Here is a 230,686-nt window from a genome sequence, read left to right on the forward strand (position 1 = left end):
CTGATACGTATGCCGATGCCTTGCACTTGGGCGATGCCATCGTGGTGCGCATTAATGACACGGACCTGCGGGGCACTATTAGCGCCATCAGCCCGTCCGTGGACAAGGGCGTGATCACGTTCTACGCCGAGCTGGCCCAGAACCACCATCCAGCCCTGCGCGCCAACCTGCGCACGGATGTGTTTGTGGTCACCAAATCGCACCCCAACGTGCTGCGGGTCAAAAACGGACCTTTCTACCAGGGCGGGCAAGAGCAACCGGTATTCGTGGTGAAAGACGGCAAAGCCATCCGCCGCACCGTGCGCTTTGGTGATAGTAATTTCGATTACGTGCAGATAATCAGTGGTTTGCAGCCCGGCGAGGAGATCGTGCTCTCCGACATGAAGGATTACGTGGACACTCCCGAACTGACCCTCAACGACTAAGCGGCCTTTTGCTTTATGAAACAATTTCTCCTCCTGTGCTTGCTGCCGCTGCTGCCCGCTGGTGCGGTGGCCCAATCGTCGGGGCCTGCGGCACCCGCTGCTGGCGCGGCGGGTAAAGTATTGGGTTTGAGCGAAGTACTGGAACTGGCCCTGGCCCAGTCTTCGGTGGTGAAACAAGCCCAGACCAACCGCGAAAACAGCTACTGGCAGTGGCGTACCTACCAAACCAATTATCGCCCCCAGCTCGGCCTGCTGGGCACCATACCGGATTTCAGCCGGGCCATTGCGCCGGTCGTGCAGCCCGACGGCACCACCGGCTTCCGGGCCGTGCGACAAAATAACTCCAACCTGGCCCTGACCTTGAGCCAGAACATCGGGCCTACCGGCGGGCAGCTGTTTCTGACTTCCGAGGTGCAGCGCTTCGACAACTTCAACGGGGGCCAGCGCATGTACAACAACCGGCCGTTTGCGCTCGGCATTACCCAACCGCTGGGCATGTTCAATAGCCTGAGCTGGGCCCGCAAGATTGAGCCCTTGCGCTACGAAGAATCGCAGCGGCAGTACGTGGCCGAGCGTGAGGCCATCACGCAGCGGGCCACGGAGCTGTATTTTGATGTATTGCTGCAACAGGTAAACGCGGCCGTGGCCGGCCAAAACGTGCAGGCCAACGAAGAAATGCTGCGCTTGGGCCGCGAGCGATTTCAGCTCGGCCGCCTCTCCCAAAGCGATTTGTTGCAGCTCGAATACAACCTGGTAGCCTCGCGGCAGGCCCGCGGACAAGCCCGCCTCGACGCCCAAACGGCCACCCTGAATTTGCAGAGCTACATCGGGCTGGGCGGCTCTACCCAGCTCACGCTGAATGTACCGGCCGCCACGCCGCCGCTGGCAGTATCGCCGGAGGAGGCGCTGGCGCAGGCCCGGCAAAACCGCGCCGAGCAGCTGGCCTTTCGTCGTCGGCTGTTGCAGGCCGAGCGCGACGTAGCCCAGGCCAAAGGCACCATGGGCTTTCAGGCGACGCTACAGGCCAATTTGGGGTACGTCAACCAAGCGACCAGTCTGTGGGACACCTACAACGGGTTGCAGAATCAGCAGCAGGTGCGCCTGACTTTCTCGATGCCGCTGGTGGATTGGGGTCGCCAGAAATCCATCATCAAAACCGCCGAGCTCAACCGCCAGCAAGTAGAAGTAACCGTAGAGCAGGACCAGATGACCTTCGAGCAGGCCGTGGTGGCCCAGGCCGCGCAACTGGGCACGCTGAGCGAGCAGCTCAGCCTGGCCGCTAGCGCCGACACGCTGGCCCAGCGCCGCTACGACATTGCCCGCGCTACTTACTTAGTGGGCCGTATCAGCCTCACGGACTTGAACTTAGCGCTTTCCGAAAAAGACCAGGCCAAGCGTGCTTACATTGCTGCCCTGCGCGCCTGCTGGGTGGCGCACTACCGCTTGCGTGCCCTCACGCTCTACGATTTTGAGCGCCGGCAGCCGCTGGCGGTGGCTACAGGCCGGTAATATTTAGCACATCTGTTAGATGGATCTGTCCTCCTTTGCTTAGGCTCGGGAGGACAGGTTTTTATAGAGGACGGCATAGACAACGAGCCGCCAGAATAGGCTACCGCCGGCGCACGGATGCACAAAGCACCGGGAGCCGGCGGTAATTTTTTGGGCTTGCGTTCAAAATCGTACGGCGACCTCTCCATTTCCGAACACCCTGTCCGTTTATGGACAACTTTTTGAAATCGCGTTAGTAGTGATATGTATATAAATTATTGATAATCAATTATTTATGAGTTTGGCACGTGGCTTGGCTACTTCTATAGGAAACCGGGCCTTGCCTGCTCAAAAGCGGACACCGCACTCCCGGTTTACTGCCTCCTTTGCCGCATCCTTCCACGTCAACCGCATTTTCCCATGAACTTCACCTCTGCCCAAAGCGACCTGTTTCTCGATCCGGCCGCGAAGGTGCGTCAGGCCACGGCGCTGGCCACGCCCATGCTCAAACTCACGGACATCGAGAAGGTATACCAAACCAAAACCATCGAAACCGTCGCCCTGAACCGCGTCAACCTGACGGTGAGCAAGGGCGAGTTTGTGTCGATCATGGGACCTTCGGGCTGCGGCAAATCGACGCTGCTCAGCATCATGGGCTTGCTCGACGAGCCCACCAGCGGCCACATCGAAATCGACGGGCGTCCCGTGACTTCGTACTCCGACCGCGAGCTGGCGCACCTGCGCAATCAGAAAATCGGGTTTGTGTTTCAGAGCTACCACCTCATCCACGACCTCTCGGTGATCGACAACGTGGAGCTGCCCTTGCTCTACCGCAGCGGCGTATCGGGCAAGGAGCGCCGCCAGCGCGCCCACGCCGCCCTCGACAAAGTAGGCCTGAGCGCCCGCACCAACCACTTCCCCAACCAGCTGTCGGGCGGCCAGCGCCAGCGCGTAGCCATCGCCCGCGCCCTGGCCGGCAACCCCGAAATCATTCTGGCCGACGAGCCAACGGGCAACCTCGACTCGGTAATGGGCGAGGAAATCATGGACATTCTGCTGGGCCTCAACCGCCGCGAAGGCACCACCATCGTGATGGTGACCCACGACGAGCAGCAGGCCCTGAAAACCGAGCGCGTCGTGCGCTTCTTCGACGGCAGCCAGGTTAGCTAACGCCGCCCGGAGCTTGCTTAATGCTGTAGTTGAAACCGTAATAATCAAACTATCAATATGTTACCTGTAGCTGCTTCCTCATTAAGCGCCAGCCATGCCGAAGCCGAGCTGATCGAGGCCTGCCGCCGGGGCAACCCGCGGGCGCAGAAGCGTCTTTTCGACTGGCTCTCGCCGATGGCTTTGGGCGTGTGCCTGCGTTACCTGCGCCAGCCCGAAGAGGCGGAGGAAGCCATGCTGCTAGGCTTTGTAAAAATGTTTCGAGCCCTGGAGCAGTACCGCCACGACGGCAGCTTCCGCGGCTGGGTGCGGCGCATCATGATCAACGAAGCCCTGGGCCTGATCCGGCGCCGGCAGCCGTTGCACCTCGACATCGACGACTACGCCCCCGAAGTAGCGCCCATTGCCGCCGCGGCCGAAAGCGACTTGGCCGCCGCCGATCTGCTGGCCTTGCTGGCGGCGCTACCCGCCGGCTACCGCACGGTGTTCAACCTCTACGCCATTGAGGGCTATTCGCACGCCGAAATCGCTGAATTGCTGGGCATAAGCGAAGGCACCAGCAAATCGCAGCTCAGCAAGGCGCGCGCCCTGCTTCAGCGCCAGCTACAGGCTTTGCAATTCACTTCCACCTCTTCTTACTCCGAATCGTATGCTGCTTAGCTATATCAAAATTGCGTGGAAGGTCCTGCTTCGGCGCAAGTTTTTCACCTTCATCAGCCTGTTTGGCATCTCCTTCACCCTGATGGTGCTGCTGGTGGTGGTGGCCATGTTCGACAATTTTCAGGGTGCGCACGCCCCCGAATCGCGGGTGAAGCGTATGGCTTTCGTCTCGTTTATGAGCCAGCGTTTTAAGGATGGCGGCCAGATGAATACGCCCGTCAGCCCGTACTTCCTCGACAAGTACGTGCGCCCGATGAAAACGCCCGAAAAAGTGGCGGTGTACTCGCTGTTTCACGCCACACCGGCTTACATCGGCAACAAGAAGCTGGACCTAGATCTCAAGTTTACGGATGCTGTTTTCTGGGAAGTATTTGATTTTCACTTCCTCGAAGGCAAGCCGTATCTGGCTCAGGACGTGCGCTCCGCTAACCGCGTGGTTGTCATTACCGAAACCACGGCCCGGCAGTATTTCGGCGCCGCCACGGGCGTAGTCGGCCGCGACATTGTGGTCGATCAGCGCCGGTTCCGGGTGGTAGGGGTAGTCAGCGACGTGCCTGCCCTGCGCTTCAACTCCTACGCCGAGGTGTGGGCGCCCCTGACCACAACCAAAGCCGATATTCGCAACCCCGTGCTGGAAGGCGATTATTTTGCCGCGCTGCTGGCCCCCGAAGGCACGCCGCTGGAAGCCCTGGAAACCGAGTACCAGCAGATTGTGAGCCGGGTAACAATTCCGAACCGCGACGTGAAGAAGCTTGTAACCCACGCCGACCCGCTGCTGGCCTCGCTCACGCGCCAGCTTTTTGGGCCGATCGGGGGCGATAGCTCCGACAAAACAGCGCTGTTTTACGCCGTGACCGTGGGGCTGACGCTGCTGTTTATGTTGCTGCCTGCCCTGAACCTGGTCAACATCAACCTGAGCCGCATCCTGGAGCGCTCCTCCGAAATCGGGGTGCGCAAGGCCTTCGGAGCGACGGGCTCCACGCTGGTCGGCCAGTTTCTGATCGAAAACATCTTCCTGACGCTCCTGGGCGGCGTGCTGGGCTTGGTGCTGGCTTATGCGGCCCTGGAAGCCATCAGCGAGGCCAATTTCATTTCCTACGCCCACTTCACCCTGAACCTGCGCGTGTTTGGGTGGGCTCTGCTGGTAACGGTGGTTTTCGGGGTGTTGTCGGGCGTGTACCCGGCTTTTAAAATGTCGCGCCTACAGCCGGTGCAAGCCCTGAAAGGCAGTGCTAGCTAATTATTTGACTGTCAGATACTTAATTCTAATGATACGGCACCTGTTTACCTTGATCTGGAACCGCAAGCGGTCCAACTTTCTGCTCATCACGGAAATTATGCTCTCGTTTTTCGTGCTCTTCGTGGTGAGCAGCCTGCTGGTGTACAACCTCTACAACTACCGCCAGCCCATGGGCTTCCGCTACGACAATGTGTGGGAGATCACGCTCAACCCCGGTACCGATACCACGGCCCTGAAGCAAAAGGTGCTGATGGTGATGCAGCAGCTGAAAGCCAGCAAGGGCGTGGTGGGCGTAACACAAACTAGCTCCAATACGCCGTTTTCGTTTTCCAACATGAACGGCACGCGCCAGTACAACCACAAGCAAACGCCCGTGACCGAGTTTTACGACGCCGACGACGAACTGCGCCATGTGTTGGGGCTGAACGTAGTGGAAGGCCGCTGGTTTGACCGCCGCGACAACGCCGCTGCCCGTACGCCGGCCATCATCAACAAGGCCATGCAGCGGGCCGTGTTTGCGGAGGAGTCGCCCATCGGCAAAATCATGACCGATGAACACAACAAGGAGCAGTGGCAGATTGTGGGCGTGGTGGAAAGCTACCGCTCGGGCAGCGACTTTGCCGCCGACGAGCCGGCCATGTTTAGCCGCAAGGAAATCACCGATCCGAGCTCCAAGATGAATGGCGGCTACAACGTGCCGGTGCTGCTGCTGCGCGTGCAGCCCGGCAGCGGCGCGGTGCTGGAGCAGAAGCTGGTAAAAGACCTCGACCGCATGACCAAAGGCTGGTCCGTGACCGTTGACCCGCTGGAAAAAACCCGCATCAGCAAGCTCAAAGTTGTGCTCACGCCGCTGTGCGTGCTGGGTCTGGTGTGCCTGTTTTTGATTGTGAACGTCGCCTTAGGGCTGTTCGGGGTGCTGTGGTACAACATCAACCAGCGCAAAGCCGAGATCGGGTTGCGCCGGGCCTTGGGGGCTACGAGCACCGGCATCAGCCAGCAGTTTCTGGGCGAAATGCTCGTGGTGACAACCTTGGGCGTGGCCGTTGGCGTGGTGGTGGCGGCCCAGTTCCCGCTGCTGGGCGTGTTTGGCGTGGCAGCTACGGTTTACCTGCAAGCCATGGGCGTAGCTACCGTGCTCATCTTCTCCCTGACGGCTATTTGTGCTTTTCAACCCAGCCGCATTGCCGCGGGCATTCAGCCGGCCGTGTCGCTGCGGGAAGAGTAGCCGCCCCAAAAGGCCCGTTGGGCCGCGCACAGCCTTGTTGCGCGGCCCAACGGCTTCCCTTTTTAACCCAAAATTCCTTCCTTCGCTACGCAATTTCAACCGCAATTCTCCATGATTCTCATAATCGACGACGACCTGGCTGTGCGCACCTCGCTGGGATTGCTGTTGAAGCAGGCCGGCTACGCGGCCAAGGGCGTGGGCACGCCCGAGGAAGCCCTGCGCGTCGTGCGCGACACGCCGCCCCAGCTCATGCTCATGGACATGAACTACTCGCTGGATACTAGCGGCAACGACGGATTGCAGCTGCTGGCCCAAGTAAAGCAGTTGGCCCCGCAAGTGCCGGTTATTCTGATCACGGGGTGGGGCTCGATTTCGCTGGCGGTAGAAGGCATCAAGGCGGGCGCCGCGGAATTCATCACCAAGCCTTGGAACAACGACAGTCTGCTCCAGACCATCCGGACCATCCTGTGCCTAGCCGAGCGCCCCGCCGAAACCGACGACAGCACGCTCACGCGGCGGCAGCTCGACCGGCAATATAACTTCCGCAACATCGTGGGGGCCGATCCGCAACTGCTTCATATTCTGCGCAATGTGGGGCAAGTGGCTGCCACCGACGCTTCGGTGCTGATTGAAGGGGAGAGCGGTACGGGCAAGGAGCTCATTGCCGAAGCCATTCACCAGAACAGCCACCGTCGCCAGCAGCCTTTTGTAAAAGTGAACCTGGGCGGCATCTCGGCCTCGTTGTTTGAAAGCGAGATGTTCGGCCATCGCCGCGGGGCCTTCACCGATGCCAAAGCCGACCGCGTGGGCCGCTTCGAGCTGGCCAACAAAGGCACCATTTTTCTGGACGAGATCGGCGAACTGGACTTGTCGAGCCAGGTAAAGCTGCTGCGTGTACTCCAGGATCGCACCTACGAAGTGCTGGGCGATTCGCGCCCGCGCTCGCTCGATATCCGGGTGATCTGCGCCACCAACCGCAACCTGGCCGAGCTGGTAAAGGCAGGCCGCTTCCGCGAAGATCTGTTTTACCGCATCAACCTGATCACGGTGCGCCTGCCCGCCCTGCGCGAGCGCCCCGACGATATTCCGTTGCTGGTCAACCACTTCGTTGATAACCTGCGCGCCACTTACAACCGCCCGGCCCTGAAAGTAGGCACGCGCGCCCTGCACTGGCTGCGCGAGCTGCCCTTGTCCGGCAACATTCGCGAGCTTAAAAACCTGGTGGAGCGCGCCGTGCTGGTCAGCGGGAAAGACGAGCTTGGGCCCGAAGATTTTCAGGCCCAAACCCACAAAGCGCCCGTGCGGGCCGCCGAGGCCGGCGAATTGCCGCCCGTGGGCTCCATGACGCTCGACGAGCTGGAAGCCGCCATGATCCGGCGCTCCATGGAATTTTACGACGGCAATGTCAGCCGCGTGGCCAAAGCCCTGGGCCTAAGCCGCGGCGCCCTCTACCGCCGCCTTGAGAAATACGATATTCCCTTCGATTCTGCGCAGGCGTGAGGTACCTGCTACCTGCTACCTTATCGCTTTGCCACGTTCGCCGCTACTTTGCTACCTGCTATGAAAAACATTTCGCTCTTGATCCCCAATTGGTCGTTGGAACGCCATGACGAAGTTGCCACTCGCTTGCTCTGGGTTTGGGGTGCCGTCGGAGGGCTGGGTTTGTTGTTCGCCCTAATGCTGTAACTGTCTGTATTGCATGTATTTATAGATAGGAAAGTAAAGGCAATGACTTCGAACGTGCCCAGGGTAAGAAACAAGGCTTGTCACTGCCGGCTTGCAAAGGCCGGTTTCGGCGGCATATTCGCCTTCTGATATGACCCTGCGCACCAAATTCATTCTGTTCGTTGTCATCATTCACGCCGTCCTAATTGTGCTGGCCGCGCAGGTACTGCGGACGAACCCCGTGCTGTTTATCGGTACCGAGCTGATTCTGGCCGTTTCGATTGTGCTCACGGTGCAGTTGTACCGGGGCTTTGTGCGGCCCTTCAACCTGATTGCGGCGGGCACGGAAGCCATTCAGGCCAAGGACTTTACCATGAAGTTCGTGCCGGTCGGCCAGCGCGAAATGGACCAGTTGATTGACGTGTACAACCGCATGATCGACGAACTGCGCCAAGAGCGCGTCACGCAACACGAAAAAAGCTTTCTGCTCGAGCGCCTGATCGAAGCCTCGCCCGCCGGCGTGCTACTGCTCACCTTCGACGGCCGCATCGAGGCCGTGAACCCGGCGGCCCTGCGCTGCCTGCGGCTGCCGGCTGCGGAGTTGTTGGGCAAGAAACCCAGCGAGTTGCCCGGCGACTGGGGTACGTCGCTGAGTACGCTTACTACGGGCGAGCCGCAGGTGGTGCAACTTTCAGGTATTCAGACCTATAGGGCGCACTGCTCGCACTTCGTGGATCGGGGCTTTACCCGCAATTTTATTGTGCTGGAAGAGCTAACCCAGGACCTGATCCGGCAGGAAAAGCTGGCTTACGAGAAGCTCATCCGGATGATGTCGCACGAGATCAACAACTCCATTGGGGCCATCAACTCGATTTTGCAGTCGTTTCACAACTACGCCCCGCAGCTCCGCGAAGAAGATCGCGACGATTTCACGGAGGCGTTAGAAGTGTCGGTGAATCGCAACACCCACTTGGCCAACTTCATCGCCAACTTCGCCAACCTCGTGCGGCTGCCCGCGCCCACGCGCCGTCCCCACGACGTGCACGAGCTTCTGCGCGGCATTCAGCGCCTGTTTCAGGTGCAGTGCGAACGACGTAATATCTTGTGGCACTGGGAGTTGGCTGGTGGGCCGCTTTGGGTGGGACTGGACGCGCAACAAATGGAACAGGCCATCCTGAACATCGTCAAGAACGCCTTAGAGTCGATTGGCGAAAACGGCAACCTGACGGTGCGCACTACTCAAAATCCGCCCATGCTGCGCATCGAAGACGACGGCGCGGGCATTCCGGCCGACGTGCAGCGGCGCTTGTTTACGCCGTTTTTCAGCACCAAGCGCGACGGGCAGGGCATTGGCCTGACCATGATCCGCGATATTCTGTTGCAGCACGGCTTCCGCTTTAGCCTCGAAACCCAGCCTACCGGCCTCACCGCCTTCACCATCTGGCTGACCGACAGCGAACCCAAGGTGCTTGCTGCTACCTAGCAAAAAGCCCTTCCGGAGCACACGGAAGGGCTTTTTGCTTGATGAAACCGCCGCTTAGCGGTGCGGCTGCCAGGTTAGGCCGAGGCCCATGCCGCCGGGCTGCCAAGCAGGGTAGAAGCCAATGTCGCGGCCAATAGGTTTTCTTCCCCAGCGGTTGCGGTGGGTCAGGTAGCCCAGGTGGGCCGACAGGATGCCGAAGCCCGCGCCAGCGATCACGTCGCTCTGCCAGTGCTTGGTGTTGATCATGCGCAGGGCGGCCACGCCGGTGGCCAGCGTGTAGGCCCCGATGCCGTACCACTGGCTTTTGTCGCGCAATTCGGTGTGCACGATGCTGGCGGCCAGAAACGCCTGGGCCGTGTGGCCCGACGGAAACGAGAGATTGTCCGAGCCGTCGGGGCGGCGCTCGCGCACCAGGTACTTGACCGTGAAGGTGCTGGCCGCCATGATCAGCTCGCTTTTGAGAATGACCAGGCCAATGTTAACGTTGTCGTCGCGCGATTCGACGCCGGCCAGCAGCACGGCGCCCAGCTCTAGGTAGGGGGCCACCAGCAGGTAATTATCCAAGCTGGTGCGGTAGGTCGGGAAGAGCTTGTGAATGTCGCGGTTGGCTTGGGTGTTGGTGTAGAAGCCGTGGTTGTTGACGTGCAGCGCCCCGTAGGTGATGAGCACGGCCGGCACCACGGAAGCGCGCACGAGCTTGCCTCGGTACCAGGGCTTGGAAACGGCTGCCGAGGTGCCCGTCGGGTTTTCAAACTTGTGCACCGTGTCCGCCGGGGCCGGGGTGGCCAGCGGCGTTTGGGCCAACGAAACAGTTGCGGGAGTTAGGCTAAGCGTGAGCGGCAGAAGCAGGCACGCAAGCCAGGTGCGAAGCGGAGAAAGAATCATGGGGGGAAAGCCCTTGTGCAGGCCATGTACGGTGGCAGAGAAGTAGAGAAAGAGGCAAAAGGAATGTCTGGGCGAGGTAGTTTGTTCTGAAGGCAAAAGGTGTTTACGTTCGGAACTAGTGATTCATGTTTGTGTGGTTATATTTTTGTAAATCAATTGTTTATGTTTTTGAATAGGATCTTGAGCGGCAGCCTTTTTCTCAGTAGAAGCGGCAGAATTATGCAACACTTCTGCTGAATCCCGCACGACCAACAGGCAGGGCACGTTGTTTACTTTGTGACTACCGGCCGGGTTACGGTCGACTTGGAAATTTCGTAATGAACCAACAGGACATAGCTACCGGAATCCCCACCGAACCGAAGCCTGAGCAGGCTTCCGACGGTCCAGAACGCAAGGCCACGGCCACCCTCGAAATAGAGGGCATGAGTTGCGCGGCCTGCGCGGCGGCGGTACAGAGGTCGCTGACGAAGGCGCCGGGCGTGCGCAAAGCCCTCGTCAACTACGCCACCGAAAAAGCCACCGTAGAATACGCCCCCGACCTAGCCACGCCCGCCACGCTGAAGGCCGCCGTGGAGAAAGCCGGCTACGGCGTAGCTGAGCGCCAGCCCGACACCAGCGCGGCCGATCGCCAAGCCGAAATCGACCGGCAGAAGGCCGCGGCCTACCAAAGCCTCAAGCGGCGCCTGTGGGTGGCGGCCGGGCTGACCGCCGTGATCATGCCCTTGTCGATGATTATGCTCTGGCCGGCGTTGTCGGCTCGGGTTAACGTCCAGTGGCTGAACTACTTACTGCTGCTGCTCACGGGGCCGGTATTGCTCTACAGCGGCCGCGAATTTTATACGTCGGCCTGGAATGCCTTCCGGCACCGAGCTGCCAACATGGATACCCTGATTGCCGTGGGTACGGGCGCAGCTTTTCTCTACAGCTTGGCAGCTACCGTGGTGCCGCATTTTTTTATGCAGCGCGGCCTCATGCCCGAAGTCTACTACGATACCACGGCCACGATCATCGCCCTGATTTTGGTGGGGAAAGTGCTGGAGATGCGCGCCAAAACCCAAACCTCGGCGGCCATTCGTTCTTTAATGGGCTTGCAGGCCCAAACGGCCCGGGTAATCCGCGGCGACCAGGAGTTTGATGTGCCTCTGGAGCAAGTGCAGCTCGACGACGTGGTGCTGGTCCGGCCCGGCGAGAAAGTAGCCACCGACGGCCTCGTGCTCGACGGCCATTCGGCCGTGGACGAGGCCATGCTCACCGGCGAAAGCCTGCCGGTAGAAAAGCAAGCCGGCGACAACGTGTTCGGCGCCACAATCAATAAAACTGGGGCTTTTCGCTTTCGCGTCACCAAAGTCGGGGCCGACACGCTGCTGGCTCAGATTGTGAAGTTGGTGGAAGATGCCCAGGGCTCGCGGGCGCCCATTCAGCGGCTGGCCGACCAAGTCAGCGCCATTTTTGTGCCGACGGTGGTCTGTATTGCTATTCTTACGTTTGTGCTATGGTTTGATCTGGCCCCGGAATCCTCGCGGTTTACATTGGCCTTGGTCAACTTTGTGGCTGTGCTCATCATTGCGTGTCCATGCGCACTGGGGCTGGCGACGCCCACGGCCATCATGGTGAGCACGGGCAAAGGAGCCGAGCAGGGGGTGCTGATTCGCAACGCGGAAGCGCTGGAAAAAGCCCACGAAGTGAACACCGTCTTGCTCGACAAAACCGGCACCATCACCCGCGGCGAGCCCAGCGTCACGGATTACGTACCCGTGCAGCCTGCCGCCGACGGCCAGCAATTGCTCCGGCGCATTGCCGCGGTTGAGCGGCTTTCGGAGCATCCTTTGGCGGCGGCCGTCGTGCGTTTTGCTGAGGAGCAAGGCCTTGCGGCCTTGCCGGCAACAGGTTTTCGGGCCATCGAAGGCAAAGGCGCTACTGCTTCCGTTGCCAACGACACAGTGCTGATCGGCAACCAGCGCCTGCTCACCGACGAAGGCGTAGCGCTCACGGAAACGGCTGCAAGCCGCGCCGCCGAGTTGCGGCAGCAAGCCAAAACGGTGCTTTTCGTGGCTCTGAATGGGCAAATAGCCGCCATGCTGGGCGTCGCCGATACCCTGCGCGATACCTCGGCTGCGGCCATTGGGCAACTGCAACGCATGGGGCTGGAAGTGGTCATGATGACCGGCGACAACGCGCAGACCGCCGCCAAAGTAGCCGAGCAAGTGGGCATCAAGCGGTTTTTTGCCGAAGTCCTGCCCCACGACAAAGCCAATAAAGTAAAAGAGCTGCAAGCCGAAGGCCGCGTGGTGGCCATGGTCGGCGACGGCATCAACGATGCGCCCGCGTTGGCCCAGGCCGATATTGGCCTGGCCATGGGCGCGGGTACCGATATAGCCATGCAGGCCGCTGGCATCACCTTGATGCGCAGCGATTTGCATGGCGTCGTAACGGCGATTGATCTCTCGCGCCAGACCATTCGCACCATCCGGCAGAACCTGTTCTTTGCTTTCGTCTACAACACGCTGGGCATTCCGGTCGCGGCCGGGCTGCTGTATCCGGTCTTCGGCGTGCTGTTATCGCCGATGCTGGCCGCCGGGGCCATGGCCCTGAGTTCAGTATCGGTGCTGACAAACTCGCTGCGGTTGCGGACTTTTGGTAAGCAAAATAGGTAATAAATTGATTTTCAAATAGATATGGATACTGTCGAATTATTCGTGACGGCCGCCGGGGCCTTATTGATTGGCTTGGTGCTGTGGTATTTTTTCTTCTCCGAACGCGAGGTGGTGAGCGCCGTTTCTTCCTTGGGCGGCTTGCAGCAGGCCGATATCACCGTGAAAGGCGGCTATTCCCCCGACGTGATTGAGGTAGAGCGCGGCCGACCGGTACAGCTGCATTTTCACCGCACCGAAGATGCGAGCTGCTCCGAAGAGCTTTTGTTGCCCGATTTTCACATTCGCCGCGAATTGCCCGCTTTCCAAACCACGACCATTGAGTTGCTGCCCCAGCAACCGGGCACCTTCGAGTTTACGTGCGGCATGCACATGTTGCGCGGCAAGCTCGTTGTTAAATAAGGTATTGATAATCAAGTAATTATCAATAGTTACTTCATGGCCGTCTGGTCGGGTGTAGAGTCTTTGGTAAAGAAGGCTTCCCGCAAACAGGCGTCTTGTTGGTAAATATCTTTGTAGAGAACGAGCTTGCCGTTTTCGGCTTCGCAGGTGTAGTAGCGAATGTGGATGGGCAGGCCGGTGCGCAGGTCGAAGCGGCGGCGCAGGCTGCGGTCCGGGCCGGTGAGGGCCGGCTTCAGGGCGGCTTCGTTGCCGTCCCGCCGAAGCAGGTAAGAAGCTAGCTGCCAGGGTTTTTCTACGCGGACGCAGCCGTGGCTCAGCGCGCGCTCGGTTTGGGTAAAAGCGCTACGGGCCGGCGTGTCGTGCAGAAACACGGTGTGGTCGTTGGGGAAATAAAAGACTACGCCGCCCAACGCGTTGTGGCGGCCCGACATCTGCCGAATCGAGTAGGAAAAGGTTTCGGGCGTGACTTTGCTCCAGCGAACCCGCCACGGGTTCACGGGTTGGTTTTTGTAGTTGTAAAGGCGGTAGTTGTTGTCGGCCAGGTAGCTCGGATCGCGTTGGAGTTCCGGCAGCATTTCATTGACGGCGATGCTGTAGGGCACGCGCCACTCCGGGGCCGTCACGAATACAATAATGCGGCTGTCGATGAGCGGGGTGGGCGTGACGGGCTTGCCCACGATCACGCGATGCGTCTGGAGCACCTGGCCTCGCTTGATTACTTGCAACCGGTAGGCCGGAATGTTGACCAATACGTACTCCGAATCCGCGGCGGCTTCCCAGCGCAGGCGCTCCAGGTTGATGGCCACGCGCCGAAATTCGGTTTGCTCGCCGCTCATCAGCCGCAGGGAGTCGGCAGGTGAGGCGCGCAGCATGCGGCTCCAGGTGCGTTGCAGCTGCACATACATCCGGCTTTGCGGTTGCTCGTGCAATAGTGATGCGGCCAGATCCTGGCTACCCAGGGCCTGCAACAGCCGCCCCACGGCGCGGCGCGTAGCCAGCGAATCCTGATCGGTGGGCGCTAAGGTGCCGGGCCGTAGTCGCCCTTGGTGCAGGTGCTGGGTATAGCGCAGCAAGGCGTCGGTGAGGCGAAGCTCGAAGCTGGCCAGCTGATGGGCGCGCTCGGCGTCGGCGGAGCGCAACGTCAGGGAGTCGGGGAGGGCGCGCAGCTGCGACCAGCCGTAGGTTTCGCGGTTCAGGCCGTATTCGGCGGCCGTGCTGAGGAAGGAAAGCGCGGCCGTTGCCGAAGAATTCCAGCCGGCCGCTTGCGTCCAGACGGGTTGGTACTGCCGCTGGGTGTAGAAATCCTGCACCGCCGAGCCGGTGTGCAACCCGAGCCGTTGGTAGGTCGCGACGGGCCCTAGGGGAGCCGTGTCAAGCAGCTTTTTGAGCTGCATCGTTTCCGCCAGGCTCGCCGCCGAGCCGGAAACGTGCCTTTCGCCGTCTCCCGCTGGCCAAGCCAGTAAGGGGAGCGCGCAGCCGACGAAGGTCACCAGTAAACAAGCAGACCGCACACTGCTTCTTAGCCAGGTCATGAAAGTAGGGCCAGAAGAGTCGGAAAATGCTGAGCAGTATCAGTTAAAGCATAGGCAGAAGACAGACGAGAAGTCCGGTTGCAGTCGGGAAAAGTCAGAGCGGAATGATTTCAGAAGTTACTCAAAGCACCAGATAAAAGCTAATTTTTTCTGGCTTATTACTTATTTGACTAGGGTAGATTAGGCAGTAGTTTTTGGCTGTAGTTCAACCAATACGATTTTCCCTCGATTGAGCGGCCGCCCTGTTTTCGCCCAAACGCGAGGAAAAGATCTTTCATTTCTGGTGGGCCTTAATAAAGCTTTAAAGGCGTGTTTCCTTTTTGGTATAAGTTATTCGTGATCAATTGATTATGTTGAAAACGGTTATTTTGCTTCGTGGAAGACTTTCTGGTATTGCTGTGCGATGGTAACGGGGCTATACGCCGCCCGTACCTGCGGGGCCCGTTGCTGAAACAGGCGTTTTTGCTCGGCTAGGTTATCCGTGCAAAACTGCATCTGCTCGACGAAGGACTCCGGGTTTTCGGGGTCGCCGACGTAAAGGGCCTGGCCCAGCGTGACTTCCTTCAGCGATGTGCGCGCCGTAGTGATGGTCGGGATGCCCAGGCCCATGGCTTCCACGGGCGGCATGCCAAAGCCTTCGAATAGCGAGGGAAACACGAAAAACGAGCACGTTTGCATCAGGTCGGTGAGGCGCTGGTTGTCGATGTAGCCCGTGAAGCTGATGTTTGGGTTTTGGGCCACGGCCTCGTTGATCTGGCGGTGATAAGCCGAATAATCGCCGCCGATGAGCTTGTCGGCCGTTTGTCCCACGAGCACCAATTGAAAATCAGGGTTTCGGGCGTTGAAAATTTGAAATGCCTTGAGCAGCGTCAGGATATTCTTGTGGGGGTAATGCGCGGCCAGCGTCAGGATGAAGGGCCGGGCGGGCTGCTCCAAGTCGGGCTTGAAATACAGTTCAAAGCGCTCGAAATCGATGGGGTTGTGAATGGCCGTGACGCGGTCGGCGTAGCGGGCGCCGTAGCGTTCGAGCACGTCGTTTTTCACAAACTCCGAAATGCAGACCACCTTGCGGGCGTGGTAGAGCGAGTGCAGGTGCGCCAGCCGCAGCCACTGGCGCTTGGGGGCAGAAAAAAACTCCGGGTAGTGCAGGTATTGCAGGTCGTGGAGGGTGGTGAAAAACTTGCGCCGCCGCCCGAAGTTGAAGCCGGTCACGTAGTTAGGGTAGAACACCGCCTCCGCCTTCCGAACCGACTCCAGCACGAGCGGCGAGATCATTTCGTAGATCCCACGGTTAAACGGCACCTTCACGTACTGCTTGTCTAGCTGAGGGTACTGCGCCTCGAAATAATCGCGAAATTGCTCTTGCAGCAGCAGCGTAACGTGGTCAGCAGCCGGCAGGTCGCGGAAGCCTTTGGCCAGGTTGATAAAGAAATTCTCGGCCCCGCCCACTTTGCCAGGGTAAATAAATAAGCCGGAAAATAGTAGGTTCATGAGTTATGCTATTGCGTAATTAATTGAGCAGCAACTAGTTGTTGAAAAGAAATTACTGCTCGTCCAGTGGCTTTAGGCGCGGATCGAAGGGGTGGGGCTCCACCGATACGATGCGTAGCCGCACGTGGTCGGGGTGGAGCGGGTTGAGCAGGTAGTTCCACTCGCTGGGCGCCTGCGCCGACGGAACTTTCAGCAGCCAATAGCGGCCTTCCAGTATCCAGAGGCGCGAGATTTCGGCCAGCTCCTGCGGATACGGAATCTCCTGCCAGTTGGCGGGCAGTTCCGCAACCGTGATCTGCCGGACCGAGGCGTCGTCGGGGATTTCCAGCGTGAGGGCGTAGTAGTTCTGGGGCAGCGACGAGGCGTTGGCCAGCACTTCCAGCTTGGCCAGCGACAGGTGCTCGGAGGTGTACAGAATCTGAGTGCCTTTGGTGTGCCAGCGGGCGGGGGCGTACAACCCACCGCTGCCCGATAGATCGCGGATGCGGGCCTGTTTGCCCAAGCGATACAGCAGCACGGCTTACGAATACATGCCGTACTCGATGCGAAACAGCACGGCCAGCACCTGGTCACGCCCGATGGCCGAGCTCAGCAGCGACTTGGGCCGGATGTTGCCCAGGGCCACGTTGGGCGTGGAGAGCCAGTGATTGAAATCGTCTTCGTTCTCAAACACTTCCAGGCCTTTGAGCAGCACGCCCGAGAGCTGAATGGTTTTCTCGCCTTCGTCGCGGGTCAGCGGACTTTTGGCCTGTTCGCGGCGGGCCAGGGTACTTTCCGAAATGTCGAGCACGGCGCTGATTTCCTTGTTGGTGAAGCGCAAATGCTGCTGCAATGCCCGCAGGGCGCGTACCGGCAAGCCTTTGATGGCCACGGCCAATAAGTCGAGCTCATTGTGCACCGGCTGCGGAATCACGGTGCCGCCGCCCATCAAATCGACCATGTTGGCCACCGGAGTTTTACGAAGCGCTGTCATTTGCATAGTTTCAAACCGTCATTTGACGGCAATATACGCTATGAACGGCGAACGCCCTGCGAAAGATTCCGGGATGGTGAGTTGCAGGTTATTCAGCGGAGTGGAAAGCATTGTAAGTGAAAAAGAAGGAGTAGCTATAATGTCTGAACTTATGTGTGTAAGTGATTTATAATCAAATATTTATATTTAGAAAGCGCGTTGATGTATATCCAATATCTGTAAAAGCTGATTCGCTTCGGAAGTACCGGCGTGGAATATTTGCCATTCGTGCTTTTCGCTGGTGTTATGCAAGCTTATCCAACCCGGCTGTGACTCGGTGATCGTTACAGAAGGCCGCTTCGACAAGAAATTATGACCTCTTTTACTTCATGAATCCCGCCCAAGCCATTCGCCTTAGCAAATTTCTCAGCCTGCACTTGCGGCATCGGCCCGAAGCGTTGGGCTTGGCCTTGCAGGCCGGGGGCTGGGTAGGAGTGGAGGAGCTGCTCGCCGCCTGCATCCGCCAAGGGCAGCCCATCAGCCGAGCCCAGCTGGATGAACTGGTGCGGGGAAGTGACAAACAGCGTTTCGCCTACGACGAAACGGGTACCCGCATTCGCGCCCAACAGGGACACAGCGTAGCGGTAGATTTGCAGCTAACGCCTTCTGAGCCGCCGGCCGAGTTGTATCACGGCACCGTAGCCGCCGCCATGCCAGCCATTCGGCGCGAAGGCCTGCGCAAAATGAACCGCCACCACGTCCATCTGTCGCCCGACCCAGAAACCGCACGCCGCGTAGGGAGCCGGCGCGGCAAGCCCGTGGTTTTGGTAGTGGACGCGGCAGGGCTGTACCAAAGTGGAGCTGTCTTTTATGAATCGGGCAACGGCGTGTGGCTGGTGGACCAAGTGCCGCCGGAGTTTTTACGAGAAGCGTAGTAACCGCCGGCCGAAGGCAAGTATTTGCGGATAGAATCGTTGCTTTGTGGTGCGCCTAGTCGAGCCTCGACGCGGCGCAGGCATACCATCGCTTTTACTTTACTTCCCTTGGACTCACAGGAAATCATTGCGCGTACAGCCGAATTTGTTCGGCAAAAATTTCTTCACGAAGGTTCCGGCCACGATTGGGAGCACATTCGGCGCGTGTGGCAAGTGGCTCGCCAACTGGCAGTTAGCACGCCGGGCGCCGATATGGTAGTTACCGAGCTTGGGGCCTTGCTCCACGACGTAGCCGATTGGAAATTCCATGGCGGCGACGAGGAAGCCGGTCCGCGCGCCGCCCGTGAGTGGTTGAGTGGCCTGGCGGTAGAGGAAGCCGTGATGCAGCGGGTCGAAGCCATCATCCGGGAGATTTCCTTCAAAGGCCTCGGTGTGCCCACGCCCATGAGCACCCTGGAAGGCGAACTCGTGCAGGATGCCGACCGCCTCGATGCCATCGGGGCAATTGGGGTGGCGCGGGCCTTCGCCTACGGCGGGCACAAAGGCCGTCCCTTGCACGACCCCGCGGTGCCGCCCGTTGCGCACGAGTCGTTTGCGAGCTACAAACAGAATGTAGCGCCTACGATCAATCACTTCTACGAAAAGCTTTTGCACCTGCGCGAGCGCCTGCACACGCCTGCGGCCCGCGCCGTGGCCGAGGAGCGCCATCGCTTTATGGAAATCTTTCTGGCGCAATTCCTGCGTGAATGGAGCAGCGAGGACGTAGGTGCGGGGGCTGATTATCAGCCCACCTTCACCACTACCGGCGAGGCCAAGTAAAAACCACTACACGCTGCTAGCGAAGAGCTAGTACTTTTGAAGGATGAAATCACGCTTACTTTTTACCCGGCTTGGGCTGCCGCTGATGTTGCTTCTGACGGTGGCTTCGTGCCGCACCTGTCCGATTGCTTCCTGTCACACGCGCAAGGTGCATTTACACGACGGCACCAAGTATCACGGGCAACCGTGGTTCAAAAAACAGAACCCCGCAATTGGCGAAAAGATTAAGGTACACAAGCAGGAAACCGGCCGGCACAAGAACGATAAAAGCAAGGGCCTGAAGTAGCCTAAAGCGGGCGAAATACTAGGTAAAACGGGCTTTTTTGCGTATCTTGCAGGCTTAACGTAGTACTCATTCACCGGCGCCGGAACGGCCCTTTCGGGGGCCGCCGGCCGACTCATTTGTCCCTATGGCGGAAGGCGAAAAGATCATTCCGATTAACATTGAAGACGAGATGCGTGGGGCTTACATCGATTACTCGATGTCGGTTATCATCTCCCGAGCTTTACCCGACGTACGCGATGGTTTGAAACCCGTACACCGGCGCGTGCTGTATGGCATGAGCGAGCTGGGCGTCTCTTACAACAAATCCTATAAAAAAAGTGCTCGTATCGTGGGCGAAGTGCTGGGTAAATATCACCCACACGGCGACTCCTCCGTGTACGATACCATGGTGCGCATGGCCCAGGATTGGAGCTTGCGCTACCCGCTGGTAGATGGGCAGGGTAACTTTGGCTCGATCGACGGCGACTCGCCGGCAGCCATGCGTTACACCGAAGCCCGCCTGAAGCGGTTGGCCGACGAGCTGCTGGGCGACCTGGACAAGGAAACGGTTGATTTTCAGCCCAACTTCGACGACTCGCTGGAAGAGCCCAGCGTAATGCCGGCCAAATTCCCGAATCTACTGGTCAACGGCACGTCGGGTATTGCCGTGGGTATGGCGACCAACATGGCGCCGCACAACCTGACGGAAGTTGTGGATGGCATCATTGCCTACCTCGAAAACCCGGAAATCACCATTCCGGAGCTGATGGAGCACATCCTGGCCCCGGACTTTCCGACCGGTGGCACGATTTACGGCTACGAAGGCGTAAAACAGGCGTTCGAAACCGGCCGCGGCCGCATTGTGGTGCGGGCCAAGGCGCAGTTTGAGACCTTGCCTTCGGGCAAAGAGCAGATCATCATCACCGAGATTCCCTACATGGTGAACAAGGCGTCGATGATCGAAAAGACGGCTGCCCTCATCAACGAAAAGCGGATCGAAGGCATCGCCGACTTGCGCGACGAGTCGGACCGCGACGGTATGCGCATCGTGTACGATCTGAAGCGCGACGCCATGCCCAACGTGGTGCTCAACCAGCTTTATAAGTACACCCAGCTGCAAAGCAGCTTCGGCGTCAACAACGTGGCGCTCGTCAAGGGCCGGCCCCTGACGTTGAACCTGCGCGAGCTAATCGTGTACTTTGTCGAGCATCGTGCCGAGGTGATCATTCGCCGTACGCGTTTCGAGTTGGCTGAGGCACAAAAGCGGGCTCACATTCTGGAGGGCCTTCTCATTGCCCTCGATCATCTCGACGAGGTGATCTCCTTGATTCGCGGTTCGAAAGATCCGGAAGTGGCTCGTGCTGAGTTGATTGCGCGTTTTGCCCTGAGTGAAGTGCAGGCTCGTGCTATCCTCGACATGCGTTTGCAGCGGCTTACGGGCCTGGAGCGTGATAAGATTGTAAAGGAATACGAGGAGCTGATGCGCCTGATCGACCACCTGAACGCTGTATTGGCGTCGGACGAGTTGCAGCGGCAGATCATCAAAGATGAGCTCATCGACATTCGGGAACGCTACGGCGATGCCCGCCGTACCGGTATCGAGTATGCCGGCGGCGACTTCTCGATGGAGGACATGATTGCCGACGAGAGCATGGTAATCACGATCTCCAACGAAGGCTACATCAAGCGCACCCCCCTCGACGAGTACCGGGCCCAAGGCCGCGGGGGGGTTGGCGCACGCGGCGCAGCCTCCAAGCAGGATGACTTTACGGAACACCTGTTCGTGGCCACCACGCACGAATACCTCTTGTTCTTCACTGAACTTGGTCGCGTATTCTGGCTGAAAGTGTACGAAGTGCCAGAAGGAGGGAAGAACGCCAAAGGCCGTCCTATCCAAAACCTGATCGAAATTCCGCGTGAAGACGCTGTTCGTAGTGTGCTGAATGTCAGAGGGTTGCGTGATCCTGATTATCTGGAGAATACGTTCTTGATGTTCTGCACCGAACAGGGCACGGTAAAGAAAACGCCGTTGGAAGCGTATTCACGTCCGCGGGCGGCGGGTATCAATGCCATCACCATCAACGAAGGCGACCGGCTGCTCGACGTACAGCTCACCACTGGCAACAGCGAAGTGGTGGTAGCGTTGCGTTCGGGTCGGGCAGTGCGTTTCTCCGAAAGCAAAGTGCGCTCGATGGGTCGCAATGCAGCCGGGGTTCGCGGTATTTCGCTTTCTGACGAAAAGGACCGCGTAGTGGGCATGGTCTGCATTTCTGATTCGTCGCAGGAGCTGTTGGTGGTATCGGAAAACGGCTATGGCAAGCGCTCGGAGCTGGAAGAATACCGTGTGACCAACCGGGGCGGCAAAGGGGTTCGGGCCATGAAGATCACCGAAAAAACCGGTGCGTTGGTTACAATTAAGGACGTCAACGATACGGACGACCTGATGATCATCAACAAATCGGGAATCACCATCCGCCTGCGCGTAGCCGATCTGCGCACAATTGGCCGGGCCACGCAAGGGGTGCGGTTGCTCAAGATCAACGAAGGCGACGAGATCTCGTCGGTTGCGAAAGTCGCGGCCGATGAAAAAGAAGCCGAGGCCGAACTCAACGGCAATGGCAATCCGGACGGGGAGGGGCCAGTGGTAGACGTCGCCGCCGATGATCTGGCCGCCTTAACCGATCCAGAGACCCTTAGCGCAAATTAATTTCCACGGCAGAACTCGATTTCGGGTTCTGCCGTTTGCGTAGCAATTCCTTCCTTTCACTCACCCTACTTATTCTTCAGCAAAAACCTATGAAGAAGATTTTTCTGACGCTCGTGGCTGCTGCCGCGCTGCATACCGCTTCGGCGCAGAACTCGGCAGTAACTAATGCCATTCTGTTCCAGAAACAAGGCACGCTCGACAAGGCTCGCACCGAGATCGACAAGGCCATCACCAACGAGAAAACCTCGGGCAAAGCCAAGACTTGGTATACCCGGGGCGATGTGTATCAGGGCATGGTGGATAGCCCTATATATGGTAAAGCACTTCAGCCAGGCGAAGGCACTAAAATTGCCTTTGAATCCTATCAGAAGGCCATTCAAATAGACGGGAAAGACGGGGAGTACGGCAAATTGGCTACTGCCAAGCTGGACAACCTGTACGGCGCGGCGCTGAACGCTGGCGTGGAGAACTACAACGGCAAAAACTACGGCGAGGCCCTAAAAGCTTACCAGATGGCGCAGCAAATCCGGCCGGCCGACACTACCGCGTATTTGTACGCGGCTTATGCTGCTGAAGCCAACCAGGATTTTGCCTCGGCCAAAAGCAACTATTCGAAGCTGATGGCCCTGAATTACAAGTCGCCACAGGTGTACGGCCGGTTGTTGCAGATCGCGCGTCAGGAAAAGAACGATGCCGAAGCCAAGCAAATCATTCAGCAGGCATTGCAGGCATATCCCAACAACAAAGCCTTTTTGTTGGAAGACCTGAACATGGACCTGACGGCGGGTCGTGGCAAGGATGCTATTGACAAAATCAACCGCGCCATTGCTGCTGACCCCACCAATTCCAACTTGTACGCGGTGTTGGGTTCGATCTATGACCAAAACAAGCAACCCGACCAAGCGCTCGCTGCGTACCGGAAAGCAGTTGAGATCGATCCGAACAACTTTGATGCGCAGTTCAACCTTGGCGTGTACAACTACAACAAGGCCGCCGATGCGTATACCAAAGCCAGCAAGATGGATTTGGCTTCGTACCAGAAGTCCGGCAAGAAGCTGGAAGCCGACGGCAAGAAATACTTCCAGGATTCGGTGCCGTATTTCGAGAAAGCGCTCCAGCTTCAGCCAAACGATCGTGCCACGATCAGTTCGTTGCAGAAAGTGTATTTCCGCTTGGGTCGCACAGCCGATGCCGACAAGATGAACGCCAAGCTCAGCGCACTTAAATAAATTAGTGCGATAACCCTGTGAAAGCGGGGGAGTATAAAACCCAAGAAATAGCCCGAATTCGTTGTTCGGGCTATTTCTTGGAAACTCTACTTAACATAATATAAATTATAAGACAAATGACTTTGTTCAATTTGTTCAAATTGCGGTGGTCTCCACGCTTTGCATATATGCTTTAAGCAATTTTAAGCTACTAGGAAGCATGACAAGTCCCTGTGTTTCCACGTGTCTTAAAGCAGTTGAAATTCGGCTCGTTATAAATCGGAAATCACAGAATCTAGAGCAGTTAAACCTAGACATGTAAGATGGTTAAGTGCGCGCCACCGATTGTTGCATTATGTAATTCCTGCTGGTTTGCAAAGATGGTTTCGTTAAAGTGCTCATCATCTCGTCAAAGCTTTTTGTTGCATTATCACATCATCAATGCCTAGTGGCCACGCTGAGTCAGAAGTCGAAGCGGCAACTGGTGTGCTTGGGCAATACAGACGGCTGCGTTAGATAAGTATTCATTGTTGGACCGCCCATGGCATGTATGTGTCCTTGCAGCGCTATAATTCCATGTCGTGACCTCGGCGGTTAGTAGAAATTTCACGAAGTTAGCTCTGTATTGGTTAGAAAACACTCTGGCGCTTTGGGTTCCCTCCTGTCTATCAGAATCAGAAACTTTGCCGTGAACTTTCATTCTCCTGTATTTACTGCCTTCTAGCCGCACTTGTATATATAAAGGCAAAAGTTCTATAAGAATCGAGATGTGTCGCCAGTGGTGTTGCAGACGGCATTAAAATCACTCAAAGCCCCTACTGCTTGCCCCAGGCGCCCGACTGTATGGGTAGTATTATCTTTTAGGTAATTAGTAATTGATATTGTAGTACAATTAAATGATGTGTTAAAAAAGTATAGTTACGTATATAATAGTACAAAAAAGCATATATAATAATAAGTATTTTGTACTTTTTTGTACTTTATGCTACTAATGTATGCTTGTTGTTTATATACTTGTTGCTCTTTATTTCGTATATACCCACAAGACATTCTCCTAATAATATGCCTAAGACTATAGACTACCCCCGCACCAGTTACATGGGCGCTTGGGAAGTAGCAGAAGTTGTTGATGACACCGGTGGTAAGTGTGCACTTGAAACGTGTGCACGTAAGCTTAACAGAAAGGTCAGCGGTTCATTTAAAGCAATAATAGGCTCAGCCGTTAAGTTTGGCTTGTTAACCAGCAAGCGAGAGTTGCTCACCACAACAAATCTCTTCAGGCGCATCAAACACGCCTACGATAAGCAGGAAGAGAAAATCTTTCATCGCGAGGCCTTCCTCCATCCTCCCTTATTCACGCAAATCTGCCGGAAGTTTCGCAATCGGGAACTGCCGGTCCATATGTTTGATGTGATGCTGATCCGGGAATTCGGAGTTGAAGAAATTAATGCTCAGAACGTTTCCAAAGCCTTCGTGGACGGCGCTCGGATGGTAGGCATTCTGGATGAGCGAAACGTAGTAGCCGACATTGACCAACTAGCCCAACAACAGCCGCGTCGAGAACTAGCCAGTACTGAAATGCCGATCAATGCTTTTCGGACTCCAGAGCCCACGCGCGGTGCAAGCACCCCGGCGACAACTGTATCGCCCGATTCAGGAGTACTTTCTACCAATGGCATAAAACCTGATACCCCGCTTGTACCCAGCAGCCGGACGCGGGATGCTATCTCCAGTCTGTTTGGACTTGACACTGACGATCTGGACCAGGAGGCTAAGCCAGAGTTTGTACCCAATGGCGGGCCTGCAAACGTCTTTACCACACCAGATGCTACGGATACAACCCGCGCTGCTCCATCTCCACCATCTACAGCGATTAACGGCACTACAAACGAACCTGCGTCTACCCAACAGACGGCAACGCCTGAAAGAGCACTTACGCCGGCCGTTTCCACCGACCAGACGAGCGAACGGGCCTATGCCATCCGGATCAACGGGCCTGGCATAGATACGCAGTTGCTGATCCAGGACGCTGATGACTTAGAAATCGTCGGCTTTCTATTGGAAAAGATCCGCAGACAGCTCACTCGGTAAGTGAAATTACCCCAACGGCCCCTCCCGTTGTGCGCAAGGACACGAAGAGGCCGTTGGGGTAAAATGCAATTCAACAATCCGTGTAAATATTATGTTAATAAACTATTGGGTGCAATTAGTAATGTAACTAATTGATTGACATTCAGTTACATTACTATACGCTAGTTTACCTTTCGCTGAAGTAAGCTTACCATCCACCAGCCGTCTTTCGCTGTGCGGCCGAGGAAGAAGCTATCGATGCGTTCGCTGCGCAGGCGGGCGCGCCATTTGCGGGGCAGTTTCTCGAGCACATGCGGGTCGGAGGAAAAAACCACTACCGGAAGCGACGGCAGCTCGGCGGCCGTGGTGTCGGGGTGCCAAGTGGGGATGGATCGGCCGGCATTCCAGACCTGCTTAATGTGCACTTCCTGCTGCCCCACCCAAGGCAGGCGTTGCAACTCGGCGCGCTCCCGCACGTCGGAAATGTGGCGCAGGGAGCCATCGCCTTTCCGAGCTTCCCAGACCGGGTATGCCGGCATCAGCAACGCCAAAACGGCCGCCATCCCAGCCGCGGAAGCCCCCGTCAGGTGCACGGGTTGGCGACGCTGCCAGCCTTGCCGCCACACCAGCACCGCCAAACTACCAAACACCCCCAAAGCCGCCCCAAACCGCAGCGTGGCCGGCTCAAAGCCGGGCAACTTAATGACCACCATTGCAACGGGTACCAGCAGGCACACCAACAGCAGCAGCCCCGCCCAGACCCGCAGCCAGACACCATCGGCAGGCCGCAAGCGGGGCAGCGTCCGGCTGGTTTCCCAGTGGCGGAGCATTCCGCCCATCAACAAAGCAAGCGGCGGCATCAGGGGAAGCATGTAACGCTCCTTTTTCTCCGGCACGGCGCTGAGTAGCACCAACGTAACCAACAGCCACCCCAAGGCAAAAACATACGGAATATAGGCTTCGCTGCGTCGGCGAGCATACGGCACAGCCAAGGCCGCCAGAGCAACTACGGCCCAAACACCGGCAAATACCGGAAAGTTTAGGTAGTACCACCAAGCCTGAACGTGCCGCTCTCGCCAGGCGGTTACTTCGGTCTGGGCTACGGCTAGCGCCGCGGGCTGGACGTGCTCAAAGATATACAAGGGCCACGCCCCTCCTACTAATACAGCTATCAGCAAGGCCACCAGCAGCCCGCCACGATGGACGCGCAGGCGCGCACGGCCCGCAGGATTCAGCCGCTGTATGCAGTAACAGGCGGCAAAAGGTAGCAGCAACCCGAAGAGAGCGACCGGGCCTTTACTCAGAAAAGAACACCCCAACAACACACCGGCTCCCACAAAGCGGCCGTAGCTGGCCCCCGCCGAGTTCAGCCCGCGCACCAGCAGCCAGAGGGACCCAACCATAAAGCAATTGGAAAAGATGTCCCACTGCCCTTCCCGACCCGTAGTCACCAGCAGCAGACTGCTGCCCAACACCAGCGCGGACAGCCAAGCCGTGCGACCGGGAGCCGCGGCTTCGGCCGGCTGCTCCCGGGTCAGTTCGCGGGCCAGGCCCCAGAAAAAGAAAATCAGCAGCGTGGCCATCAGGGCGGCCGGCAGGCGCAGGACGGCCAGATTCTGGGTCGGGCCGACGACTTTCAGCAGTGCTGCCACGGCCCAGGTTGGGAGCGGCGGCTTGGCCAGGCGCAACTCCCCGTTCATGGTTGGAATAAGCCAAGAGCCTCCGGCGGCCATTTCGCGGGCGGCCACAAAGTTGCGGGATTCCATCAGGCTTACTTCGGGCGCGCCCAAATGCACAAAGAAGCTGAACAGGCAGACGAGCAACACCCAGAACACGCGTTGCCGCGGTACACAGCGGCGAAAAATAGTTGTAGTGTCCAATGCCGGTCTGTATGGGGTTCAGTAGAATTTGCGTAAGTATCAGTCTATCTGATGCTTAGCTTCCGCTTCGACTTCTGCTTCACTCTCGTCATCAACGTCGGCGTCGGCCGTTGCCGGCAGTCGCTCCTCCTCGGAAGTCGGCCGGCCCAGCTTGGTGAGCAGTCCTTCCAGGTTATCGACTTCGATGGCGTCGGGGTGACAGGCCAACAGCCGATCCAGAGTTTTGCCCGAGCGCCCCCCGAAGATAACCACCTGCAGCCCCGCTTGCTGCGCCTTGGTTACGCGCTCCGGCGTGGCCACGTCCTTGCGAATGACCACCCCTTGCAGGTGTTCGGCCACCGCCACGGGCAGGCCCTGGTCAAAGTCTTCGGTGATTTCGAGGGCCAGCGCCGCCGCCGGCAACTGCGCGCGAAACAAACGCAAGGTTTCTACACGGTTGGTCAGGATCAGGACTTTCTCGCGGGGCACGTTGTATTGTTTCAACGCCCGTATTAATGCCCGGACCAGGGCCGGTGAGCGGGCATACCCTGCACCGTCCGGGGCACACTCATCCAGTTCGTGCAGGTCCAGGTGCAAATGCGGGTAGCTACGGCGCTTGGCCAACGTGGCGAGCAACGTTTCGAGGGCAATGGGCTGCTCGTGCTGCAACCAATCGTAGGGCCAGCCCCCACGGTAGTGGAGCCGGGTCAGGGCCGCGGCCGACAGCTGACTCACGCAGCCCGTACCGTCGGTCATGGAGGCCAGCGTCTGGTCGTGGTAGAGCACCGGGATGCTGTCCTGGCTGAGCTGAATGTCCACTTCCACCCCGTCGGCGCCCCGCGCCAAGGCGCGTTGAATGCCCCCTAAACTACTCGGGGGCAAGGCATTAAAGGGATTGATTGGCGTAAAAAACCCCGAGCCGGCATGCCCCAGCACCAGCAGGCGCCGGGCATGCGGGGCCGCGGAAGGCGGTTGAAAAGCTTGTTGAATCGTCGGGGCGGCGACACACAACAGCCCCGCAACCAATAACGTAGGTAACAAATGCATCCGCGATAGGTATATAAAAAAGGTAAAAGCTATACGGCCACCCTAGCTAAACGATTCCGACGCCAGATTGTTAAATCGCACTACCTTTGCCGCCCCCTCTCGGCGGGTTCTTTCCTTTCATTCTACCGCTGCTTATGCCCTCTATTCTGGTGACCGGCTGCGCAGGTTTCATCGGGTCGCACTTGTGCCAGCGCCTGCTCTCCGATGGACACCGCGTCGTGGGACTCGACAATTTTGACCCGTTCTACGACCGCACCCTCAAGCTCGCCAACCTGGCGCCGCTGCTCTCCCACCCGCACTTCTCGTTTCACGAAGTCGAGCTGCGCCACGGGGCCGAAGCCCTGGCCGATGCCCTGCCCGCCGACCCCATCGACGTGGTGGTGCACCTGGCCGCCAAAGCCGGCGTCAGCCCGTCGGTGCGCCAGCCCATTGCCTACCTTGAAAACAACGTCCTCGGCACCACGCAGCTGTTGGAATGGATGCGCCAGCGCGACATCAAGAAGCTGTTCTTTGCCTCGTCGTCGTCGGTGTACGGCAACACGCCGGAGCGGCCCTTCCGCGAAGACATGAACCTGCTCGCGACCTGTATTTCGCCGTATGCAGCCTCCAAGCTGGCCGGCGAGCAGCTGACCTACACCTACCACCACTTGTACCAGCTGGACGTGCTGAATGCCCGGTTTTTCACCGTGTACGGCCCGCGCCAGCGCCCCGACCTGGCCATTCATAAGTTCGTGCGTTTGCTGCGCGCCGGCCAGCCGATTCCGGTATTTGGCGACGGCACCACCGCCCGCGACTATACCTTCGTGCTGGATACCGTCGACGGCATTGCCCGCGGCGTGCAGTATTTGCTCGACCACGAGAACGTGTACGAAACCCTCAACCTGGGCAACAACCGCCCGGTGCCCCTGCTCGAACTCATTGAGGAAGTGGGCAAAGCCGTGGGCATCACGCCGCAGCTGGAGTTTCTGCCCATGCAGGCCGGCGACGTCGACATTACCTACGCCGACATTAGCAAGGCCCAACGCCTGCTCGGCTACCAACCCCGCACCTCGCTCGCCGACGGCCTGCGGCAGTTCGTGCAGTGGCTGGCCGAAACGCACCAGGCACAACTACTATAAGGTTTTAACAAGAAAAGGCCTCTTCGCAAGTAATTGATTATCAATTACTTATGAAGAGGCCTTTTTGATTTTCCTTGTTGCTGCGTTCTTATGCGGCCTTGGCTTGTTGCTCGCGGCGCAGCAGCACGATGTTGCGGGCGTACACCACGGTACCGAACACGTTGCCCAGAATCAGAACGGCATCCACACGCAGGAAGGCATACAGCAAAATCAGCACGGAGCCTACAAAGCTCACCACCCAGAATCCCAGCGGCAGCACCGATTCGCCCTTGCGCTCGGAATACAGCCACTGGTAGACGAAGCGCAGCAGAAAGATGGTTTGGCCCACCGCGCCCAGCACCAGCACGCCCCGCGGAATGCGGGCGTCGAGCATGCTGCGCAGGCTAAAATGCTGATTGCCCACGGCAAACCACGCCAGCATGGCCAACGGAAACGCGTACGCGCCCGCCCGGAACAGGCCGTGGAGCTTGCGCCATTCGCCCAGCAGCTGCAGGTTGCGAATGTAGATGGCGTAACTGATGATCTGGGCGCCCAGGATAACCGGATCGTGGCGCAGAATGCCGTACACGATCATCATAAACGACGACACAAGGCTGATTTGCCAAAATAACGTCGGCACCAGCACGCGCCGCGCTCGCTCGCTCTGCACCCACTGCAGCACAATGCGGCTCGAAAACAGCAGCTGCGAAATCAGCCCGATGGCCAGGGCTAGGGTTTGCGTCGACATGCTCACCACCCCCGACTACGCACGGCTACCGGGCGCACCCGCGCCGCGCTGCTGCTCCCCGATCTCGTAGTTTTTCCAGCGCGAACGGATCCAGCGGAAGCCGAACGTGTCGACCAGGGGTTTCCAGGCGCGGTTCCAGAGGTTGTACTTGGCCGTGCCGGCAAAGCGAGGGAAATGCTGCACCGGAATCTGCTTGACGCGGCCGCCCTGCAACTGCACCAGCGCCCCCAGGAAACGGTGCATGCCGTGAAACAAGGGCAGCCGGCGGGCATACTCGATCTTGAGAATCTTGAGCGGGCAGCCCGTGTCCTGAATGCCGTCGTTGATGAGCGTGCGCCGCACGGTGTTGGCCACTTTTGAGGAGAGCTTCTTGACCAACGTGTCCTGCCGCTTGGCCCGAATGCCGTTGACCATGTCGAACTCGGGGAAGAATTCGAAGAACTTCAGAAAATCCAGCGGCGAAGTCTGAATGTCGGAGTCGATGTAGCCGATGAGCGTAGTACGGCAGTGGTCGACGCCGGCCTTGATGGCCGTTGAAAGGCCCCGGTTCTGGCTCAGCGAGATAAACTCGTAGCGCGTGTCGTGGCGGCAGATCTCGCGCAGAATGGCCAGCGAGCCGTCTGTAGAGCCGTCGTTGACGAACAGAACGGTAGTGGCCACCGGCGTCTGTTCGAGGAATTTGTTCATCTCCACCACAAACTGCCGCAGGCTTTCTTCCTCGTTGTAGACGGGAACCAGCACGGTCAGCGATTGCAGGGCCAGGTAATCGGGGGTAGCAGGCATAGAAACAGCTAAAAACGGGGCGCAAGGTAGGCAGAAAACCAAGCACCCGCGCGGAATCCATCCGCTACCGGTATTACAATGTCCAACGCAACGCCGTGCTTTCTCCTGCCAACGCCTTACCCTGCCCCACGACTGCCTACCGCGGACGCTTTATTCAGGGGTCGCCTTCTGCCTTTTGAACCGCGATATTAATTCAGCCCCATCTGCTTCAGGGGAACTTTGTGCCACTTGGCAAAGGCCATCCACTGCCGACGCCAGGTGCTGTAATCGCCCAGTACGCAAATGACTTTATCGCCCTTGAAGTAAATACGCGTCTTGGTTTGCTGGTTTTTCCACTCAATGGCGCCCCCTTCGTCGGGTTCCATGTCTTCTACATTCTGCCAGAGAAAAGAGCGGGGCGTTTCGTGTTCTCGGCCCAGCATATCTTGCCAAAGCCGCATCGCGTGTGCAATCGGGGAAGGAACCATAAGAGATGAACTAGCTCGAAAAACAAAGCAGTCGGCCGTTTACAGACCAGCTGCAAGGCAAGATAACCGCCTTTTCGGATTCAAGGGCATTCAACCAACAAATATGTTTAAATAAACAGGCACATAAGCGAACTGCTTAGCTACTAGTGCAATAAGGCAAGACCCAATAGAACTTTCCCAGCGACATTGGCCTACACCAGTATTTTGGGCGCTTACTCCCGCCGCTGGCCGGCCGAAATCGTGGTGTGCCGCTGCCGCAGCACCGCCACCACGTCGTCGAGGGTAAGCTGCGCGGCGGCCAGCAGCACCAGCAAGTGATACAGCAGATCGGCGGCTTCGCCTTTCAGGCCTTCGAGGTTGCCACCCACGGCGTCGATCACCGTTTCGACGGCCTCCTCGCCTACTTTCTGGGCGATTTTGGGCATTCCTTTACGGAAAAGCGAGGCCGTGTACGAGTTGGGGTCTTCGTCCGGAAAATCGCGGCGGCGCTGCACGAGGCGCTCTAGTTCGGCAATGAATCCCACCGGCGCGGCCGGATACGCCGTTTGCTCGGGCTGCTCAAAGCAACTGGTAGTGCCGCGGTGGCAGGTGGGCCCGTCGGGAATGGCCCGAATCAGAAGGGCGTCGCCGTCGCAGTCAGGGTGCAGGCTTACCACGGTCAGAAAGTGGCCGCTGGTTTCGCCCTTGGTCCAGAGCCGATTTTTGGAGCGCGAAAAAAACGTCACGCGGCCTTCGGCTTGGGTTTGGTCCAGCGCTTGCTGGTTCATGTAGCCCAGCATCAGCACCTGGCCGGTGGCGGCATCCTGCACGACCACCGGCAGCAGGCCGTCCATTTTCGCGAAATCAAGAGTCATGGTTCAACAACTACGTATTAACACAAGTAATTGACTATCAATTACTTATAAAATAATCTTACGAACGAACCGGAATGCCTTCCGCGCGCAGCTGCTCTTTGAGTTCGCGAATCCCGATCTCGCCGAAGTGAAAGATGCTGGCCGCCAAGCCTGCATCGGCCTGCGCCTGCCGAAACACCTGCGTGAAATGCGCAATGCTGCCGGCCCCGCCCGACGCCACCACCGGCACCGACACGGCCCGCGATACATCGCCCGTCAGGTCCAGGGCAAAGCCGTCTTTGGTGCCGTCGTTGCTCATGGAGGTGAGCAGGATTTCGCCCGCGCCGCGTTCGGCGGCTTCGCGGCACCACTCCACGGCGTTGCGGCCGGTGTTGTGCGTGCCGGCGCGGGTGTAAATCTGCCAGCCGTGTTCGGCCGTGTAGCGGGCATCGGCGGCCACCACGATGCACTGCGAGCCAAAGCGGCGCGCCAGCTCGTCGATCAGCTCCGGGCGGTGCAGCGCGGCCGAATTGATGCTCACCTTATCGGCCCCGTTCAGCAGCAGCGCCTCCACATCGGTTACGGTGCCGATGCCGCCGCCGACCGTAAACGGGATGTCCAGCGTGGCGGCTACTTCGCGCACCAAGGCCACCAACGTCGTGCGCTTTTGGTTGGTGGCCGTGATGTCCAGAAACACCAGCTCGTCGGCGCCTTCCTGGGCGTAGCGCGCGGCCAACGCCACCGGGTCGCCGGCGTCGCGCAGCCCTTCAAACTGCACCCCTTTCACCGTGCGGCCATCTTTGACGTCAAGGCAGGGAATGATTCTTTTTGTAAGCACTTGATTACCAATTATTTATAAAAGTCATTCCTAGCTCAAAAACGGGCGCAGCTCTTCCAGACTAATCGTGCCTTCGTAGATGGCCTTGCCAATGATGGCCCCGTGCAACCCGGCGGCTTGCAGGGCTTCTACGTCGGCCAGGGTGGTCACGCCGCCGCTGGCCACGAGCTGCGCCTGGGGCACCCGCTGCCGCAATTGCTGGTAGGTGGCAAGGGCCGGGCCTTGCAGCTTGCCGTCTTTGCTGACATCGGTACACACAAAGGTAGTGGCGCCGGCTGCGAGGTACTGCTCGATAAACTCTACCAGCGTGCGCTCACTCTGCTCGGCCCAGGCGTTGATGGAAATGTGGTTGTCCCGAAAATCGGCCCCGATAAGGATGCGTTCGGCCCCGAACGTGCGCAGCCACTCTCCCACCGTGTCGGGCTCGCGCACGGCAATGCTGCCGGCCGTGATCTGCGCCGCGCCCGCGTCGAAAGCCTGCCGCACCGCCGTGTTGCTTTGCAAACCGCCGCCAAAATCAATGGTCAGCTGGGTGTGGCGGGCAATGCGCTCGAGCACCGGCAGATTGACCGGCTGCTTGGCCCGCGCCCCGTCGAGGTCGACGAGGTGCAACCGGCGCACGCCGTGCTGCTCGAAGCGTTGCGCCACGGCCAGCGGATCCGAATCGTAGGTGGTTTGCTGGGCAAAGTCGCCTTCGGTGAGGCGCACGCACTGGCCGTTGATGAGGTCAATGGCGGGGATGATTTCCATAGGAGGAAGGCGGCTACAGGTTCAGGAAGTTTTCCAGGATGCGCGTGCCCACCGGGCCGCTCTTCTCGGTATGAAATTGCACGGCGTAAAAGTTGCGGTGCTGCACAGCCGCGCTAAACGGCGTCGGATACTCGCCTTCGGCAATGGTGTAGTCGCCGACCGGAGCGTAGTAGCTGTGCACGAAGTACACGTAATCTTCGTCCTGCAGCCCGTCGAACAGCGGCGAACGGAGGCGGTGTAGGTTGTTCCACCCCATGTGCGGCACCTTGTAGGCTTGGTCTTTGGGAAAGCGTTTTACCTCAAACGGCAGAATGCCCAACATGTCGGTGTCGTTTTCCTCGCTGTGCGTTCCCAGCAGTTGCATTCCCAAACATATACCCAGAAAGGGCTGCGTCAGGGTAGGCAATAGTTGGTCGAGCCCTTGGGCACGCAGCTCGTGCATGGCCGAAGCTGCTTCGCCTTCTCCCGGAAACAGAATCTTATCGGCCCGCCGGATTGTGTCAGCATCGGCAGTAAGGGTAGCCCGCACGCCCAATCGCTCCAGTGCAAACAGGACCGATTGCACGTTGCCGCCTTTGTAATCAACTACCGCTATTTCCATTTGAATAAATATGTTTATTACTCATTTGTTTATACAAAGACGTTCCTTCAGGCATGCCTCTTCGTCAAGATTCAAGATACAGAAGGTGGCGTTATTTCCAGCCAGCCAACCCTTTATCCAAATGTTTAAACATTTGGATACCCTTACAACACCCCTTTCGTGCTCGGAATTTCCATCTTATTGGCATCCCTCACCAGCGCCATTTTAATGGCTTTGGCAACGGCTTTAAAGATGGCTTCGATCTTGTGGTGCTCGTTCTGCCCTTCACATTTGATGTTGAGATTGCAGCGAGCAGCGTCGGAAAAGCTCTTGAAAAAATGGTAGAACATTTCGGTCGGCATATCTCCAATTCGCTCGCGTTTGAACTCGGCGTCCCACACCAGCCACGGCCGACCCGAAAAGTCTATGGCTGCTTGTGCCAACACGTCGTCCATGGGGAGTACAAAACCGTAGCGCGATAAACCCCGCTTATCCCCGACCGCTTGGGCAAATGCTTCGCCCAAGGCAATCGCGGTGTCCTCGATGGTGTGGTGCTCGTCGATGTGCAGGTCGCCTTGCACCGTGATGTTCATGTCGACGCCCGAGTGCTTGCTGAGTTGGTCGAGCATGTGGTCGAAGAAACCCAGGCCAGTGTGCATCTGGGGGCGGCCTTGTCCATCAAGGTTGAGTTCGATGCGGATTTTGGTTTCGTTCGTGTCGCGCTGCACCACGGCCTTACGGGCAGGCAAACGCAGGAACTGATAGATCGCTTCCCAACTGGTTGTAGTCAGGGCGGCGCGCTCGTCAGCCTCCTCCCGAATCAGGATGGATTGACACCCTAGGTTCTGGGCCAACTCCACGTCGGTGAGCCGGTCGCCGATTACGAAGGAGTTCGGTAAGTCGTAGCCGTTGGCCGGATCGAGGTACTCGGCCAGCATGCCAATGTCGGGCTTGCGCGTTGGGAGGTTTTCGTGCGGAAAGCTGCGGTCGATGTGCTCGCGCGCAAACTCCACTCCTTCGCCGCGCAGAATGTCGTACATCAAATTATGCGCGGGCCAAAAGGTAGGCTCCGGGAAGCTGTCGGTACCGAGGCCATCCTGGTTGCTTACCAATACCAACTCGTAGTCGAGCTCGCGGGCAATCCGGGCCAGGCCCGTGATGCTGCCCGGCACAAACTGAAATTTCTCCAGGCTGTCGACTTGCTGACTCGGCTGCGGCTCGACGAGGATGGTGCCGTCGCGATCTATAAAGAGAACTTTTTTCATGGGGTAAAGTAGCGCAGGCCTAGCGTGCGCAGTCAAGGAGAAAAAACTCAAGCGGGTCCGTCTGTCCGGCTTTGCGCATCAAAGATCGCGCGCAGCTGACAAAACTAGGATGGCCGGTATTCTTGCAACGCCTCAAGCAGTTGCTCGTTTTCTTCGGGCGTGCCCACCGTTAGCCGGAGCGTGCCGGCACACCCTGGCTGGGTAGTCCGGTTGCGGACCACGATGCCTTTGCCCAGCAAGTAGTTGTACACCGCGGTCGCATCGGGTTTGAACCTGGTCAGCAGGAAGTTGGCATCCGAAGGAAACACATGCTCGACGATGGGCACGGCGGGCAGGCGCTCAGCCAGCCACGCACGGCCGCGGAGCAGCGTGTGGCGCAATTCCTCAAAATGCGCAGCCGCTTGCAAGGCCTGCAAGGCATGCCGCTGGGTTACTTCCGACACGTTGTAGGGCGGCTTGATTTTGTTGAGGTAGCCAATGATTTCCGGCGAGGCGAAAGCCATACCCAGGCGCAGCCCCGCCAGGCCCCAGGCCTTGGAAAACGTTTGGAGCACCACCAGGTTCGGGAATTCCGCCAGGCGAGTCGTCCAGCTCGGGGCGTCGGCGAAATCGGCGTATGCTTCGTCCACGATTACCAGGCCGCGAAAGCCGCGCAGAATTTGCTCTACAGCATCGGCGTGCAGCAGGTTGCCGGTAGGGTTATTAGGCGAGCACAGAAAGACCAATTTTGCCTCTGACGCAAGTATCTGATTAACAGAATCTTGTGAAATTTGAAAATCAGCGGTCAGCGCAATGCGCTCGATGCCTACATCATTGAGGTTGGCGGCCACTTCGTACATGCCGTAGGTCGGCGGCAGAATCAGGATGTGGTCGTGGCCGGGTACGCAGGTCAGGCGCACCAACAGGTCGATGGCTTCGTCGGAGCCGTTGCCCAGAAAAATCTGTTCCGCGGCCACGCCCTTCAGCGGCGCGAGGGCCTGCTTTACCTCGCGCTGCAAGGGATCGGGGTAGCGGTTGAACTGGCTTGGGCCGGCCGAACCGAGGCTGTTTTCGTTCGCGTCGAGCATGACGCGCGCCTCGCCCTGAAACTCGTCGCGGGCCGACGAGTAAGGTTTCATAGCCCGGATGTTGGGCCGCACGAGGCTTTCTAGCTTGAACATAAATCGCGATTTGACGCTGATAAGAATGATTTCGCGGCCTCTTGCCGCAGCGCTTGGCTACTCCTTATTATAAGGTACCCAAAGCGTGAGCTTATTCTGCCGCCGACAAGGCTTCCAGCCGCAGGGTCACGGCGCGGGCGTGGGCACGCAGCCCTTCGGCTTCGGCCATCGTTTCGACTACTGGGCCCACGTGGTGCAGGCCTTCGGCGGAGATGCGCTGGAAGGTAATTTTCTTCAGAAACGAATCGAGCGATACGCCGCTGTAGTTGCGGGCGTAGCCGTTGGTGGGCAGCGTGTGGTTGGTGCCGGAGGCATAATCGCCGGCGGCTTCGGGCGTGTAGTGCCCCAGAAACACGGAGCCTGCGCTGGTGACGCCGGCCGCAAGCTCTTCGGGGTTGCGCACGGCCAGAATCAGGTGCTCGGGGGCGTATTGGTTCGAGAAAAACAGCATTTCTTCCGGCGTCCGCAGCAAAATCGCCCGGCTCTCGCGCAAGGCTAGCGTAGCCACTGCTTGCCGCGGCAGTTCCAACAATTGCCGATCAACTTCTTCTTTGACTTGCAGCAGCAACTCAAAAGAATCCGTCAGCACCACCACCTGCGAATCGGGGCCGTGCTCAGCTTGCGACAGCAAATCGGCCGCCACGAACGCCGGGTTCGCCGTGTTGTCGGCAATGACCAATACTTCCGACGGTCCGGCCGGCAAGTCAATAGCTACGCCGCGCTGGGCGGCCAACTGCTTGGCCGCCGTGACGTAGCGGTTGCCGGGACCGAAAATTTTATCCACAGCCGGCACGCTGTCGGTGCCGCCGGCCAGCGCGGCCACGGCCTGCGCCCCCCCCGCCTTGATTATGGTGGCGATGCCGAGCAGTTGAGCCGTAAACAAAATCACGGGGTTCACCGAGCCATCCGGGCTTGGCGGCGTGCACAACACGATTTCCGGACAAGCCGCCAACCGCGCCGGCACGCCCAGCATTAACAAGGTGCTGAACAACGGCGCCGAACCACCCGGAATGTACAAACCCACGCGCTGCACCGGCACCGCCTTGCGCCAGCACACCACCCCAGGCATCGTTTCCACGCGCTTTTCTTCCTCGCGCTGGCTGGCATGAAACTTCCACAGATTGGCGTGGGCCTGCCGGATGGCGGTCTGCAATTCGGCGGGCACCTGCGAAATCGACGCGGCCAGCTCTTCGGGCGTCACGCGCAGTTGCGTCAGCGTGGCCTTGTCGAGCTCGGCGGCGTAGTCGAACAGCGCGGCATCGCCCCGGGCGCGCACGTCGTCGAAAATCTGGCGCACGCGCTGCTCCACCTGCTGGGCTTCGGCGGCGGCCGGCCGCTGTTGCAACGCGGCCCATTCGCTCAGGCTGGGATATTGAATGATTTGCATAGGGTTGGCTATCAAACGGTTAAGCAGTTAAAAGCAAACAAGAAGCTATTTATAACCACTTAACAATCAAGCACTTATTAAAACAAGGCAAACGAGGTCGAAGCTGTCCTTAGCTGATCATTTTCTCGATCGGGAGCACCAGAATGCCTTCGGCGCCCACGGCCTTGAGCTGGCCCGTGATGTGCCAGAAATCGTCTTCGTTCACCACCGACTGCACCGACACCCAGCCTTCTTCTGCTAGCGGCGTCACCGTGGGCGACTTGATGCCGGGCAGCAGCGCCCGCACCGCGTCGAGTGAGGCGGCAGGGGCATTGAGCAAAATGTATTTATTGCGGCGGGCGCGGCGCACGGCCTGCATCCGGAAGCGCAACTGCTCCAGGATTTCCTGCTTTTCGGCGCTCAGGTTTTGGTTGGCAATCAGGACGGCTTCCGAGCGAAACACCGTTTCGACTTCGCGCAGGCCGTTGCCCAGCAACGTGGAGCCCGACGAAACGATGTCGCAGATGGCGTCGGCCAGCCCAATGCTAGGGGCTATTTCCACCGATCCGCTGATTGTGTGCAGCTGCGCCTGTACGCCCTGCCCGGCCAGGTAACGGCCCAGAATTTCGGGGTACGAAGTGGCGATGTTTTTGTCCTGCAGATCGGCCACGGAGGCGTAGGCCACCGACCGCGGCACGGCCAACGACAGGCGGCATTTGCTGAAGCCCAACGTTTCGACCTCTAGGGCCGGAAATCCGGCCTCGACCAATACGTTCTGCCCCACAATACCCAGGTCGGCAACGCCGTCTTGCACGTAGCCCGGAATGTCGTCGTCGCGCAGAAACAGGATTTCGAGCGGAAAATTGGTGGCTTCGGTTTTGAGCTTGTAGGTGCTGCTGACAAAGGAAATGCCGCACTCCCGGATCAGGTTCAGCGAGTCTTCGCTCAAACGGCCCGATTTCTGGATGGCCAGACGAATCATGCTATGGAAATTAAAAGGATAAAAGCGGAGGGAAAACTCGGGCGGAGCAGCTGGCTTCAGCGACTGCCCCGGAAAGGCTTACGGAAAACCCGACCCCTTCGCCGCGTCGCACAGGCAACAAGCAGCGGAGCCGCCTGGTTTGGGCGGCCGGGGAGCCAAAGCGGCTCGCCCCACGGGGTCAATATGCGTGTATCATTCCTCTAGCAAGAGGAATGGTGCCCGTGCTGATGAGGATGCGCCATGCGCAGCTCCGAGGCGGCAACGCCCACAACGGGGGCGGCGGCCAATGGGCGGAGGTGGCAGAAGACGGGCGCGGCAGCGAGCATAGCGTAGAATTCAGGGCAAAAGTAAGAGCGCCAGCGACGTAAGAAAACTTTTTCCGCAAAAAGTTGTGGCTCTCGCGTCATTGAACCTCTTTGAGATGCAGTAGCAACCCGCAGCCGTGCGGCTTTGTTTAAGCAAACGCATTATCCACAAGTATTTCATAATCAAACAATTACAAATTACACCAACAAAGAATCGCTTTGACATCGCCAGGAAAGGACACGAGTTGGCCACTCCGTCAGAAAATTTCGTTGCTTTTCAGCGGACTTGCGCCTGTACTTTGTGCTCCCTTAAAACGGTGTAGGGCCTGGCCGATTCGAAATTGAAAGTTTTTGCTACTCCCTATTCCGACTTTAGGCACCCTATACTATAAGGTATAAGTACTGGCCCACGGGCCGGGCTTTGCCCGGCGCCCGGCGCCGGTTCTCTCGCTCATTTTTCTTGTGTATGATTCGATTACTTGGGCTTTCGGGCCGCCGCGGCAGCGGCAAAGACACCGTGGCACGCTTGCTCCAGCAACTCCAACCCGAGCGGCAGTGGCAGACGCGCTCCTTCGGCGACGCCATCAAAGCAGTGTGCGCGGCCCTGGCCGGCGAAGACGTGGCGCCCTATTACGAGCAGCCGGGCAAAGCCGAGTTGCTGCCCGTGTTCGGTCGGACGCGCGGCGAAATGCTGCAGCAAGTTGGACAAGCCCTGCGCGTGTGGGAGCCCGAAATCTGGGTGAAAGCTTTTTTTGCCAACTTGCCCGCCGAGGGGTTTGTGCTGGTGCCCGACGTGCGCTTCCCCAGCGAAGCCGACCGCATCCGCGAGCGCGGCGGCCTGATGCTGCGCGTGGAAGGCGACCCGCTCGGCCAGCGCGGCGACGGCACCCGCGACGACGCGCACCCCAGCGAAACCTCCCTCGACGATTATCCGCATTTTGCCGCCGTGCTCCACAACACCGGTTCACTCACCGACCTGCAAACGCAGGTGCAGCAGCTGTTGCCTGCCTTGTCATAAGCATTTCCCGGTGATCGTGTGGTGGGCTTGCAGCGTGCACGGCTACCGTTATGGAAAACCAACCCTACCAAAATGGAAGGGTACCTTACCCCGCCCGGTGCTACACCGGGCGGGTTTTTATTTTTAATCAGCTGGTAATCAACACTATATAATAAAACCAAAAGCATATATCCGGGAACGGCATTGGTCTTGGCTTTAGGCTCACGTCACCAACCACCAAGCTGCCCCGATCATGGCTATTCTAGACAACCTCGCCAAAGCCGCGAAAGACTTCTTCATCGAAGACGACGCGCAGGGTCCGGCCAAGGCCGAAGCCGCCCGCCCGCTGCCCGGGGCGGCGCAACCGCCTTATACGCCTGCCGTGCCACCTACACCAGCAGGCGCCGGAACACCAGCCGCGCCCACAACGGTCACGCAAGCCGAGCAGCGCCACCTCGACCACATCCAGTCGCTGCTTGCCGGCGACGGCAAGGACTTCATGGCCTACACCAAAATGGTAAAAAGCATGTCGGCCAGCGGGCTGAGTGGCCCGGTGCTCTACCAGACGGCCTTCAACGCCTTCGCCGCCGTCACCGGCCTCGACCTGGCTACGCTGCTGGCTTCGGCCGAACAGTTTGAGCAAAAACTGGTGGCCGACCGCAACAAAGTGCTCGAACGCCACCGCGAAAAGATCGGCGAAATTCAGATTCCGAAGGCGCCGCCCGGCCCGATTGTGCAGTTGCTCCAACAAGAAAAGCAGCTGCAAGCCGACCTCGCCGACCTCACGCGCCAGCTAGAATTAAAGAGCCAACAACTCCTTGCGGCTCAACAACAACTGCAAGAGGAGCGCCAGAAAGCTGGGGCGGCCCTTGCCTCCTACGAGCTGGCCAACGCTACGGCCGCCACCGAATTGCAGGCCCACCGGCAGGCCACGCAATCTTTCCTCGCCGGACCTACCTCACCCTTCACCTCTTCAACCAAATGACCCCGATGAACACTTTCCTTCCTCCTTCTCAAGATGCCGGTTTGCCCAAGTGGCAAAAGCCGGAGAAAGCCGCCGGCTGGGTATTTCTGGCAGGTGCTGCTGCCACGAGCGTGTACTTCTGGGGCCAGATCGTGCCGTATCTGGTTGACATTGTGTTCGATACGGTGAAGCTGGGTATCGGGCTGGGAGCGTTGTTTGCGCTGTTCCTGCTGGTCACCAACAAGCGCATTAAAGCCGGGCTCTGGTACGCCGGGCAGCGCATCTTCCGCACCGCCTCTGGGATTTTTGTCAACACCGACCCGATCGGCATCATGGAAGACTACATCCGCAACACCGAGCAGGAAGCCCACAAAATGAACGCCGAAGTCGGCCACATCGAGGGCGCGCACCAGTTGGTAAAGCGCAAGATGAGCGCCAACAACGAGCAGATGCAGGAGTATCTCTCGCTGGCCAGCTCAGCCACCCGCCAGGGCGAAAAAGACGCCGCCGAATCGTACGCCTCGCGGGCCGCGCAGCTCCAGGAGTACAACCAGCGCCTGCAACCCATGCTCACCACCACGGCCAACGTGACCTTGGTCATGCGCCAGATCTTGAAAGCGGCCCTGCGCCAGATCGACGGCAGCAAGTTCAAAGTCAACCTACTGAAAGACGAGTACGAACTGGTGAAGCGCACTAGCTCGGGCATGCGGGCCGCCATGAACATCCTGCGCGGCGACCCCGACAAAAAGTACTTCTTCGACCTCGCCACCGACCGCGTGGCCCAGGACATGGCCCAGCAACTCGGCCAGATCAAGCAGGCCATGCGCTACTCGCAGGAGTTCGTGAAGGAAATGGACATCCAGAACGGCGTGATGAGCGAGAAAGGCCAGCGCCTGCTCGAGAAATACCAGAAAGGCGATTTCAACGCCATTCTCGACGAAAAGCCCATCAGCAACCTCAACGCGGCCCAAACCCGCAAAGCCACCGACGATGCCTATTCTAGCCTCCTTGATTAGTCTGCTGCTTGGCATAGGGCTGACTTGCCTCGCCTGCGAAGCCCCTGTTGCCCAGCCTACTTCCCCGCATGCTAAGCATGCCCAAGCAAGTCTCTCACCAACGTCGGTGAGCTGACCTACACCCAAAATCAACCTAAAATTTCTGCGCCCAAACCGGCGCACCACTCTCCTTTTGCCCTTACTAAAATGACAACCCGCGGTAAAATTGTAATTGGTGCCCTCATCGTGGCACTCCTTTACTTCGGCATCAACAAGCTGGTTTCCAGCGGTGCCGTCTTCAAAAAAGCCGAAACCCAATCGGTGCTGCTCAACTCCATCGAACTGCCTACCGCTACGGGGGGCTCCCGCGCCAACATTGCGGTGCCGCTCGCGCCGCTGCCCGGCACCCAGCCCGCTGACAAGGGCACGCCTGTGGTGTGGGAAGTAATGGCCTGGAACTCGCAGATGGCCGGCATGCTGGCCAACGGCGGGCCGCGCACCACGGTGGGGTCGAGCATGGCCGCCAACGGAATTGACCTACAAATTGTGCGGCAGGATGACGTGTCGAAAATGCAGGCCGATTTGGTCAAAAACGCCCTTGACCTGAAAAACAACCCGGAAACGCCGGGCCTGATTGTCAGCATCATGGGCGACGGACTGCCGGCTTTCTCGGCCGTGCAAGTGCAACTGCAAAAGGCCGGTACCGGCCTGCAAATCCTGCCTTACAGCTGCGGCAAATCCTTCGGCGAAGACAAGCTGATGGGCCCCAAAGAATGGCTTGACCACCCGAAATCGGCGCTGGGCAAAACCATTGCCTGCTACCTGCGCGACGGCGACCAGAACATTGCCCTGAAATGGTGCGCCGACAACGGCTTGAAAGTCAACCCCGACGAAACCACCTATGACCCCGAAGCCGTCAACTTCATGGCGGCCAGCGACTTCCTGGTAGCCGCCGAAAAGTACATTGTGGGCAAACCCGAGTCGCGCACCAAAGTGGTGAACGGCAAAAACACCGGCGTGAAAATCGATGTAGTCGCCGACGGCGTGGCCACCTGGACGCCCGGCGACGTGAACATTGCCAAGCAAAAAGGCGGCCTCGTGACCATCGTCTCGACCAAAGACTACTCCAACCAGATGCCCAACATCATGGTCACGACCAAGCGGTGGTATGATGCTCATCAGAAGGAAGTTACCGGCATCATGACGGCCATGGCCGTGGCCGGTGACCAGGTAAAATCGCACCCCGAAGCTTTGCAACGCGCCGCCGACATTTCGGCCGCCGTGTACGCCGACCAAGACAAGCCCGGTGCTTACTGGCTTAAGTACTACAAAGGCGTGAGCGAAACCGACCGCAACGGCGAAGTAGTGGAACTCGGTGGTAGTAAGGCCTTTAACTTCGCCGACAACCTGACCTTGTTCGGCCTCGACAACGGCGGCACCAACATCTACGCTTCCGTTTATAAGACCTTCGGCGACGTGCAAAGCCGGTTGTACCCCAAAGAGCTGCCCAGTTACGTGCCCCTCGACGAAATGCTCGATCTGACGCCGCTACGCCAACTCCAGGAGCAGTACAAAGGCAAAGCCATCGCGCCGGCCGAAACGCAGAAGTTTGCCGCCGACGACGAGATCCGCCAGAGCGTGAGCAAGCGGGCCTGGAACATCGAGTTTGAAACCGGCAAGAGCACGTTCACGGCCGAAACGCAGCGTCAGCTCAACCAACTATTTGACGATCTGGTAGTTGCGGGCCGCCTCAAAGTAGCCGTCCACGGCCACACCGACAACCAAGGCGATCCGCAGCGCAACCAGCAGCTTTCCGAAGACCGCGCCCTGGCCGTGGAGCACTGGCTGGAACAAAAAAGCGCCAGCGCCTTCCCCGCCGGCCGCGTGCAGGTGTACGCCCACGGCGCTACCGAACCCGTCGCCAGCAACGCCACGCCCGAAGGCCGGGCCCAAAACCGCCGCGTGGAGATTGTGCTGGGCAACTAAAAACCAGCTTCTGACAAGGCAAAATAAAGTACTGGCATCCTGAGCAAGGCGAAGGACCTTCTCACCGAAGAACACCCCCCGTTTGCTGCCGAATGCGGCCGTGACAAGGTCCTTCGCTTCGCTCAGGATGCCAGATTTTTTCAGGTGTCTTTCCTCTATCGTCCATGAAAGAACTATTCTCCCCCAATGCCAATCCGCGCCGGCTGGTGTTTACCTCGATGGTGGCCGCGCAGGCAGTGGTGCTGCTCTTGCTGTGGCTGTTTTATCCGCTGCAACTGTTCCCAAGTCTGGGCGATGTGTTTCGCTCCTTGGGCGATCTAATTAGCAGTCAAGGACTTATCCAGGAGTTGTGGGCCAGCATGACCACGGCCTTGCAATCCTTGGCCATTGCCACGGTGCTGGCGCTGCTGATCTCGTACCTGACGGCGTTGCCGTTCTTCCGGCCCATCGCCTACGCGGCCACCAAAATGCGCTACCTCACGCTCACGGGCCTTACGTTTTTCATGGCCCTGATGGTGAGTTCGGGCCACGAGGTGAAGCTTTCGGTGCTCATTTTCGGCGCCACAGTGTACCTCGTGACGGGCATGACCAGCGTCATTCTGACCACCACGCAGGAAGAAATGGACCACGCTCGCACTCTGGGCATGAGCGAGTGGCGCAGCTTCTGGGAAGTGGTGGTGCTGGGCAAGCTCGACGAAATGCTGGAAGTCGTGCGCCAGAACTTTGCCATCATCTGGACCATGATCACGCTGGTCGAAACGCTTTATCAATCGGAAGGCGGCATCGGGCTCCTGCTCTACAAGCAAAACCGCTATCTGCACCTCGACGGCGTGGTGGCCATTCAGCTGGTGATTCTGGCCACGGGCGCTTTGCAGGATTATGTGTTTGTGCTCCTGCGCCGCGTGTTTTTTCCTTATTCCTCGCTGACCACGGCCAAGTAATTGTCTCCACTTTTCAGGTTCCTTCCAAAGCCATGACTCCTTATTTTTATAAAGAACCCGTCCTGACGCTGCACAACGTGTCGATGGAGTTCAACGGCGAGCTCATCCTGCGCGACATCGACGCCCAGGTGCTCGACGTGGTGCGGCCCAACATGAACCAGGGCCAGGTCGTGGGGTTCTACGGCCGCTCGGGCATTGGCAAATCGGTGCTGTGCCGCATCATGGCCGGCCTGGTGCAGCCCACGAAGGGCACCGTGCAAGTAGGTGTCGATCAAATACTTGTGCAGCCGGGCGCGGTGGGCTTCGTGCAGCAGCGCTACCCGTTGTTCAACCACCGCACGCTCTTCGACAACCTGCTGGTGGCCGCCGAGCGCAAGTACAACCCCGACGAGGCCCGCCAGCAGGTCGAAACGTATCTGGAGCGCTTTTGCCTGGCGCCGCACCGCAAAAAGTACCCGGCCCACCTTTCCGGCGGCCAGCGCCAACGCGCCGCCATCGCCCAACAGCTCCTCTGCTCCGACCACCTGATTCTGCTCGACGAGCCGTTTTCGGGCCTCGACATCGCCATGATCGACGAAGTAAAAAAGATTATTGTGGAGGTGACCACCATGGACGAGCTCAACACGGTCATCATCGTGTCCCACGACATCGTGACCACCACGGCCCTCGCCGACCGCCTCTGGCTGCTGGGCTACGAACGCGACGCGGCCGGTAACCCGCTGCCCGGCGCCACCATCAACCAAGATCATCAGTACAACCTCGCCGAAATGGGCCTGGCCTGGCACCCGAACGTAGAGGCCGAACCGGAGTTTGCCCACTTCGTGGAGCATCTCAAAGACGAGATTCGCCACAGTTAAGAAATTTTAAATGTTGAATTTTGAATGCGGAAGGAACGCCACGCACTCCTGGGGTAACCCTCCCTTCTCCAACTCAACCTTCAACATCTAACATTCCCCACACCATGCCCACCGGTACGCTGCTCATCATCGACGAAGAAACCCGGCTGCGGCAGCTGCTGGCGCGGGTCTTGGAGCTGGAAGGCTACACGGTGCTGCAAGCCATCGACGGGCGGCGGGGGCTGGAAATCCTGGAGCAGCACGCCCAGGAAGTGCTCGTGGTGCTCTCCGATGTGCGCCTGCCCGACTCCAACGGCCTGGAGCTGTTGCCCAAGCTCAAGACCAAAGCCCCGGATGCAGAAGTAATTCTGATGACGGCCTACGGCACCATCCCCGACGGCGTGCGGGCCATGAAGCACGGCGCTTTCGATTACCTGACCAAAGGCGACTCTGACGATCAGCTCCTGGTAATTGTAGAGCGAGCGGCCGAAAAAGCCCGCCTTCGCCACCGCGTGGCCGAACTAGAGCGCCAAGTGGGCCGCCTGCACAGCTTCGAATCGATGATTGGCAGTTCGCCGGCGTTGCGGCGGGCCCAGCGCCTGGGCGAGCAAGTGGCTCCCACCGACAGCACCGTGCTGCTGGAAGGCCCCACGGGCTCGGGCAAAGAACTGTTTGCCCAGGCCATTCACGAGGCGAGCCAGCGCCGCAGCAAGCCGTTTGTGGCCGTCAATTGCAGTGCTTTCCCCCGCGATTTGCTCGAATCGGAGCTGTTCGGCTACCGCAAAGGCGCCTTCACCGGGGCCATGGCCGACAAAAAAGGCCTGTTGGAAGAAGCCAACGGGGGCACACTGTTTCTGGATGAGATCGGGGAGCTGGAACTAAACGTACAGGCTAAGTTCTTGAGGGTGTTGGAGTTGCAGCAATTCACCAAGCTCGGCGACACCAAACCCATGGGCGTAAACGTGCGCTTGGTAGCGGCCACTAACCGCAACCTGCGACAGGAAGCCGCCGAAAGCCGGTTTCGCCCCGATCTGTATTACCGCCTGTCGGTATTTACCATTCCGGTGCCCTCGCTTAAAGAGCGCGCAACTGACGTGCCCGTGCTGGCCAGCTACTTTCTGCAATATTTTGCGGCCAAGCTCAAGAAGCGTCTGCCCGGCCTCGACGACGAATGCCTGCGTCTGCTCCAGCAATACGAATGGCCCGGCAACGTGCGCGAACTCAAAAATGTACTGGAGCGCGCCGCCATTCTGGCCCCCGGCGGCGAGCCGCTGGCGGCCGGCTTCCTGCCCGACGAGTTTCACGTATTGCCCCGCGCCGCCAGCCCCGACGCCGACCCCGACAGTGTGAGCCTGCGGGCCGTGGAAGCACGCCACATCCGGCAGGTGCTCCACGACGTGCAAGGCAACAAAACTGAAGCCGCCCGCCAGCTCGGCATCGGCCTAACGACGCTGTACCGCAAGCTACAGGAGTACGATCTGGCTGGTTGAGCAACAATTTGCAACCGCTTTACTAATATAACTATTTGTATATCAAATACTTAACTTATACACGCTGAAATTTCTAATCCTTGCCTGGCGCCGGTAAGCGGAGCAGGCGCTGCACCCTCCTTCTATTCGCCCTATTGGCCGCAAACGGCATTTTCATGAGCCTGAAAATCAAAATAAGGCTGAGCATTCTGACGATGCTCGGCCTCCTGCTGGGCCTGGGGGCATATGCCTTCTTCGCCATCCGCAACCTCGAACGGGCTACGCACACCCTGGAGCAAGCCAACTTTTACTCCATGCTGCAAGGCCAGCAAATGCTGCAAGCCCTGGACCTGATGGAAACCCCAGCCACGGCGCCTGGCGGCCTGACGCAGTTTGGCCGGGCACTGATCCGCGAAGCCCGCAACATCACCGAGCCCGGCGAGCAAGCCCTGGCCGACAGCCTGGCCCAGAACCTGTCGGGATTTCAGCGCCTTCTGGATCACAATGCGCCGCTTTCGGAGCAAACTGCCAAGCTGCAAACACTGCGCAAAGAGGCGCACCGCCTCGACAACCTCAACGCGGCGGCGTTCGAAACCCGCATGCGTCGCCTTTCCCAAAAAGCGGCGGATTCGCGCCGCGCTATCCTGCTGCTGATGGGCCTGAGCGCCTTGCTGGGGGTATCGTTGGTGGTACGGCTGCCGCGGGTGGTGGTGCGGCCCCTGCGCCGCCTGAGTGCGGGCATCGAACACGCTACCAATCAGGGTCTTAGCAATGGCGTCCCGATTGAAAAACACGACGAGGTAGGCACCGTGGCGCAGGCCTTCAACCGCATGCTGGGCCAGATGCAGGATTTGCGCAGCGCCACCCGCGCCGAGCTGATTACGGAGCGCAACCGCATGGAAAGCATCGTGCACAGCCTCGACGAAGGCCTGCTGCTCGTCGACCAGAACCGGCGCATTATCTTGGCCAACCCCGTCGCATGTGCCCTGTTTGAGAAGCCCGTCGAGGCATTGGTTGGGAGGCCGGCCGAAGAAGTGGCCCAGGAAAGCGACCTGTTGCGCGAGCTGCTCACGCCCCTCAACGCGCCCCGCCCGCAGGAAGCCGTGGCTAACTTGCCCCTGATCACGATCATGCGCAAGGGCGAAGAAACCTTTTACCGCGTGTCGGTCAGCAACATTGTCTCCTTCAACGAAGCCGTCGACAAGACCGAGTTTGCAGGCTATATTCTGTCGCTGCGCAATGTGTCGGACTTCAAAAAGCTGGACCAGGTAAAGTCGAACTTTCTGGCGACGGTCTCGCACGAATTCAAAACTCCGCTTGCCAGTATTAATCTGAGCCTAAAGCTCTTACAAGACGAGCGCACCGACGTGGCCGAGCGCCAACGCATTGCCAGCGGCATCCGACAGGAAACCCAGCGCCTGTTGCGCATGGTCGGCGAGCTGCTCGACGTGGCCCGCCTCGACGCGGGCGCCGGCATCAAGCTCAACAAGCAGGCCGTGCCCCTGGCCGACGTCGTGCGTTACGCCACTGACACCGTGCGCGCCCAACTCGACGACAAGCAGCTCAGCCTCGAAGCGCACTTGGCCCCCGACTTGCCCACAGTGCGCGCCGACGTAGAAAAGACCACGTGGGTGCTGATTAATCTGTTGGCTAACGCCATTCGCTATTCGCCTCTGGGTGAGCGCCTTATGGTTCGGGCTACGTTACAGGAAGATATGGTGCAGGTGAGCGTACAGGATTGCGGGCCCGGCATTGCGGCCGAGCACCACGAACGCATCTTCCAGCGGTTTGCGCACATCCCGAATGTGAGCGACCACCCTGGCAGCTCTGGACTGGGGCTGAGCATTTCGCGGGAGTTTATCGCGGCACAAGGCGGCAAACTCTGGGTGGAAAGCGCCCCCGGCAGCGGCAGCAACTTTCATTTTACGCTGCCCATTGTATCCTGAAGCAGATAGGCTGCCTTCGCCCTGTGCTTTCTATACAATGTTCAATAGATTCTTGTCTATAGATAATTTATAGCAATTCTGCTATTTTTGCGGCATCACGGGTCACCGCTTGGCAGGCGGTGACCCGTGCAATTGCTAAGATTTAGTTATAAGCGAACAACAGGCTATGTGCTTCTGCGTTAGTAGCTAAGCTGTTTTCTTCATCTGTTTTTCAGGGTTGGCACCATTGTTTCGGTGTGCTGTAGCCTGTTTTTCTGTTCTACGTTGCCCGCTCATCACCTCTTTGCATCCATGCGTACGTATCATTTCGTTGGCTTATTCCTTGGTTTTCAGTGCTTACTAGCGGGCAATGGTGCGCTGGCCCAAGGCTCGGAAACGCCCGCGGCCGGGGTTCCGGCGGCTACAACAACTGCCACGCCCCCGCAGCTTCCGTTGCCGCAAGTCAGTCCGCACGCTGTCCTCACCCAAACCATCGGCCTGACGGAAGTGGGTATTGACTACCACGCGCCGGGCGTGAAAAACCGGCCGGTTTGGGGCCAGCTCGTGCCGTATGAGCAAGTTTGGCGGGCGGGCGCCAACGAAAACACGGTGATCAGCTTTTCCCAACCCATCACGCTCAATGGCAAAGCCGTGCCCGCCGGCCGGTACTCGTTCTACGTCATTCCGCACGCCGATAAGGATTGGGAAATCATTCTCAACCGCGTTACGACGCATTGGGGCAACGAAGGCTACGATGCCAAAGACGACCAGCTGCGGGTAGCGGCCATGCCCGAACCGGCTCCGTTTCACGAAACGCTGCTTTACTGGTTTTCGGAAGTTCAGCCTACCGGCGCGCACCTCAACCTTACCTGGGAAAAACGCACCCTCACGCTGCTCATCGAAACCCAGGTGCACAACCAAGTGCTAGCCGGAATCGAAAAGACGCTGAGCGCCAAACCCGACGACTGGCAGCTTTTGGCGCAAGCCGCTGACTACTTGGTACAGAATAACTTGCAGGCTGAATTGGCCCTGCGCTACATCAACGAGTCGATCAAGCTAAACGATACTTACGCCAACAATTGGATCAAAGCCCGTCTGCTGGCCGCCCAGCAGGACTTCGGCACGGCCGTTGTGTACGCCCGCAAAGCCCTCAAGCTCGGCGACAAAGACGACGCCTCGTTCAAAGCCCAACAGCCTAACATGCGCATTGCCCTTACGGAATGGCAATCAAAAGCGTACTAGGTCTTAATACAAGCAACAAAAAAGGGGGTGCCTGCGCAGGCACCCCCTTTTTTGTTGCTTGGTCCTTGGCTGACGGGTGGGCAACATCTATCTACCATCCGGGAAGTGCTCATCGTGAAGCTCCCAAAATGAAGCTGGTAGGACTCCGTTACGGGACATCAAGGCATTGCTTCGTGGTAAAAACAGGCAGTATTGAGGAGCTGACAGACCAAGCTGGTCCGAAAGGAGCGACTGGCGGAAACCTTTATCACTATTCGGACAATGATTTGCATAAACCTAGCCAGTAGTGTGTAACTTTAGTGGAACTGGCTAGCGACGCCTTTTTAGCGGTAACTGGCCATTAAGCTCCGTTCCTCAAGGGCGGTGAGTGGTGTTTCTCTTTTTGAGAGCTGCTTACTTGTCCACCCACTTACCTGCCCTACTATGCCCGCAGAGCTATCGCATCCTGCCCTATCCTCTACTAATAGTACCTGCCTATATATGCCTGAGCCTACCCAGCCGGCTGGCGTCAGCGGACGACACCCGGCCAGGCGGGTGCGGCCGGCTGCGTGTTGGCTGCTGATGCTGTTGCTCGTGCTGCTGAGTGGCGCGGCCACGACGGCCCGCGCGCAAACGGCCCCTCCGCCCCCGCCAGAATGCGCGGCGGACGAGAAGTTCGCCAACACCTGGTACTTCGGCTTCAAGGCGGGCCTCGACTTCAACCAAGCCACCGATTCCATTCCGCCCACGGTGCTGGACAACAGCGCGATGGATGCCCCCGCCGGCGCCGGCGTGATGTCGGATCGCAACGGTAAGATTCTCTTCTACAGCAACGGCGAAACCGTCTGGAACGCCGACGGCACCGTGATGACCAACGGTACGGGGCTGGCGGGCAGCCGCTTCAATACCGATGGCCCGCTTCCCATCAAGATGCCGGGCATACCTGTGCCGGGCCAACCGACGCGCTACCTGCTCTTCACCCTGAACAGTACCGTAGGCCTTAGTTACTCGGAAATAGACATTCCCGCGGGTGGTGGGCCGGGTACCGTCATAGCCGCTACCAAGAACACCCCCCTGGCCCGCGGCACGGCGGAGAAACTAACGGGTGTATTCCATAAAAACGGCTGCGATATCTGGGTTATCACGCACGGCTGGGGTGATGCCAAGGCCGGCAATGACAACCGGGGCGATGCCTTTCTGGCCTACCGCGTGCGGCAAGCAGCCGGCTATGTAGGTCCGGTCCTCATCGACGTACCCGTCGTCTCGACGGTGGGCAGCCTGCACGCGCCGAGCAAGTCGCCCGTAGGCTACAAGGGGCAGATGAAGATAACGCCCGATGGCCAACGCTTGGCCCTAGCCCGCTACAGCGAGACCCTAAACGACAGCACCAGCACCGTCGAGCTGTTTGGGTTCGATACCGGCACGGGTCAGGTTAGCGTCAACCCGCAGGTTCCGTATATTGTTGACAAGGGCGAGGGCAAATACTACGGAGTCGAGTTTTCGGGCGGTAACTACCTCTACGCCACGGTGTTAAATCCACCCAAGCTGCTGCAATTCGACATTAGCGGCAACGGGCCAGTCACTAGGGTGGAAATTCCGCTCAAGCAGAAAACCACAGTCAACCTGGGCTCGATGCAAGCCGCGCCCGATGGCAAGATTTACGTGGCCCGCGACAACCAGCCGGCGCTGGGCTTCATTGCCTACCCCGACTCGCTGGGGGCCAAAGCGCGCTATGCTGACGACAGCCTGCAACTGGGCGGCCGCCTGAGTGGCTTAGGCCTGGTCAACTTCAATCAAAGCTCGCTGCTGCGCGTGGGCCCTAGCGCGGAGATAACGGGTTGCAGGCAAATCACTTTCAGGGCCCCGCCCATTGAGTTTGACGGAAAAACCTACGCCTGGACCTTTGGTGACGGTGCTACCTCAACACTTGAAAATCCCGTTCACACGTATGCTACGCCCGGCAATTACACCGTGACATTACGCATCACGACTGCGTGCTTCTGTCGTGAAAGCTCGGGCGGTATTCTGGTGCCGGATTTGCCTGCGCCGGGTAGCATTGCTGCCCCTCAGACGCTGTGCGCCGGAACCGCGCCGGCCGCTCTCACCAGCACCGCCAATGGCTCAAGTGACGCCGGTTTGCCACTCGTTTATCAGTGGGAATCGTCAACGGATAATGCCACTTTCACGGCTATAGGAGGAGCCACTGGCGCTACTTACCAACCATCAAGTTCACTACCAGCCGGCACGACCTATTTCCGTCGGCGCGCGCAGTTGCTGCTGCCTAACCAATCAGGTCCTTACTGCGAACCACGCTTTACCGCTTCGGTAGCCATCACGGTTCTGCCGGCCTTGACGGCGGGCAGCATCACGGCCAACCAGACGCTGTGCGCCGGCAGTCCGGCTGCCCCGCTCACCAGCACGGCCCCCGCCACGGGCGGTACGGGCACGGTTGCCTACCAGTGGCAGTCGTCTTCGGACGACGCCACTTGGGCTTCCATCCCGAACGCCACCGCCGACACCTACACACCTGGCCCGCTCGCGGCCACTACCTACTTTCGCCGCCTGGCAATTTCGGGCCCCTGTGCTGCGATATCTAATACATTGACCATCAATGTGTTGCCCGCCTTGGCGGTCGGCAGTATTGCCGCGGACCAAGCCGTCTGCGCCGGTGCTACGCCGGCCCCGCTCACCAGCACAGCGGACGCTACCGGCGGCGCGGGTGCGGTTGCCTACCAGTGGCAATCATCGGCCGACAACGCGACCTGGGCGGCCATAAACGGGGCCACGAATCCGACTTATGCCCCCGGCCAACTCACGGCCACCACGTATTTCCGCCGCCTGGCAAGTTCAGGAGGCTGCTCGCCTGCCGCGTCCAACGTTGTCACCATCACGGTTCTGCCGTCCTTGACGGCGGGCAGCATCGCGGCCGACCAAACGTTGTGCCCTGGCGCTACCCCCGCCCCGCTCACAAGCGCGGCTCCGGCCGGTGGTGGCACGGGTACGTTTGCTTATCAGTGGGAAGCTTCAATCGACAACAATACTTGGACCGCAATACCTGGCGCTACCAGCCCGACACTTGCCCTTGGCCCGCTGACGGCTACCACGTACTTACGCCGACAGGTGACTTCGGGAGGCTGTACTACTGCGCCTTCCAATGTGGTAACCCTGACCGTATTGCCTGCCCTAACGGCCGGCAGCATCACAGCCGACCAGAACATTTGCTCAGGCGCCACACCCTCCCCCTTTACCAGTGTTGCCCCAGCGACGGGCGGCACGGGTACGTATGCGTATCAGTGGGAGGCCTCAGTCGACAACACCACCTGGACCGCCATTCCCGGCGCCACCAACCCGACGTATGCCCCTGGTCCGCTGACGGTTACTACCTTCTTCCGCCGCCAAGCGAGTTCGGGTGGTGGCTGCGCTCCGGCCGTGTCCAATGTTGTCACCATCACTGTAGCGCCGGCCCTGACGGCCGGCAGCATTGCGGCCAACCAGACGCTGTGCTCTGGAGTTAATCCCGCCCCGCTCACGAGCACCGCGGGCGCCACGGGCGGCACAGGAACGTATGCTTACCAGTGGCAATCATCGGCTGATAATGTGAACTGGACGCCCATTGGCGGCGCTACCGGCGACACCTTCGCGCCCGGTCCGCTCGCGGCCACTACTTACTTCCGCCGCTTGGTGACCTCAGGAGCCTGCACCACCGCGTCTTCTAATGTGGTGACTGTGACCGTGTTGCCTGCATTGACGACCGGCACCATCGCTGCGGACCAATCTGTGTGCCCTGGCGGCACACCTGCTCCCCTTACCAGCACTGCGGGCGCCGGAGGCGGCACGGGTAGCTACAGCTACCAGTGGCAATCATCCGCAGATAATACAACCTGGGCAGCTATTAGCGGGGCCACCGGCCCAACATTCACACCCGGTCCGCTGACGGCTACCACGTATTTCCGCCGGCAGGTAACTTCGGGAGGTTGCACCACTGCGCCTTCTAACACAGTGACGGTGACGGTGTTACCGACACTAGTTGCTGGCAGCATCGCCGTCGACCAGGTCATCTGTGCGGGCGCTGCGCCGGCGCCGCTCACCAACAGCGGCGATGCCAGCGGCGGCACGGGCACCTATGCTTACCAATGGGAATCATCAGCCGACAATGTAAACTGGGCGCCCATCGGCGGCGCCACTGCCTCCACTTACGCACCCGGCTCCCTTACAGCCACGACCTACTTCCGGCGCCGGGTGACTTCGGGTACGGGTACCTGCTCCACGGGAGTTTCGAACGTTGTGGCGGTGCAGGTGCAGCCCCTCGTAACGCCTGGCGTGACTCTGGCGCCCCCGCCCGTGCAATGCCCTGGTACGCCCCTGACCTTCACGGCAGTGGCTACAAACGCGGGCGCCGCGCCTACTTTCCGCTGGTTCGTCAACAACGTGGCCGTGGCCAGTGGGCCTACATTTACGAGCAGCACGTTGGTTTCCGGCGACCAGGTACGCGTTGAAGTGACGCCTACAGCGGGGCTGTGCAGCACAGGCCCGGCCGTAGCAACGGTCACCGTCACGCGCACGCCGACACCGCTGCCTACGCTCGCCATTGCCGTGCAGCCGGGCGGCCCCGTTTGCTTGGGCGCGCCGCTTACGTTTAACATCGCCAGCGTGACCGAGGCCGGACCGGCCCCTGAATACCAATGGCAGGTCAATGGCAATGACGTGGCCGGAGCGACGGGCCCGGTCTTCACCAGCACGACGCTGCGCGCGGGACAGACCGTGACGCTGCGCCTGCGCACGACCAACGCCTGCGGACAGCCCGTTACGGCTGTTTCCAATGGCATCCCCGTACGGATTCAACCGCCGGTTGATGTAGATGCTGGTCCCGATGTGGAAATTCTGGCCGGCACTTCCGTGAGGCTGGAAGGGCGGGCCGATGGCAATTATTCCGTAACGTGGACGCCGGCGGCGGGGCTGACTTTCCCGAGCAACGAGCCCCTGCGGCCATTGGCCTCGCCCACGGTGACCACGACTTACACGCTTTCGGCTGGGGAAGGCGGCTGCGCCGACGCCGACCAGGTGACCGTGACCGTGCGCCCGCCCATCCGCATTCCCAACGCCTTCACGCCCAACGGCGACGGCCGCGACGATACCTGGCAAATTGAGTTCATCGAGCAGTTTCCCGACAATACCGTGAGCGTGTATAACCGGTGGGGCAACCGGATTTTCTCGGTCAACAATTACAGCCGGGCCAACGAGTGGCGCGGCGACATCAACGGCCAGCCTGCTCCGGTCGGCACTTACTACTACGTCGTCGTCACGAAAGGCCCGCTGGGCAAGTCCTACAGTGGTTCGATTACGATTCTGTATTAATTAAGCCGGCTTACCGGACTTGTATAATCAATTGACAATAAGGCAATTGCTGTTATGAAAAGATCTCTAATTCTACTGCTGCTCCCACTGCTCCTAGCTGCCGCTCCGGCTCTGGCCCAGCAGCAGGCGCAGTACAGCCAGTACATGAATAACAACTACATCCTAAACCCGGGCGCCACCGGCGTGGAGGATTACATCGACGTTAAGTTCAGCTACCGGACGCAGTGGACGGGCCTGGAAGGGGCGCCCAAAACCTACTACGCCAGCATCAGCTCCTCGCTCGGCAAGTGGCGCACCACCAGCAAGCGCACCCTCCGCGACCGGCGCCGGCCGTTTCACGCGTTGGGGGCCCTGGTGTACAACGACGTCACCGGGCCCACGAGCCGCAAGGGTGCTTACGTTTCTTACGCCTACAACATGGTTCTGAGGCCCAACCTCCGAGCGGCGCTGGGCGTGTCGGCGGGCATGCAGCAGTTTGCTGTTGATGGGCAGATGCTGCACTTCTTCGACCCCACTACTCAGGCGGCCAGCTCTGCCTCGCGGGTGCTGGATGGGTCAGTGGGCTTGTGGGTGTACAGCTCCGATTTCTACGTGGGCGTGTCGGGTGCGCAATTGCTGGCCAACAAGCTCGACTTCTCTTACGGGAGCCCCAACGGAGTGGATGCGGGCGAAAACTCCCTGAAACGGCACTACTTCGCTACGGCCGGCGTGCGGGTGCCGCTCAGCAAAGACTGGTCGCTGGTGCCGTCGGTGCTGGTTAAGGCTGTAAACCCGGCCCCGCTCTCTGTCGACCTCAACGCCAAGCTCAAGTACCAGGACCTGCTGTGGGCCGGCGTGTCGTGGCGCGCCTTCGACTCGGTTGTGGCGATGGTGGGCTTCAGCTACGAGCAGCTTACGCTAGGCTATTCCTACGATGCCGGCATCTCTGGGCTGTCCGGCTACCACGGCGGCAGCCACGAAGTACTGCTGGGTTTAAGGCTTAAGAAAAAGGCGCAAGTCGTGTGCACCAACCGGTTCTGGTAGGCTTTACGCTTGCCAAATCTCCATCCTTACAACCATTTGACAATCAAAATGTTATAAAGCACATGTTCCGCTATTGAGTCAATACGCCAGACAGGGTTCAAACCGTATGCTTACTGTGCTGCTACTAGTGAGACCCAAGAAGCGCAGTGCTTTGCTCGATTCTGGCAAAGCGCTGCGCTTCTGTCTTTAGTAAAGGATTGCAAGCACCAAGAACATCAGTCAATCTGGGCTGCAATGTTTCCTAAGAATGCTGTAGAGGAGCACGTACGTCTTGCTACCCTAATCACTGTCTACTTTTCTCAACCTAGCAGGACCGCCCACCTTACTTTTTTGCCGCCTACGCCGGCCATCCCGGTATGGGAGCTGCTTTATTGACGAAATAATGTTATATTATTTATTGATAACATCCTAAATTAGGCAGCTACATTTCGATCAACACCCATCCTTTCGCAGGTTCTGGTCATGGAAAACGCACGGTTGATCTCCCGGTTTGCTCTTATTTCCTTGGCCCTGCTGAGCTGGACCTGCAAAGAGAAAAAGGCCACCCCCTCTCAGGAAGCAATTTCTAGCCTACACCTGAAAGCAGGACCGCAAATTACCTGCGGCCCCGCAGACCAGCAGTTCGGCACCCTCAACTTCGCGACATCCTGCCCCTCGGAAACGCAAGCCGACTTCAACTTAGCCCTCAAGCTGTTGCATTCCTTTGAGTATGAGGAAGCGGAGAAAGTGTTCGCCCAGATCATACATGCGCGCCCGGATTGCGCCATGGCGTATTGGGGCGTGGCCATGAGCAATTTTCACCCCTTGTGGTCGCCCCCTTCCGAAGCCGAATTGCAAAAGGGGGCCAAAGCGATTGCGCTGGCCCAAAGCCTCCCCCGTAAGTCCCCGAAGGAAGCGGCGTATCTGGAGGCAATCGGTGCTTTTTACCAGGGGTGGAATACGGAAAGCCATGCTGCCCGGTGTCTTGCTTTTGAAAAAGCCATGGAGCAGCTATCGGCCCGCTTCCCCGACGACCAAGAAGCCGCCATCTTGCACGCGCTGGCGCTCACCGCCGCCGCCGACCCGTCGGACACCACTTTTACCAAGCAGAAGAAAGCGGGCGCCATTCTGACGGCGCTCTACCCCAAGGCGCCCAACCACCCCGGCATCATTCACTACCTCATTCATGCCTACGACAGTCCGGCGCTAGCCAAACTAGCATTGCCTGCGGCCCGAAAATATGCGGCGGTCGCCCCTTCCTCCGCCCATGCGCTGCACATGCCTTCGCACATCTTCACGCGGCTGGGCCTGTGGGATGAATGCCTCAAGTCCAATCTGGAGTCGGTTGCTTCGGCGCAGTGCTATGCGGAGGCGACTGGCATCAAAGGACATTGGGACGAGGAGTTGCACGGCATGGACTACCTCATGTATGCCTATTTGCAAAAAGGCGACAACGCGCTCGCCAAACGGCAGTGGGATTACCTCAATACCATTCGCGAGGTTCACCCCGCCAACTTTAAAGTGGCCTACGCTTTTGCCGCTATTCCTTCCCGGTATGTATTGGAAAACAAGCAATGGCGCGAAGCTGCTGCCCTGCCGAGCCCACAGGCTAATTTCAACTGGGAGGAGTTTCCGTGGCAGAATGCCATTGTCCATTTTACGCGACTTTTGGGTGATGTTCACACCGATCAGCTACAGGCCGCAAACACCGAATTGCAGGAACTCAAACGGCTGCAAGCCCGCCTAACGCAACAAAAAGACACTTACAAAGCCCAACAGGTGCAAATTCAGATAACCACCGGCGAAGCGTGGATCCGGCTGAAGGAAGGACGGCAAAACGATGCCGTACGGCTGATGACGCTCGCTGCCAACCTGGAGGACCACACCGAAAAACATCCGGTTACGCCCGGGGAGGTGCTTCCGGCCCGCGAGCTACTCGGAGATATGCTCATGCAGGTACAGCAGCCAACACAAGCGCTCGTTGCCTACGAAGCCAGTTTAAAAAGGCACCCCAACCGGCTCAATAGCCTATATGGTGCCGGGTCAGCAGCCGAAAAGGCGGGTGAGCAAGGCAAAGCAAGCAGCTATTTCAGACAATTGCTCGCTGTTGCCCCCTTGGGAAGCTCCCCCAGGCCCGAACTAACGGCGGCCCGCCTTTACGTGCGCGCACAGCAATAATGGCGCTGTAAGATGCGCTCAGCCCTATCAGAGTGGCAAACGAGTGCCTATTAGGCAGGTTTAAACATCTAGGCTTAGCGCGTCGATATAGCCGATACCAAAGAAGGGCATTGTGCCTTGCCCGAACCTGACAATGACAAGGCAATGCCCTTGCAACCCACTTATTATGGAAATAATCTCTTTTCACGGAGCAGGAATCCATGAGAAGAGAATAGAATCGTAGGAAGGGACGCTGTATAACTTACTTTATGTCAAGAAAGGATTCCGGGAATAGAAGTATGTTTACACACCTAGGCAGCTCTTGGTTTATCCCTAAAATGCCTTCCTGCTAAGATGGCCATTTCTACAAGGGCTTGGACGAGTATTGGTGCTGCGCTGGCAGGCCTCGTAGTGGGCTTAGGCTTGGCTGCCACCTTCAGGCCACGAACTCCTTTTACCATAGACGAGGAAATCCGCGCCGGAGCCAATGTCGAATACGAGGACACGTTCCTCAATGCGGTTGGCTTTCGTAGCGAACTACGGGCCCAACCCAACGTAGATTCCGTTTTTGCCCAACATCCCTTCTTTCGTCAGGCCATTCGGGTGCTGAGGCGGGATAGCAGCGGGGTCGAGGCCCTCTCCATGCCGCGCCCAGGAAGAAAAGAAAACTACTACCTCATCCGCGGTGACTCCGTTACCCAACTATGGGTACGCCCGCGAAAATCACGCTAAGCTTCGACTGTCCGATACGTAATCGTTATGTAAAGCAATAGAGCTAAACAATGCGCCATTTCAATCTTGTCAAGCTAGAATAACACCTTGACAACCGGCCTAAAACCTTGCTATAACTCTCAGATTAACAAGCCTTTGCGAGAGGTAGTTGGGCACCGAATACGTAACGCCGTTGATATCCTGCACGTAGTTGTAGCCCGCTACGTTGTTGGCTGCCAGCACATTAAGCAGTTCCAATCCTATCCAGAGGCTTTCTAGCTGGCCGGGTTTGCGGGTTGCTTCCGTCGCGTTACGCAAGGAAATCACCTTGGAGAAGCCCAGATCGACGCGCTTGTACGAGCGGCTGAGCTTGCTGGTGCCTCGCAGATCGGGTAAGTCGGGAGGGCTAAACGGCAATCCGGTACCAAACACCACGTTCACATAGCCCCGCACCGAGGGATTATCGGGCAGGTGATCTTGGAAGAAAATACCCAAGTTGAGGCGTTGGTCGGAAGGCCGGCGAATGTAGCCTTTCGGCACGCGGCCGGATTTTTGGCCGGCGTCGTTGTAGGTGTTGATGGAATCGCCGTCGAGGTTTTCGCGGGTGGTGAGCACGCCCAGGCTAAACCACGATTCGGCCCCTTTCACAAACTCGCCGCTTACCCGCGCGTCAACACCTGCCGCGTAGGCGCGGGCGTTGTTTTTGGCGAAGTAGCGCAGCCGCACGTTGTCGATGTCGTAGGGCACCACATCAGTCAGATACTTGTAATAAGCCTCACCGGTAAAGCGAAAATCGCGACCAAATTGCTTGAACCGAATCTCGTTGCCCACGATGAAGTGCAACGACCGCTGGGCTCGCAGCTCCGGGTTGAGCTGTGCTTGGATAACGAGCGGATCGCTGGCGCTGAGGCGCGTGCCTACCTGGCTGCGCAACTCGCGGTAAAAAGGCGGCTGGTAGTATACCCCCGTTGCCGCCTTCCACGACACGTTGGGATGGCGCGGCGAAGTATACGCATACTGCACGCGCGGACTAATCACAAGTTGTTGATTGACAGTCCAATAGTGAAAGCGTACGCCATAGGTCAACGTTTGCGTCGAATCCAGCTCGATGGTGTGTTGCGCATAGCCCTGGTAGCGGTAGCTGCTCAGGTTGAGGTTGGAAAGCAACCGCGTCCGGCGGGCGTCGGGTACGTAATCGGCCGAATCGGCAAAGCTGTATTCGTTGAGCGTATCCTCTATTTTTTCGCGGCCGGCCTTGGCGCCCCACCGCACCACATGGCGCGTGCCGGGCGTCCAGCGGCCGCGGGCTTCGAGGGTGGCAATGCGGGCAGTGAGGTTATTGCGCGAGTTATTGAAGCGCGAACCCAGGTCGCGCACTCGCGTGGGCAGGTTGAAATCCGGCGAGTTGGGGTCGCGGTTGATGTCCGACAAGAGGTAATTGGCCTCGACATCGCGGTATTCCAGCTCGCGCGAAATCATGGCGCCGGCCAGCAACTCGCCTTGCAGCTTGGGCGTAAAGTTGTGCCGCAGATTTAGGCCGCCCTGGTACGTGTCGTACTGCATCCGTTCGTGGCCGTCGTAGAAGATGGTCAGGCGAGAAAATTGATTGACGGAGGTGCTAAACGTACTCTGCCCCGACTCCGGCGTGAAGCGGAAGGCGTTGTGGGCGAACGTGGTAAGCAGGCCAAGTGTCGTGCGCTCGGGGTTGTCCTGCGGGCCCAGGGCCGCGCTTACGTAAGCTTGGCCGTCGTAAAACGTGGGGTTGTAGCCGCCCTGGTTTTGCTTCAGCGAGTTGAGCACATACTGGGCGTTTTTGTAACGCACGCCGGCCAGGTAGGTGATGCGCTTGTTGGCCGAAATTGCACCCACGTGGGCCGTGCCGCCCACCAGACTCCCGGTGGCCGAAGCTTCAAACCGTTGGGGCGTCTTGTAATCCAGACTCAGTACCGACGAAAGTTTGTCGCCGTACTTCGGCTGCCAGCCGCCACTCGAAAACTCGACTTTACTCACCAGATCGGGGTTTACAAAGCTCAGTCCCTCCTGCTGCGCCGACGTCACCAGAAACGGCCGGTACACCTCAATGCCGTTGACGTACACGAGGTTTTCGTCGTAGTTGCCGCCGCGTACCGAGTAGGTGCTGGTTAGTTCGTTGTTGGCCACTACGCCCGGCAGCGTCGTCAGAATTTTGTTGAAATCGCCGAAAGCCGACGGCAATTCTTTGGCCGCTCGCGGGTCGAGAGGCGTAATGCTGACCTGCTCGCGGGTGTCGGTATTGTCGGTGCGCCCCCGCACCGTGACGTTGCCGATGGCCCGCGAATCAGGTTGCAACGTGAGAGAAAGCTCGCGCGGCTCACTAAGATTGAGCGGCACACGCAGGGTATGAAAACCCAAGCGCCGCGCGATAAGCACAGGCGTACGGTTGCCAGCTGGCCGCCCCACGTTCAAGGAAAAATGCCCTTGTTCATCGGTGGTCGTACCACCGGGCTGTCCTTCCACGCCAATGCCAACCAGGTCCAGCGGATGGCCGTCGGCATCGCGAACTGTGCCCGATATGGGCAATCGGCTCGCAGTCGGCTGAGCTAAAGCAGTAGAATAGCTAAAAATAAGTAACCAAAACATTATCAGCACTTTACAAAGCAAGCGCTGTTTCATCTGGTTGCGCTCTTGCATTAGTCTTGCTCTTCCGTCCCGATGGTGGCCGAGAGCAACGAGCGCATCTCCGCCAAGGTGGCTACCGGGTCGGGGGAATGAAATACGAAGCTGCCGGCTACCAATACATCGGCACCCGCTTCGACTAAGGCCGTGGCGTTTTCACTAGTTACGCCGCCGTCGACTTCAATCAGGGCCGGCGAGCCATTGTCGACCAGCAGCTCCTTTAGCGCCGCCACTTTACGCAGCGTGTTCGGAATAAACGACTGGCCGCCAAATCCTGGGTTGACCGACATGACCAGCACCTGATCCAGGTCGGCGGCAATGTCTTCCAGCACCCACACCGGCGTGTGCGGGTTCAGGGCCACGCCGGCTCGGCAACCCAAGGCCTTGATCTGCTGCACCACGCGGTGCAGGTGCGTGCAGGCCTCGTAATGCACCGTGATGTTGGTGGCTCCCGCATCGCGGAAAGCACTCAGGTAGTTCTGCGGATCTTCGATCATCAGGTGCACGTCCAGGGGCTGCTTGGCGTAACGGCTGATGGCTTGCAGCACCGGGATACCAAACGAAATATTGGGCACAAACCGGCCGTCCATGATGTCGCAATGCAGCCAATCGGCGGCACTGTTGGCCAAACGTTCGGTTTCGAATTGCAGATTGGCAAAATCAGCGGCCAGAAAGGACGGCGCCAGCAGCGGCGCTATGCGGCGGGAAGAAGTCATACCGCGAAGGTAAGCAGGTGAAAGAGAATGCGGAAGGAGTTCCTTGGGCAACTAGCTATACTTGCCGTGCTAAGGGATCATCCGTTTGCCGGGCGCATGGCATCACTCCGCCACCGAAAGCCCAATTCTTCACAACTAACTATTGATCAAATAGTTACAGTTTAACAAATCGCACGGTGCGTTGTCGCTTCCCACTTGCCTTGACTAGGCACAAATACACGCCCTTGGCCAGGCTTATGGGCTGCAAACGCACGGCCGCAGCGTTGGCGGCGGGCACGTCTTGCTGCGCCACCAGGGCGCCGTGGGTATCGATGATGCGCACGTACAGCGGCACGGCCTGTAGTTCCTTGGGCAATTGCAGAAACAGCTCCTCGTTGTGGGTGGGGTTCGGATACAGCACCACATCGTTGGAGAACTCGGCGCGGTCGATGGCCACTAAGTCGTTGGCCTGCACGAAGTTGGGAATCCCAAACCCGTATTCGTCGTTGGGCACCTTCGCCCGGCTGGCCGAGCGCTCCAGGAAGCTGATGACCTGCTGGGCCGTCAGCGTGGGGTTGGCTTGCCAGAACCCGGTGGCCATTCCAGCCAGAATCGGGCACGAAAAGGACGTACCGTTGCCGCGGACGACGCTGCCGTTGCTGGTCAGAATGGCGGAAGCGCGGCCCTGGGCCATGAGCGAGGGCTTGATGCGGCCGTCGGCCGTGGGGCCGATGGAGCTGAACGAAGCGCGGATCCTCAGGGAATCCACGGCCCCCACCGTCAGAATGGAGTCGGCGTCGGCGGGGGCCGTGATATAGCGCCAGGAGTTGCCGCCTTCGTTGCCGGCGCTGCTCACCACCAGCATGCCTACGCGCGCTGCAATAGTCGCCGCCCGCGTTGAAATGGCCGTGCGGCCGTTCATGTCGTTGTAGGTATAGTCGATGGACGGGTAGTCGAAGCTGTTGTAGCCCAGCGAGGAGCTGATCACGTCCACGCCTACCGAATCGGCGTATTCAGCCGCAATGAGCCAGTTGACCTCTTCCACCGGGTGCTCCGAGTTCACGTCCTCAGTCAGGCACAGGTGATACGTGGCCTTGGGCGCCGTACCCATGAAAAAGCCCGGCTGATTGGCAGCCAACGTCGATAACGTATTGGTACCGTGGCTGTCGCGAATGAAGACCGACTTGTTTTTCTCAACAAAATTGAAGGTACTGGCCAAGCGCTTTTCTCCGAACAACGGCGTGAAAGCCGGAATTTTGTCGACGCCGGGAAAGCCGCCATCAAACACGGCAATCTGCATGCCTTCGCCCCGAAAGCCGGCGTTGTGCATGTCCACGGCCCCGATCATTCGGGCCTGCGTAAATGCCTGCCCGTAGTCGGAGCGGCTCAGGGTACGGGCCTGCACATCGGAGGCCGCTTCGGGATCGCGCTTGTGGGTACCGGGCAGGCCGCGGTTGAGTGTGCGGGCGCTTTGCACGCATGGCAAGGCGTTGAGCTTGGCCAAAGTAGCCGAATCGCAGGCTACCACGGCAGCATTAAACCACCGCGACGTATACCACAATTGTGCGCCCGGCACGGCTTTCACCTGGGCTACATAACTGGGATTGACGGGCAAATCGCGCACGCTCAGGGCGATGCCCTGCCGGGTGCGCCGCTGCACCGCCCGCGCCGACAGAAAAGCCTGGGGCTGCGTGAGCTTATAAGGCGAATTGGCTTTATCGCGAAAATAAAGTAAGTGCTTGCGGATCGCCGTGACCGGCGGCGCCGAGGCCCCTGCCGCTTGGGCCAGCAAGCCGCTTCCTAGCAAATACACCAGCACTAGCTGAAAAACTCGCATCTAATCAGATTATAGCAGGGAAGATACGGATTTACGACTTTTTTGCCCCGCTCCGCCAACGCTTTTTCCGTAGCAGTACTCCCTTATGTTTAGGCAGCGACAAATACACAAAATAATGCAAACACAAGCAGTTGATTATCAATTACTTGTAAGCACAAAAACAAGAGTGGGCTGATATGACTATCAGCCCACTCTTGCCTTATAACTAACGCCTTTAATTGCACAAAACTCACTTTGCTGTTACATCCTACCCGATTCTACGAGCACTTCGGTGCGCGAATAACCCGATTTGATGTAGCCGTCGACCTTAGCGCACCCGGCGGGCGCACCGGGAGGGCAGCCGTAGTTGTAGCGCCGCGCTACCCGGTACACCAAGCCCACGGATTTGGCAAACACGCGCCGGTACACGGTGGGGTAAAACTTGTTTTCCGTGTCGTCGGCGGTGGTTGTCACCGTGGTCGGGTACGAATACGTTTTGCCATTCGAGTTGATTTTGAACGGCGCACCGACTTCGGCATACCGCCGCGTTTCGGCCGTGATCGTATCGGAGAGGCTGTTGTAAGCATTCAGGTTCCAGGCGCGGTTGCTGCGTACCGGAAAGACCAGCTCCACGGTACGGCGGTTCTGGGTAGTAAGCAGCAGCGTCTGCTGGCTGGGATTGACCACGATCGTACTGTCGTCGAGCCAGTTAGCAGCGGCATTAGCCCGTTTCGAGCGCACAATGCGGTACGCCTGTTGGCCGGCGGCATCTGTAAAAGCCTCTTCCACCCGCTCGCGCAGCTGGTATTTACGGGCCGTCCCGACGTTTTCCTGCCAGGTGCTGTCCACGACGTCGTAGATGTGAAAATCCTTTACCGCCACCGGATAATAATCGGTGCCGAGGTCCGGACCGGCCTCACTTTCGTTTTTACAGGCGTCCACAGCAAAGGCCAACAACCCTACCGACGCAAAATACAAATACTTACTAGTAAATAATTTACCCCAACGGTTCATACAGTAGCACTAACGGACGCCGAATGTTCGGGGACCTCACCAATAGTGTGCCGTTCTATCCAGCCGCCGCCCAATACATCGTTGCCGTCGTAGAATACGGCCGCTTGTCCGGGCGTGATGGCGTGTACCGGCTCTTCGAAATACACGTAGATTTTGTCACCTTTTTGTTCCAGGAAAGCCGTTGCGCCGTCGTGGTTATAGCGGATTTTGGTGGTGCTGCGCACCAGACCACGGCCTTCCAGCGAAGCGTATTTCCCCAAGTTGAGTTTACCCACAACCGTTTGGGTACTAGCCAGTTCCTCAAAGTTGCCGAGTACTACTTGGTTGGTTTCCGGCCGGATTTCCGTCACGTACACCGGAAATCCCAGCGCTACGCCCAAACCTTTGCGCTGCCCGATGGTGTAAAACGGATAGCCTTCGTGCTTGCCGATCACGGTGCCGTCGCGGAGCACAAACTCGCCGCCGGCTACGCGCGCCTCCAGCCCTTCCACCCGACGCCGCAGAAAGCCGCGGTAGTCGTTGTCGGGGATAAAGCAGATTTCGTAGCTCTCCGGCTTGTTTACCAGTTCCGTGAAGCCGCGGTCGCGGGCCATTTGGTAGATCTCGGTTTTGCGCAGCGAACCCAGCGGAAACATGGTGCGCGCCAAGCTCTCTTGCGACACACCCCACAGCGCGTATGACTGGTCTTTGTTTTCGTCGAGGCCTTTGCTGATCACGTAGCGGCCGTTTTCGTGGCGCACGTTGGCGTAGTGCCCCGTCGCAATGTACTGACAACCAAGCTGATCGGCACGGCGCAGCAAGGCATCCCACTTGATGTGGGTGTTGCAGAGTACGCACGGATTGGGCGTGCGGCCGGCCAAGTATTCGTCGGTGAAATTATTGATGACAAAATCGCCGAACTCGTCGCGAATGTCGATGATGTAGTGCGGAAAGCCGAGCTGCACGGCGATGTCGCGGGCGTCGTTGATGGAGTCGAGCGAGCAGCAGCCCGTTTCCTTCTTCGATCCGCCGGCCGAAGCATAATCCCATGTTTTCATGGTCATGCCCACTACTTCGTATCCTTGTTCATGCAGCAGCACGGCGGCTACTGAGCTGTCGATGCCGCCGCTCATGGCGACCAGCACGCGTCCTTTTGAATTGTTCATATTGTGTCCGCCCAGAAGGTGAAAGTTTCGGCCGAATTGCAAAGATACAAGTTGCCCGCGGTAGTTCCATTCTTGACGGTTACTGCGTGTGCTTTTGGATAAAAAAGGAATTTTAGCCGGATATTGCGACCCGAAACTACCTTTTCCTTACTTCCCCACCCTTCTCCATATCCGTATGGCTTTGATTGTTCCGGTGTTGGTGCGCGGCATTAACAACCTTTCCGATGCCCGCTACTGCGCCGGCATGGGTGCCGATCGCCTTGCTTTCAACCTCGACCCCGCCACGCCGGGCCACCTCACCCCTGAAGCCGCCCAGGAACTCAGCGGCTGGGTGGCCGGGGTCGATCTGGTGGGCGAATTTGATACGCTCCCTGCCCCCGACATCAACGCCCTGGCCCAGACTTGCGGCTTGAAATACGTGCTGCTGCGCCGCCTGCGCTCGGTTGATGCCATTGCCGAGCTTTCGCGGCCCGTGCTGCTGAATATGCAGTGGATTCCGGATTTTCTGCGCGAAGACGTGGAAGTAGTATTTCGGCAGTACAGCCCGCACGTAGCTGGCTTTCTGATGACGGGCTTGCCCGAACGCCCACTCGACGGCCTACAACTCACCTACCTCACCGATCTGGCCCGCAAGTTCCCGCTCTGGATTGGCAGCAACCTGCTCCAGAATCCTGTTCGCAACATGATCCATAGCGTTCGGCCGGCCGGGTTGCTCCTGGAAGGCGGCGAAGAGATTAAGCCCGGTCTGCGCGACTTCACCGAGTTGGAGGCCATGTTTGAGCAGCTCGAAGAAGAATAAGCCTAACCACGGCGGTTAAGCCATTACGGCCAGCAACTCGAATATTGGCTCGCCCAGCCGTTGCTCACCTGCAATTTGAATATGACGCTGGGCTTGAGGGCGCGGCAGGCTCTTGGTAAAAAGTCGCCAGGCCACAGCGCCTTCCAAAGTTATTTCCGTAACTACTTCTCCTGCAGACTCTTGCGTCAAACTCCAGCCTGTTGCTTCTTGGTTAAGATACCATGTATCGCCCCCACTTCCGGTTATCGTCACCTGCACCACCTGGCCCAGCTCGGCGGCTACGTGGCGATAGTGGTGCGGCAAAGCCCGCACGCTGGTAGCCAGAAAAGGTTGGTATAGCTCGGCCTGCAGCAACGGCGCTTCCTGCCCCACCGCCTTCCGAATCTGCTGCTGGTGATGCCACTTTTCGGTGTAATCGCGGGCAATGTGAAACCAGTTGGGCGATACCGTATCGCCGGCCCAGCCAACTGCGAATGTAGCGGGCGCTAGCGGGTCTAGCTGGCTCAAGAACGTATGGCAGGTTGGTCCTGACAGTTCCAGCAACCAGGTAATCACTTGTGGGCTAAGCCGTTGCCCTACCGTTACCCACTCGGCATTCAAGCGATTGAGGTAGGCGACAATCTCCGCGTAGGAATCGCCGCTGGGCCCCGGACTGCCGTAGTGTCCATCGCGCAGCATCGACAGCGTGCGTAGGTTAACGTCGAGCAGGTGCAGGGCCACATCCCGCACTCGCCATTTGGGCGCCACCGTGGGCCGCTCCCAATCGGCGGGAGTCAGTGAACGCAGCAACTCGCCCAAATGCTGATCGAGCACCGGAAACAGATGGATCGTATGCAGGGGCGCTAACGCAGTCATCTTAGAGGTTGAAAAATGACCGAAAGATAAGTTGCTAACTCAGAGTGAATTGCACATACTTAATCGGAATGCCTTCCCCGCGAAACCTACGCTCGTAGTGCGTCTGAATGTCTTCTGCGTGTGGCAGCAGTTCAGGAGTAGCGTAAAGATCCTTGGTGTGCGCTAACACATTGGCTCCTAACCGATTATTCACCACTTCTAGTGTGTAGTCGAACAAGGGCTCGTCGTCGGTTTTCAGATGCACCAGCCCACCGGGGCGCAGCACCTGTTGGTACAGGTCAAGAAAGCGCGGCGAGGTCAGGCGGCGCTTGGCGTCGCCGAGGCGCGGGCGCGGATCGGGAAACGTAATCCAGATTTCGCTTAGCTCGCCGGCCCCAAAATGATCGAGCAAAGCCTGGCCGCGCGTGCGCAGGAAGCCTACGTTTTGCAGCCCTAGTGCTTCCGCCCGGTTGCTGCCCTTCCAGATGCGGTCGCCTTTGATGTCCAACCCCAAAAAGCTACGCTCCGGGTAACGCGCCGCCAGCCCCACGGTGTACTCGCCTTTGCCGCAACCCATTTCGAGCGTAATCGGGTTTGAGGTGTGAAAAAAGTCTTCCTGCCAGCGTCCGCGCAGGTTTTCGTAAGTGTCTTTTCCGGGCTCGACAATGTCCGCGCGCTCGGCGTTATGCGCAAAGCGCTTCAATTTTACTCGACTCATGCTGGGTTTTACTCGGAATACAACTCTTCTACTTCAGCCACCACAAACGTACTGCCGCCAATGAACACGACGTCTTCGGCCGTAGCCGCGGCTCGCGCGGCCCTTACGGCTGCCATCACGGGTCCGTAGGCTGTGCCGTGCAACCCCACGGCGGCCGCCCGTTGGGCGAGTTCCGTGGCTGGCAACGCCCGCGGGATGTTGGCCTGACAAAAGTAATACATGGCTTCGGTGGGCAACAGCGTCAGCATTTTGGTCACGTCTTTGTCGTTGACCACGCCCAGCACGATGTGCAGTTGCTGCTTGGGTATGCGGCTCAATTGGGCCATCACCAGGCGCAGGCCCGCTTCGTTGTGACCCGTATCGCAAATTACCAAGGGGCGTTGCCCTAGCACCGTCCAGCGCCCGCGGAAACCTGTAAGCTTGCGTGTGTGCCGGAAGCCTTCCCGCACCGCCGTTTCCGGTATGCTAAAGCCTTGCTGACGCAACTCGTCCAGCACGGCCAACACGCCCGTCACGTTCAGCAGTTGGTATTCCCCAATCAGCGACAATTCCAGCTTTTCCAGATACTCCGTGCCACTGCGGCTGATGTTGAGAAGCTGGCTTGTGCTCTCCGGGCGCGTAGGTACGGCCAGTTCAACCTGGTACTGCTGGTCCGCAAACGTGAGGGGAGCCGCTGCTTCCCGGGCAACTTTCTCAAACACAGAAAGCACCTCTGGCTGGCTCTGGCTAACTATTGCAGGCACGCCCGGCTTGATAATTCCGGCCTTTTCAGCAGCAATCTCGGGCAGCGTATTGCCCAGCAGTGCCTGATGGTCGAAGCTGATGTTGGTGATCAGCGAAACCAGCGGCGTGATGATGTTTGTCGAATCCAATCGGCCACCCAAGCCGACTTCCACGATAGCAATATCTACCTGACTGTCAGCAAAGTAGCAATATGCCAAAGCCACACACATTTCGAAAAAGGAAGGCTCAATTTCGTCAAACAGCGGCCGCCATTTGGCTACCCAGTTAACCAGGTAGTCGGCGGGCAGTTCCTGCCCGTTCAACCGAATTCGCTCCGTGAATTCCCGCAAATGCGGCGACGTGTACAGCCCGACCCGATAACCAGCGGCTTGCAGCACTGCCGCCAACAAGTTGGAACTGCTGCCTTTGCCATTGGTACCCGCTACGTGCACGGCCCGAAAACGCCGCTCCGGATGCCCCATCGCGGCGACCAACGCTTCGGTATTGCCCAGCCCTTTTTTGAAGCCTGCCGCCCCTACTTTCTGGAACATCGGCAGTTGCTCGTAGAGGTATGTGAGCGTTTCGTTGTAAGTCATTTTTATAAGTATTTAATTGTCAATTAGTTATACAAAAGCAATTAATTGACTGTTCCTGGCCAGTAGGAAGTGGCTACAAAACAAAGCCGCCGGCCGGAGAAAACCGACCGACGGCCCATAGAAATCGAAACTGGAACTGCTAGCGGGTTTCGAATTTGAAGGTGATGTACCCCGTGGCACCCGTATTGCCAGACTGCGTGCGCTTGAACGAAGCCGTGCGGTTTATCTCGTCGATGCAGGCCTGCACTTGCGCTGGTGAGACGTTACCCCCTACTTTTTGCACGCTTTCTACTTCGCCGTCTTCATTGATTTTGACCCGGAAGCGTACGTAACCGTTCTCGTTGCCGATCATGGGTGGGCGCGGGCGCGTATCGAAGGCCCACCCGCTCATTTCTAAGCCGCCCGAACCGGGGCTGCTGCCGCTGCCACCGCTGCCAGGCTGGCCGTAAAGTGCTTTGGCATCCAGTGAGCCATTGGGGTTGCCTTGATCCCCGACGGCGCCGGCACGATCGCCGTTGTTGTTGCCGGTAGGCGTGTTGCTGGTGCCGTTAGAGCCATTGCCGCCCCCGTTGGCGCTGCCTTTGGGCGTGTAGAGCGTCCGGGGGCGCTCCACGGGCTTGGGAGGCGCAGGCGTTTCGGCCACCTCTTCTTTTGGCGGGGAAGGCGTCGTAACGGGTGGCACTTTTACCGGGCTCTCCTCGGCTTCACTGGTCACGATTTTCTCTTGGGAGGGCTGTTCGCGCACGGGCGTCGCTACCGGAGCCGGCCGGGGCTGCGGATCGGGATTTGAGGCTGGCGGGCGGCTGTCTTCGCGGTTTTTGGAAGCATTGGCGGGCGCCATGCTTTGGATGTCGCCCGAACCGGCTTCGTCCACGCCGTAGTTGAGTTCTACGCCGTCGCCCCCGAAAGTCAGGGGCGGATCGGGACCCTTGAAAACCGTAAAGAAAAAGATGGCCGCCAGCAGCGCATGAATCGCCACCGTTCCGATAATGGCCTCGCGGCGGCTTTCTTCGCGAAATTCAACTGCCATAAGTGAGCAACTGTAGAAACGCACGACGGCGCGGGAAAAACCGCGCCGCGAACGGATGAGTATTGAAATACAACGGAAACCCGCGCTTGCTTGTTCCGCGGGTAGTTTAGCCTTTACCCGCCGCCTGCTGCGATTGGGTTGCCATGACCATCTTGATTTTCAAGCGATTACCAATTTCCAGAATATCGACCAGCTTCTGCACATTCAGGCCGGCATCTACTCGCAGCACGACGGTAGGCGCTTCGAGGCCTGCCACGCGCTGACCCAAGGCCTGCTCCAACCCATCGGGTGCAACCGGCTGGCGATCAATGAAATACTTGCCCGCGGCGTCGACCGATACGTTGATGGTTTGCTTCATCACCGCCTTTCCCGACCGTGCGTTGGGCAGCATGAGCTTAATAACGTTGGGGTTGACCATCGTGCTCACAATCAGGAAGAACAACATCAGAAAGAACATGATGTCGTTCATGGAGCTCGTCTCGACGTGGGACGAAAGCTTGCGGCGGCGGCTGAGGTTCATGAGACTGACCGCTAATTAGTTATCCTGCAAAATATCCATGAACTCCACGGCTGAGTTTTCCATGCGTAGCACGATGTTCTCGACCATGATGCTGAGCCAGTGGTAACCGATGTGGGCCACGATACCCACAATTAGACCGGCCGCTGAAGTCACCATTTTGGTGTACAGACCGCCCGAAATCTGGGCGATGCCGAAGTCGCCGGTAGTGGAAATCGAGTAGAAGATTTTGATAACGCCGATAATGGTGCCCACGAAGCCCAGCATTGGGGCGATGCCGGCAATGATGCCCAGCACGCCAATGCCTTTTTCGAGGCGGGCAATCTCGATTTTACCCACGTTTTCTACGCTGGCCTCAATCTCTTGCAGTGGCAGACCAATGCGGCGAATGCCTTTTTCGACCATGCGGGCCAGCGGCGACGGGTTTTGTGCACACAGCATTTTGGCACCTTGTAAGTCGCCTTTCACCATCAGCCCTTTGATGCCCGACATGAACGAGTCGGGGTTGCCGGCGGCACGGCGAATGGTGAAATAGCGCTCCAGAATGATGTAAACCGAAACTGCGAAAAGCAGGAAGATGGGGAGCATAATCCAGCCCCCTTTCAGAATCAGATCAATGAGTGAGAGATCGGTGGTAGCAGCGGTGGGCAGACCTACCGCGGCAGCGGCAGTATCGGCGGGGGCAGTGGTGGCGGCAGTGGTAATCTGCAGCAGAAATGAGGTCATGCTAGTAATTGAGAACCCAGAGATCTTTTCCTAAGTGCGGACGCAGCTTATTGACTTGGTTGTAGGCAGTAGTTCGGTCCGGGAAATCGACGGCCGAAAGACGATATTGACGGCTGCCCGGTCCTGGCAGAATCACGCGCGCATCCCGATGCCCATGGTCTACCAACGCTTTCCGACCTACCAACGCATGCTTTAGCGAGGTATAAACGCCGGCGATAACGTAGTAACGTCCCGTTCGCGCTTTAATTGTTGGTTCTGCAGCAAGAGCAGCAGGTGCTACGGTCGGCTTGGCTAGTGCGGCGGCTGGGGCTACGGCTTTAGGTGCCGCAGCGGTTTTGGCTACCGACGCAGTCCCCTTAGCGGGTGCAGCTGGCTTTACAGGGCGGGCAGCAACAGTCGGTGTTTTAGCAACTTTTACTTCCGGCGCTACGGGGGCAGCTTCTTTGCTATCTGCGGCCCCGTCCGGGACGAACTCTTCGCTCCAACCGTTGTTGGCCAGCGTCGCTTGCTGACGGGCTACTTTCTCGGCAGGCGTTGCAACAGACTGAGCATGTGGCTGTAGAACACTGAGCTTCCAGTCGTTGGGCAAATAATCTGTTTGCCAGGCAAACATGTAGTTGGCCGTCAGTACTAATCCCGCAATGACAATGCCGGCGGCAATTTTGAAAGCGCGCATAGTGCGGCGCGAACGAGCCGCGGCCATCATCGGTGTGGCCGGCTTGCGGTCGCGGGCCAGCAGGGCATCGGTAGCGCGCACTGGCCGCGATACCAGTTCAGGCAACCCGTAGCTAGCTGGCAACAGATTTTGGGTGCCCGTATACTCAAACTCCAAACCACGGCCTACCGCCCGGCGGAAAACGCCGATGCCGGGCAATTCGGTGCGCTGGGTTGCCGTCAACTCCGCTTGCAAAGCGGCCACGGCATCGCGGATGAGCTGCCGGGCCTGCGCTGCTGGCACGTTCAGAGCCCGCACCATAGCATCGACCAGCAGGCCGTCGTTGCGCGTGAGCGACTGGTTGAAGGCCACGCGCTTAGCCGGCGGCGCCAGCGTATGCCGGACCGGGTGTACCTGCGCTGGGGCGTAATCGGCAATCAGGCCGCCGAAATCGGGAATGATGACGCAGTCGTGGTCCCGAAGCAGGGTTCGGATGTGGTCGGAGAGCTGCAAAGGCGTCAAAGGTTATGGTTTGCTTTGTTTTACAACCATCTGATTAGCAGAACAATACAAAAGACCTTTCAGCCGGCCAACTCCTTCTTTGCCAATCGAAAGAAAGGAGAATGGGCGGCCAAAAGGTCCTGCACGTGCACTACGAGGACAGCGGTTGTTGCATCAACGCAAACGGGTTCTAGAAATCGTATGTTACGCCCGCCAGCAGATTGATTCCTTTCACCGGATAGTTGAGGAAGCGCTCGTACTTGCGGCCCAGCAAATTGTTGCCTAAAGCAAATATTGACAGATTTTCCGAGAAACGATAATCTCCGCGCAGGTTTAGGTCGACAACAGAGTCGGTGGCGCGGGGCAGTTTGCGGTAGCCAACCAGCGCATCCTGGCGTTTGTAGGTTGAACCGTAGCTGGAACTGTAGGTGTATAACTCCGCGCCCAACAGCAACTTGCTGTACATGTTATACGTGGCAAACAACCCGGTTTGGAACGCTGGCCGGTGGTATGCCTTTTCGAGCGTGTGTACTTTGTAACCGTTGTAGTCGGCCTTGAAGCCGAGGCGAAATTGTTCGGTGGCGTTGTAGAGCGCCTCGCCGTGCACGTTCAGCAACTGCGTGGCTTTCTTGTCATACACCAAGTCGAACCGGGTCGAATCGCCGCGGAAGATGCCGTTGGTAATCGCGCCGGGCACTACTGCGCCGCCGTTGTTGTAGAAGTACAGATTGCGATCGTTGGATACCGTCACCTTCGCGTTGAGTTCCAGGGCCCGCACCGGCGTAGCGTTGAAACCAAAATAAAGCGTTGGCCCGCGGTGCGTATCTGCCACCCGCTGGTTGGGTCCGATCCACGGCATTTCGGTCGTCAGGTCGTACATCGTAACCCGCTGAATAGCACCGCCCAAGCCGGCAAATACCAAGAATTTATCCTCTGTGACGGTGTAGCCCAGTCGAATTGCGGGATAGACGTTGAACTGGCTGACATCATTGATGGTATCGCCCGAATAGCCCAAGGTCGCTCCGACCGATACGGCTAACCGATTCAGCGTCAGCTCGTAAGACGGCGTAATCTGCACAAAGGGCCGGCTGGTGGTCGCCGAGTCCTTGTAAGAAATGAATGACACATCGCCGTTTACAACCACGTGGCCCTTCTCGCTCATGTTGTAAGTAGAGCGCAACGAGGCGTTGAAGTTGTTTTCGCGGGCCTGAAACCGGTCTTTCCAGAAATTGAAGCCGACGCCAAAGTCGTATTGCAAAGCCGCGTCTTTGTCGCGGTTGCGGGCGTAAACCTTCACGGCGGCCCGCTGGAACACCTGCTTGATGCTGTCGGCTTCTGGCGGCAGACGCGGCACGTTGCGGTTGTAACCGTAGAAATTGTACCGTTCCCGGCCCAAGTCGAGTTTGGCACCCAAGGTCATCGGGCCGCTGTAGGTTTCGCCGTTGAGGCCAAGGCTGGTCTGGCTGCTACCGGAATTGGCCTTGTCAACAGAACCGCGCGTGGAGGACAAGTGGCTGAAATCCAAGCCGTAGGAAGCGGCATCGCTGCGTGTATTATGCAAATACGCTTTCCCGTACAGCGTGCCGTAATTACCCACGGCGCCCTTCACATAGTTGCCGGTCAGCGGCGAGAGTTCTTCCTGCTTAATCGTGAGCACGCGCACCGACGGGTTGAGGCGGTCGGCGGGCAGGCGAAAATCCGGAAACGTATAGCCAACGTTCTGCTTCTGCTTGGTCGGCGGCTCGATCTTGATCTTCTCGTAGTTGCGCGTGGCTTCGGGCAACTGATTGACCCGCTCCTTTACAATTTCGATTTCGGCATCTTCAATCTTACCGCCAGTTTTGGCCGGTGTCCGTTGGGCCCACGCAGATGCATGCGGCGCAACGGCGGCTAGTAGAGCGGCAAAAGCCAACGTTTGGGGGGAGCGAAACGTCATGTGGACTAGGTTAAGTTATTTGCAAGCACCACTTTATATGCATACAAATAACTATTTGATAATCAGATATTTACAAACTATGGCTCTACCGTCGTACTAGTAGAGTCAGCAGGCTGCGCGGGCGTGGGCACGAGAGAATTGCGGCCTGGCGCTTTCTTGCTGGTCGGAGCCGTGGTGGTACCCGGCTTCGAGGTAGTGGGCGTCTTGCCCGGCGCTGCTTTGCCAGGAGCCGCTGGCGCTGGCGTGGCGTCGGCGGGCAAAGCCGACAGGCGTTGCTTCGCTCCTTCGATGATTTCCGCCAGCGGGAATTTGTTGTCGATGATGGAGTTGAGCGTGGCCCGCGCCTGGAAGGTTTCGCCCTGCGCCGCGTAGATGTCGGCAATCAGCAAAAAGCCGCGGCCCTGCCAGAGCTCGTAGTTTGACGCGTTGGTTTTGTAGGCCGCATCCAAAGCTTCAGGGTATTTCTTTTGCTGATACAGCACGTCGGCGATCAGGTACTGCGCCTCCGCGCCGCTTTCGTCGGCAGCAGCGGCGGCGGTTGTCAGCTCGGGGATAGCCTGGTCGAGGTTGCCGGCTTTGTAGCTGGCTTTGCCCAGGTACAGCAACGCAGCGTTGCTGGCCGTTGGCGAAGCATTACCCTGCGCCCGCAGTTCCTCGGCCACACGGCGCGTGCCGACAAAGTCGCCGCTTTCATAGTAGCTCTTCATCAGCCCCAGGCCAGCATTGGCCACCTCGCGCTTGTTTTGCGAAACTTCCCGCAGGCGCGTGTAATACTTGGCAGCCTCCGCGTAGTTTTTGTTTTCAAACTCCAGATCGGCTACCCGACCCACGGCGCGGTTGACGAACTCACTTTTGCCCTCTTCTACCACGGCCCGCAGACGCGGCAACGCTTCCGTTTTGTTGTTGAGCTTCAGATACGAATCAGCCAGGAAATAGCGACCGTCAGCGGCCAGCGCATTGCTGGGGTATTGCTTCAGGTACGACTCCAGTCGCGGAATGGCCTGCTGGTACTTTTCGGCCAGGTACAGCGACTTGGCCGCCTCAAACTCCACGCTTTCGGTGGCGTTGCTGCTGGGGTTCTGCTGCTTGTACTGCGCCAGATATTGGTCAAATTCCTCGGTGCGGCCCAGCGCCGTCAGGCTTTCCTGAAGGCTGTAAAGCGCCGTATTGGCCGATTTGGTTTGCGGATACTGCGTCAGTACCTGCCGGTAATCGGCCACGGCTTTTTCGTGCTGGTTGAGGTTGGCATAGGCCACGCCCCGCTTCTGCAACGCCTGCGGAATCAGGGGGCTGTTCGGCCGGTTCTGAATCAGGCGGGTGAAGCCATCGACGGCAGGTTGGAAATTCCCGCTTTCAAAATCCAGCTGCGCTTGCTGGTAGACGGCATCGTCGGCGTAGCGCGAGTTGGGGTTAGTTTTCAGCAGCGTGCTCAGGTTGCGCGAAGCTTCGTCGCGCCGGCCCATTAGGCCCAGCGTCAGGCTTTTCTGATAGTAGGCGTAATCCTTGTCCTGCGCGTTGGCTTGAATGGCTTTGTCGTACAGATCCAGCGCCTGCTGGTAGTTTTTGGCCACGTAGTAGGTGTCGGCCAAGCGCAAGGTCACGTCGTAGTAGTTCGGATCGGTGGGCTTGGCCTGCGGATCGCTCAAATAAGCCTGAAACTGCGGCCGGGCGCGGTCATACTGCTTGGTGTTGTAATAGGCATACCCAAGGCCGTAGCGCGCGCGCTGGTCGAAATCCGCTTCGGCTGCCGAGCCCGAACGCGCCGTGCGGGCCGCGGCCGTATAGCTCTGAATGGCTTCGGGGTATTTCTGCCCAATGCTATATATCTCACCCTTAAGCACTTGCGCAGCAGCGCGCAACGCATCGTCCTGCGGGTATTTCAACGACTTGTCCAGCAAGGGCAGCGCTTCGTTGAAGCGGCCGTTGTTGTAAAGCGTGGCCGCCTGTAGGTACGACACCCGCTGGTAAGTAGCGTTGAGCTTGGAGCTGCGCTCGTCGAGGTTATCCAAGTAGTTGAGCGCCTGGGCGTAATCCGACGAATTCAGGAAACTTTCGCTCAGAATATCATCCACCACGGCCTGGTTTTTCGACCGCGGGAAGCGCTTACTGAAGTCCTTCAGCGAAGCCACTACCTCGGGCGCGTTGCCCAGCTCGTAGTTTACCTGCGCATACTTCACCGTGGCATTTTCGGTGATGTTCTTGTCGTAATTGGCTTTGCGCGCCGCATCGAAAGAGTTGAGCGCCAATTGTTTCTGGTTCGACTGCAAGTAGCTCAGGCCCAAATGGTAGGCGGCATTCTGCCCCAGCGAGTCGCGGCGGGCGGCTACGCCTTTCAGGCTGCCGATGGCCCCCTTGAAGTCGCCCATTTTGTAGTTGGCGTACCCAATTTTGTACTGGACTTCGGGGTCAATCTTCTTGCGGCCGGCCGCATACCGATCAAAGTATTCGGCGGCTTTTTTGAAATCCTGCTTCTGGTAGTACGCATCGCCCACGAGCAACTGAATCTCGTCGGCGCTCTGGGGCGGTGGCGTTTGGGCCAACGCTTTCGTACCGTAGCCGATGAGGCCGTCGAAGTCGCCCTCTTTGTAATAAATCTGGCTCATCACGGCCGGCACTACCGGGCGGTAGGCGTCGTTTTGCTCGGCTACGGCTAAGTCGCGCCGGGCGCCGGCATAGTCACCGGCGCGGTATGCGAGGTAGCCCGCGTAGTAGCTGCTGGCGAAGCGGTACTCGGTGCTGCCTTGCTTGGTGCGGTCGAACAGCAGCTTGGCTTTGTCGAATTCCTTCTGAGCGAAGTAGCTGTAAGCCAGCTTAAACTCCGATTCGGCCCGCTGCTCGCCGGTCAGGTTGTCGGCCCCTACGCGTTGCAGGTAATCAACGGCCCGCACATAGTCCTTCTTGTCAAAGTAAAACTTCCCGAGCTGAAAAAAGGCTTCGGGTGCCTTGGGATGCGCCGGGTGGTTGGCGGCAAAGGCCAGAATGCGATCCTCGGCGTCGGGGTGAAACAAGTAAAGGCCCGATACAGCGTAGTAATATTCCGCGTCGGTGGTATGGCTGGAGGGCAATTCGCCGCTGCGGCGCTGGGTGAGGTCGAGGTAGCGTTGGAACGACTGCTGGGCGGCGCCGTACTTGCCGCGGTCAAAAAGCTCAAGGCCTTCCTGAAAAAACCGTTGGTCGTTGGTAAATACCTGCGTTTGTTGCGCTTGGGCGGCCAGCGGCGCCGCGGCACTGAGCGTGGCGGCCAGCGCCATGCGGGGAATAAACTTCATTGCGGGGCGTTACGAGGTAAGGGAGCCGAAGGCCCGGGAATTGGCCAAAAGTAACGAAAAGTTCGGCGCAGCTTGCGCTGAAATCTGCTTTCCTTACCGGCTAAACGCCTTTTCAAGAAGATTTGGTATAGAAAGAGGGCTCACAACAGAGCGATTTTCGTCTGATTTGGCTTGCTGGTACTTAATTCAGGAATTGGCATTGTCACCGAAACCACGCTTTCTACTCTAGCTATCAGCATTTTGTACCGAATGATTATTCCAGCCTCTCGCCGTTGCTAGAGCCGCACCCCTTGCTCCACGTAAGGCGCGATCCGGGCCCCCAACGAGTGCGATCCGGTCGCAGTTTTCACTTCGTGCGCCGTTTCCGGCAGGCATTTGACCAGTTGAGCAAAGGCTGGGTACGTCAGTTGACGGCATGCCATGCTCCAGTGCGGAAATTCCCGGCGCGGGCGGGTACCGCGAACTACCAGCGTTACGTGGTGGTGGCGCGTATCGCGCTTAATGGACGCATACAACGACTCCACTTCCTCCTGCGCGCCCTCCAGGACCTGCGCAAAGTAGCCCTCTCCGTAGAACAGGATGCCGGTGATGTGGCGTTGGCTGTTGTGCGCCCGGGCCTGGGCTGCAAGGGCATGCAATTCAGGATTGGTGAAGGGTGCAAAAGCCACGCTGACGTAGATGAGTTGATAAAACATGGCCTTTCCAAGCACAACAGGTAGTGATCTCCAAAACAAGCTGGGCCGTGCTTGGCGTAAGAGAAGATACAACTTCTGGCGCACTTGCGACGGCTATGCACCGATGCGCCGGCTTTGTGGCACACGCTAAATCGCACGTACCGTTCAGCTGCTCGGAACACAGAAATGAACTCTATCGGCGAAATACCTCAAATTACACCTGTCCGTATAATTACATAAGTATTTGATTATAAATTACTTATGTAATTATAAATCATCTGATTTAATGCGAGCATCAAAGCTAAATTCTTCCTGCGCCAAGATGCGTATTCGCTTAAAATCGGGGTGGCGGGTGTTGAGGATAAAATTCGATTCTTGGGGAACAATCGACGACGGCACCCGCAGCACGGTCGACGAGCGGCGCTCGTACCATGCGTCGCCCAGCGGCTGGCACACGGCATAGCGGCTGGCTTTCTCCCAGCCTGCCGGCAACTGATCCGGGGTTATTTCTTCGATAGCGACGTCTTCGGGCACGTCGATGACCAGCACCCGAAACTGGCCGTTCAGACCTTCGCCGCTTCGGTGCACTACGTTTTCCAGGCAGGCCAGCGCCCGCGAGGCCGCAGCATAGATCACAAACTTGTCTTGCGTATTCCAGCGCGCCCGCCGCCCCGATGCAAACAGATCGTCGGCGTACTTGGCCAGGCAGATGCGGTAAATTTGCATGCGCTACGCCAGGTCGCCGTACGCGATGCGCGTTAGCTCTTCCTCCACCAGATCGATGCCGCCGCTGGTTTCGAGCAGCCGCAGGGGCACTTCGTTGTCGAGGCCATACGCCGGCTTGCCCAGCCACCGCAAAAACGCCGCGGCATCGCCAAATACCTCGGTACCAAGCGTATAGAGCGAAATTATTTTCAGCGTTTTCTCGCTACTGGAGGCGTTCAGGTTCTTTTTTTCCTGCGAATACGTGCGCAGCGTTTTGGTCGAAAGCTCATAAATCGCCTCCAATTCGCTGGCCTGTAGCTGAAACGCCTCCGCGACTTCAAACGCCGTAGCGGCCGGAATGCCTTTGCGCGCCGCCATTACCAAAGCAAACGAATCCTGCCCGGCCTGGCTCCAGGCCTCCCATTTCTTCCGCATCGCAGTGGGCAGGGCGGAAGGGCTTTTTGGTTTTGCTGCGGCAAAGGCCATACAACTTGAATTTTGCGAGATGAAACCTACGGAAATTTTTCCAAGTAACGTAGAAAAATTTCCGTAGGTTTCATTTTATCCCCTCCTCCTACGCCAGCACGCTCAGCGGCACTGGGTGCAAGATCAGAAAAACCAACTCCCGCAGGATTTCTCCTTCCGTCATCGAGCCCGATTCAATGCCTTTACTCTGTAAATCCGCTCGCCGGATCAGGTGAATGATATCGCGGGTGCGGGGAAAATTATACACGCGCAGCGCTTGCTGGTATTCCTTTTGGGCGAAGCTGTTGTTGATGCCCAGTTTCTTGAAATCGGCATCCGAAGGATTGGGCGCTTGGTGTAACACCAACAGTTTGGTAAAAAAGCCGAAGAGCAGCGTCAGGTTCGGGATGAGCGGGTTGGCCTTGGGGTTGGCTTCGAAGTACTGCAAAATACGGTTGGCCTTCAGCACATCGCGCTGTACTAGCACCTTTTGCAACTCAAAGATGTTGTACTCTTTGCTGATGCCCACCATCTTCTGCACCAAGTCTTCGTCGATGGGCTGGCCGGGCGCCACGTTGAGCAGCAACTTATCGACCTCGTTGGTCAGCCGGCTCAAATCGGCGCCGATGTACTCCGAAAGCATGGCCGTGGCTTGCCCCGTAATCTGCTGTTGCTTCGAGCGCACGTAGGCCGTCAGCCAGCCCGGCACCTGGTTGTCGTAGAGCTTTTTGCTGGTGAGCAGCGCGGCCTTCTCCCCCATTAGTTTGCCCAGCTTTTTGCGCGCGTCCAGCGTTTTGTGCTTGTAGCAAAACACGAGTACGGTGCTCTGAAGCGGGTTTTTCAGGTAAGCTTCCAGAAAAGGAAAAGCTTTCTCGCTTTCCAGGTCGGCGATGGCCTGCGCCTCTTTCACGATCACAACGGAGCGTTCGGCCATCATCGGGAAGCGGCGGGCCTGCCCCAGCACGGTGGCCGCATCGGTGTCCTTGCCGTAGAGTACCACTTGGTTGAAGCCGCGCTCGTGCTCCGGCATTACATTTTGCTCTAAGATATTGGCAATCAGGTCGATATAATACGGCTCTTCACCCTGCAAAAAGTAAATAGGCTGAAATTGCCGTTGGCGCAATTGCTGCAGAATCTCGTCGGGACTGTACTGGGGCACTGCTTGCTGAATTTAGGAAGTGGAAAGGCTGCGGGCGGGGTTGCACAGACTAAGCAGCCGTAGCGCAAAGGTACCGCATCCGCCGCTTACCTTTGTGCTGTGCAAAGCGCCTCCGCTGCTTTGCGCATTCAGGATTTAAAATTCATAATTCAGAATTCCCTTGGCTTTACTCGACGAACTCCGCTGGCGCGGAATGCTGCACGATGCCATGCCCGGCACGGCTGAGCATCTGGCTGCTAACCAGCCCATTACCGGCTACATCGGCTTCGACCCCACCGCAGCTTCCCTGCATATTGGCAATCTGGCCACGATCATGCTGCTGGTGCATCTGCAACGGGCCGGCCACCGGCCGGTGGCGCTTGTGGGCGGCGCGACGGGCATGATCGGTGATCCGTCGGGCAAATCGTCGGAGCGCAACTTGCTGGACGAAGAAACGTTGCGCCGCAACCAAGACGGCATTCGGCAGCAATTGGAGAAGTTTCTGGACTTCACGCCCGGTCCGACGGCGGCCGTGGTCGTGAACAATTACGACTGGTTTAAAGAGTTCGGCTTTCTGCAATTCCTGCGCGATGTAGGCAAGCACCTGACCGTCAACTACATGATGGCCAAAGACTCTGTGAAGCGCCGCCTAGGCACTGCCGATAACGACGGCAGCGACGCGCCGGAGCAACGCGCGGAAGGGCTGTCGTTTACCGAATTCAGCTATCAGCTGCTGCAAGGCTACGATTTTCTGCACCTATACAAAACGCTCAACTGCACGCTGCAAATGGGCGGCTCCGATCAGTGGGGCAACATCACCACCGGCACCGAGCTGATCCGCCGGCTGGCGGGCAGCGAGGCCAAGGCCTACGCGCTCACATGCCCGCTGGTCACGAAGGCCGACGGCTCGAAATTCGGGAAATCGGAAAGCGGCAACGTGTGGCTATCGCCGGAGTTAACTTCGCCTTATCAGTTCTACCAATTCTGGCTGAATGCCACCGACGCCGATGCCCCGCGCCTGATTCGGGTGTTTACGCTGCTTTCGGAAGACGAAATTACTGCCCTCGAAACCGAGCACGCCCAGGCTCCGCACCTGCGCACCTTGCAAAAGGCGCTGGCCAAGGACGTAACCACGCGCGTACACTCGGCCGCCGAGTACGAGGCTTCGGTGGCGGCTTCCGAGATCCTGTTCGGCAAAGGCGATCTGGCCACGCTGCAAAGCCTAGACGAGAAAACGCTGCTTTCCGTTTTTGAAGGCGTACCGCAATTGCAGGTAACCCGCGCCCAAGCAGCCTCGCTGACCGCCGCCGACCTACTAAGCGAAGTGACTGATTATCAAATATTTAGCTCCAAGGGCGAAGCAAAGAAGATGATTCAGGGCGGCGGGGTAAGCCTCAACCGCCAGAAAGTATCCGGCGCCGACCAGCAAGTCGGAGAATTGCCGCTCGTGCTGGATAAGTACTTGGTAGCGCAAAAAGGCAAGAAGAATTACTACCTCATTGCCCTAACCTAAGGCGTTAATAACTGCAACTAAAAAGGGAGCCCGCAAGCGGGCTCCCTTTTCGTTTGTAATACAAAATGCAGCGTTGAGGCTGCATCTGATTACTTTTTCTTGGCTGTGCCAGTAGCTTTCTTGGCACCGCCAGCAGCAGCACCGGCCGCTTTCTTGGCACCACCAGCAGCACCGGCCGCTTTCTTGGTACCGCTAGCAGCCGCAGGAGCAGCGCCACCAGCCGTATTTTTCATGTCCTGCACTTCCGTACGGATTTGCTGGGCCATGTTTTTCAACTCCTGCATGCCTTTGCGCACGCGAGTGCCGGCGGCCGAGTTGTTCTTGTCGTAGAACTTTTCGAAGTCACCTTCCAGCGACATTACGAGGTCCTTCAATTTGCCAAAATTACTCATTTTAGAGGGGTTTGTTTGGTGTGGAACAATGTGTTTGACCGGCTCTAATATACAGGGATTTCAAATACAAGCAATAGTTCAACTTTTTTTTCAAAAGCCCTTTCTGCGCTATTACGGGCAGTTTTTTGGCTAATTATTGCCTTCGCCTCTAGTTGCACCAGCCCACCTCATATAGCTAAAGTACAAAAACAAAACGCCGAAAGCATCTTTTGCTACCGGCGTCTGGTAAGAGAAGATCCGTAATAGGCGGCGTTTAGGCCGGAACCTGCGTTTTTGAGTACAAGCCCTTATCCAGCTTTTCAGCTACGGTCTCGAAAGCCACGATAGTTTCGCGTACGTCCTCGAGCGTGTGCGACGCCGTCGGGATCAAACGCAGCATAATCACGCCCTTCGGCACGACCGGATAAACCACGATTGAGCAGAAAATACCGTGATTCTCGCGCAAATCGAAGGTTATTTGGGTAGCATCGGGAATTTCGCCGTTGAGGAAAACCGGTGTCACAGGCGACTCGGTTGTCCCGATATTGAAGCCTTTTTCGCGCAGGCCACTTTGCAGGGCGCGCACCACCGTCCAGAGGTTTTCTTTCAATTCCGGCTTGGTACGCAGGAGCTCCAAACGCTTCAAAGCACCCACTACAAGCGGCATAGGCAGCGATTTTGCGAAAATTTGGCTACGCATATTGTAACGCAAATATTCAATTACGCTCTCGGGTCCGCCGACGAAGGCGCCGATGCTTGCCATCGACTTGGCAAACGTCGAAAAATATAGGTCAATGCCGTCCTGAACGCCTTGTTCTTCGCCCGTTCCGGCGCCTGTAGCACCCATTGTACCGAAGCCGTGGGCGTCGTCAACGAACAAGCGGAACTCGTATTTTTCCTTCAGCGCGATCACGCCTTTTAGGTTGCCCATGTTGCCCGACATGCCAAACACTCCCTCCGTAATCACGAGGATGCCGCCACCGGTTTCGTCGGTCATGCGCTTGGCGCGCTGCAACTGCTTTTCGAGGCTCTCCATGTCGTTGTGCGGATACACAAAGCGCTTGCCCTGGTGCAACCGTACGCCGTCGATGATGCAGGCGTGCGACTCGGCATCGTACACGATCACGTCATGACGATTCACGAGCGCGTCGATGATGGATACCACGCCCTGGTAACCGAAGTTGAGCAGCAGCACATCCGGCTTCTTGATGAAATCGGCCAGCTCGGCTTCCAGTTGTTCGTGCAGGTTCGAGTTACCCGACATAATCCGGGCGCCCATCGGCATGGCCATGCCCCATTCGGCCGCCGCTTCGGCATCGGCCTTGCGCACTTCGGGGTGGTTGGCCAGCCCCAAATAGTTGTTCAGGCTCCAGGTGAGTACCTCTTTGCCACGAAAAATCATGCGGGGCTTAATCTCGCCTTCCAGCTTAGGGAAAGTAAAGTAGCCGTGTGCGTAGTGCGAGTGGCTGCCCAGCGGGCCGCGGTTAGAGGCAATCTTCTCGAAAAGATCCACGGGGGAATGATTTAAGTGTTGAAGAAACAGGCGGTTATGCAGCTGGCACACCCTCCCTATGATGCTAAAGTTACAGGAAACCGCAAAAGTACGCCCTCATGGCTTGGCTTCCAACTTATTCGGCTTGCCGTATAAAACATCCGCAGTGCTTTTGGGAGCCGTTAGAATGGCGTTTCTTTGGGTAAATATCCGGGGTCGATCGGCAAAAAAATTCCCTGCAAACCACCGACTGGCGCCCGCCAACCCACCACCCATGAAGAAAATCCGGAAATTGCTGGTCGCTAACCGCGGCGAAATTGCGTTGCGCGTGCTGCGTTCGGCCCGCGAGATGGGCCTTGAAACCGTCGCGATCTTCAGCGAAGCCGACCGCAATGCCTTGCACGTGCGCTACGCCGACGAAGCCGTCTGCGTCGGCGGACCCCAATCGAGCGAAAGTTACCTACGTGGCGACGTGATCCTGGACGTGTGCCGCCGCCTCGGCGTCGATGCCATTCACCCTGGCTACGGCTTCCTGTCCGAAAATGCCGGCTTTGCGCGCATGGTAAAAGAGGCCGGTTTGATCTTCGTCGGCCCGTCGCCCGAAGCTATGGAGCTGATGGGCTCGAAGCTGGCGGCCAAAGCAGCCGTGGCCAACTACAATATTCCGCTGGTGCCCGGCACCGAAGAAGCCATCACCGATGTGGCGGCGGCCAAGCGCATTGCGGGCGAGGTCGGTTTTCCCATCCTGATTAAAGCTTCCGCGGGCGGCGGCGGCAAAGGCATGCGGATCGTCAACCGCCAAGAGGAATTTGAGGAACAAATGCAACTAGCTGTATCAGAAGCAGTTAGTGCATTCGGCGATGGATCCGTATTTATAGAGAAATACATCGGCTCGCCGCGCCACATCGAGATTCAGGTGTTGGGCGACGAGCACGGCAATATCGTGCATTTATTTGAGCGCGAGTGCTCGATTCAGCGTCGCCACCAGAAGGTAATCGAAGAAGCTCCGTCGTCGGTGCTCACGCCGGAGTTGCGCGAAGCCATGGGCCGCTGCGCCGTGGACGTGGCCCGCGCTTGCAACTACACCGGAGCCGGCACGGTCGAGTTCCTGCTCGACGAAAACAAGAATTTTTACTTCCTGGAGATGAACACGCGCCTCCAGGTAGAACACCCTGTAACGGAGCAAATTACGGGTCTTGACCTCGTAAAAGAGCAAATCAAGGTGGCACAGGGCGAGCCGCTTTCCTTTGCGCAGGAGGATTTGGCCATCAACGGCCATGCCCTAGAATTGCGCGTGTACGCCGAAGATCCGCAGAACAACTTCCTGCCCGACATCGGTACGCTCACGACTTACGTGCGACCGCAAGGCCCCGGCGTGCGCGTCGACGACGGCTTTGAGCAAGGCATGGACATTCCAATCTATTACGACCCGATGATTGCCAAGCTCGTCACCTTCGGCAAAGACCGCACGGAGGCCATCGAGCGCATGCTCCGCGCCATCGACGAGTACCAGATCACCGGCATCGAAACCACGCTGCCCTTCGGCCGCTACGTGCTCCAGCACCCGGCCTTCGTAAGCGGCAACTTCGACACCAATTTCATCCGCGACCACTTCACCCCCGCCGACCTCGCTCCTGCGCCCCTGGATGAAGCCACCGGCAAACTGGTCGCGGTCCTCGGCGCCATGCTACTGGAAACGAAAAAGCCCCCGGTAGCGTCCGCTACAACTGAATCGGTTGCGCCGGAGTCAAAGTGGCGACGCAACCGATTGGGAACGAGATAAAGACCCTTTAATGAAAAAGCCCGGCCTTAAGGCCGGGCTTTTTGCTTGTGGCACCTGCTTGTTCATCAAGTAGTAATTGTGCTTGGTTCATCCAACGAATGGCTTACAGTTGTGCGGGCTTTTCTTAGGATAAACCAAGCACAATTGGAGACAGCTTGGTGTATGTCCAGCAATGAAGTCCACCGTGCCTATATCAAATCCGACAAATCACGCACGCCGATCATGCGCTCGCGGGTAAAGCCTTCGCCGAATTCTACGCCGATGAGGTGGCCCATTTCGCGGCCGCGGGCTTCGAGGAAATTCTGAAAGCCAGGCGTCGTCAGGTAGGTGTTTGGCTCTTTGCCGTCGATGTTGAAGAACTGCGACTGAAACGCTTCAATCGAAGCCTTTTTCTTATCCCAATACGCCGAAACATCGACTACAAAGTCGGGCATGATGAGGCGATCCTGAATGTAATGGTAGACGTACTTGGGGCGCCACGCGGCCTGGGGCTGGCCGGCGGCATCGAGCGTTTCAATCATGCGAAGGCCCGCCAGAAAGCAGGCTTCTGAGGTGAGTTGGGCACCGCGGCCGTGGTCGGGGTGGCGGTCGTGGATGGCGTTGGAGAGCACGATATCCGGCTGAAACAGGCGCAACGCCGCAATGATAGGCAGCTGGTGCTCACGGTCGTTTTGGAAAAAGCCGTCGGGCAGCCCTAGGTTTTCGCGCACGTGCACGCCCAGTATATTGGCCGCAGCTTCCGCTTCTGCTGCCCGAATTTCCGGCGTGCCCCGGGTGCCCAACTCACCACGCGTCAGGTCCAGAATGCCCACTTTCTTGCCTTGGGCTACGGCGGCGGCCAACGTACCGCCGCAGGTCATTTCGACGTCGTCGGGGTGCGCGGCAATGGCCAGAATATCGAGTTTCATAGGTTCAGCAAGCAAGAAGTCTCAATCATAAGTAATTGATTATTAATTACTTATGATTGAGGCTTGGTTAAAGCTAAGTTATTTGATTCGTAGTGTACGTCCCGGCCGCAAGGTTGAGGTGCTGCCGTTCAGGCGCTTCAGCTGCCCAACCGACACACCGTATTTTTCCGCGATTTCGGAAAGCGTATCGCCGCTGCGAATGCGGTGCGTTACTACCCGGCGGGCCGCCGATGGTTTGCTGGTATGGCTGCGGGCGGCGGCTTTGGCGCGTAAGGCTTGGCTGTAATAGCTAAAAAGTGCCGACGTAATCTGAAAATTGTCTTTCCAGAGTTTGTAATCCGGGAAGTCGTACATCTTCTCAGGATCGATGGGATTGCCTTCGTAGCGTACCTCGAAGTGCAAATGCGAGCCCGTGCTGCGGCCCGTGCTGCCGCCGTATCCGATCAACTGGCCCGCCTTCACGAAGGTACCGGGCGTGACCAAGGCTTTCTGCAGATGGCCATACAAAGTTTCAATGCCGTTGTAGTGCCTGACCAACAGATAGTTGCCGTAGCCCGAGCCGTCCCATTTCGAAATGCGCACGACGCCGTCGAAGGCAGCTTTTACCGAGTCGCCGGTTTCTAGGTCGAGGTCGTCGCCGTAGTGCCAACGGTAGCCGCGAAATCCAAAATCTGAGGTGATGGGCGTGCTGTTAAGCGGCATTTTGGCAAAGCGCTTACGCTGTGGATCGGTCAGTTGCAGGCTCAGCGTATCGCGCAGGCGCCGCCCATCCACACGATACGGGTTGATGTTGTGCGTGTCCCAAATCGAATAGTAGCCCGCTACCTGAATCCAAGAGCTGTCTATTAGCACTTGTTCCGCCATCTCCACAATCTGCTGGCCACCTTCGTTGAGCGTGGTCGTGTCCTCACTCACGATGGACAGTTTTTTGGCCGGATTGAAGAAAATGGACTTCGACGCGTCGGAGTTGTCGTCGGGCAATTCCTCGGTTTCAATCAGCACCGTCGTATCTGGCCGGACATACCGAATGGATGGTGATTTGATGCGGAAGAAATCTTTCCGCTTGCGGGCATCACCGGACTTGGCCTTCGTCTGGGGCGCTTTGCGCTGTTGTGCCAGTACGCGCCCAGGCGCCAACGACAGCACCAGCAGCACGAACGGCACCAGCCAATATTTCACGAATTTCAGCAAGGACAATAGATGTTGAGGAGCCGCGCTTCAGCTTGATGACGCGGCAAGGTAACCAACGAAACGAGAAAGGTACGGCAGCTAGTGCACACAGGCCACCGTACGCTGTCTTCTCGCTCGGGATAAAATTTTGTGCTTAATGGTCGCCTAACGCAGCCAAGTAACGCTCTGCGTCGAGGGCAGCCATGCAGCCGCTACCCGCTGCCGTCACGGCTTGGCGGTACGTGTAATCCTGCACGTCGCCGCAGGCAAACACGCCATCGACGTTGGTCTTGGCCGAGCCTGGAATAGTCTTCAGGTAGCCCTGCTCGTCGTGGTGCAGATAGGGCTGGAAAATCTTGGAATTGGGCTCATGACCAATAGCCACGAAAAAGCCTTTGATCGGAATCTCGCGGGTTTCGTGCGTCAAAATATTCTTCACTCGAACCGCTTCCACGCCATCCTGGCCCAAAATTTCATCTGTGGCCGTGTTCCAAAGCACTTCAATCTTGGGGTTGTCAACGACGCGTTTCTGCATGATTTTCGAAGCCCGCATCTCCCCTTTGCGCACTAGCATGTATACTTTGTTGCACAAGTTGGCCAGATACGTGGCTTCTTCCGCGGCTGTGTCGCCGGCGCCTACAATGGCCACATCCTGACCGCGGTAGAAGAACCCATCGCAAACGGCGCAGGCCGAAACGCCCATGCCGTTCAGGCGGGCCTCCGACTCGATTCCGAGCCATTTGGCCGAAGCACCAGTGGCAATAATCACGGCATCCGCCGTAATTTCTTTGTTTTCGTCGATTGTAATGCGGTGTGGATGGCCGGAGAAGTCAACAGCTGTTGCCAAGCCATAACGGATATCGGTACCGAAGCGCTCGGCTTGCTTTTTCAAATCTTCCATCATCTCCGGGCCCATTACGCCATCCGGGTAGCCCGGAAAGTTTTCGACGTCGTTGGTGATGGTCAGTTGGCCGCCGGGTTGCAGGCCTTGGTACATTACAGGTTTGAGGTTGGCACGAGCGGCATAAATAGCTGCTGTATAACCAGCTGGTCCTGAGCCAATTATCAAACAATGAACGTGTTCAGTGGTCGTATTCATTTGCTACTAAAAGCAGGTTGAGTGGGCAAAGGTACGCCGCAGCTCCGCAGTCGCGGACTAAGCAGCAGTACATAAAAGAAAAACCCCAACTGCTGGGCTGGGGTTTTTAAAGCGAGGGAGTAAAAACTTATCCCAGGTAAGGCTTTAGGGCTTTCGAACGCGACGTGTGGCGCAGACGACGGATGGCTTTCTCCTTGATCTGGCGTACGCGCTCACGCGTCAGGTTGAACTTCTCCCCGATTTCTTCGAGGGTCAGCGAATGCTCGCCGTTCAGGCCGAAGTACAGTGTAATTACGTCAGCTTCACGCTTGGTGAGCGTAGAGAGTGCACGTTGTACTTCTTTGCGCAGCGAATCGTTCATCAAGCCCGTGTCGGGGCTTTCTTCGTCTTCGTTTTCGAGCACGTCGAGCAGGCGGTTTTCTTCGCCTTGCACAAACGGCGCATCCACAGATACGTGGCGGCCCGAAATCTTCAGCGTATCAACGACTTCGGAAGTCGTCAGTTCCAATACCTCGGCAATTTCTTCGGGTGAAGGTTCACGCTCGAATTTTTGCTCCAGTTCGGAAAACGACTTGGAAATTTTATTTAAAGAGCCTACCCGGTTCAGCGGCAAACGCACAATACGCGACTGCTCAGCCAAAGCCTGCAGAATGGACTGGCGAATCCACCATACGGCGTAGGAAATGAACTTAAAACCACGGGTTTCATCGAAGCGCTTAGCTGCTTTGATCAGACCCAGGTTACCTTCATTGATCAGGTCACCGAGCGAAAGACCTTGGTTTTGGTACTGCTTGGCCACCGACACTACAAAGCGAAGGTTGGCTTTGGTCAGTTTCTCCAAGGCTTGCTGGTCACCCTCTTTAATGCGCTGCGCCAGCGTTACCTCCTCGTCGGGAGTGAGCAGATCGACCTTGCCGATTTCCTGGAGGTATTTATCCAGCGATTGGCTTTCGCGGTTGGTGATCTGCTTGCTGATTTTAAGCTGTCTCATTGCGGGCGCGGAAAGAAATTGTTTTGAATCAAATTTAACATCGGTATTCCACCTATACGCGGGTACTAATCGTGAGCAACGTTTTAGTACCCGCGAAAGTTCGGCTAGTTGCTACTGGGCTTCGCCGTTGGCCTGAGCCTTTTCAGGCTTCGGAAGCAGCGCCTTGCGCGAGAGACGGTACTTGCCCGTCTTCTTGTCAATGTCGAGCAGCTTCACATCGATATCCTGGCCTACTTCGAGCACACCTTCCAAGGTGGCGAGGCGTTCGTGAGCTACTTCCGAAATGTGCAGCAGGCCGTCTTTGCCCGGCATGATTTCTACGAAAGCGCCGTAGGGCTGGATGCTGCGCACTTTGCCTTTGTAGGTTTCGCCTACTTCGGGCTGGGCCGCGATGGCACGGATGCGGCTGATGGCCGCTTCCATATCTTCTTGGTTGGAAGCGAAAATGCTTACGTGGCCTTTCTCGTCCTTCTCCTCGATGATAACCGTAGCGTTGGTATCCTTCTGAATCTGCTGAATGACTTTGCCACCCGGTCCGATTACCGCACCGATAAACTCTTTGTCAATCAACATCTTATGCGAACGAGGCGTATGCGGCTTCAGCTCGGCAGCGGGCGCCGAGATGGTCTTGGCCATTTCACCCAAAATGTGCAACCGGCCTTCACGGGCCTGGTGCAGCGCGGCTGTCATGATTTCATTGCTCAAGCCCTGGATTTTGATGTCCATCTGGCAAGCCACGATGCCTTTCTCCGTGCCGGTTACTTTGAAGTCCATATCACCGAGGTGATCCTCATCGCCCAGAATGTCTGAAAGCACAGCATAATCGCCGGTTTCTTTGTCCTGTACAAGGCCCATGGCAATACCCGAAACGGCCGCACGCACTTTGATGCCCGCGTCCATCAGCGCCAGCGAACCCGCGCATACCGTCGCCATCGACGACGAGCCATTCGATTCCAGAATGTCCGAAACCACGCGAATGGTGTAAGGGTTTTCATCTTCCGAAGGCAATACTTTCTTCAGCGAACGCATGGCCAAGTTGCCGTGACCAATTTCCCGGCGGCCGGGGCCGCGGTTGGGCTTCACTTCACCGGTCGAGAAGGCAGGGAAGTTGTAGTGCAGCATGAACTTGTTATACCCCGATTGCATGGCCGTATCGATGATTTGCTCATCGAGTTTGGTACCCAGCGCTACGGTAGTCAGCGATTGGGTTTCGCCGCGGGTAAACAAAGCCGAGCCATGAGCTCCGGGCAAGTAGTTCACTTCACTCCAAATCGGACGGATCTGCGTCAGCGCGCGGCCGTCGAGGCGCGTGCGCTCTTTGATCATCATGTCGCGGATGGCCTTCTTTTCAGCGGAAGCGTAGTAGCGACCGAACATTTTCATGTCCAGCTCAGGCTGCTCTTCCAACAGCTTCTCGGTCAGTGACTTCTTCACAGCGCCGAAAGCATCCTTACGACCTGACTTGCTGGTGTTGCCAGATTTGGCAATCTCGTATGCCTGCTGATACACCTCGTCGAGAACGCGCTTTTTCAGCTCTTCGTTTTCTTCGTACTTCGGATACTCACGCTTTACGTGCGATTTCTCCACGGCAGCGGCCAGTTCTTGCTGTGCGCGTACTTGCTCTTTAATGGCTTCATGAGCGTAGGCAATGGCTTCCACCATTTCCTCTTCGCTCACTTCGTTCATCTCGCCTTCCACCATAGCCACCGAATCGGCAGTAGCACCTACGATCAGGTCGATGTCGGCGCGGGCAATGTCAACGGTCAGGGGGTTAATTTGCAGCTTGCCGTCGATACGGGCTACGCGTACCTCCGAAATCGGGCCGGCAAAAGGAATGTCCGAAACCGAAAGGGCAGCCGAAGCAGCTAGGGCTGCCAACGCATCGGGCTGAACGGCTTTGTCGGCCGAGATCAGCGTGATCATCACTTGTACTTCGTAGTGATAATCCTTAGGGAACATCGGCCGCAAAATGCGGTCTACAAGACGAGAAACCAAGATTTCGTAGTCCGACAGGCGGCCTTCGCGGCGCTGAAACGAACCGGGAATATTACCGGCACCTCCAAATTTCTCCTGATAATCGACTGACAGCGGCAGGAAGTCAACCTCACCGCGAGCGCTGGGCTGCGACACGACCGTAGCCAGCAGCATGGCATCGCCAAGGCGTACGACTACGGCGCCGTCGGCGAATTTGGCCAGCTTGCCGGTTTCGATTGTGATTTGCCGGCCATCGGGCAGCGTAATGGATTTGGTAACAGCGTTGTAATTGGGCATCTTCTAGGGGTTGCTTGAAAAAGCGACAGCGGGCGAGCAGCCAAAAAAACAGTGCCCTACGACACTGCTTTGCTCATGTACTTCTGAAGGATAAACAACGGAACAGGCCTAAAAAGTGACCGAACCGAATAAAAAAAGAGTAGGGAACCCTTAACGAAGGGCTCCCTACTCTCGCGGGGTGGGTTACTTGCGGATACCCAACTCCTTAATAATTGCACGGTAGCGGTTGATCTCGCGGTGCTGCAGGTAATCCAACAGGCGGCGACGCTTACCAACAAGCTTCAACAAGCCCAGACGGGTCGAGAAGTCCTTCTTGTTTTCTTTCAGGTGCTCAGTGAGGTGGTTGATGCGGTGCGTGAAGAGCGCAATTTGCGATTCAGCAGAACCCGTATCGGTTGCAGTTTTCTGCAGGCTGTTCTTTTCGAAAATTGCCTGTTTTACTTCGGTAGTGAGTTTCATCGGCAGATAGGTTTCCCCGTCCTGGATTAAATGTGAAAAAATATGGCCCGCATTTCGGGTTGGCCGCAAAGGTAAGGAATTTCGCCGTTGGTTGTTAGCCAATAGCCCTTAGTTTAAGAGTATAAGCCGGCAAAAATAATGCAAATAGTGGCTAAACCCCAGCGTTAGGAAGAACGCTGGTACCCGCGAAACGGCCAGCGAATTTTAGCCGGCAGGCGGCGCCAGAAATCCACTTCCAGCAACCCCGAGTCGTGACGAGCTTGATACAGAAAGAACAAGCCCATCGGGAGCAGAATGGCATTGGCCATCCACATGCTTAGGCCTACGGGCATAATCGTTTCGCGCCCCCACTTCTCGCCCAGAATGGAGATGACGTAGTAGACAATGAAAAAGGTAATAGCGATCAGAATGGGAACGCCCAGCCCCCCTTTCTTGATAATGGAGCCTAAGGGTGCTCCGATCAAAAACATCAGCAGAATCGCCGCCGATTGCGTGTATTTACGATATATCTCGATGCGATAACCAGCAGTGTCTTTGGCTAATGTGGTGAGGCGCTCGGTATTGCTGCTGGCAAAAGCGCGCACGTTGCGGGCCCGGTTCAGGGCCTGTTCGACATACCCGGCCTGAGGCGGCGGCAGTTTTTTGGTGTGTACCTTCCACCCTGCAACGCGTCGGTTGGCGGCTGCGCCGGTCGTATCAAACCGCACGTAAGTGTAGTACGGATTCAATTGCATGATCATCTGCTTGCGCTCGATCATCAGGCGGTTGTGCAGCGAGTCGCTGTAGGCGTGCAACTCGGGGATGTTTTTCATCATTTTGTTTTCGGTAAACAGTTCCTTCTTCGTCCGGTTGAGGTCAAAGGAAGCCAGCGAAAACGTGATCATGTTGCGGTCGAATGCTTGCCGAACAAAAGTAGCCCCAGCTCGGTCACGAGCGTCGGGTTGCTCCACGTAGGTTTTGCCCCGATACAACTCTAAGCTAAGGTATTGTCCATCAAAGCGGGTAAACATCCTTCCCGAATCGGCCAGAATGACACGGGCGTTGCCGCTGCCCTGGGTATGATCGTAAATCATCACGCCCATCAGAATGTCGCCGTCGTCACCCAGCTTTTTATTCACTTTAATGGTGTATCCCGGAATGCCGTTGTAGAAAACGCCCTCCCGGATATCTAAGGCCAGCTTCTGTTGCCGCAAATCCCATAACAGGCTGTAGGCGTTGAGGTTAGCAATTGGCACAATGGTGTTATTAAACCAAAATGCCCCCAGTGACAACACCACGCTCACCAGCATGACCGGACGCAAGATCCGCGTCAGGGAAATGCCGGATGTTTTGATCGCCGTTAATTCGTGGTGCTCCCCGAGCGTGCCGTAGGTCATCAGCGACGACAGCAACACGGCCAGCGGCAGCGATATCGGGATCATCAGCACGCTGAAGTAAAACAACAACTGGCCTATCACGCTCATACCCAAGTCTTTACCCACCAAGTCGTCGAGATACTTGAGCATGTACTGGGTCAGCAGAATAAATTCTACTACCGCAAACGTGAGCAGAAAAGGTCCCGCGAAGGCCTTTAAAATCAGTTTATCGAGTTTTTTCATGGTGGTTCAGCGCAAGCCCTACTAACGGCTGTAGCCGAGAAAAAGTAAGGAGCGAAAGTAAAACGAAGGTAAGACTCGTTTCGCTCCCGCTCCCGCCAAATTGTAGTGTAGAAATTTACCCCCCCACTTGCTCGCGTAGTTTCTGGATGAGGCTTTCCCACATTTCCTGCAGCTCTTCGTCGTCGGTTTCCTCCGAGTAGTCAACTATACGCAGGTACACTTCCTGAGTCAGCTGCGACTCTTCCAACGAGAAGTCCAGGTAATTGGCATCGGGCATGTGTCGCTTGTTGTGGTCCAGAAACACGAAGCGTACCGAGCGGTTGGTACGATGCGAGTTCATCTCCGCAAAATGACTTTGGTTGTCCCAGATGAAATTGTAACGATGATCCTCGTCGATGCGTACGTCCTGACAAAACCACTGCGACAAGCCGGAAGCAGAAGCTAGATAAGGATAGAGAATCTTGGGCGACGCGTTTACAGGGTATTCTACCGTAAAGCGATGTTTAGAACGAGTTGCAGAAAGCGGCATAGGTAATAATTAGGTAAGAGCGGAAAGGCGTCCTTAAAAGGATAGATAGGAGCCAATATACACGGGATTTTTTTTGCGCAAGGGTTGCGCTGCATCAAATCTTGTGCCTACCTTTGCGGCACCAAAAACCCGGCGGGGTAGCTCAGTTGGTTAGAGCACAGGATTCATAACCCTGAGGTCACGAGTTCAACTCTCGTCCCCGCTACAAGAAAAGGCCTTCCAGCAACAGGAAGGCCTTTTCTGTTTTCGACAATGTGCGTTTTTGAGTCATTTATCATCCCTAAGCTGTACATTGTTGCGCTGTCAGCAGGCTTGGAGTAAGTGCCATGAGACGTAGGCATGCCGTTGTAAGCTTGCGAAAAAGCAAGTGATCAAACAAGGGCTGTGCGCCCCGATTTACGCTAGCGAACAGAAACCGTATGCGCCTGCACAGTGCGACGTAAGCTGTTGAAAAACTGTGCCCTCTCCTTTTCGCCAGTGCCGCTAATAAGGGTCGATTTTTTCATGAGGTTCTCCAAGTTGGAAAACATAAAGTCATTGAAGCCTTTGTCGGCGGTGCCTACAAAGTAGAGTACGCTATGATTGAGAAACGTCAGGCGAGTTGGGCCCAAATCGGCAGCGAAGGTGTTGTCGCCCAGGATTAACTCATTGACAAACAAGCGATACGCCGGCCCGGGCGAAGTCGGCCCTTTGCCCAGAATAAACTTAGCACCAAGCTCGGCCTGCGCTTCGATGTAGTCGATGAGTTCGGCCACCTTTTCGTAGAGCAGGGCTACGTCATTGTCGGAAGCAAATGCGCCGTAGTCCCTGAAAAAGGTAATCTGGCGCAAGGTGCTGTTCAGGCTCTCCGCGTTCCATATTTCGGTGGTGGGCACTTTATTATATAGCCGGATGATGCGCTGACTGATCGCGTGCAAAGGTCGATAGCGCTCGTCGCCGATCCTGAACTTCACCCCTTTCAACTTCTCGTCGTGGAGAATGGACTTCATCCAGAAGTAGAACTTAAACTCGGCTAATTCCGGAATCTGGAAGTGATAGAAAAGTGGTATATCCTTGATTAAGAAATAGATATGCGCAGCAGGAAAGCTATTGATCAGCACAAGCTGTTTTTCTACGTCCAGCATCCAGCGCTCCATGCGGTCTTCGGGCTGCATGTCGGGGCGGCCCGTGAAAAGCAGCCACTCGGTTTGGGGAAATAGGAACTGATCGATGGAGACTTTGAAGTGGGCACCGATTTTCTGCACTTCCGTCAAGTCGATGGGCTTTTCGCCTCGGATTCGCCGGTACGCACTGTCGGTACTGATGTCCAGCACGTCGGCCACTTCCTCCACCAAGGATTGGTGAGGCAACAACTTGACTTTGAGGTGCTGGAAAAATTGCACTTGCGCGTTGGGAGCGTCCATATGAAAGGCGAGTAGCAAGTATTGCTACACTTTTTCAAGAGTTAGTAAAAATTGCAATTATTTCAAAACCAAGGTCTTGGCCTAGCACCTAATTACTTACGCGCCGTCTGTTGTAGGCTGCGCAACGCAGGATTAGCAGCAATAAAAAAACGACTCCGCAGAGGTCGATTAGTTCCCTCTCACCGCGGGCGATACCTTTTCATAGCTAGTCCATCGATGATTCCCCTGGCCTTTCCTTAGCCCGTCACGGGGCTGTGCTGGCCGCAAGCACGATGCAGTACAGCAGATTTTTGCTTCCACCAACGCAACCCACGGATATGGATAGGATCAGATTTCAGCCGGAGCCGGCCAACGGATTTTACAACACGCTCAAGTGCCGCGTGAATACCCATTTTGAGCAGCAGGCGCTGCCCCGATATGCTACGGCCGGAGCCGTGGGAAAGGCCATACTGTTTGCGGGATTGTTTGCGGCCAGCTACGCAACGCTCCTGCTCGTAGCAATGCCCTTAGGGCCGTTTTTGCTGCTGTGGTTTGCGATGGGTGTGTTCATCATTCTGGCCGCCATGAGCATTGTGCACGATGCCGCCCACGGCGTGTTTTCGGCCCGGCCCTGGGTGAATATGGTCCTGCTGCGGTTTGCCAACTTGGTCGGCGGCGACGGCTATATGTACAAATACAAACACACCGTATCGCACCACGCCTACACCAACATTCAGGGCTTGGACATCGACTTGGAGCAAAGCACCATGGTGCGCGTGACGCCCTTCACTGCCTCCCGGTCGGAGCACCAGTACCAACACCGCTACATGCGGGTGCTGTACCCGTTTTATATCCTGTTTTGGGTCTTGTTCCGGGATTTCAAATATTACCAGCGCGAAAAAATCGGGCCGGTCACGGCGCACCATCCGGTCGTGCAGTGGGTGACGCTGTTCGCTACCAAAGCGTTTTACTTTTTCTACATGCTCGTGGTGCCGGCCTTGGTGCTACACGTCGCGTTCTGGCAGATCGCCGCAGGGTTTGTGTGCATGCACCTGGGCTCGGGCGTAGTGGCCATGTTTGCGCTGCTGGCCAACCATGCCGTCGAAGACTCCGTGTTTGTGGTGCCCGACCCCGATGGACGCATCCATTGTAGCTGGGGCGAGCACCAGCTGCGCACCACCGACGACTATAGCCCTGATTCACAAATAATTAGCTTTTTGTTCAGTGGCCTCAACCACCACGTAGCGCACCATCTATTTCCGCGCTACTGCCACGTCCATTATCCGGCCATCACCAAGATTGTGCGGGCCACTGCCGAGGAGTTCGGCTTGCGGTACCGCTACAATTCTTTGTTTGGAGCACTTAGCTCACATTTCCGGTTGCTCAAGAAGATGAGCACGGCCCGTAGATAGCTCAGTAAATCAAGCTACTCTTTGACCACACACAGTCATGGAAGACGAAGGAGAGATGGTATTGGCCGTGGTAGCTTTTGCCCTCGCGCGTTATGCGCTGCTGGCGGGCCTGAGTTACGCTTTGTGCTACCGGCCGGGTCTCCGATCCCTACAACGATTTAAGATTCAGCCCAAACAGCCTTCGGCCCGCCACATTCAGCACGAACTGCTGTATTCCAGTTCGACGGCCTGCATCTTTTCCTTGCTCGGAGTGGTGGTATACTGGCTATTTACCCACGGGTACACTACACTATATACCGATATTGCCCTACAGGGCTGGGCTTACTTCGGCGCTTCGTTCCTGCTGGTTCTGGTTTTTCACGATGCGTATTTTTATTGGTCGCATCGGTTGCTGCATACCCGGTGGCTGTATCGACATGTCCACATTGTTCATCATCATTCCACCAACCCCACCCCCTGGGCGGCCTACTCCTTTCACCCCGTTGAGGCGCTGCTGGAGGGCGCCGTGGTGTTCCCTATAATCCTGATTTTGCCCGTGCATGTGTATGTTTTTGGCTGCTTTCTCGTGCTCGTGCTGGCTGCCAATATTGTAGGGCATCTTGGGTATGAGTTTCTGCCGGAAGGAGTGCGGCGTAGCCTGCTGGGCAAGCACCTGACTTCCTCCACGCACCACAACTTACACCACCAGCTATTCAATAAGAACTACGGCTACTATTTCACGCACTGGGATATATGGATGAAGACTGGGCAGGATAAACGTCCCCGTAAGCGCTAGCCGGGCAGAAACCCAGCATAACCATGTAATTATCTAATTATCAATTGTTTACATAAAAATATATACTTGTATAGGGATAAAACCGTAGACACGATCGACCCCAACCCTACATGCGCTAATGGTAGTCTCCGAAGATCAAACCCAACGAGAGAAGGAAAAGCAGCTTGCTGCCGCGACCGCGTTACGCTGGATACGCGATGGTATGCTCTTAGGATTGGGCAGCGGCAGTACGGCCGCTTATTTTATCAACTCCTTAGGGGAAGCCGTGCGCAACGGCCAGTTACAGGTGCAGGCCACTGCCACATCACACGCCAGCGACGCCTTGGCCCGCAAGGCCGGCATTGCCATGCTCGAGCCCCGCCGTGGGTTGCGCTTCGATCTGACCGTGGACGGCGCCGACGAGCTCGACCCGCAATTGCGGCTCATAAAAGGCGGCGGCGGTGCTTTGCTGCGTGAAAAAATTATAGCAACTGCTTCCGATGCCCTGCTCATCATCGCCGATTCGTCCAAAGCAGTGCCGCAGTTGGGCCGCTTTCCGCTACCGCTGGAAATAGTGCCGTTCGCGCTGCCTTGGGTGCTGGACGCCATGGAAGCACTTGGCGGGGCTCCAGTCCTGCGCACCGATCCGAACGATGCGCAGACGGCCGTGCAGTCAGACCAAGGCAACCTCTTGGTTGACTGCCATTTCAACGCGCTCCCTGACCCTGCGCAGCTTGCCGAACACCTGCAACGCATCCCCGGCATTGTAGAGCACGGCCTGTTTTTGGGTTTGGCGCGCGCCGCGGTCGTAGCCCGCGAAGAAGGCGTAATGTTGCTGCGCCCCGGCCTCGAGCCTGTCCCCGCCGCCTCGGTTTCCGAACTTCTCTAAAAATTCAAGTTCGCTTTAATGCCCGAAGAGCTGAATACCGAACGGAAGAAAAGTATTAACTCGGCCTTTCCTTTTAACCCAACCTTCCAAGCATTTCTATGCATTATCTGCCGGCTCCCTCCCGCTACCACGACATGATCTATCGCCGTTGCGGCCGCAGCGGCCTCAAGCTACCCGCCGTGTCTTTGGGGCTGTGGCATAATTTCGGAGACGTAGACCAGCTAGCGAACTTCCGTGCGATTCTGCACCGCGCCTTCGACAGCGGCATCACTCATTTCGACTTAGCCAACAATTACGGCCCGCCGCCCGGCTCGGCAGAAACGAACTTTGGGCGCATTTTGCGCGAAGATTTTCGGGGCTACCGCGATGAGCTAATCATTTCTTCCAAAGCGGGCTACACAATGTGGGACGGCCCCTACGGAGATTGGGGCTCGAAGAAATACTTGGTTTCCAGCCTTGATCAGAGCCTACGGCGCATGCGGCTCGATTACGTGGACATCTTTTATCACCACCGCCCCGACCCCGACACGCCGCTAGAAGAAACCATGTCGGCGCTTGACCTGATGGTCAGGCAAGGCAAAGCCTTATATGTTGGCATTTCAAATTACCCGGCAGAGCAGGCCGCAGAGGCCATCCGATTGCTGCGCGAACTGGGCACACCTTGCCTAATTCACCAGCCTAAGTACTCCGTATTCGAACGTTGGGTAGAAAATGGCCTTCTGGATGTACTGGATCAACAAGGTGTCGGCTGCATTCCGTTTTCTCCTTTGGCCCAAGGATTACTCACAAACAAGTATTTGGGCAGCATCCCTGCCGACTCACGGGTGGCAAAAGGCGTAGGCTTCCTGCAAGAAAACCATCTTACCCCCGAACGGCTCGGCCAGATCAGCCGGCTGAATGACTTGGCTCTAACGCGCAACCAAAGCTTGGCCCAAATGGCACTGGCCTGGATTCTAAAAGACGAGCGCATTACCTCGGTACTCATCGGTGCTAGCAAGCCCGAACAACTCACGGACTCCTTAGGCTGCCTAGCCAATATTAAATTTAGCGCCGAAGAACTAGCCGCGATCGACAAAGAATCTGGGAAATAGCCCACCAATCGGTACCTTCTCAGCAAGAAATATCTAATAAAACAAAAAGCCCACTTCTTTCGAAGTAGGCTTTTTTACTTTTTTTAAGAGGAAAATCTATTTGATTTTCTCTACAATGCCTTTGAAAGCAGCAGGATGGTTCATGGCCAAATCGGCAAGCACCTTACGGTTCAGATCGATTCCGGCTTTCTTCAAGCCGCCCATGAACTGCGAATACGACAGACCGTGCTCGCGAGCACCTGCGTTGATACGCTGAATCCACAAAGCACGGAACTCACGCTTCTTGGTCTTGCGGTCGCGGTACGCATAGAGAAGGCCTTTCTCAACTGCGTTTTTGGCAACGGTCCAAACGTTCTTGCGACGGCCGAAATAGCCTTTCGCCAAACGCATTACTTTCTTCCGACGGTGGCGCGAAGCCACATGGTTTACACTTCTTGGCATAACCTACTTTTTTTTGGCGGCTGGCGACTACCTTCCTCGGGAGTCTTACAAAACCGGACGCCGGGTTTAAAATTTACTTACCACTCGCTGATTAGATGTTCAGCATGTCCTTCACGCGCGACATGTCGGCCGTGCTTACCAAGGTTACGTGCGTCAGGTTGCGCTTCTGCTTGGTACCTTTTTTCGTGAGGATGTGGCTTTTGAAGGCGTGCTTCCGCTTCACCTTGCCCGAGCCGGTGAGCGTAAAACGCTTCTTAGCACCGGATTTCGTCTTTACTTTTGGCATTGGAATATATATTGGAGAAATGAAATGCTGGTTTGGGCCATCGAAATCTTCCGCATGCAACTACTTATTTATCAAGCAGTTGCAAAAGGCGGCTACGATGACTCTTTGCCCTCTTTGCTAGCGCCGACCGGTACTTCCTTGGGAGCCGCAGACTTGGGTTTGGCAACCACAACGGCCTTTGGAGCTAGGTACAGGAACATGCGTTTGCCTTCGAGCTTGGGCAACTGCTCAACTTTGGCCAGATCTTCTAGTGCTTGCGCAAACTTGAGCAGCAGAATCTCACCGCGCTCTTTGAACACGATCGAACGACCTACAAAGTGCACATACGCTTTGATCTTGGCGCCTTCTTTCAGGAATTCCTGCGCGTGCTTGAGCTTGAAAGCAAAGTCGTGGTCATCTGTATTAGGTCCGAAGCGGATTTCCTTGATGATGACTTTGGTTTGCTTGGCTTTTAGTTCGCGGGTTTTCTTCTTCTGCTCGTACTTGAATTTCGAGTAGTCGATGACGCGGCAAACGGGCGGTACGGCGGTAGGAGAAATCTCGACGAGATCGAGGTTTTGCTCCTGCGCCATACGACGAGCTTGTTCGACTGGATAAATGCCCTGTTCGATGTTTTCACCGACGAGGCGCACTTCGCGAGCCGTAATCTTCTGGTTGATTTTGAACGGCTCCTCCACCTGAGCACGGGGGATGTAGCGGCGATTCGGGGTTGCTATGAGTTGGTCCTCCTTCTGAAAGGTGAGAAAAAGTCAATTTTCCGGGATCTCCCATGTGAGGCGGACCTCGCGAGGGCTATCAGCGGGCAAATATCCTGTTTTTTTTGGAATCTAAAAAAGTAGCTATATAAAATCCCCTATCTGCTTGCGGCCATCGGGGATGTAGCAACTTAGGCTTGAACGGACCTTGAAGACAATTATCAGGTCGACATTGTTCAAATCATCGTCCAAGCCTAAGTGCTGAAACACCTTTATTTTGCTTCCATCATCTCGGCTACTTGAGCCTGGAAGCTGCGGATAAAGGCCTCAATAGGCATGCTGCCTAAGTCGCCCTCCCCGTGCTTGCGCACAGCTACGATGCCGTTTTCCTGTTCTTTTTCGCCCACGATGAGCATATAAGGCACTTTCGCTACTTCGGCATCCCGAATTTTGCGGCCAATCTTCTCGTCGCGATTGTCGAGTGAACCCCGTAATTCAGCCTGCACGAGCCGGTCGTATACTTGCTGGGCGTAGTCTTGGTACTTCTCCGAAATGGGAAGCACAGCGAACTGCTCAGGCGACAGCCAGAGCGGAAAATTACCAGCACAGTGCTCAATCAGGACGGCCACGAAGCGCTCCAGCGAACCAAACGGGGCGCGGTGGATCATAACAGGCCGCTGACGTGAGTTGTCGGGAGCTACATATTCTAGCTCAAAGCGTTCGGGCAGGTTGTAATCTACCTGAATTGTGCCTAGCTGCCACTTCCGCCCCAAAGCATCGCGAACCATGAAGTCGAGCTTCGGACCATAGAAAGCGGCTTCGCCCAACTCGGTTACGGTGGTGAGTCCTTTCTCGGCAGCGGCTTCCTGGATAGCAGCTTCAGCACGGGCCCAGTTTTCATCCGAGCCGATGTATTTGGCTTTGTTTTCGGGATCGCGGAGCGAAATCTGAGCTGTAAAGTTGGGGAAATCGAGTGCTTTCAATACGTAAAGCACGATGTCGATTACCTTCAAAAACTCCTCCTTCACCTGATCGGGGCGGCAGAAGATATGCGCGTCGTCCTGCGTAAAGCCACGCACGCGGGTCAGGCCGTGCAACTCGCCCGATTGCTCGTAGCGATACACCGTACCGAATTCGGCCAAGCGCAGCGGTAGGTCACGGTACGAGCGGGGTTTCGTCTTATAAATTTCGCAGTGATGCGGGCAGTTCATCGGTTTGAGGAAGAATTCCTCGCCCGGATTTGGCGTCTTGATTGGCTGGAAGGAGTCGGCGCCGTACTTCTCATAGTGGCCTGAGGTTACGTACAACTCCTTCGCACCGATGTGCGGCGTCACGACCGGCAAATAACCTGCTTTCACTTGTGCCTTACGCATAAACTGCTCAAGGCGCTCGCGCAAAGCCGTGCCTTTGGGCAGCCATAAAGGCAAGCCGGCTCCTACCCGCTCCGAAAACGCAAACAGCTCCAGTTCTTTGCCTAGCTTGCGGTGGTCGCGGCGCTTGGCCTCTTCCAGCTTTTCTAGGTACTCGGTTAGCTCCTTGGCTTTCGGGAACGTGATGCCGTAGATGCGGGTTAGCTGCTTATTTTTCTCATCGCCGCGCCAGTAAGCGCCGGCTACGTTCAGCAGCTTCACCGCCTTGATCGGGCTGGTATCCGGAATGTGCGGCCCACGGCAGAGATCGGTGAAATCACCTTGGGTGTAGAACGTGATGCTGCCATCTTCCAAACGCTCGAGCAAGTCTAGCTTATACGGATCGGCTTTTTCGGTAAAGTAGGCAATGGCTTCGGCTTTGGGCACAGCACGACGCTCGTACTGGCTTTTCTTCCGGGCCAGTTCCAGCATTTTCTTCTCGATTTCGGGGAAGTCATCGGTCGAAATCGTGCGGCCTTCGCCCAAATCGATGTCGTAATAAAAGCCGTTTTCAATTGCTGGCCCGATGCCCAACTTCACGCCGGGATACAGCGCTTCCAGCGCTTCTGCCATCAGGTGAGCCGAAGAATGCCAGAAAGTAGCCTTCCCAGCCGTGTCGTTCCAGGTCAGGATTTCAAGGTTAGCGCTTTCGTCGAGCGGGCGGTGCAGATCGCGCACCTCACCGTTGACGCGGACAGCCAATGCATTGCGTGCCAAGCCTTCGCTAATGCTAGCAGCGACATCGTAACCCGAAGTTCCGGCTTCGAATTGGCGCACGGAGCCGTCGGGGAGCGTAATATCAATCATGTTCGAGTGGTTACAAAAAGAGGCGGAGGCCCGCAAGTTAGCAGCTTGGGGCGGATTTGATGAGTGAAAATAACGGGATTAGCCCCGCAATGGAAGTCGAATTCGGCCTCTGAAATGTGGACCAGCGATTTTTCTTCAGGGTTACAACTCTAAACAAAGTCAGTTTTGAATCAGTTGCCAGCACTTTACTGAAGCAGAAGCTTAATATATAACTATTTGATAATCAGAATATTATAAAATAAGCACAATCGAGCTCCCCTCCTAATAGCCCGTGGGAGTTCTTCCAGACAGGGGTGCAATTGGCTCGATCGGAGCGGGGCGGTCCGCATCGGCAGCAGATTGGCGACCGCGTTCGCCTAGCTTCCAGACCTTGTAGGTCCAGTGCTTGTTGCCAGGGTTTTCAGCCACCAACAACCGGTACTGTGCCTGGGCTTCAAGCACTTGCCCAAGGCTTTCGTAGCTTTCGGCCAGCATTTGGCGGGCACCGGCCAGGCGCGGCGCACGGCGTAAAGCACGCTGCAAATGCGGCACTGCTTCAGCGTATTTGCGTTGCTTATAAGCCATAAGGGCCAACCGATAATCGGCGCGATACTGGGTTGAATCGAGTTGCACGGCCCGGGAGTAGCGGCGAGCGGCACTGTCGGGCAGGTTTTGTAACTCAAACTGACGCCCGTAATCATACCACAAAGCCGCATAGCCCGGTGCCAAGCGTAGCCCGCGTGCAGCGTAGGTAGCCGCCTCAACAGGCAAGCGGTAGGCATTCGACAGGAACGCCAACTGGTGCAGAATCTCGGGTTGGCGCGGATCGCGGCTCAGACTGGCCCGCAAATAATTCAGCGCCTGCACCGTGTCGGCGGTGGCGGCATAAGCGATGCCTTTATAAAATAGCGCCGCCGGGTGATCGGGCTCCTGTTGAAGTGTGCGGTCGAGGTGGTCGAGGGCGGCTTCGTAGCGACGAGCAGCCAAGTTGGTTTCGCCCACGAGCAGGTTGAGTTCCGGCGACGAATAGCCATGGCGCGAAGCTTCTTCCGCTGCTGCCAAGGCTGCCGGCAGCATATTCTGGGCCCGCAAGGCCCGTGCTTTGATAAAGTAAAACTCCCCCGGCGAATCGTCGAGCTCCAGCGCCTGGTTAATATCCTGCAGGGCGGCGGCAGTCTGGCCAGCATCGAGGCGAAACGCGGCCCGACGGGCATAGAGGCCTGCGTTGCGGGGCTGACGGGCAACGGCACCGTCGAGCTCGTCTGCCTGAATTTTGGGCCCGCTCTGCACGGTGGCAATGTTCACCATTACATCCGGCTGCTCGGTTGGCTCAGAGGAACCGCAAGCCGACAGCATTGTAACGGATAGAGGCCACAAAAGCCAGGAAAAGCGCATGGCAACTATAAAATGAAAGGCAAATACTAGTACTGCAAAGATAAGCGTCTGGCTCCGGATGCTCCACGTGTGCCTTATCGGCTGGGTGCCGCAGGCGCTTCCGGAGATGAAATCTTGAGCTTGCGTCGCATCTGATCGTAGAGAAGGCGGCAACGACGGCTTAGCTCCAAATCTTCGCTCGTGATAGGCTGAATGGCATTGGCCTCTTCTAGCACTTTATACGCCCGACTGAACTGCTTACGGTTGATGTGCACGCGGGCCAGATCGTAGCAAAATTGCAGGCGCTTGGGGTCGAGCTGATGCGCGCGTACCAACGCATCGACCGCTTTTCGGCTACTGGCACCGTTGGGCATACCTCCCAAAAACAAACTACTAAAGGCGCGTTCCAAGATGTTATAATGATCCACGCGAAAGTGCCAGCGCCCCAGGAGTGCCCACGCATCGGCCCAATCGGGGCGGCGCGCCACCGCCATAAACACATACGGTTGCATTTCCTTATAGGCGTACAGCCGCCCATAGGCCGTGCGCAACGTGGCCTGAGTTACCAATGACAGTGCCACGGCATAGTTGGCTTCCGCCCCATCTGGGTTGACGGCCAGCGAGCGGTCGGCATATTGGCGAGCCAGCACGAAATAGGCGTTTTTGCGGGTTTCGTCGCTGTAACGGCCGCCTATTTTCATACTCAGCAACGAGGCTTGCCACAACGCATCGTAACGCCGGGGATCGCGGGCCAGAATCTCCTCGTACTTGGCCAATGCCTCCGATTCGCGGTACTCGCGCTGCAATACGCGTGCTTCGGCCAGCAGTTTTGGAATGCTGACAGGCGCCGGCTGCGCGGCGTTGGCTTCGGTTCCCTCGCCTGTAGCTTGCGCCCGTGCAGTCTCGCCCCTGCCTACGAGCAGGAGAACGAGAAAGAGAATGCCAACACGCAGAGACGAACCCATACAGAATTTTACTCAAAAACGCTTCACGAAAGCATTTCAGTATAAAGTATTGGATATCAGATAGTTATGTAAATATTAATTACTCGCGTCTTTTGCAAATAACGATCTACCAAACCAAAACTTCTAAGCCAACGCCCACTCGCGGCATGAAGCTGACTAAGTGCGCCCAATTTGGCAAGAAAAAGCCCCGGCTTATCGTCCGGGGCATTTCTTAAAACAACTTTAGTTGCGATTTGGGTCGCCGAAGCAACGCTTGCGCTCGCTCCACATCTTCAGCCGTAATATCGACGGGGCCAGCCAGCTCCAGGGAAGCTTCGGGTACGGCCGCTGCTGCTTGGGGCCGCGGAATGGTGGCCGGACCGCGCTTTTTGGCCACAACCCGGCGTTCTGGCTCGGGCGCTTCGGCCGTCAGGAGCGTGATTGCGTGGATCTTAAAGTAATTCAGCTTGTTGCCCATTGCCTTCCACCCTTTCACGTCGATAAACTCGTGGAGCTGGATTTTCTCGGTCTCTTTGTCGGACTTTTTGTCCCGCTGCAGCTTCACCTCAATTTGTGGTTCTGGGTGCGCCGTTACGGCCAAGAGCTTCGAGCCTTTGGTTTCGGAGATGAACGTAAAGCGCTTGCCAATTGTGGTGGTTTCGATGTGGAATCGCTTGACGTAATGCACTTTTGTGTCGCCCTCCATATACACCGCTGAGAGCACCAGATCGTGCTCATTCTTGCGCAGCAAAGCAATGTTTCCGGTTTCGTAGTGGTTGCCAACATCGAAAGAGGTCAGTTCGTAGCTGCCGTCTTTGTACACCACCACAATCGTATTATCGGTGTCGAAGGAGCCTAGGTAACGACCGCGGCCTTCGGTGTTGAGGCGACCGATTACTTCATCATAGAAGATTTCGCGTCCGCCCAACGTGCTGTCACCCAAGGCTTTTTGCGTAATCTTCTTGACAGGCTGCTTGGTCACGATGTTGCCCATCGAGCCTTTGCCTTTGATGGAAAGCTCCGCGAAATCGAAGTCGAATTGCTTCACCCGCGCGGGTGCTTTGTCCGACAATTGAATGCTGACAATCTCCGACTCGGAATTGGGATTCGCCGTCAGATACAGCACTTTCGAGCCCTTCGAGCCCTTGGTAAGATCGTAGGTTTTATCGCGCGTGATGCCCGTCACCAGGAAGCGCTTGGCATAGCTTATCTGCGAGCCGCCGTCGAGGTAAACCATGTTGTACACCAAGCGGTCGTCGTTTTTGTTGTAGATACCTACATGCAGAATGTCCTTGCCCACGAAGGTTTTCTCCGCGATTTTGACCACCATAAACGAGCCGTCGCGCCGGATGGCAATGATGTCGTCCATGTCGGAGCAATCGCACACGAATTCGTCCTTTTTCAGCCCGTAGCCCACAAAACCATCTTGGCGGTTGACGTAGAGCTTCTGGTTGGCTACGGCTACTTTCTGCGCCGATACCACGTCGAAGGTGCGCAGCTGCGTTTTGCGTTCGCGCCCCGCGCCGTATTTCTTCAGTAGGTTTTCGAAGTAATGGATGGCGTAGCGCGTGATATTTGCCAGATTATCAGCCACTTCTGTTAATTCAGCTTCGAGACGTTGGATGTATTCGTCAGCTTTAAAGCCGTCGTACTTCGAAATGCGCTTGATGCGAATTTCCGTCAGGCGCGTTAGGTCATCTTCCGTGATTGCGCGACGCAGCACAATGCGTGTATCGTTGGCCTTTTGCTTCTCGCCGTCGATGCGCACAAACTTTTTCAGGCCGGCATCGATCGTTTCCAGAATCTCTTCCCACGTCTCGCATTCCTCGATTTTGCGGTAAATGCGGTTCTCGATGAAGATTTTTTCCAGCGAAGCCGAGTGCCATTTTTCGTGCAGCTCGTCCTGCCGGATTTCCAGCTCACGCTCCAGCAAGCGCACCGTTTTCTGGGTGCTCAGGCGCAGCATGTCCTCCACCATCACGAAGCGCGGCTTGTCTTCGATGATGACGCAGGTATTGGGCGAAATCGAGACTTCGCAGTCGGTGAAGGCATAGAGCGCGTCCATCGTCAGGTCCGGCGACACGCCCGTGGGCAGGTGCACCTGAATCTCGACTTCGGCTGCCGTGTTGTCCACGACTTTCTTAATCTTAATTTTATTCGCTTCCGAGGCCTTCACAATGCTTTCCATCAGCGCCGTGGTGGTGGTGCCGTACGGAATGTCGCGAATGACGAGCATGGTCTTGTCGGCCTTCTCGATGGTGGCGCGCAAGCGGATTTTGGCACCGCGCTGGCCGTTGTTGTAGTTGGTGATATCGCAAAGGCCGCCGGTCGGGAAATCCGGATACAGCTCAATATCACGCCCTTTCAGCACGTCGATGCTGGCTTTGCACAACTCGCGGAAGTTGTGAGGCATGATCTTGGTGCTGAGGCCTACAGCAATACCTTCGACACCCTGCGCGAGCAGCAGCGGAAACTTCACCGGCAACGTCACGGGCTCGCGCTTGCGGCCGTCGTAGCTGAGTTGCCAGTCCGTGATGTCAGGGTTAAATACAACGTCAAGCGCAAATTTCGAGAGGCGCGCCTCGATGTAACGCGGCGCGGCCGCGCCGTCGCCGGTGCGGATGTCGCCCCAGTTACCCTGCGTTTCAATGAGCAAATCCTTCTGGCCCAGGTTTACCATCGCGTCGCCGATGCTGGCGTCGCCGTGCGGATGGTACTGCATCGTCTGGCCGATGACGTTGGCAACCTTGTTGAAACGGCCGTCATCCATTTCCTTCATCGCGTGCAGGATGCGGCGCTGCACCGGCTTCAGGCCGTCTTCGATGGCGGGCACGGCGCGCTCCAAAATCACGTATGAAGCGTAGTCCAGAAACCAGTTCTGGTACATTCCGTTGACGGTGGCCACGTCGTGAATGGTTTCGCCGGGCGCAAATTTGGGCTCTTCCTCCGACTCTTCGGCTGGCTCGAGCACCGGTTTTTCGTCCACAGGCGCACCATGATCACCGGTGCTAGTATCTTCAATAAGTATCTCAAAATCAGATACTTGTGAATAAATAACAGTTTCTTCCGTCGCGGACTGCTCCGCAGGTGTCTCGTCGCCCGTGGCGGGGGCTGACCCGAAATCAATGGTGTCGCCGGCCGCAAACAGATCAGCGGGCAAAGCGTGTGGATTCGGGTCTTGTGGATTATTCTCTTTTGACACAGCAGTAATAAAGTGTGGCGGACTTGCCACTTCCAAACAAAAAACTATCGGTGCGAAGGCACCGCCGAAGCGGCGCTAACGGTATGCTCGTGCTCGTCAACTACGCCTTCGGCGACGGCCAAACCGTGGTTGGGTTGCAGGGGTACCACAAAAAACAGCGGGGTCAGCAGGTACACGGCAAACGCGGCCCATACGCTCACCCACGCCAGGGCGGCTCCCAACGCGTAACAAATCGGGCCTACCAGCGAGCGCCCCAGCAGCGTACGCTTGGGCACGTAATGCGAGGCGTCGCGCAGCAAGTTGTCGTTGATGTAGCTGTGCAGCCACACAAACAGCAACGTATTGACAACCATTACGATACCAAAAAAGCTCACGGCCACCGGATTGTACGGGTACTCGCCCAGCAGCGCCGTCGGGAACGGAATGAAGGCCTGAGCCATCAAAAACAAAGCGTTGATCCACATGGCCGCGTAGCTGCAGCATCGGGCGAGGCTGAAAATGTACGAATGATTGACCCAAAATTTACTGACCACAATAAAGCTAATGGCCCAGCTCAAAAATTTCGGTACCAGCAACCGCAGACCGTGGAGCAGTTCGGCGACGGAACCGTGCGCCAGATGCGGCACCTTGATCTCCAAGATCAACAGGGTGACGATGATGGCAAAGACGCCGTCGGAGAACGCCTCCACGCGGGTGCGGTGCAAATTGCCGCGGCGTAACAAGTCCAGCAGGGCAAACATAAACAGAGATTGTGAGGGTCGGGCTGTTCAAAAGAGCAGTGCCCGGCACGGGTGAGTTCTGCACACTACAACCATTTCAACCTTCCGCAAATCTGCCGCATCAGCCGTAAACGGACCTGTACACAGCCCCACAGCGATTTACACCTCTACTGCCTCCTCCACGGGCAGCACGTCACTGGTTACCAAGTCTTTTTCCAAACGAAGATTGTCGATGATGAATTCCTGGCGGGCAGGGGTGTTCTTGCCCATGTAATACGTCAGCACTTGCTGAATCGAGCGATCCGATTGCAGGATAACTGGCTCTAAGCGAATGTTTTCGCCAATGAACTTACCAAACTCGTCGGGCGAGATTTCTCCAAGGCCTTTGAAGCGCGTAATCTCCGGGTTACGGCCCAATTGCCGCATGGCTTGTTGCTTCTCTTGCTCGTTGTAGCAATAAATAGTTTGCTTCTTGTTGCGCACCCGAAACAGCGGCGTTTCCAGGATGAATACGTGGCCATTACGCACCAGATCGGGGAAGAACTGCAGGAAGAACGTGAGCAGCAGCAGCCGGATGTGCATGCCGTCTACGTCGGCGTCGGTGGCCACTACCACCCGGTTGTAGCGCAGGTTCTCGATGCCCTCTTCGATGTTCAGGGCGTGCTGCAACAAATTCAACTCTTCGTTTTCGTAAACGACTTTCTTCTTCAACCCGAAGCAGTTCAGGGGCTTACCGCGTAAGCTGAACACGGCTTCGGTCTCTACGTTCCGAGATTTGGTAATCGAGCCAGAGGCCGAGTCACCTTCGGTAATGAAGAGCGTAGTGAGCGCTTCGTTTTCGTGTTTGTGGTCGTCGAGGTGGAGACGGCAGTCGCGGAGCTTGCGGTTGTGCAGATTGGCTTTTTTGGCGCGCTGGTTAGCCAGCTTTTTCACGCCAGCCATGTCTTTGCGCTCGCGCTCGTTTTGCTCGATGCGTTTTTTGAGCGCTTCTGCTACTTCCGGATTTTTGTGTAAGTAGTTGTCGAGCTGCTCTTTAACGAAATCAACAATAAAGCCGCGCACCGTAGGCCCGTCAGGCCCCATGTTGAAAGAACCCAGCTTGGTTTTGGTCTGCGACTCAAACACTGGCTCTTGCACCCGTACCGAAATGGCGGCCACAATGCTGCCTCGAATGTCGCTGGCATCGTAGTCTTTGCGGTAGAACTCGCGCAGGGTTTTCACCACCGCCTCGCGGAAGGCCGCCAAGTGGGTACCGCCCTGTGTGGTGTACTGGCCGTTTACGAATGAGTAGTATTCCTCGCCGTAGTCGTTGCCGTGGGTCATGGCCAACTCGATGTCCTCTCCTTTCAGATGGATAATCGGGTAGCGCACGCTCTCCTCGTCGGCTTTGCGAGCCAGCAAGTCTTTCAGGCCGTTTTCAGAGTGGTATTTCTGGCCGTTGAAGTTGATGGTGAGGCCCGCATTCAGATAGACGTAGTTCCAGATCTGGTTTTCCAGGTACTCCGGAATGAAGCGGTAATTGCGGAAAATGCTTTCGTCGGGTTGAAAGACCATCAGCGTGCCGTTGCGCTGCGAGGTCTTCACCGGCTTGGGGTCGCTCTTGAGCTGACCTTGCTCAAACTCGGCAGCTTTCATCAGGCCTTCGCGCACGCTTTGCACCAAGAAATAGCTGCTAAGCGCATTCACGGCTTTCGTACCAACGCCATTCAGGCCCACGGACTTTTGGAACACTTTCGAATCGTATTTGCCGCCGGTGTTGATCTTGCTGACCACGTCCACGACTTTGCCCAACGGAATGCCCCGGCCGTAGTCGCGCACTTGCACGCGGCTGTCGCTGATCTTGATGTCGATGGTGCGGCCGTAGCCCATTACGTGCTCGTCAATGGAATTGTCAATAACCTCTTTTACAAGCACATAGATACCGTCATCGTACGCCGAACCATCGCCGAGCTTGCCGATGTACATGCCGGGCCGAAGGCGTATGTGTTCGCGCCAGTCGAGGGAACGGATGCTGTCTTCGGTATAAGCGTGTGGGGCTTGGGGTAGTTCTTCGTCAGCCATCGGAAATGGGTAAGTCAAATTTGATGTAAAATAACGCAGAAAATCGGCTTTTTCCCGGTACCGTCCGTAAAGCCCGACCAATAGGATTGTTGTAATCTGGGCGGGCGCGGGCACAACTAACCTGGTTGGCAAAACCGTATTAGTCTAACCCGCACGCCGCCCTCAGAGTTCATCTGCGATTCTTCAAATATAGCCAATATACGGCTATTTTCCTCTCACAAAACTTCCCAATTTTATTAGCTAATGTTACCCCCTCCCAACAATTTTAATCAGCCGCGGCATCCCAATCCAACGTCTGAGGTGCGTCAGCAACCGGTGATTTACTACACGTTCATGCTGATTGGCTTGTCGCTGCTCGTGTTCGTCCTAAATCGGCTCGACGATATTCTGCTGCCCATCGCGTTTGCTGGTTTGCTGTCGATCCTGCTGCTGCCCCTGTGTCGGTGGCTGGAAACGCGCAAAGTGCCTCGCATTCTGGCTATTATCTTGGTGTTGCTACTAGTGATTCTGACCATTGCTGGCATTATGTATGCCTTTGCTTCGCAGATTATTCAGTTTCAGAGCGAGCTGCCGAAGCTGCAAAGTCAGCTAAATCAGTACTTCAACCAAATCCAGCAGATTATCTACCAAAAGTTTGGTATTCAACCCATTAGCAAAGACGAGCTTACGGACTCTATTGTAAAGTCCATGAAGAAGTCGGCCGGCGGGGTACTGGGCACCACCTTCAACACGACTACGGCGGTGTTTAGCAACCTGACGCTGGTTATCATTTACATCTTCTGCTTGCTGCTCTACCGCGATCACCTGCGCCAGTTCATGTTCCGCTTCGTGGCGCCGGATAAGCGCACCACCGTGCTGACGACCATCGACAACATTCAGGTGGTGGTGCAGGCGTACATCACGGGACTTTTCACGGTAATCATCATAGTATCAGTGCTTAACGCCATTGGCTTGTTGGTACTGGGCGTGAAGTTTGCCATCTTCTTTGCCATTTTCGCTTCGGTGCTGGCCATCATTCCCTACATCGGCATCATGATCGGGGCGGCCGTGCCGGCTATCGTGACGCTGGTGGAAACGGGTTCGCCCCTGCGGGCGGCGGGCGTGGTGGGCGTGTTTTTGGTGGTGCAGTTTCTGGAAGGCAACTTCATTACGCCCATGATTACGGGCTCTAAAGTGAGCATCAACCCGATGGCCGCCATTATCGCTCTGATTCTGGGTGGCGAACTCTGGGGCACGCCGGGCATGATCCTGAGCATTCCGCTGATTGCCGTGCTGAAAGTGGTACTGGACGCCTCCAAAACGACGGAGCCGTGGGGCTTCCTGCTCGGCGACATTGCCGAAGGGGAAGACACCATTCCGGCGGACAAAAATGAGCCGGGCTTTTTCGGGCGGCTCTGGGGCCGGCTGCGGGGCCAGGCGTAACCCCATGTCAAGTAGAACAGTATAATAGCCAAGAGACTGCATCTGTGGTCTTTGCTAAACTGATCTATTCATCATACCAAACACCCAACACAATGGCTGCTATCACAGAAGACATCGCCCGCGCATATAATGACCTCGTTGAAATCAACAAAACCGGCGCTAAGGGCTACCAAGAAGCCGCAGAAGGCGTAAGCAATCCCCAGCTGAAATCGGAGCTGAGCCGCTTCAGCCAGCAGCGCGCCCAATTTGCCTCCGACCTGGAGCAACATGCTCAGCAATATGGCATTAGCCCACAGAACGAAAGCACTGTGGAAGGCGTAGTAGCCGATGCCGCTGCTGCCGTACACCGCGGCTGGATCAACATCAAATCGGCCATCACCGGCCAAGACGACTCGGCTATTCTGGGCGAGTGCGAAACCGGCGATAAAGTAGCCCTCGAAGCCTATGAAAAGGCCATGAGCACTGGGTTGCCAGCCGAAGCTAAAAACGTAATTCAGAAGCAGCACAGCGAAATCTTGGCGGCTAAGAACCAGATTACCACGCTGAAGGGTCAGACTCATTAATCGGTTTTTTCCTTTCGCTGAAAGGCGGCTTGCTTCGGCAGGCCGCCTTTTTTTGTGCGCTGGCGTTCGCTAGACTCCTCGGCGCTGGACAAAATCTTGTGCAACCATTCGGCCGGTTATCTTTGTTACCATTTTTATTAGCACTTATCAGCCGCTTCGCTTTTGTACGCTATCATCGACCTTGAGACCACCGGTGGGCAGCCAACCCAGGACCGCATCACCGAGATTGCCATTTTTATTCACGACGGCGAACAGGTCATCGACCAGTACGAAACCCTCCTGAATCCGGGGCGGCCTATTCCTTTCTTTATCAGCCAGTTGACCGGCATCAACGACGACATGGTGCGCGATGCGCCCAAGTTTCATGAGGTGGCCCGCAAGATTGTCGAGATGACCGAAGGCTGCGTGTTTGTGGCCCACAACGTGCGGTTTGATTACTCCTTCATGAAGAAGGAATTTGCCGATTTAGGCTACAATTACTCGCGCAAAACCCTGTGTACCGTGCGCCTGAGCCGCTCCCTGATTCCGGGTCAGCCGAGCTACAGCCTAGGCAAGTTGTGCCAGAATATTGGCATTCCGCTGAACAACCGGCACCGCGCCGCCGGCGACGCCGAAGCCACCGCCATCCTGTTTGATCGTCTGCTCAAAATCACGCAGCAAAGCGAATCCCTGACCCAGCCCGGCATCAGCCCAGCTGATACGCTGGCCGCCGTCGACGCGGTGGCACCCAGTGGCCGCCAGCCCAAAGCCGCCAAGCAGCCCAGCCCCAAGCGCGTTACGGCCGTGCAGGAAGCCATCAAGACGGCTTTGCTCCCGCCCAACATCACACCCGAAAAAGTAGCTTCGCTGCCCCAGGAAGCCGGCGTGTATTACTTCTACAACGAGGAAGGCGAAGTGATTTATGTGGGCAAAAGCATCAACATCTACAAACGCATTCAGCAGCACTTCGCCGTTGATTATAAGTCGCGCAAGTCGCTGGAATTCAAAAACTCGATTTCGGACATTACCTGGCATCTAACTGGCTCTGAGTTGGTTGCGTTGTTGTACGAATCCGACGAAATCAAGCGCCTCAAGCCACTCTACAACCGCGCTCAGCGCCGCTCGGTGTTTCCGGCGGGCATTTTTCTGCGCACCGACGAAAACGGCTACCTGCGCCTTTACTACGGTCGGGCCGACGACCACGCCGAGTCACATCCGTTGATTGCGCTGGGCAACCAGTTCAAAGCCAAGGGATTCCTGTTTCATAAAGTATCGAAGTTCGGGCTATGCCAGAAGCTCTGCGATCTGTACAAAACCCAGGGCTCCTGCTTTGATTATCAGGTACATCGCTGCAAAGGCGCCTGCGTGGGCCTGGAGCCGCCCGAAGAATACAACAAGCGCGTAGAAGAAGCCATCGAGTCGTTTACGTTTGAGCACGGCTCGTTTGTGGTCATCGGCAAAGGACGTCGCGAAGACGAAAAATCCATTGTGCTGGTCGAAAACGGCCGGTACTTGGGGTTTGGTTACGTCGACGGCGAGTTTTCGGCGCGGCGAATCGGTGATTTTAAAGATGCGATCACGCGCTACAACGACAACAAAGACGTCCAACAGATCATCCGTCAGTACCTGCGCACACCGCACAAAGACAAAGTGAAAATCTTTCGGTGATTCTTCTGGTCGGGCCAATTATGTCAGCTACAAAAAGCATCGTTTCGGCGATGCTTTTTTTGTGTTGGACGAAAAGTTTAGGCAGTCCTATCCGAACTACTTAGTTTCGGATACTCAATTATTTACGCCGCGATTTTATCCTATTTCACAAGTATTCAAGCAGTTACATTCGGTCTGTATTTTTTTGTGACAAAAAATCTCGTTTAAGCCCAAAAAAGCTATCCTTCTGCTTGCCCTGCCCGTTTAAAAGCCAATACTGCTCCCCCATCTACCCTCCTATTGCACGTGTCACCCCGATCCCTGTATGTAACCACCGTTACTGCCACATGGCTGACCTGCTATATCCTACCGACGAATCGCTGTATTTTCATAATGAACTAGCCAGCGTTATTGAGCATCCCGCCAAGTTTGTGCGTATTGAATGGCAAATTGTGCCCGTGCGCAGCTCCGAGTTTAGGATGGTGTACGAGCAAGTATTGGCGCTCCTCAAAAATAAAGGATATACCAAAGTCCTGACCGATCACCGGAGCATGCCGCCCATTCTGCCCGAGGACAAAGAATGGCTGGCGCGCTGCTGGGCGCCCCGCGCCGTGCACGAAGGCGGCTACAAACGCTGCGCGGTGGTCCAAACTCAGGATTCCGCCAACTATTTGTATACCAAGCATATAACCCATGCCATAAATCACCTGGCACTGGAGGTAGGCCAGTTCGAAGATCAACAGGCAGCCGTACGCTGGCTGTGCTGCGCTTAATTATTTCACAATTATTTGATTATCAAATAATTAGAACAAACGGTGGCGCAGCAGCCAGCCAGCAGCGTCGAATTCGTTGGCGCGGGGCTGATACGGCTCAATTTTGATGGCTTTGCTCAAGTTGAGAGTGTTGCCGTCGCCACTGTCGAATACGGTAACGGACGTCTCGATATCCGACGGAGTATCAAGCTTTTGACGAATGATGTCTTGCCCCGCGCCATCGTAAATGCCAATGGCAAAGCGCTTGTCGGGCAGGCCTTCCAGCTCAAAAATATCGTCGCCACCCAAGCCATACAACTTAATGGAGCGCGTCTGGCTCACGTCGAACACGCGCTGCCCCGAGAGGCTGTCGGCGTGCTGCATGTGCTGTTGGTACACGCGCACGCGCACCTTGCCCTCGCCGGCTGGCTCAATCACAAAGCGCTCGGGCTTGTCGGTGCCGGGCAACTCGATGTCGCGCGAAAGCAACTCATAGAACTTCGCCGCCACCATCGGCAGCTGATCACGGCGACTGCGCAGCTTTTCTTCAAACTCGGCACCGGATAATTTGTAAATGTTTGCGGGCCACACAGTTAGCGATTTCTTTATGACCGCATCCGAGAGCTGGTGCCGCATCGAGTCGGCCACCTGCCGAAAATCGTCGGCCGTCAGGTACACCAGCAGCGTTTTGTCCATGGGTTCGGCGGCCCTGTTGAGGCCCTCGACGTCGCTGAGGCGGATTTCCTTGTGAAAGCTCTGGTAATTGGACTTCACCCAACTGATGATCTTGGTCAGAAATCCGTCGTCGAACTTAAAGAACGCGTGGTCGCGGTCGCGCGGAATGGCGCGGTAGCGCGTGGTGCCGTCGGGTGTCAGGAAGCTGGCCCAACGCCATTGGTCTTCGCGCCGGCTCCAGTCGCCCAGCCACATATCGAACAACCGCGAACGCAGGTATTGGCGCGTATCTATTTCGTAATCAGGACGATACCTGATGTTGGTAAAAACCTTGCGCGAACTCTCCACTTTGGCAGAGTGACCGAAGCTACTGACCAGGCTTTGGTCGCCTTCGGGGCGCTCCTCCAGCAGGTACAGGGCATTGGCAAACGACTTGCGAAACTTCCCTAGCGCCGGATCATCGGCCACGTACACCAGCCGCGGATTGGTAGAATAAATGCCCGCCGCCTCGGCCAGCGGCGGCACAATGTAGGCTCCATACGGATGAATGACGCTGGTTTGGTCTTTCATGAGCTTTCCGATGGGGCCATTTTGCAGGCGCGGCGGCAAGGCTTTGGTCGCATCTTTATCGACGGAGCGCAGCACGTATTGCACCCCGTTGCGATCGACGAGGCGTAGGTTTTTGGTTTGGAAGCTGCCCCCTTCTTGGATGGGCGTCAGGCCACCGGGCACGGCGGTGCGCAGGTTGAGGACCGGCGCGCGTACGGGCTCGGCCCATATCTTTCGGTAATGACGGCCCCAAAAAAATTGGTGCACCGGCCCGCGCAGGTACTGCGGCCCGGCGGCCACCTGCACCGTCGAGTCGGGGGCGATGACGGGCGGAGCAGAACTGGAAGCCGCCGGCGCCGAACACGAATACAGCATCAGCGCGCCGCTGAGGCAGGAAACCAGTCGGCCTTGCGGCGTAAGAAGACAATAGAGAGGCACGTGATCGGGAGTAAGGCTTCGGGACCCAGTAACCAGAACAGTTACCCGGACTTATAGCGCAAACGGCCCGGCAGGGGTTGTGTTGGGCTAGCTGTCCACTTTTATTGTAAAGTTGCGTTGAAGGATGGACGTTGTGTTCTCAATTCCCACTTGATGCCCCACCGCTACCTCTCTTGCTCGTTGCTCTTATTGCTGGCGAGCGGCTGCGCACGAAAAGCGTTTTTTCAAACCGATGCCCGCCTTTCCGACGGCCCTGCCGCCCCTACCGACAGCGCGCGGGTGGTGGCAGGACGCCATTATTTGCATGGCAGGCTCTACAACGTGTTTATGGGTGCGCACTACCGCTCGGTGTGGGCTTCGCCCGTTGTAGTGCCTACTTTTAATCCGCAGACAGCCGTGGCGGGCGGTGTGGAAGCGGGCAAGATGGGCGGCGGCTTTCAGAGCACCAGCATGACGCTGGATGGCCACAACGGCCGCGCCTACGCCCTGCGTACCCTCGACAAAGACCCGTACAAAACGCTACCTAAGATTTTTCAGAAGACGTTCGTACTCAATGTGGTACGCGATGCGACTTCTGCGGCGAACCCTTACGCAGCGTTTGTGGTGCCGCCGCTGGCCGAGGCCGCCGGCGTGTTTCACACCAATCCGCGGCTTTATTATATAAGTCCGAAAGAAACAGCCTTGGGGCCACACTCCGAGCGCTTTCGGGGCAAGGTGGTGATGCTGGAAGAAAAGTACAACGGCCCTGCCAACCTCACCCCCGCGTTCGGTAAGGCCACCGACCTGAAGGACACGGAGGACATGCTGCGCAAGCGCTACACCGATCCTACGCATCAGGTTGACCAGCTGGCCTTTGCGCGCGCACGCTTGCTCGACATCTGGCTGGGCGACTGGGATCGGCACGAGGGACAATGGCAGTGGGCTGTGTACGAGCAGGCTGGAGGACGCACGCAGTACCGCCCCATCCCCAAAGACCGCGACCAAGTTTTTTACCGCTTCGACGACGGCCTGATTCCGTGGCTGGCGAGCCGCAAATGGGGCGTGCGCAAGTTTCGCACCTTCAAACCGGAGTATGAAGACATTGCCGGCTTGGTTCGCAATGCGCGCTTTATTGATGCGCGGGCCCTGAGCGAAGTCACCTCTCAGCAATTCCAGCAGCTTGCCACCGATTTGCAGCAGCGGCTCACCGACCACGTAATTGAGAAAGCTGTTCGCCGGATGCCACCGTCGGTGTATGCCCTGGAAGGTGCCCGCACGATAAAGGCGCTAAAAAAGCGGCGTAGCAACCTGCCCGGGGCCGCCCATACTTTTTATCGGCTGCTGGCCGAGTGCGTCACGGTGGTCGGTACCGATGCCAATGAACACTTTGTGGTGGAGCGCCTTAGCGACTCAACTACCCAAGTCAGCATGTACCGCATTCCCGATGAAAGTGAGAAAGCACCCGCCGACACGCTGCTCTATCGGCGCCTGTTTCGCACCAACGAAACCAAGCGTCTCGTTCTGCACGGCCTCGACGGAAAAGATGTGTTTGAGGTGCGCGGCAACGTAAAGCGCGGCATCCGCACCGACATCTACGGCGGCCCCAACGAGGACACAGTGCTGGACACCTCTCACGTACGCGGCTGGAGCAAAAAGACGCGCTACTACGACACCAACCGCGGCAACGAACTCACCAAAGGCTCTGAAACCAAGGACAAAACCGAAAAAGGCGTGCTCATGCACGCTTACGACCGCGAAGGCTACTAGCAAACTAAAGCAATTGCCTTATTAGCAACTCATTGTCTATAAACGAGTTACCAATAAGGCAATTGCTTTAGTTTGTGCTTAAGCTATCTCGCTCAGCATTTCCAGCACCATGTGCTCGGTGGGTGTGAGCAGGTCGTTTTCTTCCGGATTGACGTCGTGTTTGCGCAGGTAGTCAATCAGCTTATCGGAGTTGAAAAGTTCCACCACCTGCGGGTGAATGTAGTATTTGCTGCACACGGTGGGCGTGTTGCCCAAGCCGGCAGCCACGTTTTTCACGGCGCGCTTCAGCACTTTGTCTTTGGGCAGGTCGGGTTCTTCGTGCAGCACACTTTCGAGGCATTCCACCATTTTCACGGTGCCGCCCCACGTCCGGAAGTCCTTGGCCGACAGATTGATACTCGTTACCTCTTGCAGATACGCATTTACGTCGCCCGACTCCAGTTCCTGGCGGTGGCCATCGGCAGAGTAGTACTGAAACAGATGCTGTCCCGGAATCTCTTTGCACTTCTGCACCATGCGGGCTAGGCGGCGATCGTGCAGCGTTACGTCGTGCGGGACGCCTTTTTTGCCCACAAACGAAAACCGAACCTCGTCGCCTTCTACTTGCACGTGGCGATCGCGCAGGGTGGTCAGGCCGTAGCTCTTGTTTTTCTTAGCGTATTCCTTGTTTCCCACCCGAATAAACGACTGGTCCATGAGGGTGAGCACGATGGCAATCACTTTTTCGCGGTCGAGCTTGGGGCGCTTCAAGTCTTGCTGAATGCGCTGCCGCAGGGCGGGCAACTTCTCGCCGAACGCCTGCAAACGGCTAAACTTCGTCAGGCTGCGCGCCTGGTCCCAGGCCGTGTGGTAGATGTACTGCTTGCGGCCCTTGGCATCGCGGCCGGTCACTTGCAGGTGCGAATTGGCGGAGGGCGAAATCCAGACGTCGGTCCAGGCCGGCGGAATCACAAAGCTGCTGATGCGGCTTAAGGTTTTTTCATCCGTGATCGCTTCCCCTTTGGCATTCAGATAGTTGAAGGTGCCATCGGGGCCGGCTACGCGGGTCAGGCCGGGCTTAGCATCGGTGAGGTAACGTAGGCCGGCGAGTTCGGCTTGACGGGCCGGATCTTTGTAGAGAACGTGCGCTTCGTCGTCGGGGACTAGGTTCTTTTTTTTGACTTTGGGGCGTGGGTGGGTTGTAGCGGGCATCGTAACAGGATAAGCCTGCTGACCAACATAGCCAGCGGGATTTTCTCTACGCAGAACCCGGCAGAAAGTAACGCACTCGCCAACCTAGGCCGCAAGCGCAATTCACGCCTTTTCATAATATATTGATTATCAATATATTATATAAATCAATTCAAGAACCACAGAATAACAAGCTACTTCCGGCGTTTTCGTTGTACCAGTGTCTCCTTTCCGACCGGGCACCGGCAGTATTAAGCCGCTCGAACACCCCAAAAATTAGAATAATTAAAAACGTCAAAAATATTATGCGCTGATTTTTTGGCCTCTACGAAAGATTAAAGCAAATCAATAACACTTCTGGTGGCCTTTCCGTATGCGGTTCCGGTGGTTTTGGCACCGTTTTCTCTCTTGCACTTTTCAGCCCGCCCTTTCTTATATACCAATTGCATCCTTACTCATGATCCGCTTCCTTTCCAAACCCTGGCTTCTGTTATCTCTGGCTGCTTCTCTTGCTACCTCGGCCTGTTCGGGCAGTGGCGATGGCGTGGTGCTCTTCTCCGTCGACGACGACAAAGCCCTCGGCACCAAGGTGGCGGCCAAAACCGATTCCACGTATCAGGCCAGCGGCCAGTTGCTTCAGCGCAGCGCCAATCCCCAGGTGTACCAGTTGCTCGACGGGGTGGTAAACCGGGTTCTAAATTCGGGTCAGCTTACCTATCGCAATGAGTTTCCGTGGGATGTCAAAATCATCAAAGACGACAACATCCAAAACGCGTTTGCCACGCCCGGCGGCCACATTTACGTATTCACGGGGCTGATCAAATACCTCGACAACGAATCGCAGCTGGCGGGGGTATTGGGTCATGAAATTGCCCACGCCGACCGCCGCCATACGTCCAAGCAGCTTCAGCAGCAATACGGTATCTCGTTGCTGCTGAGCCTAGTACTAGGTGAAAACCCCAACCAACTGGTTACCATCGCCAGCGAATTGGGCCAGTTGAAGTTTAGCCGCGACTTCGAGCGCGAAGCCGATTTGTATTCGGTGAAATACCTCAACGGCACCGGCTATTACGCCTGCAACGGCACGGCGGGCTTTTTTGAGAAAGCGCAGAAGGAAGGCCAGACGGGCGGTACGCCCGAGTTCCTCAGCACCCACCCCGATCCGGGTTCGCGCGTGGAGGCCATTAATACCGAAGCCCAAACCGAAGGCTGCACCGGCCGCACCGTCGACAACACCAATTTCGACAAGCTGAAATCGCTGCTGTAAATCAATAGCCTACCGTTTGAAAGGGCCTGTAACCAAAGTTGCAGGCTCTTTTTGCATAAATAGACGAGCTTAGCCCGGACTTAGTAGCATCGGCCTCTTAAGGCGACTCCACAACATCGGGGGCCGCTCCGTGCGTATGGATTTCCATAGCTTTGGCCTTTATCCTGCCTGTATGCCTTCCTTTCTTGATAAATTCAGCGACTGGGCCGAGCGAGCCGACAACCTCATTCTGCGTACCCGCACGCGCCTGGGCATGCTTGACCCGCTGCAAATTGTGCCGTATCGCAGCTACGGTACGCCCACACGGCTTTATGTTAAAGGCCGTTTGCTGACCGACAAAGGCATCGGCGAGCCCGACGCGTCCGACTCGCGCTGGCATAACCTGCTGAACATGTACCGGCGCTTCGAAAGCAACGAAATCAGCGGAGCGCAGCTCATTATCAGGCCCGCCGACGGCACCGAGCACGCTGTAGTCACCGACGAAGAAGGCTACTTTACACTTAACATCGAACCCCAGGCGCTGCCCGAACCCATCGATTTTATGTGGTATCCGGTGGATGTGCTGTTGCAGTCGGTGCCAGCTCCCATCCCGATGGCGGCGGGCCTGCGTACGCAGGCGCCAGTGCTTATCCCGCCGGCCGATGCGGAATACGGCATCATCAGCGACCTCGATGACACGGTTATCCAGACTTCGGCCACCGACATGCTGCGCATGGCCCGCACGGTGCTGCTGCGCAATGCCCGCTCGCGGCTGCCTTTCAAAGGAGTAGCGGAGTTTTATCGGGCCTTGCAGCTGGGCCGCAACGGCAAGCGCAACAACCCGTTTTTCTATGTGAGCAGCAGTCCCTGGAACCTCTACGACCTGCTGGAAGACTTTCTGACCCTAAACCAGATTCCGCCGGGCCCGTTGTTGCTGCGCGACATGGCGTTGGTGCGCCAGAAAGCCGGCGATGCGTCGGAGCATCATGGCCACAAGCTCAAAGAGATTGATAACCTGCTGCTTACCTATCCCAAGCTTCCTTTTGTGCTTATTGGTGATAGCGGACAGGAAGACGCTAATATCTACCGTGAAGTAGTGCGGCGCCACCCCGGCCGCATTCTGGCCATCTACATTCGCGACGTGCTCCGGCCCGACCGCGCCACGTTGGTGGAAAGCGTGTCGGAGGAGCTGCGGGCCGACAAAGTAGAAATGCTGCTCGTGCAGGACACGGTGCAGGCCGCCGAGCACGCCGCCCGCGCGGGGCTCATCTTCACCGAAGCCATTCCGGCCGTGGAGCAGGAAAAGCACAAAGACGAAACCACTCCCGACGACCCCGGCGAGGTACAAAAAGAAGGTTAAACGCTGTACAGAAAGCTAGCTTGAATGGTCGGCGACAATCACCCACTGCCCGTTCAGCCTACGAAAAACCAGCAGAAAATGGCCTTCCAAATCGCCGGCCTTGGGGCGCGTTAGGTGCCACTTGCCCACTAAGTGCGCGGCCTCGTCGCCGAGGGGCGTAATGCGCAGGTTGGAGAACACCAGCTGGCCCATAGCGGCAGCGTCGGGATAATTGCGCTTGTAGTTATCGAGGGTGGGCTGCCAGCCGTAGGTAAGCCCGCGCTTGCCAATGAACACCAACGAATCGGATTGCCAATAGCCTTGCATAAAGCCCGCCACGTCGCCGCGGTTCCAGGCGGCGGTTTGCGTAGTGAGCACTTGGGTAATGTCGCGGCGCAGCGAGGTGGCAGCAGGCACCTGCGAGCAGGCGCTTAGCAGCACGCCACAAATGAGAACCCAAAATATCTTTCTCATAATCATTTGATTATCAATTATTTATACTTAATTCTCCAGAATCTCTTTCACGTAAGTTGTGCCCCCTAGGCGGCGCATGTTGCGCAGGACGCGTTGCTGCTTGGCACGCGCCACAGGGCCGGGGTTGCTGGCCCGAAACCGCAGCGGATTGGGTAGCACGCCGGCCAGCAAGGCCGCTTCCGGCGGTGTGAGCCGATTGGCCGATTTGTGAAAGTAACGCTGCGAAGCGGCTTCGGCCCCAAACGTGCAATCGCCCATTTCGGCTACGTTCATGTACATCTCCATGATGCGGCGCTTGTTCCAGAGCAGCTCAATGAGCACCGTGAAGTAGGCTTCCAAGCCTTTGCGCACGTAGCTGCGGCCGTGCCAGAGAAACACGTTTTTGGCAACCTGCTGCGAAATGGTGCTGCCCCCCACGACCTTATCGTCGCTCTTCATGTTGCGCTTGGCAGCTTTCACCAGGGCATCGAAATCGAAGCCGTGGTGCAGCAGAAAGCGCTGGTCTTCGGCCGCGATCAGGGCCAGCGGCAGTTGCGGCGTCACTTCCCCAATGGTTTTGAAATCGTAGCGAATCCGGCGGCCGTCCTGCACGATGCCGTAGTAGCCTTTGCCCACGGGCGGGTGCGCCCGGCGTTCCAGCATAATCCAGGTGGCAGGGGGTGCTACCCACCGATACACGAGCACCCACGCCAGCGAAGTCAGAAATAACGCGGCTATCACTTGCAGTCCGATGCGCCACGTCCGCTGCCATAGTTGTTTGTAATTCGCCACGCGTAAAAAAGCCTTCTTCAAGCGGAATAGGTAAGAAAGGGAAGCCGCAAAAGTAGCGGATTCGTTGCCTTCCCAAGCCATCTGCGGCGGAGGCTTGTTATATTACCAAGCCTACTAGCCCCAACCCCGACGTCTTATGCGCCTTCTTCCGCTCTTCCCGCTCAACATTGTGGTGTACCCCGGCGAGAAACTCAATCTGCACATCTTCGAGCCCCGTTACCGGCAGCTAGTGCACGACTGCCTCGAAACGGACATGACTTTTGGCATCCCACCTTATATCCAGGACAGCGTGAGCCTACTGGGCACCGAAGTGCGTTTGGTGGGCGTTGAGAAGGTGTATGACAACGGCGAAATGGACATTCGGACGCGCGGGCTGCGCGTGTTTCGGGTGCAGGAGTTTTTCCGGCAGGCGCCGGGTAAGCTTTACGCCGCGGGTCAGGTGGAAGACATTGTAGACGATTCGGAGGAAGATGCGGTGCTGAAAACCCATATTACCGAGCAGGTGCGCAAGCTCTACGACATTCTGGGGCTGCGCAAGCTGTTTCTGGACCTGCCGCCCGACTACAAAATCTACGACATTGCCCATCACCTAGGCTTCAATATCGATCAGGAATACCAACTGCTGGAAGCCACCAGCGAACACGAGCGCCAGGAAATCGTGCGCGAGCACCTCGACCACATTCTGCCGGTGCTGCTCGAAACCGAGCGCCTCAAGGACCGGGTGCGCCTCAACGGACACTTTAAAAACCTGACGCCCCCTAATTTTTAGCCGAGGCCAAGTAGGCTTGAGCGTTTTGTGGCCTTTTCTCGTACCTAAAGCCTGACCTTCAAGCTCCAAAGCCTTGCCTACGTATCTACCTCACTTACTGATAGTTGCTTTTTTGTTGCTGTGTGGCTGGTTTGCCTACCGCTACCGACGCGAACGCAACTTTCGTCGTAAACCCTACGTGGCGCCAACTGCCCGCGCCTGGGCCAGCCACCAGCCCGATCCGGCGGCTGCGGTTCGGCATCGGGTGGCCTTGGTTGGCGACTTGGGCGCCGTAGCCACCGACGGCCACGACCCGGTGCTGAACCTGCTGCAAGGCTGGCTCCAGGAAGCCGGCCCGGCCAGCACAGTAGTGGTGCTCGGCGACAACGTGTACCCAACCGGCCTGCCCGCCGTAGGGCACCACGGGCGCAGCAACGCCGAGTTTCGCCTTGACATTCAGCTGGATACCTTACGCAGCTACGACGGGCGGGTAATCTTTTTGAGCGGCAACCACGATTGGAACAAGGGCCGCCGCGACGGCTACGAATACTTGCTGCGTCAGGAAGAATACGTGCTGACCCACCTGCCGGGCGCCTACTACTTGCCGCCCAACGGCTGCCCCGGCCCGGTTACGATGCAACTCGCCGAAAACGTACTTTTGGTAGTGCTCAATACGCAGTGGTGGGTGCAGCACGGGCCTCGCCCACTGGGCAAGGAAAACGGTTGCACCGCCACCGACAGCCGCATGCCTTTCGTGCAGCTTCAGGAAATTCTGGAGCAGAACCGCCACCAGCAGGTGTTAATTGCCGGCCATCATCCGCTGTACTCTAACGCCATGCACGGAGGCCAGTTTACCACCAAACAGCACGTTTTTCCGCTTACTCAGATGCACAAGCAGGCCTATGTGCCACTGCCGGGCCTGGGCTCGCTGTTTCCCATATACCGCAAACTTGTGGGGGCCGAGGAAGATATGGCCCACCCCCGCTACCGCACTATGCGCAAGCGTTTGCTACGGGTGCTGCGGCAGTTTCCGAACCTGATTTACGCCGCCGGCCACGATCATAACCTCCAGTATTTCAACTACAAAGGTGGCCACTACTTAGTCAGCGGATCAGGCAGCAAAACGGCCTTCGTGGGCAAAGGCGGCAAAGCCACCTTTACGCACGAGCACAAGGGTTTTTTTGTGATCGAGTACTACGAAAACGGCGATGTGTGGCTGCGGACCCTGGAGCCCGGCAACACCGATGGCACCGAGCGGGCACCAGAAGCATTTCGCCAACTACTTAGTAATCAACTTGTTCCGAAGCAGGCCCCAACACCTGCAAGCTCCGCGAGCTGATTTCTACCGTTACAGGGGAAGCCACCGTCAGCGGTTCGCCATCTACCTGCACCAACACTTGCTGCTGGCCGGGCACCGAAATACTGGCCCGCTGGCAGCGCAACCGACGCGTATAGGCCGAAGAATCGAAGTTTTCGGTGTAGAGCTGGTAGAGAATGCCCAAGGCCGCGGTGCCCGGAAAAGGCTCAATCAAACAGATTTCAAACCAGCCGTCGTCCAGCTTGCCTTCGGGGTTGATGATGACGTTGCTGCCGAAGGTATTGCCGTTGGCAATGGTCACCATAAACGCCGGACCCTCAAAGGTTTCCTGATCGGTTTCGATGCGATACACGGCGGGCTCGTATGACAAAAACTCCTGCATGGCAATGCGCACGTAGGCGCCGGGCCCGCGCGTGTCGCCGTGGCTAAAGCGCTCGACCACTAATGCGTTGAAGCCCAAATCGGCTAAGTGTACCGAGAAGTGCCCGCTGACGCTCAACGTATCAATGGCCCGCTCGCGGTGGCTCCAGACGAGTTCCAGGGCCTGCACCACATCCTGCGTAATGCCCAAATCTTTCGACAGGCCGTTGCCGGAGCCCAACGGAATAATCCCCATGGGCACAGCTACTTGCCGCGCCACCTGCGCTACCAAATTGGCCGTACCGTCGCCGCCGGCCGCAAACACGGCTTGGTAATTTCCTTCCTGTAGCGTGCGCTCAAGCTGAGTCACGTCTTGCTCGCCGGTGGTGTGAAAGAACCGCGCGTGGCGCCCGTGCTCCGCGCAAATGCCGGCGATGGTGTGTTCTAGCTCCGACTTATCGATGTCGCCCGAAACAGGATTCAGAACAAACAGTACTTCAGGATTTTGGGTGGACATAGCGAAGGAATGCGCGGCTGGGAAAACGGTCATTAGTACGTGCAAATAAACAAAATGGCCGAGCTCTGTCGAGCTCGGCCATTTTGGCGATAGGGATCCCAATGAATCCTTTAAGGTTTCAACCCAGCGGGCACGCCCCCCGGAAACTCGGCAGTGATTTCTTCCTGCAAGTGCCCGATACGGTTGCCCGGATTCGGGTGCGTACTCAAAAACTCCGGCGGATTGCTGCCCTTGCTTTCCTGATCAAGGATGTTCATTACCTGAATCATCGAGCGCGGGTCGAAGCCGGCTTTGGGTGTAAAATCTACGGCGAGCTTATCGGCTTCCAGCTCATCTTCGCGGCCGAAGCGCAGCGTCACAAGCTTGCCGATCATCAGGGCCGCCGCCGAGCCTACTGCCGAGCGCGGGTTGTTGGGGTCATAAGCGGCGATAGCGGCGGCACCGCTCAGGCCTTGCGTCAGCTGCGATTTGGCGATCTGCTCGGCCGAGTGCCGGGCTACTACGTGCCCGATTTCGTGGGCCAGCACGCCGGCTACTTGGCCTTCCGTCTTCAGGTTTTTCAGCAGGCCAGCCGTGATGAATACCTGCCCGCCCGGCAACGCAAAGGCATTGATGGTGTTTTCGTCGGCCAACAGGTGAAATTGAAACTTGTAAGGCGTCTGGGAAGCTTTGGTGCTGCGCACAATCTGCTGCCCGATACGCTCGACGGCGGCTCCTGCTTGCTTGTCGGGGTGAATGCCGCCGTATTGTTGGGCCATTTCGGGGGCGGCTTGCAGTCCCAGCGCAATTTCCTGCTGGGCCGTCATGTCGACGTGCTGCACTTCACCGGTCACATCGTTTACCGAGCGCTTACAGTAGTACGTCAGGAAGGTAAACAGTGCCATCAGGCCGCCAATGATAAAACGAAGGTTTCCTCTCATGAGTCGTCAGGTGTGGAAAGGGAGTTGAAAAAGGTAAGAGTAGGGGGTATTGGCTTGTAACGCGGCCTTGTGCGCAGGGTTGCCCCGCCGAAGGCAGCCAAAATTCTGTAACTACCGTATCAGGCTCAACAGGCCTTGGGGCCCCTCTCCTTTTTCTTTTCTCCACTACTCACAACCCTTTGTATATGAACCAGAAACGCACCTTCGGAGCTATTCTGACCATCTTGGGCATCATCGGCATCATTTACGGCGCACTCGGCTTTATGCACGTGGCCGGCGTCAAGCTCAGCACTGTAAATGCCATTGTACCCTTCGCGGTCGGCCTTATTTTCTTCTTCGCCGGCATCAATTTGGTGAAAGCCACCGGCGACAGAGCCTAAGTTCACAATCAGTTGATTACAAGATACTTACAAACAAAAAAGCCTCGGCGGTTGCCGAGGCTTTTTTGTTTGTAAGTACGGTCGGCTAGCCGTGCGAATCAATTCCCTGGCTGCGGGCAAAGGCCAGCAGAGCGGGGTCCAGTTGGAGCCAATTCGATTGGTACGCCACGCCCCGCGGCGCATGTGCATACACTACCGAGCCGCCATAAATAGCGCGGATGATGTCGGAACTTTCGTTGGAAGGCAAAGCCGGGCAGCCCTGGCTGCGGCCCAAACGGCCGTGCTCGCGCACAAAATCTTCGCTTACGTAATCGGCGCCGTGCACCACCACGGCGCGGGTAGCGGCGTTGGTGTTATAGCCGGGATCTACGCCTTTTAGCTTCAGCGACAAGCCGTGCTTGCCCGTGTAGGTGTGGCCCGTGACATAAAAGCCTAGGCTGCTCATTTCGGAGCCTTCGCGGTTGGAAAAAGCAGTGGCAAACTCTTCGCCGGTATTTTTGCCGTGGGCAACCAAGCTGTGAAACAACAGCCGCTGCTCACGCAAATCAATCACCCACAGCCGCTTTAGGCGGCTAGAGCGGTTGAAGTCGATGATGGTAAGCACATGCTGCGAGGGCGATATTACGCCGCGCTGCTGCAAGTTGTAAAACCCCACCAAAGCTTCGCGGTACACATCGGGAGCCAAATCAGCGGTTACCAATTTCGATTGCGCGTAGCTGCGCATGACGTGCTGCTCAAACGAAGCCAGGTATAACGTGCGGCGCGCTTCGTTCTCGATGCGGACCGCGGCAGCACCCGAGCCTGAGGAGGAAGCCGGACGGTTGGCAGCCGGCGAAGTCGCGGCCGGTAATAGTATGGAAGACAGCGAAATAAAAGCGCTGGCAAAGGCTGTTCGAAAGGAATTCATGGGTTGGGGCAGTCGCAACAGGTTGTTTTAAGTAGTGGCAGCTCCGGGCAAGCAAAACGAAAATAGTACTTTCGTGTCATTATAACGGTCCTCCTAACCGTCATAGTATCCGCGTCAGTTCCTATTCCTCAATTTGTTATGTTGTTTCGCCGATTGTTGCTAGTCCTCCCCGCCTTGGTGTTTGCCGGCTGTGGTCACTCGCTTTCCGAGCTGCCCGGCTTCGACGCGGCCGCGTGGCGCAGCGATCGTTTTGCCTGCCAAAACAAGCGCGCTGCGCTGCTGCCCGCCCTCGAAAAATCGCGTGACCAGCTTTACGATAGCCGTACCAGCGACATCGACGGCATCTTGGGCCACCCCGACGAGGAGGAGCTAGCCGACCAGAACCAGCGCGTGTATACCTATTACGTAGAACCTGGCCCCCAATGCGAGCCGGCTCATCTCCACTCGTCTGCCCGCAAATTCACGTTGCGCTTTAGCGCTACCGGCACCGTGATCGAAGTGCAGTACCTGCGCTGAGGCGGGTATCTAATTTTAGCTAGCCTTATATGCAAAAAGGCGGCTCCGAGGTTTGGAGCCGCCTTTTTGCATATAAGGCTAGTAAAGCTTTCGGTGCGAATTAGCCGACGCCATTTTCGCCGGAGTCAGACTTGGGCTGCTCATCCTGTGGCTGCTCGTTGCGGAGCAAGCTCAGCTGAGTAGGCGTCAGGATGCGGCTGCATTCGCTTTCGTATTGCGCTTCTAGCTCAGCCATTTTGGCTTGGCGCAGTGAGCTGTTATCGCGGTACTGCCACTGGATCTCGTCGGCCTGGGCAAGCTTGATGCGGTTGATGTTGCGGAGCTTAATATATTGACCCTCATTGAGTTGCAATTTACCACTCATATCGCGGGTAAGGGAAGTCACCCGATTTTCGGCGGGCTCGCCGGTGCCGGGCAGTTCGGCGTGGCGGTCACTTCTTTGGGCAGCAGCGGAACCAGCAACTCCCAGAAAGAACAGGCAGGTTACTAAAGCAGATTTCATAAAAACGGTGGTAGAAAGGTTGGCGGGGTAGAACTACGGTACTCTTACGGAAGAGCTTAACAAAAGATCTTAAACTTAGATTATTTATTAATTTCCTTTTTGATAGTCCAAATATATATTGGATTAATGTAATACCAAATTTTTTATGAGAATTTTTATCAAACCAGATATTTCCTGAACTCAGCCTTGGAGTTTACAGTTAGCGTGAGCGACCTCAAAAGGCATAAAAAAAGCCGATTCCAGATTGGAATCGGCTTTTTCAGGAAGAGGGCAGGTTACTCAACCCCTTCCATAGGTTTGTGATCAGGGCTCTTGAAATATTGCATAGCCACCAGCGAAATGATCATCCCGCCCATGCTGCCCATCAGGATAATTGCCAGAAAAGCAATCACTACCGACAGGTCGGATCCGAACAGATCGCGGGCTCGTGTGAGTTGCTGCAAGATGTCGGGCTTGATGACGCTAAGAATAATGAAGAAGAAGCCCAGCGCAATCGACGCTACCATCGCCGTAATAATACCCGTGCCAAAGCCCTGCAGGTACGGCAACCGGTCGTCTTTGGCCCGTTTCAAATTCATGATGGCCAGGATCACCCCGACGGCCAGAATAACGAGATCGAGGGCTCCGGCGCTCATATTCCTGAAAAAGTCGGCCAGCACGGCAATGAGCGTGTACACAATCAGGACTGCTGCTGTCAGGAGGCCGTAGCGGAAACCATTGTTTTCGGCAGTAATGCGAGCGTCAGCCATATAGGTCAGAAAAAAGGGGTTAGGAAGAGGATCAGAATGAAAACTTAGGAACTGCAGGCCAGCCGTCCGATGTTATACGACTCGCAGGCTGCGCGCAGTTCAATGCTGATTTCCTATACTCTTTTCAGCAAATGGATGTTGTGCAGCTACTTATTTTTTTTGTTTTCGATAATCCCGATTCAATTTACCGGCTTGGCAATGCGCTGAAAATGAGTCTGAAATTTTCATTTGGGTTTGTATCAGCTATTTAATTGCGCAAGAGTATTTAACGTGCCCCGAGGCATTTTGCGTAATTTCGCGCGCCGTTTCTCAGGCCCGCTTTCCGTTTAATTTTCGTTTCTCCGCTTTATCATATGATCAGCACTTCCAACGTAAGCCTCCGCTACGGCAAGCGTATCTTGTTCGAAGACGTAACCATCAAATTTTTGCCGGGCAACTGCTACGGCCTGATCGGGGCCAACGGCGCCGGCAAATCGACCTTCCTGAAGATTCTTTCGGGCGAAATCGAGCCGAACACTGGCACCGTGGATTTGCCGGCCGGGCAGCGCTTGGCGGTGCTGAAGCAGAACCAGTTTGCCTACGATGAGTTTCCCGTTCTCCAAACCGTAATCATGGGCCACCAGCGCCTGTGGGGCGTGATGGAGGAAAAAGACGCCCTCTACGCCAAACCCGACTTTTCGGATGCCGACGGCGAGCGCGCTGCTGTGTTGGAGGGCGAATTTGCCGACTTGGAAGGCTGGAATGCCGAATACGAAGCCGCAGAACTGCTTAGTGGTCTGGGCATTACGGAAGACAAGCACTACACGCTTATGTCGGACTTGGGCGGCTCGGAAAAGGTGCGGGTGCTGCTGGCACAAGCCCTGTTTGGCAACCCCGACGTGCTGCTGCTCGACGAGCCAACCAACAACCTCGACGCCGAATCGGTGTTGTGGCTGGAAAACTTCCTCGACAATTTCCAGAACACGGTAATTGTAGTATCGCACGACCGCCACTTTCTCGACGCGGTGTGTAACTACATGGCCGACCTGGATTTCTCGAAAATCACGATGTATCCGGGCAACTACTCGTTCTGGTACGAAAGCTCGCAGCTGGTGCTCAAGCAGCGGCAGGAAGCCAACAAGAAAACCGAAGACAAGCGCAAGGAGCTCGAAGAGTTTGTGCGGCGCTTTTCGGCCAATGCTTCGAAAAGCAAGCAGGCTACCTCACGGCAGAAGCTGCTACAAAAGCTTACCCTAGAGGACATTAAGCCCTCGTCGCGCAAGTATCCCTACATCGCCTTCAAACCCGAGCGTGAAGCCGGCAACCAACTGCTGACCGTCGAGAATCTGTCGAAATCGGTGGACGGGCAGACCGTTTTCCGCAACGTTAGCTTCTCGCTGGATAAGAAGGACAAGATTGCCATTGTCGGCCGCGACGACCGGGCGGCCTCCCTCCTATTTGACATTCTGTTCGAGCAAGCCAAGCCCGACACCGGCGAATTCAAGTGGGGCACGACCATTACGCCGTCGTACTTCCCGAGGGAAAATAGCGAATTCTTCGAGTCTGACCTCAATTTGGTAGACTGGTTGCGGCAATATTCGGCCGAGAAGGACGAGAGTTTTATCCGGGGCTTTTTGGGCCGGATGCTGTTTTCGGGCGAAGAGTCTTTGAAGAAGGCGAACGTACTGAGCGGTGGGGAAAAAGTCCGCTGCATGCTCTCCAAGATTATGATGGAATCGGGCAACGTGCTTGTGCTCGACGACCCGACCAACCACCTCGATCTGGAAAGTATTCAGGCCCTCAACAACAGCCTGCGCGATTATACGGGCACACTCATCTTCTCTTCACACGACTTGCAGTTTATTGAAACGGTAGCCAACCGCATCATCGAACTCACGCCCGACGGCATCATCGACCGGCGCATGAACTACGAAGAATATCTGGCCGACGACCAAATCAAAACGCAGCGCAAGCGCATGTATCAACTTGTGTCTTAAGCACGTTGTAACGTTATGAAACGACTCTTCTGCCTGTTGGTTTTGGGTGGCTCGGCGCTGTGGCTGGCGCCTACGGCATCGGCCCAAACCGACACGACCCGCACCACCGTCAAACCGCAGCTGAATACGGCGCCTCCCGGGCCACCAACCCCGGCGCCGCGCCCGGCTGATCAGCCCGCGGCCCGGCCTGCGGTGCCCGTACCGGCTCCGCCGCCCGTCGATCAGCCGTTGCCGTCGCAGACAGCCCCGCGCAGCGACAGCCCCTCCGGCCTCGATTTTCCGGTAGGTGCTAAACTAAAGGCTGATGAGCCCAAGTCGAAGTACTTTCTTTACACCAACTTCGGGCTGGGCTATAGCAGCAACCCGTACAGCGGAGGCCAGTTTAGCGCTAGTCTGGCGCCGGCCATTGGGTATCGCCTCACCGATAAGTTCTCATTTGGCCCCGGCATCAGCTACGCCTTCAACAGCGTGTCGTTCCCGAGTGACTACCGCACGATAGGGTTCCCGAACAGCGTACAGCTTAACAGCTTGGGTATCAAGGGGTTCGCGCAGTACATGTTCTACCGCGAATTCTTCATTCATGCCGAATACGAAGTTACCCGCGCCGAATCGTACAACGTGTACGAAGTGATCCCTCAGCAGCAGTACGAAGTTGTGAAGGTAAAGCGCACCCTCAACACGCCTTTGCTGGGCCTGGGCTACCGTCAGCAATTTGGGCAGCGGGCCGCCGGCGATATTACCGTGCTTTATAATTTTAATGACGGTTATGATACGGCTGGCTATCCGTTGTCGCCTTACGGCCAACCGGTAATTCGCTTCAGCTTTTTATTCGACATCGGGCGATAACGCATTTTCGGCTCCCGAATCGACAAATAAAAAAAGCTGCTCCATTGCTGGAGCAGCTTTTTTTATTTGCGTTTTTTCAGACTAAATAGAATTTATTTCGACTCGTAAAAGCCGAAATAAATACGCTACACCGCGTTGCCTCTAATCAGACGTAGCAATACGGCTACAATGGCTATAACAAGCAGAACGTGAATGATTCCGCCGGTGTAGAAGCCGCCGAAGAAGCTAATAGCCCAAATGATTACTAAAATGACGGCAATAAGATACAGCAGATTTCCCATGGTGGTTGGAATTAGGTTTGATGAAAGGAAGGGAGAGAACGAAGCGCCTGGAAGGGTCTAATCGGGATGGATTAGTTTGGAAAGGCGATTTGCGGATTTGTACGCTAACGTTTTGAAAAGGATATATTCGACTAAAAGAATTAGATATACCGGAGAGTTATTTTTTTTGAAAAATGCCTTTTTGGGCAAATTGAGGCCTTTTTTAGTTTCACTTATTTTTTCATTTGTAGGACTACGCTGCGATTGGCGGCGCTTTGGAGGCGGGTATTTTCGCGCTAGCTTTGCAGCCACGCGCTTTTTCGGAGGCGCGCTTTCGTATTCCCACCCACTTTTACCACCCTCACATGACCAACGTCGCCGTTATCGGCTCGGGTACTATGGGCAACGGCATTGCCCACGTGTTTGCTCAACACGGCTTTGCAGTTGCCCTCATCGACATCAACCAGCCCGCGCTGGACAAGGCCCTCGGCACCATCGGCAAAAACCTCGATCGGCAGGTAGCCAAAGGCAGCCTCAGCGAAGCCGACAAATTGGCTACCATCGGCCGCATCACCACGTTTACGTCCATTGCCGATGGCGTGCGCAAAGCAGAATTGGTAGTCGAAGCCGCCACGGAAAATGTAGATCTGAAGCTGCAAATCTTCCGCGACCTCGACCAGCACGCGCCACAGGAGGCGATTTTGGCATCCAACACGTCGTCTATTTCCATTACCAAAATTGCCGCCGTTACGAAGCGCACCGACAAGGTTATTGGCATGCACTTTATGAACCCGGTGCCGGTGATGAAGCTGGTAGAAGTGATCCGCGGCTACGCCACCTCCGACCCAGTGACGGCGCGCATCATGGAGATTTCGCGGCAACTGGGCAAAACGCCCACAGAAGTCAATGATTATCCGGGGTTTGTGGCCAACCGCATCCTGATGCCGATGATCAACGAGGCCATTTATAGCCTGTTTGAAGGCGTGGCCGGCGTGGAAGAAATTGACACGGTGATGAAGTTGGGAATGGCTCACCCCATGGGCCCGCTGCAACTGGCCGACTTTATCGGGCTAGACGTGTGCTTGGCCATCCTGCGCGTGCTGCACGACGGGTTGGGTAACCCCAAATACGCTCCTTGCCCGTTGCTGGTGAACATGGTCATGGCGGGCCGGCTGGGCAGTAAGTCGGGCGAAGGCTTTTACTCCTGGACGCACGGCACCAAGGAGTTGGTCGTGGCAGAACGGTTCAGGAAATAAAGCCCTGCTCTCACCGCTAGAAAAAGCCCCCGCCTTCTCAAGATGCCGGGGCTTTTGTGCGCTGTCTCCACGGTGCACTTAACGCCCAGAAATGCTGTTTATAAACTTGTCTCTGTAGGGCAAATCCTGCAATCTACGGGGCGTCACGGAGCTCGTGGCAAAACATTTAGGCGGCTCTCTTTGTGAATACGTACTACGTTCTGGCCTTACTGTTCAGCTGCAAGGGCCAATGTAGTGGTTGCCTAATACCTAATTGAATCTCAAGCATCTATAAAACATGGAACAAGCAACATTTGGGGCCGGCTGCTTTTGGTGCGTCGAGGCAGTTTTTCAGAACCTCAACGGCGTGGAGAAAGTAGTGTCGGGCTATACCGGCGGACGCATCGCCAACCCCACCTACAAGGAAGTATGCAGCGGCCTGACGGGCCACAACGAGGTCGCCCAGATCACGTTTGACCCGGCCGTCATCAGCTTTGAGGAGTTGTTGGAAGTGTTCTGGAAAACCCACGACCCTACCTCGCTCAACCGGCAAGGCAACGACGTGGGTACGCAGTACCGCTCCGGCATTTATTACCACAACGACGAGCAGCGCCGCATCGCCGAAGAGTACAAGCAAAAACTCAACGACGCGCACGCTTTCGAAAAGCCCATCGTAACGGAAATCCTGCCCCTAACGGCATTCTATCCGGCCGAGGACTATCATCAGAATTACTTCAACCAGAATGGCAACCAGCCTTATTGCCAGTTTGTGGTAAAACCCAAAGTCGACAAGGTGCGGCAGGTATTTGGCGAAAAGCTTAAAGCCACCGCCAAATCATAAGTACTTGCTAATCAATTATTTATAAAAGCCGTTTCGCTTAACTGCGAAACGGCTTTTTTGTGCGTTGCATCGACATGTTAAGAGTAATTTCGGCATTGGCCACAACGTAGCTCGACCTAACCAAATCGCTGGTTTCGAGTAGAAGCGATACCACGCATATTTCTACGACTGGCATGGGCAAATACGTTATTATCATTCACGGAGGCGCTGTTCAAACCGATCCCTCGACCATTCCGCCCGAGAAGGAAGCCAAGCTGAAGGCAGGGCTGGCGCAAGCGCTGCACGCCGGCTGGGAAATTCTGCACAAAGGCGGCAGCGCACTGGATGCGGTGGAGGCTGCGGTGCGCGCCATGGAGGACAACGAAGATTTCAATGCCGGCCGCGGCGGGATGTTTACCCTCAACGGGGAAGTCGAAACGGAAGCCTCTATCATGGACGGTGCCACCTTACAAGGCGGCGCCGTGAGCTGCGTTAAGCTGGTAAAAAACCCCATTAGCCTGGCGCGGGCGGTGATGGAAAAATGCAAGCATACCTTTCTGACGGCCGAAGGAGCCCAGGAATTTGCGCTGGCCCAAGGGCTGCCGTTGGAAGCGCCTCACTACTTCAAAACCGAGCCGCAGCGCCAAGAATGGATGGAAATCCTGCAAGAGCAAGCGGTAGAGCACGCCGACCGCCACGACACGGTCGGGGCCGTGGCTTTGGATCAGGAAGGGAACTTGGCCGTGGCTACTTCAACCGGCGGCATCGAAGGCAAGCTCAAGGGCCGCGTCGGCGATAGCTGCATTTACGGCGGTGGCACCTACGCCAACAACGAAGTGTGCGCGGCCTCGTGCACCGGCGACGGCGAAATCATCATGCTCGGCGCGTTAGCCCATGAGGTGTACGCCCTGTGCAAATACAAAGACCTACCCATTGCAGAGGCCGTCCGGGAAGCAATCAGTATGTACGCCGACAAGCTGGAAGGCGACCGCGGCATCATCGCCCTCGACCCGCAAGGCAACTTCGCCCTAGAATCGAACACCAACGTCATGCGCCGCGCTTACCGCATCAATGATGAAGAGCCGTTCGTGGACATTTGGATGGATAAGAAGGCCTGAACCCCAGGCCCAGCGGGATTTTAGGCCAACTTCAACTCATTCATATAATTATCTTATAATCAGTTATTTAACAAAAAAGCCCTTGCTTGCGCAAAGGCTTTTTTGTTAGGCTGAACAGACTGCAAATTTCTCGAAATCGAAAATCCATTCGAATTCGTGGATCAGACCGAAACGTTGTATTCCCGCAAGGCATCATTCAACGAAGTCTTCAAATCGGTGCTGGGCTTGCGCTGACCGATGATCAGGGCGCAGGGCACATGATATTCGCCGGCCGGGAACTGCTTGGGCAAGCTACCCGGAATGACTACCGAACGCGCGGGTACGTAACCGCGGTATTCTTTTGGCTCTGAACCCGTTACATCGATGATGCGGGTGCTGCCGGTAATGGTTACGCCGGCACCAATTACCGCTTCTTTGCCCACGCGGCACCCTTCCACCAAAATGCTACGGGAGCCGATAAAAGCGCCGTCTTCGATGATAACGGGCGCCGCCTGCACAGGCTCTAGTACGCCGCCCAAGCCTACGCCGCCGCTCAGGTGCACCCCCGAACCTACTTGGGCGCACGAGCCCACCGTAGCCCACGTATCGACCATCGTGCCCTCTCCTACCCAAGCGCCAATGTTCACGTAGCTGGGCATCATGATAACGCCGGGGGCCAAGTATGCGCCATAGCGGGCCGTAGCCGGTGGCACCACGCGGACGCCTTGTGCTTCGTAACCGGTCTTGAGGCGCATTTTGTCGCGGTACTCAAAGGGCTTCAGCTCAATGGTTTCCATCTGCTGAATGGGGAAATAGAGGATGACGGCTTTCTTCACCCAGTCATTTACTTTCCACTCGTCGGCGTCGGTGGCGCCGGGTTCGGCTACGCGGAGGCGGCCTTTGTCGAGCTCTTCAATGACGGCGTGAATGGCGTCGGTGGTGGCGGCTTGTTGCAGCAGGCTGCGGTCGGCCCAGGCAGCTTCGATGGTAGCTTGCAGGTTGTTCATGGCAACTGTATTCGGCAAAATGTGAGGAGCAAAACTAGCACGTTTTCGCTCGGAGTTGCTAGACTAGGGCAGCATCCAAATAAGAGAGTATAGACGGACGTAGCGCAGCAAGGAGGGCACTGCGAAGGTTCCGCATTTGGAAGTAGCAACCACAAAAAAGCCCCAAGCACAGGGCTTGAGGCTTTTTTTTAAGTTTCGTCAATACGTAGTTAGACTCAGCTCACCACGCGAACGCGCACGGCAGGCGAAACCAGCTGCTGGCCGTCTTCTAGGGTAAGCACGAAGTAAAACTGCAGTTGGTTGGGGTTGGTGGGGTCAGTGGCCACAGTGGCCGGCACTAACCCGGTAACGGTATTGCCTACGCGTTTGGTAAAGGCCGTGTAGGTAGCCAAATCAGATGTGAAAGTGATCTGGTTGGAGCCATTGCCGGCAATCGGCGTCAGGGTTTTGGTAGTGGCGTTGTAGTTGTAAGCCGAGGCATCGATGCCTAGATACGCCAAACCACTGGTTCCCACAGTTATCCTGCTGATTTCCTTGATCTTACCCTTATTGGCAGGTATTTCCAAAACGATTTTGAACGTGCCCGCCCCGTTGTTGTAAGGCGCCGTCACGATGGCATACCGTTCAAAAAATTCTTGGTTGGCAACTGTGACCGGTATGTCGGCTACGCTGTCTTCCAGCGGTGACAAGCTGTTGTCGCCGTAGTCCTTTTTACAGGAAATCACGCCCAGCGAGAGCAGCATAAGCATCAGAAAATGTATGAGTTGCTTTTTCATCTAGGTAGCACAAGTTGAAGTACAAAAATCACGACCTACTTGGTGGCCCACCATACCGGCACCGTAGTGAGCGGCTGCGGCGTGGGAATGTTCTGCGAGTTGGCCGCAATTTCCGCGTTTGGGTAATACAGACGCGACGGGATCTCCGTGGGGCTTTCCGAGCTGGCATTGGTAGCGAGCGGTAACCGCGGGAAGCCCGTGCGCCGATAATCGTTATAGGCCTCGTAGCCGTTGCCAACCCAGGCAATCCATTTCTGGGTGATGATCTGGTTGAGCTTGCGCGTGTCGGAGCCAGCCAGGGTCACAATCTTGGGGTTGTCGGCGAAGTACTTGGTGATATCCGCAGCGGCGACGCCTGCTTTGGTCATAGAGGCAGTGATTCCTTCTTGAAAGTACCGCTGGGCGTTGACGTTATCTTGCAGCGACAGGTAATATTCGGCCAGAATAAAGGCTCGCTGGAAGTTCGTTACAATCCGCACCGGGGCTTCGCCGCTAGCTCCTACCACGTAGGGTGCGTAGCGTGAGCGATTGGTGCGAATGGGAGCTGCCGCCGGGTTACCGTTTACGAAGCCCGTAAAAAAGCCGAAGGGAGTAGACGTGGCCGTGGTGTTGGTGGGAGCAGCTACGGGCCCGGGCGTAGAAGTGAAAAACAAAGGCAAACGAGGGTCTTTGTTCACGTTCAACGAATCCAGAAAACGCTGACTCAGCATCTGATCATCAGGGCGCGTTACATAGTTGTAGGCATAGAAAGGATTTTGGTTGCCTACTGTAGTACCGAAAGCCACCTGAAAATCTTCGGCGTTTGACGAGATATAAGCCGTGGCGCCTTTCGCTAGCACTTCTGCAATTACTTTATTGGCAAACGCCGGATCCTTCTTGCTGATGGTGTTGGCGAACTTTAGCAGCAACGTATTGCCGAACTTTTTCCAGTTGGCGATCACTCCTTTGTAGATCACGTCATCAGCAGCCGGCTTCAGTACGCTGGCCTTGTCCAAATCGGCCAAGCCTTCGCGCACCAGGTCAAAGAGGCTTTGGATGCCCAGTGAGGAGTTGCCTTCATAGATATCCTGCTGCTTGTCGAAACGCGGTTGTAGGTTTCCGCTCTGGCCTTGTAGGGCTTGCGAGTAAGGAATGTCGCCCCATAAGTCGGTGGTAAAGGCAAAGTTGTACGCCTTCAGCAACTTAGCAATGCCAGCGTACTGCGGGCTGGCTTCTTGGGTGGCAATGATGATCTGCTGCGAATTGGTTAGGGCACCGCCGTAGAGCTCTAGGTTCCATTGGTTGTCGTAGTTGCCCCGCAGCAAGTAGGTGTCGTAGCTTCGGGGTTGGTTTGCGATGCCCGCCGTGTGCTGGATCAGCAGCTCGGTTACCCGTCCCAGATCGTTGCCAACGGCAAAGCCCGTTGTGATTTCAGCACCCGTGAGCAGGACAGAAGGCGGCACTACCAAAGGGCGGTTGGGATCGGTATTTACATCCAGGAATTCATCCTTTTTACACGCCACCGCAGCCAACGCCAGCACAGCGCCCAAGCAGTATCGGATTATAAGTAATTGCTTCATATATCGTTGATTGACAATTCATTAGAAAGTAAACCGAATGTTGGCGCCGTACGTGCGGGCATTTGGCGGACCTTGTAGATCCAGGCCGCGAATGTTGCCGGCACCTTGCGTGTTCAGCTCGGGGTCAAAATTGGCGTTGGGCGCGTAGTAGAACAGATTGCGCCCCGTCAGCGACACGCCGATTTGGCCAAACGGCAAGTTCGTTAGCAAGCTTTTCGGCAAGTCATACCCCAGCGACACTTCACGCAAACGGTACACCGTAGCATCGTACACGTTCAGGTCACTTTGCAAACCAAACGCCTGCCAATAGCTCTGGGCGTCAATCTGAATGTTGTTGGGCCGGTAGGTACCGTCGCCGTTGGCAATTACGCCCGGAATGATGCGGGGCAGTTCCCGGTTCTTGCCCGTTTCGGCCAGCGCCCCCGCCGATCGGTAGAAGCCATTGGTGAACGACAGCACATCGCCTCCTTGACGCGTATCAACTAAGAAAGAAAAGTTGATGCCGCGATACGAGAAGGTATTGGTGATGCCGCCCTGCCATTTGATGTTGGGGTTGGCAATTACTTCATTCTGGATATCAGCTACAAACAAGCCCGTACGGCCGTCGATGATGTATTGTCCGTCGGGCGTGCGAGCTTTTTTACCGCCTACAATCACGCCGTAGGGCTGGCCCTCCACGATGAACGGTAAGCTGCCGATAAAACCAGAGCCGTTGATGCGCGCGCGGGTGATGCCCGGTGCCAAGCGCACCACTTTGTTGCGGTTGCGGGTGTAGTTTGCCGTCACATCCCAGCGGAAGTTATCGGTGCGGAAGGGAGTAATGGTCATCAACCCTTCAAATCCTTTGTTGTCGAGGCGGCCTACGTTGTCGTAGTGCTGGGTGAAGCCTGACGTAGCAGGCACCGTAACCGGCACAATTTGGTTGTCGCTGATGGAATAATAGTAAGTCAGGTCAAACGTCAGGCGGTTGTTGAAGAAGCCTAAGTTCACACCGCCCTCATAGGACCTGGTAAATTCCGGCTTCAAGTTGGGGTTGCCCAGAATGGTGCTGATGGCAAAGCCACCGGCCCCGTTGAGCGGGAAGCTAACGCTGGCTACGTTGTTACCGACCGAAGTCACGTTGTAGTAAGTCTCCAACGCATACGGATCGGCGTCGCGGCCCACCTTGGCAATGTTGGCGCGAATCTTACCGTACGAGAAGAAGTCGTTGGAAATCTTAAACGCATCGGAGAACACAAACCCTGCGGTAGCCGAGGGGAAGAAATAGGTATTCTTTTTCTTGGGCAATGTCGACGATTGGTCAATGCGGCCCGTCACGTCCACGAAGAGGTAATTGTTGTAGGCCAGAGACAGCTGGGTGTAATAACCGAGCAGGCGCTGGAGCGAGGAAGTTTCCCGGGTACCATTCGAAAATACAGCCCCTACGGAAGTGTTCTCAAACCCTGGCACCAAAATGTTATCTGCCTGCGCACTGATGGTCTGGAAACGGCGCTGGTTGATGTTCTGGCCCAGTAACAAATTGGCACTGAGCCCATTAACCAATACCCGCTCTTTCTTCAACGTAATGAGCAAGTCTCCGTTAATTTCGCTGCGGAAGATGGATTGATCAAGCACCTGCCCCGTGGGAAGACGCGCGGCCCCGACGGCATACACCTGCTTACGACGGTCGGTGTACGTATCCAGACCGGCGCGGTAGGCTACGTTCAGCCACGGAGCAAACTCGTAGCTCAAGTTGGCCACGTTGATAAAGCGCGTCAGGTTACTTGTGGTTGGGTTGTTGGCGAGGTTCCACCGGGGGTTGTCAAGGCCCGAGAAGAACACGCTGCGGTTCGTAACCGGATCAGCATACGGAAGCCCCATCAGATCGTAGCTGCGCGGCACGCTCACCAGCGTACCAAAAGCGCTGCTGCCGTTGCCCACCAGCGGCCCTAATTGATTGGTAGATATCAAGTTAACCGAAGCACCGGCTTTGAGCTTGTTGAGCAATGTGGTGTTGCCGCCGATTTGCACGCTGGTCCGTTTCAGCGTGGCAAAGTCCGTGATGCCTTTCTGGGAAGTGTTGTTGACGTTGAGACTGAAGTTCTGGTCTTTGTTTCCCCCTGCCAGGTTCACGCCATTCGTAATGAGGTGGCCAAGCTGAAAATAATCCTTGATGTTGTTGGGATAGGCTTGGTACGGGATGGGCGTGCCATCAGGCCGCTTCAACGCCCCTATTCCGTTTACGACCGTTGGGGTAGTGCCAAACCGCGGTCCCCAGGAGTTGGTCGTGCCTGAGTTGATATCTCCGTTGGCCGTGGTCAATACGCCGAACGTACCCTGGCCGTAGTCGTTTTGGAACTTGGGCAGGCCATATACTTGCTGCACGCTATAGCCGGAATTGACGGTTACTTCCAGCTTTTTGTTTAGGTTCCGGCCCGATTTGGTGGTGATGATGATGGCACCCGAGGCAGCCCGCGAACCATACAAAGCCGCCGCCGCCGGGCCTTTCAGCACGTTGATGCTTTCGATGTTGTTGGGGTCGATGTCCAAGGCGCGGTTAGAGGTTTGGGCGGCGCCTAGGGTACCCAATGTTGTGCCGTTGGTTACGTCCAAGGAGTTGCTGATCGGAATCCCATCGACCACAAACAACGGCTGGTTGCTGCCCTGCAACGACGTGATGCCGCGGATGTTGATGTTGGTCGAGGAGCCCGGCAGACCGCTGGCACTGGTGATGTTTACGCCCGAAACCTTGCCGGCCAGTGCATTCAGCACGTTGGGTTCCGACCGCTGGGCAATTTCATCGCCTTTGATCTGCTGCTGGGTAGTGTTTACTTCCCGAATATCCCGCTCGATGCCCAGCGCCGTTACCACTACTTCTTTCAGCTGCTTCGTATCCGAAGCCAGCGCCAGGTTAATCTGCGATTCGCTGCCTATCGCCCGCTCGACCGTGGTATAGCCGATCGAGCTGAATACGAGCGTGCCTCCTGAGGCCGGAACACTGAGCGTGTACGTACCGTCGGCGCCCGTTGAGATGCCGTTCGTAGTGCCTTTCACCAATACCGTTACACCGGGCAAACCTTCCCCGGATTGGGCATCAGTCACCTTCCCAGATACGCTTCTGTTCTGGGCCGTCACCTGCTGAAGCAGCGTGACCATGAGTAGTATACTCATGAGTAAAAATCTTTTCATGCAGAAGTGAATGAAGTTGAAAAATGAGCAAAATGAACAAGGCTAAATCTCAAGCTAGAAGGAAATTTTTTCTCAAAAAAGTAAAACCTGCAACTTTTCACAAGTCTCTGAATTCATACACCCACACGGGCTATAATGTTATGTTTTAAGCAGATATGTTTTTCAAGTCGAAGCTCCGCCGTTGAAACGCCTGTCAGAAATAGCTAATGCTTTTCGCTGCTTTTTGCGCCGGCCAACTCCTGTGTAAGTATAAAAACCGGCATCTTTGGCTCCACCAATGGCGTCGTCTCCCCTGCTTTTAGCTTCCGTACTCAAGCCCGTGGACGACACGCGCATGTTTGAAAAATTTGGGCGCACCCTCGCCAGCCGACCTGACCTAGAGGTACACATAGCCGGCCGCCGCGCCCCACACCCACGCAACGCCCCGAGTAACCTCCACACCCACGAGCTGCTGGATGGCTCGCGCCTGAGCTGGCGGCGCCTGGCAGCCCAATGGCGCTACTGGAAGCTGTTACGCACGCTGCAACCGGCGCTGGTGGTGGTGCACGCCCCGGAATTGCTGCCGCTCACGCTGCTATGGCAGCGCTTCGGCCGTCGTCGCCGGTTTCTGTATGACGTGCGCGAAAATTATGCGCTCAACATCCTCACGCAGCAGGTGTACCCGCATCTAGTTCGGCAGGTGCTGGCTAAGCTGGTGCGCTGGGCAGAAACGAAGGCTGCCCGACAGGCTTACAAAGTCATATTAGCTGAACGCAGCTACGCCGAGGAGCTGCCTTTTGCTTTGCCGGAACGCACTATGATTCTGGAAAACAAATACCAACCCCAACCCCACGAGGCCGCGCCCCAACCCAAACAACGTCTTCCAGCACCTCACGAGCCGCTTCACCTGCTATACTCCGGCACTATTTCGGAGCTAAACGGCGTGCTGGAGGCCCTTGAATTCACCCGTCAGTTGCGCACGTTGTGGCCCGGCGCTCACCTTACCATTGTCGGCTTCTGCCAGCAGCCGGCGTTATTGACGCTGCTACAAGCCGCGATTGCCAACGCACCGGGGGTAGTCACCCTCATCGGCGGCGACCAGCTGGTACCACACGCAGACATTATTTCCGCCATCCGGCGGGCGCATGTCGGGCTGTTGCCTTACCGGCCGCATCAGAGTACGTGGCGCTGCCTGCCGACCAAGCTCTTTGAATATGTAGCGCATGGCCTGCCTGTTATCATCCCCGATAACAGTCTATGGATCAATTATTTACAAAATGATAGCATTGCGGTAGTCTGCCGGGATTTTACTTCGATGGAAGCCGTGCAGGACGTAGCCACGGCGCTTTCCAAAACCCGTTTTTACCCCCACGGAATTCCGGCCAACGTATTATGGCAGTCGGAGGCGACAAAATTGTGGGCAATAGTAGATTCTTTGCAGTAACTGCCGACCTTCGCACCCCGTTTAGGAGAAAAGTGCCGTTTTGCTTTACATTCGCCTCTCTTCCCCTGCTCTTTTTTGCCCGCTAAATTCCCTACTTGATGAATACTCTCCGCTACTCCGAAATTGCCGGCGTTGGCCACTATGTGCCTGAACGCGTGGTGAAAAATGCCGACCTCGAACAAATCATGGAAACCACCGACGCGTGGATTCAGGAGCGTACGGGGATTCGCGAACGGCGCTATTTCACCGAAGGCGTCGATACCACGGCCAACATGGGCGCGCAGGCCGCCCGGCGCGCGCTCGAACAGGCCGGTCTCACCCCCGACGATGTGCAGCTCATTGTATTTGCCACGTTATCACCCGATTACATATTTCCCGGGTCGGGCGTACTGCTGCAACGTGAACTGGGCATCAAAGACAACATTCCGGCCCTGGACGTGCGCAACCAGTGCTCAGGCTTTATTTACGGCCTGTCGGTCGGCGACCAGTTTGTGCGCACCGGCATGTACGACACCGTATTGGTTGTGGGCTCCGAAATCCATTCTTCGGGCCTCGACAAAACAACCCGCGGACGCGCCGTTTCCGTCATTTTTGGCGACGGCGCCGGGGCAGTGGTGCTGCGCCCTAGCTCCCGCGAAGGCCACGGCATCCTGAGCACCCATTTGCACGCGCAAGGCGAATACGCCGAGGAATTGATCGTGAAAGAACCCGGCTCCAACCGCGAAGGCCGGGTGGAAGTGGCCCTGGCCAACCCCTTGGACATGTATCCTTACATGAACGGCACCAACGTATTCAAGCACGCTGTGGTGCGGTTTCCGCAGGTGATCAACGAGGCACTGGAGCAAAACGGCTATAAGTCTTCCGACATCGACATGCTGATTCCGCACCAAGCCAACCTGCGCATTACGCAGTTTGTGCAACAGAAAATGGGCCTCAGCGACGATAAAGTGTACAGCAACATCCAGCGCTACGGCAACACCACCGCCGCTTCCGTGCCCATTGCCCTGAGCGAGGCCGTTGGCGAAGGCAAAATCAAGCGCGGCGATCTGGTATGTCTGGCTGCGTTCGGCAGTGGCTTTACGTGGGCCTCGGCGCTCATTCGCTGGTAATTACTTGGGAGCTTCGTGCACAAGCCTCATTAGCTAAGTAATTAACAATCAATTACTTAACTAATGAGGCTTGTTTCTTAGATTTTAAGCGGCAGTTTCAGATTTGAATTACGTATTCCGCGCACATCCTTCAGCATTCTAACAGTGCCCAGCTATACCGAGGAAAATTACCTGAAAGCGATCTACAAACTGGCCGAAGCCGCGCCGGGTGAGGAAGTCAGCACCAATCGTATTGCCGACGTCATGCAAACCCGCGCCGCCTCGGTTACGGATATGCTGCGGCGCCTGGGTGAGAAGGGCTTGCTGCACTACCAGCGCTACCGCGGCGTGTCGCTCACGGCGGAAGGCCGGCGGCTGGCGCTCCAAACCATTCGCAAACATCGCCTGTGGGAAGTATTTCTGGTGCAGAAGCTGGGTTTCAATTGGGACGAAGTGCACGAGGTTGCCGAAGAGATGGAGCACCTGCAATCGCCCTTGCTGATCCGCCGGCTCGACGAGTTCCTAGGGTTTCCGCAGCTTGATCCGCACGGCGACCCCATCCCTACCGAAGACGGTGCCATGCACCGCCCGCAGCACCGCTTGCTCGGCGACCTCGCGCCCGGCGAATGCGGCACGGTGGTAGCCGTCAAAAACACGTCGCCGCTGTTCTTGCAATACCTCGACAAGGTCGGAATGGGGCTAGGTTCGTTATTTGAAGTACTAGATAAAGTTGAGTTTGATAACTCACTGGAAATCAGAGTAAACCAAAACCAAGTCGTTTTGGTATCTGCGGAAGTAAGCCGCAATATTTTCGTGACGGCCTAGTACAATTCAGTGCTCAGCTTTCGCGCTGTTTGACCAGTTTTTGCCCCCACGCAGGCGCACTTTAGAGTTGCTTACCTTTGCGGCAACCATACTTGTTGCGCCGTGCCGTCTCCCCTCCCTCTTGCCCTTTCCGACACCATTGTAGCCCTTTCAACGCCGTCGGGTGCGGGCGCAATTGCCGTCATCCGGCTTTCCGGACCCGATGCAATTCCGATTGCGGATGCCGTTTTTGCGGGCCGCCGCCTGCGCGACCAAGCCACCCACACCCTGCATTTCGGCACCATCCGCGACGGCGACCAGATCCTGGACGAAGTAGTGGTGTCGCTGTTTCGCGGGCCGAACTCCTACACCCGCGAAGATGTGGTTGAGATTTCGTGCCACGGCTCGCGCTACATCGTGCAGCAACTGCTGGCCCTGTTGGTGCGGCGCGGCGCCCGGCTGGCCGAAGCCGGTGAATTTACCAAACGGGCCTTTTTACATGGAGCCTTCGACCTTACCCAAGCCGAAGCCGTCGCAGACCTGATTGCTTCCGACTCGGCGCTGTCGCATCGGGTGGCCATGCAACAGATGCGCGGTGGCTTTGCGCAGGAGCTGCGCAATCTGCGCGCCCGCTTGGTGCAGTTTGCCGCCTTGCTAGAGCTGGAGCTAGACTTCGGCGAGGAAGATGTAGAATTTGCCGACCGCACAGGTTTGGTGAAGCTGCTACAGGAAGTCCAGACGCTGGTACAGCGGCTGCTGCGCTCTTTTGAGCTTGGCAACGTGATCAAAAACGGCGTGACAACGGTTATTGCCGGCAAGCCAAACGCTGGCAAATCGACGCTGCTCAACGCGCTGCTCAACGAAGACCGCGCCATCGTGTCGGCCATCGCCGGCACCACTCGCGACATGATCGAAGACGAGGTAACCATAGACGATATCCGCTTCCGTTTTGTCGATACGGCAGGTCTGCGCGACACCACCGATGTGGTCGAATCCATTGGTGTCGAGCGTACCAAACAGCGCGTGCAGCAAGCCGCATTCGTGTTATATCTCTTTGATTTGACGAGCACTAGTCCCGCTGAGGTTCAAGCAGAGATCGAAGCCCTGGAAGTCCCGCGTCACGTACCGGTTTTAGCCATTGGCAATAAGCTCGACGTCGCTTCCGATGACGAAATCGCAGCCTTCCAACGCCTCCCGAACACCGTGCTGATTGCTGCTTCCCGCGGCGATGGCTTGGATGAATTGCGCGAAATTCTGCTCCAACGCGTACGCGGCGAAGGCCTCGACCAGATTGGCTCGTCTACCATTGTCACCAACCTGCGCCACGCCCGCAGCCTCGAAACCACCCAAGCCGCGCTCCACGCCGTGCTTGCCGGTCTGAGCCACGGCACCGGCACCGAGTTATTGGCCGCTGACCTACGGCACGCGCTGGCCGCGCTGGGCGAAATCACCGGCGAAATTTCTTCCGACGACCTGCTCACCAGCATCTTCACCCAGTTTTGTATTGGCAAGTAAAAGCATCTTTATATAAATTATTGATTATCAATAATTTATATAAAGATGCTTTTTACCTAAACGTAGTTGCTTCAGCGGTGTTGGTCGTAGACCTTGGGTTTTGCGGCCTGTCGTAATCCTTGCAGCTCTTCCGCGTTAAGCGACTGTCCCGCAGCCGCTTGCAGGGCATCTAGCAATTGCATCTCCGTCCGAATGCCTACCACAGCCGACGTAATGGCGGGTTGGGCCAGAGCAAACTGAATAACCACTTCGGCAGCAGTACGGGCAGGGTCTGCTACGGCGCGCACGGCCGAGGCGGCCTGTGCTACTTCCTCCTGCGCATACCCGAGGTAGGCCGTGGCCGGCTTCTTCACCAGCAGCCCCTGGGCGAAGCTGCCGCGGGCCAGCACGCCAATCTGATGCTCTTGCAGCAGCGCCAATATAGTTTCCTCAGGTCGCCGATCGAGCAAGCTGTATTGCATCATGACGCTGGCAATCTGCGAGCGCTGCACGTACTCCCGAATCACGTTGGGCCGGATAGAGGAAATGCCGTAATACCGGATTTTCCCTTGCTGCACCAGCAGTTCAAAGGCCTCAATGGTTTCGTCGATGGGGTCTTCCAAGGTACCCCCGTGCAGCTGGTAAAGGTCGATGTAATCGGTTTGGAGCCGTTGCAGGCTGTGCTCTACAGCCTTGAGAATGTACTCTTTACGCGGGTTCCAGTCCCAGCCGCTGCCGTCGGGGCGCCATTGGTTGCCCACTTTGGTAGCAATGATCACTTGATCGCGCAGGCCGCGGAAGGCCCGACCAACCGTGGCTTCGTTTTCGCCTTTTTGGTACAAATCGGCCGTATCAAAAAAGTTTACTCCCTGATCCAAAGCCTGATGCAATAAGGCAGCATTGTCCCTCGGATCATCACCCAACGACATGCACCCAAAACTCACCTGACTCACCCGCAGGTCGGACTTTCCCAGTTGTTTATACTTCATGAGCTGTTGAATTGAGAAGTATGCTTACGAAAAGGGCTTTACCAATGGCTAATTCCTGTTCCAAGCCCTATACTTACTGGTATTTGCCACGCTAAATGGAGTTCATTTTCATAGGTTTTTCAGGATTTCATTTAAATAACCAACTGCAAGCCTAATTTTACGGCTTCCCTTTTTTCAGTCCTTTTTTTCTAACAACACCGTTGGGTAAACTACAGTATAGAGTGCAAGCGCTCCTTGCGCTTTCCGGCTTGCCGGTAATTCTTTAGTTTCGCCCCGCAACCACCCTCTAACCAACTCTTATGGCAGAGTCTGCTGAGATTATCCTCGACGGGAAATCCTATCCCTTCCCCGTTTTTGAAGGTACCGAGCACGAAAAGGCAATTGACATTGCCAAGCTTCGCGACCAAACGGGCTATGTTACCATCGATTCGGGCTACAAGAACACCGGCGCTACTAAGAGCGCCATTACGTTTCTCGACGGCGAAGAAGGCATTTTGCGCTACCGGGGCTACCCGATTGAGCAGCTGGCCGAAAAGTCAAACTTCCTGGAAGTAGCGTATCTGCTGATCTATGGCACGCTGCCCACCCAAGCTGAACTTGATAGCTTCGCTCACCAAATCACGACGCACACCTTGGTGCACGAAGATGTACGGAAGATCTTCGACGGCTTTCCATCGGGGGCTCACCCCATGGGCATCCTTTCGAGCCTAATTTGCTCGCTCACTGCTTTTTACCCCAAAAGCCTTGATCCGAACCAGAGCCCGGAAGAGACCAACCTGAACATCATCCGCCTCATTGCCAAAATCTCGACGATTGCGGCTTGGTCGTATAAAAACTCGGTGGGCCACCCGCTCAACTACCCACGCAACGACCTCGACTACTGCTCGAACTTCCTATACATGATGTTCGCCTTCCCTACGGAGAAGTACGAAATCAATCCGGTAGTAGTGAGTGCTTTAAACAAATTGCTCATTCTACACGCCGACCACGAGCAAAACTGCTCGACTTCCACGGTGCGTCTCGTAGGCTCGGCCAATGCCAGCCTTTACGGTTCGGTTTCGGCCGGTGTAAACGCGCTGTGGGGCCCGCTACACGGCGGGGCCAACCAAGAAGTGATGGAAATGCTGGAAGCCATTCAGGCCGACGGCGGCAACACGCAGAAATGGATCGATAAAGCCAAGGACAAGAACGACTCATTCCGTCTGATGGGCTTTGGCCACCGCGTGTACAAGAACTTCGACCCGCGCGCCAAAATTATCAAGAAGGCCGCCGACGATGTACTAACGGCACTGGGCATCAACGACCCGTTGCTGACCATCGCGCAGGAGCTAGAGCAAGCGGCTCTCACCGATCCTTATTTCGTTGAGCGCAAGCTGTATCCGAACGTCGACTTCTACTCGGGCATCATCTACCGCGCCATCGGCATTCCAACAGAGATGTTTACGGTGCTGTTTGCTATGGGCCGCCTGCCGGGCTGGATTGCCCAATGGAAAGAAATGCGCGAGAACAAGGAGCCAATTGGCCGTCCGCGCCAGATTTATGTAGGTGAGTTGGAGCGCGACTATGTTCCCGTAGAGAAGCGTTAAGCAAGTTTAGAGCGTTCTAGAAACCCGCTCCCCAACTTGCATTTACTCCTACTTGAGCAAACGCCTCGGCCAAATGGCCGAGGCGTTTGTGTTGTAAGGGTAGTTTGAATATGCCGGACCCAATCAAAAGGCACTAACCTCAATTATACTTGCCTGTTTGATTTGTATACAAAGCTGTTTGATTCTTAATTTCCGGTTGGCGAGTGTGTTGAAGACCTTTGTATCACGTCTTTAAGCCAAGCTAGCGCTAGCTTGGCTTAAAGACGTGTACTATCCACCTCAGCGGGCCTATTGGCCCAAAACAGTATCATGGCAGACAAAAAAGTATGGCTAATAACCGGTGCGGGTCGGGGTCGGGGTCTCGACATAACGAAAGCCGTGCTGGCTGCTGGCCACGCCGTAGTAGCTACCGGCCGCTCCAGGTTTCTTCCGTACTGAGTTGCTGACGGAGGAGTCTACTAACTTCGCAAACAACCCCATTGCAGATTACGATGGCCGCCGCGAAGCGCAAATGGAGTTCTGGAAAGGCTATAACGGCCAGCCGGCCGGCGACCCGGCCAAACTCGCCCAGGCTCTATTGTCGATCGCCAGCCAATCAACGCCTCCTCGCCGCTTTCTGGCTGGGGCTGATGCCGTAGGCACTGCCGACCAAGTAGCTCGCGATCTACAGCAGCAAACCGACGCCTACCGGGATCCGTCTTCTTCTCTTGGTTACGACCAATAAACTGCCAGCAATTAGTGCTGCTGGAGGACCAAGGAAGCGGAATACCCGTACGTAAATCAACTCATGGCTACTCCACCCAACAACGTTGAACCCTCATGGGTACCTCTCATTCTACAACGCAAGCTCCAGATATCTTTCCGCTCTCTTCGCCCAGCGGCGGCGAAATCACGGTCCTGACCATGCAGGAAGCGGACTGTGGGATGGGCCATTACGACCGGCGCGACGTGTTCAAGTGTGTATTGGTTGTGAAAGGGGCTAACGCGCTCCACTACGCCACGCGCAGCTATGCCATTGACCAGCCCGCACTGGTATTTACTAATCGCTTGGTGCCCTTTTCGTGGGAGCCCGTTCAGGGCTCGGTAGAACAGGAAGGATATATCTGCGCCTTCACCGAGCCTTTTTTGCACTCGGCCATGCGCGGTATCAGCCTCAAGGAGTAAATGTTTTACCGCGTAGATGGCAACCCCGTGTATTACCTCGACGACGAGCAGCGGCGCTACCTGAGCGAGGTTTTTGCCCGCATGCGCCGACTGTCCACATAAAGACGACCTGTTGCGGAACCAGCTCGCGCTCCTCGTCCACGAGGCAGCTCGGCTGCAGCCGGCCAGCCCCTATCCTGCCGTAGCCACCAACGCGGCTGAGCGCGTCACAAACCTGTTTATGAGCTTGTTAGAAATCCAGTTTCCGGTAACTAGGTCCTACCACGAGCCCATCCTGAAAAATGCGCAGGAGTTTGCCGACCGGCTGGCAATCCATGTCAACAGCCTCAACCGGTCGGTAAAAGAATTCACCGGCAAGCCTACTACGGCTCATATTGCCGAGCGCTTCACCCGCGAAGCCAAGCTGCTTCTGCACCACACCGACTGGAGCGTAGGAGACATCGCCGATCGCTTGGGATTCGAGTAAGCCACCTATTTTCATCGGTTTTTCAAGTTACACACGGGCACCACGCCTCTAGCGTTTCGCCAAGTAGCGTGAGAAATAACAAGCATCTCTGTTGCGGGATATATGCCGCTCAACAAATCGACAACATACAGACATAAAAAAACGCCAGCCTTATCAGCTGGCGTTTTTTTATGATTTGACAAGGCGCACAAACTATTTTGCAACCCCTTTACTATCAATAATTTACTAACGAATATTCAGGGCAGTCATGCTGGCTTTTGCCTCCGAGTACACCGCCATTTGACGGGGCCACAGAATAGCTGCCAAATCCCACTCGTAGTGATCCTGCACTTCGGCCAACCGCTGGTCGAGAGCAGCCGGATCGGCCGCAAGTTGCTTTTTCACGTTTTCTACTTCCGACAACATCCGCAGGTTCAACTGCTTTACCTTCACATACTGACCTTCGCTCAGGCGGGTTTTGTCGGCAATTTGGCGAGTCAGCGTTTTGGCGCGGGCTGCCACTGCAGGGGTGTCATTCGTAGCTGCCGTTGCGAGCACCGACGTGCTGAAAAAAGCACCTACCAACAGAAGAGAGTAAAGAGTATTTTTCATAGGAGTTGGAATGTGGGATGGATAAAAGAAAGTAGAATGAAGTGGGAATTGAAGTATACGAGTATTCAAATACTTCGATCATCGTTAGCCCCTGATTTTTATTACAATAGCCAGATAAATTAGCTTCATCCAGCGATCAGGAGCCGTTAGAAAATTTCACGTTGCGTAGAAGCTTGAGTTTCTGCGCAACGTGAAATTTTCTAAGACTATTTTATGGCGCTACTCAACGCCATCTGGCTGTTGCGCAGTTGCTGGTAAGCCATGAGCTGCGTAGGCCGCAACAAAACAGTAGTCTCTTGCTGGTAGCGTCCTTGAGCGGTAGCCAATTGCTGATCCAGGACAGCTGGGTCGGCGGCGTAACGTGACTTCAACTCGTCCATTTCCATCAGCATCCGCATGTTAACCTGCTTCAGCTTGACGTACTGGCCCTCGTCCAAGTGCATCTTATCAGCCATGGCGCGCGTGAGGGTAACGGCGCGGGCTTGAATGGTGGTAGGAACCTCGGGTTCCGTTTCGGCGTGCGCAACGACAGTCGCCTGCAAGCTCAGAAAGAGACTAGCCAGAATGTAAATTTTTTTCATACTACAAAACGGTGGAGGAAGCTTGAAAAGTTAAAAACTCGGTTTTTGAATGTGCTAAGAATGCATTTGGACTAAGTCCGTCTGCCTTCTATCACTATCGCTAGTGAATGCTCAAACATAACACTTTATTTTAACAAAAAAAGGATTTTTTATAACTATTTACCAGTAAAAATTGAACAATAGCAGTATAATTGTCTGATTACCATAATGATATTAGTGATACAAAGAAGAAATACTACAATATAAAAAAGCCCAGCTTTAATTGGGCTGGGCTTAGAATAAGACAGAAAATAGAATTCTCTCAGAGGATTCGAAATTCAATGCGGCGGTTCTGCTGCCGATGCGCGTCTGAATCGTTTGCGGTTAACGGTTTGGTCTCACCGTATCCTTTGTAGCGTAAGCGGGCCGCGGCTACCCCATGGCTCACTAAGTAATCATACACCGAGCGCGCCCGGTTCTGCGACAACACAATATTGTCAGCGTCGGCGCCTACGTCGTCGGTGTGGCCCGAAATCTCCACTTGCACGTCTTTGTACTGCTGCATAAACTGAATAAGGCGATTCAGCTCCGTGCGGGATTTCGGCTTCAAGGTGTACTGCTTGGTATCGAAAAACAGGTTATTGAGCACAATACTGCGCCCGGCGCGCATGGGCTCCAAATAAATATCTAACGTAAGCGGGTCGAACGTACGCTTGTCGGTGTAGTCGAAGCTCAAGCTCTTCATGAGATACTTGTCGGCAGCGGCGTACATGGCGTATTGCCGTCCTTCGTTGAGCACAACCGTATAGTCGCCGTTTTCTGGGTCGGAGGTTACGTATTGCGTAAGCTCGTCAGTGCCCAGGTCGTAGAGCTGCACATCGGCCTGAATGGGCTTTTTGGTTTGGGCATCGTACACCCGGCCTTGGGTGTAGGTACTGGTTTCGCGGGCGCGAACTTCTGGTGGCACCTCAAACCCAAACAGCTCGACGGGTCGGTCCCGTTCTGCTTTAACGCCCGGCTCTGAGGCCCGCGAGCGCGAACAAAATCCGCGACGGTTGTCGGAAGTGATGAAAAGCGAGGCTTCGTTTTCAAAAGTATTGAGCGGATAGCCTAGGTTTTGGGGCTCACTCCAATTCTTGCTGGGTTGCATTTCGCACCGATACACGTCAAGCCCACCCATACCGACTAACCCGTCGGTGACATAGTAAAGCGTGGTGCCGCTGGCGTGGATAAAAGGCGCCATGTCTTTGCCGGATGTGTTCACCGGAGCGCCCAAGTTGCGGGCCGGGCTCCAGGTGCCATCGGCCTGAAGGGTGGTGACGTAAATATCTTCCTGCCCCTTTCCTCCACGTCGGGTCGAGGTAAAGTAAAGCGTACGACCGTCGGCCGAGAGCGTAGGCTGCGAATCCCACTCCACAGAGTTCACATTGCGACCTAGGTTTTGGGGATTGCTCCAAGTATTACCCGTGCGCCGTGAAATATATAAGTCACAGCTACCCAATGAGTTAGGGCGATTACAGGAAGTAAAGACCAGCGTTTTGCCATCCCCTGAAATCGAGCCTGCGCCTTCGTTGTAGGGTGAATTAATGATGGGAGAAATCGAAGCCGGCGTGCCCATCGAACCATCTTTGTTCTGCCGGGCGACCATAATGTTCTCGTCGGCAGAATCATCAGGACTGGCTTTGGCTGTGAAAATCAGGAACTGATTGTCTGCCGTGAGCGCTGGGAAGTATTGGTAATAGAAGGTGTTAAGTGGCCCGCCCAAACGTACGGGGGTGATTCCCACGGGTTTCGCCATCGCGCTCAGCGCAAAAGTGCAGTTCTCAAGCTGGCGCTGGGCCCGAACGGTGCTGCGTTGCGCTTTGGAGGCCGTTTTGAGGTATTTCTTGTAGCTGTCAGCAGCCACTTGGTACTCCCCGAAGCTCATCGCCAATTCGCCTAGCGTGTAATAATCGTTGGAGCGAGCCGGGTTGAACGACATTTTTGCCAAGCCATCGCGGTAGGCTTCGAAGGCCGGCTTGTTTTCGCCCATTGCCTTCAGCAGCGACCCCTTCAGCACATACGGCTCCCCTAGCGAGGGAAACTTTTGATTGAGCAAGTCCAGCGTTTCGATTGCCTTGTTGAAGTCACGGCCCTTCGCCTGCGACTGGGCTTTTTCCCACAGATTGCGGGCTTTGGAGTTGGTAGTTGACAATTGCGTTTGCGCCATCGCCTGAGAAGCAGATAACGCACCGAACGCAAGTAACAGCCATACCGGAATGGGTAGCAAACAACGCATAGGGCGGGAAGCTACGGAATATCAAGATACTTGTGCGTCTGCAAGGATACCTGCCAACGCGGATTTTGCTTGACGTAATCCACGATCAGGGGCGTCATTTGGGCGGCGCGGCCCCACTCGGGTTGCAGGTACAGGCGGCAATCCGAACTAACCTGCGCAGCGTGTTCCTCAGCCCAAGCAAAGTCGCTTTTGTTGAATATGACCACCTTTAATTCGTGAGCCTGACGCAGCACATCGGACAAGGGGGCCTTGAACTTCTTGGGTGACAAGCAGATCCAGTCCCACTGTCCTGAAAGCGGATGCGCCCCAGAAGTTTCAAGCCACGTTTGGCAGCCAGCCTCGTGCAAAGCGTGCGTAAGCGAGGTCAAGTCGTGCATGAGAGGCTCGCCCCCGGTAATCACTACGTTGCGACCCGGATAGGATGTAGCAGCCTCCACGATCTCGGGGATGGCAACGCGCGGGTGCTGGTCGGCGTCCCACGACTCCTTGACGTCGCACCAGTGGCAACCGACGTCACAGCCACCTAAACGCACAAAATAGGCAGCCCGGCCGGTGTTATAGCCTTCGCCTTGAATGGTATAAAACTGCTCCATGAGGGGCAGTGCAAGCGCCCCTGTCCCGGAGGAAAGCATGGGCGTCGACGTTACGGGAAGTTCGTGCAGCAAAGCAAAAAATAAACAGATGTGCCGAATCGAAAGTAAAGCAACTGCCAACTAACCGCAGCAAGTTCCCTTACTGCCGGTTAGCCTTTACAAAGTAGCACAAAATCAGGCTAGTTGAAAGCCTAGAAACAAAAAAATAGGACTCTACCGGGGATACACTTCGCCTTTTGCTGCCCGCAACGTATTGAGCAGCAGCATAGCAATGGTCATGGGTCCGACTCCACCTGGCACCGGAGTAATGTAGGAAGTTTTAGGAGCCACTTCGGCAAAATTCACGTCGCCCTTCAAAGTAAAGCCCGACTTTTTGGAAGCATCCTCTACTCGCGTAGTGCCCACATCAATCACTACTGCACCGGGGCTTACCATATCGGCCGTCACAAACTCGGGCCGGCCTAGCGCGGCCACCACGATATCAGCTGTACGGGTGATTTCGGCCAGGTTACGCGTACGGGAGTGGCATAAGGTAACGGTACAGTTACCAGGCTCTAAGTTCTTGGCTAACAGAATGCTAACCGGAGTACCCACGATGTTGCTACGCCCGATCACTACGCAATGACGACCATTGGTTTCGATGCCATAGCGGCTGAGCAGCTCCACGATTCCGGAAGGCGTAGCAGGCAGCAAAGCCGGCAGACCCGCTACCATTCGCCCAATGTTCATCGGGTGGAAACCGTCCACGTCTTTCTCCGGCCGAATCGTTTCGATGACTTTTTCGGAAGAGATATGGGCCGGCAGCGGCAACTGCACAATAAAGCCGTCGATGCCTGGGTCGTGGTTAAGCTCCTCTACTTTCGCCAGCAATTCCGCTTCGGTAACGTCGTCTTCGTAGCGAATCAGCGTTGACTCGAATCCCACGCGCTCACAGGCCAGGACCTTGTTGCGCACGTAGGTTTCGGAGCCGCCGTCGTGCCCAACAAGAATAGCCGCCAAGTGCGGCACTTTCTTTCCAGCCGCTTTCAGCTGCGCTACCTCAGCAGCGATTTCAACCTTAATATCTTCAGCCGTTTTCTTGCCGTCGATGAGCTGGTAGGTAGTCGAAACTTCGGGAGTAGTGGTCATGCGTGTTGCTTTATACTTGGTCCGTTTTATGTTTGGCTTCGTGGGAAGTAATAGCAGCGGCACCTTCAGCCAGAATGGCTTTTTCCATCTCCGGCCAATCATCGCGCCACCGAAACTTGCGCTCTTGTCCCTTGCGTATCTTTTCTAGCTGTGCTTCGCTCGTACAGTTCTTGGTGAGTTCTTTGGACATGTGTTGGGAATAATCATACGCTGCCCTTTCAAGAATTGTATGAGGTGAAAAGAAAATTTGAATCAGAAACAAGCATAAAAAAACGCGCCCTTGAGAGGCGCGTTTCTGACTTTAGTCAATTTTAAGAACGGCTAAAAAGGCTTCCTGCGGGATTTCGACGGAGCCTACTTGGCGCATCCGCTTTTTGCCTTCTTTCTGCTTTTCGAGCAGCTTCCGCTTCCGCGAAATGTCGCCGCCGTAGCACTTGGCAATAACGTTTTTGCGCAAAGCTTTCACCGTTTCGCGAGCAATGATCTTCTGGCCGATAGAGGCTTGGATGGCGATGTCGAACATCTGGCGGGGCAGCAACTCGCGCAGCTTTTCGCACAGACGCCGGCCCCAGTCATAGCTCTTGGAGCGGTGCACAATGGCCGAAAGTGCATCCACCTTCTCGCCATTGAGCATCACGTCAAGCTTCACCATATCCGACTCGCGGAAGCCGATCAGCTCGTAGTCGAGCGAAGCGTAGCCGCGGCTGATGGTCTTGAGCTTGTCGAAGAAGTCGAACACAATTTCCGACAGCGGCAGCTCGAACGTCAGCTCCACCCGCTCGGAAGTCAGATAGCTTTGGTTCTTAATGATGCCGCGCTTGTCCATGCACAGCGTGATGATGGCTCCCACGTATTCCGATGCCGTGATGATCTGGGCCTTGATGAAAGGCTCCTCGATGTATTTCATCAGGTTCGGCTCCGGCATTTCCGAAGGCGCATTCACGATCAGCTGCTGGTCTTTGTTGCCAATAGCGTGGAACTGCACCGAGGGCACCGTCGTGATCACGGTCATGTTGAACTCGCGCTCTAGGCGCTCCTGCACAATTTCCATGTGCAGCATGCCCAGAAAACCGCAACGGAAGCCAAAGCCAAGAGCAGCCGACGTTTCGGGCTCCCACACCAAAGCAGCGTCGTTGAGCTGGAGTTTTTCCATGGCCCCGCGCAGCTCTTCGTATTCGCTGGTTTCAACCGGATAAATGCCGGCAAATACCATGGGTTTTACATCCTCGAAGCCGTGAATGGCTTCGGCCGTGGGGTTGAGTACGTGCGTGATCGTGTCGCCGACTTTTACCTCGCGGGCTTCCTTGATGCCCGAAATCAGGTAGCCTACGTTGCCCGCCGCCATCTCGGGGCGGGGCTCCTGGTTGAGGCCCAGAATGCCGATTTCGTCGGCGCCGTATTCCTTGCCGGTTGCCATGAAGCGCAGCTTATCGCCTTTGCGCATGGTGCCGTTCTTGATGCGGAAAAGCACTTCGATGCCGCGGTATGAATTAAATACCGAATCGAAAATCAGGGCCTGCAACGGCGCATTAGGGTCGCCTTTGGGTGCCGGAATCCGGTCGCAGATAGCGTCCAAGATTTCCTTGATGCCAATGCCAGCCTTGCCCGAAGCCGGAATAATTTCTTCGCGGTCGCAGCCAATGAGGTCCACAATCTCGTCCGAAACTTCCTCCGGCATGGAGTGCGGCAAATCGATCTTGTTGAGAACCGGGATAATGGTCAGGTCCGAGCCAATGGCTAGGTAAAGATTGCTAATTGTCTGAGCTTCAATACCTTGTGAAGAATCCACAATCAGCAAAGCGCCTTCGCAGGCGGCAATAGAGCGGGATACTTCGTAGCTAAAATCGACGTGGCCGGGCGTATCAATCAGGTTGAGCGTGTACTGCTCGCCCTTGTACTGATACTGCATCTGGATGGCGTGGCTCTTGATGGTGATGCCCCGCTCGCGCTCCAGGTCCATGTTGTCGAGCAACTGGGCTTGCATGTCGCGCTTCGCCACCGTGCTGGTAAATTCCAGCAGGCGGTCGGCGAGGGTGCTCTTGCCGTGATCTATATGAGCAATGATGCAGAAATTGCGAATGTTCTTCACTAGTGGGCTATTTTCCAACTGCAAAGGTAGGCAAAACGGGCTGGAAATGCTAAGCAGACCCGCCGAAGCACTGGCTCAGAAGGTATGCAACCCCAGCTTCAAGACAAGGCCGATTCCCGGCTAACCCGGTTACTTTTTCTAGTAGTTGCCGCGCTGTATTATGCTGGTTACGCCGAAAAAACCGACCACTACCCGGAAAATTCCGTTGTTGAGAAGGTCCGCTTTCCTAATAAAGCAGCAGGGCTGCATCACTTAAAAATCAGTGTTATTTTACAAGTAATTGGCTGTCAATTATTTATAAAACAATGCTTTCGTAGCTTACTTCTGACCATTCTTTTTAAAACTACAACCAACATGGGTATCACTCTCGAACAAGCACAAACCGCCATTCAGGCTGCTCACCAAAAAGCCCTCGACATGGGCGTCAAGATGAATATTGCCGTTGTGGATGCCGGCGCCAACCTCACGGCTTTCGTTCGGATGGACGACGCGTGGCTGGGCTCGGTGGATATCGCCATCCGGAAAGCCAAAACCGCCCGCTTCTTCGATATGCCTACCGGCGATTTGGGCAAGGCGTCGCAACCCGGCGGCTCGCTCTACAACATCGAGCACTCCAACGGCGGCCTGATCACCTTTCCCGGCGGCCTGCCGATTAAAGACAGCACCGGCCGCATAGTCGGAGCCATTGGCGTATCGGGCAGCACCGTCGAAGACGACTACGCGGTGGCGCAGGCCGGCGTAGAGGCCATTTCGGGACTGTAACGCGCAAGTTTGGTTTGTCAAGATTGACGGGGCCCGACGCCCTAGCTGGACTTTAACCTCCTGCATCACAGTGCGTAGGCAAAGCTGCCGTTCTTTCCTATTCACCTAAACTCTTCCTGCCATGAGCGTACAACTGAATCCCGATGCCGTCGCGTTTGCCAAAAAGCTGATTGCCGACGGCAAACTGAAAAACGACCAAGGCCATTGGGGCCAGCACAACCCTGATTCGAGCGCCGAAAACAAGTTTTTGGACAAGCACGAAATTGCCGAGTATGGCCAGTGGCACCTCGGCCTCGACAAAAGCAAGGGCGAAGACACCAAAGGCCGCTACCATTTTCCCTACGGCGACTTCAAAACCGTACACCGCGACGGCCTGATTGCCGCCAAGGAGCGCGCCGCTCAGCAAGGCTACTCCGACATTGAAAAGGCCGCCGACGAGCTTTTGCAAGCGCTGGAAAAGAAGGCCGCGAAGTAAATCACCAAGGCTTTAAACGCCACAGCTAGGCAGCTTTCGAGCCGCCCGGCTGTGGCGTTTTTGCGTATCTTGAAGCAGGTATTTCCTTTTGTGCTTATGCGCCCTACAATCACCGAAGACGTTATTACGCTCCGCAGCCCGGTGTTAGCGAAGATGTCGGACGACGAGTTTTTCGACTTCTGCCAGCTTAACTCTGATCTGCGCATTGAGCGCACCGCTAACCGCGAAATCTTAATTATGTCGCCCACCGGCAGCCGCTCCGGCAAACGCAATGCTCGCCTCAATGGGCAGCTTTATACATGGTTTATTACAGCTAAAACAGGCGAAATATTCGACTCGAACACTGGCTTCACCCTCCCCGATGGCTCCATGCTGTCGCCGGATGCTTCGTGGGTTTCGGCCGCCAAATGGAATGCGCTTACCACAGAGCAGCAGGACAAATTTGCGCCGGTATGCCCGGAGTTCGTGGTTGAGCTAAAGTCCGCTTCTGATTCCATAAAAACATTGCAAGCCAAAATGCTCGACTGGCTGCGCAACGGCGCGCAACTTGCGTGGCTTCTCGTACCCGAAACGGAAACCGCATTCATATACCGCTTAGGCCAGCCAGAGCCCGAAGTGGTGCAAGGATTTGATAATGAGCTTACCGGGGAGAACATACTACCAGGATTTCGGCTGCGGCTGGCAGAGCTGAGGTAATTGCCACAGAGAATACCTCCAAAAAGCATATGGATGAATCCCTTCCAACTCCCCAGGCCGTTTCTCATTTTGTAGAAGCGATAGATTTCAAATTACCAGTTTGGCACCTTACATTATTGAGCGAGAACTACGAGCAAGAATTTGATCTCGCAGACGGAAAATACCTGCACTTGTGGCCCTTAGCTGATCTTATAGAAGCAAACCAAGATTATCAAGCGGACGAAAACTATCCAGGTTTCTTCCTTATAGGCACTTATGGAGGAGGGGAAGCTTGTGCAATCGAAAAAGAAACAGGCAAGATTTACACAGTGCCTTTTATTGGCGACATACCGGAAGATGCCGTACTGGTAGGGAATACATTAGACGACTTAATAAAATACTTACACCAACCTTGGTAATAAAAGCCCCGCTCCACCCCGCCGGGGCTTTTTTCGTACCTTAGCCCTCCTATTTTCACCCCACCCACTCCGCTATGCAAGTAGCTCCTGTAGCTCCCTACAAACCCCAAAACCACATTCGCATCGTGACAGCGGCGGCGCTGTTCGACGGTCACGATGCAGCCATCAACATCATGCGCCGCGTGATCCAGAGCAGCGGCGCCGAAGTTATTCACCTGGGCCACAACCGCTCGGTGCAGGAAATTGTCGATTGCGCTATTCAGGAAGATGCGCAAGCCATTGCCATTACCTCGTACCAAGGTGGTCATAACGAGTACTTTAAGTACATGCATGACCTGCTCAACGAGCGCGGCGCCGGCCACGTGCGCATCTTTGGCGGCGGCGGCGGCGTGATTCTGCCCACCGAAATTGCCGAGTTGCAAGCCTACGGCATTGAGCGCCTGTATTCGCCCGACGACGGCCGCGCCATGGGCCTACAGGGCATGATCAACGACTTGCTTGCGCGCTGCGATTTCCCAACGGGCCAAAACCTAAACGGCGAAGCCGGGCACCTCAAGGAGAAAGATGCCCGCAGCATTGGCCGCCTGATTTCGGCCGCCGAAAACTTCCCCCAGGAGTTTGAGCGCGTCAAGAACCAACTCGTAGCCGATTTTCAGGAGCGCGAAAGCAATGATTCACAACTACTTGACAATCAACAAAATACGCATAGAGCCCCGATTTTAGGAATTACGGGCACCGGCGGCGCCGGCAAGTCAAGCTTGGTGGACGAGTTGGTGCGCCGTTTCCTGAATGACTTCCCCGACAAGACGATCGCCATTATTTCCGTCGATCCGTCGAAGCGCAAAACCGGCGGCGCCCTGCTCGGCGACCGCATCCGGATGAACGCCATCAACTCGCCACGGGTGTACATGCGCTCGCTGGCCACGCGCCAAAGCAATCTCGCCCTGAGCCGCTACGTGCAGGACGCAGTGGATGTGGTGCGTGCGGCCCAGTTCGACCTGATCATCCTGGAAACCAGCGGTATTGGTCAATCAGACACTGAGATTATCGAGCACTCCGACGCGAGCCTGTACGTGATGACGCCCGAGTACGGCGCGGCCACGCAACTCGAAAAGATCGACATGCTCGATTTTGCCGATGTCATTGCCCTCAACAAGTTCGACAAGCGCGGTGCTCTCGATGCCCTGCGCGACGTACGCAAGCAGTACCAGCGCAACCACCAGCTCTGGGACAAGCCCCTGGACGAGATGCCCGTGTATGGCACCATCGCCTCGCAGTTCAACGACCCAGGCATGAACCGCCTGTATCGGGCTGTGATTGAGGTCATTAGCCAAAAGACAGGCATCGCTTTCGCTTCGCACCTCGAAACGACTAAGGAGGATTCGGAGAAGATTTACATCATTCCGCCTCACCGCACGCGTTACCTTTCCGAAATCGCCGAAACCAATCGCCAATATGACCAATGGGTTCAGAAACAGTCCGAAGTGGCCCAGCAGCTTTTCGGACTCGACCAAAGTATCGCCGCCGTCCGCAGCCTCGAAACCGGAGGATCTAACGGAAGCAGCGGGAGCCGCAGCGATCAACCAGACGCCGGATCAATCGTGGCCGGCCTGGAGAAAGCATTCCAGGAAATCAAGCTCCGGCTGGACGGCCAGAACTGGAAGCTCCTGGAAACCTGGCCGCAAAAGGTAAAAGCCTACCGCGATCCGGAGTTCATCTTTAAGGTGCGCGACAAGGAAATTCGCATCAAGACGCACACCGAAAGTCTTTCGCACCTCCAGATTCCGAAGGTGTCGCTGCCGCGCTACACGGCCTGGGGCGACCTTTTGAAATGGCAGTTGCAGGAAAACGTGCCCGGCGAGTTTCCGTACACGGCCGGCGTGTTTCCATTTAAGCGCGAAGGCGAAGACCCAACCCGCATGTTTGCGGGCGAAGGTGGCCCTGAGCGCACCAACCGCCGCTTCCACTACGTATCGGCAGGCTTGCCAGCCAAGCGCCTGAGCACGGCCTTCGACTCGGTGACGCTCTACGGCGAAGACCCCGACATGCGGCCCGACATCTACGGCAAAATCGGCAATTCCGGCGTGAGCATCGCTTGCCTCGACGACGCCAAGAAGCTGTATTCCGGCTTCAACCTCGCCGACCCCATGACGTCGGTTTCGATGACCATCAACGGGCCCGCCGCGACGCTGGCAGCTTTCTTCATGAACGCGGCCATCGACCAGCAATGCGAGTTGTATATAAAGCAACACGGACTGGAAGCCGAGGTTGATGCCAAGATCACTGAGATTTATCAGGCAAAAGGCACGGCCCGCCCCCACTACCAGGGCGAGCTACCCACCGGCAACGACGGCCTCGGCTTGATGCTGCTCGGCGTTACCGGCGATCAGGTACTGCCTGCCGATGTGTACCAGCAGATCAAAGCCCGCACGCTTTCGCAAGTGCGCGGCACGGTGCAGGCTGACATCCTGAAGGAAGATCAGGCGCAGAACACCTGCATATTCTCCACGGAATTTGCCTTGCGCCTCATGGGCGACGTGCAGGAATACTTCATCAAGGAGAAGGTTCGCAACTTCTATTCGGTCTCGATTTCGGGTTACCACATTGCCGAGGCCGGCGCCAACCCGCTCACACAGCTCGCGCTTACGCTGAGCAACGGCTTTACGTTTGTGGAATACTACGTCAGTCGCGGCATGGACGTGAACGACTTCGCGCCCAACCTGTCCTTCTTCTTCTCCAACGGCATCGACCCCGAATACTCGGTGATAGGCCGGGTGGCGCGCCGCATTTGGGCCAAGGCCATGAAGCTGAAGTACGGCGCCAACGCCCGCTCGCAGATGTTGAAGTACCACATCCAGACCTCAGGCCGCTCGCTGCACGCCCAGGAAATCGACTTCAACGACATTCGCACGACGTTGCAGGCGCTCTACGCCATCTACGACAACTGCAACTCGTTGCATACCAACGCCTACGACGAAGCCATCACGACGCCCACTGAGGAGTCGGTGCGCCGGGCGATGGCTATTCAGCTGATTATCAACCGTGAGCTGGGCTTGGCCAAAAACGAGAATCCGCTGCAAGGCTCCTTCATTATCGAAGAGCTGACGGACTTGGTGGAAGAGGCTGTGTTACTGGAGTTTGACCGCATCACGGAGCGCGGCGGCGTGCTGGGCGCCATGGAAACCATGTACCAGCGCGGCAAGATTCAGGAGGAAAGCCTGCACTACGAGATGCTGAAGCACACTGGCGAGTACCCCATCATCGGCGTGAACACGTTCCTGTCGTCGAAGGGCTCTCCCACTATCATTCCGGCCGAGGTTATCCGGGCCACGGAGGAGGAAAAACAGTATCAGATTACGATGCTCGGCAACCTTCACGCCCGCAACGCAGCCGAAGCTCCGCAGCGCCTGAAGCACTTGCAGCAAGTAGCCGTAGCAAATGGCAACTTATTCGAGGAGCTGATGGAAACGGTAAAGTTCTGCTCGCTTGGGCAGATTACGAATGCGCTGTTTGAGGTAGGTGGGCAGTATAGAAGGAATATGTAGCCTTTTTAAACTTAGCTACTAAAAAGCGTGCTCTTTCAATGAAGGAGCACGCTTTTTACATTTCTGGTGCTGTCAAATGCCGTCCCAAAGCAAACTATTGCTTGTGCGGCGTTCTAAGTGGGGGCCATTTGGAAGCTCTGATGTGGGAAATATGCTACGGAGATTTAAATGCAGTGGCCGGGTGCTTAATTTGTCGCACTCTATCTCCTTCTAAACTTCTCTCCGCAATGGCGCACTCCGCCTACAAACTTCCAGCCTGTGCTAACTGTGAATACCCCTTTAAGGCCGCAGAGAATTTTTGTCCCGACTGCGGCCAGCAAAACCACCCGCTTGACCTTTCTTTCGGGCACGTGGCCGAAGAAGTGCTGGAAGGCGTGTTCCACTTCGATGGCAAGGTATTCCGCACGCTGCGCCTGCTGCTGTTTGCGCCGGGGTCGCTGACGCTGCGGTTTTGGCAAGGCAAGCGCGTGGCTTATGTGCCGCCCGTGCGCCTGTATGTGTTCATCAGCTTTCTGTTTTTCCTGCTGCTTTCGCTGGCGCTACATGCCCCGGAACATGGCGCAACGCGCACACTGGGCGAGCGACTACGACAAACCAGCATTCAGTTTCGGGCCGATTCCATCCGCTTGGCGGGCAAAATGCCCACCGCCGATTCAGCCCGCATTAAGCTATTGCTCCGCAAAAGCAGGCACGTTGCGGTGCTCAACGGCATTGTGAACTCAGACGTGAACAGCGACACCGTGGAGTACCGCCGGTGGAACGGCGTGCTCTACACCCCGCAGGAATGGCGAGAGTTGCCGGACTATTCGTCAGCCCAGTTCGACGATGTGCTCCGCCGCCACGGCCAGGAGCCTTCGGTGCTGTCGCGCTTTGTGCTGCGGCAAGGCTACCGGGTTATGCAGTCATCGGAACAGGAACTTTCTCACCAGTTCGTGCGCGGTATATCATTAATGATGTTCGTGCTTATGCCGGTGTTTGCGCTCCTGCTCAAACTGCTCTACATACGGCGGAAGCAATACTACCTTGCCCACTTGATGTTCGCTATTCACGTGCACTGCTTCGCCTTTCTACTGTTTTCCGTGAACATGGCCCTCAGCCTGTTTGCCCACATGCCTGCCAAGTCCATCTTGGTAGTGTTGCTCATCGTGGCCCTTTACTTGGTCTTGGCATTGCATAAGGCCTACCAACAGAACTGGCTGAAAACCGCAGTGAAATTTGCTTTTTTGCTAGGGCTCTATAGCCTTGTCATTGCTGTTGGGTTGGTAGGCGCGCTGGGCTTAAGCATGGTATTGGTTTAAGCCTCAGCCAATCTCCTCCCAAAAGCTGACACGAGTTACCCCAACTGGCGCGAGTTTAGCGCAGTGTAACTCATGACCAGCTTTGGGTGGAGTTTATGCCTCTACTGCCGCGCAAGCGACGATTCAGAACTATGCCGCTTCGAGAAGTTTGGGCGGCGTTTTCGTTTCAGCAAGAGGCGAAAGACTTTAGTTTAGGCAGCATAAGCCTACACTGTTACCTTGTCGCTCAACCAGAACTGAGTACTTACTCAGCATTGTAGACCAAGTATTATATAATGCATTTATTATCAATACACTACATCCTTTCACCTATCTTATTGTCATCTAGCGCACATGAAACAAAAGCTTCCTTTTTGTCAGGTGGTACTAGCAACGCTCCTGCTTGGGAGTTGCTCTGAAAACAAAACGCAGGGTGAGTCGGCAACGAACGACAGGTCCGCTCCGGCGGCCTCCCAGGCTAGCGCCGGCGACTCTGCACGGGTGAGTGGCAAGCCTTGCGACATCAAGCTGGGTAACATCCATTTTACCAAGGCCATCAACGGTGCCGATACCTTGACGAAGGTTGATCAACAGGGGCGCATGGCATTTCGGGTCGGCGCGAAGAAAGACTTTTTCTGTGATCCCAACGACGGCAAACTGTCGAACAACACGGCGCCCATCCTGCTGGCGAAAGTGGACAACACCAAGCCCTTTACGCTGGTAGCCAAAGTGATTCCCGGCTTTACGCCCAAAGGGCTTTACAATGCCGGCGTACTCTACATCTACGTAAACGATACGTTCTGGCAAAAGCACTGCTTCGAGCAGGACGAGCGCGGCAACCACCGGATTGTGACGGTGCGCACCCAGGGCACTTCCGACGACAACAACCACGACGTGGTGAAAAGCCCGTGGGCGTACATGAAAATCTCGTCGGATACGCGCACGGTGGCTAGCTACTATTCGCTGGATAATAAAACCTGGCAACTGGTACGGCTCTACAAAAACAACTACCCCGCCGAAATCTGGATGGGGGTTAGTGCGCAGTGCCCCGTTGATACGGGTACGGTAAGCCATTTTGAGCAGATAAGCCTGACGCAAAACAGCGTTGCTGATTTTCGGATGGGGAAATAGCCCCTTGATCTGCCGGGGTTAATAAAAATACAAATACTTGATAACCTGATAGTTATAAACGTTTAAAAACTCATTATTCATAATACTCAGCCATTCACCCAAGCACAAGCCATGCACCGGGTCATCTCTCCCACCATGTCCAGAATTTTACCGGTCATTGTGCTGGCCCAGTTCTTTTGCACCTCGCTCTGGTTTGCGGGCAATGCCATTGCGGCGGAATTGGCGGCGGCGTTGCAGCAGCCGTCCACGTTTGTGGCGCACCTGACCAGCGCTGTGCAATTGGGATTTATCACTGGTACGCTGGTTTTTGCCCTGCTCACCATTGCCGATCGCTTTTCCCCTTCGCGGGTATTCTTCCTCAGCGCCCTGGCGGCGGCCCTATGCAATCTGGGCATCAACCTGGGCAGCCTGGAAGCGGGCAACTTGCTCGCCTTCCGGTTTCTGACTGGTTTTTTCCTGGCCGGCATTTATCCCGTGGGCATGAAAATCGCCGCCGATTACGTGCAGGCAGGCCTGGGCAAATGGCTGGGCTTCCTGGTGGGCGCGCTGGTTGTGGGCACGGCTTTTCCGCACTTGCTCAAGAGCGTCACGGCGCAGCTGCCGTGGCACTACGTGACGCTCACCACCTCGGGGCTGGCGGTGCTGGGCGGCGTGGCCATGCTGCTGCTTGTGCCGGATGGGCCTTACCGCAAAAAAGGTCAACGGTTGCAGCTTACGGCCTTTGCGGCGGGGTTCCGGCAGCCGAGCTTCCGGGCCGCGGCATTCGGGTACTTCGGCCACATGTGGGAGCTTTACACCTTCTGGGCTTTCCTGCCTCTGATCCTGACCACCTACAACCACGCGCACCCCAACGCCGAGCTGCCGGTGTCCCTGTTGTCGTTTTTGCTGATCGGGGCCGGCGGCTTGGCCTGCGTGAGCAGCGGGCTGCTCTCGCGGGTGGTGCCCCCGCGCAAGGTAGCCACGACGGCGCTGGCCTTGTCGGGCACGTGCTGCCTGCTCTCGCCGCTGGTGCTGCGCAGCAATTCGGCGGCCCTGCTCCTATGTTTTCTGTTTTTTTGGGGGCTGATGGTGGTCGCCGATTCTCCCTTGTTCTCCACCTTGGTGGCCCAAAGCGCGCCGGAAACATCGCGTGGCACTGCCCTGACCATCGTGAACTGCCTGGGTTTTGCGATTACCATTGTTAGCATAGAAGTTACGCGGTGGCTCTCCAGCTACGTAAATACGCATGATCTCTTTTTCATGCTCGCTTTGGGGCCAGCACTGGGGGTGCTGGCCCAGCTAGGCAGCCGCCAAGCAGAAGCGGTGGCATCGTAGTGGCCGTGGTGATGCATCCAGAGAAGCAAAATGCAAAAGCAACCCTCATCTGTTCGCGTCTGGAACAGGCCTTCCGGATCCCATCCTGCTTCGGACAACTATACATTTGATCGGATACCAGGCACAAGAGAGCGGTAAATGTCTAGCTTTACTCCATGCGTAGGGCTTTCAATGCTTGGAATTGGAGACAGAATCTACTAGCCGTGCTAGTAGCGCTGGCTGCCTGCTCATCACCCGAACAGCAAAATGACGCACCCGCTAAAGACCCAACCACGGGTGAAGTCTACGCCCGGCGCCGCGTCGTGGTATCCGACTCGTTGTACCGGGGCCGCGTGCTCGACCGGTACGACTCGGTGCTGGTGGACACCCGCCTGCAATACCTGCTGAAGCTGCCGCGCCGCCCCCCACTCGATACCCTGGCCTTGGGCCAGCTGCTGGGCTGGGACTCGGTGACCGTCCACCGCCGCATTGCCGACGCCTTGCCTTACGAAGAAGCCCCAGCCGGTTACCCGGTTCAGCTTAGCCTCACGGCGGCCGAAGCCAAACGTGTGCGCCGCGACAGCACCGACTGGCCCAACCTAACGTTGACCGAGCGTCACCAGCGCGCCTACACCACCAGCGCGGGTGCGGCGGTGCTGGGCTACACGGGTGCGGAGGCGCAGGCCTTTTTCCGCCAAGCCAAGCGCTACCGGCGCGGCCGCTTTTATAGGCTGCGCAGCGGCGGGGTCGAAACCTACTACAACGGCCTGCTCACCGGGCACCGTGGCTACCTGCACCCTTTGGTGGATGCAAAGGGCAAAGAGCACGGCACCTGGGCCCGCGACACCACCTTTCAGCAAGGCCAGGACCTGCACTTGACTATTGATGTGAAGCTACAGGCCTACGCAGAAAAACTGCTGGGAAACCGCAAAGGGTACCTGGTGGCCCTGGACCCGCGCACCGGAGAAATTCTGTGCTTCGTGTCGGCGCCCGTATACAAGGCGGCCACCCTCACCGCGCCCGACCAAGCGGGCGTGCGGGCTAAACTGCTGGAAAGCGAAGACATGCCGCTGCTCAACCGGCCGGCCATGTTGGCCAATCCGCCCGGCTCGGTGTTTAAGCTGGTAAATGCCGCCGTGGCGTTGCAGATGGGTGCCATTAGCACCTCTACCTCTTTTCGCTGCGACCAATCGCTTATCAGTTGCGTGCACCGCCATCCGCAGGCCCAAAGCCTGACGCTGGGCCTGAAGTACAGCTGCAACCCCTACTTCTACCAAGTGCTGCGGAACGTCATCAACCGCACGCCTGACAGCCTGGCCCTGGATTCGGCAGCCGCCCGCCATGCCAATCTAGCGCTCTGGCGCCGCTACGCCCGGTCGTTTGGCCTGGATTCGGTACTGGGTGTGGACATCCCGCGTGAAGCGCCCGGCTTCTTACCCACCCCGGCTTATTACGATAAGGCTCGCCGCACGCCCTTCTGGACGTATCGCTCCATTTACTCACTCAGCATCGGGCAGGGCGAAATTAACCTCACGGGCCTGCAAATGGCCAACATGGCGGCCATCGTTGCCAACCGCGGCTGGTACTACACGCCCCACCTGGTACGCAGCATCGGAGCAGGCGGGCCGCTGCCGCGCTTCACCGAAAAGCATCATACCCTCATCGACAGCGCCAACTTTGCCGCGCTGGTGCCCGGCATGGTGGCCGTGATGCAGCGCGGCGGCACCGCCGATGCTTCCAGCCTGGCCGATGTGGGCATCACGGTGGCGGGCAAGACCGGTACCGTGGAAAACGACGAAGGCGATGATCACGCCGCGTTTGTCGGCTTCGCGCCGGCTGACAACCCCCAGATCGTCGTAGCAGTTTACGTCGAAAATGCAGGTTTCGGGGCTACGGCCGCTGCCCCTTGCGCCGTGCTGGTGATGGAAAAATACCTTCGCGGCAGCATCGCGCCTCGCCGCAAACGTTGGGAAGCGCGCATCCGGCGCCGGGCCCAGAACGGCTACTAAGCGAGGCTAGCCAGAGATCAGCAGGAAGCGGGTACCAGAACCGAGCCCAGCGCCCTTCATCAGTAAGTATAAGCAGATCCAGTTTGGAATAAATAGATATTTCTCGACGCACTTACGCACTCCTCGCCGCCATACGTTTCTAGAAAACTTATCTAGCCAATACCAGCAGAAATTGTTCGTTGTACTTACATTCTGAGTAGCACATTCGCTTTTTCGTTGAAATCAGCTTTGCATAGCTTCATGAAACGTAGCATTTGGCTCGGCGTGGCGGCCCTGCTGCTGGCGGGATCCGTGAAAGCCCAAGGCCTGGCAGGCATTTGGCAAGGTGTAGAAACAGACCCTGATGAGCCGGGAGCCACCTGGCCGTCGGTGCTGCGGGTGCAGAACGGCAAGGGCACGGGCCTGTTTGGCGTGATGTATCAGGAAGCAACGGAGCGGCCGGACGCAACGGTGACGTTTCAGGTTCGGGCCACCCAAACTCCCGGCGGCATGCGCCTCGAACACGTGCGTAAGCTAAACGAAACTGGGGCCACCCCCTTCACCTACTGGTGCGAAGGCATCATCGTGTTCACCTACGACCCCAAGCTGGAAAAGCTGACCGGCCGCGCTGACTACGACCCCGTCGGCCATTGCGACAAGGGCACTTACACGCTTTACCGCATCAAACTAAAATCGGCGCCTACTGTGCTGGCAGGCACCGAAACTACCCTTCGTGTATCGGGCCGCAACGTGCGCTGGTACGCCGACGCGGACCTGAAACAACCGGTAAACAGCGGCAACGAGTACCGCACCAAGCTCAGCAAAGCCACTACCTTCTACCTGACGCAAGGCTACTATCCTACCCGCGAAGGCGCCGTGGTGCCCATTACCATTCAGGTAAAAGGAGCTGTAGCCAAGGCCGAACCCCAACAAGCCCCCGCGCCGGTGCCCCCACCAACCGATACCGACCGCTCGGTGCCGGCACCCATTGTATCGGCTAAGCCTGTGGCGCTGCCGACGGTGCTGTTCAAGCTGGGTACGCCGGAGCTGTTGCCGGAGGCCATTCCGGCTCTGGATCAGCTAGCAGCAGAACTCCGCGAGCGGCCTGCGCTGCGGTTGCAGGTTGCGGGCCACACCGACCGTATTGGCGAGCCGCAGAAAAACCTGACGCTGTCGGAGCAGCGCGCCGCGGCGGTAAAGGAGTACCTGGTAAAGGCGGGCATTGCGCCCGACCGTATCAGCACCGTGGGCTATGGCGACACCCACCCACTTTACCCCTCACCCGATGCCCGTAACCGCCGCGTGGAAGTATCGGAGGCAAAATAGATAAATATACAAATATTTGATTACCAAGTATTTATACACAAGTAGGGTTTCGCTTAATATGCCTAATCAGTGCACAGCCACAGGTTTCACTCCAGCTTTAGGGTTCAAATACCGCTCACGCAATGCAGCACTGGGCATAGTGGCTTTGAGTACCGGCACCGGTTGCGATGTAACTACCTCGAAGCCTTCGATCAAGTCCTGTTGGGTTAGGGGCAGGTCGGCGCCGCCCACGTACAGCGAGCAGTAAAACTGCATCCAGAGCTTGCCACGAAACGTTTGGGAAGTCGCGCCGGAGGCAAACGTGTTGTGCAGCACGTAGTCTTTGGGAAAGCCCAATCACCGAATGGTCGCAGCGTAATCGGAATCACCAGACGGGCCAATCGCGGCTTCCGGCACTACAAACAGCGTTTCGCCGAGCACGTGAAAATAGGTATCCGTGACGCGCGGGCGGTTGAAGACGTTTTCCGAGTACTCGGGTGCGTCCTGTTTACGCGGTAAGCAAAGCGCACCGACTTGGTGCGCGGATGGTACACCACAATGCGGTTGCTATCGGGCACCATGCGAAAGCGATACTGAGCGTTTTCGCCGCGAAAACCGCTTAGGCAGCGCATCAGGTCGTGCTCGCCCCATACTTCGTTGGAGAAACGGAATGCCGTTGAATCCTCGGGCTTTGGAGTGCGCACGCTGGCTTGCACCACCAAGCCCTCACTAGCCAAGTGTGGCGAGTAGCACACATCGTACTCAGCGCGGGGTTGGGCCGCGGCCACTACGGGCAGCAGGCAGCATAAAAAGAACAGGATTTTCATAGCAGGCAGGGCAGTTCAGCGTCGGGGCAAATGTAGCCTGGCTGATAGTCAGCGTGTTTCACATCTACATGTGATCAGCAGGGCCATCGGGCCTTGCGCCGGAGCATAACCTATCGCCCACAGAGCAGTTACTACTACCAAAGCTTAAAGTCCATTCGCCCCAAACCACTACCATGACCATTACCATCGCCCAAAATTCTGCGCATCCCCTCACCGTCAACCGCCTAGGATATGGCACCATGCGCCTCACGGGCCCCGAGATTTGGGGTGAGCCGGACAACCGACCCGAAGCACTAGAAGTACTGAAGACAGCCGTTGCCGAAGGCGTCAATTTTCTGGATACCGCCGACTACTACGGCGAAGACGTGACCAACCGTTTGATCACGGAAGCCCTGCATCCTTACCCCAACGGCTTGGTTATCTGCACCAAAGTAGGCGCTACCCGCAAGCCCGATAAAAGCTGGGTGGTGTTCAACTCCCCTGAAAACCTGCGCACCAGCATCGATAACAACCTGCGCACCCTTAAGCAAGACCAGATTCAGTTGGTGCACTTCCGCATCATGCCCCACAGCGAAGTACCGTTTGACGAGTCGCTAGGAGCCATGTTTGAGATGCAGCGGGAAGGCAAAATCCAGCACGTGGGCCTCAGCAACGTAAGCCGCGAAGAGTTGGAAGCCGGCCTCAAGATGGGCCCCATCGCGACGGTGGAAAACATGTACGGCTACGGGCAACGCACCACCTTGAAGACTCCGCACGGCGAAAACCGCGGCGGCGAGGAAGTACTGGATCTGTGCGAGCAACACGGCATCCCGCTCATCCCCTATTTTTCCTTGGTAAACTCCCTGCCAAAGGCCACCGCCAAAATCGCGGAACTAGCCCAGAAGCACAACGCCTCGGAAGCCCAGATCAACATAGCTTGGCTGTTGCATAAGTCGCCCTGGATTCTGCCCATTCCTGGCACCTCTTCCGTAGCGCACCTGCGCGAAAACCTGAAAGCCGCCGATATCCGCTTGAGTCAGGAAGACATGGAGTATTTGGGATAAACTGCAAGTTGCTTACCATCAGAATATTGCGTGCGGGCTGGTGTAGGCCCAGCCTAGCGCCTTGAGCATGGTCACGGGCTTGCCGGTCAGGTGCGTTACCTTCTCGATGACGACGGTGTGCAGATCTAGGTTTTGGTAGTGCCGGGCTTCGAGCAGCCGCACCAGTTTTTGGTAGGGCTCCTTCTGGCCCGGCGTTTCCAGTTCGCCTACCTCTATAAATACGTGCACGGGCAAGGCGGTGTGCTTGGCGTGATAAGCGCTTTCAAAATCGAAGACCTTGCCCTTGTCGTAACCCAGCGCCGGGCTGCCAATGAGGATGTTACGGAACAGCGTGGGCTTTTGAAACAGGACGTACGTGCCGAACAGACCGCCCATCGAGTAGCCATACAGCGAGCGTTGGGCGGGGTCGGCTTGGTAGTTCTTTTCGACGAAAGGCATCAGTTCCTGCTCAATAAAGCCCAAAAACGCCGGTGCGCCGCCGCTGCCGGGCATGGCTGTGGTGGCCGTCGGAGTGAAGTCGCGGTTGCGTTTGTTGGTAGGCGTACCGATGAGGCCGCCATCGCCAATGGCTACCACCAGCGGCTCAGGAATGTGGTATTCGGCCATGAGCAGCCCCAAGTATTCGAGCGTGGGCGAAAAGTCGTTGTCGCCGTCCACAACATACAGCACCGGGTACTTCTTGCCCGCCGCCTGAGCGTAGCCGACCGGGAAGTGCACGTACACGTCGTAGGTGTGGCCTGCCACTTTCGACTGCATTACGCGGTGCTCAGAGTTGGGCACTGTAACCAAACTAGGCTTTTGGGCTTGGGCAGCGTTGATTAGTGACAGAAATATCATTAAATATAATACCCTCACAATCAAATACTTATCCATACCGAAATAGAACGATTAAGCCGAAACGTATTCATACCAGTGCCCCAGCAAGTTAGGCTTTCTTAGCAGCCGCCCCACGCTACCGGCAAGTTCAGATTCTGGAGGGCGCTACGCCGTACCGCTTTTTGAAGGCAAAGGAGAAGTGCGACAAGTCTTCGAAGCCTACCTCCAAATACGCTTCCGACGGCGCTTTGCCTTTCTCTTTGATCAGGTAATGCGCCTCTTGCAAGCGGCGCTGCTGCAACCAGCGGCTCGGCGAGAGCTGAAATATCTTTTCAAAATCGCGCTTAAACGTAGCCAGACTGCGGCCGGTGAGGTAGGCAAATCGCTTGAGCTGCACGTTGAAATGGAAGTTGCGGTCCATGAAAGCCGCCAGATCAATTTTGCCGGGTTCGCTAAAGTCGAACAACACGTCTTTCAGCTCCGGATTGCTCTTGAGCAGCAGCATGATGGCTTCCCGCGCTTTCAGCGCCAGCAAACTCTCGTTACCGGGTTGGGCCAACTGCTCGTAGGGCTGCAACGAATCGAGAAAGCTTTTGTAGAGCGGGCTGAGCGGCAGCTCCACAATGGCCGCGCCGGCGGGGTGTTTCTCGGCATGGTAACCGTATTCGAGGCTGAACCGGCGCAACGTTTCCTGGTCGAGCGAAATAGACAAGGATTTGAATTCGCCGTGCGCAGGTGGGTGCTTGCTGAACTTGACGAGGCGGTTGCGCTTGCTGAGCCGCAACGAGCCTTCGCCGAAAACCTGCTCGCGGTCGCCGTCGTTGGTGACGAGCGTACCGGCCAGCTGATAGCTCAGGATGTGTTCGGGCACAAACTGTTCGCCTTCCCGGCTGGCTGTGAAGTAGCAGGAATAAAGTATTTGCGGCCGCGCCTGGGCTTCCTCTTTCATAACTATTGCATTACAAACAACTTACAAACATAGTTGAGCGGTCCTGGCCACGCCCTTTGCTGTTGACGAATCGCTTGGTGCACTAAAGTAAAGCCTGTCCTGCTTCGCGGCGCGCGGCAGGACAGACCAACAGCAAGTTATTCTGCGGCTACAGAAAACAGATTTTTACTGTATGCCTTTCAGGCCCATCAGCGACTTACCGGCGGCGCTAGTCAGGAAATTTTCTGCATCGTCGGCGTCGGTGGAAACGCTGACGGGCAGCCAGTGCTCCTGCTCCGCTTGCCGGGCCGCATCCGCTTTTTGCAGGATGCCGATGGCCTCGCTGCCCAGCACCAAGTGAACTGGCGGCGCAGGATGCTCGGCCAAAGCAATCAGCACGTTAGCCGCTTTATTCGGATCGCCCATGGGCACAAATTGGCCGTTTGACAAGAAGTCCGCCATCCGATCGACGGTGGTTTCGTAGCCTTCCACCGGCGGGGCATAGCTCATGGAAGGCCCGGCCCAATCGGTGCGGAAGCCGCCCGGCTCCACGCTCGTCACCCGGATGCCAAGCGGCGCAACCTCCTTCGATAGGGCTTCGGTAAAGCCACCCAGGCCAAATTTGGCCGCTTGATACATGGTAAGGCCCGCCCCGCCGACGCGCCCACCTATCGAGCTGATTTGCAATATGGTACCGGAGCGCTGCTTGCGCAGGTACGGCAACACGGCGCGGGTAACGGCGATGGGGCCGTATAAGTTTGTTTCGAGTTGACTGCGCACCTGCTCTTCGGTAAAGGCCTCGGCTGCACCGGTGATGCCAAAGCCGGCGTTGTTGACGACCACGTCGAGACGGCCGAAGTGGGCCACCGCATCGGCTACGGCCTGGGTTATCTGGGCCGGATTGGTCACATCCAAAGCCAGGGGCAGAATCTGGCTCTTGTATTGTGCAACGAGCGGCGCGAGCTGTTCGGGCTGGCGGGCCGTAGCGGCCACCCGACCGCCACGGGCCAACACTGCTTCCGTCAGGCTACGGCCCAGTCCCCGCGAGCTTCCGGTAATAAACCATACTTTGTTCATGATTTCTAGAGCGTTAAGTTCCAGACAAAAATCCGGCTGAAATCAGGCAGCTACTTTGTTGTACGGCTCAAAGTTGGTTTGTTGAAAAGCTCACGATTTTCCTCAGATGCTCCTACCTTGTGCGAAGCGTGCGCCCGCACCGTTTCAAAGGCCCCATCTTTACGCTCATTCCGTAACTCTCACCCGATGAATACCACCCGCAGACTTTCCCTGGCCGCTGCCCTCCTGCTTGCGGGCCCCGCCACCAGCTTCGCCCAAACCACCAGCCCCTGGAACAACAAACAATGCGCCGTTGTGCTGACGTATGACGACGCCATCGACGTAGACCTGGACAACGCGGTGCCGGCCCTCGACTCCCTCAAGCTGCGGGGCACGTTTTACCTGATTGGCTCCTCGCCGGTGGTGGCGCGCCGGCTTGACGAATGGCGACAGGCCGCCAAGCGCGGGCACGAACTAGGCAACCACGCCCTGATGCACCCTTGTGACGGCAGCTTGCCCGGCCGCAGTTTCGTCACCCCCGACAACGACCTGAGCAAATACACCGTCAGCAGGGCCGTGAGTGAGGCCCGCGCCAACAACACCTTGCTGAGCGCCATCGACGGCAAAACGGCCCGCACCTTTGCCTACCCGTGCGGCGACCTCACCATTGGCGGCGTCAAGTTTTACGACCAACTGCAAAAGGATTTCGTGGCCGCGCGGGGGGTAACCGGCGGTCTGCAAACGCCCGCGCAAGTCGACCTGACCAACATCGACAGCTACATGATCAACGGACAATCGGCTGATTATCTGATTGATCTGGTGAAGAAAGCCCAGCAGTCGCACACGCTGCTGGTGTTTCTGTTTCACGGAGTAGGCGGCGGCCACTCGCTGAACGTCGATCTGAAGGCGCATCGTCAGTTGCTGCGCTACCTCAAAGCCCACGAAAAAGATATTTGGGTGGCGCCGATGGTCGAGGTGGCCGAAAAAATCAAAGCGTACCAACTGAGTGCCGGCAAAAAACAAGGGTAAGCCTTACAAAAAGCCATGTTTATAAGTATTTGATTACCAAATGCTTATAAAAACCACCAATCCCAACTGCCGCTGTAGCTGCTTTAGCTACCGCAGCAGTTGGGATTGGTGGTTTACAAAACCGGCACAACAGACCCGGCGCTTACTTCGGATTGGTTTTGACGGAGGCTACTTTAGGAGCAGAGCCTTTGATGGCCTCTTCATCAATAGCTGTAACCTGACCCGCCGCGACCAGCCAGTGTCCGTTTTGCTTCACTAAAGTCATGGTTACTCTATCACGAGTCGGGCCTATCTTGTTCGTGCCCCTGTTGACCCCGTCGGGCGGGTAGGCGACGCCGATCGCCATAATCTGGTTCATTACTGCCACGTCTGGGGCAATAGCCCGAATGGTCATTTCCGAAGATTTGAAAGGCACGCCTTTATACATCTTGGTGAAAAGCTTCAGATGCCCCTGCACCAGCTGCTGCTGGCCGCGCCATAGCATGCCGATGGGCGTAATGAAGCTTATGTCTTTGGTCGTGTAAGTGGTCATTTCCTGAAAGCGGTGGTTGTTCAGGTTGGCCTCCCAGTGATTAACCGACTCACGGATGCCCTTTTCGTCCGCAGGCGTGAGGTGGGCCGGCGCCATCTGGGCCAGCGACAAACGACTGGAAATCAAGCACAAAATGACTAACAGAAGTGTTTTCATAGGAGTGTAGGTAAAAATGAACATTCACTTCAGCACCCTGCCTCGGGCACCAAAACCAGCCGGCGTATCTCGGCTCCCGCGCAACCTCATCCACTTTCCGGCCTAGTCAGGCACCCTGCGAAGCGTTCCTGCTGCGTCGCCTACTACCACTTTCTTATATATTATAAGTTACTAATATTGAGCCAGATACCAAGCCATCGGCACACTCGCGGGTAGGTTATTCGATGCAGGAGGCTTGTTGAGTCGGCGGGGAGGCGCTGGGCTTGGCTTTTACCAAACTCTTTCAAGCCCGTACATTTGCCGAGCAGCATGCTGCGTTTTGTCTTACCCAACTTGCTTCCTCCGCTCCCGATATGACTGTTGATCAATTCTTTGCGTTATTTCTGGACGAATTACGAAGCAACTCCAAGCTCACCAGCTACTACAAGTTTTTGGCCAACCCGGCCAGCTTTGAGTTTCGGAAAGTGTATGTTACGCAGCGCCTGCACTACATCCTGGATCGGCTGCCCAACACCGAGGCCGCCATCTGGGACTGCGGCTGTGGCTACGGCACCACGGCTATTTTTCTGGCTCTGAACGGCTACAAAGTCCACGGCACGACGTTGGAATTTTACTTTGAGCACATCCCGGAGCGGCTGCGCTACTGGTCGCAGTTTGGCGACGTGTCGGGCTTTACCTACAGCTACGAAAACCTCTTTGACTCGCCTCCAGCCCCGGCTTCCTACGACCACATCATCATTCAGGACACGCTCCACCACCTCGAACCGCTCCAAGATGCGCTGCGCATTTTCCGGGAAGCGCTGCGGCCGGCTGGCACGCTTATCATCGTAGAGGAAAACGGCGGCAACGTGGTGCAAAACACCAAACTCTACCTGCGCCGGGGCAACAAGCGCATCATCGAAATCCACGACCCGCAGCTCGATAAAAAAATCCTGCTGGGCAACGAAAACATCCGCAACCTCGCCACTTGGCGACGCGAGCTGGCCCGCCAAGGCTTGCTCATTTACCCCGCCGACGTGCAGTATATCCGGCTGTTTCCGCCGTTTATGTTTAAGGATGACAACGCCCAGCAACTGGTTGAGCGCGAAAACAAGCTGTGGCGCCGCAATTCTTTCCTGAAAGAAAACCTGTTTTTCGGCCTCAACTTCACCGCTGGCAAAGCTCCCAAAGAAGGCGGCGCCTAAACAAAACTCCCCTCCTCAGCCGAGGAGGGAACGCGGCAGCTTCGTTGCCGCCGGGGTGGTTGAATGATTGCGGATGTTGTTTAATTGTACTTCTAAATAAAGGTTTTACCACCCCGCACTACAGGCACCCCCTTGATTAAACAGAAGTTAACGTGGCTTTATGCAAGCTATACCGTCACAAATAAATGATGCTTGCATAACAATTTTATAACGGTTGCGTAGTATCTTTGCACTCAAGAACCTGATTCACTACTACATACATTTTTGCCATGAAAAAGAGCACTGCCGCTGTTTCGTCGCTATTGGTACTGGGGGGCCTTGGCTCGCTGGGGTACCTGGCCGCTCAGGTGCTGGACCTGAACCTGTTTTTTGACCTGCGGGACGAAGAAGAGTTTCACTACTGCTAGTTTTTCTGGCTGAGCGGCTTGGTCGCCGCACGATTATCCGGAGGGCTCCGCTATAAAGCGGAGCCTTTTTATTTTGCCCAAAAACCATCTGAACGTCATAATCAGGGCCTTACCTTGCGCGGCCAAAAAAAACCACATCCATTCCGAGCGGTTTTCGGTACTTCACAGTACGGACGGCTCGGAAGGGGCCGCGCCCGTGTATTTCTCACTCTTCCTTTTTCCCATGAACCTAAACACCCTCAAGGAGCAAATCAGCTACATCATTGGCCGCGATTTAGCTCGCAACTTCGCCCAGCAGGGCCTCGACCTAAACATCGACGTGCTGGCTGACAGCCTGAAAGAAGGCATTGCCGGCCAGCCCAGCCGCCTGACCCAAGAGCAAATGCGCGACGCCATGGCCCAACTGCAAGCCCAGATGGAGGCACAGGAAGCCCAAAACGGTGGTAGCCAGCCTCAGGGCGGTGGCGGTGGCGATGCCAAGGAGGCCGGTGAAGCTTTCCTGGCCGAAAACCAAAACAAGCCCGGCGTGACCACCCTGCCCAGCGGCTTGCAATACGAAATCCTGACGGAAGGCACCGGCAAAAAGCCCACACGCAGCAGCTCCGTCACGACGCACTACCACGGCACCCTCATCGACGGCACCGTGTTCGACAGCAGCTACCAGCGCGGCGAACCCGCTACGTTCCCAGTCAATGGCGTAATCGCGGGCTGGACGGAAGCGCTTCAGCTGATGCCCGAAGGCTCGAAGTGGCGCCTTTACATTCCGTCGGAGCTGGCGTACGGCACGCGCGGCGCGGGCCGCGACATCGGTCCGAACTCTGCCTTGATTTTTGATGTAGAGTTATTGCGCGTCAACAACTAGCGCTTCCAACCAAAGGATGACCACCGACCCAACCGCTACCGGCACGTTCCCAACCTGGGTACGTACGTCTACGGCCGGGTCGGTGGCCCCACCTGCCCCCATGCCTTCTGAAGAAAGCTTTCCGCTAAGCGCCTCCGAACCTCTTGAGCCTTCGCTCCCGCCGCTGCGCAGCTCCGATGGGCGGCTGGAACTCACAGCCGATACGCTGACCGTAAATGGCCAGCGCTTTCTGTTGCTAGAGCTTGAAGCGGTCGAGCTAACCCCGGTGCGGTGGCTGCTGTGGTATTTGCTGGGTGGGTTTGCGCTGGCGGGTTTTGCGCTAGCCTTTTTGCAAAACTGGCTTCGCACGATGCCAGCCATGCTAGGTCTGGCGGCTAGCGCATTATTATTCGTGTATGGGCAGCGCGGTACCAACCGTTTGCGCTTGCACCGGCTAGGGCGCGAGGCCGTGCACTTTGCGCTTCCCGGCGAGCCCGAACGCTGGCAGCAGCTGGCCCGCGAAACCAATCGCCGCATCCGTCGTCGGCACGACGAGGCTGCGGCGGCTGCGGCTGCGGCCTTGCTTCCTCCGCCCACGTACGAGGAGCTGCCGCCAGGCGCCGAGCCATCTGCTTAGGAGCATTACTTACCTCTTTTCTTTCTACCAAACCACTTGGGAAACGGAGTCCCCGATTTGCTCTGCGTACCCTACCTTTAGGCGCTTTTTCGCCGGGAAGATTTCTCCTTCTATTTCTTACTATGGACGCCAAACATCGGCACACCGCCATCTCGACTGCCGGCTTGCTCATTGCCCTGGGCATTATTTACGGCGACATCGGCACTTCGCCGCTGTATGTGATGAAAGCCATTGTGCCTAAGGAAATTGATCCGCGCCTCGTGTACGGTGGCATCTCCTGCGTGCTCTGGACCCTGACGCTGCAAACCACCGTTAAGTACGTATTGCTCACCCTAAACGCCGACAACAACGGGGAGGGTGGCATTTTCTCGTTGTTTGCCTTGGTACGGCGCCGGGCATTCTGGCTCACGATTCCGGCCATTGTCGGCGGCGCGGCCCTGCTCGCCGATGGTGTCATCACTCCTCCCATCTCGGTGTCCTCGGCCATTGAAGGTCTGGAAACGGTGTATCCGCACATCCCGACGGTGCCCATTGTTATCGCCATTATAATGGGCCTGTTCTTGTTGCAAAGCTTTGGTACTCAGATAGTTGGCAAAGCATTCGGACCGATTATGTTCGTGTGGTTTACCATGCTGGCCGTACTGGGAGGCTCTTGGATCGCAAAACACCCCGAGATCCTGAAAGCCGCCAACCCCTACTATGCCTACGAGTTGCTGGTTATGTATCCGGGCGGGTTCTGGCTGCTGGGTGCGGTTTTCTTGTGCACGACCGGAGCCGAGGCCTTGTATTCGGACCTAGGGCACTGCGGCAAGGGCAACATCCGCATCAGCTGGATGTTCGTGAAAACCTGCTTGCTGCTCAACTACTTCGGACAGGGCGCGTGGCTATTGGCTCACCAAGGCGAGCAACTCAGCGGACGCAATCCGTTTTATGAACTCATGCCGCCGTGGTTTTTGCTCATCGGCATTGGCATTGCCACCATCGCGGCCATTATCGCGTCGCAGGCCCTGATTACGGGCTCATTTACGCTGGTGGCCGAGGCCATCCGGCTGAACATGTGGCCCAAAGTGAAGCTCAACTACCCCACCGACGTAAAAGGCCAGTTGTATGTACCCAGCATGAACCGGCTGCTGCTGCTGGGCTGCATCGGGGTGGTGCTCTACTTCAAGCGCTCCGAACACATGGAAGCCGCTTACGGTCTGGCCATTACGCTCACCATGCTCATGACCACCCTGCTGCTCACGATGTGGCTGCGCTCCAAGCGGGTACCCATGGCGGTTGTGGTGTTGTTCGCCCTTGTGTACGGCGTTATCGAGGGGGCTTTCTTAATCGCCAACCTCATCAAGTTTCCGCATGGCGGCTGGGTTTCGCTGGCTATTGGCTTGGCCCTGATGAGCGTGATGTACACGTGGCTGCGGGCTTTCTACATCAAGCGCCGCCTGACGGAATTCGTTAAGATTGAGCCGTATATGGATGCGCTCAAAGAACTCAGCGACGACGATTCGGTGCCGAAATACTCGACGCACTTGGTGTTCATGACGTCGGCGGAGCGGCCTTCGGAAATCGAGTCCAAGATCATTTACTCCATCTTCCAGAAACGTCCGAAGCGCGCCGACATCTACTGGTTTGTGCACGTCGACACCACCGACGAGCCGTATACCATGGAGTACAAGGTGGTGGAGCTGGCCCCCGACGACGCCTTCCGCATCACTTTCCGGTTGGGTTTCCGGGTCGAACAGCGCATCAACCTGTACTTCCGCAAAGTGGTCGAAGATTTGGTGCGCAACAAAGAAGTGGACATTACCTCGCGCTACGAATCGCTTAGCAAACAGCACGTTACGGGCGACTTCCGTTTTGTAGTACTGGAGAAATTCCTGTCAGTCGAAAACGAATTTCCGCTCATGGAAAAGCTCGTGATGCAGGCCTACTTCTACATCAAGCAGTTCATCGCCTCCGAAGACAAGTACTTCGGCCTCGATACTAGCTCGGTGAAAGTGGAAAAAGTGCCGTTGGTTATCACGCCCGTACGCGACGTGGCACTTAAGCGTGTTATGTAAATATTTGATTATCAAATATTTATAAAAAGGCCTCCCAAACATGGTTTGGGAGGCCTTTTTGTTGGTTGCCTGTGTCTAACTGCTGTTACTTATTGTTCTTCAGCCATTTGCCCAAGACACGCAGTTGCGCCTCCGTAGGATTCGGCAGCTGCTCGATGCGGTAGCGCTGGTTGGTGCTGGCCAGCAACGGGAACGTGAGCTCTTTGATCTGCCCCTCGCGGGTCACCAGCACCGTGACTTTAGTGCCCGCCGGACGCCCTGCGAGCGCTTTGCCGGGATCGTCGGCGAGGCGGTTGCCGTCGATTGCAAGGATCTCGTCGTTTACGCTGAGGCCGCCTTGCCAGGCACTTCCGTCACGTACTACGCTGGTTACGATGTATTTACCGCCCGTGGCGGCACCCAATGCGCTAACGTTGGCACCCGTAGCCGTGACGGTAGCCCCGAGCATGCCATCGGCCGAAGCAGGCGTCTGGGTCACCTTCAGGCCAGCGTAGCCCAGTACCGTGTTGTAGTCCAGCGTTTGGGTGCCGTAGACGCGGGTGCGGAAGAAATCGTCGAAGCGGCGGCCAGCCACTTTGGCTACGGCATCCTGAAACTCCTCGTCGGTGAAGCCGCGCTTGCGCTTCTGGTAATACTCGGCGTAGAGGTAGCGCAGCACGTCGTCGAAGCGTTTTTCGCCGTTGGTTGCGTTCAGCACCATCAGATCAAGCTGCCCTACAAGGAGTTGACCTTTGTCGTAGTAGCTGATGCCGATGTTGTTGGAGTTTTCGTTAGGCCGATACTGCTTGATCCACGAATCAAAGCTCGATTCGGCGGCCGACTGCACCTTGTTGCCGGGCGTATTTTCGACGCGGGTAATGGTATTGCTGAGGCTAGCCAAGTAGTTTTCGGGCGTGGTAAAGCCGGCCCGTTGCACAATTTGGTCGCCAAAGTAGCTGGTGCCGCCTTCGCTGAGCCAAAGCATGTGCGTGTAGTTCTCGGTATCGTAATCGAATGGCCCTAAGGCAATTGGCCGAATGCGCTTCACGTTCCAGAGGTGGAAATACTCGTGCGCCACTAAGCCCAAAAAGCCCTTATAGCCCGCTTCAGTAGCATACGAGTTGCGCGAAACAGACAATGTGGTGGAGAAAAGATGCTCTAAGCCCCCGGTGCCACGGTCGATGTTGTGCACAATAAATAGATAGCGATCCAAGGGGTTCTGCCCCACCACGCTCTGCGCCGATTCGCACACGCGCTTCATGTCGCCCAGCAGGCGCTGTTCGTCGTAGCGAGCGTCGCCGTACATGGCCACCGTGTGTGGGGTGCCATTGGCCACAAACGACAGGATTTTCTGATTGCCGATTTCGATAGGAGAATCGGCCAGCTCGTCGTAATTGCTCGACTGAAAGGTAAACGGCGCGGCGCCGGAAACCGGCTTCAGGCTGGTCGAAACCTGTCCCCAGCCCGCGGCGGGCTTTACCGTGAGTGTACTTGCAAGTTGCTTGCTATCAGCCGGATACATAAATACGCTAGTACCGTTGAGGTAGCCGTGCGAAGCATCAATGAAGCTGGTACGCACGCTTAGCTCGAAGGCATAGACGCTGTATTTTACCGCAAAGTCTTTCGTACCAGCGTGGTACACGCGCCAGGTATTCTTGTTGATTTTTTCGGTGCGGAGCGCTTTACCGGCAGCCGTTGCCTGAAAGCCTTCGACGTTTTTGGCAAATTCCCGCACCAAGTACGAGCCGGGTGCCCACACGGGCATTTTTACGTCGGTGAATTGTTTGCCGAAGCCACTGAGGGCAATTTCGACTTCAAAGTAGTGGGTTTGCGGGGCCGGCATCGAGAGGGTGTAGCGCAGCGAAGAAGCCGCGACGGCTGGCCCAAAATGGCCCAGCGCCAACACCAGCACGGCCGCCAGCAAGAGGCGGAAACGAGAGTGGGGCATGAAAAATGATAAGAGTGAAAGAAGTAGATTTATTCCGACGGCAAAAGCCGGCAGAGGTTGCAAGGTACGGCTGAAAATGGGCCCCTTGCCAGCGTTTTCAACGCAAAGGGCTGCCTTGCGCAGCATACCAGGCGGAACCCACGGCCAAGCTCTGCCGTTAGCAAGGCCGAAGCAATCGTTTACCTACCTCTTTTTCACCTATGCGCTACGTCTGGATTGCTTTTCTGAGTTTTGCGGTCGTGTTGCTGGTACTGTTAGGCCGGCAGCGGTTGCATCCGGGTGGCTCGACGAAATCGGCGCCGTTGGTGCAGCGTATACCCGTCGAAGCGCCTGCCCGCACCGCCGTTTGGGTTGACAACCGCCCGGCGGTCCGCGCCGATAGCGTAGTGCGGTATGCGCTTCAGCACATTGGCACCAGTTATTGCTACGCGGGCAGCACCCCCGAAACGGGCTTCGATTGCTCAGGCTTTGTCAATTACGTGTTTGCCCATTTCGGCGTGCCGGTGCCTCATTCTACGGCGCTGCTGATCAATACGGGCCGGCCAGTGCCGCGCGAAGAAGCCCGCAAAGGCGACATTGTGGTATTTACGGGCACAGCCACCACTTCTACCACGGCCGGGCACGCAGGCATCGTGATTTCGGAGCCGGGTCAGCCGCTCCGGTTTGTGCATTCGTCGTCGGCCCGCAAGGAGTCGGGCGTCAAGATCAGCACCGTTGAGAACACCGATTACGAGCGCCGCTTTATGGGGGTGCGCCGGGTGCTATAATGCTGATTTGATATAAAATATTAACAGTCAACCATATAGCAAGAGCCGCCCTTTCGGGGCGGCTCTTGCTGTTATAGAGGCTGGGTACCCCTGAAAAAGCGATACCCGGTTTGCCTATGCACACTCTACAGAAGAGTTGCTGGGCAAACCGGGTATCTAATCCTTCAAATCTTACCAAGCGACGAGTCTGGGGTACAGCCCCGTCATCTCCTTATATAGGTAAGACCATGCCGTAATGCGGGAAAGAGCCGTAAAGAAAGGCTAAATCCGCGCTAAGCTGTTGTTAAGCGCGTCCGGCGGTGAAGCGGACTACATTCGACAGGCTTGGCAGGATTTGGTTGGGACTACTAGACATTTTGTACCTCCTTTCTTTACGTTTCACATAACCCCGGCCGGGCTTCCCAGTACCTTAGGGCGGCGTGGGTCGGGGGCGTAGCACTCACTACTGGTGGGTAAAGTTAAAAGAGCGCGGGAAGGTTCAAAATTAAAAGGCCATTTTTTATAGCGAAGGGGCCCTATTTGGCCCATATGGCTGATTATCAGGCACATTTTCTCCAAGCAAACTAGCAAATATTGCTAAATCTGTATGCCTTCCGGGCTTGGCCTCAAACTTGCAATTGTGCTTGCAACGCTTGCCTCCTCCACGAGCCATCCAGATTCAGGAGTTTTCCCCTATCTTTTCCCCCAAACCAGTCATCTTCCCTCCCATGAAAAAAACCCTGCTCCTGTGTCTAACGATGCTGTTAGGCTTCGTTGGCGTAGCCAGCGCACAAACTCTTTCGCCGCTGGGCGTATGGACCAACGGCGAGAAAAAAGCCAATTTTGAGATCTACCAGTGCGGCAACAAGCTGTGCGGCAAGATCGTGGCGCTGACCGTGCCCAACGACCCCAAAACCGGCAAGCCCAAAACCGACTCGGAAAACCCCGACCCCAAGCTGCGCTCGCGCCCCCGCCTGGGCCTCGTGTTTATGAAGGACTTTGTGTACGACTCGGATAACAAGTGGGACGACGGCAAAATCTACGATCCAGAGAGCGGCAAAACTTACTCCTGCTACATGAAAATGCTGGGCGCCAACTCGATGGAAGTGAAAGGCTACATCGGCTTTTCGCTGATCGGCCGCTCACAATCTTGGACGCGCGTGAAATAACCCAACGGCGGCTTCTGCTCGTATTTATACAGCGACTTCCCAGCTTGGGTGGTCGCTGTTTTTTTATCTTGCGCAAATGCTGGGGCCTGCCAATGCGCAGTCCAATCGTGTAGTAAAGCCGGTACGCTGTTGAAATATCTGTGGGTGGGGTTGTTGCTGTGGTGGGCTGCGGCGCCCCAAGTGGGCTGGGCCCAATCGGCATCGCCGGTTGGCGTCTGGGTTGACGACGTAGCCGAATCGCACATCGAAATTTATCGGTGTGGGGAGAAGCTATGCGGCCGCATCGTCTGGCTGAATCAGTCACAGGATTCCGTAACGGGGCGGCCCAAGACCGACCTACGCAACCCCGACCCCGAAAAGCGCAGCCGACCGCTGCTCAACTTGGTAGTGGTGCAAAACCTGACGTACAACGCCAGCGATGACCTCTGGGACGGCGGCGAAATCTACGACCCGCACAACGGCCATACCTACTCCTGTTTCCTGCGCCTGGACCGCCAAGACCGGCTGGAAATCAAGGGATACATCGGTTTTCCCATGATCGGCCGCTCCCACTACTGGTCGCGGGTCGCGAAGTGAAGTGCGGCTAAGAGGTATCGAATTCCAGAAGGCCACTTTAATAAATATTTGACAATCAGATAGTTATTAAAGCGGCCTTCTGGGTGCTTAATAAATCTCCTCGATGCAATAACGCTTGCCGCGGAAGTCGAAGGACTCCCCGGTGCGGCTCGACGACATGGCCTGAAAGAGCGGCGAGAAGGCCGAAATGGCGCAATACGGCTCGCCTTCGACTTGGATTTCGCCAATGCTCACCGAAATATAAAAGCGCTGGTCGTTGGTGACAACTACTGAGCCCAGCCCCGGCTGGTCTTTGGGCGGACGGGCTTCGGGCACGCGCTGCAACACTTGCAGGCCCGAAAGCGCTTCGTCGAGTTGGCGGGCATACAAGTCGCGCTGAATATGACAGGCCTCGCGAAACGACTCAAACTTATCTTCGATGGCGCCCTGACTTTCGTTGGCGCTTTCCTGCACGTCGAGCATGGCTTGGCGGGCGGTGTCGGCTTTCTGCTGCTGCACGCGGCGGCATTCGGCTAAGAGTTGTTGTTTGAGTGTAGTGCGTTGTGTGGCAGTCATAGGTAGCTGATTAACAGATAGATCAAGTCATAAAGACGAGCCTTCTCAAACCAAGTTGCTCTTTCTTCTTAGAAACTATTTTGCTGGGCCCGTGTTTGCACTCAGATCGCGAATCTCTCTCCCGTTTTGTTGAATTTTCTAAAAAAGCTCTTATCCGCTGACCGCGGGGCTGACTCGACCAACTGGCAACCGTTGGAGCGCACCCCCGCCGAGCAGACCGCCCACTCGCAGTGGGTGCACCAACGCGTATACCTTAACTGGATGGGGCCTTTTTTTAAAGCCTACCATTTCCGCAAGGCTGGTGTCACGGATCGGGGGTTTCGGGTGCAGCTCGCCGACGAATGTGGCCGGTACGGGGCACTGTTTTTCTTCGATCCGAGCATCGGGCCGGGCAACTTTCGCCACTTGTTCGATTTTATTCGCGATCGGGTGCTGGCCCTGGGTTACAACCTTTCTACCTCCGACCGCCGCGTGCTGCACCACCCGCGCTACACCGAAACCATCGAGAAGCATTTCCTCAAGCCCCAGCCCAAAGACTGCACCGTGACGGGCCGCTGCAACCAGCGATTCGGCACCGTTACCGTCGATCTGGTGAGCATCAACGGGCAGCCGGGCTTCATTCGCTTTTTCAGCAATCCTTACCAAGACAACATTTTTACGGTGGCCAAATCGTTTGATGAACTCATGGACGCGGTGTTTAACCTGCCGCCCGCCGATGCCGAAGTGCAGGCTCGCATCAAGGAGTACGCCAAAGCGTAAGCAGCTTTAACACTGCTTTTCACACTAAAAAGCCCGATTCACTGATGTCGATCGGGCTTTTTGCTGGATTTAGAAGAGCGTTTAGAGGCGCACAAACCGGCTCTTCAGTACTTGCCCTGCGTCGGTAGTCAGCCGCAGTTGGTAAAGGCCCGAAGCAAGATTATGGGTATCAATCTGACTATCAATTGCTTGCAAATTCTGCTGTAATACTGTCCGGCCCAAGGCGTCAATCACCTCGGCGTGTGCGGCGGCTGGCAAGCCGGCTACCTTCAAATAATCGAAGCAGGGATTGGGATAGATAGCAAACTCGACCTCGACGGGAATCCCCAGCGTTTCATCTCGTTGCACCGTCGAGGACCCATCGAGCACCCACTGGTTTGGGTCGATCTGGAGATCGGTTGCGGTACCGGTGACAGGCAACACGACTTGCGTAGTGGACTGATTCTGGTGAAACCGGACGACCTGCACTCCGGCGCTGGTGGTGATGCCTAGGTCAAGATCGGTGTCGAAAAAAGGGGTGGTCGTGGGCCAGGAAGCAATCTCCACGGAGCGCACGTACAGTTTATCCCCCACTTGATTCCAAAAGATGTTAAACGAAGGATAGCCTTGCCCACGGTACCACTGCTCGAAAAAGTAACCCAGCGACCGGCCGGCTTCGGCCTCAAATACTTTCTGCAAATCGGTGGTGCGCGCCGTCCGACCGCCATAGGTGGTTTGGTAGGTACGCAGCGCGTGGAAAAACTTGGCGTCGTCGTTGAGCAGGTAGCGCAGCATATGAATAACGGCCGCCCCTTTCTTGTAACTCAGGCGGCTATCGAAAATGCGACTCGTAGAGGTAGTGTCGCTTACGCGCACGCTGCCGCTGGGCACCCGTTGGGTAGTGTTGTGGGCATCGTCCATCCAGGCGCGGGCCTGCGCCGGGGTGCCCAATGCCTCATACGACAGGTACTCGCCATAGGACGCGAAGCCTTCGTTAAGCCAGATGTCTTCCCACGAAGCGCAGGTTACGTTGTCGCCAAACCACTGGTGAAACAGCTCGTGGGCCGTGAGGGTGAAGCTGAAGCCACTTTGCGTGGTCATGGTTTGGTGCTCCATGCCGCCGCCGATGGGCGCCATGCTGTGCCCGTATTTCTCCTTGGCAAACGGATACGGACCAACCAGCTTCGAGTAGTTTTCGATGAAGCCCGGCGTGCGGTCAATCTCGGCGCGAAAGTCGTTGAGTGCCGCCTGATTGTAGATATAGTTGACAATCGGGATGCGCGCCCCCCCGACGGGGTTGGCGTAGTTTACATACTCCGCATAAGGCGCCACGGCCACCGAAATAAGGTAGTAATCAATGGGATAGCGCTGTTTCCACTCGTAGCGGCTTTTGTTGTTGGCCAAGGGCGTAACGCGTTCGAGCACGCCATTGGAGCCCACCTTGTTGGGGTTGGTGGTGGTCACCCACACGTCCGACGAATCGGCTTTGTCGGTGAGCACTTGCTTGCAGGGCCACCATTCGTAAGCATAAAAGGGCTCCGACAAGCTCCAGGTGACATTGGTGTTGTACTGCGCCACCAAAGCTGTATTGAGCGCGTAATCGACGGCGGGTGGAAGTTGGCCGTTGGGCACCGCCGCGCCGTGGTAATAGATGTAGGCGTTGAACAGCGAAGCCGCGGGCACTGCCTGGGCCAGCCCTACCGTTACATCACCGACACTGCGGCGCACGCCCAGGCCCCGGCGGCCGTTCACCACCACCGAATCAATGACCAGCGAAGGATACAGCTCAAAAGCCAGCGAGTCGAGGGCCTGCGTGGCGCGGGCCTGCATGCGGGCGTAGCCGGCCACGTTGCGGGACGTGTTTTCGAGCGCGATGTCGAGCTTATAATAGGTTACGTCGTAGCGGTCCATCTTCCGCCGGTGGCTCACGGTGGTCGCGGGCTTGAGCAGGGCCGTAGTCGAGCGAGCCTGCGCACACGTCAGGGCAGCGTCGGGCACAGGCACTGGCGTACGCGTCTGGGCGCGGGCGGCTGTCATCAGCGTCCACAACAGCAGGGTCCTCAATAGGGATAGGTTAGGCTTCATGCAAGCGTTAGGGAGTATAGCACTTCCCAGTTAACATCTTATATTACAGATAGTTACCTTAATCAAAATACCGACTGCGAAAGTACGCGGTCGGAACGCGATTTTGTATCTTGTAAGGAGAACGCAACTTACCTTATTGTCTTCTGCATGAACGCATTTTTACAACGGTTTTCGTTCCGAAAGTACGCGGGCTTGCTGCTTTTGCTGCTAATTAGCCAAGTAGCTCACGCCACGCACATTGTCGGGGGCGAGCTGGACTTGCAATACAAATCGGGCGGCAGCTACCAGCTGACCCTGACGCTGTATTTCGACGCGATCAATGGCAGCCCCGGCGCGCTGGACAACGACCTGACAGCCACCATCTTCGAAAAAGGGACCAACCGCCGGATGCAGGACATCGTGTTGCCGCTGACTAATAATACGTTCGTGGCCTATACCAACCCGGCCTGCACCTCGCCCTCGCTCAGCACCCGCCAGCTTATTTACAGTCGCGCGATTGACTTGCCGGCTGCCTCATACTCCAACGGCACGGGCTATTACGTGGCCGTGGAGCGCTGCTGCCGCAACAACGGCATCAGCAACATCGTGGCGCCCGGCGATGCCGGCCAGACGTTTTACCTGGAGTTTCCGGCCGTGTCGCGCCGGGGCCAGCCCTTCATCGACTCGACGCCGCGCATTTTTCCGCCCCTGAGCGATTATGCCTGCCGCGGCGAGCTGTTCTACTACAACTTCGGCGGCCAGGATATCGACGGCGATTCGCTTGTGTATGAGTTGGTTACCCCGCTGAACGGCCACTCCACGGCAGCACCTACCAACTCCAAGCCGCTGGCGCTGCCTGCCCCCTATGGCAACATCACCTGGAACGCGGGCCTGAGTGCTACCAACCAAATTCCGGGTACGCCCACGCTCAGCATTGGCCGACAAACGGGGCGTTTGGAGGTGCGGCCGTCGCAGCTCGGCTTGTTTGTGTTCGGCATCCGGTGCTCGGAATACCGCAAGGGAGAGAAAATCGGGGAAGTGCGCCGCGATTTTCAGTTGAAAGTGCTCAACTGTCCGCAAAACCAAGCGCCTTCCCTGACGGTGCGCACGACGGGTCGTACGAGGGCCTACCGCGAGGGCGTTGATACGTTGCGGCTGACCACCAGCAACCGCTGCGCAACCCTGCGTTTCACCGATCTCGACCCGGCTTCACGACTGAGTTTGTCGTTGCATCCGGTCAATTTTACGGGCGCACTGCCGGAATTGTCCCTTGCGCAAGGCACCGTCCGGACGCAGGGCGCACCCGACACGCTGGTTTCGCAGCTGTGCTTTCCGGCTTGCCTCGATACCAAGGGCAAGGTGTATTTACTGGACGTAATCGTGGCCGACGATGGCTGTAGCCTGCCCAAACGCGACACGGTGCAGGTGGCATTTACGTCGCAGCCCGACCCCAATGCAGCGCCCTCGCTGGTCAGCACGGCCGGCCCCACGTTTCCGCTGCACGTTCGGCCAGGCGCTACCATCACCTTCGACCTGACCGCCACCGACCCCGAAAACGACCCGCTAACCTTGGAGATGACCGGCCGCGGATTTGCGCCCACTAGTTTGGGCGCGCAATTGGTGCAGGGCATCAGCAACAACCAGCTACGGGGCCGCTTTACGTGGCGCGCGCCCTGCCCAACGGCCAGCAAGTCGCTGTACGAATTTGAATTTACGGCGGCGGCATCGCCCTGCAACACCAAGCAAACAGCCAGCGTGGTTGTTCCCATCCAGATTGATTATCAGAACGTGGGCCCTACGCTGACCAGCTCGCAGCCGCTTGCCCTGACCGGGGAAGCCCCCGTGGTGGTACGAAGGCCGCTGGGCGGGACGTACGAAGTAACGCTGGAGGGCCTGGATGCCGACGCCGACCAGCTGACGCTTACGGCCGCCGGCAAAGACTTCGATCTGGCCGCGGCGGGCATGAGCTTCGAGCCTCACAACGGGGCTGGCCGTGCTACCGGCGTCTTCCGGTGGCAGGCCAGTTGCGACGCGGTGACTGCGCTCGGCGCGCTGGAAGTTACGTTTCAGCTTCAGGAAGCAACTTGCCTGCCCAAACCTCAGATACGCACGGTGCGCTTTGAAGTCACAAATACGGATACCGCCAGCTTCTTGCCACCCAACGTGTTCACGCCCAACAACGACGGCAAAAACGACTTTTTCACTATGCCAGCCCTGCCGCCCGACTTCTGCGATTCGCGCTTTGCCGTCATCCGGATATTCACGCGCTGGGGCAACGAAGTATACCGCACCACCGACCGCACCTTCAGTTGGGATGGCGGTCAGTTGCCCTCCGGCGCGTATCTCTACCTAATCGAGTACACGAATAAAAAGCGCTTTAAAGGTTTGGTCACCATTGCACGATAATATAACTACTTATATATCAATTACTTAACTTTTAATTAATTGTATAAAAAAGCTCCGGCGTGTCGGCACCGGAGCTTTTTTATGCGGTTGATTTGCTTCAATACAAGAAGAGGAACATTGCAAACAGCAACACCCATAACCCGTCGATGAAGTGCCAGTAGATGCTGACCATGCGCAGCTGGAGCCGGCGGTACGGATTGCGGATAAACACCAACGTCCGGACGCCGTCGTGGGAGGCGTGCAGGGTACGCAAGGAAAGCACCGTCAGGAACAATACGCCGCCCAGCAAGTGAGCCACGTGCAAGGCCGAAATGATGTAGACGTACGTGCCGCTGGCCTCGCCCGTAAACAGCACTCGCTGCATCATCAGGTCGTGCCAGCCCAGCACTTGCAACCCGGCAAATGTCAGCCCCAGAATCAAGGTTGCGCCCAAGCACCGGGCCAAGTTGGTAACGTCGTCTTGCTGGTACAGGCGCCGGGCTTGGCTGAGCGTGTAACTACTTACTAGTAAAACGATTGTGCTAATGGAAAAGTAGCGCGGAAACGGGTGCAAGCCCGTGGGAATGCCGCTAAAAATGCGCGTCCGGACGTACATCACCATCAGAATGGCGAAGAGCACGGTGATGCCGATCATGCCCAGATACAGGAGCATGAGCAGCGGTGGCACCCGCTCCATGCGGGCAAAGGCAGAGGGTGGACGGCCTGCCCCTACTTTGTCTTTATGTTCTTTGTCAGAATTCATCGGGTGGTGATGGCGCGTATGTCTTGGCAAACCAAAAAACGGGCCTTTAGTTCCGAGCCGGACCTCTCCAACCGCACCGTAGGCCTTCTGAACAAGGTACGCAAAAAACGAGCGGATGGCTAGCTCTTTTCGCGGTTACTCGCCCCGAAAAAACGAGCCTAGTTTACCCAAAACGGCGTTGAGCGTAATCTTCGGACTACGCCCGACGCCGAAGGTCACGTAGGTTTTGCCGGCCACCCGCAAGTCGAGCACCAAGCCCAACCGCCGGGCCAGGTCGTTGAGCTGCTGCAAGGGGTCGGGCGCGTTGGCGGCCTTGGGCTTTTTTGGCGCTCCTTTGGGCGTACTGGTGAGCTTGTCGAGTACGCGCTGGCTCGGTATATTAACGATCAGGTACGTGCCCGAAGCCGCCACCTGAATGTCGTCGCCGTCGTGCGAAATGACTAGCCGCGCCTCAATTTCGAGCGCGTTAGCCAAGGGACGAAGGAGTAGCTTGGGGCAACGCCGCCGATGGATTTTCGCCGCGCGTGCGGATGCGCAACGAGCCGTTGAGGCGCCACGTCGCGGGCACTGCATTAACATTCTGACTATTAGGCACTTGCAATTCCATCTGATCGAACGTAAACGAGAGTTCTACGCTGCCCGAAAGCTTGGAAAGTAAAGCGGCCGCTGTGTCGGCCCAGTTAGCGGCGGGTTGTTGAGAAGAATCAGCCATGAAAGAGAAAAAGTAAGGGGTAGTAGCGGTAGAGAAAAGTTGCGCTTTCGCTTACGGAAAAGCGCAAGTTGTAGGTACAATTTCAATGTTCGGTGCTTTCCCCACAACATTATTAAATCCTTGGTTTAGCTTAATCCAAATAATTCTACTTACGTAAGCGTTTTACGCACCCTTGCCGCGATCCCTCTTCCTTTCGTTATGCCCCGCCCCCGCTCCTTCCGCCCCTTAGTTGCCGGCTTTGCACTGACTGGTGCCGTTTGCTGCACCAAACCCGCGACCTCATCCGAGCAGGTGCGGGCCGTCAGCGAGCCGGTAGCGGCCCACACTCCGCAAGCGGCACCGCCCACAGCCGTCGACTGCGCGCACCCTTTTGGCCTCTCCGACAACATGGAGGTCGTGTATGAAATCAGAGATGCCGCTGGCAAACCCGCCGGCCAAGTGCACAACCGCGTGGTGCGCCCCAGCACTGATACCAACAAAGAGAAAAAGCAGACCGTGACGCTGAACAATGTGTTGCTGAAGAGCGGCACCTATGATGAAAAAAATAAACTTCTTCATCTTCAGGACCTTACCTTCTTCTGCCGCCGCGACACGAGCTTTACCGATGGCATGGCCCAGATCAACTACGACGCGCTGAAGTCCTTCCGCGACCGCCGCCTTGCCTACACGCCTGTGCCGCTGGCGTGGCCCAATCAGCCCACAGTCGGCAGCCAGTTGCCCAGCGGCGGCGTCACCATCGACGTGAGCAGCTCGGTAGTGGCCATCGCGAAAGTATATACCACCCTGCGCAACCGGCGGGTGGTGAGCGGCCCGGAGAAAATCAGCACGCCGGCTGGCACGTTTGAGTGCTACCGGGTAGAAGCCGAGCGCGAGCAAGGCACTGCCCCACACGCCGATCTGGTGCTGCGTAGTGTGGGCAGAGTAATCGATTATTACGCGCCCGCCGTGGGCATCGTGAAGACGGAAGTGTATAACAAAAACAATAAGCTGGAGCAGACGCTTACGCTGGTATCGCGGAGCGGCGGGCAGTAGTAGCGCAAAAACGCTATTTTAGGGCGACTGTTCTTCTGACCACGCCCTTACCTTCCCGCCCATGCTGCGCAACACCTTTATTGTCAATGCATTACTAATCGGCTTACTGGGCTGCCAATCAAACACGCCGCCCCAAAGCGCGACGGCAACCGCAAGCACAACGGAAAAGGCCGTAACGGGCAAAACCTACGGCGCCGCCATCACCAGCGCGGGCGCGATTCCGGCAACCGAATTGGCCAAAGTACTCGGCACACAGGATTCGGCGCAGGTCAAGCTGATTGGCAAAGCCAGCGAAGTGTGCCAAGCCAAAGGCTGCTGGCTCACTATGCAAACGGCCAGTGGCAAGCAAATGCGCGTGCGCTTTAAGAATTACGCCTTTTTCGTACCCAAAGACATCGCCGGCAAAACCGTAGTCATCAATGGTTGGGCGCACCGCGAAGAAGTGCCCGTTGAAAATTTGCAGCACTATGCCAAAGACGCCGGCAAATCGGCGAAGGAAATTGCTGCCATCACCAAACCTGAGCAACAGCTTAATTTTGAGGCAGATGGCGTGTTGGTACAGGAGTAACCACCCGACTTTTCCGACAACTTACTCCCCTGAGGCTACCCGAAACGGTAGCCTTCTTTTTTGCTCCAACGCCAAAACGCATGGCTTAAACCAAGCCGACTGCCGTATTTTTAAGCGTCTGAATCTTCGTTTTCCTTTGTCCTTTTGTTCACCCGCCGTTCAGATGCACTTGTTATGTCCGATCCAACTTCCCCGCAGGAAAGAATAAAGACCCTCACCCAGCGTCTGCATCACCTTAATTATCAATACTATCAGAACGACGTGTCGGAAGTTCCGGATCAGGAGTTCGACCACATGCTAGCAGAGCTTCAGGCCTTGGAAAAAGAATTCCCGGAGTTTGTGCTGCCCAATTCGCCCACCCAGCGCGTTGGGGGCACCGTCACCAAGCAGTTTCCGACGGCCTTGCACCGCTACCCCATGCTGTCGCTGGGCAACACCTACTCGGAGGCCGATCTGCGCGACTTCGACGAGCGGGTGAGCCGCGGCCTCGAAGGAGCCGAGTACACGTACGTGTGCGAAATGAAGTTCGACGGCGTGGCCATGAGCCTAACTTACGAAAACGGCGAACTCACCCAGGGCGTCACGCGCGGCGACGGTACCCGTGGCGACGTGGTTACCAATAACGTACGCACAATCAAGAACTTACCCCTCCATCTGCGCCCGGCCCCAAACCAACCGACCGAGTTTGAGGTGCGCGGCGAGATCTTTATGCCCATTACCGTTTTCGACGAACTGAACGCGGAGCGCGAGCAAAACGGCGAGGCTTTGCTGGCCAACCCCCGCAATGCTGCTAGTGGCACCCTCAAGCTTCAAGATTCGGCGATGGTGGCCGCACGACGGCTGCGATTTTTTGCGTACAGCTTTCTGAGCAGCGGCCGCACCTTCCCCACGCACAGCGCGTCGCTGGAAGCCCTGAAAGCCTGGGGGTTGCCGGTGTCGGATACGTGGCGCCTGTGCCATTCCATCAACGAGGTGCTGGACTTTGTGCATCACTGGGAAAAGAAGCGCTTCGAGCTGCCCGTGGCCACCGACGGCATCGTGATCAAGGTCGATGACCTGCGTCAGCAGGAAGTTCTGGGCTTCACCTCGAAGAGTCCGCGGTGGGCCATTGCTTATAAATACCCGGCCGAAAAAGCCCGTACGCGCCTCAATTCCATTCAATACCAAGTGGGGCGTACCGGCGCCGTGACGCCAGTAGCCATGCTTACGCCCGTGCCGCTGGCCGGAACGGTGGTAAAACGGGCTTCCGTACACAACGCCAACCAGATAGCTGCCCTCGACTTGCGCATCGGCGACATGGTGTTTGTGGAGAAGGGCGGCGAAATCATTCCTAAAATCACGGGGGTTGACCTCACCGCTCGCCCGGCCGACAGCGAACCGATCAAGTACCCCACCGAGTGCCCGGCTTGCGGCACGCCGCTCATACGCCCCGAAGGCGAAGCGCACTTCCGCTGCCCCAACGACGAAGGATGCCCGCCGCAATTGAAAGCAAAGCTCGAACACTACGTTTCCCGTAAAGCCTTGAATATCGATGGATTGGGAACCGAAACGGTGGGTCGCTTCTTCGACTTGGGGTTGGTCCGGACGCCGGCCGACATTTATGACCTCACCGCCGCTACGCTGACGGGCCTAGAGCGGCTGGGCGAAAAATCCATCAACAACCTGCTCAAAGGCGTCGAGGCCAGCAAGCAAGTTCCGTTTGATCGGGTGCTGTTTGGGTTGGGCATTCGCTATGTGGGCGAAACGGTGGCCGAAAAGTTGGCTGCGCATTACCGCACCATCGATGCCATGGCAGCCGCCTCAGCCGGCGAGCTCGCCGCTACGCCCGAAGTGGGCGGCGTAATTGCCGAATCGCTGGCCGAATGGTTTTCCGACGCCAACAACCGCGAGCTAATTGAGCGGCTGCGCGCGGCGGGCGTGCAGCTTGCCCTGACCGGCGAGCCGCCCCGTGCCCAAAGCGACCGGTTGGCCGGCCTCACCTTTGTGTTGTCAGGTGTATTTGAGCAGCACAGCCGCGAAGAGCTGCAACACCTGATTCAGCAGCACGGCGGCAAGATAACGGGCTCTATCAGCAAGAAGCTCAGTTACTTAGTAGCCGGCGACAAAATGGGCCCTGCCAAACGCGAGAAAGCTACCGAACTGAAAGTGCCCATCATCAGCGAAACCGATTTGCTGGCCATGATTCCTTCTGACCTCGAAGCCGAAGACGATGTTGCCGGCGCTGATGCCGATACCCTTTCCCTGACTGGCGACCCAACACTAACTGCACCTGCCGATTCTGCCGCCGAACCGGGCAAGCAGGGTTCGTTATTCTAGGCATTTGCCTTAAAAGTAGAGTACTCCGGTCGTTCGCACCTTTGACGTGAACGGCCGGAGCAACTTTTTTATGCAAATAGCTGACAATCAATTATTTAGTAATTTACCCACGTAAAAAGGCACGTTAGCCGTTCCGATACTGCCTTGGTCATCCGCGACCGTCACCATCAAACGATAGGGGCCCGCTTTGGCCGGCGTTCGGATGGTAGCACTCAAGCCTTCGGAGGCTTGCACCGCGTTGGGCACCGGCAGGGGCGCTGTATGCAGCTCCGCCGGCTCGATGGAAAGCGCAGGCTGGTCGTAGTCGGGCACAACGCTCCACCGGATCGTGAGCGGGTCGTTTTCGGGGTCGAAAGCGGTAATGGTGGCCTGATACGGTGTATTGGGCTTCAGGATAATATTCTCAGTATCAATCTTTTTGTTTAGGCTGACTGTTCCGATATACGGGGAGCGGTTGGCAGGATAGCGCCCGGTCCAGAGATGTTGCATCTCGTCGGCCAGCGCAGTTTTTTGCCCCGTCGCCGAAAACGTGCTAAACCACGACGATGTGTATTCCTGCTTTTGGCCCCAGTAAAACACGTACGAGCCCAAGCAGCGCGGATTGTTGGCGATGACGTTTTCGTAATTGAGGCGCACAAACTCGGCCTTGGCGGAGCTGCTCTGCTCAAAAGCCGTCTTCCACTCCGCCGCCTGCGATTCCCAGTAGCCCGCCGCTCCAAATTCCGTGATCAGGTACGGACCATCCCACCCGTTGCGCTCAAATTTCAGCGGCACTTTATACAGATTCCGGAAGGCGTTGGTGGCAATAATATCGATACTAGGGCAGGTTTTGCGCATCAAGGCAAAGTCGCGCAGCGCCGACGAAAGCACCAGCACAGTCGGGTGGTTGGGGTCGAGTTCGTGCACCATGCGGGCCACTTCTTCTACGGCCTCCCACACCTGCACGCGGCCCTTCGAAGTGTTGTCGAGCTCGTTGCTGACGCCCCACATCAACAAGGCGGGGTGGTTGCGGTACCGCAGCACCTGCTCACGCAGTTCGGCTAGTTGGCGTTTGACAGCCACCTTATCGTAATAATCGAAGCCCTGCTGCCCCGTGCCCATCCACAGGCCCAAGGTCACTTTCAGTTGATTGCGTTCGGCCTTATCGAGCAACGTGCTGGCATAGTCGGTGCTCCACAAACGCACCGAATTGCCGCCGGCTTTGTGCAGCAAATCATAATGCTCATAACCAGCCGCTCCTTTTATCTGAAAAGGTTTTCCATTACACAGCAACTGAAAGCCCTTAGCTGTGCGCGCCACTTTCACAACCACCGGCAAATTTTGCTTGCTTGCAACCTCGCGGGGGTCAGCTTCGCTCACTTCTGACACGGTATTTGCACTTTGGCAAGTCAGCAAGCTGAGGCTTATCCCACACAGAGTGAGCAGATTATGCAGCGCTATCATGGAGAGTATTCTTCTTAGGCAGAGTAATGCAAATTAAAACCTGATAAAGTTATATCTTAATTTCGATTATTACTATTTTTACGCTACTTTGTATACGGATTGCTCTGTGTATGTATGGAGAATCAAGTGGTTAATACTATTGTAAAGCTCTGAAGGACAGCTATTTTAAATTACGTGGCAATGCCATTAACAGAACTATCGGCTCGAATGAACTTGGCAAAGCCCCTTGCTTCTGTTCCTCAAATCCAATCCCGAAATGCGTCGGGCCTACGGGTCATGCATTTTTTGGTGGTCACAGGGATGCTGCTGCTAATCAACTTTCTGTGGTGGTTTTGCGATAAGCAACACATCGGCTATGCCCCACTTTTCTGGCTTCTGACCCTGTCCATGGGCTTTAAGCTTCTGCGCATGGTGCACGAGTGGGTGCACTACTGCGGGGTAAGCGAACCGGTGCGCCCCGACGCGGCGCCGGTCGTAGTGAAGCAGCACCGTTTTACCGTCGATGTACTCACCACGGCCTGCCCCGGCGAGCCGCTGGCAATGTTCGAGAAGACGCTGCGGGCGATGCAAGCCATTACCTACCCGCATACCAGCTACCTCTGCGACGAAGGCGACGACCCCGTGCTGCGCCGGCTTTGCGCCGAGCTGGGCGTTGTTCACGTCACGCGACAGGTTAAAGTTGACGCCAAAGCAGGCAACATCAACAACGCCCTGCGCCAGGCGACGGGCGAGCTGTGCGTGGTGCTCGACCCCGACCACGTGCCCACACCCGATTTTCTGGACCGGGTGGTGCCTTATTTTATTGATCCGAAAGTGGGCTTTACGCAGGTTGTGCAAGCTTATGGTAATCAAGCAGATAGCTTAATTGCCCAAGGTGCTGCCGAGCAGACGTACCATTTCTACGGCCCTCTGATGATGGGGATGAATCGTTTCGGTACGGCCTTGGCCATTGGAGCCAACTGCACTTTCCGACGCACTGCGCTTGACTCCATCGGTGGGCACGCACCCGGTCTGACGGAGGATATGCACACGGCGATGCGTCTGCACGCCCACGGCTGGCAAAGCGTGTATGTGCCCGAAGTGCTCAGCCGCGGCTTAGTTCCTTCTTCGCTGGCCTCGTTTTATGCCCAGCAACTCAAATGGTCGCGCGGCGCCTTCGACCTGCTGTTTCGCGTCTATCCGCGCTTATTCAGCCGTCTTACTTGGAGCCAGAAGCTCCACTATGCTACCCTGCCACTTTATTTTTTGGCGGGGGTCATTACCCTGATCGATCTGGTAGTGCCGGGTATTGCGCTGCTTATCGGACGGTTTCCATGGTCGATTGAGATGACCGGTTTCGCGGCGCATTTTCTACCGCTGGTTGCTATCGCCTTGGTAATCAGACTGTATTCCCAAAGGTGGCTACGCGATCCGCGAGAAGTGGGCCTGCACCTAGTAGGCGGATTTCTGCGAGCGGGCACATGGTGGGTCTACACGGTGGGCTTTGTGTATGCTATTCTGGGCATCAAGGTGCCGTATATTCCTACACCCAAGGAAAGCGCGCTGCCCAACGAGTGGCGTGTTTCGGCCCCCAATATTGCGGCAGGCTTGCTCAACTTGTTGGTGGTTCTCACGTTGACGCACGAGGATCGCCATAATGTGTATTCGTTGGCTATGACGGCCTTTTGCTTGTTCAACGCGGCTTCCATTTTTGCGTCTGTCGGCCTTGGCTTGCATCGTGTGCACCTTTCCCTGGCGCGGCTCGCAACCCGGGTGTCGGAATTACAGATAGCTGGCCGCGTGCTCGGCTTGCTGCAAGCGGCCAACGACGGAGCGAAAGCCTTACTGCGGCGCCCCGCAGTGGCCGCAACTTCGGCCGTCATGATTATGGGGTTGATGCTTACGGGCACCTTGGCGTTGCATTGGCATGCAAATCAGTACGTTGAATCGCCCACCAACTGGGCCTTGGATGGCGGGCCTACGCTTCACACAGGGATTGCGCTAAATCTAAAAGCCCATTCAGCAGCCTGGCAACCCGTCACAACTCGTCCCGACGTGGTAGCACTGGCTATTTCCGTATCCCCTTCCCCCGACTCCGTTACCTCCTTCCCAACCGATTGGGTGCGCAGCCAGCTTACGAATGAGCAAGTACCATTACTAACCTTTTCCTTAGGCACTGCCACCGCTCCTATCACTCCCGGTTCTGTGGCTCTTGGCCAGCTAGATGCATATTGGGACCATTGTTTGCAAGCCCTGCAAAGCCTGCAGCGGCCCGTCCTGATCCGGTTGGCTTGGGACCCTGCCTTGCGCACCCAATCCCCTGCTATTACGTCCGCAGCCAGCATCAAGGCTTGGCGCCATGTGGTGGAGCGCTGTAGGCGCGGCAAAGACTCCAATATTCTCTGGGTGTGGGATGCGCCTGCCCAGCCAGATTCTATGCGGTTTTACTACCCCGGCGAACGCTACGTCGATTGGGTAAGCATAGACTGTTCCAAACCATTTCGCAACGAACGCCCTGCCTCCGATTCTCTGGCGGCCCTGCAAACCCGCTACGAGCAGTTTCGAGCAAGCATCGCACAATGCGAAGATTTGCATGGCAAGCCCGTACTGGTAGTTGGCCCTGCCATCAGACCGGACCGGTTGGGCCAGCAAACGCAAACCCTCGGCAAATCTTATCCAGAAATTAAGGCTGCCATTTTTGGCACTACGCCTATTTTTGAGCCCGTCTTAGCCACAAGTATAAATAATTGATATTCAACAACTTGCACAAGGGCGGTGGCCGGGCACTTCAAGTGCTTCCGGCTCACCGCCCTTGTGTCTTATCCTTATCCAACTTATCCCACCCGCATTTCCCTACTCAAAAGCTGAACCACCTGTTTGTAGTCGGAAGAACAACGAAGTTAACAACTCTCTAGTCCTGAATTAATACAATTATATATTCTTCTAATATCAATTGCTATAATAAGCGCCTACCTCGGTAATAAACTATAATTGCTTAAGCAGGCTACCTCACTTATAAAAAATTTATACGAACGACAAACTGTGATTTTAATAATACGGCATTCTCATCAACGCTAATCTCATCATGTAACTTTTTAGCTGTATAAGACTTTTCATCAGTTAACAAGTATCCCAAAAATTATTTCTTAAATGCTAAATCCAAGGCCAATGACCTGAAAATCATCCAAAACAGGATGATGCAAATATTATATTTTAACATTCTGAATCTGTTCTTAAAATCTTTGAAGAATGTTCATATTTTAATAATGACAGCTATGCTATAATATTGAGCCTGAAAACAATAAGGGTTCAAGCATGAAGATACAGCTACATTTTCTCTTACTTTTCACTTTCCTTTTTTCCTACCGTGCGCAAGCAACTACGTATTACGTAAGTGCAAATGGCAATGATAAGGGCGCTGGCACTTCTGTCGCGACGGCGTGGCAAACGATTGAGCGGGTAACCACTGCCAGCTTGCACGCTGGCGACCGCGTCCTGTTTGAAGGGAACCGAACCTTTATGGGTAGTATTTATCTAGGGAGCAAAATTCAGGGAACGAAAGCCCAGCCTATTGTGATTAGTTCCTACGGTAAAAGCCGCGCCACCATTGCCAGCGGCAAATCGTCTGGGTTCTACGCCTACAACGTCGGCGGAATTGAGTTACGGAGCCTAAATTTTGTGGGCTCCGGTCGCCTTTCCAATACCGAATCTGGTGTTACTTTTTACCTCGACTCCGCTAATACGCACCTCAATCATCTGGTGCTCGACAGCTTAGATGTTAGTGGTTACCGCTCTGGCGGAATTTCAATTGGTAGCTGGAATGGCGCAAGCGGGTACGATAATGTCCGGGTCACCAATAGCTCAGCCCATGCAAATGGCGATTCAGGTATATCCTCATATTCTGAGCTTCTCAATGCCCACCACAACTGGTACATCGGTGCTTGCAAGGCTTATGACAATTCAGGCCGTGCTGATGTAACGTATACCAATACGGGTAGCGGTATTGTAATTGCTGGCGTAGACGGTGGCTTGGTTGAACATTGCGAAGCCTACAACAATGGCTGGCTCAATGCAAACCCCGGCGGTGGCCCAGTTGGTATCTGGGGGTACTGCTGCAACAATTTAGTGATTCAGGAATGCGAGTCACATCACAACCATTCGGGCACCGCACACGATGGCGGCGGCTTTGATTTGGATGGTGGCTGCACCAACTCAATCTTACAATACAACTATTCTCACGACAACGAAGGCGCCGGCTACTTGCTAGCTCAGTACTACGGGGCCCCCGAATTTCACGATATAACCATTCGCTACAATATAAGCGAAAACGATGCTCGTCGCTACAACCAAGGAGCTATTATGCTGTGGTCGTCTGGATCGAACGGAGGAATTCAACGAGCCAATATCCACAACAATACTGTTTTCGTAACTCCGGCTGCCGACGGCTCTACTCCTAAAGCCATTTCTATCATTAGCGGCGACGTCTCTGAGATCGCTTTCACCAACAACGTGTTGCAAACAACTGGTGGGTTGCCGATAGTATCTTCCCAGACTACGCAAGGCGTGCGTTTCCAAGGCAACTGTTACTGGGGCACCGACCAGGCGCTGACGCTGCAATGGGGAGGAAGCACTTTCAACTCACTTACTGAGTGGCGGACTGCTTCTGGGCAGGAACATGTTGGCGGCCACGCAGTTGGCTTCGACATCGACCCTAAGTTCACAGCGCCCGGCTCGGGTGGCACGCTGAACCGTTCTCCTAATTCGGCCTTAGCAGCTTATGTATTACAGCCTACCTCGGCCCTGATCGGGGCGGCGCTTGACCTGAATGCGCTGTTTAGCTACTCGCCTGGCCCACGCGACTTCTACGGCACGCCTACCCCGCAGGTAGGCCTGACGGGCAACGTTGGCGCTTACGAAAGCAACCGCGTTGTACAGGCAGCTCACAACTCTTCCACAACGCCAACGATTTGGTGCTCCGCTTATCCTAACCCTGTCCAGGACGCGTTGCATATCACGACCAACTCGCCAGCTTCTGGCTCGATCACGGTGCGCCTTTACGACGGGCTGGGCCGCTTGTGCCGCACACACACAGGCCGCTCTAACGACCTGCTCATTCCGGTAAGAGACTTGCAAGCGGGCAATTATTTCCTTCAGGTTGAAAGCGGTGCGCAGCGTTTCGGTCAAAAAGTAATCATTGGCTCTAGCCTATAAGCTTCTCATACGCAACAGTTTATACATCATATTTTACAACACATTCTATATCAAGCATTTATCATTTATCAAAGAAGGCCCCGGCGCTTGCGCTGGGGCCTTCTTTTTTTATCCTGATTCGCTGAAGTATGCACTTCTAAAAAACAACAAGTATGAAGATGTGTAAAAGCTAAAAAGGCGCTTGGGAAGTCCTAGGTGCCTTTTTAGCTTTTACAACGAGCTCTCTATCAATGCACTAAAAGCTATTTACCATGCTGTTATGCAAGGTACGCGGCGACCAATAGCCGCTGGCGATGATCCGGCGGATGGTATAGAGCGGATCTTGCTGATCGCGCTTTTCGGCGAGGACAAAAGCTCCTACAAAACCGCGCTTTTTCAGCTCCGGAATGGCTTCTGGGTTCCAAAGGCCGAATGGGTATGCGAAGTATTTGATGTCCTTGCCCGTGATTTCTTCGAGCGTTTTGGTGGGCTTGTCGATCTGCGTCACCCAATCCTGGCCTTGGTATTTCTTCACGTTGTGGTGATCCCAGGTGTGCGAACCGATTACGTTGCCTTCGTCGGAAAGCTGTTTTACCTGTGCCTTGCTCATGTAATTGGGGCGGCCCAACGATACGGTCATCACAAAATACACGCCCTTGAAGCCGTATTTCTCCAGCGTTGGGCGCGCGATCGTGAACTGATCCAGGTCGGTGTCGTCGAAGGTGAGCATTACTGGCTTGCTGGGCAGCGGCGCGCCGGTAGCCAAGTAAGCATACAACTGATCGGGCAGGATGGTGTGGTAGCCGCTGTCGGCCAGCATCTTAATCTGCTCGCGGAAGTTGGCTACCGGCACGATGTAATCCTTCGCGCCCTTCGAGTCGCGCGGACGCCAGTCCCGGATCTGGTGGTAGCACAAAATCGGTACTTGGTCGCGGCCCAAAATGGTTTCGGCGCTGGCAATTTTGCCGGCCGGAATGCTGCTCGGGTCGGGGGCCGACGCGGATGCCGGAGCCGCAGTGGTAGCCGATGAATCTTTGGCAGACTCAACGGCAGATTTGCTCATCGATGCGGAAGCCGTAGCGGATTTGGTTTCGCAGGAAGAGATGGAAAAAGTTGCGGCCAGGGCGGCAGCGAGGAACGCACTACGGGTTACTACCATGTGAACGGCGCTGCAAAGCGAGCGCAAGAGAATCTTTGAAAAGAAAAAGAGGTGATGAAAAGCCGCAACGACTGACTTTGTACCTTCGCGTTGACCTTACGGGTTACAAATCAACAGCTTCTTTTCCGCATGGACAAACTCCGAGGCACGGGCGTTGCGCTCGTTACGCCCTTTACTCCCGCCCCCGACCACGCCGTAGATTATGCGGCTCTGCGGCGCTTGCTCGATTTTACGATTGAAGGCGGCGTCGAATACCTTGTCATCAACGGCACCACCGCCGAATCGCCCACCGTTACCCCCGACGAAAAAAACGAAATCCTGCGGGTGGTGAAAGAGCATGTAGCAGGCCGTGTACCGCTCGTGTACGGCATCGGCGGCAACGACACGGCCGGCGTCGAAGCCACTTTTCGCTCAACTGACCTCACCGGCATCACTGCGATTTTGTCGGCCAGCCCGGCTTATAACAAGCCTTCGCAAGCCGGTATTATTCAGCACTATCTGCGGCTGGCCGATAGCAGCGCGTTGCCTATCATCCTCTACAACGTACCCGGCCGGACCAGCTCCAACATGACCGCCGAAACCACCCTCCGGCTGGCGCAACACCACAACATCATCGGCATCAAGGAAGCCAGCGGCAACATGGAGCAATGCATGACCATTGCGGCACGTCGCCCGGCGGGTTTCTTGCTCATCAGCGGCGACGATCTGCTCACTACGTCCTTGGTTTCTTTTGGGGCCGAGGGCGTGATTTCGGTGTTGGGCAATGCTTTTCCGAAGCGCATGAGCGACATGACGCGCTTGGCCCTCGACGGTCATTATGCCGAGGCCAGCAAGTTGCTCTACGAATTTCTCCCTCTGAACCCGCTGATGTACGAGGAAAGCAACCCCGTGGGCGTGAAAGCAGCCTTGGAAGCCTTGGGCTTATGCTCGGCAGCAGCGCGGTTGCCGTTATTGGAAGCGTCGGCAAGCCTCAAAGATCGCATTCAGAAGTTGCTGTAAGACAATAAATTACCATAACAGAAAAGCCCTGCCGGTTGTCCGACAGGGCTTTTTTATGTCTGATGATCAAATTGGCTACCAGCCGCTGGCGAGCACATCGGCGACGTGCATGGTTTTGATAGGCTTTTTCTCGCGGCGAATGTAGGCGTCGAGGTGCATGAGGCAGCTCGTGTCGGTGCTCACGACGTAGTCGGCGCCGGTGGCCAGCGCATTTTCCACTTTCTGCTCGGCCATGGCGACAGAAATCGCTTCGAATTTGACGGCAAACGTGCCGCCGAACCCGCAGCAGGTTTCGCTTTCGTTCATTTCCACGCGTTCGAGGCCTTGCACTGCGTCCAGCAAGAGCCGCGGCGCTTCCTTGATGCCGCACTCGCGCAGGGCCGAGCACGAATCGTGGTACGTGTATTTGCCCGGCAGCTGCGCCCCCGCGATCTGTTTCACGCCCAACACATCCACCAGAAACTCCGTCATTTCGAAAATGCGGCGCTGCAAGCCGTGGTACCGCGCCTGGTCGGCGGTGCCGTCGAACAGCTCGGCGTAGGCGTTGCGCACCATGCCCACGCACGACCCCGACGGGCTCACGATGTAGCGGTCGGGCTGGTTAGGGAAATCGTCTAAAAACTTACAGGCTACCTGGTGGCTTTCCTGCTTATACCCAGCATTATAGGCTGGCTGGCCGCAGCAAGTCTGGTTGGCATTGTAATGCACTTCGCACCCCACTGACTCCAGCACTTTCACCATGTTCATGGCCGTTTGCGGAAACAATTGATCGACGAAGCAAGGAATAAATAAATCGACAGCGGGCATGAGAAACGGTTGAGAGTAGCTGGTGAGCAAGCTCAGAGGGAAGTGAAATCAAGCTAAAAATCCACCGAGATGAATTTTTCAATATATCTATAAGTAATTGACAATCAATTACTTATAGATAACTAGTTAAAAACAGATTGGGCGTAAGACTGGGCGGCGGCGAAAGCCTCCAGGTCTAGCCCCAAATCTACGTGATGGCTGCTGAAAAAAGCCACCATATTTTCGGTGGGCATGTTGCCGGTCAGTTGGTCGGCGGCCATGGGGCAGCCACCGATGCCGCCAATGGCCCCGTCGAAACGGCGACAACCGGCCAGATACGCGGCTTCGACCTTTTCTTGCCACGTAGTCGGGGTCGTGTGCAGGTGCGCTCCGAATTCGATGGTCGGAAACTCAGGGATGAGTTGGCTGAACAACGGCGCGATTGTGTCCGGCGACGAAACGCCAACGGTATCGGATAAGGCCACAACGCGCACGCCCATGTCGGCGAGGTTTTGCGTAAACTCAGCAACCGTTTCGGGTCCCCACGGATCACCGTAAGGATTACCAAAGCCCATGGAAAGGTAGGTAACGAGCGTTTTATCGTTTTTTTCGCAGAGGTCCTGCATGTGCGCCAGCTCGGTAAGCGCCTCCGCAATCGTCTTGTTGGTGTTACGCAGCTGGAACGTCTCTGAAACCGACAGTGGGAAGCCTAAATAGCTGATTTCAGGGAAAGAAGCGGCCGTTTCAGCACCGCGCAGGTTGGCCACTATGGCCAGCAGTTTGGTGCGGGTAGTGCTCAGGTCTAGGCCGGCCAGCACTTCGGCCGTATCGCGAAGCTGCGGAATGGCTTTGGGCGACACGAAGCTGCCGAAATCGAGGGTATCGAAGCCGACTTGCAGCAATTGGTTCAGGTAAGCGGTTTTAGTAGCAGTCGGGATAAACTCGGGTAAGCCCTGCATGGCATCGCGGGGGCATTCGATGAGTTTCATAAAAAAAGGTGCGTGGAAGTGGAGGGCGTATCGGACAAAAGTAAAAGATAGGGCGAAAACCGGAGTGCTCCTCACTTTTAGCTCGACAGGCTGCATACGAAGGTTGCGGCGGGCAATCTGAAACTTCGGCAAGTTGACAACGAACTCCGTGCTTTCGTCAAAGGTTATAACGCCATATAAAGCGCTTGATTCTATTTTCTTCGAATGATTTTTGGTTTTCGTTCCTACGCCTCGGGGCTACTCCTGCTACTTCTTCTCACGGCTTGCGGCAAGCAACAAACGCTGCAAGGCATCTTTCAAAAAGCGACGCCGCACGAGGCCTACGCCCGCCGCCTGCGGCAAACGGGCCTCGACCAAACGGCCCTGGGCCACGACTGGCTCACGGCCGCTGACCGCGCGTTGCGTGACTCGCTGGTGGTTACGCTCCCCTTTCAGGAAACCGGGTATTTCCGCGCCGATCGGGCCACGGCTGCCTCCTATCGCTATGCCGTGCGCGAGGGCGAAACTGTGCGCATCACGCTGGCGCTGGGTGCTGGCACCGATGCCCGCGTGTTTCTGGATGCCTTTGAGCTGCGGCCCGACCGCCCGGCGCCCAAGCTGCTGGCTTCGGCCGACACTACGGCCCTGTCGTTCAGCTATGTAGTGGAGGACGACCGGCAGCATTTGCTACGGGTTCAGCCCGAATTACTGCGCTCGGGGCGCTACACCCTCCGCATTCAGCGCGAGCCGTCCTTGGGTTTTCCGGTGCGAGGCAAAAGCGACGTTGCGGTGGGTAGTTTCTGGGGCGCCGACCGCGACCGGGGCGCTCGTCGCCACGAAGGCATCGACATATTTGCCAAGCGCGGCACCCCCGCCGTAGCTGCCGCACCGGGCCTGATCACGCGCGTGGACGTGACGCCGCTCGGCGGCAACGTGGTGTGGCTGGCTGATACCCAACACGGGCAACACCTTTACTACGCCCACCTCGACAAGCAGCTTGTGCAGCCCGGCCAAATGGTACGCATCGGCGACACGCTGGGGCTAGTCGGCAACACGGGCAATGCCCGCACCACTACGCCGCACCTGCACTTTGGCATTTACCGCGGCGGGCGCGGCGCCGTCGATCCGTTTCCGTTTGTACGCCACGCCGATGCCACGCCACCGGCACCACGCACCAACCCCGAGCGGCTGGGCCAGTGGGTGCGCGTGCGCGACAAAAGCGCCGAGCTTCGTCGGACCCCTTCTCCTCGAACTGGCACCGTAACGGCGCTGGCCCGCAATACGCCCCTGATGGTAGTAGGCAGCCAAACCGACTGGTACCGCGTGCAGCGCCCCGACGGCACGATGGGCTACGTATTGGCGAAATCGGTGGTCGCGGCTGCCGACCCATTGCGCCGCGAATCGCTGGCTGCTGCTACGGATTTGTACAGCCAGCCCTCCGCCGACGCAGCCTCACTGGATACGCTGCCGGCCCAGACGCGGGTGGCCGTGCTGGGCGAGTTTCGCGGGTTTCGGCTGGTGCAAAGTCCTAGAGGAGAGATAGGTTGGCTGCTTGCCAAGCCCGCCCCGCATTCGTAGCAAACTTTGTGCATTCTTCACCCGCCGTTCATATGGCCGGCGTTAGTTTGCAGTGGTGATTGGAGTAAACGCGGCATGACTTCTTGCAAAAGAAGTTGTGTCGCGTTTTTCTGTTTGGGCAGATGTACCTCGCGGAAATGAAAATCAACAGAAGGGGCCTTGCTTGCGCAAGGCCCCTTCTGTTGATTGAGTAAACATATGTTTTTATAAGTGTTTGATTATCAAATTCTTATAAAAACAGCGCTTTATTCCGCGATCACAACGGCTTTCTGAAGCTTTTTGGCGTAGGCAATCCGACGTTCCCGGCCGTTGTTGCTGATGTAATCGAACCCCACGGCTTTGGAATCTTCTTTTACCGAGGCCCAGGCCTGCGGGTCAATTTCGGCGGGTTGGGCAGCCGAGCGGGCCACGGCGGGTTGGACAAAGCGGTCTTCCTTGAAGAAGCTATTCATCGCTTTCAGAATGGCCAACTCTTTGTCGCGTACCGTGGTAGCGGGGGCATCCCCCAAGTCGGAGTCGCTCATCAGGGCGGTAGCCGGAATTACTTCGTTGCGGAGCGTGTCGCCTTTGCTGCTCAGAATCAGGAAGCGCGCCTGGGCCGTCGCGATTTTCGGCCCTTGCAGCAACAGCACGAAGTTATCCTTGGCTTTGGTATTAGAAAAATAATGCGTCGTCCGGACGGCGTTGAGCACGCTGCGGCTGTTGAGGCGGCTGCGTTGTGCTTCCGGCGTGGGCGTAAACACCTGCGGACTCTTGGCAGTGCCCATTTCGCGCTCGGTATTGATACAGGAAGTGGTTTGCAACAAGGTTGCGAAAGAAGCAAGGAGGAGAAGTTTCTTCATTATCGGGCAATCGTCCATTAATACTTGTGGGCAAGATGGTAAACTCGTCAGCCCATCGGGAGGGTTCGCTCAGGCAGCTAATTTTGTACCAAAGCTCGAATTCGGGGCTTTTTACCGGAAAATAAGTCGCAAGGTTATAGTCTGATGCTAAAAAATGAATGCGGAATTCCGAGCTACAATCTGCCCTTGCAGTATCCGGCGCAAGCTTAAGGCTTGAGATTTGAATTCCAACGATTTTTTTACAGCCAGCCCAACTCTATGCCTACTGTCCAGCGGGGCAACTCCGGGTATGCGGAGTTGGCGGCGCGGGTAAAAGTATCGGAGAGGCGATATCGCCCCACCAGCGCGTATCGCCCCGAACCCAGCCGGGCACCTACGCCATACGTCCACCGCCGCACGTAGTTGAGGCCGCGCTCGCTTGCTACCGTCCGCTTGGCGCCGGCAGCCCCGCCCCGGTCTTCGTAGTGATGCACGGAGCTTGCTACCCAACCGCCCCACCCCGTGAGGTCGAGGTAGCGCCCGATGGCGTTGCCCCGCCGCCCGTAGTTGAGCCGCACAAAGGCTTCGCTTTGCAACTGAGGCAAGGCCACGTATTCGCGGTAATGCGTTTGGGCATCGGGCAATACCTTCTGGCTGTTCTGTTTGAGGTGATAGCTCAGGCGGGCATAGCGCAAATCCAGCCCGACAGAAGCAGCCTGGCTCAACCGAAACTTATTGCGCAGGCCCAGAAACAGCTCACCCGACTTGCCATACTCCAACGCGGCTCCCGCTCCGGCCGGAGCCCCAACCACGGCCGCATAACCCAGATAAAAGTGGTTGTAATACGTCCGGTTAGGGCCGAAGGAGCTCCGAATGGTGTCTTCGGCTACGTCGGCGCGCAAGAGCACTCGCTGGGCTTGAGCTGGAGGCGTCAGCCTCAACACCAGCGCCGCCCCGATAAGGAGAACAGTCGAAGCCTTCATTGCACAGAGTAGCTTTGGGTGAAGCCGCGGTAATGCACACGCACCGTATCGCCCGCCCGCAAACGGCTGAGCGGCAGCCGCAACACAGCTCGCTGCGTGACTTCCAGCACTTCGTAGGTGCGCAATACGCCGTAGCGGTCGGCAATGTGCCAGTACAGGTAGTCGGGGTGCGTCGGAGGCTGCGGCGCCGCTTCCCCGGCGGCTTCGCCTTGCTTGGGCTCGCCCGACAAAGGTGGCTTCAGCTCCTCGCGCCCTACGCGGGGCACCGAAGGCGTTTTGGGGGCCAAGCTCGTTACGCGCACCACCGAATCGGCGTAAAGCGGCAACGTACGTGCCGACACGTAAGCAGCTGAAGGTCTGATGATTACCGAAAGCAATGAATCTTCCCGCACCAAGTCGAACGCGGCCTCTGTTCTGGGCTTTCGCTCCTGGAGCAAAGCCGATGCCCGCGGCAATCCGTAGCCGTGCGCGTAGTCGAAATACGGATACAAGTCGGCTGATTCCTGAATCTTGGCAAATAGCTGCATCACCGTCAGTTGCCTGTTTTGCTGCCAGGCGCAGGCAGCAAAGCCCACAACCAACGGACTAGCAAACGAGGTGCCCTGCGTGCGCACATACCCGCCAGGCGCGGCGGCCAGCACCGTTCCGAATGCCGTGACGTTAGGCTTAACCTGGCGGTCGGCGCTGGGCCCGTAACTGCTGAAGTCGACGTGCAGGAACGTATCGGGGTCAAGGCCCCCGACAGCCAGTACCGAGTCGCCGTCGGCAGGCGTGCCCACGGTGTGCCAGTCTTCGTTATCGCCGTCGTTGCCGGCGGCATTCACTACCAAGATGCCTTTGCGCACGGCCAGCTCCGCCGCGCGGGCCACCAAGCTGGTGTAGCCGTTCATCTGCTCAGGAAAATACCGACGATTGGTATAACCTAGCGATGAATTAATGATGTCGGCGCCGTTGCGATCGGCCCATTCGGCGGCGGCCAACCAGGCTTCTTCCTCGGCATAGATCTCCCGGTGGAGCCGCTCGGTGCGAGCCAACAGGAATTCCGCCTTGGGTGCTAGTCCCAACGGGGTACCATCGGGAAGCAAACCGGCAATGCACGAGAGCACTTCCGTGCCATGCGTGCCGCCCGCGAATACGGAGTTCCGGCGCTTCACAAAATCATAGGTGGCCACAATGCGCTTGTCGCGCACCAAGTGCTGGAAGGCCGGATGATGGTCGGCTCCGTTGAAGCCCACGTCGAAAATGGCAATGCGCAGGCCGCGTCCATCGAGGGTAGCTGTCTGAAAATCAGCGGCTCCCAGGCTGGCCGTTTGGCGACGAGCCAGTTGTCGGTCTTCCGCACTAATTGCCTCGTTGCCAAGGGCAGATAAGCTAGTCAGGGCAGCAGGTAACAAGGAGGCGTCGGGCCGCCGCGTCACGGCGCGTACGCCCGGCAAATGCCGCAGCCGCGTCGCCTGCATGGGGGTTGCCCAACAGGAAATTGCATTAAACCAACGGCTTACGAAAACCACCGAATCGACCCCAGCCTGTACGCGACTCACATAATCGGGGCGCACCGGAAAATCACTGCTGTCGGCGGCGGGCAGGTGTTGCCGCCGCCGCCGGGCCTGAGCCTGGGGTGAAAAGTAGGTAGCGGGATCAAACCGAACGCCCCCCTTGTCGCGCAACTGCACCCAATAACGGGCCGTTTGCGGCATCGGTTCGGCCGCGGCCTGCGAAGTAATACCCAGGCATACAGCGCTCGCAATCGATGCGAACAGCTGCCAATGCCGGACCCGGAACGAAATACGTAAGCGAGGAAAGAAAAACAACACGGGAAACACAGCCAATATGCGGCGGAAGGTACGACGGCCGTCGCAGATGTATAGCAATTCTCGCAAGCCCACGCTAAGTTGCCGCACCTTTGGTGGTTGTCAACGCTGGGCTTCTTGGTGGTGCTCCCTCGGCAACTCGGCAGGAAGCTCGTCCGTTTGAAGGCCCAATCTCCAACCCTTTCTCCCTTTCCTTATGAATCTGAACCTCCCTCGTACCGCGCTGCTGACTTTGTTAAGCGCAGGTATTCTGATCGGCACTCCGTCGTGCGTATCGCAGAAGAAATACATGGCCCTGCAAACTCAGCGCGACGAACTGACCAAATCCAGAGATCAACTGCAGGCCGAAAAAGCGGCGCTGGAGCAAGAGAAAGCCCAAAGCGAAGAACAGTTGCGCAACAACCTGCTCAGCAAGAATCAGCAGGTAAACCAACTCAATGCCAACCTTGGCTCGACGCAGGAACAGTTGAAAGAGCGCGAAGCCCGACTCGCCGAAATGCAGCGCGTGCTCGAACAGAAAGATCAGGCAGTGAAGAACTTACGCCAAAAAGTAGCAGACGCTCTGCTCGGTTTCAATGCCAACGACTTGCAGGTAAATCTCAAAAACGGCAAAGTATACGTGTCGTTGTCGGAGCAGCTGCTGTTCAAATCAGGCTCTACCAAAGTTGATCCCAAAGGCCAAGAAGCACTCAAGAAACTGGCCACGGCCCTCAAAGGAAACCAAGACGTGAACGTACTGGTGGAAGGCCACACCGATAACGTGCCCATCGCCCGCGGCACCGCCGGTATGCGCGACAACTGGGATCTGAGCGTGCTGCGCGCCACCGAAATCACGCGCATCCTGACGACGGCCGGCTTGCCAGCCAGCCAGGTAACTCCTTCTGGCAGAGCACAATACTTGCCTGTCGCTACCAACGATACGCCCGCCAACAAAGCCCTGAACCGCCGCACCGAAATTATCCTGACGCCCAAGCTCGACGAGCTGTTCCAGATTCTGGAGCAGAACTAGCGCAGGATTTACCAAGAGAAATGGTGAGGAAAACAGCCATCGAGCATGGGCTTTGCGGTTCTTGGCTACCTTACAGCTTCTCTCCCCTGTAGTTCCTGCAATGCCTCCGTTGATTTCCTTGGGTGCTGTACTGTTGCTGCTCGGCTTGGGCATGACTTACAGCCTACAAACCGGCAAGCTCACGCGCGCGGGAGCCGGCACTGGTGGGGCGCTCGGGCTATTGATTTTCCTAGGCACCGGTTATACGGGCCTGGGGCTGCTGATTTTGTTTTTCTTGCTGGGCTCAGGCGCGACGGTCTGGCAACGCGCAACCAAGCAACGCTGGGGAGTAGCGGAAGCGCACCACGGCCGGCGCACCGCGGCCCAGGTAGTAGCCAACGCCGGGGTGGCTGGCGCTGCGGCCTTGGTGAGTTGGGTGTTGCCCGCCCATGCTCCACTCTGCCAGCTTCTTTTGGCCGGTAGCCTGGCGGCAGCCACCGCCGACACGCTCTCCTCGGAGCTGGGCACCGTCTACGGCCGCCGGTTTTATAACATCCTGACCTTGCGCCCCGATACGCGCGGCCGCGATGGCGTAGTCAGCGCCGAAGGCACGCTGTTGGGGTTAACAGGCAGCATCCTCCTAGCGGGTGTGGCCACCTTGGGCTTTGGCTGGCCCCAAGCATACAGCTTCTGGGTAGTGGCGCTGGCCGGCACGGTGGGCAACCTAGCCGATTCGGTGTTGGGAGCTACGCTCGAGCGGCGTGGCATACTTTCCAACGACGCGGTCAACCTACTCAATACTCTTACTGGCGCCGTCACGGCTGCAGTCGGATATGCGCTACTGGGGCTCCCGTAGGTTCTGAAACAATGGATGGTCCGCGAGGCATTTCCTGCCGGTGAAACTAAAACCGGTAGCGCGCGGACCGCCCAGCACTATTCTCTTGATTGGCAACAGGTTAGCCAAGTCGCTTCTTGCCGATAGCCGAAGTAATATCCTCTGGCTATGGACATAGCACTAGGGTTAAGCGAATTTACCAACCCGCTTTCAGCCAGCCTTCCTACTATCTGCTTCTATTGCTGATGCACCGCCTACGTGCGGAGCCACCAAACCAGACCTGCTCCCAGCATCAGGAAAATAAACAACAGCACCAACGCAGTGCGTACGGTGCCCCACTTGAGACTATACTCAACCCTTCTTCGCTCGTACCTCATACACAATACTATACAGCGGAATTTCCGAAAAGGTTTGCGGGCCGTTCCTGCTAGTGCCGGGGCCTTTTTTCTTCTATTTTTCGCGCAGCCGCCGCCGCTCCATCAACACAAACAAAACCAGTGCGAGCGCAAATAGAAGGAAGGTTTTCAGCCGCACATCTGCGAGTGAACCTATTTTAACAAACGTATAAAAGAACCTTTTCACCGAGTTCGAGTCAACATACCGAGAACATAAGGTAACTCATAAAATCCGAACAAGCCCACATAACTTATTGAATTTAAATTGCTTATACATTCACAACCCGCATTAGGCGGTGTGGGCCCTCTGCTTTTCCGCCGCCACGTTGAACAGGGCTGCGAAGCCCTACTGCCAGTAAAATTCGGCGCGCTTAACCTCTCAGACTTTCTACATAGCGCGAATACCCGGCCACCGAAGCAGTAGTGTGAGCAAGCATGGAGCTAGGCAAACATGAACAGTTGTACATATGAACAAATGACCATACATTTGCAGCAGAAGATGACACCTCCCATCCCCGCTTCTATCGACCTGAACCTTTCCATTGAAAAGATGGAAAAGGTGGCCTTCATTCTCAAAACGACGGCCCACCCCACCCGTATTGCCATCGTGCAACTGCTGGCCGCGCAGAAAAGTATGTCGGTCAACGACATCAGCGAAAAGCTGGGGGTGGAACAAAGCCTAGCCTCGCACCACCTCTCGGGCATGAAGCTCAAAGGCATCCTGAGCAGCCACCGCGACGGCAAAAACGTGTTTTATTCGCTGAAAATGCGCGAAGTGATCGATGTGATCCAGTGCTTGGCCGCCTGCACATTTCTGTAAGAAGCAAGGCATTTTTTAGCGCAATACATGAACACCCATTCATAATTTCATACGTTCTTCCACCCCGCATGCTTCATTATTTCGGCTACTTCGCCGCCATTTTTATTGGCCTCTCCCTGGGCATCATGGGCGGCGGCGGCTCCATCCTGACGGTGCCGGTGCTGGTGTACTTAATGGGCGTGAGCCCGGTGCTGAGCACGGCTTACTCCTTGTTTGTGGTGGGCTCCACGGCGGCGGTGGGGGCTTCGGGCTACTTCCGCAAAGGAATGGTGTCGGTGAAAACGGCCGTGGTGTTTTTGCTGCCTTCGTTAGCGGCCGTGTTTTTGGTACGCAAAGTCTTGCTGCCCGCCATCCCGCACGAATTGTTCACAGTAGGTAAGATGGTGTTTACCAAAGACTTGCTGGTGTTGGTGGCCTTCGCCGTGCTGATGGTAGTAGCGGCCACCTCCATGATTCGCAGCCAGCAGGCCGAAACGATACTTGATGAAGAGCTGCACCACAAGCACGCCTTCAATTACTTTCTCATCTTGGGCATCGGTCTGGTGGTGGGTCTGCTCACGGGCTTTGTAGGTGCGGGCGGCGGCTTTCTGATTATTCCGGCCCTGGTGCTGGGCGCGCGGCTGCCCATGAAGCTGGCCGTGGGCACATCGCTGGCCATCATTGCCTTAAACTCCCTGATCGGCTTTACGGGCGATCTGAGCGCGGGCACGCCCATCGCCTGGGCGTTTCTGCTGGGTTTTCTGGCTTTTGCCCTGGGCGGCATTGTGCTGGGCACTTACCTAGCCCGCTTTATTCCAGGGGCTAAGCTCAAGCCGGCTTTCGGCTGGTTCACGCTAGGTATGGGGACTTTCATCTTACTGCGGGAGCTGGTTTTTATCCATAAGTAACTATCTGATTACAAGTTATTTACATAACCAAAACTCTTTACTTCGGAAGTTTCCATGAAAATCGAACAGTTTGAAGACAAGGGCTTAGCGCATTTTTCCTACGCTATCCTGAGCGAATGCGCCCGCGAAATTGTGCTCATCGACCCGGCCCGTGACCCGCAGCCGTATTATGACTTTGCAAAGGCCCACGACGCCACCATCATCAGCGTCATCGAGACACACCCGCATGCCGATTTCGTGTCTTCACACCTAGAGATTGCCCAGCAGACCGGCGCGACCATTCGCGTGAGCAAGCTGCTCGGAGCTGACTACGCCCACGAACCATTTGACGAGGGCAACGCCTTTACCGTTGGCAAACTCACTTTCTGGGCCCTGAATACCCCTGGCCACTCGCCAGACTCGATCAGCATTGTGCTCAGCCGCGAGGGACAGGACGTGGCCGTGTTTACGGGCGATACGCTTTTCATCGGGGATGTGGGCCGCCCTGACCTGCGCGAGAAAGCCGGCAACCTGACGGCCAAACGCGAAGAGCTGGCCCGCCAGATGTACCACTCGCTGCGCGAAAAGCTGATGGTGCTCGAAGCCGACGTGCTGGTGTACCCGGCCCACGGCGCGGGCAGCCTCTGCGGTAAGGCGCTCAGCGGAGCCAACAGCAGCACCATCGGGGCCGAAAAAGCCGGCAACTACGCCCTACGTCCGATGAGCGAGGAGGATTTCGTGAAGGAACTGCTGGCCGATCAGCCTTTCATTCCTAAGTACTTCGGCTACGACGTGGCCCTCAACAAAGCCGGTGCCCCGGCCTACGCTCCGAGCGTGCAGCAAGTGAAGCGCTTGGCAACTGGCGCGCCCCTGGAGCCCAGTGTGCTGGTGGTGGACACACGCCCCGAAGCCGAGTTCAAGCAAGGGCACGTGACCGGCGCGCTTAACATTCAGCAAGGCGGCAAATTTGAAACCTGGCTGGGCTCCATCGTGGGGCCCGAAGAGTCGTTTTATTTAGTAGCGGCTGACGAAAAGAATCTGGAAAATCTGATTCGGAAAACGGCCAAAATCGGCTACGAGGCCCTGATTAAAGGCGCGCTGATAGGCTCACCTTCGGCCGAAGCCACGCTGCCGCAGCTTGACGTGAACGCCTTCCGTAGGCACCCGGAAAACTATACCGTTGTCGACATCCGCAATGCCGCGGAAGCCAAAGCGGAGCCTTTGTTTGAAGGCGCGCTGAACATCCCCTTGCCCGAATTGCGCGAGCGAGCCGGAGAAATTCCGGCCGGTAAGCCAGTGGTGGTCCATTGTGCCGGCGGCTACCGCTCCGCCGCCGGTGCTAGCATCGTGGCCCCGGTTCTGCCTGCTACGCGGGTGTTCGACTTAGGCGAAGCGGTAAAGTCCTTCCAGCCGACTGCGGTCATTTACTAAAGATCTCATTAACTGAGATTTATAAAACGCCATCAGCATACCATGTTTGACTTTTTGAAATCATCTTCGAATTACCAGAACCTGACACCCGCTCAATTTGCCGAAGGACTGCGTGAACCCGGCGCAGTGCTGCTTGATGTGCGCCGCCCCGATGAGTTTGCCGCGGGCCATCTGCCGGGCGCCCTCAACCTCGACGTGACGGCCCCGGATTTCGCGCAGCGCGTGGCCGCCCTCGACAAAACCCAGCCTACTTACGTGTACTGCCGCAGCGGCGCCCGCTCCGCAAACGCCGCAGGCCAGATCGGTTCGGCAGGCTTTGCGCACGTGCGCAATCTGCTCGGGGGCGTGCTCGACTGGCCCGAACCGCAGGTGCGCTAGCCTCTCCCTATTTCCTTCCCGAATTTCTAGTGCATGCTTGACCTACTCCGCCAGCCGTGGCCTTGGTACGTGGCTGGCCCCCTGATCGGGCTGACTGTGCCTGCGCTGCTACTCGTTGGCAACAAAGCGTTGGGTATCAGCAGCTCGCTTCGCCACATGTGCGCGGCCTGCGTACCGGCCAACATTCCTTTTCTGACTTACAACTGGCGCGCCGAAAGCTGGAACCTGTGGTTTGTGCTCGGCATTGCCCTTGGCGGCTTTGTGGGCTACCGCGTGTTGGGGCACCCCGACGTAGTGGCCATTTCGCCCGACACCGTCCGCGACTTGCAAGCGCAAATGCACCTGACCGATTTTTCGGGCCTGCTACCCAAAGAGCTGTTTGCTATTGAGAACTTAGCCAACTGGAAAGGCTGGGTATTTCTGGTGCTGGGCGGCTTTTTGGTAGGCTTTGGCACGCGCTACGCCGGGGGCTGCACCTCGGGCCACGCCATTTCGGGACTATCAAATTTGCAGTGGGTGTCGCTGGTAGCCGTGGTTGGTTTCTTCGCGGGCGGTCTGCTGATGACGTGGGTCATTTATCCGCTGTTATTTTAATTCGGGCTGCGCCATGAAAAAGAGTAAGTACTTGACACTGGGCACGTTATTCGGCATTATCCTAACCAAGAGCGAAGTGATCAGCTGGTTCCGGATTCAGGAGATGTTTCGATTTCAGAGCTTCCATATGTATGGCATAATCGGCTCGGCCATCGTGGTAGGGCTGCTCTCCATTCAGCTCATCAAGCGCAACCGGCTCAAAACCATCCACGGCGAGCCCATCACCCTCACCAATAAAAAATTCACCCACGGCACCTGGATCGGGGGCCTTATCTTCGGGTTAGGCTGGGCCCTGACGGGTGCCTGCCCCGGCCCGCTGTTTGCCCAACTCGGCAGCGGTGTGGCCTCGGCCGCCGTGCTGATTGTGGCTGCCCTGGCGGGCACTTGGACCTACAGCGCCCTGCGCGACAAACTGCCCCTGTAGCTCCCGACGACAGAGAACACATCATGCAGCAATCCGGGAATTAGCGACCCACCTATAAATACTTTATAGTCAATCGCTTATGTAATGCTAGGGCATTTTACTTAAGCCCTCCCACTTTACTTTCCAGCTTTTCGGGATGCCGGGGTTAGCTTCTTTGCAGCCGTCGTAGCCGGCGCACATGAGCGCAACGGCGGTCAGCAATCCACCGTTGCCGGGCAAGTAGATGGGCAGCCGGCCTTCTTGGTAGTTGTGGCCGCTGGGCAGATAAGTGTTGGTTCGCACTTTCATTAGCAGGGCATCAACGGCTTTGTCGGGCAGGCCGAGGCGGGTGGCGGTCATGGCGGTCATGGGGAAGTCCCAGCCCCAGGTTTTGTCCCAGCTCCAATCTTTCCAGATCAGGTCGAAGGTGCGGCGCATGATGGCGGCGTCCTGCTGGCCGGTGGCGGGCATCATGCCCAGCGCCGCCAGCACCGACGGATGATCGGTTTTGAACTCGGGGTTGGTGTACGAATCCGGAGCGCTTTCGGCGGCCAGGTACACGCCGTCGGCTTGGGGCAGCTTGGCGAGCTTTTGCAGCACGGCATCCCACTTGGCATTGCGCGCAAGTCCTTGGCGCACACGCCATTGCTGAGCCGTATTCAGGGCCCAATTCCAATATACCAGCTCAAACGTCGGGTTGAAGGTTTCTTCGGGCTTGAAGCGTTCCTGGGCCGGAATTACGCCTTTGCCAAGTATGTAGCGGTCTTTGTCTTGCTCGAAAAACGGGAACGACGCCATAAAGTCGGCCGTAGCCGACACGCGGTCTTGGTACAGCTTCAGCGTGGCCGCGTCGGGGTGCGCACGGTAGCATTCTTCGGCCATATAAATAAAGTGCGGCTCCTGCCAGATCAGAAATGCCCCCACCGACGACGGCCCTTCCTGCCCCCACGGATCGGTCATTTTCTGCCACCGCAGGCCCTCGTAGCCCTGGCGCTGCGCTATGCCGCGCGCCACAGCCTGCACGTCGGGGCGGGCGTACCACGTCAGGGTTTTTTCGAGCAGCGCGGAGCGGCCCCACAGCGCAAAATGCGCCGAATGCCACCAGATCATTTCCATGTGCGGCCGCCCATACCAGCTGTTGAACACTAGCCCGGTTTCCTGCGGCGGTACGGAGCCAGCCCCCTGAAGCTTGGTCAGGTACTGCGATAGCACGATGCGGCGCTCCAACTCTGTGGCACGCGGGTCGGTGGTACCGCCAAAATCTACCGCCCCGCCGCTTTGCCAGAAGGCCTGCCACTGCTGCTGGCTGTTTTGGCGGGTAGCCGCAAATGCCGGGGCAGCCGCAGGGCGCGGGCGGGGCGAAAAGCGGCAGCTGACCTCCAGCACCTGCTCGGTTTTGCCTGGCGTCAGGACGAACTCGTGGGCCCGGCCTGCCGCCAGCGTGGCGGTCTGTTGCCAGCTCAGGGCGGCGTAATATTTGGTGGTATCGAGTTGGTGCACCACCAAGGCAGTGCCTTTCTGCTGCGCTGCAATGGCCGATTTGTGCTGATCGCTGTGGGCGTAGTTGGTGCCCATATCGGCCCAAGCGGCGGTCGGAAACGGGAAACGCAGTGCCACTTTCAGCCGCCCGGTTTTCAGCAGCGCCGATTCGATGCGCACGGCCACAGCGTCCTGCTGCTGATGCCCCACAGTCACGACCTCGACAGGCACATTTTCTACCGTGAAGTGACTTTTGATTTCGCCGGTCCACGGGTTGAGTTCCTGCCGGATATTGCGGATATCCTTGATCCCGGCCGCCTGCCCGTTCTTTTTCAGGATAACGAACCCCAGGTTGCCCAGCTGCAACCGGTGCGGATTGGCCCGAAAATACTCCACCGCTTCTTGGTCGCCCGGCGTTTTCACCTGCACCGAATAGCTGACTTTGCGGCCGTTCAGGGTGTACTCGCGCAAGCTTTGGTCAAACTTGTAGCCCTTTGTGTTCGGAAACGAATGCCAGCCCCACTCCGACTCCGTACCCAGCGGCACGCCCTTCTCGTAGTATGCCGGAAAGGTCTGCAAACCAGTTACATCCACAGTAAAAGCAAACGCTCCATTGCCCACCGACAGCGACGACAGCGTATCCGTGGAGGTCAGCACGACTTTGTGCCGCTCCACCAGCGCTTTGCGGTCGATGGGTGTGGATTGAGCAGCCAGCGAAAAGCTACCGAAGGTGAGCAGTAGCGGCGAAAGTACTTTCGTAAAGTATTGCATTACAATAACTTATCGTTACATCTATTCTTGTAGCAGAACGACTGGCTGGCAAGTCATTCCCTACTTCACGCGAAGGGTCGTGACGTTGCCGGTTTGTTTATCGACTTCGAAGGCGGCGGCATTGGGCATGCGCTTCGCCCAATCGGTGCGGGGCACGAGTACCTGCCAATGCGTGTCTACGTCCACGACCCGCGCCGAATCGAGCTGAAAAAGGGCGACGTTGGGCTCCTTTTGCAGGTAGCGCGCAACGGCGGCGCGGGCTTCGGCTTCGGTAGGAGCACCAGCCGAAACGGCTGCAGGCGCAGAAGGCGGAGTGGATTGAGCAGACTGGTCGGCCGCGGAGGGCGTTTGCTGGCAACTTGCCAATCCGAAGATTGTCCCGAGCGCCAGCAGCAAGGCGAAAGATTTCATCATGCGGGCAAAGTACGAAAGGCCAGCCAAGCGGAACAGCGGCCAACTCTAACATTCGCGCCAATGCTTAGTAGTGCACGTAATTTTTTCTAACCGTCGCAACGAAAAACGATAGCTTTAGAAGCAGAAATTGCACAGCCGGCGCAGGCAGGCGGCGCAAACTTTCCCGTTCCTTTTGATTGAAATTCTACTTGATGTCTACGTTTTCAGCCGCCCGCATCTCCGACCTTCGCAAAAGCAAAGGCTTGTCGCAGGAATTGTTGGCCGAAGAATCGGGCGTGAGCCTGCGCACCATCCAGCGCGTGGAGCAGGGCCACACCATTCCGCGCGGCCACACGGTGCAGGCGCTGGCCGCCGCCCTCGACGTGCCGCTCGAAGCGTTGCAGGCCGCGCCCGAACCCGCGGCCGTGCCGGCGCCGACTGCTCCGGCCCTGCGCTCCGACCCTGAATTTTTGCAGCTGCTCAACCTGAGCGCCCTGAGCTTTCTGGTCGTGCCGCTGCTCAACTTGGTGGTGCCGCTGCTGCTGTGGCGGGCCCGTCGCCACGACACAGCGCACGTCGCCGACTTGGGCCGGCGCGTGCTCGGTTTCCAGATTTTGTGGCAAGCCGGGAGCTTCTTTGCCTTCCTGCTGGCCGTAGTGGGGCAGCTGGTGGCGGCCCGGTATTTTAAGGTAGTTGTGCCGGGGCTTTTTGTGGGCGTGATGGTGGTCACGTATGCGCTGAACGCACTTACCATTGGGTACTACGCCCTGCAATTGCGCCGGGGTCGCCTCGACGTCTATCGCATCCGGCTATAGATAATTCATTGATACACAAATACTTAACCATAATGGCGGCAAAATGTCGGTAATATGGCGCACGGGCGAGGCAATTGGGGCTCCTACTTTTGACGCAATCCTTCACCCCCCGGCTAGCGCCCTATGAAACTCCTTTTCAAAGTTTTGATTTCCCTGTTGCTGCTCCTCGTTGCGGGCGGCGTTGGTGGCTATTTTTTCTTCCGCAACCAGTTTGAGCCGGCCCCCAACCAGCTCGTAGTAACGGGGCTACCCGCCTCATGTGACTTCGTCTGGCTGGCCGATACGAAAGCCCAACCCGCCCTGCCCCACGCCGCGTTGCTCGTGCCTGTACGCATCACCGGTTGCCCGCGCACCTGCTACTTTCAGTTCGATACCGGGGCGCCTTCGTCGGTGCTTTACGCTAATCCGCTGGCGGCGCTGCGGGCCCGCTACCCAGCTACGCAGCAAGCTCTGCTGCCCCAGGCCGACACGCTGCATAACTTCGATTTTGCGTTAGGCGAGGCTCGAGTGCAGGCCCGCCGGCTGCGCGTGCTGCGCTACGGCGCTCAGGAATTACCAGCCGATAGCACCGCGCCGGTAATCATTGGTACGCTGGGGGCCGACGTGCTGGACGGCCGGGCGCTGGTGCTCGATTACGGCCGCCAACAATTCCGCCTCCTTCCGCAAGTGCCCGATAGCCTAGTGCGCCGCGCCGCGTTTGTGCCCCTTGCGTACAAAAGTCGTCGGCTCCTGCTGGAAGCCGGGTTGCAAGGCAAAACGGAGCAGTTGCTATTCGACTCCGGCAGCAGTGCTTTTGCCCTCCTGACCAGCAAAACGATCTGGCAGGCGCTGGCGAAACCCACCGCCACCGAACGCACCGATGCTGTCAATTCGTGGGGCAAAACCCTGACGAACCACACCATCTCAACGGCGGCGGCTTTGCAGCTGGGCAATACGGCCGTACCGTTACGCACCGTCACCTATGTTGAAGGCATGAGCCTGTGGCAGAGCACCTTAATGCGCTTCTCGGGCATGGGCGGCATGCTCGGCAATGAGGTCTTCCGCGACCACACCGTTATTGTGGATGTCCGGGGCGCTCGATTTGGCATTATCCCGCAGCCCGACACCGCAACGCCAATTTCTGGCGGATCGTAAGTAAGACAAACAGAAAAAGAGTTAAGTGGGCGCATTGTGCGGCACCCGCTTAACTCTTTTAATTTCTTAGTAGTTAGCGTGTTACCTCAACCGGAGGATGAAAGGTCAGAACCGGTGCTGCGGTTTCCACCGCTACGGCTTCGGCCACGCTGCCTTGCAGAAAATGCCGTAGGCCCGTGTGGCCATGGCTCAGCATTACAACCAAGTCGGGATGGGCTTGCTCGACGTAGCGCGGAATGCCCGCGCGTACTTTCGGAGCATTGTACACATCGGGTTGATATGCAGCTAGTTGATGTCGCTGGGCAAAGGCTTTGATGCGCTCAAGGGCGGCATCGGCCTGTTCGGCGCTCGTCACCACATCGAGCAGATGCAGTTCGGCTTCGGGGAACGCCGTGCACACCTGCCGCAGGCTGGGCACAGCCAAATCGGCTTCGGCGGCGAAATCGGAAGCGAAAACAATCGAGTGCACGTCGAAATTGGGCGCCGGATGTTTCACCGTCAGCACCGGGCAAGGCGAAAGCCGCACTAGGCGCTCGGCGTGCGAGTCGGGTGTGAATAAGTGCGTTACGGCGTGGTGCTCCTGCGCCCCTACCACCACCAAATCGATCTGGTGCTCCTGAATCACCTCCAGAATCGAGTCGTCGACGTGGCCGGTGGCAATGCGATCCTGCACCTGCACCTCCGGAAACTTGCGGGCCACTTCATACATCAGCTCATGCATGCGCCGCTTGGTCTGTTGCAGCAGCTGCACCATGTACACACCATGCCGCGACGAGCCCCCCACTATCCCGCCGGTCGTGATCATGCCGGAGGCCGCGGGGGCATCCACCACGTGGAGCAGGGTAATGTGGCCGCCGGTGCGGTGGGCCAACTGCGTAGCTACTTCAAACGCGTTGTGC

General features: G+C 56.7%; 199 protein-coding genes, 1 tRNA gene and 1 pseudogene (2 of these 201 cut by a window edge). 101 read left to right on the forward strand and 100 right to left on the reverse strand.

Going from position 1 to position 230,686, the window contains the following annotated elements; genetic code table 11:
• The 8 genes from FHG12_RS18475 to FHG12_RS18510 all read left to right on the forward strand — a co-directional run.
• On the forward strand, positions 1 to 425 hold the 3' portion of the coding sequence (locus tag FHG12_RS18475; RefSeq protein ID WP_139517193.1) for an efflux RND transporter periplasmic adaptor subunit. 823 nt of this gene lie to the left of the window's left edge; the window shows 425 of its 1,248 coding nt (coding positions 824-1,248); the start codon falls outside the window, past its left edge; it ends in the stop codon at positions 423 to 425.
• A 15-nt stretch (positions 426 to 440) separates the two neighbouring features.
• A complete protein-coding gene (locus FHG12_RS18480; protein ID WP_139517194.1) occupies positions 441 to 1,934 on the forward strand; it encodes a TolC family protein in 1,494 nt (497 codons plus the stop codon).
• A 480-nt stretch (positions 1,935 to 2,414) separates the two neighbouring features.
• A complete protein-coding gene (locus tag FHG12_RS18485; protein ID WP_139517913.1) occupies positions 2,415 to 3,083 on the forward strand; it encodes an ABC transporter ATP-binding protein in 669 nt (222 codons plus the stop codon).
• A 57-nt stretch (positions 3,084 to 3,140) separates the two neighbouring features.
• Positions 3,141 to 3,740: an RNA polymerase sigma factor gene (locus FHG12_RS18490; RefSeq protein WP_139517195.1), complete on the forward strand. Its 600-nt coding sequence runs from the start codon at positions 3,141 to 3,143 to the stop codon at positions 3,738 to 3,740.
• Positions 3,730 to 4,980, forward strand: coding sequence for an ABC transporter permease (locus FHG12_RS18495; protein ID WP_139517196.1), 1,251 nt, complete (start codon positions 3,730 to 3,732; stop codon positions 4,978 to 4,980). Before FHG12_RS18490 ends, FHG12_RS18495 begins: the two co-directional genes overlap by 11 nt.
• Positions 4,981 to 5,008: 28 nt before the next feature.
• Positions 5,009 to 6,205 (forward strand): FtsX-like permease family protein, encoded by a 1,197-nt coding sequence (locus FHG12_RS18500; protein ID WP_139517197.1) that lies wholly within the window; start codon positions 5,009 to 5,011, stop codon positions 6,203 to 6,205.
• 111 nt (positions 6,206 to 6,316) lie between these two features.
• A complete protein-coding gene (locus FHG12_RS18505; RefSeq protein WP_139517198.1) occupies positions 6,317 to 7,705 on the forward strand; it encodes a sigma-54-dependent transcriptional regulator in 1,389 nt (462 codons plus the stop codon).
• A 316-nt stretch (positions 7,706 to 8,021) separates the two neighbouring features.
• Positions 8,022 to 9,353 (forward strand): sensor histidine kinase, encoded by a 1,332-nt coding sequence (locus FHG12_RS18510; RefSeq protein ID WP_139517199.1) that lies wholly within the window; start codon positions 8,022 to 8,024, stop codon positions 9,351 to 9,353.
• Between the two features lie 54 nt (positions 9,354 to 9,407).
• Here the strand turns inward: FHG12_RS18510 and FHG12_RS18515 are convergent, their stop codons facing one another.
• Positions 9,408 to 10,238, reverse strand: coding sequence for a phosphatase PAP2 family protein (locus FHG12_RS18515; RefSeq protein WP_139517200.1), 831 nt, complete (start codon positions 10,236 to 10,238; stop codon positions 9,408 to 9,410).
• A gap of 317 nt (positions 10,239 to 10,555) precedes the next feature.
• Between FHG12_RS18515 and FHG12_RS18520 the strand changes: the two genes are divergently transcribed.
• Both FHG12_RS18520 and FHG12_RS18525 read left to right on the forward strand, forming a co-directional pair.
• Complete coding sequence (locus FHG12_RS18520) at positions 10,556 to 12,892, forward strand: heavy metal translocating P-type ATPase (protein ID WP_139517201.1); 2,337 nt, start codon at positions 10,556 to 10,558, stop codon at positions 12,890 to 12,892.
• Positions 12,893 to 12,913: 21 nt separating this feature from the next.
• Positions 12,914 to 13,291, forward strand: coding sequence for a cupredoxin domain-containing protein (locus FHG12_RS18525; RefSeq protein WP_139517202.1), 378 nt, complete (start codon positions 12,914 to 12,916; stop codon positions 13,289 to 13,291).
• Positions 13,292 to 13,320: 29 nt separating this feature from the next.
• On the opposite strand, the gene FHG12_RS18530 is transcribed toward FHG12_RS18525, so the two are convergent.
• The 4 genes from FHG12_RS18530 to parS (FHG12_RS18545) form a co-directional block, all read right to left on the reverse strand.
• Positions 13,321 to 14,685: a L,D-transpeptidase scaffold domain-containing protein gene (locus FHG12_RS18530; protein WP_165699453.1), complete on the reverse strand. Its 1,365-nt coding sequence runs from the start codon at positions 14,683 to 14,685 to the stop codon at positions 13,321 to 13,323.
• A 501-nt stretch (positions 14,686 to 15,186) separates the two neighbouring features.
• Positions 15,187 to 16,314, reverse strand: a complete 1,128-nt coding sequence (locus FHG12_RS18535; RefSeq protein ID WP_139517204.1) for a glycosyltransferase family 4 protein — start codon at positions 16,312 to 16,314, stop codon at positions 15,187 to 15,189.
• Positions 16,315 to 16,366: 52 nt separating this feature from the next.
• Positions 16,367 to 16,831, reverse strand: a complete 465-nt coding sequence (locus tag FHG12_RS18540) for an RES family NAD+ phosphorylase (RefSeq protein WP_139517205.1) — start codon at positions 16,829 to 16,831, stop codon at positions 16,367 to 16,369.
• A 3-nt stretch (positions 16,832 to 16,834) separates the two neighbouring features.
• Entirely contained in the window at positions 16,835 to 17,287 is a 453-nt protein-coding gene (gene parS / locus FHG12_RS18545; RefSeq protein WP_139517206.1) for a type II RES/Xre toxin-antitoxin system antitoxin, read from the reverse strand.
• A 368-nt stretch (positions 17,288 to 17,655) separates the two neighbouring features.
• Here parS (FHG12_RS18545) and FHG12_RS18550 point away from each other — a divergent pair, with 368 nt between their 5' ends.
• The 6 genes from FHG12_RS18550 to FHG12_RS18575 all read left to right on the forward strand — a co-directional run bounded on the left by FHG12_RS18550 (position 17,656) and on the right by FHG12_RS18575 (position 25,291).
• Positions 17,656 to 18,201 (forward strand): RNA 2'-phosphotransferase, encoded by a 546-nt coding sequence (locus tag FHG12_RS18550; protein ID WP_139517207.1) that lies wholly within the window; start codon positions 17,656 to 17,658, stop codon positions 18,199 to 18,201.
• Positions 18,202 to 18,309: 108 nt separating this feature from the next.
• Entirely contained in the window at positions 18,310 to 19,020 is a 711-nt protein-coding gene (locus FHG12_RS18555) for an HD domain-containing protein (protein ID WP_139517208.1), read from the forward strand.
• 43 nt (positions 19,021 to 19,063) lie between these two features.
• On the forward strand, positions 19,064 to 19,306 hold the full coding sequence (locus FHG12_RS18560) for a hypothetical protein (protein ID WP_139517209.1): 243 nt from the start codon (positions 19,064 to 19,066) through the stop codon (positions 19,304 to 19,306).
• A 124-nt stretch (positions 19,307 to 19,430) separates the two neighbouring features.
• On the forward strand, positions 19,431 to 21,992 hold the full coding sequence (gene gyrA, locus FHG12_RS18565; RefSeq protein WP_139517210.1) for a DNA gyrase subunit A: 2,562 nt from the start codon (positions 19,431 to 19,433) through the stop codon (positions 21,990 to 21,992).
• 89 nt (positions 21,993 to 22,081) lie between these two features.
• Entirely contained in the window at positions 22,082 to 23,221 is a 1,140-nt protein-coding gene (locus tag FHG12_RS18570; protein ID WP_139517211.1) for a tetratricopeptide repeat protein, read from the forward strand.
• Between the two features lie 1,041 nt (positions 23,222 to 24,262).
• The gene (locus FHG12_RS18575) at positions 24,263 to 25,291 is read left to right on the forward strand and encodes a hypothetical protein (RefSeq protein ID WP_165699454.1); all 1,029 of its coding nucleotides are present in this window, start codon (positions 24,263 to 24,265) and stop codon (positions 25,289 to 25,291) included.
• A 161-nt stretch (positions 25,292 to 25,452) separates the two neighbouring features.
• On the opposite strand, the gene FHG12_RS18580 is transcribed toward FHG12_RS18575, so the two are convergent.
• On the reverse strand, positions 25,453 to 27,150 hold the full coding sequence (locus tag FHG12_RS18580) for an ArnT family glycosyltransferase (RefSeq protein ID WP_139517213.1): 1,698 nt from the start codon (positions 27,148 to 27,150) through the stop codon (positions 25,453 to 25,455).
• Between the two features lie 39 nt (positions 27,151 to 27,189).
• Positions 27,190 to 28,176 (reverse strand): glycerophosphodiester phosphodiesterase, encoded by a 987-nt coding sequence (locus tag FHG12_RS18585; protein WP_139517214.1) that lies wholly within the window; start codon positions 28,174 to 28,176, stop codon positions 27,190 to 27,192.
• Positions 28,177 to 28,310: 134 nt separating this feature from the next.
• Here FHG12_RS18585 and FHG12_RS18590 point away from each other — a divergent pair, with 134 nt between their 5' ends.
• Positions 28,311 to 29,294, forward strand: a complete 984-nt coding sequence (locus FHG12_RS18590; protein ID WP_139517215.1) for a GDP-mannose 4,6-dehydratase — start codon at positions 28,311 to 28,313, stop codon at positions 29,292 to 29,294.
• An 88-nt stretch (positions 29,295 to 29,382) separates the two neighbouring features.
• Here FHG12_RS18590 and FHG12_RS18595 read toward each other — a convergent pair whose 3' ends face one another.
• The 11 genes from FHG12_RS18595 to hisG all read right to left on the reverse strand — a co-directional run bounded on the left by FHG12_RS18595 (position 29,383) and on the right by hisG (position 39,045).
• A complete protein-coding gene (locus tag FHG12_RS18595) occupies positions 29,383 to 30,021 on the reverse strand; it encodes a lipid-A-disaccharide synthase N-terminal domain-containing protein (RefSeq protein WP_139517216.1) in 639 nt (212 codons plus the stop codon).
• A 15-nt stretch (positions 30,022 to 30,036) separates the two neighbouring features.
• The gene (locus tag FHG12_RS18600; protein WP_139517217.1) at positions 30,037 to 30,804 is read right to left on the reverse strand and encodes a glycosyltransferase; all 768 of its coding nucleotides are present in this window, start codon (positions 30,802 to 30,804) and stop codon (positions 30,037 to 30,039) included.
• A gap of 188 nt (positions 30,805 to 30,992) precedes the next feature.
• Positions 30,993 to 31,271, reverse strand: coding sequence for a hypothetical protein (locus FHG12_RS18605; RefSeq protein WP_139517218.1), 279 nt, complete (start codon positions 31,269 to 31,271; stop codon positions 30,993 to 30,995).
• A 212-nt stretch (positions 31,272 to 31,483) separates the two neighbouring features.
• A complete protein-coding gene (hisIE, locus tag FHG12_RS18610; protein WP_139517219.1) occupies positions 31,484 to 32,125 on the reverse strand; it encodes a bifunctional phosphoribosyl-AMP cyclohydrolase/phosphoribosyl-ATP diphosphatase HisIE in 642 nt (213 codons plus the stop codon).
• Positions 32,126 to 32,183: 58 nt separating this feature from the next.
• A complete protein-coding gene (gene hisF / locus FHG12_RS18615) occupies positions 32,184 to 32,942 on the reverse strand; it encodes an imidazole glycerol phosphate synthase subunit HisF (RefSeq protein WP_139517220.1) in 759 nt (252 codons plus the stop codon).
• Positions 32,943 to 32,972: 30 nt separating this feature from the next.
• Positions 32,973 to 33,692 (reverse strand): 1-(5-phosphoribosyl)-5-[(5-phosphoribosylamino)methylideneamino]imidazole-4-carboxamide isomerase, encoded by a 720-nt coding sequence (gene hisA / locus FHG12_RS18620; protein WP_139517221.1) that lies wholly within the window; start codon positions 33,690 to 33,692, stop codon positions 32,973 to 32,975.
• 13 nt (positions 33,693 to 33,705) lie between these two features.
• Entirely contained in the window at positions 33,706 to 34,293 is a 588-nt protein-coding gene (gene hisH / locus FHG12_RS18625; RefSeq protein ID WP_139517222.1) for an imidazole glycerol phosphate synthase subunit HisH, read from the reverse strand.
• A gap of 143 nt (positions 34,294 to 34,436) precedes the next feature.
• Positions 34,437 to 35,537, reverse strand: coding sequence for a bifunctional histidinol-phosphatase/imidazoleglycerol-phosphate dehydratase HisB (gene hisB / locus FHG12_RS18630; RefSeq protein ID WP_139517223.1), 1,101 nt, complete (start codon positions 35,535 to 35,537; stop codon positions 34,437 to 34,439).
• 104 nt (positions 35,538 to 35,641) lie between these two features.
• Positions 35,642 to 36,697 carry a histidinol-phosphate transaminase gene (gene hisC, locus FHG12_RS18635; RefSeq protein ID WP_139517224.1) on the reverse strand — a complete coding sequence of 352 codons (1,056 nt, stop codon included), beginning with the start codon at positions 36,695 to 36,697 and terminating at the stop codon, positions 35,642 to 35,644.
• 91 nt (positions 36,698 to 36,788) lie between these two features.
• A complete protein-coding gene (hisD, locus tag FHG12_RS18640) occupies positions 36,789 to 38,084 on the reverse strand; it encodes a histidinol dehydrogenase (RefSeq protein WP_139517225.1) in 1,296 nt (431 codons plus the stop codon).
• A gap of 109 nt (positions 38,085 to 38,193) precedes the next feature.
• Positions 38,194 to 39,045, reverse strand: a complete 852-nt coding sequence (gene hisG, locus FHG12_RS18645; protein WP_139517226.1) for an ATP phosphoribosyltransferase — start codon at positions 39,043 to 39,045, stop codon at positions 38,194 to 38,196.
• Positions 39,046 to 39,816: 771 nt separating this feature from the next.
• Here hisG and FHG12_RS18650 point away from each other — a divergent pair.
• From FHG12_RS18650 to FHG12_RS18710, 13 genes are all read left to right on the forward strand, one after another.
• Positions 39,817 to 40,368: a nucleoside/nucleotide kinase family protein gene (locus FHG12_RS18650; protein WP_139517227.1), complete on the forward strand. Its 552-nt coding sequence runs from the start codon at positions 39,817 to 39,819 to the stop codon at positions 40,366 to 40,368.
• 232 nt (positions 40,369 to 40,600) lie between these two features.
• Positions 40,601 to 41,332, forward strand: a complete 732-nt coding sequence (locus tag FHG12_RS18655) for a hypothetical protein (RefSeq protein ID WP_139517228.1) — start codon at positions 40,601 to 40,603, stop codon at positions 41,330 to 41,332.
• 5 nt (positions 41,333 to 41,337) lie between these two features.
• A complete protein-coding gene (locus FHG12_RS18660) occupies positions 41,338 to 42,327 on the forward strand; it encodes a PspA/IM30 family protein (RefSeq protein WP_165699455.1) in 990 nt (329 codons plus the stop codon).
• Between the two features lie 186 nt (positions 42,328 to 42,513).
• Positions 42,514 to 44,292 carry an OmpA family protein gene (locus FHG12_RS18665; protein ID WP_139517230.1) on the forward strand — a complete coding sequence of 593 codons (1,779 nt, stop codon included), beginning with the start codon at positions 42,514 to 42,516 and terminating at the stop codon, positions 44,290 to 44,292.
• A 164-nt stretch (positions 44,293 to 44,456) separates the two neighbouring features.
• A complete protein-coding gene (locus FHG12_RS18670; RefSeq protein ID WP_139517231.1) occupies positions 44,457 to 45,233 on the forward strand; it encodes an ABC transporter permease in 777 nt (258 codons plus the stop codon).
• Between the two features lie 32 nt (positions 45,234 to 45,265).
• A complete protein-coding gene (locus tag FHG12_RS18675; protein WP_139517232.1) occupies positions 45,266 to 46,090 on the forward strand; it encodes an ATP-binding cassette domain-containing protein in 825 nt (274 codons plus the stop codon).
• Between the two features lie 104 nt (positions 46,091 to 46,194).
• The gene (locus FHG12_RS18680; protein WP_139517233.1) at positions 46,195 to 47,559 is read left to right on the forward strand and encodes a sigma-54-dependent transcriptional regulator; all 1,365 of its coding nucleotides are present in this window, start codon (positions 46,195 to 46,197) and stop codon (positions 47,557 to 47,559) included.
• A gap of 155 nt (positions 47,560 to 47,714) precedes the next feature.
• Positions 47,715 to 49,484 (forward strand): sensor histidine kinase, encoded by a 1,770-nt coding sequence (locus FHG12_RS18685; protein WP_139517234.1) that lies wholly within the window; start codon positions 47,715 to 47,717, stop codon positions 49,482 to 49,484.
• A 291-nt stretch (positions 49,485 to 49,775) separates the two neighbouring features.
• Complete coding sequence (locus tag FHG12_RS18690; protein WP_139517235.1) at positions 49,776 to 50,705, forward strand: DUF2911 domain-containing protein; 930 nt, start codon at positions 49,776 to 49,778, stop codon at positions 50,703 to 50,705.
• 480 nt (positions 50,706 to 51,185) lie between these two features.
• Positions 51,186 to 56,039: an Ig-like domain-containing protein gene (locus FHG12_RS18695; RefSeq protein ID WP_165699456.1), complete on the forward strand. Its 4,854-nt coding sequence runs from the start codon at positions 51,186 to 51,188 to the stop codon at positions 56,037 to 56,039.
• Positions 56,040 to 56,093: 54 nt separating this feature from the next.
• Positions 56,094 to 57,062: a PorP/SprF family type IX secretion system membrane protein gene (locus FHG12_RS18700; protein WP_139517237.1), complete on the forward strand. Its 969-nt coding sequence runs from the start codon at positions 56,094 to 56,096 to the stop codon at positions 57,060 to 57,062.
• Positions 57,063 to 57,524: 462 nt separating this feature from the next.
• Entirely contained in the window at positions 57,525 to 59,219 is a 1,695-nt protein-coding gene (locus FHG12_RS18705; protein WP_139517238.1) for a tetratricopeptide repeat protein, read from the forward strand.
• A gap of 333 nt (positions 59,220 to 59,552) precedes the next feature.
• Complete coding sequence (locus FHG12_RS18710) at positions 59,553 to 59,930, forward strand: hypothetical protein (RefSeq protein WP_139517239.1); 378 nt, start codon at positions 59,553 to 59,555, stop codon at positions 59,928 to 59,930.
• Positions 59,931 to 60,029: 99 nt separating this feature from the next.
• Here FHG12_RS18710 and FHG12_RS18715 read toward each other — a convergent pair whose 3' ends face one another.
• The 5 genes from FHG12_RS18715 to mnmA form a co-directional block, all read right to left on the reverse strand.
• Positions 60,030 to 62,528: a TonB-dependent receptor gene (locus FHG12_RS18715; protein WP_230471190.1), complete on the reverse strand. Its 2,499-nt coding sequence runs from the start codon at positions 62,526 to 62,528 to the stop codon at positions 60,030 to 60,032.
• 50 nt (positions 62,529 to 62,578) lie between these two features.
• On the reverse strand, positions 62,579 to 63,280 hold the full coding sequence (rpe, locus tag FHG12_RS18720) for a ribulose-phosphate 3-epimerase (protein WP_139517241.1): 702 nt from the start codon (positions 63,278 to 63,280) through the stop codon (positions 62,579 to 62,581).
• A 154-nt stretch (positions 63,281 to 63,434) separates the two neighbouring features.
• A complete protein-coding gene (locus FHG12_RS18725) occupies positions 63,435 to 65,096 on the reverse strand; it encodes a S8 family serine peptidase (RefSeq protein WP_139517242.1) in 1,662 nt (553 codons plus the stop codon).
• A gap of 240 nt (positions 65,097 to 65,336) precedes the next feature.
• Entirely contained in the window at positions 65,337 to 66,089 is a 753-nt protein-coding gene (locus FHG12_RS18730) for a hypothetical protein (RefSeq protein WP_139517243.1), read from the reverse strand.
• On the reverse strand, positions 66,086 to 67,234 hold the full coding sequence (mnmA, locus tag FHG12_RS18735) for a tRNA 2-thiouridine(34) synthase MnmA (RefSeq protein ID WP_139517244.1): 1,149 nt from the start codon (positions 67,232 to 67,234) through the stop codon (positions 66,086 to 66,088). Before mnmA ends, FHG12_RS18730 begins: the two co-directional genes overlap by 4 nt.
• A gap of 175 nt (positions 67,235 to 67,409) precedes the next feature.
• On the opposite strand from mnmA, the gene FHG12_RS18740 reads away from it, so the two are divergent.
• Positions 67,410 to 68,033: a beta/alpha barrel domain-containing protein gene (locus FHG12_RS18740; RefSeq protein WP_139517245.1), complete on the forward strand. Its 624-nt coding sequence runs from the start codon at positions 67,410 to 67,412 to the stop codon at positions 68,031 to 68,033.
• Between the two features lie 15 nt (positions 68,034 to 68,048).
• Here the strand turns inward: FHG12_RS18740 and FHG12_RS18745 are convergent, their stop codons facing one another.
• From FHG12_RS18745 to holA, 13 genes are all read right to left on the reverse strand, one after another.
• A complete protein-coding gene (locus FHG12_RS18745; RefSeq protein WP_139517246.1) occupies positions 68,049 to 68,888 on the reverse strand; it encodes a maleylpyruvate isomerase N-terminal domain-containing protein in 840 nt (279 codons plus the stop codon).
• 34 nt (positions 68,889 to 68,922) lie between these two features.
• Positions 68,923 to 69,585: a tRNA (guanosine(46)-N7)-methyltransferase TrmB gene (gene trmB / locus FHG12_RS18750; RefSeq protein ID WP_139517247.1), complete on the reverse strand. Its 663-nt coding sequence runs from the start codon at positions 69,583 to 69,585 to the stop codon at positions 68,923 to 68,925.
• Positions 69,586 to 69,593: 8 nt separating this feature from the next.
• Entirely contained in the window at positions 69,594 to 70,904 is a 1,311-nt protein-coding gene (locus tag FHG12_RS18755) for a bifunctional folylpolyglutamate synthase/dihydrofolate synthase (RefSeq protein WP_139517248.1), read from the reverse strand.
• A gap of 139 nt (positions 70,905 to 71,043) precedes the next feature.
• Positions 71,044 to 71,934, reverse strand: a complete 891-nt coding sequence (locus FHG12_RS18760; RefSeq protein ID WP_139517249.1) for a hypothetical protein — start codon at positions 71,932 to 71,934, stop codon at positions 71,044 to 71,046.
• 106 nt (positions 71,935 to 72,040) lie between these two features.
• Positions 72,041 to 72,454 carry an ExbD/TolR family protein gene (locus FHG12_RS18765; protein WP_139517250.1) on the reverse strand — a complete coding sequence of 138 codons (414 nt, stop codon included), beginning with the start codon at positions 72,452 to 72,454 and terminating at the stop codon, positions 72,041 to 72,043.
• Positions 72,455 to 72,469: 15 nt separating this feature from the next.
• Positions 72,470 to 73,177, reverse strand: a complete 708-nt coding sequence (locus FHG12_RS18770; RefSeq protein ID WP_139517251.1) for a MotA/TolQ/ExbB proton channel family protein — start codon at positions 73,175 to 73,177, stop codon at positions 72,470 to 72,472.
• 1 nt (position 73,178) lies between these two features.
• Entirely contained in the window at positions 73,179 to 74,354 is a 1,176-nt protein-coding gene (locus tag FHG12_RS18775; protein ID WP_139517252.1) for an HU domain-containing protein, read from the reverse strand.
• Between the two features lie 169 nt (positions 74,355 to 74,523).
• Complete coding sequence (locus tag FHG12_RS18780; RefSeq protein WP_139517253.1) at positions 74,524 to 76,269, reverse strand: TonB-dependent receptor; 1,746 nt, start codon at positions 76,267 to 76,269, stop codon at positions 74,524 to 74,526.
• Between the two features lie 77 nt (positions 76,270 to 76,346).
• Positions 76,347 to 79,538 carry a tetratricopeptide repeat protein gene (locus FHG12_RS18785; RefSeq protein WP_139517254.1) on the reverse strand — a complete coding sequence of 1,064 codons (3,192 nt, stop codon included), beginning with the start codon at positions 79,536 to 79,538 and terminating at the stop codon, positions 76,347 to 76,349.
• A 275-nt stretch (positions 79,539 to 79,813) separates the two neighbouring features.
• On the reverse strand, positions 79,814 to 80,248 hold the full coding sequence (locus tag FHG12_RS18790; protein ID WP_139517255.1) for a BLUF domain-containing protein: 435 nt from the start codon (positions 80,246 to 80,248) through the stop codon (positions 79,814 to 79,816).
• 231 nt (positions 80,249 to 80,479) lie between these two features.
• Positions 80,480 to 80,938, reverse strand: coding sequence for an RES family NAD+ phosphorylase (locus FHG12_RS18795; RefSeq protein ID WP_139517256.1), 459 nt, complete (start codon positions 80,936 to 80,938; stop codon positions 80,480 to 80,482).
• Between the two features lie 3 nt (positions 80,939 to 80,941).
• Positions 80,942 to 81,352: a type II RES/Xre toxin-antitoxin system antitoxin gene (gene parS, locus FHG12_RS18800; protein WP_139517257.1), complete on the reverse strand. Its 411-nt coding sequence runs from the start codon at positions 81,350 to 81,352 to the stop codon at positions 80,942 to 80,944.
• Between the two features lie 139 nt (positions 81,353 to 81,491).
• Positions 81,492 to 82,541, reverse strand: a complete 1,050-nt coding sequence (holA, locus tag FHG12_RS18805) for a DNA polymerase III subunit delta (RefSeq protein WP_139517258.1) — start codon at positions 82,539 to 82,541, stop codon at positions 81,492 to 81,494.
• Between the two features lie 193 nt (positions 82,542 to 82,734).
• Here holA and tyrS point away from each other — a divergent pair, with 193 nt between their 5' ends.
• Entirely contained in the window at positions 82,735 to 84,033 is a 1,299-nt protein-coding gene (tyrS, locus tag FHG12_RS18810; RefSeq protein WP_394348457.1) for a tyrosine--tRNA ligase, read from the forward strand.
• A gap of 221 nt (positions 84,034 to 84,254) precedes the next feature.
• Here tyrS and FHG12_RS21365 read toward each other — a convergent pair.
• Both FHG12_RS21365 and FHG12_RS18820 read right to left on the reverse strand, forming a co-directional pair.
• Positions 84,255 to 84,425, reverse strand: a pseudogene (locus FHG12_RS21365) (histone H1); the annotation flags it as partial.
• 253 nt (positions 84,426 to 84,678) lie between these two features.
• On the reverse strand, positions 84,679 to 85,917 hold the full coding sequence (locus tag FHG12_RS18820; RefSeq protein ID WP_139517261.1) for an aminotransferase class I/II-fold pyridoxal phosphate-dependent enzyme: 1,239 nt from the start codon (positions 85,915 to 85,917) through the stop codon (positions 84,679 to 84,681).
• 253 nt (positions 85,918 to 86,170) lie between these two features.
• On the opposite strand from FHG12_RS18820, the gene accC reads away from it, so the two are divergent.
• A complete protein-coding gene (accC, locus tag FHG12_RS18825; protein WP_139517262.1) occupies positions 86,171 to 87,679 on the forward strand; it encodes an acetyl-CoA carboxylase biotin carboxylase subunit in 1,509 nt (502 codons plus the stop codon).
• A 188-nt stretch (positions 87,680 to 87,867) separates the two neighbouring features.
• Here the strand turns inward: accC and bshB1 are convergent, their stop codons facing one another.
• The 8 genes from bshB1 to FHG12_RS18865 form a co-directional block, all read right to left on the reverse strand.
• Positions 87,868 to 88,587: a bacillithiol biosynthesis deacetylase BshB1 gene (gene bshB1 / locus FHG12_RS18830; protein WP_139517263.1), complete on the reverse strand. Its 720-nt coding sequence runs from the start codon at positions 88,585 to 88,587 to the stop codon at positions 87,868 to 87,870.
• 78 nt (positions 88,588 to 88,665) lie between these two features.
• A complete protein-coding gene (locus FHG12_RS18835; RefSeq protein ID WP_230471191.1) occupies positions 88,666 to 89,766 on the reverse strand; it encodes a M23 family metallopeptidase in 1,101 nt (366 codons plus the stop codon).
• Between the two features lie 145 nt (positions 89,767 to 89,911).
• Entirely contained in the window at positions 89,912 to 90,856 is a 945-nt protein-coding gene (trxB, locus tag FHG12_RS18840; protein ID WP_139517264.1) for a thioredoxin-disulfide reductase, read from the reverse strand.
• 127 nt (positions 90,857 to 90,983) lie between these two features.
• On the reverse strand, positions 90,984 to 91,847 hold the full coding sequence (locus FHG12_RS18845) for a sigma-70 family RNA polymerase sigma factor (protein ID WP_022823752.1): 864 nt from the start codon (positions 91,845 to 91,847) through the stop codon (positions 90,984 to 90,986).
• A 111-nt stretch (positions 91,848 to 91,958) separates the two neighbouring features.
• The gene (gene pnp, locus FHG12_RS18850) at positions 91,959 to 94,118 is read right to left on the reverse strand and encodes a polyribonucleotide nucleotidyltransferase (RefSeq protein ID WP_139517265.1); all 2,160 of its coding nucleotides are present in this window, start codon (positions 94,116 to 94,118) and stop codon (positions 91,959 to 91,961) included.
• A gap of 183 nt (positions 94,119 to 94,301) precedes the next feature.
• On the reverse strand, positions 94,302 to 94,577 hold the full coding sequence (gene rpsO / locus FHG12_RS18855; protein WP_139517266.1) for a 30S ribosomal protein S15: 276 nt from the start codon (positions 94,575 to 94,577) through the stop codon (positions 94,302 to 94,304).
• Between the two features lie 164 nt (positions 94,578 to 94,741).
• Entirely contained in the window at positions 94,742 to 96,175 is a 1,434-nt protein-coding gene (locus tag FHG12_RS18860; RefSeq protein WP_139517267.1) for an LptF/LptG family permease, read from the reverse strand.
• 115 nt (positions 96,176 to 96,290) lie between these two features.
• The gene (locus tag FHG12_RS18865; RefSeq protein ID WP_139517268.1) at positions 96,291 to 96,704 is read right to left on the reverse strand and encodes an START-like domain-containing protein; all 414 of its coding nucleotides are present in this window, start codon (positions 96,702 to 96,704) and stop codon (positions 96,291 to 96,293) included.
• Positions 96,705 to 96,835: 131 nt separating this feature from the next.
• Here FHG12_RS18865 and FHG12_RS18870 point away from each other — a divergent pair.
• Positions 96,836 to 96,909, forward strand: a tRNA-Met gene (locus tag FHG12_RS18870).
• A 196-nt stretch (positions 96,910 to 97,105) separates the two neighbouring features.
• Here the strand turns inward: FHG12_RS18870 and FHG12_RS18875 are convergent.
• Positions 97,106 to 98,107, reverse strand: a complete 1,002-nt coding sequence (locus FHG12_RS18875) for a helix-turn-helix domain-containing protein (RefSeq protein ID WP_139517269.1) — start codon at positions 98,105 to 98,107, stop codon at positions 97,106 to 97,108.
• A gap of 317 nt (positions 98,108 to 98,424) precedes the next feature.
• Here FHG12_RS18875 and FHG12_RS18880 point away from each other — a divergent pair, with 317 nt between their 5' ends.
• The 4 genes from FHG12_RS18880 (at position 98,425) to mgrA (ending at position 102,232) form a co-directional block, all read left to right on the forward strand.
• Positions 98,425 to 99,498 carry a fatty acid desaturase family protein gene (locus FHG12_RS18880; protein ID WP_165699457.1) on the forward strand — a complete coding sequence of 358 codons (1,074 nt, stop codon included), beginning with the start codon at positions 98,425 to 98,427 and terminating at the stop codon, positions 99,496 to 99,498.
• Positions 99,499 to 99,535: 37 nt separating this feature from the next.
• Positions 99,536 to 100,273 (forward strand): sterol desaturase family protein, encoded by a 738-nt coding sequence (locus FHG12_RS18885; protein WP_139517271.1) that lies wholly within the window; start codon positions 99,536 to 99,538, stop codon positions 100,271 to 100,273.
• Positions 100,274 to 100,391: 118 nt separating this feature from the next.
• A complete protein-coding gene (gene rpiA / locus FHG12_RS18890; RefSeq protein WP_139517272.1) occupies positions 100,392 to 101,141 on the forward strand; it encodes a ribose-5-phosphate isomerase RpiA in 750 nt (249 codons plus the stop codon).
• 98 nt (positions 101,142 to 101,239) lie between these two features.
• Positions 101,240 to 102,232: an L-glyceraldehyde 3-phosphate reductase gene (gene mgrA, locus FHG12_RS18895; RefSeq protein ID WP_139517273.1), complete on the forward strand. Its 993-nt coding sequence runs from the start codon at positions 101,240 to 101,242 to the stop codon at positions 102,230 to 102,232.
• 96 nt (positions 102,233 to 102,328) lie between these two features.
• Here the strand turns inward: mgrA and rplT are convergent, their stop codons facing one another.
• The 9 genes from rplT to FHG12_RS18940 all read right to left on the reverse strand — a co-directional run bounded on the left by rplT (position 102,329) and on the right by FHG12_RS18940 (position 114,149).
• Entirely contained in the window at positions 102,329 to 102,673 is a 345-nt protein-coding gene (gene rplT / locus FHG12_RS18900; RefSeq protein ID WP_139517274.1) for a 50S ribosomal protein L20, read from the reverse strand.
• 91 nt (positions 102,674 to 102,764) lie between these two features.
• Positions 102,765 to 102,959: a 50S ribosomal protein L35 gene (gene rpmI, locus FHG12_RS18905; RefSeq protein WP_139517275.1), complete on the reverse strand. Its 195-nt coding sequence runs from the start codon at positions 102,957 to 102,959 to the stop codon at positions 102,765 to 102,767.
• A 92-nt stretch (positions 102,960 to 103,051) separates the two neighbouring features.
• Complete coding sequence (infC, locus tag FHG12_RS18910; protein ID WP_174805816.1) at positions 103,052 to 103,675, reverse strand: translation initiation factor IF-3; 624 nt, start codon at positions 103,673 to 103,675, stop codon at positions 103,052 to 103,054.
• 251 nt (positions 103,676 to 103,926) lie between these two features.
• Positions 103,927 to 105,870 (reverse strand): threonine--tRNA ligase, encoded by a 1,944-nt coding sequence (gene thrS, locus FHG12_RS18915; RefSeq protein ID WP_139517277.1) that lies wholly within the window; start codon positions 105,868 to 105,870, stop codon positions 103,927 to 103,929.
• A 261-nt stretch (positions 105,871 to 106,131) separates the two neighbouring features.
• Positions 106,132 to 107,244: a tetratricopeptide repeat protein gene (locus FHG12_RS18920; RefSeq protein ID WP_139517278.1), complete on the reverse strand. Its 1,113-nt coding sequence runs from the start codon at positions 107,242 to 107,244 to the stop codon at positions 106,132 to 106,134.
• Positions 107,245 to 107,318: 74 nt separating this feature from the next.
• Positions 107,319 to 108,188, reverse strand: coding sequence for a tetratricopeptide repeat protein (locus tag FHG12_RS18925; RefSeq protein WP_139517279.1), 870 nt, complete (start codon positions 108,186 to 108,188; stop codon positions 107,319 to 107,321).
• Positions 108,189 to 108,399: 211 nt separating this feature from the next.
• Positions 108,400 to 111,138, reverse strand: coding sequence for a DNA gyrase/topoisomerase IV subunit A (locus tag FHG12_RS18930; RefSeq protein ID WP_394348458.1), 2,739 nt, complete (start codon positions 111,136 to 111,138; stop codon positions 108,400 to 108,402).
• Between the two features lie 275 nt (positions 111,139 to 111,413).
• On the reverse strand, positions 111,414 to 112,109 hold the full coding sequence (locus tag FHG12_RS18935; RefSeq protein WP_139517280.1) for a TMEM175 family protein: 696 nt from the start codon (positions 112,107 to 112,109) through the stop codon (positions 111,414 to 111,416).
• 138 nt (positions 112,110 to 112,247) lie between these two features.
• Positions 112,248 to 114,149 (reverse strand): DNA topoisomerase IV subunit B, encoded by a 1,902-nt coding sequence (locus FHG12_RS18940; protein ID WP_139517281.1) that lies wholly within the window; start codon positions 114,147 to 114,149, stop codon positions 112,248 to 112,250.
• A 243-nt stretch (positions 114,150 to 114,392) separates the two neighbouring features.
• Between FHG12_RS18940 and FHG12_RS18945 the strand changes: the two genes are divergently transcribed.
• The 4 genes from FHG12_RS18945 to FHG12_RS18960 all read left to right on the forward strand — a co-directional run bounded on the left by FHG12_RS18945 (position 114,393) and on the right by FHG12_RS18960 (position 118,533).
• Positions 114,393 to 115,571: an AI-2E family transporter gene (locus FHG12_RS18945; protein ID WP_230471192.1), complete on the forward strand. Its 1,179-nt coding sequence runs from the start codon at positions 114,393 to 114,395 to the stop codon at positions 115,569 to 115,571.
• 92 nt (positions 115,572 to 115,663) lie between these two features.
• The gene (locus FHG12_RS18950; protein ID WP_139517282.1) at positions 115,664 to 116,134 is read left to right on the forward strand and encodes a PA2169 family four-helix-bundle protein; all 471 of its coding nucleotides are present in this window, start codon (positions 115,664 to 115,666) and stop codon (positions 116,132 to 116,134) included.
• Between the two features lie 162 nt (positions 116,135 to 116,296).
• Positions 116,297 to 117,781 carry an exonuclease domain-containing protein gene (locus FHG12_RS18955; protein ID WP_139517283.1) on the forward strand — a complete coding sequence of 495 codons (1,485 nt, stop codon included), beginning with the start codon at positions 116,297 to 116,299 and terminating at the stop codon, positions 117,779 to 117,781.
• Positions 117,782 to 118,107: 326 nt separating this feature from the next.
• Positions 118,108 to 118,533: an STAS/SEC14 domain-containing protein gene (locus FHG12_RS18960; RefSeq protein WP_139517284.1), complete on the forward strand. Its 426-nt coding sequence runs from the start codon at positions 118,108 to 118,110 to the stop codon at positions 118,531 to 118,533.
• A 30-nt stretch (positions 118,534 to 118,563) separates the two neighbouring features.
• On the opposite strand, the gene FHG12_RS18965 is transcribed toward FHG12_RS18960, so the two are convergent.
• On the reverse strand, positions 118,564 to 120,174 hold the full coding sequence (locus tag FHG12_RS18965) for a hypothetical protein (RefSeq protein ID WP_139517285.1): 1,611 nt from the start codon (positions 120,172 to 120,174) through the stop codon (positions 118,564 to 118,566).
• Between the two features lie 153 nt (positions 120,175 to 120,327).
• On the opposite strand from FHG12_RS18965, the gene FHG12_RS18970 reads away from it, so the two are divergent.
• Entirely contained in the window at positions 120,328 to 121,920 is a 1,593-nt protein-coding gene (locus tag FHG12_RS18970) for a hypothetical protein (RefSeq protein WP_139517286.1), read from the forward strand.
• 78 nt (positions 121,921 to 121,998) lie between these two features.
• Here the strand turns inward: FHG12_RS18970 and FHG12_RS18975 are convergent, their stop codons facing one another.
• Entirely contained in the window at positions 121,999 to 123,111 is a 1,113-nt protein-coding gene (locus FHG12_RS18975) for a DNA topoisomerase IB (protein ID WP_139517287.1), read from the reverse strand.
• Between the two features lie 436 nt (positions 123,112 to 123,547).
• Here FHG12_RS18975 and FHG12_RS18980 point away from each other — a divergent pair, with 436 nt between their 5' ends.
• Together FHG12_RS18980 and FHG12_RS18985 are read left to right on the forward strand one after the other, a co-directional pair.
• Positions 123,548 to 124,357, forward strand: coding sequence for a M48 family metalloprotease (locus FHG12_RS18980; RefSeq protein WP_139517288.1), 810 nt, complete (start codon positions 123,548 to 123,550; stop codon positions 124,355 to 124,357).
• A 172-nt stretch (positions 124,358 to 124,529) separates the two neighbouring features.
• Complete coding sequence (locus tag FHG12_RS18985) at positions 124,530 to 125,696, forward strand: App1 family protein (protein WP_139517289.1); 1,167 nt, start codon at positions 124,530 to 124,532, stop codon at positions 125,694 to 125,696.
• 15 nt (positions 125,697 to 125,711) lie between these two features.
• Here FHG12_RS18985 and FHG12_RS18990 read toward each other — a convergent pair whose 3' ends face one another.
• Together FHG12_RS18990 and mtgA are read right to left on the reverse strand one after the other, a co-directional pair.
• On the reverse strand, positions 125,712 to 126,149 hold the full coding sequence (locus FHG12_RS18990) for a YybH family protein (RefSeq protein WP_139517290.1): 438 nt from the start codon (positions 126,147 to 126,149) through the stop codon (positions 125,712 to 125,714).
• 27 nt (positions 126,150 to 126,176) lie between these two features.
• Positions 126,177 to 126,941, reverse strand: coding sequence for a monofunctional biosynthetic peptidoglycan transglycosylase (gene mtgA, locus FHG12_RS18995; RefSeq protein ID WP_230471193.1), 765 nt, complete (start codon positions 126,939 to 126,941; stop codon positions 126,177 to 126,179).
• A 115-nt stretch (positions 126,942 to 127,056) separates the two neighbouring features.
• On the opposite strand from mtgA, the gene FHG12_RS19000 reads away from it, so the two are divergent.
• Both FHG12_RS19000 and FHG12_RS19005 read left to right on the forward strand, forming a co-directional pair.
• Positions 127,057 to 127,689 (forward strand): LON peptidase substrate-binding domain-containing protein, encoded by a 633-nt coding sequence (locus FHG12_RS19000; RefSeq protein WP_139517291.1) that lies wholly within the window; start codon positions 127,057 to 127,059, stop codon positions 127,687 to 127,689.
• 73 nt (positions 127,690 to 127,762) lie between these two features.
• Positions 127,763 to 129,007 carry a metallophosphoesterase gene (locus tag FHG12_RS19005; RefSeq protein WP_139517292.1) on the forward strand — a complete coding sequence of 415 codons (1,245 nt, stop codon included), beginning with the start codon at positions 127,763 to 127,765 and terminating at the stop codon, positions 129,005 to 129,007.
• On the opposite strand, the gene FHG12_RS19010 is transcribed toward FHG12_RS19005, so the two are convergent.
• A complete protein-coding gene (locus FHG12_RS19010) occupies positions 128,952 to 129,896 on the reverse strand; it encodes a diacylglycerol/lipid kinase family protein (RefSeq protein ID WP_230471194.1) in 945 nt (314 codons plus the stop codon). The two genes, FHG12_RS19005 and FHG12_RS19010, sit on opposite strands and share 56 nt — an antisense overlap.
• A 77-nt stretch (positions 129,897 to 129,973) precedes the next feature.
• Positions 129,974 to 130,783, reverse strand: coding sequence for a M48 family metallopeptidase (locus tag FHG12_RS19015; RefSeq protein ID WP_139517293.1), 810 nt, complete (start codon positions 130,781 to 130,783; stop codon positions 129,974 to 129,976).
• A 185-nt stretch (positions 130,784 to 130,968) separates the two neighbouring features.
• Between FHG12_RS19015 and FHG12_RS19020 the strand changes: the two genes are divergently transcribed.
• Positions 130,969 to 131,163 (forward strand): hypothetical protein, encoded by a 195-nt coding sequence (locus FHG12_RS19020; RefSeq protein WP_139517294.1) that lies wholly within the window; start codon positions 130,969 to 130,971, stop codon positions 131,161 to 131,163.
• An 85-nt stretch (positions 131,164 to 131,248) separates the two neighbouring features.
• On the opposite strand, the gene FHG12_RS19025 is transcribed toward FHG12_RS19020, so the two are convergent.
• Positions 131,249 to 132,070, reverse strand: a complete 822-nt coding sequence (locus tag FHG12_RS19025) for a murein L,D-transpeptidase catalytic domain family protein (protein ID WP_230471195.1) — start codon at positions 132,068 to 132,070, stop codon at positions 131,249 to 131,251.
• A 138-nt stretch (positions 132,071 to 132,208) separates the two neighbouring features.
• On the opposite strand from FHG12_RS19025, the gene FHG12_RS19030 reads away from it, so the two are divergent.
• Positions 132,209 to 132,586 (forward strand): hypothetical protein, encoded by a 378-nt coding sequence (locus FHG12_RS19030; RefSeq protein ID WP_139517295.1) that lies wholly within the window; start codon positions 132,209 to 132,211, stop codon positions 132,584 to 132,586.
• Between the two features lie 100 nt (positions 132,587 to 132,686).
• Here the strand turns inward: FHG12_RS19030 and FHG12_RS19035 are convergent, their stop codons facing one another.
• Positions 132,687 to 133,088, reverse strand: a complete 402-nt coding sequence (locus tag FHG12_RS19035) for a hypothetical protein (RefSeq protein ID WP_139517296.1) — start codon at positions 133,086 to 133,088, stop codon at positions 132,687 to 132,689.
• A gap of 275 nt (positions 133,089 to 133,363) precedes the next feature.
• Entirely contained in the window at positions 133,364 to 133,837 is a 474-nt protein-coding gene (locus FHG12_RS19040; RefSeq protein WP_139517297.1) for a DUF4199 domain-containing protein, read from the reverse strand.
• A 353-nt stretch (positions 133,838 to 134,190) separates the two neighbouring features.
• On the opposite strand from FHG12_RS19040, the gene FHG12_RS19045 reads away from it, so the two are divergent.
• Together FHG12_RS19045 and FHG12_RS19050 are read left to right on the forward strand one after the other, a co-directional pair.
• Entirely contained in the window at positions 134,191 to 135,813 is a 1,623-nt protein-coding gene (locus tag FHG12_RS19045; protein WP_139517298.1) for an ABC-F family ATP-binding cassette domain-containing protein, read from the forward strand.
• Between the two features lie 15 nt (positions 135,814 to 135,828).
• On the forward strand, positions 135,829 to 136,659 hold the full coding sequence (locus FHG12_RS19050; RefSeq protein ID WP_139517299.1) for a hypothetical protein: 831 nt from the start codon (positions 135,829 to 135,831) through the stop codon (positions 136,657 to 136,659).
• Between the two features lie 125 nt (positions 136,660 to 136,784).
• Here FHG12_RS19050 and FHG12_RS19055 read toward each other — a convergent pair whose 3' ends face one another.
• Positions 136,785 to 136,940, reverse strand: a complete 156-nt coding sequence (locus tag FHG12_RS19055) for a lmo0937 family membrane protein (RefSeq protein WP_139517300.1) — start codon at positions 136,938 to 136,940, stop codon at positions 136,785 to 136,787.
• Positions 136,941 to 137,284: 344 nt separating this feature from the next.
• Here FHG12_RS19055 and FHG12_RS19060 point away from each other — a divergent pair, with 344 nt between their 5' ends.
• From FHG12_RS19060 to FHG12_RS19070, 3 genes are all read left to right on the forward strand, one after another.
• Positions 137,285 to 138,175: a 3-hydroxybutyryl-CoA dehydrogenase gene (locus FHG12_RS19060; protein ID WP_139517301.1), complete on the forward strand. Its 891-nt coding sequence runs from the start codon at positions 137,285 to 137,287 to the stop codon at positions 138,173 to 138,175.
• Between the two features lie 277 nt (positions 138,176 to 138,452).
• A complete protein-coding gene (msrA, locus tag FHG12_RS19065; protein ID WP_139517302.1) occupies positions 138,453 to 138,995 on the forward strand; it encodes a peptide-methionine (S)-S-oxide reductase MsrA in 543 nt (180 codons plus the stop codon).
• Between the two features lie 173 nt (positions 138,996 to 139,168).
• Entirely contained in the window at positions 139,169 to 140,092 is a 924-nt protein-coding gene (locus tag FHG12_RS19070; protein WP_139517303.1) for an isoaspartyl peptidase/L-asparaginase family protein, read from the forward strand.
• A 161-nt stretch (positions 140,093 to 140,253) separates the two neighbouring features.
• Here the strand turns inward: FHG12_RS19070 and FHG12_RS19075 are convergent, their stop codons facing one another.
• From FHG12_RS19075 to FHG12_RS19090, 4 genes are all read right to left on the reverse strand, one after another.
• Entirely contained in the window at positions 140,254 to 141,078 is an 825-nt protein-coding gene (locus FHG12_RS19075) for a 2,3,4,5-tetrahydropyridine-2,6-dicarboxylate N-succinyltransferase (RefSeq protein WP_139517304.1), read from the reverse strand.
• Between the two features lie 215 nt (positions 141,079 to 141,293).
• Positions 141,294 to 141,854: a hypothetical protein gene (locus FHG12_RS19080; protein WP_139517305.1), complete on the reverse strand. Its 561-nt coding sequence runs from the start codon at positions 141,852 to 141,854 to the stop codon at positions 141,294 to 141,296.
• A gap of 35 nt (positions 141,855 to 141,889) precedes the next feature.
• Positions 141,890 to 143,413, reverse strand: a complete 1,524-nt coding sequence (locus FHG12_RS19085; protein ID WP_139517306.1) for a SusD/RagB family nutrient-binding outer membrane lipoprotein — start codon at positions 143,411 to 143,413, stop codon at positions 141,890 to 141,892.
• 21 nt (positions 143,414 to 143,434) lie between these two features.
• Positions 143,435 to 146,581 (reverse strand): SusC/RagA family TonB-linked outer membrane protein, encoded by a 3,147-nt coding sequence (locus tag FHG12_RS19090; RefSeq protein WP_139517307.1) that lies wholly within the window; start codon positions 146,579 to 146,581, stop codon positions 143,435 to 143,437.
• A 277-nt stretch (positions 146,582 to 146,858) separates the two neighbouring features.
• Here FHG12_RS19090 and FHG12_RS19095 point away from each other — a divergent pair, with 277 nt between their 5' ends.
• The 4 genes from FHG12_RS19095 to mnmE all read left to right on the forward strand — a co-directional run bounded on the left by FHG12_RS19095 (position 146,859) and on the right by mnmE (position 151,411).
• Positions 146,859 to 148,004 carry a glycosyltransferase family 4 protein gene (locus FHG12_RS19095; RefSeq protein ID WP_139517308.1) on the forward strand — a complete coding sequence of 382 codons (1,146 nt, stop codon included), beginning with the start codon at positions 146,859 to 146,861 and terminating at the stop codon, positions 148,002 to 148,004.
• A 98-nt stretch (positions 148,005 to 148,102) separates the two neighbouring features.
• Positions 148,103 to 149,113 carry a 3-oxoacyl-ACP synthase III family protein gene (locus FHG12_RS19100; RefSeq protein ID WP_139517309.1) on the forward strand — a complete coding sequence of 337 codons (1,011 nt, stop codon included), beginning with the start codon at positions 148,103 to 148,105 and terminating at the stop codon, positions 149,111 to 149,113.
• Positions 149,114 to 149,257: 144 nt separating this feature from the next.
• Positions 149,258 to 149,917 (forward strand): metal-dependent transcriptional regulator, encoded by a 660-nt coding sequence (locus FHG12_RS19105; RefSeq protein ID WP_139517310.1) that lies wholly within the window; start codon positions 149,258 to 149,260, stop codon positions 149,915 to 149,917.
• Positions 149,918 to 150,019: 102 nt separating this feature from the next.
• Entirely contained in the window at positions 150,020 to 151,411 is a 1,392-nt protein-coding gene (mnmE, locus tag FHG12_RS19110) for a tRNA uridine-5-carboxymethylaminomethyl(34) synthesis GTPase MnmE (RefSeq protein WP_139517311.1), read from the forward strand.
• 71 nt (positions 151,412 to 151,482) lie between these two features.
• Here mnmE and FHG12_RS19115 read toward each other — a convergent pair whose 3' ends face one another.
• Entirely contained in the window at positions 151,483 to 152,379 is an 897-nt protein-coding gene (locus tag FHG12_RS19115) for an aldo/keto reductase (RefSeq protein WP_139517312.1), read from the reverse strand.
• Positions 152,380 to 152,678: 299 nt separating this feature from the next.
• On the opposite strand from FHG12_RS19115, the gene FHG12_RS19120 reads away from it, so the two are divergent.
• From FHG12_RS19120 to FHG12_RS19135, 4 genes are all read left to right on the forward strand, one after another.
• Positions 152,679 to 153,965 (forward strand): citrate synthase, encoded by a 1,287-nt coding sequence (locus FHG12_RS19120; protein ID WP_139517313.1) that lies wholly within the window; start codon positions 152,679 to 152,681, stop codon positions 153,963 to 153,965.
• A 439-nt stretch (positions 153,966 to 154,404) separates the two neighbouring features.
• Positions 154,405 to 154,689, forward strand: coding sequence for a Rossmann-fold NAD(P)-binding domain-containing protein (locus FHG12_RS19125; RefSeq protein WP_230471196.1), 285 nt, complete (start codon positions 154,405 to 154,407; stop codon positions 154,687 to 154,689).
• Between the two features lie 95 nt (positions 154,690 to 154,784).
• Entirely contained in the window at positions 154,785 to 155,129 is a 345-nt protein-coding gene (locus FHG12_RS19130; RefSeq protein ID WP_139517314.1) for a hypothetical protein, read from the forward strand.
• A 112-nt stretch (positions 155,130 to 155,241) separates the two neighbouring features.
• Positions 155,242 to 155,595: a helix-turn-helix domain-containing protein gene (locus FHG12_RS19135; RefSeq protein WP_139517315.1), complete on the forward strand. Its 354-nt coding sequence runs from the start codon at positions 155,242 to 155,244 to the stop codon at positions 155,593 to 155,595.
• 225 nt (positions 155,596 to 155,820) lie between these two features.
• On the opposite strand, the gene FHG12_RS19140 is transcribed toward FHG12_RS19135, so the two are convergent.
• The 7 genes from FHG12_RS19140 to lepA all read right to left on the reverse strand — a co-directional run bounded on the left by FHG12_RS19140 (position 155,821) and on the right by lepA (position 162,834).
• Positions 155,821 to 156,186, reverse strand: coding sequence for a hypothetical protein (locus FHG12_RS19140; protein ID WP_139517316.1), 366 nt, complete (start codon positions 156,184 to 156,186; stop codon positions 155,821 to 155,823).
• A 206-nt stretch (positions 156,187 to 156,392) separates the two neighbouring features.
• Entirely contained in the window at positions 156,393 to 156,767 is a 375-nt protein-coding gene (locus FHG12_RS19145) for a hypothetical protein (protein ID WP_139517317.1), read from the reverse strand.
• 301 nt (positions 156,768 to 157,068) lie between these two features.
• Positions 157,069 to 159,024 carry an OmpA family protein gene (locus tag FHG12_RS19150; protein ID WP_230471197.1) on the reverse strand — a complete coding sequence of 652 codons (1,956 nt, stop codon included), beginning with the start codon at positions 159,022 to 159,024 and terminating at the stop codon, positions 157,069 to 157,071.
• An 11-nt stretch (positions 159,025 to 159,035) separates the two neighbouring features.
• Positions 159,036 to 159,656, reverse strand: a complete 621-nt coding sequence (locus FHG12_RS19155) for a 7-carboxy-7-deazaguanine synthase QueE (RefSeq protein WP_139517921.1) — start codon at positions 159,654 to 159,656, stop codon at positions 159,036 to 159,038.
• A 174-nt stretch (positions 159,657 to 159,830) separates the two neighbouring features.
• The gene (locus FHG12_RS19160) at positions 159,831 to 160,745 is read right to left on the reverse strand and encodes a bifunctional 5,10-methylenetetrahydrofolate dehydrogenase/5,10-methenyltetrahydrofolate cyclohydrolase (protein WP_139517318.1); all 915 of its coding nucleotides are present in this window, start codon (positions 160,743 to 160,745) and stop codon (positions 159,831 to 159,833) included.
• A gap of 10 nt (positions 160,746 to 160,755) precedes the next feature.
• Positions 160,756 to 160,935: a hypothetical protein gene (locus FHG12_RS19165; RefSeq protein ID WP_139517319.1), complete on the reverse strand. Its 180-nt coding sequence runs from the start codon at positions 160,933 to 160,935 to the stop codon at positions 160,756 to 160,758.
• Between the two features lie 111 nt (positions 160,936 to 161,046).
• Positions 161,047 to 162,834, reverse strand: coding sequence for a translation elongation factor 4 (gene lepA, locus FHG12_RS19170; RefSeq protein WP_139517320.1), 1,788 nt, complete (start codon positions 162,832 to 162,834; stop codon positions 161,047 to 161,049).
• A 354-nt stretch (positions 162,835 to 163,188) separates the two neighbouring features.
• Here lepA and FHG12_RS19175 point away from each other — a divergent pair, with 354 nt between their 5' ends.
• From FHG12_RS19175 to FHG12_RS19220, 10 genes are all read left to right on the forward strand, one after another.
• On the forward strand, positions 163,189 to 163,596 hold the full coding sequence (locus tag FHG12_RS19175) for a GlcG/HbpS family heme-binding protein (protein ID WP_139517321.1): 408 nt from the start codon (positions 163,189 to 163,191) through the stop codon (positions 163,594 to 163,596).
• 121 nt (positions 163,597 to 163,717) lie between these two features.
• Complete coding sequence (locus FHG12_RS19180; protein ID WP_139517322.1) at positions 163,718 to 164,071, forward strand: hypothetical protein; 354 nt, start codon at positions 163,718 to 163,720, stop codon at positions 164,069 to 164,071.
• 96 nt (positions 164,072 to 164,167) lie between these two features.
• The gene (locus tag FHG12_RS19185; RefSeq protein WP_230471198.1) at positions 164,168 to 164,767 is read left to right on the forward strand and encodes a Uma2 family endonuclease; all 600 of its coding nucleotides are present in this window, start codon (positions 164,168 to 164,170) and stop codon (positions 164,765 to 164,767) included.
• Between the two features lie 29 nt (positions 164,768 to 164,796).
• Complete coding sequence (locus FHG12_RS19190; protein WP_139517323.1) at positions 164,797 to 165,165, forward strand: SMI1/KNR4 family protein; 369 nt, start codon at positions 164,797 to 164,799, stop codon at positions 165,163 to 165,165.
• Positions 165,166 to 165,239: 74 nt separating this feature from the next.
• Positions 165,240 to 168,710: a methylmalonyl-CoA mutase family protein gene (locus FHG12_RS19195; protein WP_139517324.1), complete on the forward strand. Its 3,471-nt coding sequence runs from the start codon at positions 165,240 to 165,242 to the stop codon at positions 168,708 to 168,710.
• A gap of 350 nt (positions 168,711 to 169,060) precedes the next feature.
• Positions 169,061 to 170,008, forward strand: coding sequence for a DUF3667 domain-containing protein (locus tag FHG12_RS19200; protein WP_165699459.1), 948 nt, complete (start codon positions 169,061 to 169,063; stop codon positions 170,006 to 170,008).
• Between the two features lie 333 nt (positions 170,009 to 170,341).
• Positions 170,342 to 171,118, forward strand: a complete 777-nt coding sequence (locus FHG12_RS19205) for a DUF1349 domain-containing protein (protein WP_139517326.1) — start codon at positions 170,342 to 170,344, stop codon at positions 171,116 to 171,118.
• A 135-nt stretch (positions 171,119 to 171,253) separates the two neighbouring features.
• On the forward strand, positions 171,254 to 172,432 hold the full coding sequence (locus FHG12_RS19210; RefSeq protein WP_139517327.1) for an MFS transporter: 1,179 nt from the start codon (positions 171,254 to 171,256) through the stop codon (positions 172,430 to 172,432).
• A gap of 203 nt (positions 172,433 to 172,635) precedes the next feature.
• Positions 172,636 to 174,420: a peptidoglycan D,D-transpeptidase FtsI family protein gene (locus FHG12_RS19215; RefSeq protein WP_165699460.1), complete on the forward strand. Its 1,785-nt coding sequence runs from the start codon at positions 172,636 to 172,638 to the stop codon at positions 174,418 to 174,420.
• Between the two features lie 240 nt (positions 174,421 to 174,660).
• The gene (locus FHG12_RS19220; protein ID WP_139517329.1) at positions 174,661 to 175,725 is read left to right on the forward strand and encodes an OmpA family protein; all 1,065 of its coding nucleotides are present in this window, start codon (positions 174,661 to 174,663) and stop codon (positions 175,723 to 175,725) included.
• A 66-nt stretch (positions 175,726 to 175,791) separates the two neighbouring features.
• On the opposite strand, the gene FHG12_RS19225 is transcribed toward FHG12_RS19220, so the two are convergent.
• Both FHG12_RS19225 and FHG12_RS19230 read right to left on the reverse strand, forming a co-directional pair.
• Positions 175,792 to 176,061: a hypothetical protein gene (locus FHG12_RS19225; protein ID WP_165699461.1), complete on the reverse strand. Its 270-nt coding sequence runs from the start codon at positions 176,059 to 176,061 to the stop codon at positions 175,792 to 175,794.
• Positions 176,062 to 176,120: 59 nt separating this feature from the next.
• Complete coding sequence (locus tag FHG12_RS19230; protein WP_139517331.1) at positions 176,121 to 176,531, reverse strand: hypothetical protein; 411 nt, start codon at positions 176,529 to 176,531, stop codon at positions 176,121 to 176,123.
• Between the two features lie 173 nt (positions 176,532 to 176,704).
• On the opposite strand from FHG12_RS19230, the gene FHG12_RS19235 reads away from it, so the two are divergent.
• Complete coding sequence (locus FHG12_RS19235; protein WP_139517332.1) at positions 176,705 to 177,574, forward strand: aldo/keto reductase; 870 nt, start codon at positions 176,705 to 176,707, stop codon at positions 177,572 to 177,574.
• Between the two features lie 18 nt (positions 177,575 to 177,592).
• On the opposite strand, the gene FHG12_RS19240 is transcribed toward FHG12_RS19235, so the two are convergent.
• The 3 genes from FHG12_RS19240 to FHG12_RS19250 all read right to left on the reverse strand — a co-directional run bounded on the left by FHG12_RS19240 (position 177,593) and on the right by FHG12_RS19250 (position 180,395).
• Positions 177,593 to 178,411, reverse strand: a complete 819-nt coding sequence (locus tag FHG12_RS19240; protein WP_165699462.1) for an alpha/beta hydrolase — start codon at positions 178,409 to 178,411, stop codon at positions 177,593 to 177,595.
• A gap of 127 nt (positions 178,412 to 178,538) precedes the next feature.
• Complete coding sequence (locus FHG12_RS19245; protein WP_139517334.1) at positions 178,539 to 179,339, reverse strand: helix-turn-helix domain-containing protein; 801 nt, start codon at positions 179,337 to 179,339, stop codon at positions 178,539 to 178,541.
• Between the two features lie 165 nt (positions 179,340 to 179,504).
• Positions 179,505 to 180,395 carry an oxidoreductase gene (locus FHG12_RS19250; RefSeq protein WP_139517335.1) on the reverse strand — a complete coding sequence of 297 codons (891 nt, stop codon included), beginning with the start codon at positions 180,393 to 180,395 and terminating at the stop codon, positions 179,505 to 179,507.
• Between the two features lie 186 nt (positions 180,396 to 180,581).
• On the opposite strand from FHG12_RS19250, the gene FHG12_RS19255 reads away from it, so the two are divergent.
• A complete protein-coding gene (locus FHG12_RS19255; RefSeq protein ID WP_139517336.1) occupies positions 180,582 to 181,403 on the forward strand; it encodes a polysaccharide deacetylase family protein in 822 nt (273 codons plus the stop codon).
• A gap of 142 nt (positions 181,404 to 181,545) precedes the next feature.
• Here the strand turns inward: FHG12_RS19255 and FHG12_RS19260 are convergent, their stop codons facing one another.
• A complete protein-coding gene (locus FHG12_RS19260; RefSeq protein WP_165699463.1) occupies positions 181,546 to 182,091 on the reverse strand; it encodes an SgcJ/EcaC family oxidoreductase in 546 nt (181 codons plus the stop codon).
• Positions 182,092 to 182,444: 353 nt separating this feature from the next.
• Between FHG12_RS19260 and FHG12_RS19265 the strand changes: the two genes are divergently transcribed.
• The 5 genes from FHG12_RS19265 (at position 182,445) to FHG12_RS19280 (ending at position 187,217) form a co-directional block, all read left to right on the forward strand.
• Positions 182,445 to 183,275 carry a class I SAM-dependent methyltransferase gene (locus tag FHG12_RS19265; RefSeq protein WP_139517338.1) on the forward strand — a complete coding sequence of 277 codons (831 nt, stop codon included), beginning with the start codon at positions 182,445 to 182,447 and terminating at the stop codon, positions 183,273 to 183,275.
• Between the two features lie 269 nt (positions 183,276 to 183,544).
• Positions 183,545 to 183,682, forward strand: coding sequence for a hypothetical protein (locus FHG12_RS21040; protein ID WP_165699464.1), 138 nt, complete (start codon positions 183,545 to 183,547; stop codon positions 183,680 to 183,682).
• 223 nt (positions 183,683 to 183,905) lie between these two features.
• Positions 183,906 to 184,544, forward strand: coding sequence for an FKBP-type peptidyl-prolyl cis-trans isomerase (locus tag FHG12_RS19270; RefSeq protein WP_139517339.1), 639 nt, complete (start codon positions 183,906 to 183,908; stop codon positions 184,542 to 184,544).
• 16 nt (positions 184,545 to 184,560) lie between these two features.
• Positions 184,561 to 185,160 (forward strand): hypothetical protein, encoded by a 600-nt coding sequence (locus FHG12_RS19275; RefSeq protein ID WP_139517340.1) that lies wholly within the window; start codon positions 184,561 to 184,563, stop codon positions 185,158 to 185,160.
• A gap of 122 nt (positions 185,161 to 185,282) precedes the next feature.
• Positions 185,283 to 187,217, forward strand: coding sequence for a KUP/HAK/KT family potassium transporter (locus FHG12_RS19280; protein WP_139517341.1), 1,935 nt, complete (start codon positions 185,283 to 185,285; stop codon positions 187,215 to 187,217).
• Positions 187,218 to 187,302: 85 nt separating this feature from the next.
• Here the strand turns inward: FHG12_RS19280 and FHG12_RS19285 are convergent, their stop codons facing one another.
• Entirely contained in the window at positions 187,303 to 189,144 is a 1,842-nt protein-coding gene (locus tag FHG12_RS19285) for a M61 family metallopeptidase (RefSeq protein WP_230471199.1), read from the reverse strand.
• Positions 189,145 to 189,344: 200 nt separating this feature from the next.
• On the opposite strand from FHG12_RS19285, the gene FHG12_RS19290 reads away from it, so the two are divergent.
• From FHG12_RS19290 to FHG12_RS19300, 3 genes are all read left to right on the forward strand, one after another.
• Positions 189,345 to 189,911: a C40 family peptidase gene (locus FHG12_RS19290; RefSeq protein ID WP_139517342.1), complete on the forward strand. Its 567-nt coding sequence runs from the start codon at positions 189,345 to 189,347 to the stop codon at positions 189,909 to 189,911.
• Between the two features lie 707 nt (positions 189,912 to 190,618).
• Entirely contained in the window at positions 190,619 to 191,059 is a 441-nt protein-coding gene (locus FHG12_RS19295) for a DUF2147 domain-containing protein (RefSeq protein WP_139517343.1), read from the forward strand.
• A 129-nt stretch (positions 191,060 to 191,188) separates the two neighbouring features.
• On the forward strand, positions 191,189 to 191,635 hold the full coding sequence (locus tag FHG12_RS19300) for a DUF2147 domain-containing protein (protein ID WP_139517344.1): 447 nt from the start codon (positions 191,189 to 191,191) through the stop codon (positions 191,633 to 191,635).
• Positions 191,636 to 191,722: 87 nt separating this feature from the next.
• Here FHG12_RS19300 and FHG12_RS19305 read toward each other — a convergent pair whose 3' ends face one another.
• Complete coding sequence (locus FHG12_RS19305; RefSeq protein ID WP_139517345.1) at positions 191,723 to 192,190, reverse strand: hypothetical protein; 468 nt, start codon at positions 192,188 to 192,190, stop codon at positions 191,723 to 191,725.
• Positions 192,191 to 192,316: 126 nt separating this feature from the next.
• Between FHG12_RS19305 and FHG12_RS19310 the strand changes: the two genes are divergently transcribed.
• The gene (locus FHG12_RS19310; protein WP_139517346.1) at positions 192,317 to 192,949 is read left to right on the forward strand and encodes a hypothetical protein; all 633 of its coding nucleotides are present in this window, start codon (positions 192,317 to 192,319) and stop codon (positions 192,947 to 192,949) included.
• Between the two features lie 81 nt (positions 192,950 to 193,030).
• Here the strand turns inward: FHG12_RS19310 and FHG12_RS19315 are convergent, their stop codons facing one another.
• On the reverse strand, positions 193,031 to 194,992 hold the full coding sequence (locus FHG12_RS19315) for a M1 family aminopeptidase (RefSeq protein ID WP_230471200.1): 1,962 nt from the start codon (positions 194,990 to 194,992) through the stop codon (positions 193,031 to 193,033).
• 168 nt (positions 194,993 to 195,160) lie between these two features.
• On the opposite strand from FHG12_RS19315, the gene FHG12_RS19320 reads away from it, so the two are divergent.
• Positions 195,161 to 197,398, forward strand: a complete 2,238-nt coding sequence (locus FHG12_RS19320) for a gliding motility-associated C-terminal domain-containing protein (protein ID WP_139517348.1) — start codon at positions 195,161 to 195,163, stop codon at positions 197,396 to 197,398.
• Between the two features lie 97 nt (positions 197,399 to 197,495).
• Here the strand turns inward: FHG12_RS19320 and FHG12_RS19325 are convergent, their stop codons facing one another.
• From FHG12_RS19325 to FHG12_RS19335, 3 genes are all read right to left on the reverse strand, one after another.
• Positions 197,496 to 198,140 carry a cytochrome c oxidase subunit 3 gene (locus FHG12_RS19325; RefSeq protein ID WP_139517349.1) on the reverse strand — a complete coding sequence of 215 codons (645 nt, stop codon included), beginning with the start codon at positions 198,138 to 198,140 and terminating at the stop codon, positions 197,496 to 197,498.
• Between the two features lie 135 nt (positions 198,141 to 198,275).
• Complete coding sequence (locus tag FHG12_RS19330; protein WP_139517350.1) at positions 198,276 to 198,614, reverse strand: hypothetical protein; 339 nt, start codon at positions 198,612 to 198,614, stop codon at positions 198,276 to 198,278.
• Positions 198,607 to 198,852 carry a hypothetical protein gene (locus FHG12_RS19335; RefSeq protein WP_139517351.1) on the reverse strand — a complete coding sequence of 82 codons (246 nt, stop codon included), beginning with the start codon at positions 198,850 to 198,852 and terminating at the stop codon, positions 198,607 to 198,609. Before FHG12_RS19335 ends, FHG12_RS19330 begins: the two co-directional genes overlap by 8 nt.
• A gap of 198 nt (positions 198,853 to 199,050) precedes the next feature.
• Between FHG12_RS19335 and FHG12_RS19340 the strand changes: the two genes are divergently transcribed.
• From FHG12_RS19340 to ligA, 3 genes are all read left to right on the forward strand, one after another.
• Entirely contained in the window at positions 199,051 to 199,884 is an 834-nt protein-coding gene (locus FHG12_RS19340) for a TapB family protein (protein WP_139517352.1), read from the forward strand.
• A 61-nt stretch (positions 199,885 to 199,945) separates the two neighbouring features.
• A complete protein-coding gene (locus tag FHG12_RS19345) occupies positions 199,946 to 200,452 on the forward strand; it encodes a DUF4920 domain-containing protein (RefSeq protein WP_139517353.1) in 507 nt (168 codons plus the stop codon).
• 174 nt (positions 200,453 to 200,626) lie between these two features.
• The gene (ligA, locus tag FHG12_RS19350) at positions 200,627 to 202,768 is read left to right on the forward strand and encodes an NAD-dependent DNA ligase LigA (RefSeq protein WP_139517354.1); all 2,142 of its coding nucleotides are present in this window, start codon (positions 200,627 to 200,629) and stop codon (positions 202,766 to 202,768) included.
• A gap of 87 nt (positions 202,769 to 202,855) precedes the next feature.
• Here ligA and FHG12_RS19355 read toward each other — a convergent pair whose 3' ends face one another.
• Positions 202,856 to 204,127, reverse strand: coding sequence for a glycoside hydrolase family 2 TIM barrel-domain containing protein (locus tag FHG12_RS19355; protein ID WP_165699465.1), 1,272 nt, complete (start codon positions 204,125 to 204,127; stop codon positions 202,856 to 202,858).
• A gap of 384 nt (positions 204,128 to 204,511) precedes the next feature.
• Between FHG12_RS19355 and FHG12_RS19360 the strand changes: the two genes are divergently transcribed.
• Together FHG12_RS19360 and FHG12_RS19365 are read left to right on the forward strand one after the other, a co-directional pair.
• Complete coding sequence (locus FHG12_RS19360) at positions 204,512 to 206,941, forward strand: glycosyltransferase (RefSeq protein WP_230471201.1); 2,430 nt, start codon at positions 204,512 to 204,514, stop codon at positions 206,939 to 206,941.
• A gap of 822 nt (positions 206,942 to 207,763) precedes the next feature.
• Positions 207,764 to 209,401, forward strand: a complete 1,638-nt coding sequence (locus FHG12_RS19365) for a T9SS type A sorting domain-containing protein (protein ID WP_165699466.1) — start codon at positions 207,764 to 207,766, stop codon at positions 209,399 to 209,401.
• Between the two features lie 235 nt (positions 209,402 to 209,636).
• On the opposite strand, the gene FHG12_RS19370 is transcribed toward FHG12_RS19365, so the two are convergent.
• Positions 209,637 to 210,539, reverse strand: a complete 903-nt coding sequence (locus tag FHG12_RS19370) for a polysaccharide deacetylase family protein (RefSeq protein WP_230471202.1) — start codon at positions 210,537 to 210,539, stop codon at positions 209,637 to 209,639.
• Positions 210,540 to 210,668: 129 nt separating this feature from the next.
• Between FHG12_RS19370 and dapA the strand changes: the two genes are divergently transcribed.
• Positions 210,669 to 211,538 (forward strand): 4-hydroxy-tetrahydrodipicolinate synthase, encoded by an 870-nt coding sequence (gene dapA / locus FHG12_RS19375; protein ID WP_139517358.1) that lies wholly within the window; start codon positions 210,669 to 210,671, stop codon positions 211,536 to 211,538.
• Between the two features lie 75 nt (positions 211,539 to 211,613).
• Here dapA and FHG12_RS19380 read toward each other — a convergent pair whose 3' ends face one another.
• Positions 211,614 to 212,345, reverse strand: coding sequence for a (Fe-S)-binding protein (locus FHG12_RS19380; RefSeq protein WP_139517359.1), 732 nt, complete (start codon positions 212,343 to 212,345; stop codon positions 211,614 to 211,616).
• 122 nt (positions 212,346 to 212,467) lie between these two features.
• On the reverse strand, positions 212,468 to 213,313 hold the full coding sequence (locus FHG12_RS19385; protein WP_139517360.1) for a hydroxymethylglutaryl-CoA lyase: 846 nt from the start codon (positions 213,311 to 213,313) through the stop codon (positions 212,468 to 212,470).
• Positions 213,314 to 213,517: 204 nt separating this feature from the next.
• On the opposite strand from FHG12_RS19385, the gene FHG12_RS19390 reads away from it, so the two are divergent.
• Entirely contained in the window at positions 213,518 to 214,870 is a 1,353-nt protein-coding gene (locus FHG12_RS19390) for a M23 family metallopeptidase (protein WP_139517361.1), read from the forward strand.
• 245 nt (positions 214,871 to 215,115) lie between these two features.
• Here FHG12_RS19390 and FHG12_RS19395 read toward each other — a convergent pair whose 3' ends face one another.
• From FHG12_RS19395 to FHG12_RS19405, 3 genes are all read right to left on the reverse strand, one after another.
• Positions 215,116 to 215,712 (reverse strand): hypothetical protein, encoded by a 597-nt coding sequence (locus FHG12_RS19395; protein WP_139517362.1) that lies wholly within the window; start codon positions 215,710 to 215,712, stop codon positions 215,116 to 215,118.
• Positions 215,713 to 215,951: 239 nt separating this feature from the next.
• Positions 215,952 to 216,674 (reverse strand): hypothetical protein, encoded by a 723-nt coding sequence (locus tag FHG12_RS19400; RefSeq protein ID WP_139517363.1) that lies wholly within the window; start codon positions 216,672 to 216,674, stop codon positions 215,952 to 215,954.
• Positions 216,671 to 218,575, reverse strand: coding sequence for a S8 family serine peptidase (locus tag FHG12_RS19405; protein ID WP_230471203.1), 1,905 nt, complete (start codon positions 218,573 to 218,575; stop codon positions 216,671 to 216,673). The genes FHG12_RS19400 and FHG12_RS19405 overlap by 4 nt, the downstream gene beginning before the upstream one ends.
• Before the next feature lie 106 nt (positions 218,576 to 218,681).
• Here FHG12_RS19405 and FHG12_RS19410 point away from each other — a divergent pair, with 106 nt between their 5' ends.
• From FHG12_RS19410 to FHG12_RS19445, 8 genes are all read left to right on the forward strand, one after another.
• Complete coding sequence (locus tag FHG12_RS19410; RefSeq protein ID WP_165699467.1) at positions 218,682 to 219,494, forward strand: OmpA family protein; 813 nt, start codon at positions 218,682 to 218,684, stop codon at positions 219,492 to 219,494.
• 100 nt (positions 219,495 to 219,594) lie between these two features.
• Positions 219,595 to 220,329 (forward strand): DUF92 domain-containing protein, encoded by a 735-nt coding sequence (locus FHG12_RS19415; protein WP_139517365.1) that lies wholly within the window; start codon positions 219,595 to 219,597, stop codon positions 220,327 to 220,329.
• A gap of 873 nt (positions 220,330 to 221,202) precedes the next feature.
• Entirely contained in the window at positions 221,203 to 221,523 is a 321-nt protein-coding gene (locus FHG12_RS19420) for an ArsR/SmtB family transcription factor (RefSeq protein WP_230471204.1), read from the forward strand.
• A 68-nt stretch (positions 221,524 to 221,591) separates the two neighbouring features.
• Positions 221,592 to 222,410, forward strand: a complete 819-nt coding sequence (locus FHG12_RS19425; RefSeq protein WP_139517366.1) for a sulfite exporter TauE/SafE family protein — start codon at positions 221,592 to 221,594, stop codon at positions 222,408 to 222,410.
• A gap of 54 nt (positions 222,411 to 222,464) precedes the next feature.
• Positions 222,465 to 223,820 (forward strand): MBL fold metallo-hydrolase, encoded by a 1,356-nt coding sequence (locus FHG12_RS19430; protein WP_139517367.1) that lies wholly within the window; start codon positions 222,465 to 222,467, stop codon positions 223,818 to 223,820.
• Between the two features lie 54 nt (positions 223,821 to 223,874).
• Positions 223,875 to 224,198, forward strand: coding sequence for a rhodanese-like domain-containing protein (locus FHG12_RS19435; protein WP_230471205.1), 324 nt, complete (start codon positions 223,875 to 223,877; stop codon positions 224,196 to 224,198).
• A 33-nt stretch (positions 224,199 to 224,231) separates the two neighbouring features.
• Positions 224,232 to 224,792, forward strand: coding sequence for a YeeE/YedE family protein (locus tag FHG12_RS19440; RefSeq protein WP_139517369.1), 561 nt, complete (start codon positions 224,232 to 224,234; stop codon positions 224,790 to 224,792).
• 13 nt (positions 224,793 to 224,805) lie between these two features.
• A complete protein-coding gene (locus FHG12_RS19445) occupies positions 224,806 to 225,216 on the forward strand; it encodes a DUF6691 family protein (protein ID WP_139517370.1) in 411 nt (136 codons plus the stop codon).
• A gap of 87 nt (positions 225,217 to 225,303) precedes the next feature.
• Here FHG12_RS19445 and FHG12_RS19450 read toward each other — a convergent pair whose 3' ends face one another.
• Together FHG12_RS19450 and FHG12_RS19455 are read right to left on the reverse strand one after the other, a co-directional pair.
• Positions 225,304 to 227,445, reverse strand: coding sequence for a hypothetical protein (locus FHG12_RS19450; protein ID WP_139517371.1), 2,142 nt, complete (start codon positions 227,443 to 227,445; stop codon positions 225,304 to 225,306).
• Positions 227,446 to 227,505: 60 nt separating this feature from the next.
• Positions 227,506 to 227,859, reverse strand: coding sequence for a hypothetical protein (locus FHG12_RS19455; RefSeq protein WP_139517372.1), 354 nt, complete (start codon positions 227,857 to 227,859; stop codon positions 227,506 to 227,508).
• A 191-nt stretch (positions 227,860 to 228,050) separates the two neighbouring features.
• Between FHG12_RS19455 and FHG12_RS19460 the strand changes: the two genes are divergently transcribed.
• Positions 228,051 to 228,653, forward strand: a complete 603-nt coding sequence (locus FHG12_RS19460) for a helix-turn-helix domain-containing protein (RefSeq protein ID WP_139517373.1) — start codon at positions 228,051 to 228,053, stop codon at positions 228,651 to 228,653.
• Between the two features lie 123 nt (positions 228,654 to 228,776).
• Positions 228,777 to 229,787: a hypothetical protein gene (locus FHG12_RS19465; protein ID WP_139517374.1), complete on the forward strand. Its 1,011-nt coding sequence runs from the start codon at positions 228,777 to 228,779 to the stop codon at positions 229,785 to 229,787.
• A 73-nt stretch (positions 229,788 to 229,860) separates the two neighbouring features.
• On the opposite strand, the gene FHG12_RS19470 is transcribed toward FHG12_RS19465, so the two are convergent.
• Positions 229,861 to 230,686: the 3' portion of a universal stress protein gene (locus tag FHG12_RS19470; RefSeq protein WP_139517375.1), read on the reverse strand. The gene runs 41 nt beyond the window's last position; 826 of the gene's 867 nt are visible here — the last part of the coding sequence; its start codon lies off the right edge, out of view; it ends in the stop codon at positions 229,861 to 229,863.

Source organism: Hymenobacter jejuensis (genome assembly GCF_006337165.1).
GTDB classification, from domain to species: Bacteria; Bacteroidota; Bacteroidia; order Cytophagales; family Hymenobacteraceae; genus Hymenobacter; species Hymenobacter jejuensis.

Coding starts and splice junctions, on each gene's coding strand:
- FHG12_RS18480 (WP_139517194.1), top strand. CDS start 441: ATGAAACAATTTCTCCTCCTGTGCTTGCTGCCGCTGCTGCCCGCTGGT.
- FHG12_RS18485 (WP_139517913.1), top strand. CDS start 2,415: ATGCTCAAACTCACGGACATCGAGAAGGTATACCAAACCAAAACCATC.
- FHG12_RS18490 (WP_139517195.1), top strand. CDS start 3,141: ATGTTACCTGTAGCTGCTTCCTCATTAAGCGCCAGCCATGCCGAAGCC.
- FHG12_RS18495 (WP_139517196.1), top strand. CDS start 3,730: ATGCTGCTTAGCTATATCAAAATTGCGTGGAAGGTCCTGCTTCGGCGC.
- FHG12_RS18500 (WP_139517197.1), top strand. CDS start 5,009: ATGATACGGCACCTGTTTACCTTGATCTGGAACCGCAAGCGGTCCAAC.
- FHG12_RS18505 (WP_139517198.1), top strand. CDS start 6,317: ATGATTCTCATAATCGACGACGACCTGGCTGTGCGCACCTCGCTGGGA.
- FHG12_RS18510 (WP_139517199.1), top strand. CDS start 8,022: ATGACCCTGCGCACCAAATTCATTCTGTTCGTTGTCATCATTCACGCC.
- FHG12_RS18515 (WP_139517200.1), bottom strand. CDS start 10,238: ATGATTCTTTCTCCGCTTCGCACCTGGCTTGCGTGCCTGCTTCTGCCG.
- FHG12_RS18520 (WP_139517201.1), top strand. CDS start 10,556: ATGAACCAACAGGACATAGCTACCGGAATCCCCACCGAACCGAAGCCT.
- FHG12_RS18525 (WP_139517202.1), top strand. CDS start 12,914: ATGGATACTGTCGAATTATTCGTGACGGCCGCCGGGGCCTTATTGATT.
- FHG12_RS18530 (WP_165699453.1), bottom strand. CDS start 14,685: ATGCAGCTCAAAAAGCTGCTTGACACGGCTCCCCTAGGGCCCGTCGCG.
- FHG12_RS18535 (WP_139517204.1), bottom strand. CDS start 16,314: ATGAACCTACTATTTTCCGGCTTATTTATTTACCCTGGCAAAGTGGGC.
- parS (WP_139517206.1), bottom strand. CDS start 17,287: ATGACAGCGCTTCGTAAAACTCCGGTGGCCAACATGGTCGATTTGATG.
- FHG12_RS18550 (WP_139517207.1), top strand. CDS start 17,656: ATGAATCCCGCCCAAGCCATTCGCCTTAGCAAATTTCTCAGCCTGCAC.
- FHG12_RS18560 (WP_139517209.1), top strand. CDS start 19,064: ATGAAATCACGCTTACTTTTTACCCGGCTTGGGCTGCCGCTGATGTTG.
- gyrA (WP_139517210.1), top strand. CDS start 19,431: ATGGCGGAAGGCGAAAAGATCATTCCGATTAACATTGAAGACGAGATG.
- FHG12_RS18570 (WP_139517211.1), top strand. CDS start 22,082: ATGAAGAAGATTTTTCTGACGCTCGTGGCTGCTGCCGCGCTGCATACC.
- FHG12_RS18575 (WP_165699454.1), top strand. CDS start 24,263: ATGCCTAAGACTATAGACTACCCCCGCACCAGTTACATGGGCGCTTGG.
- FHG12_RS18585 (WP_139517214.1), bottom strand. CDS start 28,176: ATGCATTTGTTACCTACGTTATTGGTTGCGGGGCTGTTGTGTGTCGCC.
- FHG12_RS18590 (WP_139517215.1), top strand. CDS start 28,311: ATGCCCTCTATTCTGGTGACCGGCTGCGCAGGTTTCATCGGGTCGCAC.
- FHG12_RS18595 (WP_139517216.1), bottom strand. CDS start 30,021: ATGTCGACGCAAACCCTAGCCCTGGCCATCGGGCTGATTTCGCAGCTG.
- FHG12_RS18600 (WP_139517217.1), bottom strand. CDS start 30,804: ATGCCTGCTACCCCCGATTACCTGGCCCTGCAATCGCTGACCGTGCTG.
- FHG12_RS18605 (WP_139517218.1), bottom strand. CDS start 31,271: ATGGTTCCTTCCCCGATTGCACACGCGATGCGGCTTTGGCAAGATATG.
- hisIE (WP_139517219.1), bottom strand. CDS start 32,125: ATGACTCTTGATTTCGCGAAAATGGACGGCCTGCTGCCGGTGGTCGTG.
- hisA (WP_139517221.1), bottom strand. CDS start 33,692: ATGGAAATCATCCCCGCCATTGACCTCATCAACGGCCAGTGCGTGCGC.
- hisH (WP_139517222.1), bottom strand. CDS start 34,293: ATGGAAATAGCGGTAGTTGATTACAAAGGCGGCAACGTGCAATCGGTC.
- hisB (WP_139517223.1), bottom strand. CDS start 35,537: ATGAAAAAAGTTCTCTTTATAGATCGCGACGGCACCATCCTCGTCGAG.
- hisC (WP_139517224.1), bottom strand. CDS start 36,697: ATGTTCAAGCTAGAAAGCCTCGTGCGGCCCAACATCCGGGCTATGAAA.
- hisD (WP_139517225.1), bottom strand. CDS start 38,084: ATGCAAATCATTCAATATCCCAGCCTGAGCGAATGGGCCGCGTTGCAA.
- hisG (WP_139517226.1), bottom strand. CDS start 39,045: ATGATTCGTCTGGCCATCCAGAAATCGGGCCGTTTGAGCGAAGACTCG.
- FHG12_RS18650 (WP_139517227.1), top strand. CDS start 39,817: ATGATTCGATTACTTGGGCTTTCGGGCCGCCGCGGCAGCGGCAAAGAC.
- FHG12_RS18655 (WP_139517228.1), top strand. CDS start 40,601: ATGGCTATTCTAGACAACCTCGCCAAAGCCGCGAAAGACTTCTTCATC.
- FHG12_RS18660 (WP_165699455.1), top strand. CDS start 41,338: ATGAACACTTTCCTTCCTCCTTCTCAAGATGCCGGTTTGCCCAAGTGG.
- FHG12_RS18665 (WP_139517230.1), top strand. CDS start 42,514: ATGACAACCCGCGGTAAAATTGTAATTGGTGCCCTCATCGTGGCACTC.
- FHG12_RS18670 (WP_139517231.1), top strand. CDS start 44,457: ATGAAAGAACTATTCTCCCCCAATGCCAATCCGCGCCGGCTGGTGTTT.
- FHG12_RS18675 (WP_139517232.1), top strand. CDS start 45,266: ATGACTCCTTATTTTTATAAAGAACCCGTCCTGACGCTGCACAACGTG.
- FHG12_RS18680 (WP_139517233.1), top strand. CDS start 46,195: ATGCCCACCGGTACGCTGCTCATCATCGACGAAGAAACCCGGCTGCGG.
- FHG12_RS18685 (WP_139517234.1), top strand. CDS start 47,715: ATGAGCCTGAAAATCAAAATAAGGCTGAGCATTCTGACGATGCTCGGC.
- FHG12_RS18690 (WP_139517235.1), top strand. CDS start 49,776: ATGCGTACGTATCATTTCGTTGGCTTATTCCTTGGTTTTCAGTGCTTA.
- FHG12_RS18695 (WP_165699456.1), top strand. CDS start 51,186: ATGCCTGAGCCTACCCAGCCGGCTGGCGTCAGCGGACGACACCCGGCC.
- FHG12_RS18700 (WP_139517237.1), top strand. CDS start 56,094: ATGAAAAGATCTCTAATTCTACTGCTGCTCCCACTGCTCCTAGCTGCC.
- FHG12_RS18705 (WP_139517238.1), top strand. CDS start 57,525: ATGGAAAACGCACGGTTGATCTCCCGGTTTGCTCTTATTTCCTTGGCC.
- FHG12_RS18710 (WP_139517239.1), top strand. CDS start 59,553: ATGGCCATTTCTACAAGGGCTTGGACGAGTATTGGTGCTGCGCTGGCA.
- FHG12_RS18715 (WP_230471190.1), bottom strand. CDS start 62,528: ATGTTTTGGTTACTTATTTTTAGCTATTCTACTGCTTTAGCTCAGCCG.
- rpe (WP_139517241.1), bottom strand. CDS start 63,280: ATGACTTCTTCCCGCCGCATAGCGCCGCTGCTGGCGCCGTCCTTTCTG.
- FHG12_RS18725 (WP_139517242.1), bottom strand. CDS start 65,096: ATGCGAGTTTTTCAGCTAGTGCTGGTGTATTTGCTAGGAAGCGGCTTG.
- FHG12_RS18730 (WP_139517243.1), bottom strand. CDS start 66,089: ATGAACCGTTGGGGTAAATTATTTACTAGTAAGTATTTGTATTTTGCG.
- mnmA (WP_139517244.1), bottom strand. CDS start 67,234: ATGAACAATTCAAAAGGACGCGTGCTGGTCGCCATGAGCGGCGGCATC.
- FHG12_RS18740 (WP_139517245.1), top strand. CDS start 67,410: ATGGCTTTGATTGTTCCGGTGTTGGTGCGCGGCATTAACAACCTTTCC.
- FHG12_RS18745 (WP_139517246.1), bottom strand. CDS start 68,888: ATGACTGCGTTAGCGCCCCTGCATACGATCCATCTGTTTCCGGTGCTC.
- trmB (WP_139517247.1), bottom strand. CDS start 69,585: ATGAGTCGAGTAAAATTGAAGCGCTTTGCGCATAACGCCGAGCGCGCG.
- FHG12_RS18755 (WP_139517248.1), bottom strand. CDS start 70,904: ATGACTTACAACGAAACGCTCACATACCTCTACGAGCAACTGCCGATG.
- FHG12_RS18760 (WP_139517249.1), bottom strand. CDS start 71,934: ATGGCAGTTGAATTTCGCGAAGAAAGCCGCCGCGAGGCCATTATCGGA.
- FHG12_RS18765 (WP_139517250.1), bottom strand. CDS start 72,454: ATGAACCTCAGCCGCCGCCGCAAGCTTTCGTCCCACGTCGAGACGAGC.
- FHG12_RS18770 (WP_139517251.1), bottom strand. CDS start 73,177: ATGACCTCATTTCTGCTGCAGATTACCACTGCCGCCACCACTGCCCCC.
- FHG12_RS18780 (WP_139517253.1), bottom strand. CDS start 76,269: ATGACGTTTCGCTCCCCCCAAACGTTGGCTTTTGCCGCTCTACTAGCC.
- FHG12_RS18785 (WP_139517254.1), bottom strand. CDS start 79,538: ATGAAGTTTATTCCCCGCATGGCGCTGGCCGCCACGCTCAGTGCCGCG.
- FHG12_RS18795 (WP_139517256.1), bottom strand. CDS start 80,938: ATGCAAATTTACCGCATCTGCCTGGCCAAGTACGCCGACGATCTGTTT.
- parS (WP_139517257.1), bottom strand. CDS start 81,352: ATGCGGAAGAAATGGGAGGCCTGGAGCCAGGCCGGGCAGGATTCGTTT.
- tyrS (WP_394348457.1), top strand. CDS start 82,735: ATGCTGCACGATGCCATGCCCGGCACGGCTGAGCATCTGGCTGCTAAC.
- accC (WP_139517262.1), top strand. CDS start 86,171: ATGAAGAAAATCCGGAAATTGCTGGTCGCTAACCGCGGCGAAATTGCG.
- bshB1 (WP_139517263.1), bottom strand. CDS start 88,587: ATGAAACTCGATATTCTGGCCATTGCCGCGCACCCCGACGACGTCGAA.
- trxB (WP_139517264.1), bottom strand. CDS start 90,856: ATGAATACGACCACTGAACACGTTCATTGTTTGATAATTGGCTCAGGA.
- FHG12_RS18845 (WP_022823752.1), bottom strand. CDS start 91,847: ATGAGACAGCTTAAAATCAGCAAGCAGATCACCAACCGCGAAAGCCAA.
- pnp (WP_139517265.1), bottom strand. CDS start 94,118: ATGCCCAATTACAACGCTGTTACCAAATCCATTACGCTGCCCGATGGC.
- rpsO (WP_139517266.1), bottom strand. CDS start 94,577: ATGAAACTCACTACCGAAGTAAAACAGGCAATTTTCGAAAAGAACAGC.
- FHG12_RS18860 (WP_139517267.1), bottom strand. CDS start 96,175: ATGAAAAAACTCGATAAACTGATTTTAAAGGCCTTCGCGGGACCTTTT.
- FHG12_RS18865 (WP_139517268.1), bottom strand. CDS start 96,704: ATGCCGCTTTCTGCAACTCGTTCTAAACATCGCTTTACGGTAGAATAC.
- FHG12_RS18875 (WP_139517269.1), bottom strand. CDS start 98,107: ATGGACGCTCCCAACGCGCAAGTGCAATTTTTCCAGCACCTCAAAGTC.
- FHG12_RS18880 (WP_165699457.1), top strand. CDS start 98,425: ATGGATAGGATCAGATTTCAGCCGGAGCCGGCCAACGGATTTTACAAC.
- FHG12_RS18885 (WP_139517271.1), top strand. CDS start 99,536: ATGGAAGACGAAGGAGAGATGGTATTGGCCGTGGTAGCTTTTGCCCTC.
- rpiA (WP_139517272.1), top strand. CDS start 100,392: ATGGTAGTCTCCGAAGATCAAACCCAACGAGAGAAGGAAAAGCAGCTT.
- mgrA (WP_139517273.1), top strand. CDS start 101,240: ATGCATTATCTGCCGGCTCCCTCCCGCTACCACGACATGATCTATCGC.
- rplT (WP_139517274.1), bottom strand. CDS start 102,673: ATGCCAAGAAGTGTAAACCATGTGGCTTCGCGCCACCGTCGGAAGAAA.
- rpmI (WP_139517275.1), bottom strand. CDS start 102,959: ATGCCAAAAGTAAAGACGAAATCCGGTGCTAAGAAGCGTTTTACGCTC.
- thrS (WP_139517277.1), bottom strand. CDS start 105,870: ATGATTGATATTACGCTCCCCGACGGCTCCGTGCGCCAATTCGAAGCC.
- FHG12_RS18920 (WP_139517278.1), bottom strand. CDS start 107,244: ATGCGCTTTTCCTGGCTTTTGTGGCCTCTATCCGTTACAATGCTGTCG.
- FHG12_RS18925 (WP_139517279.1), bottom strand. CDS start 108,188: ATGGGTTCGTCTCTGCGTGTTGGCATTCTCTTTCTCGTTCTCCTGCTC.
- FHG12_RS18935 (WP_139517280.1), bottom strand. CDS start 112,109: ATGTTTGCCCTGCTGGACTTGTTACGCCGCGGCAATTTGCACCGCACC.
- FHG12_RS18940 (WP_139517281.1), bottom strand. CDS start 114,149: ATGGCTGACGAAGAACTACCCCAAGCCCCACACGCTTATACCGAAGAC.
- FHG12_RS18945 (WP_230471192.1), top strand. CDS start 114,393: ATGTTACCCCCTCCCAACAATTTTAATCAGCCGCGGCATCCCAATCCA.
- FHG12_RS18950 (WP_139517282.1), top strand. CDS start 115,664: ATGGCTGCTATCACAGAAGACATCGCCCGCGCATATAATGACCTCGTT.
- FHG12_RS18960 (WP_139517284.1), top strand. CDS start 118,108: ATGGCTGACCTGCTATATCCTACCGACGAATCGCTGTATTTTCATAAT.
- FHG12_RS18970 (WP_139517286.1), top strand. CDS start 120,328: ATGCCCCACCGCTACCTCTCTTGCTCGTTGCTCTTATTGCTGGCGAGC.
- FHG12_RS18975 (WP_139517287.1), bottom strand. CDS start 123,111: ATGCCCGCTACAACCCACCCACGCCCCAAAGTCAAAAAAAAGAACCTA.
- FHG12_RS18980 (WP_139517288.1), top strand. CDS start 123,548: ATGATCCGCTTCCTTTCCAAACCCTGGCTTCTGTTATCTCTGGCTGCT.
- FHG12_RS18985 (WP_139517289.1), top strand. CDS start 124,530: ATGCCTTCCTTTCTTGATAAATTCAGCGACTGGGCCGAGCGAGCCGAC.
- FHG12_RS18990 (WP_139517290.1), bottom strand. CDS start 126,149: ATGAGAAAGATATTTTGGGTTCTCATTTGTGGCGTGCTGCTAAGCGCC.
- FHG12_RS19000 (WP_139517291.1), top strand. CDS start 127,057: ATGCGCCTTCTTCCGCTCTTCCCGCTCAACATTGTGGTGTACCCCGGC.
- FHG12_RS19010 (WP_230471194.1), bottom strand. CDS start 129,896: ATGACCGTTTTCCCAGCCGCGCATTCCTTCGCTATGTCCACCCAAAAT.
- FHG12_RS19015 (WP_139517293.1), bottom strand. CDS start 130,783: ATGAGAGGAAACCTTCGTTTTATCATTGGCGGCCTGATGGCACTGTTT.
- FHG12_RS19020 (WP_139517294.1), top strand. CDS start 130,969: ATGAACCAGAAACGCACCTTCGGAGCTATTCTGACCATCTTGGGCATC.
- FHG12_RS19025 (WP_230471195.1), bottom strand. CDS start 132,070: ATGAATTCCTTTCGAACAGCCTTTGCCAGCGCTTTTATTTCGCTGTCT.
- FHG12_RS19030 (WP_139517295.1), top strand. CDS start 132,209: ATGTTGTTTCGCCGATTGTTGCTAGTCCTCCCCGCCTTGGTGTTTGCC.
- FHG12_RS19035 (WP_139517296.1), bottom strand. CDS start 133,088: ATGAAATCTGCTTTAGTAACCTGCCTGTTCTTTCTGGGAGTTGCTGGT.
- FHG12_RS19040 (WP_139517297.1), bottom strand. CDS start 133,837: ATGGCTGACGCTCGCATTACTGCCGAAAACAATGGTTTCCGCTACGGC.
- FHG12_RS19045 (WP_139517298.1), top strand. CDS start 134,191: ATGATCAGCACTTCCAACGTAAGCCTCCGCTACGGCAAGCGTATCTTG.
- FHG12_RS19050 (WP_139517299.1), top strand. CDS start 135,829: ATGAAACGACTCTTCTGCCTGTTGGTTTTGGGTGGCTCGGCGCTGTGG.
- FHG12_RS19055 (WP_139517300.1), bottom strand. CDS start 136,940: ATGGGAAATCTGCTGTATCTTATTGCCGTCATTTTAGTAATCATTTGG.
- FHG12_RS19060 (WP_139517301.1), top strand. CDS start 137,285: ATGACCAACGTCGCCGTTATCGGCTCGGGTACTATGGGCAACGGCATT.
- msrA (WP_139517302.1), top strand. CDS start 138,453: ATGGAACAAGCAACATTTGGGGCCGGCTGCTTTTGGTGCGTCGAGGCA.
- FHG12_RS19070 (WP_139517303.1), top strand. CDS start 139,169: ATGGGCAAATACGTTATTATCATTCACGGAGGCGCTGTTCAAACCGAT.
- FHG12_RS19075 (WP_139517304.1), bottom strand. CDS start 141,078: ATGAACAACCTGCAAGCTACCATCGAAGCTGCCTGGGCCGACCGCAGC.
- FHG12_RS19080 (WP_139517305.1), bottom strand. CDS start 141,854: ATGAAAAAGCAACTCATACATTTTCTGATGCTTATGCTGCTCTCGCTG.
- FHG12_RS19085 (WP_139517306.1), bottom strand. CDS start 143,413: ATGAAGCAATTACTTATAATCCGATACTGCTTGGGCGCTGTGCTGGCG.
- FHG12_RS19090 (WP_139517307.1), bottom strand. CDS start 146,581: ATGAAAAGATTTTTACTCATGAGTATACTACTCATGGTCACGCTGCTT.
- FHG12_RS19095 (WP_139517308.1), top strand. CDS start 146,859: ATGGCGTCGTCTCCCCTGCTTTTAGCTTCCGTACTCAAGCCCGTGGAC.
- FHG12_RS19100 (WP_139517309.1), top strand. CDS start 148,103: ATGAATACTCTCCGCTACTCCGAAATTGCCGGCGTTGGCCACTATGTG.
- FHG12_RS19115 (WP_139517312.1), bottom strand. CDS start 152,379: ATGAAGTATAAACAACTGGGAAAGTCCGACCTGCGGGTGAGTCAGGTG.
- FHG12_RS19120 (WP_139517313.1), top strand. CDS start 152,679: ATGGCAGAGTCTGCTGAGATTATCCTCGACGGGAAATCCTATCCCTTC.
- FHG12_RS19130 (WP_139517314.1), top strand. CDS start 154,785: ATGGGTACCTCTCATTCTACAACGCAAGCTCCAGATATCTTTCCGCTC.
- FHG12_RS19140 (WP_139517316.1), bottom strand. CDS start 156,186: ATGAAAAATACTCTTTACTCTCTTCTGTTGGTAGGTGCTTTTTTCAGC.
- FHG12_RS19145 (WP_139517317.1), bottom strand. CDS start 156,767: ATGAAAAAAATTTACATTCTGGCTAGTCTCTTTCTGAGCTTGCAGGCG.
- FHG12_RS19150 (WP_230471197.1), bottom strand. CDS start 159,024: ATGCGTTGTTTGCTACCCATTCCGGTATGGCTGTTACTTGCGTTCGGT.
- FHG12_RS19155 (WP_139517921.1), bottom strand. CDS start 159,656: ATGCTTTCCTCCGGGACAGGGGCGCTTGCACTGCCCCTCATGGAGCAG.
- FHG12_RS19160 (WP_139517318.1), bottom strand. CDS start 160,745: ATGACCACTACTCCCGAAGTTTCGACTACCTACCAGCTCATCGACGGC.
- FHG12_RS19165 (WP_139517319.1), bottom strand. CDS start 160,935: ATGTCCAAAGAACTCACCAAGAACTGTACGAGCGAAGCACAGCTAGAA.
- FHG12_RS19175 (WP_139517321.1), top strand. CDS start 163,189: ATGGGTATCACTCTCGAACAAGCACAAACCGCCATTCAGGCTGCTCAC.
- FHG12_RS19180 (WP_139517322.1), top strand. CDS start 163,718: ATGAGCGTACAACTGAATCCCGATGCCGTCGCGTTTGCCAAAAAGCTG.
- FHG12_RS19185 (WP_230471198.1), top strand. CDS start 164,168: ATGCGCCCTACAATCACCGAAGACGTTATTACGCTCCGCAGCCCGGTG.
- FHG12_RS19190 (WP_139517323.1), top strand. CDS start 164,797: ATGGATGAATCCCTTCCAACTCCCCAGGCCGTTTCTCATTTTGTAGAA.
- FHG12_RS19195 (WP_139517324.1), top strand. CDS start 165,240: ATGCAAGTAGCTCCTGTAGCTCCCTACAAACCCCAAAACCACATTCGC.
- FHG12_RS19205 (WP_139517326.1), top strand. CDS start 170,342: ATGAAACAAAAGCTTCCTTTTTGTCAGGTGGTACTAGCAACGCTCCTG.
- FHG12_RS19210 (WP_139517327.1), top strand. CDS start 171,254: ATGTCCAGAATTTTACCGGTCATTGTGCTGGCCCAGTTCTTTTGCACC.
- FHG12_RS19220 (WP_139517329.1), top strand. CDS start 174,661: ATGAAACGTAGCATTTGGCTCGGCGTGGCGGCCCTGCTGCTGGCGGGA.
- FHG12_RS19230 (WP_139517331.1), bottom strand. CDS start 176,531: ATGAAAATCCTGTTCTTTTTATGCTGCCTGCTGCCCGTAGTGGCCGCG.
- FHG12_RS19235 (WP_139517332.1), top strand. CDS start 176,705: ATGACCATTACCATCGCCCAAAATTCTGCGCATCCCCTCACCGTCAAC.
- FHG12_RS19240 (WP_165699462.1), bottom strand. CDS start 178,411: ATGATATTTCTGTCACTAATCAACGCTGCCCAAGCCCAAAAGCCTAGT.
- FHG12_RS19245 (WP_139517334.1), bottom strand. CDS start 179,339: ATGAAAGAGGAAGCCCAGGCGCGGCCGCAAATACTTTATTCCTGCTAC.
- FHG12_RS19250 (WP_139517335.1), bottom strand. CDS start 180,395: ATGAACAAAGTATGGTTTATTACCGGAAGCTCGCGGGGACTGGGCCGT.
- FHG12_RS19255 (WP_139517336.1), top strand. CDS start 180,582: ATGAATACCACCCGCAGACTTTCCCTGGCCGCTGCCCTCCTGCTTGCG.
- FHG12_RS19260 (WP_165699463.1), bottom strand. CDS start 182,091: ATGAAAACACTTCTGTTAGTCATTTTGTGCTTGATTTCCAGTCGTTTG.
- FHG12_RS19265 (WP_139517338.1), top strand. CDS start 182,445: ATGACTGTTGATCAATTCTTTGCGTTATTTCTGGACGAATTACGAAGC.
- FHG12_RS21040 (WP_165699464.1), top strand. CDS start 183,545: ATGAAAAAGAGCACTGCCGCTGTTTCGTCGCTATTGGTACTGGGGGGC.
- FHG12_RS19270 (WP_139517339.1), top strand. CDS start 183,906: ATGAACCTAAACACCCTCAAGGAGCAAATCAGCTACATCATTGGCCGC.
- FHG12_RS19275 (WP_139517340.1), top strand. CDS start 184,561: ATGACCACCGACCCAACCGCTACCGGCACGTTCCCAACCTGGGTACGT.
- FHG12_RS19280 (WP_139517341.1), top strand. CDS start 185,283: ATGGACGCCAAACATCGGCACACCGCCATCTCGACTGCCGGCTTGCTC.
- FHG12_RS19285 (WP_230471199.1), bottom strand. CDS start 189,144: ATGCCCCACTCTCGTTTCCGCCTCTTGCTGGCGGCCGTGCTGGTGTTG.
- FHG12_RS19290 (WP_139517342.1), top strand. CDS start 189,345: ATGCGCTACGTCTGGATTGCTTTTCTGAGTTTTGCGGTCGTGTTGCTG.
- FHG12_RS19295 (WP_139517343.1), top strand. CDS start 190,619: ATGAAAAAAACCCTGCTCCTGTGTCTAACGATGCTGTTAGGCTTCGTT.
- FHG12_RS19305 (WP_139517345.1), bottom strand. CDS start 192,190: ATGACTGCCACACAACGCACTACACTCAAACAACAACTCTTAGCCGAA.
- FHG12_RS19320 (WP_139517348.1), top strand. CDS start 195,161: ATGAACGCATTTTTACAACGGTTTTCGTTCCGAAAGTACGCGGGCTTG.
- FHG12_RS19325 (WP_139517349.1), bottom strand. CDS start 198,140: ATGAATTCTGACAAAGAACATAAAGACAAAGTAGGGGCAGGCCGTCCA.
- FHG12_RS19335 (WP_139517351.1), bottom strand. CDS start 198,852: ATGGCTGATTCTTCTCAACAACCCGCCGCTAACTGGGCCGACACAGCG.
- FHG12_RS19340 (WP_139517352.1), top strand. CDS start 199,051: ATGCCCCGCCCCCGCTCCTTCCGCCCCTTAGTTGCCGGCTTTGCACTG.
- FHG12_RS19345 (WP_139517353.1), top strand. CDS start 199,946: ATGCTGCGCAACACCTTTATTGTCAATGCATTACTAATCGGCTTACTG.
- ligA (WP_139517354.1), top strand. CDS start 200,627: ATGTCCGATCCAACTTCCCCGCAGGAAAGAATAAAGACCCTCACCCAG.
- FHG12_RS19360 (WP_230471201.1), top strand. CDS start 204,512: ATGCTGCTGCTAATCAACTTTCTGTGGTGGTTTTGCGATAAGCAACAC.
- FHG12_RS19370 (WP_230471202.1), bottom strand. CDS start 210,539: ATGGTAGTAACCCGTAGTGCGTTCCTCGCTGCCGCCCTGGCCGCAACT.
- dapA (WP_139517358.1), top strand. CDS start 210,669: ATGGACAAACTCCGAGGCACGGGCGTTGCGCTCGTTACGCCCTTTACT.
- FHG12_RS19380 (WP_139517359.1), bottom strand. CDS start 212,345: ATGCCCGCTGTCGATTTATTTATTCCTTGCTTCGTCGATCAATTGTTT.
- FHG12_RS19385 (WP_139517360.1), bottom strand. CDS start 213,313: ATGAAACTCATCGAATGCCCCCGCGATGCCATGCAGGGCTTACCCGAG.
- FHG12_RS19390 (WP_139517361.1), top strand. CDS start 213,518: ATGATTTTTGGTTTTCGTTCCTACGCCTCGGGGCTACTCCTGCTACTT.
- FHG12_RS19395 (WP_139517362.1), bottom strand. CDS start 215,712: ATGAAGAAACTTCTCCTCCTTGCTTCTTTCGCAACCTTGTTGCAAACC.
- FHG12_RS19400 (WP_139517363.1), bottom strand. CDS start 216,674: ATGAAGGCTTCGACTGTTCTCCTTATCGGGGCGGCGCTGGTGTTGAGG.
- FHG12_RS19410 (WP_165699467.1), top strand. CDS start 218,682: ATGAATCTGAACCTCCCTCGTACCGCGCTGCTGACTTTGTTAAGCGCA.
- FHG12_RS19415 (WP_139517365.1), top strand. CDS start 219,595: ATGCCTCCGTTGATTTCCTTGGGTGCTGTACTGTTGCTGCTCGGCTTG.
- FHG12_RS19420 (WP_230471204.1), top strand. CDS start 221,203: ATGACACCTCCCATCCCCGCTTCTATCGACCTGAACCTTTCCATTGAA.
- FHG12_RS19425 (WP_139517366.1), top strand. CDS start 221,592: ATGCTTCATTATTTCGGCTACTTCGCCGCCATTTTTATTGGCCTCTCC.
- FHG12_RS19430 (WP_139517367.1), top strand. CDS start 222,465: ATGAAAATCGAACAGTTTGAAGACAAGGGCTTAGCGCATTTTTCCTAC.
- FHG12_RS19440 (WP_139517369.1), top strand. CDS start 224,232: ATGCTTGACCTACTCCGCCAGCCGTGGCCTTGGTACGTGGCTGGCCCC.
- FHG12_RS19445 (WP_139517370.1), top strand. CDS start 224,806: ATGAAAAAGAGTAAGTACTTGACACTGGGCACGTTATTCGGCATTATC.
- FHG12_RS19450 (WP_139517371.1), bottom strand. CDS start 227,445: ATGCAATACTTTACGAAAGTACTTTCGCCGCTACTGCTCACCTTCGGT.
- FHG12_RS19455 (WP_139517372.1), bottom strand. CDS start 227,859: ATGATGAAATCTTTCGCCTTGCTGCTGGCGCTCGGGACAATCTTCGGA.
- FHG12_RS19460 (WP_139517373.1), top strand. CDS start 228,051: ATGTCTACGTTTTCAGCCGCCCGCATCTCCGACCTTCGCAAAAGCAAA.
- FHG12_RS19465 (WP_139517374.1), top strand. CDS start 228,777: ATGAAACTCCTTTTCAAAGTTTTGATTTCCCTGTTGCTGCTCCTCGTT.